General features: G+C 41.7%; 217 protein-coding genes, 1 other RNA gene, 1 pseudogene and 4 riboswitches (2 of these 223 cut by a window edge). Of the genes and pseudogenes, 71 read left to right on the top strand and 148 right to left on the bottom strand.

Going from position 1 to position 230,686, the window contains the following annotated elements:
• Nucleotides 1-866, top strand: partial view of a peptidase T gene (gene pepT, locus ACPBEH_RS01990; RefSeq protein WP_424349526.1) — the 3' portion only. 376 nt of this gene lie to the left of the window's left edge; the window shows 866 of its 1,242 coding nt (coding positions 377-1,242); its start codon lies off the left edge, out of view; it ends in the stop codon at nucleotides 864-866.
• 54 nt (nucleotides 867-920) lie between these two features.
• Here the strand turns inward: pepT and aroD are convergent, their stop codons facing one another.
• The 3 genes from aroD to ACPBEH_RS01975 form a co-directional block, all read right to left on the bottom strand.
• Nucleotides 921-1,643: a type I 3-dehydroquinate dehydratase gene (aroD, locus tag ACPBEH_RS01985; RefSeq protein WP_424349525.1), complete on the bottom strand. Its 723-nt coding sequence runs from the start codon at nucleotides 1,641-1,643 to the stop codon at nucleotides 921-923.
• A gap of 17 nt (nucleotides 1,644-1,660) precedes the next feature.
• Entirely contained in the window at nucleotides 1,661-2,380 is a 720-nt protein-coding gene (locus ACPBEH_RS01980; RefSeq protein ID WP_424349524.1) for a hypothetical protein, read from the bottom strand.
• 144 nt (nucleotides 2,381-2,524) lie between these two features.
• Nucleotides 2,525-3,349: an alpha/beta hydrolase gene (locus ACPBEH_RS01975; protein ID WP_424349523.1), complete on the bottom strand. Its 825-nt coding sequence runs from the start codon at nucleotides 3,347-3,349 to the stop codon at nucleotides 2,525-2,527.
• Between the two features lie 199 nt (nucleotides 3,350-3,548).
• Here ACPBEH_RS01975 and aroE point away from each other — a divergent pair, with 199 nt between their 5' ends.
• From aroE to ACPBEH_RS01940, 7 genes are all read left to right on the top strand, one after another.
• Nucleotides 3,549-4,421 carry a shikimate dehydrogenase gene (gene aroE / locus ACPBEH_RS01970; protein WP_424349522.1) on the top strand — a complete coding sequence of 291 codons (873 nt, stop codon included), beginning with the start codon at nucleotides 3,549-3,551 and terminating at the stop codon, nucleotides 4,419-4,421.
• Entirely contained in the window at nucleotides 4,418-5,413 is a 996-nt protein-coding gene (gene aroF / locus ACPBEH_RS01965; RefSeq protein ID WP_424349521.1) for a 3-deoxy-7-phosphoheptulonate synthase, read from the top strand. The genes aroE and aroF overlap by 4 nt, the downstream gene beginning before the upstream one ends.
• A gap of 2 nt (nucleotides 5,414-5,415) precedes the next feature.
• A complete protein-coding gene (gene aroB, locus ACPBEH_RS01960) occupies nucleotides 5,416-6,483 on the top strand; it encodes a 3-dehydroquinate synthase (protein WP_424349520.1) in 1,068 nt (355 codons plus the stop codon).
• 77 nt (nucleotides 6,484-6,560) lie between these two features.
• The gene (locus ACPBEH_RS01955; RefSeq protein ID WP_099960284.1) at nucleotides 6,561-7,091 is read left to right on the top strand and encodes a shikimate kinase; all 531 of its coding nucleotides are present in this window, start codon (nucleotides 6,561-6,563) and stop codon (nucleotides 7,089-7,091) included.
• 87 nt (nucleotides 7,092-7,178) lie between these two features.
• The gene (locus ACPBEH_RS01950; protein WP_424349519.1) at nucleotides 7,179-7,778 is read left to right on the top strand and encodes a superoxide dismutase; all 600 of its coding nucleotides are present in this window, start codon (nucleotides 7,179-7,181) and stop codon (nucleotides 7,776-7,778) included.
• Between the two features lie 213 nt (nucleotides 7,779-7,991).
• Nucleotides 7,992-8,324 carry a PadR family transcriptional regulator gene (locus tag ACPBEH_RS01945; protein WP_424349518.1) on the top strand — a complete coding sequence of 111 codons (333 nt, stop codon included), beginning with the start codon at nucleotides 7,992-7,994 and terminating at the stop codon, nucleotides 8,322-8,324.
• Nucleotides 8,325-8,326: 2 nt separating this feature from the next.
• Nucleotides 8,327-8,965, top strand: coding sequence for a hypothetical protein (locus tag ACPBEH_RS01940; RefSeq protein WP_424349517.1), 639 nt, complete (start codon nucleotides 8,327-8,329; stop codon nucleotides 8,963-8,965).
• A 51-nt stretch (nucleotides 8,966-9,016) separates the two neighbouring features.
• Here ACPBEH_RS01940 and ACPBEH_RS01935 read toward each other — a convergent pair whose 3' ends face one another.
• Entirely contained in the window at nucleotides 9,017-10,453 is a 1,437-nt protein-coding gene (locus tag ACPBEH_RS01935) for a C69 family dipeptidase (protein WP_424349516.1), read from the bottom strand.
• 132 nt (nucleotides 10,454-10,585) lie between these two features.
• Here ACPBEH_RS01935 and ACPBEH_RS01930 point away from each other — a divergent pair, with 132 nt between their 5' ends.
• Nucleotides 10,586-10,774, top strand: coding sequence for a 2-hydroxymuconate tautomerase (locus tag ACPBEH_RS01930; RefSeq protein WP_011374600.1), 189 nt, complete (start codon nucleotides 10,586-10,588; stop codon nucleotides 10,772-10,774).
• 285 nt (nucleotides 10,775-11,059) lie between these two features.
• On the opposite strand, the gene ACPBEH_RS01925 is transcribed toward ACPBEH_RS01930, so the two are convergent.
• The gene (locus ACPBEH_RS01925) at nucleotides 11,060-11,866 is read right to left on the bottom strand and encodes a Cof-type HAD-IIB family hydrolase (RefSeq protein ID WP_424349515.1); all 807 of its coding nucleotides are present in this window, start codon (nucleotides 11,864-11,866) and stop codon (nucleotides 11,060-11,062) included.
• A gap of 134 nt (nucleotides 11,867-12,000) precedes the next feature.
• Between ACPBEH_RS01925 and ACPBEH_RS01920 the strand changes: the two genes are divergently transcribed.
• The 3 genes from ACPBEH_RS01920 to ACPBEH_RS01910 all read left to right on the top strand — a co-directional run bounded on the left by ACPBEH_RS01920 (nucleotide 12,001) and on the right by ACPBEH_RS01910 (nucleotide 14,200).
• Nucleotides 12,001-12,348 (top strand): metal-sulfur cluster assembly factor, encoded by a 348-nt coding sequence (locus ACPBEH_RS01920; protein WP_424349514.1) that lies wholly within the window; start codon nucleotides 12,001-12,003, stop codon nucleotides 12,346-12,348.
• 78 nt (nucleotides 12,349-12,426) lie between these two features.
• Nucleotides 12,427-13,212, top strand: coding sequence for an SAM-dependent methyltransferase (locus tag ACPBEH_RS01915; RefSeq protein ID WP_424349513.1), 786 nt, complete (start codon nucleotides 12,427-12,429; stop codon nucleotides 13,210-13,212).
• A 22-nt stretch (nucleotides 13,213-13,234) separates the two neighbouring features.
• On the top strand, nucleotides 13,235-14,200 hold the full coding sequence (locus ACPBEH_RS01910; protein WP_424349512.1) for a hypothetical protein: 966 nt from the start codon (nucleotides 13,235-13,237) through the stop codon (nucleotides 14,198-14,200).
• A gap of 44 nt (nucleotides 14,201-14,244) precedes the next feature.
• Here the strand turns inward: ACPBEH_RS01910 and fni are convergent, their stop codons facing one another.
• Genes fni through mvk form a run of 4 tightly spaced genes read right to left on the bottom strand, consistent with a single transcriptional unit; the run spans nucleotide 14,245 to nucleotide 18,360 of the window.
• Nucleotides 14,245-15,294, bottom strand: coding sequence for a type 2 isopentenyl-diphosphate Delta-isomerase (gene fni / locus ACPBEH_RS01905; RefSeq protein WP_424349511.1), 1,050 nt, complete (start codon nucleotides 15,292-15,294; stop codon nucleotides 14,245-14,247).
• Between the two features lie 12 nt (nucleotides 15,295-15,306).
• Nucleotides 15,307-16,377, bottom strand: a complete 1,071-nt coding sequence (locus ACPBEH_RS01900; RefSeq protein ID WP_424350045.1) for a phosphomevalonate kinase — start codon at nucleotides 16,375-16,377, stop codon at nucleotides 15,307-15,309.
• Nucleotides 16,378-16,415: 38 nt separating this feature from the next.
• Nucleotides 16,416-17,390 carry a diphosphomevalonate decarboxylase gene (gene mvaD, locus ACPBEH_RS01895; protein WP_424349510.1) on the bottom strand — a complete coding sequence of 325 codons (975 nt, stop codon included), beginning with the start codon at nucleotides 17,388-17,390 and terminating at the stop codon, nucleotides 16,416-16,418.
• A 22-nt stretch (nucleotides 17,391-17,412) separates the two neighbouring features.
• Nucleotides 17,413-18,360 carry a mevalonate kinase gene (gene mvk / locus ACPBEH_RS01890; protein ID WP_424349509.1) on the bottom strand — a complete coding sequence of 316 codons (948 nt, stop codon included), beginning with the start codon at nucleotides 18,358-18,360 and terminating at the stop codon, nucleotides 17,413-17,415.
• Nucleotides 18,361-18,640: 280 nt separating this feature from the next.
• On the opposite strand from mvk, the gene ACPBEH_RS01885 reads away from it, so the two are divergent.
• From ACPBEH_RS01885 to nth, 7 genes are all read left to right on the top strand, one after another.
• Nucleotides 18,641-22,201, top strand: coding sequence for a PD-(D/E)XK nuclease family protein (locus ACPBEH_RS01885; protein WP_424349508.1), 3,561 nt, complete (start codon nucleotides 18,641-18,643; stop codon nucleotides 22,199-22,201).
• A complete protein-coding gene (addA, locus tag ACPBEH_RS01880; RefSeq protein ID WP_424349507.1) occupies nucleotides 22,185-25,928 on the top strand; it encodes a helicase-exonuclease AddAB subunit AddA in 3,744 nt (1,247 codons plus the stop codon). Before ACPBEH_RS01885 ends, addA begins: the two co-directional genes overlap by 17 nt.
• Nucleotides 25,929-25,993: 65 nt before the next feature.
• Nucleotides 25,994-28,828 (top strand): helicase C-terminal domain-containing protein, encoded by a 2,835-nt coding sequence (locus ACPBEH_RS01875; RefSeq protein ID WP_424349506.1) that lies wholly within the window; start codon nucleotides 25,994-25,996, stop codon nucleotides 28,826-28,828.
• A 77-nt stretch (nucleotides 28,829-28,905) separates the two neighbouring features.
• Entirely contained in the window at nucleotides 28,906-29,382 is a 477-nt protein-coding gene (locus ACPBEH_RS01870; protein ID WP_424349505.1) for a DUF5590 domain-containing protein, read from the top strand.
• Between the two features lie 110 nt (nucleotides 29,383-29,492).
• Nucleotides 29,493-30,791: an asparagine--tRNA ligase gene (gene asnS / locus ACPBEH_RS01865; protein WP_076631860.1), complete on the top strand. Its 1,299-nt coding sequence runs from the start codon at nucleotides 29,493-29,495 to the stop codon at nucleotides 30,789-30,791.
• 120 nt (nucleotides 30,792-30,911) lie between these two features.
• On the top strand, nucleotides 30,912-31,535 hold the full coding sequence (locus tag ACPBEH_RS01860; protein WP_011374617.1) for a DnaD domain protein: 624 nt from the start codon (nucleotides 30,912-30,914) through the stop codon (nucleotides 31,533-31,535).
• Nucleotides 31,536-31,558: 23 nt separating this feature from the next.
• A complete protein-coding gene (nth, locus tag ACPBEH_RS01855; protein WP_424349504.1) occupies nucleotides 31,559-32,209 on the top strand; it encodes an endonuclease III in 651 nt (216 codons plus the stop codon).
• Between the two features lie 74 nt (nucleotides 32,210-32,283).
• Here the strand turns inward: nth and ACPBEH_RS01850 are convergent, their stop codons facing one another.
• Together ACPBEH_RS01850 and recU are read right to left on the bottom strand one after the other, a co-directional pair.
• The gene (locus ACPBEH_RS01850; protein ID WP_424349503.1) at nucleotides 32,284-34,578 is read right to left on the bottom strand and encodes a PBP1A family penicillin-binding protein; all 2,295 of its coding nucleotides are present in this window, start codon (nucleotides 34,576-34,578) and stop codon (nucleotides 32,284-32,286) included.
• Nucleotides 34,579-34,584: 6 nt separating this feature from the next.
• Complete coding sequence (gene recU, locus ACPBEH_RS01845) at nucleotides 34,585-35,217, bottom strand: Holliday junction resolvase RecU (RefSeq protein WP_424349502.1); 633 nt, start codon at nucleotides 35,215-35,217, stop codon at nucleotides 34,585-34,587.
• A 75-nt stretch (nucleotides 35,218-35,292) separates the two neighbouring features.
• Between recU and ACPBEH_RS01840 the strand changes: the two genes are divergently transcribed.
• From ACPBEH_RS01840 to ACPBEH_RS01820, 5 genes are all read left to right on the top strand, one after another.
• The gene (locus tag ACPBEH_RS01840; protein ID WP_016265078.1) at nucleotides 35,293-35,853 is read left to right on the top strand and encodes a DUF1273 domain-containing protein; all 561 of its coding nucleotides are present in this window, start codon (nucleotides 35,293-35,295) and stop codon (nucleotides 35,851-35,853) included.
• Nucleotides 35,854-35,932: 79 nt separating this feature from the next.
• A complete protein-coding gene (gpsB, locus tag ACPBEH_RS01835; RefSeq protein ID WP_011374622.1) occupies nucleotides 35,933-36,313 on the top strand; it encodes a cell division regulator GpsB in 381 nt (126 codons plus the stop codon).
• A 50-nt stretch (nucleotides 36,314-36,363) separates the two neighbouring features.
• Nucleotides 36,364-36,724: RNase P RNA component class B (rnpB, locus tag ACPBEH_RS01830), an RNA gene on the top strand.
• Nucleotides 36,725-36,802: 78 nt separating this feature from the next.
• A complete protein-coding gene (locus ACPBEH_RS01825) occupies nucleotides 36,803-37,954 on the top strand; it encodes a THUMP domain-containing class I SAM-dependent RNA methyltransferase (RefSeq protein ID WP_424349501.1) in 1,152 nt (383 codons plus the stop codon).
• A 102-nt stretch (nucleotides 37,955-38,056) separates the two neighbouring features.
• Nucleotides 38,057-39,010 (top strand): phosphoglycerate dehydrogenase, encoded by a 954-nt coding sequence (locus tag ACPBEH_RS01820; RefSeq protein ID WP_424349500.1) that lies wholly within the window; start codon nucleotides 38,057-38,059, stop codon nucleotides 39,008-39,010.
• Between the two features lie 55 nt (nucleotides 39,011-39,065).
• Here the strand turns inward: ACPBEH_RS01820 and ACPBEH_RS01815 are convergent, their stop codons facing one another.
• Nucleotides 39,066-39,458 carry a DUF1398 domain-containing protein gene (locus ACPBEH_RS01815; protein ID WP_424349499.1) on the bottom strand — a complete coding sequence of 131 codons (393 nt, stop codon included), beginning with the start codon at nucleotides 39,456-39,458 and terminating at the stop codon, nucleotides 39,066-39,068.
• A gap of 342 nt (nucleotides 39,459-39,800) precedes the next feature.
• Between ACPBEH_RS01815 and ACPBEH_RS01810 the strand changes: the two genes are divergently transcribed.
• Nucleotides 39,801-40,385: a tyrosine-type recombinase/integrase gene (locus ACPBEH_RS01810; RefSeq protein ID WP_011374626.1), complete on the top strand. Its 585-nt coding sequence runs from the start codon at nucleotides 39,801-39,803 to the stop codon at nucleotides 40,383-40,385.
• Nucleotides 40,386-40,516: 131 nt separating this feature from the next.
• Nucleotides 40,517-41,557 carry a zinc-binding dehydrogenase gene (locus ACPBEH_RS01805; protein WP_424349498.1) on the top strand — a complete coding sequence of 347 codons (1,041 nt, stop codon included), beginning with the start codon at nucleotides 40,517-40,519 and terminating at the stop codon, nucleotides 41,555-41,557.
• 232 nt (nucleotides 41,558-41,789) lie between these two features.
• Here the strand turns inward: ACPBEH_RS01805 and ACPBEH_RS01800 are convergent, their stop codons facing one another.
• Together ACPBEH_RS01800 and ACPBEH_RS01795 are read right to left on the bottom strand one after the other, a co-directional pair.
• On the bottom strand, nucleotides 41,790-42,545 hold the full coding sequence (locus ACPBEH_RS01800) for a DUF3307 domain-containing protein (RefSeq protein ID WP_424349497.1): 756 nt from the start codon (nucleotides 42,543-42,545) through the stop codon (nucleotides 41,790-41,792).
• Entirely contained in the window at nucleotides 42,542-43,345 is an 804-nt protein-coding gene (locus ACPBEH_RS01795) for a hypothetical protein (RefSeq protein WP_424349496.1), read from the bottom strand. Before ACPBEH_RS01795 ends, ACPBEH_RS01800 begins: the two co-directional genes overlap by 4 nt.
• A gap of 157 nt (nucleotides 43,346-43,502) precedes the next feature.
• On the opposite strand from ACPBEH_RS01795, the gene ACPBEH_RS01790 reads away from it, so the two are divergent.
• The 4 genes from ACPBEH_RS01790 (at nucleotide 43,503) to ACPBEH_RS01775 (ending at nucleotide 46,313) form a co-directional block, all read left to right on the top strand.
• Nucleotides 43,503-43,874 (top strand): GntR family transcriptional regulator, encoded by a 372-nt coding sequence (locus tag ACPBEH_RS01790; protein ID WP_061827002.1) that lies wholly within the window; start codon nucleotides 43,503-43,505, stop codon nucleotides 43,872-43,874.
• Complete coding sequence (locus ACPBEH_RS01785; protein WP_424349495.1) at nucleotides 43,867-44,739, top strand: ATP-binding cassette domain-containing protein; 873 nt, start codon at nucleotides 43,867-43,869, stop codon at nucleotides 44,737-44,739. Before ACPBEH_RS01790 ends, ACPBEH_RS01785 begins: the two co-directional genes overlap by 8 nt.
• Nucleotides 44,732-45,478, top strand: a complete 747-nt coding sequence (locus ACPBEH_RS01780) for a hypothetical protein (protein WP_424349494.1) — start codon at nucleotides 44,732-44,734, stop codon at nucleotides 45,476-45,478. Before ACPBEH_RS01785 ends, ACPBEH_RS01780 begins: the two co-directional genes overlap by 8 nt.
• A 181-nt stretch (nucleotides 45,479-45,659) precedes the next feature.
• Complete coding sequence (locus ACPBEH_RS01775; RefSeq protein ID WP_424349493.1) at nucleotides 45,660-46,313, top strand: B3/B4 domain-containing protein; 654 nt, start codon at nucleotides 45,660-45,662, stop codon at nucleotides 46,311-46,313.
• Between the two features lie 125 nt (nucleotides 46,314-46,438).
• On the opposite strand, the gene ACPBEH_RS01770 is transcribed toward ACPBEH_RS01775, so the two are convergent.
• The 5 genes from ACPBEH_RS01770 to ACPBEH_RS01750 form a co-directional block, all read right to left on the bottom strand.
• The gene (locus ACPBEH_RS01770) at nucleotides 46,439-47,452 is read right to left on the bottom strand and encodes a lipoate--protein ligase (protein WP_016265095.1); all 1,014 of its coding nucleotides are present in this window, start codon (nucleotides 47,450-47,452) and stop codon (nucleotides 46,439-46,441) included.
• Nucleotides 47,453-47,570: 118 nt separating this feature from the next.
• Nucleotides 47,571-47,777, bottom strand: coding sequence for a helix-turn-helix domain-containing protein (locus tag ACPBEH_RS01765; RefSeq protein ID WP_016265096.1), 207 nt, complete (start codon nucleotides 47,775-47,777; stop codon nucleotides 47,571-47,573).
• Between the two features lie 12 nt (nucleotides 47,778-47,789).
• Nucleotides 47,790-48,257 carry a DUF2975 domain-containing protein gene (locus tag ACPBEH_RS01760; protein ID WP_424349492.1) on the bottom strand — a complete coding sequence of 156 codons (468 nt, stop codon included), beginning with the start codon at nucleotides 48,255-48,257 and terminating at the stop codon, nucleotides 47,790-47,792.
• A 108-nt stretch (nucleotides 48,258-48,365) separates the two neighbouring features.
• The gene (locus ACPBEH_RS01755; protein WP_424349491.1) at nucleotides 48,366-49,142 is read right to left on the bottom strand and encodes an ABC transporter permease; all 777 of its coding nucleotides are present in this window, start codon (nucleotides 49,140-49,142) and stop codon (nucleotides 48,366-48,368) included.
• Between the two features lie 12 nt (nucleotides 49,143-49,154).
• Nucleotides 49,155-50,096 (bottom strand): ATP-binding cassette domain-containing protein, encoded by a 942-nt coding sequence (locus ACPBEH_RS01750; protein ID WP_424349490.1) that lies wholly within the window; start codon nucleotides 50,094-50,096, stop codon nucleotides 49,155-49,157.
• 137 nt (nucleotides 50,097-50,233) lie between these two features.
• Here ACPBEH_RS01750 and ACPBEH_RS01745 point away from each other — a divergent pair, with 137 nt between their 5' ends.
• Nucleotides 50,234-50,740: a MarR family winged helix-turn-helix transcriptional regulator gene (locus ACPBEH_RS01745; protein WP_424349489.1), complete on the top strand. Its 507-nt coding sequence runs from the start codon at nucleotides 50,234-50,236 to the stop codon at nucleotides 50,738-50,740.
• A 66-nt stretch (nucleotides 50,741-50,806) separates the two neighbouring features.
• Here the strand turns inward: ACPBEH_RS01745 and nrdF are convergent, their stop codons facing one another.
• The 5 genes from nrdF to ACPBEH_RS01720 all read right to left on the bottom strand — a co-directional run bounded on the left by nrdF (nucleotide 50,807) and on the right by ACPBEH_RS01720 (nucleotide 56,959).
• Entirely contained in the window at nucleotides 50,807-51,763 is a 957-nt protein-coding gene (gene nrdF, locus ACPBEH_RS01740; RefSeq protein ID WP_011374642.1) for a class 1b ribonucleoside-diphosphate reductase subunit beta, read from the bottom strand.
• Between the two features lie 423 nt (nucleotides 51,764-52,186).
• Complete coding sequence (nrdE, locus tag ACPBEH_RS01735; protein ID WP_424349488.1) at nucleotides 52,187-54,358, bottom strand: class 1b ribonucleoside-diphosphate reductase subunit alpha; 2,172 nt, start codon at nucleotides 54,356-54,358, stop codon at nucleotides 52,187-52,189.
• A gap of 124 nt (nucleotides 54,359-54,482) precedes the next feature.
• On the bottom strand, nucleotides 54,483-54,713 hold the full coding sequence (gene nrdH / locus ACPBEH_RS01730; protein WP_011374644.1) for a glutaredoxin-like protein NrdH: 231 nt from the start codon (nucleotides 54,711-54,713) through the stop codon (nucleotides 54,483-54,485).
• Between the two features lie 319 nt (nucleotides 54,714-55,032).
• Entirely contained in the window at nucleotides 55,033-56,490 is a 1,458-nt protein-coding gene (gene cls, locus ACPBEH_RS01725) for a cardiolipin synthase (RefSeq protein WP_424349487.1), read from the bottom strand.
• Between the two features lie 85 nt (nucleotides 56,491-56,575).
• Nucleotides 56,576-56,959 carry a ribonuclease HI family protein gene (locus tag ACPBEH_RS01720; protein ID WP_424349486.1) on the bottom strand — a complete coding sequence of 128 codons (384 nt, stop codon included), beginning with the start codon at nucleotides 56,957-56,959 and terminating at the stop codon, nucleotides 56,576-56,578.
• Nucleotides 56,960-57,034: 75 nt separating this feature from the next.
• Here ACPBEH_RS01720 and ACPBEH_RS01715 point away from each other — a divergent pair, with 75 nt between their 5' ends.
• Nucleotides 57,035-57,451, top strand: a complete 417-nt coding sequence (locus ACPBEH_RS01715) for an EbsA family protein (protein ID WP_424349485.1) — start codon at nucleotides 57,035-57,037, stop codon at nucleotides 57,449-57,451.
• Between the two features lie 62 nt (nucleotides 57,452-57,513).
• On the opposite strand, the gene ACPBEH_RS01710 is transcribed toward ACPBEH_RS01715, so the two are convergent.
• The gene (locus ACPBEH_RS01710; protein WP_011374648.1) at nucleotides 57,514-57,720 is read right to left on the bottom strand and encodes a cold shock domain-containing protein; all 207 of its coding nucleotides are present in this window, start codon (nucleotides 57,718-57,720) and stop codon (nucleotides 57,514-57,516) included.
• 202 nt (nucleotides 57,721-57,922) lie between these two features.
• Here ACPBEH_RS01710 and ACPBEH_RS01705 point away from each other — a divergent pair, with 202 nt between their 5' ends.
• The 13 genes from ACPBEH_RS01705 to pyrE all read left to right on the top strand — a co-directional run bounded on the left by ACPBEH_RS01705 (nucleotide 57,923) and on the right by pyrE (nucleotide 72,923).
• Nucleotides 57,923-59,596 carry a formate--tetrahydrofolate ligase gene (locus tag ACPBEH_RS01705; protein ID WP_424349484.1) on the top strand — a complete coding sequence of 558 codons (1,674 nt, stop codon included), beginning with the start codon at nucleotides 57,923-57,925 and terminating at the stop codon, nucleotides 59,594-59,596.
• Between the two features lie 105 nt (nucleotides 59,597-59,701).
• The gene (gene lspA / locus ACPBEH_RS01700) at nucleotides 59,702-60,157 is read left to right on the top strand and encodes a signal peptidase II (RefSeq protein WP_011374650.1); all 456 of its coding nucleotides are present in this window, start codon (nucleotides 59,702-59,704) and stop codon (nucleotides 60,155-60,157) included.
• On the top strand, nucleotides 60,150-61,055 hold the full coding sequence (locus ACPBEH_RS01695; RefSeq protein WP_424349483.1) for an RluA family pseudouridine synthase: 906 nt from the start codon (nucleotides 60,150-60,152) through the stop codon (nucleotides 61,053-61,055). The genes lspA and ACPBEH_RS01695 overlap by 8 nt, the downstream gene beginning before the upstream one ends.
• A 182-nt stretch (nucleotides 61,056-61,237) precedes the next feature.
• The gene (gene pyrR / locus ACPBEH_RS01690; protein WP_101377889.1) at nucleotides 61,238-61,777 is read left to right on the top strand and encodes a bifunctional pyr operon transcriptional regulator/uracil phosphoribosyltransferase PyrR; all 540 of its coding nucleotides are present in this window, start codon (nucleotides 61,238-61,240) and stop codon (nucleotides 61,775-61,777) included.
• Between the two features lie 173 nt (nucleotides 61,778-61,950).
• Nucleotides 61,951-63,255: a uracil-xanthine permease family protein gene (locus ACPBEH_RS01685; RefSeq protein WP_424349482.1), complete on the top strand. Its 1,305-nt coding sequence runs from the start codon at nucleotides 61,951-61,953 to the stop codon at nucleotides 63,253-63,255.
• On the top strand, nucleotides 63,248-64,165 hold the full coding sequence (locus ACPBEH_RS01680) for an aspartate carbamoyltransferase catalytic subunit (protein WP_424349481.1): 918 nt from the start codon (nucleotides 63,248-63,250) through the stop codon (nucleotides 64,163-64,165). Before ACPBEH_RS01685 ends, ACPBEH_RS01680 begins: the two co-directional genes overlap by 8 nt.
• Before the next feature lie 11 nt (nucleotides 64,166-64,176).
• Complete coding sequence (locus ACPBEH_RS01675; protein ID WP_424349480.1) at nucleotides 64,177-65,466, top strand: dihydroorotase; 1,290 nt, start codon at nucleotides 64,177-64,179, stop codon at nucleotides 65,464-65,466.
• Nucleotides 65,467-65,469: 3 nt separating this feature from the next.
• On the top strand, nucleotides 65,470-66,546 hold the full coding sequence (locus ACPBEH_RS01670; RefSeq protein WP_011374656.1) for a carbamoyl phosphate synthase small subunit: 1,077 nt from the start codon (nucleotides 65,470-65,472) through the stop codon (nucleotides 66,544-66,546).
• Between the two features lie 17 nt (nucleotides 66,547-66,563).
• Nucleotides 66,564-69,746, top strand: coding sequence for a carbamoyl-phosphate synthase large subunit (gene carB / locus ACPBEH_RS01665; RefSeq protein WP_424349479.1), 3,183 nt, complete (start codon nucleotides 66,564-66,566; stop codon nucleotides 69,744-69,746).
• A 104-nt stretch (nucleotides 69,747-69,850) separates the two neighbouring features.
• Nucleotides 69,851-70,642: a dihydroorotate dehydrogenase electron transfer subunit gene (locus ACPBEH_RS01660; protein ID WP_424349478.1), complete on the top strand. Its 792-nt coding sequence runs from the start codon at nucleotides 69,851-69,853 to the stop codon at nucleotides 70,640-70,642.
• Nucleotides 70,642-71,565 carry a dihydroorotate dehydrogenase gene (locus tag ACPBEH_RS01655; protein ID WP_424349477.1) on the top strand — a complete coding sequence of 308 codons (924 nt, stop codon included), beginning with the start codon at nucleotides 70,642-70,644 and terminating at the stop codon, nucleotides 71,563-71,565. The genes ACPBEH_RS01660 and ACPBEH_RS01655 overlap by 1 nt, the downstream gene beginning before the upstream one ends.
• 3 nt (nucleotides 71,566-71,568) lie before the next feature.
• Entirely contained in the window at nucleotides 71,569-72,288 is a 720-nt protein-coding gene (gene pyrF, locus ACPBEH_RS01650) for an orotidine-5'-phosphate decarboxylase (protein WP_424349476.1), read from the top strand.
• Nucleotides 72,285-72,923 carry an orotate phosphoribosyltransferase gene (gene pyrE / locus ACPBEH_RS01645; RefSeq protein WP_424349475.1) on the top strand — a complete coding sequence of 213 codons (639 nt, stop codon included), beginning with the start codon at nucleotides 72,285-72,287 and terminating at the stop codon, nucleotides 72,921-72,923. The genes pyrF and pyrE overlap by 4 nt, the downstream gene beginning before the upstream one ends.
• A gap of 150 nt (nucleotides 72,924-73,073) precedes the next feature.
• Here the strand turns inward: pyrE and ACPBEH_RS01640 are convergent, their stop codons facing one another.
• Entirely contained in the window at nucleotides 73,074-74,789 is a 1,716-nt protein-coding gene (locus ACPBEH_RS01640; RefSeq protein WP_424349474.1) for an NFACT RNA binding domain-containing protein, read from the bottom strand.
• Between the two features lie 261 nt (nucleotides 74,790-75,050).
• Here ACPBEH_RS01640 and ACPBEH_RS01635 point away from each other — a divergent pair, with 261 nt between their 5' ends.
• Nucleotides 75,051-75,920 carry a DegV family protein gene (locus ACPBEH_RS01635; protein WP_424349473.1) on the top strand — a complete coding sequence of 290 codons (870 nt, stop codon included), beginning with the start codon at nucleotides 75,051-75,053 and terminating at the stop codon, nucleotides 75,918-75,920.
• Between the two features lie 83 nt (nucleotides 75,921-76,003).
• Here the strand turns inward: ACPBEH_RS01635 and ACPBEH_RS01630 are convergent, their stop codons facing one another.
• Nucleotides 76,004-76,504 carry a DUF1836 domain-containing protein gene (locus tag ACPBEH_RS01630; protein WP_424349472.1) on the bottom strand — a complete coding sequence of 167 codons (501 nt, stop codon included), beginning with the start codon at nucleotides 76,502-76,504 and terminating at the stop codon, nucleotides 76,004-76,006.
• Nucleotides 76,505-76,664: 160 nt separating this feature from the next.
• On the opposite strand from ACPBEH_RS01630, the gene trhA reads away from it, so the two are divergent.
• From trhA to thiT, 6 genes are all read left to right on the top strand, one after another.
• Nucleotides 76,665-77,303, top strand: coding sequence for a PAQR family membrane homeostasis protein TrhA (gene trhA, locus ACPBEH_RS01625; protein WP_016265118.1), 639 nt, complete (start codon nucleotides 76,665-76,667; stop codon nucleotides 77,301-77,303).
• Between the two features lie 28 nt (nucleotides 77,304-77,331).
• Nucleotides 77,332-78,174: a DegV family protein gene (locus tag ACPBEH_RS01620; protein WP_424349471.1), complete on the top strand. Its 843-nt coding sequence runs from the start codon at nucleotides 77,332-77,334 to the stop codon at nucleotides 78,172-78,174.
• Between the two features lie 125 nt (nucleotides 78,175-78,299).
• Nucleotides 78,300-78,881: a TetR/AcrR family transcriptional regulator gene (locus ACPBEH_RS01615; protein WP_424349470.1), complete on the top strand. Its 582-nt coding sequence runs from the start codon at nucleotides 78,300-78,302 to the stop codon at nucleotides 78,879-78,881.
• Nucleotide 78,882: 1 nt separating this feature from the next.
• Nucleotides 78,883-79,890 (top strand): NADP-dependent oxidoreductase, encoded by a 1,008-nt coding sequence (locus ACPBEH_RS01610; RefSeq protein WP_424349469.1) that lies wholly within the window; start codon nucleotides 78,883-78,885, stop codon nucleotides 79,888-79,890.
• 820 nt (nucleotides 79,891-80,710) lie between these two features.
• Nucleotides 80,711-81,769: a tyrosine recombinase XerS gene (gene xerS / locus ACPBEH_RS01605; protein WP_424349468.1), complete on the top strand. Its 1,059-nt coding sequence runs from the start codon at nucleotides 80,711-80,713 to the stop codon at nucleotides 81,767-81,769.
• A 66-nt stretch (nucleotides 81,770-81,835) separates the two neighbouring features.
• Nucleotides 81,836-81,934, top strand: a riboswitch (TPP riboswitch).
• A 48-nt stretch (nucleotides 81,935-81,982) separates the two neighbouring features.
• Nucleotides 81,983-82,585 carry an energy-coupled thiamine transporter ThiT gene (gene thiT, locus ACPBEH_RS01600; protein WP_407128560.1) on the top strand — a complete coding sequence of 201 codons (603 nt, stop codon included), beginning with the start codon at nucleotides 81,983-81,985 and terminating at the stop codon, nucleotides 82,583-82,585.
• 37 nt (nucleotides 82,586-82,622) lie between these two features.
• Here thiT and ACPBEH_RS01595 read toward each other — a convergent pair whose 3' ends face one another.
• From ACPBEH_RS01595 to parE, 8 genes are all read right to left on the bottom strand, one after another.
• Entirely contained in the window at nucleotides 82,623-84,416 is a 1,794-nt protein-coding gene (locus ACPBEH_RS01595) for a heavy metal translocating P-type ATPase (protein WP_424350044.1), read from the bottom strand.
• A gap of 100 nt (nucleotides 84,417-84,516) precedes the next feature.
• On the bottom strand, nucleotides 84,517-84,870 hold the full coding sequence (locus ACPBEH_RS01590) for a hypothetical protein (protein WP_104964023.1): 354 nt from the start codon (nucleotides 84,868-84,870) through the stop codon (nucleotides 84,517-84,519).
• Between the two features lie 56 nt (nucleotides 84,871-84,926).
• Nucleotides 84,927-85,850, bottom strand: coding sequence for a manganese-dependent inorganic pyrophosphatase (locus ACPBEH_RS01585; RefSeq protein ID WP_424349467.1), 924 nt, complete (start codon nucleotides 85,848-85,850; stop codon nucleotides 84,927-84,929).
• 52 nt (nucleotides 85,851-85,902) lie between these two features.
• On the bottom strand, nucleotides 85,903-86,868 hold the full coding sequence (locus ACPBEH_RS01580) for a LysR substrate-binding domain-containing protein (protein WP_424349466.1): 966 nt from the start codon (nucleotides 86,866-86,868) through the stop codon (nucleotides 85,903-85,905).
• Nucleotides 86,869-86,997: 129 nt separating this feature from the next.
• Nucleotides 86,998-87,810, bottom strand: a complete 813-nt coding sequence (gene pflA, locus ACPBEH_RS01575) for a pyruvate formate-lyase-activating protein (protein WP_424349465.1) — start codon at nucleotides 87,808-87,810, stop codon at nucleotides 86,998-87,000.
• 118 nt (nucleotides 87,811-87,928) lie between these two features.
• A complete protein-coding gene (pflB, locus tag ACPBEH_RS01570) occupies nucleotides 87,929-90,190 on the bottom strand; it encodes a formate C-acetyltransferase (RefSeq protein ID WP_424349464.1) in 2,262 nt (753 codons plus the stop codon).
• A 282-nt stretch (nucleotides 90,191-90,472) separates the two neighbouring features.
• Nucleotides 90,473-92,938 carry a DNA topoisomerase IV subunit A gene (gene parC, locus ACPBEH_RS01565; protein WP_424349463.1) on the bottom strand — a complete coding sequence of 822 codons (2,466 nt, stop codon included), beginning with the start codon at nucleotides 92,936-92,938 and terminating at the stop codon, nucleotides 90,473-90,475.
• Between the two features lie 29 nt (nucleotides 92,939-92,967).
• On the bottom strand, nucleotides 92,968-94,959 hold the full coding sequence (parE, locus tag ACPBEH_RS01560) for a DNA topoisomerase IV subunit B (protein WP_424349462.1): 1,992 nt from the start codon (nucleotides 94,957-94,959) through the stop codon (nucleotides 92,968-92,970).
• 201 nt (nucleotides 94,960-95,160) lie between these two features.
• Between parE and plsY the strand changes: the two genes are divergently transcribed.
• A complete protein-coding gene (gene plsY, locus ACPBEH_RS01555; protein WP_104964028.1) occupies nucleotides 95,161-95,781 on the top strand; it encodes a glycerol-3-phosphate 1-O-acyltransferase PlsY in 621 nt (206 codons plus the stop codon).
• Between the two features lie 22 nt (nucleotides 95,782-95,803).
• Here plsY and ACPBEH_RS01550 read toward each other — a convergent pair whose 3' ends face one another.
• Both ACPBEH_RS01550 and ACPBEH_RS01545 read right to left on the bottom strand, forming a co-directional pair.
• A complete protein-coding gene (locus ACPBEH_RS01550) occupies nucleotides 95,804-96,565 on the bottom strand; it encodes an ABC transporter permease (protein ID WP_424349461.1) in 762 nt (253 codons plus the stop codon).
• Entirely contained in the window at nucleotides 96,549-97,208 is a 660-nt protein-coding gene (locus ACPBEH_RS01545) for an ABC transporter ATP-binding protein (RefSeq protein WP_424349460.1), read from the bottom strand. The genes ACPBEH_RS01550 and ACPBEH_RS01545 overlap by 17 nt, the downstream gene beginning before the upstream one ends.
• 169 nt (nucleotides 97,209-97,377) lie before the next feature.
• Here ACPBEH_RS01545 and thiD point away from each other — a divergent pair, with 169 nt between their 5' ends.
• Entirely contained in the window at nucleotides 97,378-98,175 is a 798-nt protein-coding gene (gene thiD / locus ACPBEH_RS01540) for a bifunctional hydroxymethylpyrimidine kinase/phosphomethylpyrimidine kinase (RefSeq protein WP_424349459.1), read from the top strand.
• A 183-nt stretch (nucleotides 98,176-98,358) separates the two neighbouring features.
• Here thiD and budA read toward each other — a convergent pair whose 3' ends face one another.
• The 25 genes from budA to ACPBEH_RS01415 all read right to left on the bottom strand — a co-directional run bounded on the left by budA (nucleotide 98,359) and on the right by ACPBEH_RS01415 (nucleotide 123,208).
• The gene (gene budA, locus ACPBEH_RS01535; protein ID WP_424349458.1) at nucleotides 98,359-99,078 is read right to left on the bottom strand and encodes an acetolactate decarboxylase; all 720 of its coding nucleotides are present in this window, start codon (nucleotides 99,076-99,078) and stop codon (nucleotides 98,359-98,361) included.
• A gap of 33 nt (nucleotides 99,079-99,111) precedes the next feature.
• Nucleotides 99,112-100,794, bottom strand: a complete 1,683-nt coding sequence (gene alsS, locus ACPBEH_RS01530) for an acetolactate synthase AlsS (protein WP_424349457.1) — start codon at nucleotides 100,792-100,794, stop codon at nucleotides 99,112-99,114.
• Between the two features lie 124 nt (nucleotides 100,795-100,918).
• On the bottom strand, nucleotides 100,919-101,797 hold the full coding sequence (locus ACPBEH_RS01525) for an aldose 1-epimerase family protein (protein WP_424349456.1): 879 nt from the start codon (nucleotides 101,795-101,797) through the stop codon (nucleotides 100,919-100,921).
• Between the two features lie 22 nt (nucleotides 101,798-101,819).
• Nucleotides 101,820-103,238, bottom strand: a complete 1,419-nt coding sequence (hslU, locus tag ACPBEH_RS01520; protein ID WP_162296399.1) for an ATP-dependent protease ATPase subunit HslU — start codon at nucleotides 103,236-103,238, stop codon at nucleotides 101,820-101,822.
• A 12-nt stretch (nucleotides 103,239-103,250) separates the two neighbouring features.
• On the bottom strand, nucleotides 103,251-103,796 hold the full coding sequence (gene hslV, locus ACPBEH_RS01515) for an ATP-dependent protease subunit HslV (protein ID WP_016265139.1): 546 nt from the start codon (nucleotides 103,794-103,796) through the stop codon (nucleotides 103,251-103,253).
• A gap of 101 nt (nucleotides 103,797-103,897) precedes the next feature.
• Nucleotides 103,898-104,809: a tyrosine recombinase XerC gene (xerC, locus tag ACPBEH_RS01510; protein WP_424349455.1), complete on the bottom strand. Its 912-nt coding sequence runs from the start codon at nucleotides 104,807-104,809 to the stop codon at nucleotides 103,898-103,900.
• A gap of 67 nt (nucleotides 104,810-104,876) precedes the next feature.
• Nucleotides 104,877-106,187 carry an FADH(2)-oxidizing methylenetetrahydrofolate--tRNA-(uracil(54)-C(5))-methyltransferase TrmFO gene (trmFO, locus tag ACPBEH_RS01505; protein WP_016265141.1) on the bottom strand — a complete coding sequence of 437 codons (1,311 nt, stop codon included), beginning with the start codon at nucleotides 106,185-106,187 and terminating at the stop codon, nucleotides 104,877-104,879.
• Between the two features lie 21 nt (nucleotides 106,188-106,208).
• Entirely contained in the window at nucleotides 106,209-108,293 is a 2,085-nt protein-coding gene (topA, locus tag ACPBEH_RS01500; protein ID WP_011374691.1) for a type I DNA topoisomerase, read from the bottom strand.
• Between the two features lie 250 nt (nucleotides 108,294-108,543).
• Complete coding sequence (locus ACPBEH_RS01495) at nucleotides 108,544-108,978, bottom strand: Rrf2 family transcriptional regulator (protein WP_424349454.1); 435 nt, start codon at nucleotides 108,976-108,978, stop codon at nucleotides 108,544-108,546.
• 28 nt (nucleotides 108,979-109,006) lie between these two features.
• Nucleotides 109,007-109,873, bottom strand: a complete 867-nt coding sequence (locus ACPBEH_RS01490; RefSeq protein ID WP_424349453.1) for an NAD(P)H-binding protein — start codon at nucleotides 109,871-109,873, stop codon at nucleotides 109,007-109,009.
• Between the two features lie 100 nt (nucleotides 109,874-109,973).
• A complete protein-coding gene (gene dprA / locus ACPBEH_RS01485; RefSeq protein WP_424349452.1) occupies nucleotides 109,974-110,840 on the bottom strand; it encodes a DNA-processing protein DprA in 867 nt (288 codons plus the stop codon).
• Between the two features lie 54 nt (nucleotides 110,841-110,894).
• The gene (locus tag ACPBEH_RS01480) at nucleotides 110,895-111,656 is read right to left on the bottom strand and encodes a ribonuclease HII (RefSeq protein ID WP_424349451.1); all 762 of its coding nucleotides are present in this window, start codon (nucleotides 111,654-111,656) and stop codon (nucleotides 110,895-110,897) included.
• A gap of 1 nt (nucleotide 111,657) precedes the next feature.
• Nucleotides 111,658-112,509: a ribosome biogenesis GTPase YlqF gene (gene ylqF / locus ACPBEH_RS01475; RefSeq protein ID WP_025015771.1), complete on the bottom strand. Its 852-nt coding sequence runs from the start codon at nucleotides 112,507-112,509 to the stop codon at nucleotides 111,658-111,660.
• A gap of 131 nt (nucleotides 112,510-112,640) precedes the next feature.
• Entirely contained in the window at nucleotides 112,641-113,171 is a 531-nt protein-coding gene (gene lepB / locus ACPBEH_RS01470) for a signal peptidase I (protein WP_424349450.1), read from the bottom strand.
• A gap of 24 nt (nucleotides 113,172-113,195) precedes the next feature.
• Nucleotides 113,196-113,420, bottom strand: a complete 225-nt coding sequence (locus ACPBEH_RS01465; protein WP_424349449.1) for a YozE family protein — start codon at nucleotides 113,418-113,420, stop codon at nucleotides 113,196-113,198.
• Nucleotides 113,421-113,430: 10 nt separating this feature from the next.
• The gene (locus ACPBEH_RS01460; protein WP_424349448.1) at nucleotides 113,431-114,060 is read right to left on the bottom strand and encodes a YpmS family protein; all 630 of its coding nucleotides are present in this window, start codon (nucleotides 114,058-114,060) and stop codon (nucleotides 113,431-113,433) included.
• Between the two features lie 12 nt (nucleotides 114,061-114,072).
• Nucleotides 114,073-114,975 carry an SGNH/GDSL hydrolase family protein gene (locus ACPBEH_RS01455; protein WP_025015769.1) on the bottom strand — a complete coding sequence of 301 codons (903 nt, stop codon included), beginning with the start codon at nucleotides 114,973-114,975 and terminating at the stop codon, nucleotides 114,073-114,075.
• 79 nt (nucleotides 114,976-115,054) lie between these two features.
• Nucleotides 115,055-115,900 carry a DegV family protein gene (locus ACPBEH_RS01450; protein ID WP_025015768.1) on the bottom strand — a complete coding sequence of 282 codons (846 nt, stop codon included), beginning with the start codon at nucleotides 115,898-115,900 and terminating at the stop codon, nucleotides 115,055-115,057.
• A 207-nt stretch (nucleotides 115,901-116,107) separates the two neighbouring features.
• Nucleotides 116,108-116,947, bottom strand: a complete 840-nt coding sequence (locus ACPBEH_RS01445; RefSeq protein WP_424349447.1) for a triphosphoribosyl-dephospho-CoA synthase MdcB — start codon at nucleotides 116,945-116,947, stop codon at nucleotides 116,108-116,110.
• Between the two features lie 14 nt (nucleotides 116,948-116,961).
• The gene (locus tag ACPBEH_RS01440; protein WP_424349446.1) at nucleotides 116,962-118,044 is read right to left on the bottom strand and encodes an acyltransferase family protein; all 1,083 of its coding nucleotides are present in this window, start codon (nucleotides 118,042-118,044) and stop codon (nucleotides 116,962-116,964) included.
• A 15-nt stretch (nucleotides 118,045-118,059) separates the two neighbouring features.
• On the bottom strand, nucleotides 118,060-118,656 hold the full coding sequence (locus ACPBEH_RS01435; protein ID WP_424349445.1) for a malonate decarboxylase holo-ACP synthase: 597 nt from the start codon (nucleotides 118,654-118,656) through the stop codon (nucleotides 118,060-118,062).
• A 4-nt stretch (nucleotides 118,657-118,660) separates the two neighbouring features.
• Nucleotides 118,661-120,343: a biotin-independent malonate decarboxylase subunit beta gene (gene mdcD, locus ACPBEH_RS01430; protein WP_424349444.1), complete on the bottom strand. Its 1,683-nt coding sequence runs from the start codon at nucleotides 120,341-120,343 to the stop codon at nucleotides 118,661-118,663.
• Nucleotides 120,333-120,632: a malonate decarboxylase subunit delta gene (locus ACPBEH_RS01425; protein WP_016265156.1), complete on the bottom strand. Its 300-nt coding sequence runs from the start codon at nucleotides 120,630-120,632 to the stop codon at nucleotides 120,333-120,335. The genes mdcD and ACPBEH_RS01425 overlap by 11 nt, the downstream gene beginning before the upstream one ends.
• Nucleotides 120,633-120,647: 15 nt before the next feature.
• Nucleotides 120,648-122,294 carry a malonate decarboxylase subunit alpha gene (gene mdcA / locus ACPBEH_RS01420; protein WP_254681578.1) on the bottom strand — a complete coding sequence of 549 codons (1,647 nt, stop codon included), beginning with the start codon at nucleotides 122,292-122,294 and terminating at the stop codon, nucleotides 120,648-120,650.
• A 5-nt stretch (nucleotides 122,295-122,299) separates the two neighbouring features.
• A complete protein-coding gene (locus tag ACPBEH_RS01415) occupies nucleotides 122,300-123,208 on the bottom strand; it encodes an ACP S-malonyltransferase (RefSeq protein ID WP_424349443.1) in 909 nt (302 codons plus the stop codon).
• Between the two features lie 120 nt (nucleotides 123,209-123,328).
• Here ACPBEH_RS01415 and ACPBEH_RS01410 point away from each other — a divergent pair, with 120 nt between their 5' ends.
• Entirely contained in the window at nucleotides 123,329-124,189 is an 861-nt protein-coding gene (locus tag ACPBEH_RS01410) for a LysR family transcriptional regulator (RefSeq protein WP_112206234.1), read from the top strand.
• A gap of 51 nt (nucleotides 124,190-124,240) precedes the next feature.
• On the opposite strand, the gene ACPBEH_RS01405 is transcribed toward ACPBEH_RS01410, so the two are convergent.
• From ACPBEH_RS01405 to ACPBEH_RS01385, 5 genes are all read right to left on the bottom strand, one after another.
• Nucleotides 124,241-124,741: a dihydrofolate reductase gene (locus ACPBEH_RS01405; protein WP_016265160.1), complete on the bottom strand. Its 501-nt coding sequence runs from the start codon at nucleotides 124,739-124,741 to the stop codon at nucleotides 124,241-124,243.
• Nucleotides 124,742-124,751: 10 nt separating this feature from the next.
• Entirely contained in the window at nucleotides 124,752-125,702 is a 951-nt protein-coding gene (locus tag ACPBEH_RS01400; protein WP_424349442.1) for a thymidylate synthase, read from the bottom strand.
• A 516-nt stretch (nucleotides 125,703-126,218) separates the two neighbouring features.
• Nucleotides 126,219-128,108 carry an ABC-F family ATP-binding cassette domain-containing protein gene (locus ACPBEH_RS01395; protein ID WP_424349441.1) on the bottom strand — a complete coding sequence of 630 codons (1,890 nt, stop codon included), beginning with the start codon at nucleotides 128,106-128,108 and terminating at the stop codon, nucleotides 126,219-126,221.
• Between the two features lie 112 nt (nucleotides 128,109-128,220).
• Nucleotides 128,221-128,682: a hypothetical protein gene (locus ACPBEH_RS01390; protein WP_011374705.1), complete on the bottom strand. Its 462-nt coding sequence runs from the start codon at nucleotides 128,680-128,682 to the stop codon at nucleotides 128,221-128,223.
• 68 nt (nucleotides 128,683-128,750) lie between these two features.
• Nucleotides 128,751-129,944, bottom strand: a complete 1,194-nt coding sequence (locus ACPBEH_RS01385; RefSeq protein ID WP_424349440.1) for a CCA tRNA nucleotidyltransferase — start codon at nucleotides 129,942-129,944, stop codon at nucleotides 128,751-128,753.
• 147 nt (nucleotides 129,945-130,091) lie between these two features.
• On the opposite strand from ACPBEH_RS01385, the gene ACPBEH_RS01380 reads away from it, so the two are divergent.
• Nucleotides 130,092-130,964: a YitT family protein gene (locus ACPBEH_RS01380; protein WP_424349439.1), complete on the top strand. Its 873-nt coding sequence runs from the start codon at nucleotides 130,092-130,094 to the stop codon at nucleotides 130,962-130,964.
• A 97-nt stretch (nucleotides 130,965-131,061) separates the two neighbouring features.
• Here the strand turns inward: ACPBEH_RS01380 and ACPBEH_RS01375 are convergent, their stop codons facing one another.
• Nucleotides 131,062-131,670 (bottom strand): lytic polysaccharide monooxygenase, encoded by a 609-nt coding sequence (locus tag ACPBEH_RS01375; RefSeq protein ID WP_025015763.1) that lies wholly within the window; start codon nucleotides 131,668-131,670, stop codon nucleotides 131,062-131,064.
• Between the two features lie 163 nt (nucleotides 131,671-131,833).
• Nucleotides 131,834-133,036 (bottom strand): MFS transporter, encoded by a 1,203-nt coding sequence (locus ACPBEH_RS01370; RefSeq protein ID WP_424349438.1) that lies wholly within the window; start codon nucleotides 133,034-133,036, stop codon nucleotides 131,834-131,836.
• A gap of 153 nt (nucleotides 133,037-133,189) precedes the next feature.
• Here ACPBEH_RS01370 and ACPBEH_RS01365 point away from each other — a divergent pair, with 153 nt between their 5' ends.
• Nucleotides 133,190-133,729: a PadR family transcriptional regulator gene (locus tag ACPBEH_RS01365; RefSeq protein ID WP_424349437.1), complete on the top strand. Its 540-nt coding sequence runs from the start codon at nucleotides 133,190-133,192 to the stop codon at nucleotides 133,727-133,729.
• Between the two features lie 60 nt (nucleotides 133,730-133,789).
• Here ACPBEH_RS01365 and ACPBEH_RS01360 read toward each other — a convergent pair whose 3' ends face one another.
• The 8 genes from ACPBEH_RS01360 to ACPBEH_RS01325 form a co-directional block, all read right to left on the bottom strand.
• Complete coding sequence (locus ACPBEH_RS01360) at nucleotides 133,790-135,058, bottom strand: tetratricopeptide repeat protein (RefSeq protein ID WP_375222409.1); 1,269 nt, start codon at nucleotides 135,056-135,058, stop codon at nucleotides 133,790-133,792.
• 93 nt (nucleotides 135,059-135,151) lie between these two features.
• Entirely contained in the window at nucleotides 135,152-135,427 is a 276-nt protein-coding gene (locus ACPBEH_RS01355; RefSeq protein ID WP_011374717.1) for an HU family DNA-binding protein, read from the bottom strand.
• Nucleotides 135,428-135,633: 206 nt separating this feature from the next.
• Complete coding sequence (der, locus tag ACPBEH_RS01350; protein WP_016265173.1) at nucleotides 135,634-136,944, bottom strand: ribosome biogenesis GTPase Der; 1,311 nt, start codon at nucleotides 136,942-136,944, stop codon at nucleotides 135,634-135,636.
• Between the two features lie 233 nt (nucleotides 136,945-137,177).
• Nucleotides 137,178-138,389, bottom strand: a complete 1,212-nt coding sequence (rpsA, locus tag ACPBEH_RS01345; RefSeq protein WP_424349436.1) for a 30S ribosomal protein S1 — start codon at nucleotides 138,387-138,389, stop codon at nucleotides 137,178-137,180.
• Nucleotides 138,390-138,483: 94 nt separating this feature from the next.
• Nucleotides 138,484-139,143 carry a (d)CMP kinase gene (cmk, locus tag ACPBEH_RS01340; protein WP_424349435.1) on the bottom strand — a complete coding sequence of 220 codons (660 nt, stop codon included), beginning with the start codon at nucleotides 139,141-139,143 and terminating at the stop codon, nucleotides 138,484-138,486.
• 66 nt (nucleotides 139,144-139,209) lie between these two features.
• Entirely contained in the window at nucleotides 139,210-139,911 is a 702-nt protein-coding gene (locus ACPBEH_RS01335; RefSeq protein WP_424349434.1) for a LysM peptidoglycan-binding domain-containing protein, read from the bottom strand.
• A gap of 68 nt (nucleotides 139,912-139,979) precedes the next feature.
• Nucleotides 139,980-141,425, bottom strand: a complete 1,446-nt coding sequence (locus ACPBEH_RS01330) for a RecQ family ATP-dependent DNA helicase (RefSeq protein ID WP_424349433.1) — start codon at nucleotides 141,423-141,425, stop codon at nucleotides 139,980-139,982.
• The gene (locus ACPBEH_RS01325) at nucleotides 141,422-142,450 is read right to left on the bottom strand and encodes a helix-turn-helix domain-containing protein (protein WP_424349432.1); all 1,029 of its coding nucleotides are present in this window, start codon (nucleotides 142,448-142,450) and stop codon (nucleotides 141,422-141,424) included. Before ACPBEH_RS01325 ends, ACPBEH_RS01330 begins: the two co-directional genes overlap by 4 nt.
• A 36-nt stretch (nucleotides 142,451-142,486) precedes the next feature.
• Between ACPBEH_RS01325 and ACPBEH_RS01320 the strand changes: the two genes are divergently transcribed.
• Nucleotides 142,487-142,717, top strand: a complete 231-nt coding sequence (locus tag ACPBEH_RS01320; protein ID WP_011374724.1) for a ferredoxin — start codon at nucleotides 142,487-142,489, stop codon at nucleotides 142,715-142,717.
• A 77-nt stretch (nucleotides 142,718-142,794) separates the two neighbouring features.
• On the opposite strand, the gene ACPBEH_RS01315 is transcribed toward ACPBEH_RS01320, so the two are convergent.
• The 12 genes from ACPBEH_RS01315 to dnaE form a co-directional block, all read right to left on the bottom strand.
• Nucleotides 142,795-143,370 (bottom strand): ECF transporter S component, encoded by a 576-nt coding sequence (locus ACPBEH_RS01315; protein ID WP_056946643.1) that lies wholly within the window; start codon nucleotides 143,368-143,370, stop codon nucleotides 142,795-142,797.
• A gap of 123 nt (nucleotides 143,371-143,493) precedes the next feature.
• Nucleotides 143,494-143,629, bottom strand: a riboswitch (FMN riboswitch).
• Between the two features lie 55 nt (nucleotides 143,630-143,684).
• Nucleotides 143,685-144,455 (bottom strand): pseudouridine synthase, encoded by a 771-nt coding sequence (locus ACPBEH_RS01310; RefSeq protein ID WP_011374726.1) that lies wholly within the window; start codon nucleotides 144,453-144,455, stop codon nucleotides 143,685-143,687.
• Between the two features lie 2 nt (nucleotides 144,456-144,457).
• Nucleotides 144,458-145,081 carry an SMC-Scp complex subunit ScpB gene (scpB, locus tag ACPBEH_RS01305; RefSeq protein WP_424349431.1) on the bottom strand — a complete coding sequence of 208 codons (624 nt, stop codon included), beginning with the start codon at nucleotides 145,079-145,081 and terminating at the stop codon, nucleotides 144,458-144,460.
• Nucleotides 145,065-145,820 carry a segregation and condensation protein A gene (locus tag ACPBEH_RS01300; protein WP_424349430.1) on the bottom strand — a complete coding sequence of 252 codons (756 nt, stop codon included), beginning with the start codon at nucleotides 145,818-145,820 and terminating at the stop codon, nucleotides 145,065-145,067. Before ACPBEH_RS01300 ends, scpB begins: the two co-directional genes overlap by 17 nt.
• A gap of 8 nt (nucleotides 145,821-145,828) precedes the next feature.
• Nucleotides 145,829-146,197 (bottom strand): hypothetical protein, encoded by a 369-nt coding sequence (locus tag ACPBEH_RS01295; protein ID WP_011374729.1) that lies wholly within the window; start codon nucleotides 146,195-146,197, stop codon nucleotides 145,829-145,831.
• A 73-nt stretch (nucleotides 146,198-146,270) separates the two neighbouring features.
• Complete coding sequence (gene xerD, locus ACPBEH_RS01290; RefSeq protein WP_424349429.1) at nucleotides 146,271-147,155, bottom strand: site-specific tyrosine recombinase XerD; 885 nt, start codon at nucleotides 147,153-147,155, stop codon at nucleotides 146,271-146,273.
• Between the two features lie 11 nt (nucleotides 147,156-147,166).
• Nucleotides 147,167-147,685: a Fur family transcriptional regulator gene (locus ACPBEH_RS01285; RefSeq protein WP_011374731.1), complete on the bottom strand. Its 519-nt coding sequence runs from the start codon at nucleotides 147,683-147,685 to the stop codon at nucleotides 147,167-147,169.
• Nucleotides 147,686-147,739: 54 nt separating this feature from the next.
• Entirely contained in the window at nucleotides 147,740-148,651 is a 912-nt protein-coding gene (locus tag ACPBEH_RS01280; protein ID WP_424349428.1) for a CvfB family protein, read from the bottom strand.
• 20 nt (nucleotides 148,652-148,671) lie between these two features.
• Nucleotides 148,672-149,133 carry a DUF441 domain-containing protein gene (locus ACPBEH_RS01275; RefSeq protein WP_041820846.1) on the bottom strand — a complete coding sequence of 154 codons (462 nt, stop codon included), beginning with the start codon at nucleotides 149,131-149,133 and terminating at the stop codon, nucleotides 148,672-148,674.
• A gap of 168 nt (nucleotides 149,134-149,301) precedes the next feature.
• Nucleotides 149,302-151,062 (bottom strand): pyruvate kinase, encoded by a 1,761-nt coding sequence (gene pyk, locus ACPBEH_RS01270; RefSeq protein WP_011374734.1) that lies wholly within the window; start codon nucleotides 151,060-151,062, stop codon nucleotides 149,302-149,304.
• A gap of 82 nt (nucleotides 151,063-151,144) precedes the next feature.
• Nucleotides 151,145-152,104: a 6-phosphofructokinase gene (gene pfkA / locus ACPBEH_RS01265; protein ID WP_011374735.1), complete on the bottom strand. Its 960-nt coding sequence runs from the start codon at nucleotides 152,102-152,104 to the stop codon at nucleotides 151,145-151,147.
• Between the two features lie 132 nt (nucleotides 152,105-152,236).
• Complete coding sequence (gene dnaE / locus ACPBEH_RS01260) at nucleotides 152,237-155,569, bottom strand: DNA polymerase III subunit alpha (protein WP_424349427.1); 3,333 nt, start codon at nucleotides 155,567-155,569, stop codon at nucleotides 152,237-152,239.
• Nucleotides 155,570-155,691: 122 nt separating this feature from the next.
• Between dnaE and ACPBEH_RS01255 the strand changes: the two genes are divergently transcribed.
• The gene (locus ACPBEH_RS01255) at nucleotides 155,692-155,868 is read left to right on the top strand and encodes a YjzD family protein (RefSeq protein ID WP_011374737.1); all 177 of its coding nucleotides are present in this window, start codon (nucleotides 155,692-155,694) and stop codon (nucleotides 155,866-155,868) included.
• Between the two features lie 49 nt (nucleotides 155,869-155,917).
• On the opposite strand, the gene ACPBEH_RS01250 is transcribed toward ACPBEH_RS01255, so the two are convergent.
• The 11 genes from ACPBEH_RS01250 to ACPBEH_RS01200 all read right to left on the bottom strand — a co-directional run bounded on the left by ACPBEH_RS01250 (nucleotide 155,918) and on the right by ACPBEH_RS01200 (nucleotide 169,461).
• Complete coding sequence (locus ACPBEH_RS01250; protein WP_424349426.1) at nucleotides 155,918-156,793, bottom strand: hypothetical protein; 876 nt, start codon at nucleotides 156,791-156,793, stop codon at nucleotides 155,918-155,920.
• 149 nt (nucleotides 156,794-156,942) lie between these two features.
• A complete protein-coding gene (gene yjeM, locus ACPBEH_RS01245; RefSeq protein WP_424349425.1) occupies nucleotides 156,943-158,475 on the bottom strand; it encodes a glutamate/gamma-aminobutyrate family transporter YjeM in 1,533 nt (510 codons plus the stop codon).
• A 197-nt stretch (nucleotides 158,476-158,672) separates the two neighbouring features.
• Nucleotides 158,673-159,227: a DUF1836 domain-containing protein gene (locus tag ACPBEH_RS01240; RefSeq protein ID WP_112206218.1), complete on the bottom strand. Its 555-nt coding sequence runs from the start codon at nucleotides 159,225-159,227 to the stop codon at nucleotides 158,673-158,675.
• A 106-nt stretch (nucleotides 159,228-159,333) separates the two neighbouring features.
• Nucleotides 159,334-159,516 (bottom strand): 50S ribosomal protein L32, encoded by a 183-nt coding sequence (rpmF, locus tag ACPBEH_RS01235; RefSeq protein ID WP_004270395.1) that lies wholly within the window; start codon nucleotides 159,514-159,516, stop codon nucleotides 159,334-159,336.
• A 366-nt stretch (nucleotides 159,517-159,882) separates the two neighbouring features.
• Nucleotides 159,883-162,477, bottom strand: a complete 2,595-nt coding sequence (gene clpB, locus ACPBEH_RS01230; protein ID WP_424349424.1) for an ATP-dependent chaperone ClpB — start codon at nucleotides 162,475-162,477, stop codon at nucleotides 159,883-159,885.
• A gap of 175 nt (nucleotides 162,478-162,652) precedes the next feature.
• Nucleotides 162,653-163,051, bottom strand: a complete 399-nt coding sequence (locus ACPBEH_RS01225) for a LapA family protein (protein ID WP_424349423.1) — start codon at nucleotides 163,049-163,051, stop codon at nucleotides 162,653-162,655.
• An 8-nt stretch (nucleotides 163,052-163,059) separates the two neighbouring features.
• The gene (locus ACPBEH_RS01220; RefSeq protein ID WP_424349422.1) at nucleotides 163,060-163,869 is read right to left on the bottom strand and encodes an SDR family NAD(P)-dependent oxidoreductase; all 810 of its coding nucleotides are present in this window, start codon (nucleotides 163,867-163,869) and stop codon (nucleotides 163,060-163,062) included.
• Between the two features lie 5 nt (nucleotides 163,870-163,874).
• Nucleotides 163,875-164,813, bottom strand: a complete 939-nt coding sequence (gene rnz / locus ACPBEH_RS01215; protein WP_424349421.1) for a ribonuclease Z — start codon at nucleotides 164,811-164,813, stop codon at nucleotides 163,875-163,877.
• Nucleotides 164,814-164,847: 34 nt separating this feature from the next.
• A complete protein-coding gene (locus ACPBEH_RS01210; protein ID WP_424349420.1) occupies nucleotides 164,848-166,776 on the bottom strand; it encodes an acyltransferase family protein in 1,929 nt (642 codons plus the stop codon).
• Between the two features lie 138 nt (nucleotides 166,777-166,914).
• Nucleotides 166,915-168,207, bottom strand: a complete 1,293-nt coding sequence (gene obgE, locus ACPBEH_RS01205; RefSeq protein ID WP_011374746.1) for a GTPase ObgE — start codon at nucleotides 168,205-168,207, stop codon at nucleotides 166,915-166,917.
• A 159-nt stretch (nucleotides 168,208-168,366) separates the two neighbouring features.
• Complete coding sequence (locus tag ACPBEH_RS01200) at nucleotides 168,367-169,461, bottom strand: DUF871 domain-containing protein (protein WP_104964088.1); 1,095 nt, start codon at nucleotides 169,459-169,461, stop codon at nucleotides 168,367-168,369.
• Between the two features lie 199 nt (nucleotides 169,462-169,660).
• On the opposite strand from ACPBEH_RS01200, the gene ACPBEH_RS01195 reads away from it, so the two are divergent.
• The 3 genes from ACPBEH_RS01195 to ACPBEH_RS01185 are packed head-to-tail and all read left to right on the top strand — an operon-like array spanning nucleotide 169,661 to nucleotide 173,289.
• A complete protein-coding gene (locus ACPBEH_RS01195) occupies nucleotides 169,661-170,413 on the top strand; it encodes a DeoR/GlpR family DNA-binding transcription regulator (RefSeq protein WP_025015744.1) in 753 nt (250 codons plus the stop codon).
• Complete coding sequence (gene pfkB, locus ACPBEH_RS01190; protein ID WP_424349419.1) at nucleotides 170,413-171,330, top strand: 1-phosphofructokinase; 918 nt, start codon at nucleotides 170,413-170,415, stop codon at nucleotides 171,328-171,330. Before ACPBEH_RS01195 ends, pfkB begins: the two co-directional genes overlap by 1 nt.
• 24 nt (nucleotides 171,331-171,354) lie before the next feature.
• Nucleotides 171,355-173,289, top strand: a complete 1,935-nt coding sequence (locus tag ACPBEH_RS01185) for a PTS fructose transporter subunit IIABC (protein ID WP_407128590.1) — start codon at nucleotides 171,355-171,357, stop codon at nucleotides 173,287-173,289.
• Between the two features lie 34 nt (nucleotides 173,290-173,323).
• Here ACPBEH_RS01185 and ACPBEH_RS01180 read toward each other — a convergent pair whose 3' ends face one another.
• From ACPBEH_RS01180 to ACPBEH_RS01160, 5 genes are all read right to left on the bottom strand, one after another.
• Nucleotides 173,324-174,664 carry a replication-associated recombination protein A gene (locus tag ACPBEH_RS01180; RefSeq protein WP_424349418.1) on the bottom strand — a complete coding sequence of 447 codons (1,341 nt, stop codon included), beginning with the start codon at nucleotides 174,662-174,664 and terminating at the stop codon, nucleotides 173,324-173,326.
• A gap of 4 nt (nucleotides 174,665-174,668) precedes the next feature.
• Entirely contained in the window at nucleotides 174,669-177,203 is a 2,535-nt protein-coding gene (locus ACPBEH_RS01175) for an AAA family ATPase (RefSeq protein WP_424349417.1), read from the bottom strand.
• Between the two features lie 2 nt (nucleotides 177,204-177,205).
• A complete protein-coding gene (locus ACPBEH_RS01170; RefSeq protein WP_424349416.1) occupies nucleotides 177,206-177,676 on the bottom strand; it encodes a MarR family winged helix-turn-helix transcriptional regulator in 471 nt (156 codons plus the stop codon).
• 101 nt (nucleotides 177,677-177,777) lie between these two features.
• Entirely contained in the window at nucleotides 177,778-178,617 is an 840-nt protein-coding gene (locus ACPBEH_RS01165; RefSeq protein WP_424349415.1) for a YitT family protein, read from the bottom strand.
• A gap of 130 nt (nucleotides 178,618-178,747) precedes the next feature.
• Nucleotides 178,748-179,776 (bottom strand): SDR family oxidoreductase, encoded by a 1,029-nt coding sequence (locus tag ACPBEH_RS01160; protein ID WP_424349414.1) that lies wholly within the window; start codon nucleotides 179,774-179,776, stop codon nucleotides 178,748-178,750.
• A gap of 112 nt (nucleotides 179,777-179,888) precedes the next feature.
• Between ACPBEH_RS01160 and ACPBEH_RS01155 the strand changes: the two genes are divergently transcribed.
• The gene (locus tag ACPBEH_RS01155) at nucleotides 179,889-180,458 is read left to right on the top strand and encodes a TetR/AcrR family transcriptional regulator (RefSeq protein ID WP_094365739.1); all 570 of its coding nucleotides are present in this window, start codon (nucleotides 179,889-179,891) and stop codon (nucleotides 180,456-180,458) included.
• Nucleotides 180,459-180,501: 43 nt separating this feature from the next.
• On the opposite strand, the gene uvrC is transcribed toward ACPBEH_RS01155, so the two are convergent.
• The 3 genes from uvrC to ACPBEH_RS01140 all read right to left on the bottom strand — a co-directional run bounded on the left by uvrC (nucleotide 180,502) and on the right by ACPBEH_RS01140 (nucleotide 184,547).
• Nucleotides 180,502-182,280, bottom strand: a complete 1,779-nt coding sequence (gene uvrC, locus ACPBEH_RS01150; protein ID WP_016265206.1) for an excinuclease ABC subunit UvrC — start codon at nucleotides 182,278-182,280, stop codon at nucleotides 180,502-180,504.
• Between the two features lie 79 nt (nucleotides 182,281-182,359).
• The gene (locus ACPBEH_RS01145; protein WP_112206204.1) at nucleotides 182,360-183,091 is read right to left on the bottom strand and encodes an amino acid ABC transporter ATP-binding protein; all 732 of its coding nucleotides are present in this window, start codon (nucleotides 183,089-183,091) and stop codon (nucleotides 182,360-182,362) included.
• The gene (locus ACPBEH_RS01140) at nucleotides 183,084-184,547 is read right to left on the bottom strand and encodes an ABC transporter substrate-binding protein/permease (RefSeq protein ID WP_424349413.1); all 1,464 of its coding nucleotides are present in this window, start codon (nucleotides 184,545-184,547) and stop codon (nucleotides 183,084-183,086) included. Before ACPBEH_RS01140 ends, ACPBEH_RS01145 begins: the two co-directional genes overlap by 8 nt.
• Nucleotides 184,548-184,681: 134 nt before the next feature.
• On the opposite strand from ACPBEH_RS01140, the gene ACPBEH_RS01135 reads away from it, so the two are divergent.
• The gene (locus ACPBEH_RS01135) at nucleotides 184,682-184,834 is read left to right on the top strand and encodes an SPJ_0845 family protein (protein ID WP_011374758.1); all 153 of its coding nucleotides are present in this window, start codon (nucleotides 184,682-184,684) and stop codon (nucleotides 184,832-184,834) included.
• 74 nt (nucleotides 184,835-184,908) lie between these two features.
• Here the strand turns inward: ACPBEH_RS01135 and ACPBEH_RS01130 are convergent, their stop codons facing one another.
• The 8 genes from ACPBEH_RS01130 to rpsO all read right to left on the bottom strand — a co-directional run bounded on the left by ACPBEH_RS01130 (nucleotide 184,909) and on the right by rpsO (nucleotide 193,581).
• Complete coding sequence (locus ACPBEH_RS01130) at nucleotides 184,909-185,202, bottom strand: nucleoside triphosphate pyrophosphohydrolase family protein (RefSeq protein ID WP_011374759.1); 294 nt, start codon at nucleotides 185,200-185,202, stop codon at nucleotides 184,909-184,911.
• Nucleotides 185,202-185,801, bottom strand: a complete 600-nt coding sequence (yihA, locus tag ACPBEH_RS01125) for a ribosome biogenesis GTP-binding protein YihA/YsxC (protein WP_011374760.1) — start codon at nucleotides 185,799-185,801, stop codon at nucleotides 185,202-185,204. The genes ACPBEH_RS01130 and yihA overlap by 1 nt, the downstream gene beginning before the upstream one ends.
• Nucleotides 185,802-185,948: 147 nt before the next feature.
• A complete protein-coding gene (gene clpX / locus ACPBEH_RS01120) occupies nucleotides 185,949-187,202 on the bottom strand; it encodes an ATP-dependent Clp protease ATP-binding subunit ClpX (protein ID WP_011374761.1) in 1,254 nt (417 codons plus the stop codon).
• A 209-nt stretch (nucleotides 187,203-187,411) separates the two neighbouring features.
• On the bottom strand, nucleotides 187,412-188,707 hold the full coding sequence (gene tig, locus ACPBEH_RS01115; RefSeq protein WP_011374762.1) for a trigger factor: 1,296 nt from the start codon (nucleotides 188,705-188,707) through the stop codon (nucleotides 187,412-187,414).
• A gap of 210 nt (nucleotides 188,708-188,917) precedes the next feature.
• A complete protein-coding gene (tuf, locus tag ACPBEH_RS01110) occupies nucleotides 188,918-190,108 on the bottom strand; it encodes an elongation factor Tu (RefSeq protein WP_016265209.1) in 1,191 nt (396 codons plus the stop codon).
• 222 nt (nucleotides 190,109-190,330) lie between these two features.
• Nucleotides 190,331-191,278, bottom strand: a complete 948-nt coding sequence (locus ACPBEH_RS01105; RefSeq protein ID WP_424349412.1) for a hypothetical protein — start codon at nucleotides 191,276-191,278, stop codon at nucleotides 190,331-190,333.
• Nucleotides 191,279-191,365: 87 nt separating this feature from the next.
• Nucleotides 191,366-193,084, bottom strand: a complete 1,719-nt coding sequence (locus ACPBEH_RS01100) for a ribonuclease J (protein WP_424349411.1) — start codon at nucleotides 193,082-193,084, stop codon at nucleotides 191,366-191,368.
• A 227-nt stretch (nucleotides 193,085-193,311) separates the two neighbouring features.
• Nucleotides 193,312-193,581 (bottom strand): 30S ribosomal protein S15, encoded by a 270-nt coding sequence (gene rpsO, locus ACPBEH_RS01095; RefSeq protein ID WP_011374766.1) that lies wholly within the window; start codon nucleotides 193,579-193,581, stop codon nucleotides 193,312-193,314.
• Nucleotides 193,582-193,859: 278 nt separating this feature from the next.
• On the opposite strand from rpsO, the gene rpsT reads away from it, so the two are divergent.
• Nucleotides 193,860-194,114 (top strand): 30S ribosomal protein S20, encoded by a 255-nt coding sequence (rpsT, locus tag ACPBEH_RS01090; RefSeq protein WP_011374767.1) that lies wholly within the window; start codon nucleotides 193,860-193,862, stop codon nucleotides 194,112-194,114.
• A 68-nt stretch (nucleotides 194,115-194,182) separates the two neighbouring features.
• On the opposite strand, the gene holA is transcribed toward rpsT, so the two are convergent.
• The 19 genes from holA to ACPBEH_RS00995 form a co-directional block, all read right to left on the bottom strand.
• Nucleotides 194,183-195,211, bottom strand: a complete 1,029-nt coding sequence (gene holA / locus ACPBEH_RS01085) for a DNA polymerase III subunit delta (RefSeq protein ID WP_424349410.1) — start codon at nucleotides 195,209-195,211, stop codon at nucleotides 194,183-194,185.
• Nucleotides 195,208-197,475, bottom strand: coding sequence for a DNA internalization-related competence protein ComEC/Rec2 (locus tag ACPBEH_RS01080; RefSeq protein ID WP_424349409.1), 2,268 nt, complete (start codon nucleotides 197,473-197,475; stop codon nucleotides 195,208-195,210). Before ACPBEH_RS01080 ends, holA begins: the two co-directional genes overlap by 4 nt.
• Entirely contained in the window at nucleotides 197,472-197,960 is a 489-nt protein-coding gene (locus tag ACPBEH_RS01075) for a ComE operon protein 2 (RefSeq protein ID WP_424349408.1), read from the bottom strand. Before ACPBEH_RS01075 ends, ACPBEH_RS01080 begins: the two co-directional genes overlap by 4 nt.
• 57 nt (nucleotides 197,961-198,017) lie before the next feature.
• Nucleotides 198,018-198,725: a helix-hairpin-helix domain-containing protein gene (locus ACPBEH_RS01070; protein WP_424349407.1), complete on the bottom strand. Its 708-nt coding sequence runs from the start codon at nucleotides 198,723-198,725 to the stop codon at nucleotides 198,018-198,020.
• Nucleotides 198,726-198,797: 72 nt separating this feature from the next.
• Complete coding sequence (locus ACPBEH_RS01065) at nucleotides 198,798-199,844, bottom strand: SepM family pheromone-processing serine protease (protein WP_424349406.1); 1,047 nt, start codon at nucleotides 199,842-199,844, stop codon at nucleotides 198,798-198,800.
• Between the two features lies 1 nt (nucleotide 199,845).
• Nucleotides 199,846-200,343 (bottom strand): pantetheine-phosphate adenylyltransferase, encoded by a 498-nt coding sequence (gene coaD, locus ACPBEH_RS01060; RefSeq protein WP_424349405.1) that lies wholly within the window; start codon nucleotides 200,341-200,343, stop codon nucleotides 199,846-199,848.
• Between the two features lie 12 nt (nucleotides 200,344-200,355).
• Nucleotides 200,356-200,910, bottom strand: a complete 555-nt coding sequence (gene rsmD, locus ACPBEH_RS01055) for a 16S rRNA (guanine(966)-N(2))-methyltransferase RsmD (protein WP_424349404.1) — start codon at nucleotides 200,908-200,910, stop codon at nucleotides 200,356-200,358.
• A 4-nt stretch (nucleotides 200,911-200,914) separates the two neighbouring features.
• Nucleotides 200,915-201,205: a YlbG family protein gene (locus ACPBEH_RS01050; RefSeq protein ID WP_016265218.1), complete on the bottom strand. Its 291-nt coding sequence runs from the start codon at nucleotides 201,203-201,205 to the stop codon at nucleotides 200,915-200,917.
• Between the two features lie 23 nt (nucleotides 201,206-201,228).
• Nucleotides 201,229-202,317, bottom strand: a complete 1,089-nt coding sequence (locus tag ACPBEH_RS01045) for a CAP-associated domain-containing protein (protein WP_424349403.1) — start codon at nucleotides 202,315-202,317, stop codon at nucleotides 201,229-201,231.
• A 10-nt stretch (nucleotides 202,318-202,327) separates the two neighbouring features.
• Nucleotides 202,328-203,515: an FtsW/RodA/SpoVE family cell cycle protein gene (locus ACPBEH_RS01040; RefSeq protein ID WP_424349402.1), complete on the bottom strand. Its 1,188-nt coding sequence runs from the start codon at nucleotides 203,513-203,515 to the stop codon at nucleotides 202,328-202,330.
• Between the two features lie 8 nt (nucleotides 203,516-203,523).
• Nucleotides 203,524-203,820, bottom strand: a complete 297-nt coding sequence (locus tag ACPBEH_RS01035) for a DUF1507 family protein (protein WP_424349401.1) — start codon at nucleotides 203,818-203,820, stop codon at nucleotides 203,524-203,526.
• 120 nt (nucleotides 203,821-203,940) lie between these two features.
• Nucleotides 203,941-205,776, bottom strand: coding sequence for a translational GTPase TypA (gene typA, locus ACPBEH_RS01030; protein WP_213923215.1), 1,836 nt, complete (start codon nucleotides 205,774-205,776; stop codon nucleotides 203,941-203,943).
• 145 nt (nucleotides 205,777-205,921) lie between these two features.
• Complete coding sequence (locus tag ACPBEH_RS01025; RefSeq protein ID WP_424349400.1) at nucleotides 205,922-206,719, bottom strand: inositol monophosphatase family protein; 798 nt, start codon at nucleotides 206,717-206,719, stop codon at nucleotides 205,922-205,924.
• 16 nt (nucleotides 206,720-206,735) lie between these two features.
• Entirely contained in the window at nucleotides 206,736-207,020 is a 285-nt protein-coding gene (locus tag ACPBEH_RS01020) for a UPF0223 family protein (RefSeq protein WP_011374781.1), read from the bottom strand.
• 144 nt (nucleotides 207,021-207,164) lie between these two features.
• The gene (gene lpdA, locus ACPBEH_RS01015) at nucleotides 207,165-208,571 is read right to left on the bottom strand and encodes a dihydrolipoyl dehydrogenase (RefSeq protein ID WP_424349399.1); all 1,407 of its coding nucleotides are present in this window, start codon (nucleotides 208,569-208,571) and stop codon (nucleotides 207,165-207,167) included.
• Between the two features lie 7 nt (nucleotides 208,572-208,578).
• Nucleotides 208,579-210,207, bottom strand: a complete 1,629-nt coding sequence (locus tag ACPBEH_RS01010; protein ID WP_424349398.1) for a dihydrolipoyllysine-residue acetyltransferase — start codon at nucleotides 210,205-210,207, stop codon at nucleotides 208,579-208,581.
• A 29-nt stretch (nucleotides 210,208-210,236) separates the two neighbouring features.
• Nucleotides 210,237-211,214, bottom strand: a complete 978-nt coding sequence (locus ACPBEH_RS01005) for an alpha-ketoacid dehydrogenase subunit beta (protein WP_254681565.1) — start codon at nucleotides 211,212-211,214, stop codon at nucleotides 210,237-210,239.
• Between the two features lies 1 nt (nucleotide 211,215).
• On the bottom strand, nucleotides 211,216-212,325 hold the full coding sequence (gene pdhA, locus ACPBEH_RS01000) for a pyruvate dehydrogenase (acetyl-transferring) E1 component subunit alpha (protein ID WP_112206193.1): 1,110 nt from the start codon (nucleotides 212,323-212,325) through the stop codon (nucleotides 211,216-211,218).
• A gap of 325 nt (nucleotides 212,326-212,650) precedes the next feature.
• Nucleotides 212,651-213,334, bottom strand: coding sequence for a hypothetical protein (locus ACPBEH_RS00995; RefSeq protein WP_424349397.1), 684 nt, complete (start codon nucleotides 213,332-213,334; stop codon nucleotides 212,651-212,653).
• Nucleotides 213,335-213,559: 225 nt separating this feature from the next.
• Nucleotides 213,560-213,725: riboswitch (M-box (ykoK) riboswitch) on the bottom strand.
• Between the two features lie 113 nt (nucleotides 213,726-213,838).
• On the opposite strand from ACPBEH_RS00995, the gene def reads away from it, so the two are divergent.
• A complete protein-coding gene (def, locus tag ACPBEH_RS00990; RefSeq protein ID WP_424349396.1) occupies nucleotides 213,839-214,396 on the top strand; it encodes a peptide deformylase in 558 nt (185 codons plus the stop codon).
• Nucleotides 214,397-214,444: 48 nt separating this feature from the next.
• Here the strand turns inward: def and ACPBEH_RS00985 are convergent, their stop codons facing one another.
• Genes ACPBEH_RS00985 through ACPBEH_RS00975 form a run of 3 tightly spaced genes read right to left on the bottom strand, consistent with a single transcriptional unit; the run spans nucleotide 214,445 to nucleotide 218,447 of the window.
• Nucleotides 214,445-216,208 (bottom strand): ABC transporter ATP-binding protein, encoded by a 1,764-nt coding sequence (locus ACPBEH_RS00985; protein ID WP_112206191.1) that lies wholly within the window; start codon nucleotides 216,206-216,208, stop codon nucleotides 214,445-214,447.
• Complete coding sequence (locus ACPBEH_RS00980) at nucleotides 216,195-217,934, bottom strand: ABC transporter ATP-binding protein (protein ID WP_424349395.1); 1,740 nt, start codon at nucleotides 217,932-217,934, stop codon at nucleotides 216,195-216,197. Before ACPBEH_RS00980 ends, ACPBEH_RS00985 begins: the two co-directional genes overlap by 14 nt.
• A gap of 27 nt (nucleotides 217,935-217,961) precedes the next feature.
• Complete coding sequence (locus ACPBEH_RS00975) at nucleotides 217,962-218,447, bottom strand: hypothetical protein (protein ID WP_424349394.1); 486 nt, start codon at nucleotides 218,445-218,447, stop codon at nucleotides 217,962-217,964.
• 196 nt (nucleotides 218,448-218,643) lie between these two features.
• Here ACPBEH_RS00975 and ACPBEH_RS00970 point away from each other — a divergent pair, with 196 nt between their 5' ends.
• The 3 genes from ACPBEH_RS00970 (at nucleotide 218,644) to ACPBEH_RS00960 (ending at nucleotide 221,648) form a co-directional block, all read left to right on the top strand.
• Complete coding sequence (locus ACPBEH_RS00970; RefSeq protein ID WP_424349393.1) at nucleotides 218,644-218,856, top strand: DNA-directed RNA polymerase subunit epsilon; 213 nt, start codon at nucleotides 218,644-218,646, stop codon at nucleotides 218,854-218,856.
• Between the two features lie 4 nt (nucleotides 218,857-218,860).
• Nucleotides 218,861-220,549: a ribonuclease J1 gene (gene rnjA / locus ACPBEH_RS00965; protein ID WP_016265232.1), complete on the top strand. Its 1,689-nt coding sequence runs from the start codon at nucleotides 218,861-218,863 to the stop codon at nucleotides 220,547-220,549.
• A 133-nt stretch (nucleotides 220,550-220,682) separates the two neighbouring features.
• Nucleotides 220,683-221,648, top strand: a complete 966-nt coding sequence (locus ACPBEH_RS00960; protein ID WP_424349392.1) for a diacylglycerol/lipid kinase family protein — start codon at nucleotides 220,683-220,685, stop codon at nucleotides 221,646-221,648.
• 49 nt (nucleotides 221,649-221,697) lie between these two features.
• Here the strand turns inward: ACPBEH_RS00960 and thiW are convergent, their stop codons facing one another.
• The 8 genes and pseudogenes from thiW to folB form a co-directional block, all read right to left on the bottom strand.
• Entirely contained in the window at nucleotides 221,698-222,204 is a 507-nt protein-coding gene (thiW, locus tag ACPBEH_RS00955; protein WP_424349391.1) for an energy coupling factor transporter S component ThiW, read from the bottom strand.
• A complete protein-coding gene (tenA, locus tag ACPBEH_RS00950) occupies nucleotides 222,194-222,880 on the bottom strand; it encodes a thiaminase II (RefSeq protein WP_424349390.1) in 687 nt (228 codons plus the stop codon). Before tenA ends, thiW begins: the two co-directional genes overlap by 11 nt.
• Before the next feature lie 99 nt (nucleotides 222,881-222,979).
• Nucleotides 222,980-223,069: riboswitch (TPP riboswitch) on the bottom strand.
• A gap of 76 nt (nucleotides 223,070-223,145) precedes the next feature.
• Nucleotides 223,146-223,595: a GNAT family N-acetyltransferase gene (locus ACPBEH_RS00945; RefSeq protein ID WP_016265236.1), complete on the bottom strand. Its 450-nt coding sequence runs from the start codon at nucleotides 223,593-223,595 to the stop codon at nucleotides 223,146-223,148.
• A gap of 101 nt (nucleotides 223,596-223,696) precedes the next feature.
• Nucleotides 223,697-224,197: an NUDIX hydrolase gene (locus ACPBEH_RS00940; RefSeq protein WP_424349389.1), complete on the bottom strand. Its 501-nt coding sequence runs from the start codon at nucleotides 224,195-224,197 to the stop codon at nucleotides 223,697-223,699.
• On the bottom strand, nucleotides 224,194-225,279 hold the full coding sequence (gene folP, locus ACPBEH_RS00935; RefSeq protein ID WP_424349388.1) for a dihydropteroate synthase: 1,086 nt from the start codon (nucleotides 225,277-225,279) through the stop codon (nucleotides 224,194-224,196). Before folP ends, ACPBEH_RS00940 begins: the two co-directional genes overlap by 4 nt.
• Complete coding sequence (locus ACPBEH_RS00930; protein WP_424349387.1) at nucleotides 225,269-226,597, bottom strand: bifunctional folylpolyglutamate synthase/dihydrofolate synthase; 1,329 nt, start codon at nucleotides 226,595-226,597, stop codon at nucleotides 225,269-225,271. Before ACPBEH_RS00930 ends, folP begins: the two co-directional genes overlap by 11 nt.
• Nucleotides 226,598-226,608: 11 nt before the next feature.
• Nucleotides 226,609-227,638: pseudogene (gene folE, locus ACPBEH_RS00925) on the bottom strand (GTP cyclohydrolase I FolE).
• Between the two features lie 38 nt (nucleotides 227,639-227,676).
• A complete protein-coding gene (gene folB / locus ACPBEH_RS00920) occupies nucleotides 227,677-228,027 on the bottom strand; it encodes a dihydroneopterin aldolase (RefSeq protein ID WP_424349386.1) in 351 nt (116 codons plus the stop codon).
• Between the two features lie 348 nt (nucleotides 228,028-228,375).
• Here folB and ACPBEH_RS00915 point away from each other — a divergent pair, with 348 nt between their 5' ends.
• Complete coding sequence (locus tag ACPBEH_RS00915) at nucleotides 228,376-228,804, top strand: GNAT family N-acetyltransferase (protein WP_424349385.1); 429 nt, start codon at nucleotides 228,376-228,378, stop codon at nucleotides 228,802-228,804.
• 55 nt (nucleotides 228,805-228,859) lie between these two features.
• Here ACPBEH_RS00915 and ACPBEH_RS00910 read toward each other — a convergent pair whose 3' ends face one another.
• Nucleotides 228,860-229,147, bottom strand: a complete 288-nt coding sequence (locus ACPBEH_RS00910) for a hypothetical protein (RefSeq protein ID WP_076632434.1) — start codon at nucleotides 229,145-229,147, stop codon at nucleotides 228,860-228,862.
• A gap of 184 nt (nucleotides 229,148-229,331) precedes the next feature.
• Between ACPBEH_RS00910 and ACPBEH_RS00905 the strand changes: the two genes are divergently transcribed.
• Nucleotides 229,332-229,532: a DUF378 domain-containing protein gene (locus ACPBEH_RS00905; RefSeq protein WP_096584847.1), complete on the top strand. Its 201-nt coding sequence runs from the start codon at nucleotides 229,332-229,334 to the stop codon at nucleotides 229,530-229,532.
• Between the two features lie 207 nt (nucleotides 229,533-229,739).
• Here ACPBEH_RS00905 and ACPBEH_RS00900 read toward each other — a convergent pair whose 3' ends face one another.
• On the bottom strand, nucleotides 229,740-230,686 hold the 3' portion of the coding sequence (locus ACPBEH_RS00900; RefSeq protein ID WP_424349384.1) for a glycoside hydrolase family 73 protein. The gene runs 556 nt beyond the window's last position; only the last 947 of its 1,503 coding nucleotides appear in the window; its start codon lies off the right edge, out of view; its stop codon occupies nucleotides 229,740-229,742.

Genomic DNA, 230,686 nt, shown 5'->3' with positions numbered 1-230,686 from the left:
AAAACTACAAGGGCCAAACATTAATTACAACAGACGGCTCAACATTATTAGGTTCAGATGATAAATCTGGGGTTGCTGAAATCATTACAGCGATGGATTACTTCATCCAACATCCTGAAATCAAACATGGCGACATCAAGATTGGTTTAGGACCAGATGAAGAAATCGGCACAGGTGCTGATCACTTCGATGCTGAAGATTTTGCAACAGACTTTGCTTATACAATGGATGGCGGCCCAATTGGTCAACTTGAATATGAAACATTTAATGCAGCTGCAATGAAGGTTGATATTCAAGGTAAAAACGTACATCCTAGTGAGGCTAAAGACATCATGATCAACGCTTTACAAGTTGCTGTTGATTTCCAAGATGCTTTCCCACGCGATGAAGTGCCTGAAAAAACAGATGGTCGTCAAGGTTTCTATCACTTATTAAGCTTAGACGGTACTGTTGATGAAGCACACATGGCCTATATCATCCGTGATTTTGATCGCGATGGTTTAGAAGCTCGTAAAGCATTCGCTGCTAAAGTGGCTGAAGACATGAACGCTAAATATGGTGAAGGTCGCGTTAAAGCAACAATTAAAGATCAATATTACAACATGGCAGAAGTCTTAAAAGACCACATGGATGTTGTTGATTTGGCTAAGGACGCTATGGAAGCAATCGACATCAAACCATTAATCGAACCCGTACGTGGTGGGACAGATGGTTCTAAGATTTCATTCATGGGAATTCCAACACCAAATATCTTTGCTGGTGCTGAAAATATGCACGGTCGCTACGAATTCGTTTCAGTTCAAACGATGGAAAAAGCGGTTGATACAATGATTAAGATGAACGAATTAAACGTTGAAAGAAACTAAAGATATAAAAAAGAGTCCAACAATTCAATTTGTTGGGCTCTTTTTATGCTTAATTTAAGCTTGATTAGTTGTCAATAAACCTTTTAGTTGCTCAATTGGTAGTTGGCCGGGCGCGCTAGGTGTTTCGAGATAACCAAAACTGATAGCTGAGCCAAATTGACCACCAAAGATTCGTGAGGCGACACCAAATTCAGACATTGCCATTGTCGTCAATGGTTTATCGAATTGATGTGTAAAACTTTGAGTGGCTGCTAACAAGCGGGTTGTGTCTGCTGGTGATTGAGCCGTCGTCGCTAACTTCAAGAGGTCCGCATCCGGATCGGCTTGCATGGCTAAGAGTTGCGTGCGTAAGGCATCATTGTCGGGTGTTTGAACAGTGTCATGATGACTTAAAAGCACTTGGTAATGCTGTTGATGGGCTAATTCAGCCAATTGATGACGTTGGTCTGTTGCTAGTGACCACTCTAAATCGATTGCTTGACCAATATGGGCTTTGATCAAGGGAGCGTAGTAGGTGAGGTAGTCTTGAGCTGATGCTAAGCCACCATCGTTAGTGGTTCTAACCGTTAAAATTAGGGGTAAATCAAGCGCGGTGATTTTTTCAGCAGCCGTCAATAGTTGGGCAGGGTCTTGCCAATAATCAAGGCGCCATTCAAGAATATCGATGGCGTCTTTTTTTTGGTTGATAAGGGTTAATTCGTGCAGGCAGTCATCTAAATGGCGTGGCATGAGCGAAACGGCCGTTTGGGGCTGCCCAGTAGTAAACTCGAGATGCATTTCAAAAACTCACTTTCTTAAAGAGATTGATCGATGTGGTTGACAAGGTATTGCCCGTCAACTTGTTTAAATTCCCATATTTCACTAAAACGCTCGATATAAGTTACTTCACGGCGTTTTTCATTATCTGAGTCTGATAAGCGGTCATTAGTGAAATAATCGCGCATTTGGGCCGTTACAAGGACTTTACGGACGTTTGGATTGTCCGATAAAATCAATTCTTCTGAAATGATGGTCAGACTTTCCAATTGATTGTGTTTATGCTGACGTTGATAGCGATTTAAAATGCGTTGTTGTTGTCGTTGAAAATGGGGGGTCATTAATGGTGCGACTAAGCTGAGATCGTTAGTCGTCCAAGCTGCTTCGATTTGGTAGAAGCATTCTTCAAAACGTTCGCGGGTTGCATCGTCAATGGTGACGGTTCGCGCTAGCGCACGTTCATGTCGCCGTGCCAGCCAGTCGCGTTTCTTGCGGATAATCATGAGGAATGCTGAGATGATAAAAAAGATTGCAAAAACGAGGTTGTTTAGAAAACTACGGGGACCGTAGTAACCCCGGCGACCATAATAATTGTTGGTCGTTCTATCCGTAGTCGTACTTGTGCTGCCACCAAATGAGCCACTAGAAGTTGAACCACCACCGCCACCTGAAGCCCCACCGGCTCTTGCGTAGGTAGCTGTCGGTGTTAGGCAAATCAGACTTAATAATAAGATGAAACCAATAATCACTTTTTTCATATTAGACCTCGCTATTAAATAACATTAGTCACTATTTTAGAGGAATTAATAGGATTAGGCAATTTAAAGATTAGTAAAGTTTAATCTTAACATTAAAAAAAGAGCCGGGATTTATCCCAACTCTTTTTGTGAGCGTCTAAATTTCTAGCGATGAGCAATATCGATTTCTGCGAGCCAAGTTAAGGCAAGTGGGAGCCACTGTGCGACCGGCTCGTTAATGTCTTGTGGTTTACCAGGACGTTGCGTTACTTTATTGGCCAGTGCTAAGCCATGAACGCCATCACTGAATAAATGATATTCAGTTGTGATGTTTAATCGATTTAATTCAGTCACGTATAGTAATGAATTGATGGCTGGTACGAGTTCATCAGTTGCGGTTTGCCATACGAAACACGGCTTGGCCCACTTGGTTAGTGTGTCCTGTGCATGCCAGAGTTGTTGGTCGGTTGTAATTCGTTTTTTTTCACTCTCTTCTTTAGGGAATCCGGCGTCCAAATCGATTACCGGGTAACTTAAAATAACAGCGGCGTGATGACCATGATAACTGGCGAGTTGATATTGCGTACTTAGTTCAGGATTAGTAGCAACACCGTTAAAAGTGGCCACTAGATGTCCGCCAGCTGAGAAACCAATAAGTATGATTCGTTCGGGATCAACTTTTTGAGTATCTGATTGATCCGTAATCCATTCAATCGTTTTAGCCAGCTGTTGGAGTGCTGTAGGATAAACGGTTTGGTTGGGTTCGATCAGTTGGTAAGGTAAAACAACGGCGTGACAGCCTTCAGCCAATGCCTTTAAGACAATCGGCTCTGTTTCACGCGTTGAATGGTAACGAAAACCGCCACCTGGGCAGATAATTACGACTGGTTGATAGCGGGTGTTATTAAAATCTTGATTGGAATCTAGCCAGTAGGCTGTAACTTGAAAGTCCTGGTGATTCGTTGAGAGTGTTTGTTCCATAATTTGCATAGATAGACAGCCTTTCTTTCTGAATAAGCGAAGCGCTTTCAGTTGATATTCTCATTTTACTTTAAATAAATAACACCTGTCAATACGATTGGGCAATTATATTTTAGGCTATGAATAATATGCATGAAATGAATAGCGTTAAAAACGACTTTAAAAAGCTGATTATTTAAAGTATGATAGTTGCTAGAGGAAAAATGCAATGATATCAGGTTATACAGCACTTTATGGCTTGATTGCGCACCCAGCGCAACATAGCTTATCACCCTTTATTCATAATACCGGTTTTCACCAAATTCAAATGGATGCGCGCTATGCCGTCTTCGACAGTCAGGCGACACCGGCAGCAATTACCAGCGCAATTAAGACACTAGGCATTCGGGGCGTCAACCTATCGATGCCTTATAAGCAATCGCTGGTTCCGCTACTAGATAACTTAACGTCAACGGCTAAATTAGTGGGAGCCATCAATACTATTAAAAACGAAGCTGGTCGTTTAACAGCAACCAATACGGATGGCGATGGTTTTTGGCGAGCCTTGCAAAAAGCACATCCCCAGCGCCGATATCGTTCTGTCGTTATTCTAGGCGGTGGTGGGGCGGCACTAGCGGTAATTGAGGCAGCAGCAAGGTATGATGTGCAGCAGATGACCGTCTTTAAACGTACTAATGCGACTTACGATTCAGTTGCCCAACGACTGGCTCAAATTAGCGTTGCTGGTGGTCTACAGATTACTATTGAACCGTACGATGACCAGTTAGCATTGGCAACTGCCTTGCAAAATGCTGATTGTTTAATTAATGCAACCAATATTGGCATGACCGCAACGCCGGGTAATCCCTTACCAATTAACTTACTGCAATATTTGCCCGAAGATAGCCTCGTCGCAGATCTAATTTACGCACCGCGAGAGACAGCTTTTTTAAAAACGGCCCAAAAAGCGCATTTAAAAACGCAAAATGGTCTGGGCATGTTGATTGAACAAGCGGCTTTGAGTTTTGAATTTTGGACAAACCAACCAATGGCGACAACACCAATTTACCAACATCTAACTGGAGGCAATGATGTATCATGATTATTCAATTTAAGGCAACAACGAGCGAAACACTGATCCAAGATTTTTGCGAACGACAACGACAAGCTGGTGTCGTCGTTTATCAATCAGCACAGCACGTCGCATTGATTGGACTTAAGGAAGTGACATTAAGCACCGAAGAACGAGCCGCTGTTGCGTCCGTGACAACTGCTGAACCAAGTTATGTTTTAAGTAGTCGGTTATTCCAACCCGAAAACACAGTGATTCAATTACCACATAGTACGATTGGTGGCGAGCAGTTTACGATGATGGCCGGGCCTTGTTCGGTGGAATCAGCTGACCATATTTTAGCGATGGCTAAAGTGGCCAAGGAAGGTGGCGCAACTTTACTGCGTGGTGGCGCCTATAAGCCACGGACTTCACCTTACTCATTCCAAGGAATGGGTGAAGCCGGGCTCAAAGCGCTCCGCCAAGCAGCCGATGCAACAGGCATGGATGTCATTACGGAGGTCATGGATGAAACGCATGTGGCCCTAATTGCACAATACACAGATGTCTTCCAAATTGGGGCTCGGAATATGCAAAACTTTTCATTGTTAAAGGCCGTTGGGCAGACGAACATTCCGGTTGCTTTAAAACGTGGTCTAGCCGCTACAGTTGATGATCTATTAAATGCTGCTGAGTATATTGCAGCCAACGGTAATCACCAAATCATGCTCTTAGAACGCGGTATTCGGACTTTTGATAATCAATACACACGAAATACATTTGACTTGAACGCGGTTCCTGTCCTTCAGAAATTATCCCACTATCCAGTGATTGTTGATCCAAGTCATGCGACAGGTGAATGGGACTTAGTGACACCAATGGCCAGAGCCGGCGTGGCAACTGGTGCCAGTGGGATGATGGTGGAGATTCATGACCATCCTGAAGCCGCCTTTTCCGATGGGCCACAAGCGTTGAAACCCGCGACTTATTTAGAGATGTGTCGTCAGATCTGGGCGATTGATCAATTGATGCGGTCGTGGTAAAAATGCCAACTATTTCGGTTAATTTAACGACGCAAGAATATCAAATTAAAATTGAAAATGGCTTAGCGACTTCAATCGGGCGCGAGGTTCAACAGGTGTGGTCTGCACGTAAAATTGCATTGGTCACAGATACGAATGTCGGCCCTTTGTATCAAGCACAAGTTGCTGCGCAATTAACGCAAGCTGGGTTTCAGGTCACTGTCCTCACCGTCCTAGCCGGCGAATCCGCTAAGTCTCTCGAACAAGCGATGAGCCTCTACCAAGCATTGGTGACAGCCAATTTTAATCGTGGTGATGGTCTGATTGCTCTCGGTGGCGGGGTTGTTGGTGATTTGACGGGCTTTGTTGCCTCAACTTATATGCGGGGATTACCGTTTATTCAAATCCCCACTTCTTTATTAGCGCAAGTTGATAGTAGTGTTGGCGGCAAAACGGCGGTCGATTTACCAGCGGGGAAAAATTTAGTCGGGACTTTTTATCAACCGGAGCTCGTTTTAATTGATCCGCAAATGCTCGAGACACTTCCGCAACGGCAGTTAGTCACTGGGTATGCTGAAGTGGTCAAGGTAGCGGCCTTAGTCGGTGCTGATTTTTGGGACCTTGTTCAACAAATTAAATCACCGACTGCAATTTTGGATAAAGCCCCAGAGCTGATTGCGCGCAGTATTGCCTATAAGGCGCAGATTGTGATGGCGGATGTTCAAGAAGGTGGGCAACGGCGGTTGTTGAATTTCGGTCATACAATTGGCCATGCTGTTGAGTCTTTGGCAGACGGTGAGCTAACGCATGGCGAAGCAGTTAGTATCGGGTTAATTGCGATTAGTCGCCTGTTCGAACAACCGACTCAAATTGCATTGCAACTGCAAACCGTGTTTGAACGGGTTGGCTTACCGGTCACGCACCCGTTATTACAATCGCCCGCATTATTTGAGAAAATTGCGCATGATAAGAAGAATCAGGGCGCTCTGATTAACATTGTCTATTTAAAAGCGATTGGACAGCCAACCATTTTACAACTACCATTAACACAATTTAGTGCCCAATTAAAAATGAAACAGCGCTCGTTTTAGAAAATACTGGTAACCTGCAAGCAGATACTTTACAATTAGACTAGATTGAAACTGATTTACAGGGGTTGATTCACTAGATGCAGTTAATTTTAATTGGGTTTATGGGTTCTGGTAAAACAACCATTGCACGTAAAGTCGCACATCATTTCAAGAGCGAATGGATTGATTTGGACAAATACATCATGCGGGAACAGCAGATGACGATTAACGAAATTTTTGCCATTAAAGGCCAATCTGCGTTTCGGCAGATGGAATTTGAAGCACTTGCAAAATTGGTTCAAGAAGATGTCGTCATTGCGACCGGTGGTGGTGTGGTTGATGACGCACAGACGCGCTATCTACTGGAACAAAGTGGCATCCCCATCTTTTACTTAAATGGGAGTTATGAGGCGCATTGGCGCCGCGTTTCGCGTAATGATCGCCGACCACTGGTCAATCAACTTGGCCACGATGGTTTACGGGAGTTATATCACGAACGGCGGCCTAAATATTATCGTTTGGCAGACTACACGATTTTCTTTCAGCATAAAACACCGAATATGATGTTGACGGAAATTGAAGGACAACTGCCACGTATTCAAAAAAAACTGGCTAAGCGACATACTTAGTCAGTTTTTTTAATATTAAAAAAGCATATCATTGGCTTTTTGAGACCGGTTACTTGTATGATAGAATTAGAAAGAGGAGGGATGCCCATGACTTTTAAATTACCAGCATTACCGTATGAGTATGTTGCTTTAGAACCTTATATCGACTCCGAAACAATGCATCTTCATCATGATAAGCATCATAAGACTTATGTGACGAAGTTAAACGCAGCCTTGGCAAAACACCCCGACTTAGCTAGCAAATCATTACACGACTTACTAACACATATTGACGATCTTCCTAAGTCATTACAGACCCCGATTCGCAATAACGCGGGGGGGCACGCTAATCACAGCTTTTTCTGGCGAATTTTGACTGAAAATGCTCCATTGATGCCAACGGGTGAATTATTAGAAAAAATTGAAGAACGGTTTGGCACTTTTAAAGATTTTCAAGCTGAATTCAATAATGTCGCACTAGGCGTTTTTGGTTCTGGTTGGGCTTGGTTAGTCGTTGATCACGACGGCGAACTGCAAATCATGACCACCCCTAACCAAGACTCACCAATCATGAGTGGTAATCGCCCATTGATCGGTCTCGATGTTTGGGAACATGCATATTACTTGAAATACCAGAATAATCGCATTGACTATATCGAGAACTTCTGGAAAATAATTAATTGGCCGCTTGTGGCGGAGTTAATCTAAGCAGCGGCCAATAGATGACAACAACCGGAGTGGTTTCGTGCGTTTCCGCTGGGCTGTTGTCATTTTTTGTGTCACGATTTTAATTTTTTAAAGAGGCGCTACTATGCTTATCAGGATAGTAGCGCTTTTTATGTAATAACTATTATGCTTTACAAACTAGTTAATTTGAATTACACATACTAGTATGTTAAACAAACTAGTTAGAAGGTTAATATGGCACAAACAATATCAAGTCAAATGCTGAAAGGGATTTTACAAGGAATCATACTAATGATTCTTGGTAAAGGCCCAGAATACGGCTACGGTTTAAGCAAAAAAATGAATCATTGTGGCCTTGAAAACGTACCTAAAGGGACTATTTATCCGTTGCTTACGACCATCGAAAAACGGGGGTTGCTAGTCAGTAAAATTAAAAAATCGGATGAAGGCCCAGATAGAAAATATTATTTTATTACGGCAGAAGGGCAGATTGCTAAAAGGGAATTTATTAATGAGTGGGGCCAGTTACAAACCACGGTTCTTAAATTAATCGAAGAGGAGTCGTAAATATGACAAAGATTAAGGCGTTAATTCAAAAGAATAACCAACTAAGGTTAGCGTTAAATACAGAAAATAGACAGTTTTATAATGATTTATTACTATACATGCGATGTCAATCAATTACACGAAACGAAGAAATAGTTGAAAAACAATTATTAGTAATTCTTGAAGATATTTTGGATGCACAACAAGATCACCTTAGTGCTGAAACTTATTTTGGAAAGAATGTCAAAACGATTGCTGACGAATTACTGGCGGAGATACCACGTGATTTCTGGGGAATGATGCGTTTTTTATTATTGGGAATGGGAGCATACATAATTGCATTTTCAATACCTAGTTTGCTAAGTCATGATGCCTATTTTGATATGGGAACAATCTTATTAGCGGCAAGTTATTTTGTTGTATTAATCGGGTTACTTTTTAGAAATATAGGCAATACTATTTACACAGCTAAAATAAACTATACAAAGCGGATTATGCGCTGGTCGATTTGGACAGTAGGTTTTGCTGGTGGTATTCTAATTTCGATATTAGTTAAAACACCGCTGCAAATAAAATTTTCTGGATCGTTATTGCTTAGCGCGCTAACGATTTTAGTGATAGCATATCTATTACTAAAAAATAGACAGCAAAATCATCATTAATCTGATTATCGGCCAATAAAAAAATTCGTCCAGTTGGACGAATTTTTTTCGTTAGAGATTACTATCCGTTGTAAAGTTCAATGGTGAGAGGTTTGCACTGTCCGTAATGAGCTTAACAGTGAGGCGTTCCATTTCGTGTTGCGCAAGTTGGGCTGCTTTAGCAGAACCTTTGGTCATCAACATCGTCCGTTGGTGCGCATCGGTTTCAGCTGCAACAAGCTTGTCAGTAGCAACGATATTTTGAACCATCAAACTGTTGATGTGTTTTTGTGTTTGTTCTAAGTCTTTAGCGAATTTAGCGTAGTGCGCATCAACCAGAATACCAGCTAACTTATAGGTCCAATAGATTGAATCTTTCGAGTAATCTTTTGTGCCTTTTTGGTAGTTGACTGGGACATCATCAGCACCGGCGTAAAATGGCACGTAGACGCTCTGTGCAGTCACCCCCATCGCTAACCAGTGGATACCGCTGACATCAACAGGGCGGTTAGGGCGCATTTGAAGAATATGTGATTCTTGTGTCTTCGCTAAACTAATTGGGCGGAAAGCATGTTTTTCTTGTGGTGTGCCGTGACCAATTGGATCGTAGACGGTCCCTTCATAGTGCGAGCCTAAAATCTGAGCGACATCTTCGACTTGAATAGGTGCATCAGGTTGGCGTAAGAAGGGCAAGTTAAAGTCTTGTGGTTGTTGTTCAACAGACGGTGTTAAAAGCTTTTGACCGTACCAAACACGTGGTGTGTTATAAACGAGATCACTTTGATCTCGTGTCCCAAAGATATTGCGGAAATTAAACGGTGTGCCAGCTTGCCAGAGGTGGTTATCACGGGCAAAGTCTTGAAGCCCGTCAGAAGTCATGAAGGCCTCTGGTTGGTCAAAATCAACTTCCTGAATGGCGAGTTGGTTGGCCACGACAGCATAACTGTCATCAGGAATTCGTTGCGCGACCCAGTGATGACCACTACCAATTTCTAGGTACCAAACTTCATCAACGTCTGAAAAAAGGATACCGTTACTTTCGGTTGTGCCGTATTCACTGACAATCGCGCCTAAACGAGCAACCCCTTCGCGGGCAGTTTTCACGTATGGTAAAACAACAGTGATCATTGCTTCTTCAGCAATGCCGTTATCGATGTAGGGATCGAATCCGAGCACGCGACTATTGCTATAGGCACTTTCGGTCCCACTCATAGCCACGCCGTATTCATTGATACCATCTTCTTCGAATAAGCCGTATTCATCGGTCCATTCTGGGGTTGCGGTATATTTAGCGGCTTCTAGTGGTAGATCAAGCGTAAAGCCGGTGTCTTTTGAAACAAAGTGGGGTGCTTTCGTTAATTGTTGGTGGGGATGAATCACCATGTGTTTAGGCCAAGCGGCTTGGCTATCTTCGTTCCGTGCGATTAAGGTCGAGCCATCTGCGCTCGCTTTTTTACCGACCAGAACACTGGTACAGGCGGTTAATTGACGATAAAGGGGTTCACTCATAATAATGCCTCCAAATAAATTCGATATTAATGCTCATTATACAATCTTTTAGGGGAAAACACAGCAATTACCGTTGCCCAATTGCGCTAAAACAGGCATAATAATAGTATTCGAAAAAAGGAGGCTATTATTATGCCATTAGTACACATCGATCTTATTGCTGGTCGTAGTCAAGCACAATTAAAACAACTTTGTGCTGACGTGACAGAAGCAATCTCAAAAAACACAGGGGCACCTGCAGAACACGTGCATGTTGTCTTAAATGAAATGCAACCAGACCGTTACTCAGTAGGCGGCGTTTTAAAAAGCGACGAAAAATAAAGTGCGACAACAGGCGCCTATATTTTGAGCATTAACTGGATTTGACGAATTGGTGATGTAATCGCCAATTTGGCAAATTTTGTTAAGCGCAGAAATATGCCTGGCGGAGCACGTTTCAAAATAGAGTGCGTTTAAAGCGATTTGACTCTGAGCATTAGCACAGTGTTGCGAATGATCGACAAAGTCGATTGTTTGCAACACGAAGCTAAGCACAAGAGTCAGCTTTGAAAAGCACGTTTAGGCCATTTAAAAAGCGATTCGACAATTCAGTCGGATCGCTTTTTATTAGTCCATTTTAAAATATTGGCGCAAATAATTCGCTACACCGTCTTGTGCGTTGGTTAGCGGGGTAATGTCATCTGCGATTGCTTTGACTGGTGCGATCGCATTTTGCATCGCCACCCCAGTGCCGGCATAGGCCAACATGTCTAAGTCATTACTTTCGTCACCAAAGGCGATAATGTCGGCTTGATCAATTTGGTAATGATTTGCTAAGCGTTCAAGACCCGTTGTCTTTTGGATGCCGTGGTGCACAATTTCTAAGACGCTGGCGGGGCCACCCCATGTATTAACGGAAACTTGGGGGAATTGGCGTAAAATCTCAGCCCGTAAAGCAGCTTGGTCCTCGCGTTCGACGAAGACTGTTACAGCTGCTGGATCTTGTTGAAGTGATTCGCGCGTTAGGATTTCATCTGATTTAAGTGTTGCTGGGAAAAACGAAAAAGTATTGCTGTAAGCTTGATCAGCTAAAAACATCGTTTTCCCTTCGGCGGCAATCATCTGAATTTTAAAACGTTCTTTTAATTGGAAGAGGCTAAAAACGACATCCTTATTAATGGTGTATTGATATTCGTCGGACCAATTTTGCCCAGGAATATGCATGAGGGCACCGTTAAAATTGACCATCGGCGATGTGAGCCCTAATTGATGGTAGAAAGGTTCACTCAAGCGATTAGGCCGACCAGTCACAATACTGACAATGTGGCCAGCTGATTGTAGTTGGGTGAGTGTTTCTTGTGTTTTAAGTGAAATTTTGGCTTCTGGATTTAAAGTCGTGCCATCCAGGTCTAAGGCGATTAATTTTTGGTTCATCATAGGGCCTCCTTTAAAGGGTACTTAAGCTATCATTCTAGGGATAAACGATTCAATTGTCAATTAACCTGTATTGTATCTAAAGTGGTTAAACAGTATAATAAAGCTATTGAAATAGCGTAGGAGGCAGTCAGATGGCAGATGAAGAAATGAACGCACAGCAAGACGATTCAGCAATCGAAGATTTAAAGGAACGGATTTTAGCAGCCCTAGAAACCGTGATTGATCCTGAATTGGGGATTGATATTGTTAATCTAGGCCTTGTCTACGGCCTCAACCTGGACGAAAAGGGCCTATGTACAATCGATATGACGTTGACGACGATGGGCTGTCCTTTAACAGACGTCTTAACGGATTCAATTCATCAAGCACTTGCGAAAGTCCCAGAGGTTAAAGATGTGAACGTCAATCTTGTTTGGTATCCAGCTTGGGATACAAGTAAGATGTCACGGTATGCACGAATTGCCTTAGGAATTCGTTAAACTATCAGTATGAACCTTCTCCTTTAACCTGAGTGAGGAGGTTTTTTATGTTATTTAGTCTAAGAAATGAGTGGAATAATGACCCAAGAAACCTACTTGGCACAGTTAAAGCAAAGTGCCGTCTTTTTCAAAAACGTACCGCAACTAACAGCGCAATTTCAAGCAATCAAAGCGAGTTTAACACGTCTACAACAAAAACAGTTACCACAGCACAATCTTCCAGTACTCGGGATTGGCGAATCACTCTATCTAACGTTATTATTGGCAGCAGAGCAGGGGCAATTCAAGGCGGTCTCTTCACAGCAATTACAAGCGCAAATTCAAAAGACAGACCATTTACTTCGTAATTATCGCCAATATTTACAGAATCAATTTGGTATGTGGGCCTATATTAGTCAGGATTTAACGGATAGTATCGTCCAACAGTTTCCCGATTGGCACTTTTTGGAAATTATGGCTGGTAATGGCTACCTGAGTGCCGGTTTAAGGGCGGCAGGTGCCGAATCGGTCATTTGTACGGATAGTTTGGCCTGGACGAGCGAAAACCAGACAGGGCGGCAATTATTGACGCAGGTGGCACCTCTCGATGCACAGGCGGCGATCAAACAATATGGTGATCAAGTGGATGCCGTATTGATGTCGTGGTCGCCCAACGGAGTGCCGATTGATTTAGCCGTTTTAAACCAATTACGGCAATTAGAAAACGGGCCCGTCCTTTTATGCTTGGGTGAGCGCTACGGTGCCACGAATAGTACTGAATTCTGGGATGCCGCTCATTTTCATAATGATCATCGCTTATCGCGGATTAATCGGTACTTACGCCCGTTTGATTTAATGCGTGATCGGTTTTACTGGATTCAATAACGTATCAAGGAGGAATCAGCGTTTGCGTTTAAAAAAATTAGTACTTGATGTTCTATTTGTCGGGGTGGTCGTCTTAGGCCTTCTCGTCATCAGTCAGCGAGCCAAATCGATGTACAGTGAACGACTTAATCATAATAGTTTATCGCAAAAGGCGGTTATCTTTAAGACGAAAAGTCACCAATCGATTCAATCAACGATCCAAGCGATTGACAAGACCAAACTCAATAATTTCCAAGTGCAATTCAATGTCAATAATCATTTATCCTATGTTTATGCCAAAGGCAAGCAAGCTAATGTGCCGCTTAAAGACGGCCGCTTCTTCTCAAATTATGATTTCAAATCACGAATTCCGGTAGTGGTCGTCGGCCAATCACGGGTCAACGAACTCTATCAGCCAGCTAGTCAAGCTTATTATCAGACTAAGAATCGTTACTTGTCAGTAATTGGGGTTGTGGGCACCAATCAGACCACTTCGCTTGACCAACACATCTTTATTTCGGCTTCACCAGAATTCGTTTTGAACAACCGCCCGCTAAACCAGGTAACGGTGCTAGTCGATGACCAACAAATCGGGGCGCATCTTAAAGAATATCAAAAGATTTTTAAGACCAAATCAATCTCTAATTTAACGCCTAAGAACACGCCGATTATTGGGGTCAACTGGTTACGAGAAAATGGAACGGCGGCAATCAGCTTGGTCTTATTAATCATTATTGCTGGGGTGCTTAGTCATTTATTTGCACAATTAGTCAATGGCTATCATGCCCAAAAGAATTTGACTGCTAGTCTTTATCGTAAATATAGCATGGGACAAACGCAGATTTTTGCAGTCCATCTCTTAAGCATGACACTGATTGGTTTTATTATCGGTAGTTGGTTCTTCTACTTAACACACTTGGGTATTATTTTCAGTGGGTTAGTGGTAGTTGATCTAGTCTTAATTGCTTATTTCTACTTCAGAATGACGCGCATTAAATCAGCGCACTAAAAAAGCAAGTTAGTTGCTAGACAACTGACTTGCTTTTTTTGTATTTAAAGTGATAAATGTCGTTCGTTTAAATAATGTCGTAAATTAGGGCTTAAGATCATGGGCGCTGATTGAAGTGCTGTTAGGTTTCTTGCACCCAACATCGCCATGATTGACTGGATTTGAGCTTGCCAAGCTAATAATTGTTCAGCAGTTTCAGTAGGCCCCGTTTTGATCAGCATATGTAAAATCTGACCTGAAATCCCAACGGCAGAAGCGCCGAGGCGCAAGGCTTTGACAATATCAAGCGGGTTACGAACCCCACCAGAGGCTAGAATGGTTAATTCGTTTTGAAACGCCTGTGATTCGAAGAGTGATTCAACCGTTGATTGACCCCAATCACTGAGGTAGTCGTAGGCTTTATCTCGGCGGCGTTCATTTTCAATTGTGACGAAGTTGGTGCCACCTTTACCGGAAACATCAATATTGGTAACGCCGACACTTTGCAATTTAGCAATCGTCTCGGCGCTCATCCCAAAACCAACTTCCTTAACAATTACGGGGACGTCTAAGTTGGCGACGATTTCGCCAATCTGATCGAGCCAGTAGAATTCACGATCACCTTCTGGCATCACGACTTCTTGCGCTGTATTGACGTGGATTTCAAGGGCATTGGCTTGGGTCATCGCTACCGCTTTTTGCGCAACCGATAGGTCATTACCAGCACCGATATTAGCGAGGATGAAGCCAGCCGGGTTAAATTCGCGAATCACACTGAACGTATCAACGAGTGTCGTATCTTTAATCGCCACGGATTGTGAACCGGTCGCCATTGGCAAACCAGCAATCTGTGCCACTTGTGCTAATTGGGCATTTAGCTTTTTAGTTTGTTGGCTCCCGCCAGTCATCCCATTAATGTAGAAGGGGCTTTGCCAAGTGGTCCCAGCAAATTGGGTACTAATATCAACATCAGCAATCGCTAGTTCGGGTAAACTTTGATGGATAAAACGAAGCCCGTCAAAATCGTTTTGACGGTCATCTTGATGGAACTTTTCCGCTAAAAAGACATGTTCGTCTTTACGATGCGATTGGATAGATTGTTTTGGTCTCACCATGTTAGTCAACTCCTAATCTACAAGGTGAACGGCAAGGTTTAACCGTTCGATTTGATTATCACGCCATTTTTCAAAGAGTGACGTTGTATCGATTGCACGATCAATAATCACAATGCCACAATCACCACCGCCGGCACCAGATGTTTTAGCAGCCCCACCGGCTTCTTCGGCGAGGGTGCCCATTTTCTGGAGTACAGGGGTTTCAATTGCGACGTGACTAAAGTCGGCTAATTCTTGTAATAACGCACGATTGTGGCGCAATTCAGCTTGGATTTGTTGTAAATTGTTAGCTCGGAATCCTGCGACCATTTCTTCTAGGCAGGCTTTGCTAGCCTTTAAGAAGTTTTGATAGTCAGCTTGGCGTTCTGTTTTTGCCAGTGCGATTTTATCGACCAAATGAGACGTTGAAGCGGGGGAACCCGTCCAACCAATCAAGAGCGATAATTCAGCAGGAGGTGTCAATAACTCAATTGACAGTGATGGCCAAGGAATTGCCAATAATTCGTTAAGCGTCATCGTTGGTCTAGTCTCTGCCAACCATTGCTTGTCAAAAGAGCGATAGGCAATCCAACCACCGTAAACACTAGCTGCAATATCTCCTAAAGAACCGTTACCTTGCACATCAAGATGAGCAATCGCAGCAAGTTTATAGAGTTGGTCGTTAGTTAGTTCGAGTTCATAAAAAGCACAGAGCGCTTTGACGGTTGCTACTGTGACGGCTGCTGAACTACCGAGACCATACTTCTTACCGTCAGCTGAGTCTAAATCACTGTTAACTCGTAAGTGATAGATGCTTAATTTTTTACCCGCTTGGCGGGCATATTGTTCCGTTAATTTAATGGCGGATAAAATATAATGAAAGGGATTATCACGGTTATCAAAAACCATTTCGTCACCTTGTCGTTGCCAATATAAAGAATTTTCTTGGTATTGTTTTGAAACAATACTGCCGTATTCTTGACTCTCTTCAATTGAAACTGTTACAAATTGATTCAAAGCCACAATAATAGCCGGGAAACCAGTTTCTACTACTGCGTATTCGCCAGCAATATACAGCTTCCCGGGTGCTTTAGCCGTTATCAAACCATCAGAACCTTTCACATTTAACTTATTTATTACGCTCACAGATAGGTCACGCCCGGTCCTGGTTTTGCAACCAATAATTGCTCAGCTGTAAAGTAGGGCGCAAGAGCTGCCAAGATCTGTGGTGTTTCGCGACTCGTACAAATCACTTTCACGTTTGGACCTGCATCCATAGTATAATAGCAAGAAACCCCTTGTTGGCGCAAGCGCTCAACGACTTCAATTGCTTGAAGGGTTTCAGGTTCGAAATAAGTGAAAGGTGGGACGGCGCTAAGCGTCGTTGCATGCATCTGCATCGCGCTCTTTTCAGCGAGTTGTCCCACTAAATTTATATCTTTCTTAACGATTGCATCCTTCATCTTAGGCAAGTCAGCTTGGGCCGTTTCGACCCAACTGGGATAATAAGGTGAGGTTGCCACAACACTTGCCATACCGGCCCGACTGGCAACCCGTTTTTGACGATCGTTTAAAACAATTGCAATCATTTGAATATCCCAATCGATTTCTTCTTGAACGGGAATCGCGTATGAATCTTGATCATTCGTACCCCGTTGCCATTCGACAAACCCGCCATAAATTGAACGCGTCGCAGAGCCTGAACCCCGACGTGCAAGTCTAGATAAGTCACGTCGGTTTAAATCCAAACCCGCCGCACGACTACCAGCTGCCGCTAAAGCAGCATAGCCAGAAGCTGAAGAAGCTAATCCAGCGGCATTTGGCACGTGATTAGTTGTTTCAACACTAGCAAAAGTTGATTGACCTGCTTGTTGGCGAATCAGGTCTAAAAACTGACTCATTTTAGTTTGTGTTTGTTCGTCGGCTTCTTGGCCATTAAAAATAATCTGATCACGCGTCAATGTTTCTGAAAACGTGACAGTCGTATCTGTATAAAAATGATCTAACGTCAATGATAAACTGCTATTTTGCGGAATAATCAAGTTGGCATCTTTTTTTCCCCAATATTTAATAAGCGCAATATTAGTGTGCGCTCTCGCTGTGGCTGATTGTCCCATAGTGATAACTCCCAATTGTTGTTTAATTAGTGTGTAGTGCGTGTAACGGTTGAATCCAAGTCTTAATCGCGCCAGCTTGGCGTAATTGTTGTGCAAGTTGCTCAGCATCCGGTTGTGTTTTAGCCAGTGCAATAATGCAACCGCCACGTCCGCCACCGGTCAATTTAGTCCCCAAGCTACCAGCTTGATTGGCAGTTTCGATTAAAGCATCAATGCGCGAATTGCTGACCCCTAAGGCTCGTAAATCATTTTGCGCTAAGCTAAGATTCTGGCCCAGTGCTGTCAACTGATTTTGAGCGATATTGGTTGCGACGGCTTGACTCAATTCACCAATGTGGGTAATAAGTGGTTGCGTACGCTCAGGATTGGACATCATTTGATTTTGAACGCTTTTAACGGCCGGGCCGGTTTGACCCTTTTGACCACTATCAGCAATTACCAAGTACCCTTGGAGGTCGATGGGTAATGGCTGTAGTGGTTGGCCTTTAACAAACCAAAGTGGGGTCGTTGCACCCGTCGTGGCTGCATCAATGCCACTTGGATTACCGTGAATCATATTTTCTGAAAGTGCTGCTAGCTTAAGTAAGTCACGTTGGTTTAATTCTTGATGATAAAAGGTAAAGAGGGCGCGAATAATCGCAATGGCGGTCGCTGCAGAAGAACCCATGCCACGTTCGGCTGGTAATTCACTGTCAATTGTCAGTTCAAATGCGGTTTGTTGATCGTCTAATTGTTGCCAGAGCTGTTCGATTAGTCGGCGAATGCCTTGCATCTGACCAATGGCTTGGCTTAAAGGGCCACTGTAATAGGGACTATTAATCAAGGGTTCGCTTAGTGTCGGTTGTGCCGTCACGCGAACAGTTGTCTGCACTGCAAAAATAGGGAGTGCAATCGCGGGTTGCCCGTACACGACAGCGTGCTCTCCAATCAAAATAATCTTAGCGTGACTATTTCCCACACTCGTTTGCATCGTATCACCCTTAGTCATCAATTTCTGAACTTAATCATACTGTTACTACTATACTGCAATTTAAAAGTGACTGCCACAAACAGTCTATAAATAGTGAAAACTATTTGAAACACTAGTAGCTAGTAATGATTGACCTCGAAGCTATCATTTTACCAGAACGATGCTTTAAATAGCCATCTTAATTGTCAACTTTAAAGATTTTTATAGGTTGTTGTCACAATAAATCACAACATAAAACAGAGTAGTTTTATGGTAAAATTAGCCCAAAGGAGTGGTAATAATGAGCTTAAAATTTATTCTAGGAACCGCAAGTTATGATCACCACCAAGCGCTCGTCACTAACTTGAAGGCTACTTTCCAAGAAAAACCGCAAGAACGCTATTTCTATTTAGTGCCGAACCATATTAAATTCGAATCAGAAGTTTCTATTTTAGAAGCACTTAAGTCAGATGAAAATGATTACGTCGCCGCTTCTCAAATTCAAGTTTTTTCATTGACGCGATTAGCGTGGTATTTTATGAAAAACACGCCGTATTATCAAATTCCGCGTATCTCGACGGCCGGTTTGAATATGTTGGTTTTTCGGTTATTACAGGAACATCAAGAACAACTGCAATTATTCCGGGGTGAAGTCAGACATACCGGCTTTGTGGCCCAGTTAACAAAACAATTACTTGAACTCAAGATTGGTTGTATCACACCAGAAGATTTAACCGCAATGGCTGAAAATCTCGGTGATCAGCAGGTTGAACTCTCTAAAAAACTACATGACCTAACCATTATTGCAACCGCTTTTGAAGCAGCAATGCAAAAACGGTTTATTGAAAATACAGCCCTAATCGATGCTTTGACCCTCTTTTTGCAGCAACAAACGCTAACAGATTGCCATTTCTACGTGGAAGGCTTTGCGCAATTTACAGCGCAAGAACAAGCATTATTAACCACTTTGATGCAACAATCAGAGGTGCAAATCGGACTTATCTTAGACAGAGCCTACCCTAATCAACAACCCGATGGTTTGAATTTTTTCTTTCAAGCTGGTCGCACCTACTATAATTTATATCAACAAGCACGCCTGAATCACGTACCAGTCATGATGGACCAGATGGCAGACAGTCAGCGCTTAACACCAGCTTTGGCAGCACTTGATCAATTCTGGGTTAGTTCTGAAAGCCCAGGTAATCGAAAACTAAGTCCAGTGCCAGTCGCTGATCATTTACATGTTGTAGCGGCTGAAAATCGTTATGCTGAACTACGCTATGTCGCCCGTGAAATCCGGCGCCTAGTGCAAACTGGCCATTATCGCTACCGGGATTTCTTAATCTTGACGCGTCACTTAGCACCATATCAAACAATGATTGCGCCGATTTTAACGGAATACGAGATTCCGTATTTCTGTGATTTACCACAAACAATGGCGGCTCATCCCTTAGTATCACTATTGGAGAAGTTATTGGACGTTAACCTTCATTTTTACCGGTACGAAGATGTCATGGCATTATTAAAAACCGAACTGTTAATTCCTAAGGGCATGTCGATTGCCGATTTTAGAGCTGATTTAGATCTCTGCGAAAACTTGATTCTAAAAAATGGTTACGAAGGCAAGGATTGGTTAAATGATTTGGATTGGCAATTCTATCGTTTCGGTTCTTACCAAGAAGGCACGCGGACAACCCAGGATGAAGCCTTAACGGAACGCATTAATGGGATTCGACGCTACGTACAGGCTACTTTACCGCCATTTTATCGTGCACTGAAAGCAGCCAAAACTGGTCGGCAAGTAGCTCAAGTACTCTATCAATTTTTAATCGACCATGGTGTTGATCGACAACTATTGAATTGGCGGGATCAAGCATTAGCTGCTAATCAAGTGGCCCAAGCTGGTCAACCAGAACAAACGTGGTCGACCTTTATGCAAATGCTTGATGAATACGTCACCTTGTTAGGGGATGTGTCATTTGAAGAAGATAATACTGAGCAACTAAACGAATTCAAACAGCTGCTTTCGGCCGGTTTTGCGGCAGCCCAATATGCTCAGATTCCCTCGACCCTTGACCAAGTTGTCCTCTCTGAATCGGGGATGGTTCAGACGAAGAAACGCCAGATCACCTTTATGATTGGTTCGACCGATCAAGTCATGCCAGATCAGATTGAGAATACGGCGTTATTAACCGATCAAGATCGCCAACGCTTATTGGATAATGATGGCCAAGCTACGCCGTTATTAAACGAGTCTAGTGTCGGTAAAATGAACGCTGAACCATACTTGAACTACCTCGCTTTTTTAAGTAGTCAAACAACGGTTTATTTTACGTACCCACTAGGGAATGGTGAGGGAACAGCCTTCAAAATTTCCCCCTATGTCGAACGTATTAGAAATCATTTTGATTTAACAATTCAAAAAATTGCGGCCGAACAGTCATTACAAAACACAGAGATACCTCAAGGCTCATGGCGTAGCTTGTTAAGTGATCTCATTCAAGTCAGTCGACAGGCCCAAGAAAATCAGACGTTGATTCCAGAACAGTGGTTAACGACGTATCGACTCTTGCAACAAGCACCGCAAAGTCAGTTCTTAACAACGCAATTATTCCAAAGTCTCAATTACCGCAATGAACCAGAGCGCCTGACACCTGAAATCGTGACTGGTTTATATGGCAATGAAATTCATACGTCAATTTCAAAACTAGAAGAGTTCTATCAAAATCAGTACGCTTATTTCTTGAAATACGGTTTAAAATTACAAGAACGGCCTGTTTTTGAATTAACACCGGCTAATACGGGGAACTTTTACCACGAGGTGATGGATCGCTTTATTAAGCTGATTCAAGGGCAACAAATTGCCCTGCCAGAATTGGATGATCGACAAATTGATAAGCTTGTCAGTGAAGTCTTGGCTAAGACCTATGAACAACCTGAGTTTAAGATTCTCAATAAAACAGCGCGCATGGGCTATATTCGCCAACAACTGACGCAAACTGTCAAACGCGTCAGCCTAGCACTTCGTAATCAGAGCCTTTCAACCAACTTACGGCCGCTAGCAACCGAAGTCTTATTTGGTCAAGTTGGCGCAGAAAAAGGGCTCCAAGGGTTAAATTTCATGTTAGATGATCACCGTGAAGTAAAAGTCCGGGGAAAGATTGACCGGATCGACCAATTGACCATTAATAACCAACCTTACTTAGGGATTGTTGATTATAAATCTAGTCAGCATAGTTTTAATTTCCGGGATGCTTATTACGGGTTGGCCCTGCAGATGTTGACCTATCTCGAAACGGTCTTGCAAGATCAACAGGCCATTTTACCAGCTGATAGTGCGGTGAAACCTGCCGGTGCCTTTTACTTACATCTGAAGAACCCGACATTAACGCTCAAACAATTAACGAAGAAAAAAATGGGGCAATTACAAAAGGGCGAGTTTGATCAAATGTTATTAGATCAATTTAAATACAACGGGCTCATTGTCAATGATGAGGAATTACTCGAAAATCTCGATACAACGCTTGTCAACGGTCAATCGCCACTCTTTGCCTTCAGTAAGTTAAAGAGCGGTAAGTTTAGCTCTAAACAATTGGTGACGCTTGATCAACTTGATTTATTGATGGCACATAACGAAGAATTAATCAAAGAAGCGGGCCGGGCGATTTTTGCTGGGGACACAGCATTGAATCCGATTATGCGTCCGGATCGAACGAATGCCCTAACGTTGTCACCATTTAAGTCGATTTTCCAATTTGATGCGATGTTACCGGAAAATAATTACCGCCAATTAGAAGCACTAGACGAAAAAGCAGTCCTCGAACGCTTAATGAGTAAAAAAGGAGATGGCAATCTTGAGTAACCCCCAATTTACACCTTCACAACAAGCCGCTGTCGATCATGATGGCCACGATATTTTAGTATCCGCGTCAGCTGGTTCAGGGAAGACATCCGTTCTTGTTGCGCGGGTCATCCAGAAAATCTTAAAAGGGACCGATGTCGATACTTTACTTGTTGTGACCTTTACGGAAGCCGCTGCTACTGAAATGCGCCAACGGATTCAAGCAGCACTACGCGATGCTAGCGAGAAAGCGACAGAGCCAGCCGTCAAACAGCGCTTACGCCAACAACTAAGTCTCGTGCCAACCGCTCAAATCAGTACACTGCACGCCTTTTGCTTAAAGGTCATCAAACAATTTTATTACGTGATTGACCGTGACCCCGTATTCCGCTTATTGAGTGATACCGCAGAACGACTTCTCTTAGCGGATCAAGTATGGCAACGGGTGAGAGAGGCCTTCTACAATCACGAATATGTCAAAGAAAATGAACAAGATACATTATTCTACGAATTAGCCCAAAATTTCTCGAATGATCGTAACGATGACGGCCTGACCGACATTGTTTTTGAGTTGCTCGATTTTGCAAACGCCAATCCCAACCCGGTTAAATGGTTAAATAAACTACCTAAGAGTTATGCTGTTGATGAAGCTGGTTTGACTGCCAGTGATTATTTCCAAGAAAAAATATTACCCATTTTACAGCAAACCATCACCGAATGCTTGGAAGCCTTACAAGAAGCTGAACAGCTCAGTCAAACGAGCGAAAATCTAATGATCTATGCCCCTCAAATTGCAACTACGCAAGCGGCTTTAACACAAATCAAAACAGACGCAAAAACGTTAAATTGGCAAGATTGGCGCCAACAACTAACAGATGCGCAGCTAGGTCCCGCTAAACGGACTAAGAAATTAGAACCCGACGAACAAATTAATAAAGACCGGTTGAAAGCCGATTTAGATGACGTCAAAAAGAAAATTCAGACGTTACTGGACACCTATTTTGTGTTTGATGAAGCAACTACTGCTAATATTCAACGTCAAGCTGGCCAATTGGTTCAAAAATTAGTGAGTGTCACGTTAACTTTTAGAGAAGCCTTTCAAGCCGAAAAAGAACGGCGCCATTTATTGGACTTTAGTGATTTAGAACAACTTTGTCTGACAATTTTATCGGCCGATGATTCGCCAGCAAAAGTCTTTTATCAACAAAAATTTAGCGAAGTGCTAGTTGATGAATATCAAGATACCAATCCGCTCCAAGAAACGATTATCCAAAAGGTCACTTCTGATCATCCACGCAATCTCTTCATGGTCGGGGATGTTAAGCAGTCAATTTATGCTTTCCGATTAGCCGATCCAAGCTTATTTAAGAATAAGTATAACGAATTTGGTGTCACGGAATCTGAACGTGATAGTGAACGAATCATCTTAGCTGAAAACTTCCGTTCGCGCCGCAATATCGATGACTTTACCAATCTGATTTTTAAACAATTGATGGACGAAAATCTTGGCGAATTAGACTATGACGAAAATGCCGCCTTGCAATATGGCGCTCGCTATTATCCTGACCAGCAGCCAACCGCACCAACAGAGCTCTTGCTTTATGAAACTAAGCCGGAAGAGGCAGTTGCCAACCCTCAATTAGATAAGAGTGAGGGCCAAGTCGTGGCGGTCGCTAAACGGATTCAAGCCATGATAACCAATGGTGAACAGATTTGGGATAAGAAACTCGAAAAGATGCGGCCGATTGAATATCGGGACATCGTTTTACTAGCACCCACCCGCGGTAATAACTTGTTTATCCTGGATTACTTTAAACGCTTCGGGTTGCCGGTTGTGATTAAGGATGCGCAAAATTATTTCCAAACGATCGAAGTCCAAATTATGTTGGCCCTACTTCAGGTGATTGATAATCCTAACCAAGATATTCCACTGGTCAGTGTTTTACGCTCACCAATTGTCGGGTTAAACGAAAATGAATTGGCATTAATTCGGATTAACGATAAGACGGATGATTATTATCAAGCGGTCTTTAACTTTATTGACCAATATAACGAACAAAAAGTCGGCCATTTAGGCCAACAGGTCATGCAGAAATTGACGCACTTCATGGCTTTATTGACGTCGTTTAGAACCATTGCTCGTCAACAACCGATTGTTGATTTAATTTGGACGATCTATCAAGAGACCGGCTTTTTAGACTATGTCGGTGGGATGCCAGCTGGGCGTCAGCGCCAAGCTAATTTACACGCGCTTTATGAACGCGCCACAGCGTATGAAGAAAATGGTTTTAAAGGACTCTTCCAGTTCATCCAATTTATCGAACGTCTCCAGAAACAAGATAAAGATTTAGCACAACCAACAAGCTTAGAAAATCAAGACGCCATCTCTGTTATGACTATTCACGGGAGTAAGGGACTTGAATTTCCAGTCGTCTTTTTAATCGATACAAGTCGCCGCTTTAACCAACAAGATTTACAACGCTCATATGTTTTGGATAATCATGGTGGTTTAGGGGTCGTCTATTTAGATAGCCAAAAGCGGTTGAAGGTGCCAACGCTGCCCGAATTAGCGATTACCGCTCAGAAACGGAAAAAATTAAGAGCAGAAGAAATGCGAAAACTATACGTTGCTTTGACACGTGCGGAACAACGGTTAATCATCGTTGGCCATTGTGATAACCAGGCCCAATTGATGAAGCAATGGCAAAAAGGGCAAAATAGTACTCACCAAATATTAGATGATAATGTCCGGAATGATGCCGCTAGTTTACTCGATTGGATTGGTCTGAGTCTAATTCGTCATTCGCAAGCTAAAGACTGGACTACTGATTATGAGCCACTACTAGCTTTAAGTGGTGATCAAACCGAGTTTAAGTTGATTATGACTAATGAAGCCTTACTTGGTGAAATGCCAGGTAGTCTGCATAACGATCAGGACTGGGGGCAACAACAGCAAAAGGCACTTCAAACAATTGATTTAAGCAGTGGGACAGCAACTGCAATTGCTGAGCAATTAACTTTTAAGTATCCCGCAAATGTTGCCACCCAAACGACGGCTTATCAATCGGTTTCGGAAGTCAAACGCCTTTTTGAAGACCCTGATAATACTGGATTGGGACAATTAGATTTAGCGGCTGAGCAACCACGCCAAGCAAATCGTTACGTAACGGATAGTTTAGCCCAACCGCAATTTTTACAAACCGTGCAACAACCAACCGCAGCAGAAGTGGGGACCGCAACGCATTTGGTCTTGCAAGAAATTGATTTAACGCAACCAGTAACGCTAGCGAGTTTGCAAGGTCTTGTCGATCGACTTGTCTTACAGAATAGTTTAAGCGCCAATGTTGCGGCTAAGATTAATCTTAATCACCTATTAACCTTCTTTGAAAGTGACTTAGGACAGCAATTATTAGCCCAGCCTGAAGCGGTTAAGCGGGAAGTGCCATTTTCGTTGTTATTACCGGCAGAAACGATTTTTGAAGGCATTCGTCCCGCAGATGATGATCACGTCCTAATTCATGGGATTATGGATGGTTATTTATTGACCGATGACGGTTGTTATTTATTTGATTACAAAACCGACTTTATTGACCCCAGTGATCAAGAAGCGGCGATTGAACGGGTTAAAACCCGCTATGCTGGCCAGATTAACCTCTATAGCGCTGCTTTAAATCAGATTGCCCCAAAGCCAGTCAGCCATAAATATCTCTATTTATTGTCAATTGGCGAACTGGTTGAGATTAACTAGACTGGTTTATCAGCGCCATTCATAGTATGATTAACATTAATTATGAGTAAAGTATTGGTGACAGCATGAACCGAGAGACTATTTATGCCGTTGTTGATTTGGAGACAACGGGAACGAACATTAAAGATGGGGACCGCATTATTCAATTTGGTTGTGCCCTTGTTCAAAACGGCAAAATTATTCAGACCATTTCACAAGATGTGAATCCACTACGCGACGTACCAACTAAAATTCAACATTTGACGCATATTACGGCTGATCAGTTAGAGTTAGCCCCAATCTTTGAAGATTTGGCGCCCACATTAGTTGAAATTTTATCTGGCACTGTTTTTGTGGCCCATAATATTAATTTTGATTTACCATTCTTAAACGGTGAATTAAAGCGCGTTGGCTTACAACCATTAGACTTAGCCGGGATTGATACCGTCGAATTAGCCCAAATTATCTTACCCGAAGCGCCTAGTTATCGTTTACAAGATTTAACTCAACTATTAGAGATTGAACACGATAATCCCCATCAAGCCGACAGTGATGCGCTTGTAACAGCTAAACTATTCTTGAAATTGAGTGCCCGCTTGCAGGCCTTGCCATCGGTCACCCTCAATCGTTTGAGTGAACTTGGTGAGGGCTTATTACGACAAACAGGTGATTTTTTCACCGATACTGCCCAGCAGATGCGCGAAAAATCGCAACCACTCCCCAACGAATTGTTAATTCAAGAGGAGATTGCACTCCGTAAACCCGCACCAGTTGATTTTGAAATCTACCCTGGTTCGAGCTATGCGGCTCAGTATCCCATAACTGAAGCTGAAAAAAAGCGTCTTTTAAAACCACATTTGAAATGGCGTAAGGCACAGGCGACGATGATGGATTTAATCCACGATAATTTCGAGTCTAAAACGCCGGAACCATTGTTAATTGAAGCAGCAACTGGGTTAGGAAAGACGATCGGCTACTTACTCCCGTATAGTTATCGGATGTCACGTGATCATAAGTTAGTGGTTGCGACATCAACGACGCTATTGCAAGAACAGATTCTAACCCAGGCCAAACCGCTATTAGAACGCTTGGTCGGTCGGCAAATCGATGCGGCAGTTGTCAAAAGTGCGAGTCACTATATTGATTTGCATCGTTTTGAATTATCATTGCGGCTACCGCATAAAAATCGGATGATTCGCTTGTTGCAGATGAAAATTTTAGTTTGGTTAACGCAAACGACGACTGGCGATTTAGATGAACTTAATTTAACCAGTTACAAAACCCCATTTTTTGTCAGCATTCAACACCGAGGCCTGGCTAGTTTGAATCCTCAAGCACCGTTTTATCATGAAGACTTCCTAAGACGATTGACACACCGGCAGCAACAAGCTGAATTATTGGTAACCAATCATGCTTATTTAGCAAGTCACGCGGATGAACAACAAATTTGGGGCCCGAAACCTTACTTGGTCTTAGATGAAGCTCAAAACATGGTGTTTAATGTGCAGACCATTTCACAAGAGACTTGGTCGTTGTCCAGTTGGCAATTTTGGGCCCAAAAAGGACTCCAATATACGACAGGTGCGCAAACCAATAATTTGGTCCGCCTGTTCCCAGCGGAAACGCCCCAAAATCGTTCATTGAAGTTATTGCATAAGACATTGGGTAAGTTGACACGGACCTTAACGCATTTAGAAACTTATCTAACGGAGCAGTTTGAGCCAGATGAACCAACAGATGGACAAACTTTTAGTGAACGGTATTTGAATCCGGACGAAGTGATTCAATTCGTTAATGCCAGTCAGCGTGAGTTTGGACAGTTAAATCGGGAATTGTTGACGATTCAAGATCATTTCTTAGCGTTACGCTATGCCCTAGAAAATCAATTAGCACGTTATACCGAATCTGATCTAGCAATTTGGCAATCTTTTGAAAATGAACTCAATCTCTTATTAGCAGATGTTGACCATTATCAACGGTTTGAACAGCTATTCATTGCGACGAAACCGCAGGAACGCCATGCGTTAGCGATTCAAATTACACGGCCTAGTCAACCGAGTCAGTTACCGCAATTTAAATTGCATTGGCAATTGTTATCGGCTGGGCCCCAAATGCAACAAGTGTTAAGCCATTTTGAACCTGTTACGTTAACGGGCGCGACGCTAGCGGTTAATGGTCATTTCGACTACCTCAAACGTGAATTTGGTTTTACTGAAGAGCAAGCCTTACAAACTAAGAAGTTGAGAAGTCCGTTCCGCTTTAAACAACAAGCCCGTTTTTATATCGCAGAAGATGGTCCGGTTCAAAAAGAATTAACACCTAGCGAATATCATCAACAGGTAGCGGCGCAAGTGATGACTTTAATTGCCAATAATCCGCATCAAACCCTCATTTTATTTAATGCCAATCAAACATTGGAACAGGTTTATTACGCATTAGGTCGTGCTGGGCTATCACTCGATCGTGAAGTGTTGGCCCAAGGGATTACTGGTAGTGCCGAAAAAATTACTAAACGGTTCATGTTGGGGCACGATTCGGTCTTACTGGCAACCAGTAGCTTTGTCTCAGGGGTTGATTTTCCTGAGGCCGCCCTTGAAATGGTTATTTTGGTCCAATTACCATTTGATGCGCCCAATGCATTGCAGACCCGTGTCCGGTATGCACAATTATCAGCCCAAGGGATTAATCCGTTTAGGGCTGAAGCACTACCTAAGGCAACGATCCGGTTGCGGCAGTCATTTGGCCGCTTAATTCGAACGCCAAATGACCGGGGTTTATTCATTTGCTTGGATCCACGGTTGTTGACCACGCAATATGGCCAACAGATGCGCCGTGCCTTACCGGCAAGTCTGCCTCAAAAGGCGGCACCTGTGCAGACAATTAGAGAGCTCAGTGATTTATTTTGGTTAAATTCTGACTAAGTTCTGGGATTTAACCGTAGCGAAACTTGTTTTTTGCTATAATAAAGCTATTCAATGCAGCAAGGAGAGAATACGCCGTGCGTAAATATAAGAGATGGATATGGGTATTTTTATTAGTAGTCTTGATGGGCGCAATGTTTTTTGTCTACCACCAAGCGCGCTTACCCGAAGTCACCGCAGAAGCAAAGGCGACCAAGATTGCTAAGAAATACGCTAAACTAGAAAATCCAGATGGTTTCTACACGTACCATCGCAATGGCACGTATTATACAGTCAGTGGTCAAGATAAAAATAAAAATGGTATCTATGTATTAATTAACGAAAAAGGCAACCATGTGACCATTTATCGTCAATCAAAAGGGATGACTAAAAACGAAGCCCTTAAAAAGACGTGGTCCACTAAGAATCCTCAAAAGGTCCTCAATATTAACTTTGGTTTTTACAAGAACAAACCTGTTTGGGAAGTTGTTTATCGTAGCGACAAGGGCCGTCTTTGTTATTTAACGCTTGATTTCAAGACCGGTAATACGACCCAATTAATTGAAAATATCTAGGAGTTTTGCTAATTAGGGCTGTTGTCGTCAGTGTTTTGTTATATAATAATAATTATCAGTTATTTTGAACTGTTTAAGTTAAATTAAGTCAGCATAAGGAGACAGAGTATATGGTTAAAAAAATCAGTATTATTGACGCTAAAGACCATGTCGATGAAGAAGTCAAAATCGGCGTTTGGTTAACCGATAAGCGTTCAAGCGGTAAGATTTCATTCTTACAATTGCGCGATGGTTCAGCCTTTTTCCAAGGGGTTGTTGTTAAGAGCCAAGTAAGTGAAGAAGTCTTCCAATTGGCTAAAGATGTTAAACAAGAATCAAGTATGTGGATTACAGGTGTGATTCATGAAGATACACGTTCACATTTCGGTTACGAAATTGAAGTCTCAAATATTGAATTAATTGGTGACAGTAGTGAATACCCAATTACACCTAAGGAACATGGGATTGAATTCTTATTAGATCACCGTCACTTATGGTTACGTTCAAAACGCCCATTTGCGATTATGAAGATCAGAAATGAAATCATTCGTGCTTCTTATGAATTCTTCAATCAAGAAGGCTTCATGAAGATGGACCCACCAATCTTAACGGGTAGTGCACCTGAAGGCACAACTGAATTATTCCACATCGAATACTTCGACAACGATGCTTACTTGACACAAAGTGGTCAATTATACGCAGAAGCTGGTGCAATGGCCTTTGGTAAAGTCTTTACCTTCGGACCTGTTTTCCGTGCTGAAAAATCAAAAACACGTCGTCATTTGACTGAATTCTGGATGATTGAACCAGAAATGGCCTTCATGGAACAAGATGAAAGTCTTGAAGTCCAAGAAAAATACGTGGCTTACCTTGTTCAAAACGTTATCGATCACTGTGCCTATGAATTAAAATTATTGGACCGTGATATTGATCAATTGAAGAAGTACACACAAACACCATATCCACGTATTTCATACGATAAGGCTGTTGAAATGTTACAAGCAGCTGACTTCGATATTAAATGGGGCGATGATTTCGGTGCACCAGATGAAACTTACTTATCTGATCAATTCGAACAACCTGTCTTCATTTTAAACTACCCTAAAGCCATCAAACCTTTCTACATGAAGCCACATCCAACACGTGATGATGTCTACTTATGTGCTGATTTATTAGCACCAGAAGGTTACGGTGAAATTATCGGTGGTAGTGAGCGTGAAACTGACTTCGATAAATTAGAGGCTGAAATCAAATCAATGGGCTTAGATATTGAAGAATATCAATGGTACCTAGATTTACGTCGTTACGGATCAGTGCCACATTCTGGTTTCGGTTTAGGCCTTGAACGCGCAATCACATGGATTTGTGGTATCGATCATTTACGTGAAGCTATTCCATTCCCACGAATGATTAACAGAATCAAACCATAAATTAAATTTTGAAAAAGTGCATTTTAAAAGCATGTCGTCAATTATTGACCGACATGCTTTTTTATTTTCTCAAAACCCGTTACAATAGAAGTAATCATTTTCCAAAAAGAAGGCTAGTATATGAACGAATTAACGGCATTTATAGAGGGCGGTCAGCTCAGCGTGTCGCGCTTATTATTACAACATTACCAGACGCTCAGAATGTCTTCTGACGAACTGGTTGTCTATTTACAACTGAGTGATTTTGCCAGCCAAGGGGATACTTTTCCAGACTTAGCGGTGATTGGTGAACGGATGGGATTGGCGCCAACGCAAATTTATGAGTTGATCCACCAATTGCTTAAGAAGAAAATTATCACGTTGAACTCAACCGTTAATGAACAAGGACAGCCAGTTGATCATTATGATCTAACACCAGCATTATCCAAACTCAGTGTCCTAGCTGTCCAACAAAATCAGGCAGCATTAAATTCGCAAGAAACCAATCAGCGCCTATCCGTCTTTAACCAAATTGAGCAAACCTTTGGGCGGCCATTATCGCCACTTGAATCCGAAATCATCTCAAATTGGTTGGATTTGGATCATTATTCGGCTGAGTTGATACAGCTCGCAGTCCGCGAAGCAGTCTTAAACCAAGTTTATTCACTTAAATATGTCGATAAAATTCTATTGAATTGGCAAAAACAAAATATCCAAACCAAAGAAGATTTACAAGCGTATCAAAAAGCACATCCACGACGTTAATCTGATAAGGGAGGTAGTTGAACATGTTATCAAAAGCAAAAACAAGATGGGCCATGACACAACTGTACGAGCTGATTCCCGATGCAAAGGGGGCCTTAATTGCGGACAGTCCATTTCAATTATTGATTGCGGTGATGTTAAGTGCGCAGGCGACCGATGTATCAGTCAATAAAGTAACACCACAACTTTTTGAACATTTTCCAACGCCAGCCAGTTTTGCGATCGCAAATCTAACCGCAATCGAAGCTGATATCCGTTCAATTGGTTTATATCACAATAAAGCTAAACATATCCGCACTTGTTGTCAGCAGTTAATCACGGATTTTGGTGGTGAAGTCCCGCAAACCCATGCTGAACTCGAGCAATTAGCCGGTGTCGGCCGAAAGACCGCCAATGTTGTCTTAGGCGACGCGTTTAATGTACCATCATTTGCTGTTGATACGCATGTTAGTCGAATTGCCAAGCGATTAACGATTAGTGCTGAAAACGCCTCTGTGCGCCAAATTGAAACTGACTTTCAAACAAAGCTCCCCAAAAAAGAATGGGTCCAAGCCCACCACACGTTAATTTTATTTGGTCGGCAAGTCTGTACAGCACGGAACCCCAAGTGTAATCAGTGTCCGTTATTAAGTATCTGTCCGGCAGGGCAACGAATACTTCAAGAACGTGGTTAACGGAGTTAGTAATTTTAAGAAAAAAATAGCCTGATTGTCCGAACTCTTAAGAGAGCGACAATCAGGCTATTTGATTAGTGCGAGGTTGTTATTGAGGGTTGGCTCGTCGACTGACTTGTTGTCGGTGCACTTGACGAACTAGCTGGTGCTTCAGAAGAAGAGGTGACTGTTGAAGAGGATTCGCTTGGTGCTGATGACACGCTTGAACTTGATTCAACAGAACTGCTACTTTCCGATACACTGCTTTCAGAAGAAGCAACACTTTGACTTGAGCTTTGAACTGAAATTGAAGGTGTTTGAGATTCAATCACGCTGTGTGTTGATGAATAAGAAGAGCTTGTTGAGTCCTCCGCAACTGTCGCTGTCGTTCCTTTAACGAAGAGCTCTCTAACACCGGCAATCGTTTTAGCTTGAACTGAACTAGGCATCGTCCAATCCGTATTTGAAACATTTTGTGAGAGGTAAACCATCATTGCGCGGTAAATGTAAGCCGCAATGTTTCGTTCTTCCATCGTTAACCCATTTTCGAGCGGCTTGTCGTAACCCGTCCAAACAGTAATGGAGTAATGTTTCGTGTAGCCGGCAAACCAACTATCTTTCGCAAGGTCTGAACTGAGTCCTGATTTGGCTAATTCTTCACTTGAATAATCGGTTGTCCCGGTCTTACCAGCTTGATGTAATCCTGAGATCTGTGCTAACGTCCCAGAACCGTTCTTGATGACGTCTTTCATCATATCAGTCATCATGTAGGCCGTTGAATCTTTCATCGCGTCAGAGCCTTCAGAGTTGTAATTATGGGTGACGCCATCTGCAGTTTCAACTTTATTGATGTAAGTTGGTTTGTAATAAGTTCCACCATTGGCAAAAGCGCTATAGGCAGCAGATTCTTCTAAGGTAGAAACATTCCCACCAATCCCATAAGCAAGGCCGGTATCTTCAGGAATCGTAATCCCTAAACCTTTAACAAATTTACGCGCACGCGTCATACCAACATCTTCTAATAAGCGAATTGCGGGGACGTTTCGAGAATTAGCTAACGCATTACGGGCTGTAATTGTCCCCAGGTAGCGGTTATCAAAATCGTGAAGTTGAATGTTGGTACCTGGATAAATATAGGCTGTATCTTGTAGTTTTTGAGCCGTTGAATAATTGAGATATTCAATCGCTGGTGCAAAGTCCATCATTGGTTTCATAGAAGACCCATTACTACGACCAGATGAGACCGCCCGGTTATAGCCTAACTGGACATCGCCAGTTTTACGGCCACCAATCATCGCAACAATCTTACCGTTGTTAGGGTTAGTAATCGTTACAGCTGTTTGCATCTTATCATCAGGGAACTGGACGGTTGTATCGTCATTGACGGTATCATATAACTTCTTTTGCGCATCCATATCAATATTGGTATAAACTTTTAAGCCGTCTTTATAAGGATCATAGCCTTTTTTCTTGAGGTCTGAGATAACTTCCTTAACATAGGCATCAGTTGCTTTAGCGTTCGTTGATTCATTGGTTTCAGATTTTTGTGCGACTAACCCAGTGTTAATCGGAACAGCTTTAGCTTCAGTTGCTTCTGCTTCGGAAATCTTATTGTTTCGTTGCAAGGCATCGAGTACTAAATCACGACGCGTCTTTGCTTGATCTGGATGTGCATAGGGATCGTAATTAGCAGGGGACTGTGGCATACCAGCAATCAATGCTAATTGTGGGAGACTCAATTGTTTTAACGTCTTATCGTAATAGTACTTGGCAGCTGTTTGCATACCATAAACACCATTATTCAAGTAAACTTTATTCATATAATATTCCAAAATTTGATCTTTAGAATACTGCCGTTCAACTTGAACGGCCAACCAAGCTTCTTGTGCTTTACGTTTGAAGGTTTGATCGCTATTTTTTGTTGAAAAGACCGATAACTTGATTAATTGTTGCGTTAAAGTACTCCCACCTTGTAAACCTAGCGAAGAGTGTCCAGTAATGTTAGCAAAGGCCGCCGATGCGATTCGGACTGGATCGATCCCAAATTTCTCCTTATAAAAGCGCCGATCTTCGATTGAAACGACGGCATCTTTTAACGTTTGTGGGATTTGATCGCTGCTAGCATAAGTCTGATTAGCAGCGCCTAATCGCTTAAAGGCTTTGTTGTTACTGTCATAAAGAACAGTTGCATTACCATTTTGCAATTTATCCTGTGTAATCTCGGGGGCATCTTTTGCATAGTATGCAAATAAGCCAATCCCCGCGATAATTAGTGCAAAGAGGGCCAATAAGCCCCATTTGATAATACGGCCAAATAGCGACTTAGTACGCTTTTTGGCCGGTTTCTGGTGTCTTGTGACACGTGTGTTACCTGTTTGATTGGCAGACATGTTAATTTAAACTCCTTTGTGGTGGCGTGCGATTAATTGATCGACGGCCTCTAAATAGGGAATACTTGGGTTTAATTGATACTGAATTTCAAACCCATCGGTAACGATCGCCGCTAGTGGAATTGATTTCCGACCACCAGTTGCTTGATTATCCCATTGTGTAATCAATAAACTTGCCGGATACACAAATAAACGTTGCAATGGGACGAACTTCATAATCACAAAACAAACCCCACCTTGTTGTAAGCAAGCTCTGAAATGATCAATTTGATGTTGATGAAAGTTTTGGAATGGAAATGACGTTTTATTCTTAGTTTCCTTCGCTTCAAAATCCACATAGTGTCCCTGATAGATACCGTTATAATCGGTGGTTGAAGCTTGCTTAAAGTAGGCTTCCTTAATAACAGCTTGACTACGCGCTGGGTAATCAACCTTAACAATTTGAATAGGGGTGGGTTTCTTATAGATAACCGCAGCATCACGTAGTCGATAGTATTGATTGCTATCGTTGATTTCTTCTTCTAATGACATACCGCGTTTACCATATAAGGTGGTTGGACTAGTATGTCGCCCTTGCTTTTTAGGTTGTTTTGTTTCATGATTTGAGTAGGGCTGTCCGTTTGGATAATGAAAGGCCATCAAGAATCACACTCCTGTGAAACTATTATAGCAATATTCACTCAAATTTAAAATCATTAGGTGGAGGACTGACAATTGAAACGACTATGGTTAACCGGCTATCGAAGCTATGAACTCGGTGTTTTTGGCGATTCCGATGAGAAACTTAAAGTTATTAAATATTCTTTAAAAAAGCAACTTAATAATTACCTCGATGATGGCTTAGAATGGCTTATTACCGGGGGCCAGATGGGTATCGAACAGTGGGGGATTCAAGTTGCACAGGAACTTAAAATAGATTATCCTGAATTAAAGGTTGCGATGATGCTACCGTTTAGTGATTTTGGTCAACAGTGGAACGAACAAAATCAGGGTACATTGATGACGTTAAAAGCCCAGGTCGACTTTTGCGAACCCGTCATTAAAGCCCCGTATTCTGGGCCCCAACAGTTGCGCCAATATCAACAGTTTATGTTGACTCATACGGATGGTGCATTATTGTACTATGATCGTGAAGCGCCTGGTAAACCAGAATACGATGCTAAAGCAATTGAGACCTATCAAGAACAACATGAGTATCCCAATAATCAGGTCGATTTTTTTGAACTGCAAGATTTAGCAAACGAGTTGGCGGAGTTAGAGAATCAAGCCTTTTAGGGCTTTTAATTCTTTAATAACTTTAATAACTTTGCTATAATGGGATTTATGGTATATTTATTATAAATGAGGTGTCAAAATGGATAATCAATTAGAAATCGAATTAAACCCAACTGAAATTTTGAAAAAAGAATTTAAGTCAAAGATGCGCGGCTATGATCCTGAAGAAGTCGACGGTTATTTAGATTTAGTGATTAAAGATTACCAAACTTATCAAGAAAATATCGATCGTTTAACGGCCGATAATACCCGCTTATTTAACAAGGTTGAAGAACTTAATCGTCAACTAAGTGCTTCTGACAGTGTTAAAGAAGTCAAGCCACAACAGGCTTCAGCAGCAACTAACTATGATATTTTGAAACGTTTATCAAATCTTGAACGTCACGTATTTGGTGCTAAGTTAAGTGACCAAAATGGTGCCGCTCAAACAAGAGTTCAAAATCATTCACAATTTGATTAGACAAATCGCTTAAGATGTACTATAATAATATACATTGATTAACATTTGTAAATCTTGAGTAATCGCGGTCTACATCAGTAGGCTGAGGAAGGTCCATGCCCGCACAGGCTGAGATGCTTGTAGTGTTCGTGCCTGGCCCAATAAGCCAGGGTACCTTAATGGTAACGGCGGAAAAAGCGCTAAAACTTCGGTCATGCGTTAATATCCTTAAATAGTGCCACAGTGACGGAGCGTTTGGGGAAACCCAAACGATGGAACGAGGTAAACCCCGCGAGCGAGTAACCCAAACTTTGGTAGGGGCGTCTCATTTATGGAAATGAACTAAAAATGAGAGTTCGAAAGAACAGATAGATGATTACTGAAGGAGCTTTCTTCCTGGGGAAGTTCTGGAACAAAACATGGCCTATAGAGGTTTACAAACAGGTGGCTTGGGCTTTTGCCCAAGCTCTTTTTATTTAAAAAATAATTTCCTAAGGGGATCTTTAAAAAATGACTTACCAACTATACGCTACAATGGCAAGTGGTATCGAATCCATTACGGCTAAAGAACTACAGAATTTAGGCTACGAAACGCGTTCAGATAACGGTCGGGTTTATTTCGAAGGTGACTTGGCAGATATCGCCAAGATTAACCTTTGGTTACGCAGTGCCGATCGTGTGAAGATTGCCATCGGTCAATTCGAAGCAAAAACGTTCGATGATCTTTTTGAACAAGTGAAAGCTTTGCCATGGGATCAATATTTACCACTAGACGCTGCCTTTCCAGTAGCTGGTCGTTCTGTGCGTTCAACACTCCATAGTGAACCAGATGTCCAAGCCATCACTAAAAAAGCGATTGTTGATAAGTTAAGTACTGTTTATCACCGTCGGACGCGTTTAGCTGAAACCGGTTCTGTCTATCCACTAGAAGTCAGCATCTTAAAAGATATGGTGACAATTAGCTTAGACACAACCGGTCCTAGTTTATTCAAACGTGGTTACCGTCTTGAAAAAGGGGAAGCGCCATTGAAGGAAAACTTCGCGGCCTCATTAATTCTCCTCAGTCGTTGGCAACCAGATATGCCGTTTGTTGATCCAACCACTGGTTCAGGTACAATTGCGATCGAAGCGGCCTTAATTGGTCGTAATATCGCGCCTGGTATGCACCGTAAGTTTGCTTTTGAAGACTTTGACTGGATTGACGCTACTGTTTTAGCTGATGCGAAGGCTGATGCTAAAGCACAAGAAAAACCGGATCAAGAACTTGAAATCTTCGGCTATGATATTGACCAAAATATGGTTGATATCGCTAAGTTGAACGCTAATGAAGCTGGTGTCTTACATGATATTCAGTTTAAACAATTAGCTGTTAAAGATTTTAAAACAGATTTAACGAACGGGGTCATCATTGCTAACCCACCATACGGTAAACGTTTGAGTGATCAAACTCAAGCGCGGGTATTGTATAAAGAAATGGGCGATACTTATCGTTCATTGAAAACTTGGAGTAAATACATTTTAACAAGTGATTTACAATTCCAAGAATCTTTCGGCCAACGTGCAACAAAACGTCGTAAACTTTATAATGGTCGGATTCAGACTGATTTATTCCAATATTGGGGTCGTCCAGTATGGCCACGTGCTGAAAAAACCGAAAAATAAGAAATTTAAAGCATTTTCCCATTATATCGGGGTAAATGCTTTTTTATTTGCCCAAAATCCATTATAATTAAGATTACTTCAATAATAAGGTGAGGGATCGACTTGACAGTCATATTAGCAGCAGAACCAATTCCTGAACAACACGTAGAAGATTTACAGCAACAAGGGTTAACCATTATTAATTTGGCCGACGTACAACCCGAACAATTGGCAACCATCGATATTATGTTTGGTTGGAATAAAGTGGTGGGGCCTAAAATTTTGGCAACCCCAAATCATCGCTTGAAATGGATTCAAGCAGCTAGTTCTGGTGTTGACTATTTACCATTAGCAACATTGAGTGAACAAAGCATTATCGTTTCAAATGCCAAGGGTATGCACGCTGTTCCGATTGCACAAACCGTGATGAGTTATATTTTATATTTCACTCGCGGTATTCGTCAAAGTTTGAGTTCTCAAGCTAACAAGGAATGGCGACACCATGAAATTGGGCGCGCGACCGAAACCCTTGAGCACCGAACAATTATGGTCTTTGGTACCGGCCAAATCGGTCATCAGATTGCTGTTTACGCTAAAGCGTTGGGGTTAAAAACCATCGGGATTAATCGTCATGGTGAAAAACGCGATGCGTTTGACGAAATTTTAACGGATCAAGATTATCAAACGAAATTAGCTGATGCGGATTTCGTTGTGAACGTAATGCCGTTAACGCCGGAAACGGAAAACTTTTTCGATACAGCATTCTTTAATGCAATGGGTGAAGGGCATTACTTCTTCAACCTAGGTCGTGGCGCTTCAATTGATGAGACGGCGCTCATGGCACAGTTGAATAACGGCCATCTCGCAGGGGCCGCAATTGATGTTGCACAAACTGAACCATTACCAGAAACATCACCACTTTGGACGACAACCAATTTAGTGATCACACCACATATCTCGGGTTACATTCCAGATATTCATGAACGGCTCTTTAGAATCTTCGAACAGAATTTACCAGTCTTCTTAACGGACGGGCAACTCACTGTTAACCAAGTTGATTTATCGGCTGGTTACTAAAAAAATAAGACTTAACACTGATACAGTGTTAAGTCTTATTTTTGTGGTTAAATTTTTATAGACCAGGAATTGGTTCCGCTAATAAACAGTTATCTGCTCGATCGTAATAACTGACAATTTTTTGAGTTAAATCGCTTCGCCAATAAATAATGCCGGCAGCTGCAGCTAATTCACAAAATATTTCAAACGTTATTTGGCCAGACTGCGCTTTTTTGACAGCTGCTTTAATTTGAGTGGCATTACTTTTAAGGGCAACTTTTTGTGGCACACCATTCATCTTCAAATCAAGATAACCATCATTATCGTAATAACGATATTTTCCGGGTTCAACAAGGTAATCATATTTAAGGACACCCAGTTTTTTAAAGGACTGTATTAATTTTGGAAAGTCACCAGCATTCTGTTCAGCATCGACCGCTTTTTGAATTGCTTCATAATTTAACATCATTAATCTCATTTCTATTTTTCTTTTTAGCGTACAACAATTGCCCGTTTTGGACAAGTAAAACCGGCTTTTTTAAATCCGTAATTTGAGACGTTTTGACGACCACTTGTCCGTTAGTTAATCTGAAATGCGCTTAAAATGCGTCTCTCGCGATTGATGTGTTTTAAACGTGATTAGACCGGTCTTTGGGACACTTTTAGTATTTAGTGGTATGAGCGCACGCTTTTGGTAGAAAGAATGCGCTCGGAATCCCTTTAAATCAACGATAGTTGGGGGTGCAAAATACGACCGCATGGTTTATAATGATATAAGTAAAAAGAATGCGGTCAAAAGGACGGAATTTTAATGCGAAAATCACGAACTAAAAAAGGCAAAAAATTAAACGTACAGCCTTTAAGGACCAAAGACGAGATTGAGGACATGAAAGTGATCTTACGACACTCCCAAATGGGTAGTCGGAATTATTTACTTTTTTTGTTAGGTATCAATACCGGTTTACGTTGTTCTGATATTGTCCAATTAAAAGTGAAAGACGTGATCGAAGACAACCCCGTCATCGTCGAACAAAAAACGGGTAAGTGGCGTCAAATTAGTTTAACCAGTTTGCGACCTTACATTAGTTTATATATTCAAAATAATGAACTGACTGGTAACGACTGGTTATTTGGGAGTCGCGTCGGTGATAGTCACATTACAGTTAATGGCGTTTACCGTATGTTAACCGAAGCTGGTAAAAAACTCGGTCGCAATGATATCGGTACACATACAATGCGCAAAACTTACGGGTATTGGTTCTACAAACAATTTGGTGATGTGCGGTCATTAATGATTGATTTTGGCCATTCAACGCAGGAAACAACCTTGCATTATATCGGGATTACCCAAGATGAAGTTTTAAGTAAGAAACAACAATTGGCGATCGGCCTTTAAAAAAGGCTTGCCTTAAAGTGAGCTTCAAGGTGTATAGTAGAGATATCAATTATATAAGTTGTAATTGTGTTTATAAATTTCGCTATATAATAGGAAGAAACACGTTCAAAAAAATTTTGGGAGATGTTTTTATGAAAGCAGCAACTTTTATTGAACCAGGAAAAATGGTGATTACCGAGGTACCGAAACCAACCATCGAAAAGAAGACAGATGCCGTTATTCGGATTATTCGGGCTTGCGTCTGTGGCTCTGATTTATGGTGGTATCGCGGCCTTTCAAAACGCGAATCAGGTTCACTAGTCGGGCATGAAGCAATTGGGGTTGTTGAATCCGTTGGTGAAGCAGTGACTGATATTAAAGCTGGAGATTTTGTAATTGTCCCATTTACACATGGTTGCGGACACTGCGCTGCTTGTTTAGCTGGCTTCGATGGTGATTGTACAAACCAAGAAGGCGGCGGCAATGGTGGTTATCAAGGTGAATTCCTCCGTTATACCAACGCTAATTGGGGCCTGGTTAAAATCCCTGGCCAACCAGCTGATTATTCGGACGAGATGTTAAACAACCTCTTAACACTTTCTGACGTCATGGCAACTGGCTATCACGCTGCTATTTCTGCTGAAGTTAAACCTGGTGACACAGTGGTCGTCATGGGAGATGGTGCGGTTGGTTTATGTGGTGTGATCGGTGCTAAATTATTAGGGGCAAAACGGATTATCGCCATGAGTCGTCATGAAGACCGCCAAAAATTAGCACTATCATTTGGCGCAACTGATATTGTTGCTGAACGTGGGGACGAAGCTGTTGCAAAAGTGATGGCACTAACTGACAACGCTGGGGCTAACGCCGTCTTAGAATGTGTTGGGACTGAACAATCCGTTGCAACAGCTGTAGCCGTGGCTGGCGCGGGTGCTGTTATTGGGCGCGTTGGCATTCCACAAAAGGCAGAGATGAATACCAATGTCTTATTCCGTAAGAACATCGGCCTCCGTGGTGGGATTGCGGCCGTCACAACTCATGATAAAACACGATTACTCGACGCTGTTTTAAAGGGTGAAATCAATCCTGGTAAGGTCTTCACGCAACGCTTTACTTTAGATGATATTCAAGCCGCTTACGAAGCAATGGATCAACGCCAAGCTATTAAGTCATTATTAGTGATTAGCGATTAATCATTGGGAAGGAATGGTTGCATGATTTTCCGGTTAATTAGTTTAATTTTTGTCATTTTATTACTGCTTAGCTTCTGGATTAAAATCCCATTTTTCAATGATTACCGGCCAGTTATGATTCTCATATATGGTCTTACTTACTATTTCGTTGATCGACATCAGCGACTCACACGCTAATATAGCTCAAAAAAGCCGTTCGGATAGCATTATCCGAACGGCTTTTTATGTATTTTTAAATAAGTTTAAGTAAATAACCACCTAAGCAACCAAAGATAAGACTTAATAAACTACCGATTAAATAATATTCTGCAAAGTGGTGTTCATTCGCTTCAATGGCGCGAAACCGCGTGAGGGCTTTGATTGCGACGACGACTGCGATACTTGCAACGTTATTGGTATAGCATAATAACAGAATCGCTAAACGTTCTAAGCGACCGATATGCCGCCCCAACTGCACCCGGTCTGGTAACCGTTCCGTGTTTAAATCTAAACTTTTTAAAAATAGGCTGATGAAATAATCGGCAAAATATAATGTCGCAATTATCACACTTGCGGCTAACAACCAGCGGTTAATCGTGGTTGATTGCCAATTAGTCCCCAATAGTTGACTAACAATGACAATCACAAGTAGATGTAAAATTTGATCCAAAAGGTAACTGATTAGAGGGACTTGTTTGGGATTCAAGTGTAAAGCACGTTTTAAAATGGGTTGGCAATTCTGTTTAGTGACGTCGATTAGCCAATGCGTTAGGACGACGATTATTAAGCTAATGCCGAACGTTTCAAGCGAAGGCCAGTTTGCGAAACGTAGTAGCGTGCCGATTAACCAAGTGCCAATCACTATTGGCACTTGGGTCAACGCGTGTCCCAATAATGGGTACCATTTAACGGCCAATTTCGTTGAACGCTTGCAACTGGCCATTTGATCGGATTGGATTAAAAAATCCGTCAAGAAATGGGCCAATAGCAAAATCGCAAATAATGTCATACGTTCACCTCCGCTAAGCTCATTAATTGCGCTCGAACCGTTGTTAATGTCTGTTCAATGAGGGGATAATCCATCTGATTGAGTAGGCGGCTAATTTTACTAGAAGCGATAGCACGCTCTTTTTGCTGCGTATAATCCACCTGGTAAGTCTGATTACCGTATGCTTCCCATAAAATTTGGGCCAGCTGATAGCGTTTCAAGTTCGGTTGCGCATAAAGTAGGGCAAACGCCTCTTTTCGCAGTTTCGTATTTAATAGCCGTTCATAAATTAAATAAAGAAGGGCACTGACGCCATTGGCAGTTTCTGCAGCCTGATCAGTAACTAATTGCCACTTAAAAAGAGAGGTCGAAAACGGATAGCCGAGGGGTAAAGTTGCCCCTTGCATTAGGCGTTTTGCCTGATCAACTGCAGTCAAGGCATTAACAATTGCCGAACCATTTACGCGATTAACGTCTTGATAATCTGTTTTTTCAACTGTGACTAATTTCCCTAAGCCAACGCCAAAATAAAATTCCGGCAGGTCTGTTGCCCCAAAAAACGGCTGCCAGAATTGTCTAAACGCCACACTTCGTAAATAGGCATTACAAAACACAAATAAATCTGCCAACTGTGCCTGGTCCGTGGCTTGAAAACCACCTAATAACCCATCACCATCTTTTACCATGAAAGGAGTAAGTAAATCCGGAAAACGGTCATTCAGTTTTTCCTGCAGATGTTGTAACAAGGTTAAAATCTGAGCCTGATCGGTAAAATTTGTCCGACTACCAACTAGATCGATAAAACAATAAGCAGCTTGCATGATGAACCTCCTTTGAAAAACATTTGATTATAAGTACATAATAGCTAAATATACCCTTAAAATCAAATGTTTAACTGTAAAACTTGCGATTTTATACGTTAGTGTTATAGTTAACTACATAAGTAACTAACCAATCAACGAAACGGAGGTGTTCCGGATGCTTTTTGAATTTAATAACGATTCACCACTCTATCGGCAGATCGCCGAACAGATTGAAGAGGGCATTTTTACCGGGGTCTTTCCCCCCGGCAGTCAAATCCCATCGACAACTGAAATTTCCAGACAATTCAACATCAATCCAGCCACGGTACTCAAAGGAATGAATCAACTGGTTGCCAGCGGCTTAATCGAAAAGAAAAGAGGACTCGGTATGTTTGTCACACCAAGCGCACCCGCACAAATTACTGAAAAACGGCAATCAGAATTTTTTGAACACTATGTTGCCCAATTCATCACTGAAGCACAACAACTGAACTTATCTAAAAATGATCTGATTGGACTAATCGAAAGGGGCTACGACCATGCCTAACTTACAAACCATACAGTTGATTAAACAATTCGGAAACCAAGTCGTCCTCGATGACATCAACTTAACGCTTAAACCAAACACGATTTACGGATTACTCGGCCGCAACGGTGTCGGGAAGAGTACCTTATTAAGTATCCTGGCTAACCATCAAACCGCATCCTTGGGTGAGATCAAATGGGGCGATACGGTCTTAACGGGGCGCGATCATCCCTTACAGGCGATTTACCTCATGTCTGAAATCAATCTCTTCAATAAAGATGATAAATTAAAGACAATTATTAAGAATACCGCCTTACTTCAAGGGTCATTTGATCATGAATTAGCCGAAGAAATGCTGACTGCGTTTGACTTGAGTCCGAAAAAGAAGCTCAATCAACTTTCAACCGGCTATCGGACGATTTTTAAAACAATTGTCGCGCTTTGTGTCCCAGCGGAATATGTTTTTCTAGATGAACCAGTGCTTGGACTGGATGCTAACTACCGTAGTCTCTTATACCGGTATATTTTGCAAGCCTATGAGAGTCGGCCACGAACATTTGTCGTTGCGACTCATATCATCGAAGAAATCGCGACCTTAGTCGAACACGTCTTGGTCTTAAATGACACCCAATTAATCGTCGATGATGATTTGGAAAACGTCCTCGCTAAGAGTTACCGTGTCAGCGGTCCCGAAGAACTCGTCCGAAAATACTGTACCGACTTAAATGTCTTAGATAGCCAACAAATGGGGACGTTATATACGGTTTATCTTTATGATACGTTACCAACAGAACGGATTATTCCGGATCGTCTAACAATTGAACATATCGATTTACAAGAAACCTTCATTAAATTAACGAATAAAGGAAGTGAAGCACATGTTTAATGCAATGATGCGGTACCGCCTGACCGCCATTTGGAAAACACTGACGATGGTTGCCGTAGGATTTTTCGGTGGAATGGTCGTCGTTGCCCTTATCTTCATAAAGAAGGGCATTGACTTTGGCAACTTTGGTCTCACAATTGTGACAGGTTTATTATTCCTGAGTCAAATCACATTGGTCGTTCAGTCATTTACAACCACTCGAAAAGCTTTTAATTTTGCCATTTTAAATGGGATTCCGAGAAAAATTAGCTTTCTAACACAATTAGTTAGTCTCTTTAGTAGTCAACTGGTGACGTTTGCAATCTTATATCCAATCGCGATTCATAATCAAATATTTGCCGGTATTAAAATTAACCTGTTAGATCCACACATTACCGTGGCATTTATTCTTGTCGTATGGACGTTCATTGCCCAAGGTCTAGCAATCAGTAGCTTCATTACCTTATTTGAACGCAAAGCCTGGGTTTTCCTATTTGCAGCATGGTTAATTATCGCCACGGTTTATGAACGTTATATTACACCAATCATTACTCGCATGCTTCCAGATTGGACCGATTATTTCTTCGTTAATTTCGAACAAGCGAATGTCGTATCGGCGATTAAAATTACCTTCGATCAGCCAAATTTTTGGATTAGCACTTTGACCAGTATTGTTGCACCACTCATTATCGCCGGCATTTGCCAATACTTCATGCAAACTAGACGGATTACGTTTAGATTAAAAAAAGTAGCGCGTTAGTCAATTGTCTCGCCTTTGTGCGGGACTTTTTACGTGGTTGCAATTTCAGCCTCAATTGTTATACTAATAATTATTCTATTTTCCAGGGAGGTTGTCTCATGTTTTTAGCCCCATTATTTGAATGTGATGTCCCAACAATCCGCTAATTCCGTGCATTTAACACAAATTGGAGGATTTACACATGACAATCACTAAACAAGCAAACTTAGAGCAAGCACAATTGGTAACCGCAACATTTGGATTCACTAATTCTAAAAAGGATACCGCATTCTGGAACACGACTTTAACACCACTACTCAATGAGATTGAAGCCGACTTAACACTCGAACAGATTCGCGAGTTGCCTAACATTATTGCGACGAAAAAAGCGTATAAAGCAGTCGGTCTTGATGCAGCACGTCATCGCCCATCTTCGGATAGTTTATTACGCCGCGTCGTTAAAGGACAGGGACTCTATCAAATTAATGCGTTAGTTGATGTGAATAATTATCTCTCTTTGAAGCTACAACTACCGATTGGCAGTTACGACTTAGCTAAAATCGACGGTCCAATCAGTTATCAAGTCGCTGAAGAAGGGGCCGAGTACGCTGGAATTGGTAAGGGCGCGATTAATATCAGTCACTTTCCAACACTAGTCGATCAACAAGGTGCGTTTGGCAGTCCAATTTCGGATTCCACACGCGCAATGATTGCGCCTGAAACGACAGAAGCGATGCTTGTTGTCTATGCTTTCGGACAATCACCAGCACAATTAACGGTAATTGAACAAGCCGTTAAAACTGTTCTTCAGGCGGCCTTTAACCCAGAAGAAATCACAACTGAAATCATCGCGTAAATAAAAAAGAGGCTAAGACAAAAGTAAATTTTGTCTCAGCCTCTTTTATTTATCTGAACTTTTATAGTCTAAACGTGTTCTGTCAGCCAACGCTTTCCGGTTAACCGAGTTACGGCACACCTTTTTTATTGCGCTAATAATTCTACTAATTCTGTTTTAGGAATGCCTGTAAAGTAAGGCGTTGTGTCAATTGGTTCGAGGGCTGCTGCTAAGTGTTCACGGTCATAAATCGTTCCGGCTAATTTTTCTGCTAAATCATTAGCATCACCTGAACCGAAGAAATCGCCGTAGAATTTAACGTTGGCAATCTTACCATTTTCGATCAATAAGCGAGCATCAATCGTCCCAAAATCAAAGTGTTTCCGCTTTTGAATTGTTGATTTAGGTGACTTGCCATAAACCCAGTCCCAGTTACTATAGAGATCATTGAAAATCTTGTCGATGGCTTGTTCATCTGCCGCCGTTAATTGATATTCACGATCGGCAATTTCTGGTAAGCTTTTGGCATTAAAAAGGTTCAAGAGTAAGACATCTCTAAATTCTTCGGTCGACATATTTTGATATTCAGGGTTCACGTGGTCTTTTAAATTAGTTACCCGCTGGCGAATGGACTTGATGCCTTTAGAAGCAATCTTATCAGCAGGGACGTTCAACGCTTGTGTGAGGACATCTAGATCGACGTTCCATGAAAGGGTCCCGTGAGAGAACGTTTTGCCGTTTTTGGTATACATCGCATTGCCAGAGAATTTCTTACCAGCGACTAACATATCGTTACGGCCAGAGACTTCAGCCGATGTTGCGCCCATTTCGTGAAGTGCGTCGACGATTGGTTGCGTAAAGGATTTGAAATCCCCAAATTGTTCTGAATCAGCATCGACAACGAAACTAAAACAGAGGTTACCGAGATCTTGATAAATACCACCACCACCAGATAAGCGGCGGGTCACCGTAATGTGATTATCTTCGACGTATTTTTGATTAATTTCTTCATACGTATTTTGATTCCGACCCACAATAATACATGGTTTTTCAATATAGAAAAGCAATAATGGTTCATCAAAGTTCTTTTGATTCATTAAATATTGTTCGGTGGCCAGGTTACGGCGAATATCATTTGACTTCATAACAACGTAATACATCAGCATAAAACCCCTTTCATTTTCACTACTTTTTCATTATACTACAGATTCAAAAAAAGGGACTAACAAAAAGAAAGTTACTAAAAAACCCGGATAATGGTTATTTATCCGGGTTTTATTAATCATCTACATATTCTAATAGGTCGCCTGGCTGACAGTCAAGCGCTTGGCAAAGACGTTCTAATGTCGAAAAGCGAATCGCTTTTGCCTTTTCCGTCTTTAAGTTTGAAAGGTTGGCAATAGTGATCTCAACTTTTTGTGAAAGTTCAGTGACACTCATCTTTCGTTGGGCCAGAATGACGTCTAAATTAACCCGAATTGGCATTTTAAATCCTCCTTAGACTGTGAGGTCGTTTTCCGTCTGGAGCGCGATAGCACTCTTAAATAGGTCTTCAACGATCTGCATCAGAATGGCCAAAGCAAACGGAATGAAGATAAGCGCAATCCCAAGTAACAACAAGCCCGGCGCATCTTCTAGTTGCGTAATCCGATAGAAAAAGGGAAGTGACAATAAACTAGCAAAACTTGCGATTAAGACCGCATTTCTAATCGATGATACGTAGCGCAATGTTTGTGGCGCGAATACTTGGTGTTGTTCTATCGTATTGAGAATGCGATGCAGCGCATATAAAGCAACCCACACACAAATCGTCACGCTATAAGCAGCCAGCACCAACGTGATAATTTCAAAAGGATAGTCTAATTTAGCTGCCGTCACTATCTGGACGGTAACTAAAAAGCTAAAAAGAAAGAAGACTGCGCCGATTCCTAAAAGTGCTAAACGTAAAAGCCATTTTTTTAACATATCAAACACCTCATTGAATGAATTAATAGCTTGATTATAACATTTTAATATCGATAAACAATTAATTTTTATCGTTTTTCGATAAACTTCGAACTTTATTAATAATTACTATTGGCGGTGTTGATAGGCCAACAGCGTCAATGGCATAAATAATGCGATAATCAGCGCACCACTGATAAGGACCATTGTCGCTGTATTGTTCCAACTGCCAGTGTTTAAAATCGTCCGAATAGCGGTAATTGTTGTGCTGACCGGATTAATCCTAACGACTGGCTGTAAAAAGTGGGGCAGCGTTTTGATGGGAATAAAGGCGTTCGATAAGAACGTTAACACGAGGATAATAATCATCGATAAGCTGCTAATCAGCTCTGCATTTTTAACCATTAAACCCACTAAGGCAAAAACCCAAGAAGTTGACCAGCCGATAAAGACCGCCAGTAGTAATGCCCCGATCAGTGCCCCCAGATTGACGGTGGGGCGCCAACCCATTATCACCGCTGTGAGAATCGCCATTCCGCCAGAAAGCACTAATCGCAAAATATCACCTACTAATTGCCCTGCCAGTGGTGCTATTGGTGAAATCGGTAATGTTTTAAAACGGTCGAAGATGCCGTTATTAATATCTTCTCGTAATTGTTGGCCAGAACCAGAAGCTGCATTTAAGATGCTTTGAACTAAAATACCAGAAACCAGCATCGGTAAGTAGGCGTGAACGCTACCAGCGATGACCCCGCCGAATAGATAGCCAAACAATAGGGTAAAGATAATCGGTTGGATGAGCACATCACTGACGTTATCGGGATTGTGGCGCGTTTTTAATAAGTTACGGTGGGTTAAAGTGAGAATATCACGTATAGTATGACGTTTTATTATATTTGTATTCATTATCTGAGCTCCTTAGTTTTTACCAACCGTCATTTTTAGGAAAACATCATCTAATGAAGGTGTTTCAAGGTTTAAATGACTAATTGTAATCTTAGCAATTTGTAATTGATTTAATATTGCGGTTATCGCTGGAAGAGCGTCGCCACCAAGTGGGCTGACTAGTGTCTGTTCACTAACGCTGATTGGTTGCTTTAAAACGTCCTGGACAATTGCGCGTGCTTGAGGTAATTGCGCCAACTCTGTGACGGTTAAAGAAAGTTGTAAGCCACCTAATTTTTGCTTTAATTCATTAGGTGTACCACTGGCGATAAGTTGACCGTGATCAATAAGTGCAATGTGATTGGCAAATTGGTCGGCTTCCTCTAAATATTGGGTGGTTAAAAAGACAGTTGATCCTTGGGCCACCAATTCTTGAATTACTTGCCACATTTGAATTCTTGTTCTAGGATCTAAACCGGTAGTCGGTTCATCCAAAAATAAAATCTTCGGACGACCCACTAAACTGACTGCTAAGTCTAAACGGCGTCGCATGCCACCGGAAAAAGTGGCCAACGCTTGATTAGCCGATTGCGTTAAATCAAAAGCCGTCAGTAACTCGTCTGCACGAATCCGGCTGGTTCGGCTGCTAAGCCCGTTTAACCGTCCAAATAAACGGAGATTATCACGTGCACTTAAGTCTTGATCAATCGCTGCCGTTTGATTCGTCACGCTAAATTGTTGGCGTGCTTGGCGACTTTGGCTTAGTGTATTAAATCCATTCAGCGTAATCTGCCCCTCATTAGGGCGTAATAAAGTTGTCATCATTTTTAAAAGGGTCGTTTTGCCAGCGCCATTTGGGCCTAAGAGGCCAAATATTTCGCCTTTTTTTACATTGAAAGAAATATCTTGAACGACTTTCTTTTGACCAAATTTTTTTTGAACATTTCTGACTTCAATGACATTATCCTCACGCATATTAGTGCCTCCTCATATTTAATCAGGTCACCTGATTAAATAATATAGTAAGGCCCCCTTACTAAAATGTCAAGGATTGCTATTTTCAAATTTTAGAATGGTGTATACTGGATGAAAGACAAAGGGGAAGATGACACATGACAAACAGCGTCAAAGCAGAATTAGTTGCTGGTAAATTAGCCGAATATGAACAACTCAGTAAAATCTATGATGATATCGTCAAACAAGCGCGGCCCCATCTGATTGTCGAAGGTCAGGGGAAAATCTTATTGGCACTAGCTGATGAAGATCACTTATCCCAACGAGAACTCGCCACGCGTTTAGGCATGTCACCACAATCTACCAGTGAATTTGTTGCGAAACTTATTAAACGTGAATTGGTCACTTTGACCAAGTTGCCGAGTGATCGGCGGGTTAATTTAGTAAATCTGACCGCTGCTGGTCGCCAGGAAATCGAATCCGCTAGTCGAGAAGTGCCACCTTTTGTGAACGCACTTTCTGAAGCAGAACTAGATCAACTCGTACCGTTACTGACAAAAATCACAACAGCGATGTATGCTGATATTGACGCGTCTAATCCTACATTGGGCGTTAAATTCCATAAGTTATTGGCTAGTCGGTACTTAAATCAATTCAAAAAATAAATGGCATTCAAAAAAGCGAGACTCACTAATTTCTTAGTGAAGCTCGCTTTTTAGTTGAATTTATTGTTAATCGAAGTCATAATCGCTGTCATTCATGGCTTCAACATTGCCCAAGCGGTAACCATTCCCAACTTGTGAGAAGAAATCATGGTTCGCTGTTGATGTTGACATCCCATTTAAGACAACGGGGTTCACATCTTCGGCTGTATCTGGGAAGAGGGCGCCTTGTCCTAAGTTCATTAAGGCCTTATTGGCGTTATAACGGAGGTAAGTTAAGACTTCTTCCGTCCAGCCAGTGCCATCGTAAACTTCATGGGTGTACTTTTCTTCATTGGCATAAAGATCGTAAAGTAAATCGTACATCCAGTTTTGAAGTTCTTCTTGTTCAGCTTTTGCTAATTCGTTAAAACCGAGTTGGAATTTATAACCGATGTAAGTCCCGTGGACAGATTCGTCACGGATGATCAACTTAATGATTTCAGCAACGTTGGCCAATTTGTTGTTCCCTAAGTAATAGAGTGGAGTGTAGAAACCAGAATAGAAGAGGAATGTTTCTAGGAAAACACTGGCAATCTTTTGTTGGAGTGGTGAGCCATTTTGATAGATACTGTTAATCTTATTGGCTTTGTATTGCAAGTATTCGTTAGTATTTGTCCAATCAAAGATTTCATCAATTTCATTAGGCGTATTTAACGTTGAAAAGATTGATGAATAACTCTTAGCATGCACTGATTCCATAAATTGGATGTTATTCAAAACAGCTTCTTCATGCGGTGTTCTGATATTGGCTTTTAAGCTCGCCATACCGTCTTGTGATTGCAACGTATCAAGTAGCGTTAAGCCACCGAAAACGTGACCCACAATCCATTTTTCATTGTCTGGTAAACTCCGCCAGTCATCTAAATCATTTGAAAGGGGAATTCGTGTATCTAACCAAAATTGTTCGGTTAGCTTTTCCCAAGTCGCTTTATCGATTTGATCTTCAACCTGATTCCAATTAATTGCATGATAATTTTCTGTCATCGTCTATGAACTCCTTTGAGGTATGTAGACCAGCTTTGGAACAGCTGGGGGAAACGTGCTTTTAATTGGCAGCTTCCTGTGCCTAGCCACATCAGTCAAATCACCGACTTTGTCGGTAATCCGCCTGATTAAGCTAGTGCTCGGAAGCTAACCGCCAATTAACGCACTCTGATTTCTGAAACGTGCTTTTTGGTTGCAACAACTTCCGCTTAATCTAAAATTTCAAATAATCCCAAAACCAAGATTATTTGAAATTTTGTATTAATGCTCAGTTGCTGATCGCAACCAAATGCACTCTTTTTTTGAAACGTGCTCCATAAGCCATCTTCTTCCGGTTAGCTACGTCTGTCAAACGACCAACAAGTTGGTCATTCACCTGACTAGGCTAATCCTCAGAAGATACCCGGCTTATTGCGCACTCTTTTAAATTACGCAGCTTTCACATGCGTTTGCGCCGACTTCGTTTTCGTCGTCCGTATATGTTCGGATGTAGTAGATTGATTTAATGCCTTTGTGGTGTGCGTAGTTTCTGAGGATGTTAAGGTCTCGAGTGGTCATCTTATCTGTGCGACCGTCTTTCCAGTCGTATAAGCCAGCTGGAATTGTTGAACGCATGAAGAGTGTCATACTCATCCCTTGATCAACGTGTTTTTGTGCAGCAGCATAGATGTCGATTACTTTACGCATATCGATGTCATAGGCTGATTCATAATAAGGCATCGTTTCGTTTGATAGACCTGGTGCTGGGTAGTAAATTGTCCCAATTTTCTTTTCTTGGCGATCTTCAACGCGGTTGACAATTGGTTGGAGACTAGCCGAAGTATCGTTAATATATGAGATTGAGCCATTAGGTGCAACTGCGAGTCTGTTTTGATGATATAACCCGTCTTGCATAATCGCTTCTTTCAAAGCGGCCCAGTCTGCTTGGGTCGGGATGAAGACGCCGTCGAATAATCCTTTGACTTTAGCCGTCTTAGGCGCCCATTCAGTATTCAGGTATTGATCAAAGTAACTACCATCAGCGTACTTACTGTTTTCAAAATTATCAAAAGTAATCCCACGTTCTTTAGCAATCTTGTTTGAAGCAACTAATGTCCAGTAGTTCAATAACATAAAGTAATTGCTTGTAAAGTCGATTGATTCTTCTGAACCGTACATCATTTGATTCTTAGCGAAGTAGGTGTGCAAGCCCATGCCGCCTAAGCCGATTGTGTGGGCTAATTGGTTCCCATGTGCCACAGAAGGGACAACATCGATATCAGAATGATCGGTCACATAAGTTAATGAACGAACCATCGTTTCAATTGAATGGCCAAAATCAGGAGAGGTCATCATGTTCGGAATATTAGTTGAACCTAAGTTACAGCTAATATCAGTTCCTAAAACGTCATATTCTTGACGATTGTTAATTTGAGAAGGGGTTTGCACTTGTAAGACTTCAGAACAAAGGTTACTCATGATAATTTTACCGTCAATTGGGTTGGCTTTATTAGCCGTATCGATATTCACGATATAAGGGTAGCCTGATTCTTGTTGGAGCTTACTAATTTCATTTTCTAAATCACGGGCTTTAATTTTCGTTTTCTTAATCGCATCGTTTGCCACTAAGTTGTCATATTCAGCCGTAATATCGATATATGAGAAAGGTTGGCCGTATTCACGCTCAACACTATATGGGCTGAAGAGATACATATCAGCGTCTTCTTTGACTAATTCATAGTACTTATCTGGCACCGTTAAGCCGAGTGAGAGAGTCTTTAACCGATATTTTTCGTCCGCATTTTCTTTTTTAGCGCCCAAGAAAGCCACGACGTCTGGATGAAAAACGTTCAGATAAACAACACCAGCGCCTTGACGTTGCCCTAATTGGTTGGAATAAGAGAATGAATCCTCTAATAATTTCATAACAGGTAAGACACCACTTGCAGCACCGTCGATGCCTTTGATTGGATCACCAGCACCACGCAAGTTAGACAGGCTAATCCCGACGCCACCACCAATTCGTGATAATTGAAGGGCAGAGTTGATGGTCCGGCCAATTGAATTCATATCGTCGGTTGTTTGCAATAAGAAACATGACACTAATTCACCACGACGAGAACGTCCCGCATTTAAGAAGGTCGGCGTCGCTGGTTGGTAACGTTGATGGATCATTTCATCAGCAACACTCATTGCCAGTTCTTCGTCACCATCCGCAAAATAGAGCGCATTGGTGAAGACCCGGTCTTTAAAGTCTTCTAAGTAAAAGCCGTTATCATTTGTTTTAAGAGCGTATTGCGCATAAAACTTATAAGCTGCCATGAAAGATTTAAAATGAAAGTCTTGATCGATTAAATATTGGTTTAAGCGTTCCATAAAATCGATTGAGTAGGCCTTTAGAAAATCCGCTTCGTAATAGTTTTCAGCCACCATGTAATCCAAGCGATCTTGTAGTGATTTAAAAGTCACCATGTTGGGTTGCACATTTTGTTCTAAAAAGGCTTCTAGTGCTTCTTGATCCTTTTGAAGGGGGATTTGACCGTTAACCGGAATGTTGATTTGGTTATTCAATTCATAATAAGTTACGTTTTCAGTTTTAATCTCTTTTAAAGACATTAGCGCACCACTTTCTTAAAAAAATTAATAAAATGCCCGATTTTGGGTGTAAAAAAAGTGAAGACCAACTCTTCAAGGAGTTGGTCCCACTCGTAGATGCCTATTTTAAGGACAGCACTTAAACTTAAAAGGCCAATTTTTGTAATTCGGCTGGTCTAAAACCGGAGAAACTTTCAACACCGTCAGCTTCAAGCACAGGAACAGCTTGGAACCCTTTTTCTTTTAAGTAATCAATATATTGGGGTTCATCATTAATATTATGTTCGCTAAAAGTGATATTGTGTGTTTCTAAAAAATGCTTCGTCATACGGCATTGAGGACAGCCGTTCTTCGTATATAGTGTAATGTTAGCCATTGTGATTAACTCCTTGTAGAACTTAATTAGTAAGTTCAGTATACCGTTTAAAAAAGAATCATGCAATGTTTAAATACCAGATATGGTAGTCAAAAGTAAAACAGCCACTAATTATAGTGGCTGTTCGCGAATGATTCTAAATTCAACTTGTGTAGTGTTCCTGTTTTAAAGTTACCATTATCTTGGATAATGTCAATCCCCAATTCGATTGTAAGCAATTTGAAACCGACACCGTTTCAGCCGTAGCAACGTTCCTAAAAAATATTAAAATTTCTGACCCACCCTTGAAAAATCGGAGGACATTTTTTTACCGAACGATTTATAAAATTGGTGATAGAAGTCGTGAAAATTTTTGTTTGAAACGTAACCATGCAGATTGTTGGGCAATCATTTCATCTGTTAATAATACCGCGTTTTTGATATCTTCTAAATAAATCTGCTCGAGCTGACGAGCCAATTTAGGATCATAGATAAAAGCATTGGCTTCAAAATTCAATTTAAAACTCCGAATATCCATATTGGCAGAACCAATGGTGCTGATGTGACTATCCATAACCACTGTTTTGGCGTGTAAGAAGCCATCTTGATAAGCATAAATTTTAACGCCGGCTTCATGTAATAACTGACTATAATACTGTGTGGCCCGATAAATGAAAGGATGATCTGGCATGCTAGGGGTCATGATCCGCACATCGACACCAGACATTGCTGCTGTCGTGAGGGCATCGATAATACTATCGTCGGGTACCAAATAAGGGGTTTGAATCCATAGTTTCTTCTTAGCTGAACTGATCATCTTCAAATACCCCAACTTGATTTGTTCGTCTAATTTATCCGGCCCGCTCGAAACAATTTGCATCGCTGCCGTGCCACGGTTAGCTTCCGCTGCAATCGGGAAGTGGCTTTCAGAATAAGTTAAACGAATTGCTTCTTCAACACTGGCATTCCAATCCATCAAAAAGCGTACTTGAAGCGCCAAAACCGCGTTGCCGGTAATACGCATGTGTGTATCACGCCAATTGCCAAATTTAGCACTTCGGCCGAGATATTGATCGCCAACGTTAAAACCGCCGATATACCCAATTGTGCCATCTAAAACGACGATTTTACGGTGATCTCTAAAATTCAAACGAAAATCGGTAATTGAATGTTTTGAACTAAAGAAGGTCCGGGCATGTCCGCCAGCTTCTTCAAGTGGTCGCCACCATTTTTGGGTCGCCCCTTGAGAACCCCAAGCATCGTATAAGACGTTTACTGCAACACCTTCTCGGGCTTTTTGAACCAATAGTGCTTGTAGCTCATTACCGATTTGATCATTGTAAATGGTGTAGTACTCAATATGAATACTCTTAGTCGCTTTTTTAATATCGGCGAACAAGGCAGCGAATTTTTCGGTCCCGTCAGTATATAATGTGACGTGATTATCCTTTAAAACCGGTGCGTTGTTGATGTTTAAGAAAAGATTGACCATTTCAGTCGCTTCACTGGACAACACCTTCTTAGGTAATAACTCATTACGCCGATTTTCTTGACGTTGAATATCAACTAAGGCCAAAACCCCATCGTTGATTTGTGACTGACTTTGGAAAATCTTTTTCCGGGATAACCCCCGCCCTGTAAAAAGGTACAAAATAAAGCCGACGACAGGCAGTAAGATTAAAACCAGTAGCCACGCCCAAGTCGCCGCAATATCGCGCGGTTGTCGTAAGACGGTAATGACCGCAAAGAGGCCGTTAATTAAAATAATTGCGGAAATAATCTCCGTTAGTAGTATCATATGCAACCAATCCTTCCAGAAACTAATTAAGTGTATTTATAAACAGTCTACTAAAACCCATTTCGAAACGCCATGTTTTTAATGACTATTTTTTTAAGGCTTGTTGTGCGAGGTGGTGCGCCCCTTTATTTTGCCGATCAGGTAACCACTGATGTAGCACGAGGGAATAGGGCTGTTCTAAGGCGATAATCTGATCAACATATTGCTGATAATGTTTCGCATATTGTTTTTCGAGGCTTTGACAGACAATTTTACTATCAACATTAATTTGAAGCAGTGACTCGGTCAAAGCGAGTGTGGCAATCTTTTCTAAACCTAATTGAACCGCCATAAATTCGGCAACATGATTATCCACCGGCGGTAAGGGAACGCTAAATTGATATTGTTGCTTAGCGGTTACAATCAAAATCCCAGCTGCACTAGGACCGGGATTGCCAAGTGTGGCCGCATCCGTATAAAGTTTAATCATTCGTAAAGTTTCCACCTTTCCACTGACAGAGACCCCTAGTTAATGGTAATATGGACTGCATAAGGAGTGTTTCTATTGCAAACTAACAAACGCCTATTTTATCAACCAAACTACGCTTATTGCGTCACGATTTGGTCTTGGATTGGTTTTATTTATACGCTAGCTTTAATTCTGCAACTTGAACTCATTAATCTTAATTGGCAATCAATTACGGTGGGGATCATCGCGGTTATTTTAACCATTATTAATCTATTTGGTCACCGTCTCGACATCTCTGCACAGACAATAACGCTTAAACGACCATTATTTAAATATAACCGAACAATTCAATTGGCACAAACAACAGCCATAATTGTTCAAAAACACGGCTTATTAATTAAGACAACTGAGCTTGACTATCAACCAGAACAATTATTATTATCGGCGAAAGTTAAAAAACAACTGATCGCTACGCTACAAGCAAATAACTGGCCAGTTCAAAATAAACAGTAAAAAAATAGAGGACTCGTGCAAAACGTAAATCGTTTTGGCGCGGGTCCTCTTTTTAAATATCGTTAAGCTTCAATTTTTTGGACGTTAGCCGCTTGTAGACCGCGGGCGCCTTCTTTGACTTCGAATAAGACCTGATCATCTTTGTCTAGTGTCTTATAGCCGTCAATTTGGATTGCGGTAAAGTGGACGAAAATTTCCTCATCATCTCGGTAATTGATGAAGCCATAACCTTTAGCATTGCTAAACCATTTCACGATTCCTCGTTCCATCACAATCCCTCCTCTAAAGAGTGGTGTGTCAACACACCATTGTCATTGTGCCAATTAAGTTGTAGGCCTTAACTGGTCACAATTACATCTTACCACTTTAGTCGAGACGTGTCGAAGATAAAATTTATCGGATTACTATCTGCCAATTCCGTACAAAATCAGCTATACTAGGTACTATCATAAACAAAAGGAGCTGGTCGTTATGTCAGATATTCAAATCGCACAAGCAAATGAAGCTACAGAAATGAAGCCCATTACAGCAATTGCCGAACAAATCGGGTTACAGGCCACCGATATTGAACAATATGGGCCTTACAAAGCAAAACTTAACTTTCAAGCTATCAATCGGTTAAAAGAAAAAGAAGATGGCAAACTCGTTTTAGTCACTTCGATTAATCCAACCCCAGCCGGCGAAGGGAAGTCGACCGTTACTGTTGGGTTAGGGGACGCCTTACGCCAACTTGATCAATCAGCAGTGATTGCCTTACGTGAACCTTCATTAGGCCCTGTCATGGGGATGAAGGGGGGCGCAACTGGTGGCGGTTATGCCCAAGTCGTACCAATGGCTGATATTAATCTGCATTTTACCGGTGACATGCACGCCTTAACGGCCGCTGTAAACACCCTAGCAGCCTTAATTGATAATCATCTACAACAAGGAAATGTTTTAAACATCGATCCTAGACGGATTATCTGGAAACGCGCACTTGATATTAACGATCGTGCTTTACGCCAAGTCGTGATTGGCTTAGGTGGGCCAGTACAAGGGATGCCAAGACAAGACGGCTTTGATATTACCGTTGCCAGTGAATTAATGGCGATTCTTTGTTTAGCAACCGACATTACCGACCTTAAAAACCGGATTAGTAAAATCGTGATTGGCTACAACTATGATCGCGAACCTGTGACTGTTGGCGACTTAGAAGTCACTGGAGCCATCACCATGTTATTAAAAGACGCGCTCAAACCGAATATGGTTCAAACTTTAGAACATACCCCAGCACTTGTGCATGGTGGCCCATTTGCTAATATTGCCCACGGCTGTAACAGTATCTTAGCGACTCAAACAGCCTTGAAATTAGGCGATATTGCCATTACTGAAGCTGGTTTTGGCGCTGATTTAGGCGCTGAAAAATTCCTCGATATTAAGGTACCGCAATTAGGGAAAACACCAGATACCATCGTGATTGTGGCGACTATCCGTGCTTTGAAGTATAACGGTGGGATGGCCTTGGCTGATTTAACCACTGAGAACTTAGCCGCTTTAAAAGCTGGTTTCAGTAACTTAGCCAAACATATTGCCAATATGCAACGCTACGGTGTACCAGTTGTGGTATCAGTTAATGAATTTACGAGCGATACGGCTGCCGAAGTCCAATTGCTACAAGACCTTTGCCAAGCCATGAACGTCACTGCGGTCCCAACCAGCGTCTGGGCTAATGGTGGGCAAGGCGGGATCGAATTAGCTAAAGCGGTCTTAGAAGCCTTACAACAACCTAAGGCCTTCAAACCATTATATGATCCACAGGCTGACATTAAATCTAAGTTAACAACCGTTGTAACTGAAATTTATGGTGGCCGCGATGTCGTATTCGAAGGCAAAGCCATCAATCAATTAAAACAAATTGAAAAAAACGGGTGGGCTAACTTACCAGTCTGCATCGCCAAAACGCAATATTCATTATCAGATGATCCTAAAGCACTTGGTGCACCCAGCGACTTTACTATCCACGTCCGCGAATTGATTCCAAAGCTCGGGGCCGGTTTTATCGTCGCAATGACTGGGGCCGTCTTAACAATGCCAGGGTTACCTAAGAAACCAGCCGCACTCAATATGGATGTTACTGCAGATGGGACAATTAGTGGCTTATTCTAACGAGACTGTACCTAAATTGCACAATCCTGTATCCCACCACGAAAACTGATTGACAAGCGCGTTCTTTTTAAGGACAATGTTAATCAGTATGAATAGGAGGCAACCATGCTACTTTATATTATTTTAGGCCTATTAATCTTGGTGGGTGATCAACTCTTAAAAGGGTGGATTGTCGCCAATGTTAGCTATGGCGCGTTGCACACTGTGATTCCCAACATTCTCGGCCTTACTTACGTCCAAAATGACGGCGCTGCTTGGAGTATGTTGGCTGGTCAGCAATGGTTCTTCTATATTGTTACCATCATCGCAGTAGGTGTTATTGGCTATTTATTTTATACCTCTGAACGATCTGAAAAACTGTACCGCATTGGTTTAACGTTAATGTTAGCCGGCGCGTTAGGGAATTTCATCGATCGTTTACATTTAAAATACGTGGTTGATATGTTCCAATTAGAATTTATTAATTTCCCCATCTTTAATGTTGCAGATACCGCCCTCACTTGTGGTGTCATCTGCGTCTTTATTGCCATCTTGTTGAAAGAGAAAGTGACTCATGACTGAAAAAAAAGAATTTACAATTACAACCGAAACCGGCCGGATTGATAAGGTATTAAGCCAATTATTACCTGATTATTCGCGTTCCCAAATCCAACAATGGTTAAAAAAGGACCTCGTTGAAATCAACGGGCAAACTTCTAAAGGTAACCATAAAGTGGTCGCTGACGAAAAGATTAGCATCACGATTCCGGATCCCGTCTCACTCGATTTAGTACCAGAAGATATTCCTTTAGACATTGTCTATGAAGATGACCAAGTCCTTGTGGTCAATAAGCCACAAGGGATGGTTGTTCATCCTTCACCAGGCCATCCTAATGGGACTTTGGTGAATGCTTTATTAGCACATACACCACTTTCTGAAATCAACGGTGTTTTCCGCCCAGGAATCGTGCATCGAATTGATAAGGATACTTCCGGTTTATTGATGGTCGCTAAGACTAACGAAGCCCACGAATCATTATCAGAACAATTAAAGGCTAAGTCTAATCTCCGTGAATACCTCGCATTAGTGCATGGTAATATCGAAGAAGACGAAGGCACAATCGATGCACCAATTGGCCGTTCAAAACTGGATCGGATGAAACAAGCAATTGTCCCAGACGGTCGCCCAGCGGTCACTCATTTTGAAGTTGTCGAACGCTTTACGGATTATACTTTAATTCGTTGTCGCTTAGAAACTGGCCGGACACATCAAATCCGTGTGCATCTTGCTTATATTAACCGCCCAGTAGCCGGCGACCCAACTTATGGTCCTCGGAAGACATTGCCTGGTAAAGGGCAATTCTTACATGCTGCTGTTTTAGGCTTTAAGCACCCAACAACCGGTGAAAACATGCGTTTTGAAGCGCCATTACCAGCCATTTTTGAAAAAACGTTGCAGGAATTACGCGAAAACAATTGACAAACCGCGATTTATCAACTATGATTATGACAACTTAATAGAAACCTTTAATTTCAGTCCCGTGAGGCTGAGAAGGCACGGTGAATTAATCCATTAGATTAGGACTCTAGGACTAGTCTCAAACTGTAACCTCTCAACCAATATCGGTTGAGAGGTTTTTTGTTGGAAGGAGTGTCATGAACATGGTGAAAGAAGTCGTAGATAGCACAACAATGAAACGTGTTTTTACACGGATTACTTACGAGATTATCGAACAAAACAAGGGGATTTCAGACCTTGTCTTTGTCGGCATCAAAACACGGGGCGTTTTTATCGCTGAACGCATCGCTAAACGTTTAGAACAACTCGAAGGCGTTACGGTACCAGTGGGGACACTTGATATTACACTTTATCGTGATGATCAACATGATTTAAATAGTCATAATGAACCCCAACTAAATGGCAATGACATCCCTGTCGATATTACGGACAAACACGTTATCCTCATCGATGATGTCTTATATACTGGCCGGACAATTCGGGCCGCACTTGATGCCTTAATGGATCTTGGTCGCCCTAAAAAAATCTCACTCGCTGTTTTAGTCGATCGTGGTCACCGCGAACTACCAATTCGACCTGATTTCGTTGGTAAAAACATTCCAACTGCTCTTAACGAACAAATCAAAGTCGCTATGCAAGAAATTGATGATCATGATGGCATTACCATTGAAAAATTGAATTAAAGCTAGAACCGTTTAATTGTCTCCAGAGAGAGCAAAAGGGTTTGCCCGCATAATTGGCGAAGACTGACCAGCATCAGTCCGCCACTATGCGTCCAAAGGACATACCCGCAGAGTAGGGATGTCCTTTTTTTATCGCCATTATCACTTAATGATTAATTATCGGAGGTCTTCATATGACAAAATCAACTTACCGTAATCCCGATGCGGTGTTAGACGTAAACGAGCGTCCAACAACCGGGAAATGGATTGGCTTATCCATCCAACACATGTTCGCCATGTTTGGATCAACCGTCTTAGTCCCCATCCTAGTCGGTTTAAACCCTGGGATTGCACTCTTTAGTTCCGGGGTCGGCACCCTGATGTACTTATTAATTACTAAAGGAAAGATTCCAGCTTACATGGGCTCGAGTTTCTCATTCATCGTCCCAATGCTCGCTTTAATGAAAACAACTGGTTATCCCGGGATTGCGCAGGGGACAATGGCCGTCGGTGCGGTTTACCTCATCGTTTCTGTCTTAGTAAGTTTAATTGGCTCCGGCTGGATCGACAAAGCCTTGCCACCGATTGTTGTCGGCCCGATTGTCATGGTCATCGGCCTCTCATTAGCCGGTACAGCCGCTAAACAAGCGACAATCAATGCCGCTGGTAACTATGACTTGAAATTCTTCGCGGTCGCTATCTTAACCTTACTAATCACAATCGCCTTTAACATGTACCTCAAAGGCTTCATGAGTTTGATTCCGGTCTTACTCGGTATTGTCTCAGGTTACATCATCGCCGTTTTGTTCGGCATCGTCGATTTCCAACCGGTCTTAAACGCCCCTTGGTTCAAGATACCGGATTTCCAAGTCCCATTTGTCACCTATAAACCCGGTCTTTACTGGGGTGCAATTCTCAGTATGGCACCGATTGCTTTTGTCACAATGACGGAACACATGGGCCACATCATGGTCTTAAATAAATTAACGAAACGCAACTTCTTCAAAAATCCTGGTCTCCACCGGACTTTAGCAGGGGACGGAACAGCTTCCATCATCGCCGCTTTTGTTGGGGGTCCTCCTGTCACCAGTTATGGTGAAAACATCGGTGTCTTAGCCATTACTAAAGTTCACAGTGTCTGGGTATTAGGTGGCGCTGCATTTTTTGCCATCATCTTCGGTTTCATCGGTAAACTGAGCGCACTCATCCAAAGCATCCCAGCACCCGTTATCGGCGGGATCAGCTTCTTACTCTTCGGCGTTATCGCTTCAAGTGGACTCCGGGTCTTAATCGACAACCAAGTCGACTTCGATAAAAAACGGAACTTAATGATTGGCTCATCAATCTTAGTAATTGGGATTGGGAATGCTTACTTACAACTTGGTCAATATCAATTCTCAGGCTTAGCGATTGCAACGGTCTTAGGTATCGCAATGAACTTAATCTTGCCACAAAAATCAAAGAGTGAAATCGAATTGGAGGCACAACAAAATGACTAATCAAGCGGCGATTGTATCTGTTGAACAATTAACGAATTCATCTGTTTTAGATTTAATTGAACGGGCGGAAGCCTTTAAACAAGGCGCGACCTGCGAATTAACGCGTCCCGTATACGCGATGAACCTCTTCTTTGAAAATAGTACCCGGACCAAAACGAGCTTTGAAATGGCTGAACGCAAGCTGGGATTATCGGTAATGTCTTTTGAAGCCGAAACCAGCTCAGTCTCAAAAGGAGAGACACTCAGTGATACACTTAAGACGGTCCAAGCAATCGGCGTCGATTTTGTCGCTGTTCGTCATCCGCAAAACAACTACTACGACGATTTACTCGCCGATCCAGCCTTCCACTTAGCCTTGGCTAACGGCGGGGACGGCAGCGGTCAACATCCATCACAATGTTTACTTGATATGATGACCATTCACGAAGAGTTCGGACACTTTGACGGTTTGAAAGTGGTTATCTGCGGTGATTTACGTCACTCACGAGTTGCTAAATCCAACATGCAACTTTTAAAACGACTGGGTGCACAACTCTACTTTGCGGGTCCTGAAGAATGGTTTACCGCTGAATTCAACGATTACGGCCAACACGTCGCCCTCGATAGCATCTTAGATCAAGTCGATGTGGTCATGTTACTCAGAATCCAACACGAACGCTTTGACTCAGCCGAAACAATGACCGACGAAGCCTTCCACGTTAAATATGGCCTAACAGCACAAAGGGCCGCCCAATTAAAAGCAAGTGCCATCTGGTTACACCCAGCACCGGTTAATCGCGACGTTGAAATCGCCGATGAATTAGTCGAAGCATCCCAATCACGGATCTTCAAGCAAATGCACAACGGGGTCTTCATGCGCATGGCCATGATTGAACATTTATTAAAGCAAAAAAATCTCATTAAAGATTAGGGGTCTGCAATATGTATCGACTTATCCAAAATGGTCAACTATTAATTGACGATCAACTCGTCAAAAGAGACATCGCGATTGATGAAAAAGGACGGATCACTGCGATTGAAGCGCATATCACACCGAGCGATGAGCCAGCCGAAACAATTTTTGACGCACAAGGCGCACTTGTAAGTGCCGGCTTAATTGACGGACACGTTCACTTCAGAGATCCAGGTTTCACCGATAAAGAAACCCTCCAAACAGGTAGTCAGGCTGCAGCTCACGGTGGTTATACAAGTGTCATTGCAATGCCGAACCTCAACCCAGTACCTGACAATCTACCCGATTTCAAAATATTAGTTGCCCGTAACCAAACGGAAACAAGCGTCCATACGTACCAATTTGCACCGATCACCGGCAATTTAGTCAATAACGACCTGGTTGATATGCCAGCGTTCAAAGCAGCAGGTGCCGCCGGTTTTACCAATGACGGTCACGGAGTGCAAGACGCTCAAACAATGTACCTCGCGATGCAACAAGCAGCAGCAATTGATGCGCCAATCGTCGCGCACGTTGAAGACATCTCATTAGTCAACGGAGGTGTCATTCACGACGGTGCCGCGGCTAAACGGTTAAACGTTCCTGGCATTCCTAGCGTGAGCGAATCCGCCCAAGTGGCTCGCGATATCGAACTCGCTCGTGCAACCGGCGTTCACTACCATATCTGTCACATTTCAACTAAGGAAACAGTGGCGCTTGTCCGCCGCGCTAAAACAGAAGGTGTCAATATCACCTGCGAAGTCACACCACATCATCTTTTACTCGACGATCGCTCAATCATCAGTGACGATGCCATGTTAAAAATGAATCCCCCCCTCAGAACGTTAGCAGATCGTCAAAGCCTCTGGGCAGGTCTGATGGACGGTACAATCGACGTGATTGCGACTGATCACGCACCACATACCGCGGCTGAGAAAAGTCAGTCGTTATTACAAGCACCATTTGGTATAGTAGGGAGTGAAACAGCCTTCAGTTTACTCTATACACACCTGGTCGTTAATGGCCCCTTTAGCTTAGCGCAATTATTAGCTAAAATGACGACCGTTCCGGCGCGGGTTTTCAATTTACCAGCAGCTGGTCAACTACGCGTTGGCGACCAAGCCGATATCGCTGTTTTTAACCTGACACAACCCACTACTATTCAAGCAACCGACTTTCAATCTAAGGGTCACAACACGCCATTCATCGGTGAAACGGTACTTGGCGGTACAGAATTGACCTTAGTTGCCGGTCAAGTTGCTTATCAAAGGAGTAAATAGCTTATGAAACGTTATCTCATCTTAGAAGACGGCACCGTCTTTAGCGGTTTTGGCTTCGGTGCACCTACAATCTCAACCGGTGAAATTGTCTTTAATACCGGTATGAGTGGTTATCAAGAAACCATTACGGATCAATCCTACAACGGCCAAATTATTGCTTTTACATACCCATTAATCGGCAATTACGGTGTTAACCGCGATGATTTTGAATCAATCAAACCTACTTGTAAAGGGGTGGTCGTTCATGAAGTCCCACGCTTAGCTAATAACTGGCGAATGAACATGAGCCTTGACGACTTCTTAAAACAAAAGAAAATTCCCGGTATTTGGGGCATTGATACCCGCGCCTTAACGCGTCGCTTACGGGATAAAGGTACTATGAAGGCCAGCATCGTGGATGCCGCCGACGATCATGCTTTTGATCAATTAAAAGCCTTGGTATTACCTAAAAATCAAGTTCAACAAGTATCAACGGCTAAACCATATCCTAGTCCTGCGACCGGTCGCAATATCGTGGTGATTGACTTCGGATTGAAGCACAGTATTTTACGCGAATTATCAAAACGCAACTGTAATTTAACCGTCCTACCTTATAATGCCACCGCTGAAGAAATTCTCAGTCTCGATCCAGACGGCGTCATGTTAACCAACGGCCCTGGGGATCCAGAAGATGTTCCAGAAGCAATCGAAATGATTCGGGGCATTCAAGGTAAGCTACCAATCTTTGGGATTTGTCTTGGCCACCAATTGTTCGCACTCGCTAACGGTGCTAAAACATACAAAATGAAGTTTGGTCACCGCGGTTTTAACCATCCTGTTCGCGAAATTGCCACTAACCGGATTGATTTCACGTCACAAAATCACGGTTTCGCCGTTGATGCAGACTCAATCGACCCCCAACAACTATTAGTGACCCACGTTGAAATTAACGACCACACTGTCGAAGGACTCCGTCATCGTCAGTACCCAGCATTTTCCGTTCAGTTCCATCCAGACGCAGCACCTGGTCCACACGATGCTGTCCACCTATTTGATGAATTCATCGACATGATTGATGATTTTAATCGCCGCCAAAAATAGAAAAAGGGGATTTAGTGATGCCAAAAAGAACCGATATTCGTAAAATTTTAGTCATTGGCTCCGGTCCAATCGTGATTGGTCAAGCTGCCGAATTTGATTATTCAGGAACCCAAGCCTGTCTTGCACTTAAGGAAGAAGGGTACCAAGTGGTGCTCATCAACTCAAACCCTGCGACGATTATGACTGATAAAACAGTTGCTGACACGGTTTATATCGAACCAATCACACTTGATTTTGTGACACAAATTTTAAGAAAAGAACTACCAGATGCGATTTTACCAACACTTGGGGGTCAAACAGGCTTAAACATGGCCTTAGAACTCGCTAATTGTGGGATTCTTGCTGAACTCGATATCGAATTACTCGGGACAAAATTAAGTGCCATCGATCAAGCTGAAGATCGGGAATTATTCAAGAACTTGATGAACCAACTCAATGAACCCATCCCTGAATCAGCCATTGCGCACTCATTAGCTGATGCACAGGAATTTGTAAAACAAAATGGCTTCCCCGTAATTATTCGCCCGGCCTTCACACTTGGTGGGACAGGCGGTGGGATTGCCGAAAATGCAGGCCAACTCAAAACAATCGTCAAAAACGGAATTGCATTATCCCCAGTTGGTCAAGTCCTTGTTGAACAAAGTATTGCAGGTTACAAAGAAATCGAATTTGAAGTGATGCGTGATCGCAACGACAACGCCTTAGTCGTCTGCAATATGGAAAACTTCGATCCAGTCGGCATCCATACCGGTGATTCAATCGTCTTTGCCCCAGTTCAAACATTAAGTGACCGCGAAGTACAAATGCTTCGGGATGCTTCATTAAAAATTATCCGGGCCTTGAAGATTGAAGGGGGCTGTAACGTTCAATTAGCCCTTGATCCTAACAGTGAGCGCTACTTCATTATCGAAGTTAATCCTCGGGTGAGTCGTTCATCAGCCTTAGCCTCAAAAGCAACAGGTTATCCAATCGCTAAGATGGCCGCTAAAATTGCGGTTGGTCTAACGCTAGACGAAATCTATAACCCAATTACCGGGACCACTTACGCGCAATTCGAACCCATGTTGGATTACGTTGTTGCCAAGATTCCCCGCTGGCCTTTTGATAAGTTCAATAAGGGTGATCGCCAATTAGGTACACAGATGAAAGCGACTGGCGAAGTCATGGCGATTGGCCGGAACATCGAAGAATCACTCCTAAAAGCCGTTCGCTCACTTGAAATCGGGACAGCCCACCTTGAATTAGAAGGTTTAACCAGCGTCAGCGACAACGATCTGGTCCAACGGATTATTCATCCGCAAGACGACCGTCTTTTCTACCTTGCAGAAGCATTACGGCGTGGCTATCTCATTCAGGAATTAGCTGAATTAACGAAGATTGATTTATTCTTCCTAGATAAGATCAGCCACATCATTGAATTAGAAGAACAACTCCGTAGCCAAAAAGGCGACGTCGAATTACTCGAAATCGTTAAGAAAAACGGCTTTTCAGACGAGAAGATTGCCAAAACATGGCAAATCACGCCAATCCAAGTACGCCAAATGCGCCAAGAAAGTGGTATTCAACCCGTTTATAAGATGGTCGATACTTGTGCTGCCGAGTTTGAATCACAAACCCCTTATTACTACGCGACCTACGAACAAGAAAATGAAAGTTTAGTTTCCGCTAAACCATCAATCTTAGTTATCGGTTCTGGCCCCATTCGGATTGGTCAAGGGGTCGAATTCGATTACGCAACCGTCCACTGTGTACAAGCTATTCAAAAAGCTGGTTACGAAGCAATCATCATGAATAGTAATCCAGAGACGGTTTCAACTGATTTTTCAATCTCCGACAAGCTTTACTTTGAACCATTAACACTCGAAGATGTTTTAAACGTCGTCGAACTAGAAAAACCAGAAGGCGTTATCGTTCAATTCGGGGGTCAAACAGCGATTAACTTAGCTGCACCACTTGAAGAAAACGGCGTTAAGATCTTAGGGACGAGCGTTGCCAACTTAGACCGCGCTGAAGATCGTGATTTATTCGACCAATTAATTCAAGAATTGAATATTCCCCAACCAGTCGGGAAAACAGCAACCAACGCACCTGATGCGTTAACGATTGCAACAGAGATTGGTTATCCCGTCTTAATTCGGCCTAGTTTCGTCTTAGGCGGCCGGGCAATGGAAATCGTGCATACCCCAGAAGACTTAACTCACTACATGCAAGAAGCTGTTAAGGTCTCCGATGAACACCCAGTCTTAATCGATCGTTACTTAATGGGTAAAGAATGTGAAGTCGATGCTATCTGTGACGGACAAGAGGTCTTAATTCCAGGCATCATGGAACATATCGAACGGGCCGGCGTCCATTCAGGCGATTCAATGGCCGTTTATCCACCACAAAACCTCACAGAAGATCAAAAAGCAGCAATTATCGACTACACCACTAAACTCTGTCTTGCGCTCGATTGTCATGGTTTGTTGAACATCCAATTCATCATTCAAAATGACGAAGTTTACGTCATCGAAGTCAACCCGCGTGCTAGCCGGACAGTGCCATTCTTAAGTAAAGTTACTCAAATTCCAATGGCACAACTCGCAACCCAATTAATTTTAGGCAGCACCTTAGCTGAATTGAAGAGTCCAACAGGGTTGTTACCAGCAGGCCCACTCATCCACGTGAAAGCACCAGTCTTCTCATTCTCAAAACTAACCCGTGTTGATAGTCTCTTAGGACCTGAAATGAAATCAACCGGTGAAGTGATGGGGACAGATGTCACGATGCAAAAAGCACTTTATAAAGCCTTTGAAGCTAGTGGCATGCATCTGCCAAGTCACGGCAACGTCTTAATGACAGTCACGAACCAAGATAAGGCTCAAGCACTTGCTTTAGCAAAACGCTTTAGAGAAGTTGGTTACCAAATCATCGCGACACCGGGAACAACACAACAATTTAAAGCGGCGGGCATTCCAGTCCAACAAGTCGACAAGATCAACGCCACTTCAGGCGACTTACTCGACAAGATTAAGGCCGGCCATATCCAACTGGTCATCAATACAACTGGTTTAAACGAAGCACCCCAAGTGGCTAAAGATAGTATTGTCATTCGTCAAACCGCTATTGAACATGGCATTCCCTTATTAACATCGCTCGATACAACGGACGCCATCTTAACGGTCCTAGAATCACAATCACTACTTACAAAACCACTATAAAGGAAGTGCGTTCAAACTGGTTATATTCTGAGCATTATAAAAGCGCCAAGGACCGCCTTGGTCTTGGCGCTTTTATTACATAAAAATTCAAAGGAGTCACGCTTATGTTGCCACTAGAATGGCTGTTAACGATTCAAAATCAAACTGAAATTGCACCTGGTATTTTCGAACTCCGCTTATCAGGTGACTTAGCCCAAGAAAAGGTGCAACCCGGACAATTCGTCGATGTCAAAATTCCTAGTGATGCGCTCCTGTTGAGACGCCCATTTGGGATTGCCAATGTCGATGCCGCACATAACACCATTACCTTACTTTATCGGACGGTTGGCGAAGGCACTCAAATCCTCAGTGAGTGTTCACAAGGGACTGAACTATCCGTCTTAGGCCCATTAGGCGGTCATGGTTATCCAATCGACCAACTTAAGCCGCATCAAAAAGCTTTAATCATCGGTGGGGGAACCGGTATTCCACCGTTACACGAATTATCCCGGCAATTAGTCGCTAAAGGCGTTCAAGTCCAACACGTTTTTGGCTTTGCCAATCAAGAGGCTATCTTTTATCAAGCGGAGTTTGAAAAACTAGGGCCAACCGCCTATGCAACTAATGATGGCTCTTACGGTTACAAAGGCCACGTCGGCTTATTACTCGACGCGCAATTTGCAGATGCCGCCACAACCTACGACGCAATCTATGCCTGTGGGCCTAAAGGCTTGTTAATGGCTGTCGATAATCGCTTTAGTGCACATCCAAACGCTTATATCTCATTAGAAGAGCGAATGGCCTGCGGAATTGGTGCTTGTTACGCCTGTGTCACGAAACTAAAAGTCGACCCAACAATCCAGCTAAAAATCTGCGATGACGGACCAGTCTTTAAAACAAACGAGGTGTTAATCTAATGACTAGCGATTTACACGTTTCTTTACCCGGCTTAGAACTGAAGAACCCCATTATGCCAGCATCAGGTTGTTTTGGCTTTGGCCAAGAGTACGGCCGTTATTACGATCTTAATTTACTCGGCGCAATTATCATTAAAGCCGCCACAAAAGAACCCCGCTTAGGGAATGCCACACCAAGAGTGGCCGAAACACCTAGTGGGATGTTAAACGCAATCGGCTTACAAAACCCAGGGATTGAAGCCATCATGGCTGAAAAGTTGCCTTGGTTAGCAGAACGTTACCCAGACCTGCCAATTATCGCCAACGTTGCGGGGAATACAGAAGCAGACTATGTCGCTGTCTGTGAACGGATTAGCCAAGCACCGAACGTTCATGCGATTGAATTAAACATCTCTTGTCCCAATGTCGCACACGGCGGCTTAGAGTTCGGAACTTCACCAGAGGCCGCCGCGACTTTAACGAAAGCCTGTGTTGCGGTTAGCCAGGTCCCCGTCTACGTCAAACTCTCACCAAACGTCACCGACATTCGACCGATAGCTAAGGCAGTCGAAGCAGCGGGAGCAGCCGGGTTCTCGCTAATCAATACCTTAGTTGGGATGCGCATTGATCCAAAGACCCGGCAACCAATCCTGGCTAATCAAACCGGTGGTCTCTCAGGTCCAGCCATCAAGCCAGTCGCAATCCGCCTAGTTCATCAAGTGCGTTCGATTTCCAACCTCCCGATTATTGGGATGGGCGGGGTTGCAACAGCGGGGGATGCACTCGAACTGATGGCAGCAGGTGCTAACGCGATTGCTGTTGGCACGGCTAATTTCAGTGAGCCATTTGCCTGTCCCAATATTATCAAGGCGCTCCCTGATGAACTTGCTAAGTACGATTTACATGACTTTAAAACATTCGCCGTTAACCAGGAGGTTCTATAATTAATGACAAATCCCGTAATTATCGCGCTAGACTTTCCTAATTGGCAAAAAACAGACCAATTTCTCCAACAATTCCCCAAAGATGAAACACTATTCGTAAAAATCGGCATGGAACTTTTCTATCAAGAAGGGCCGCAACTCATTAAAACGCTCAAAGCACGTGGCTATCGGATTTTCCTTGATTTAAAGCTCTATGACATTCCCAATACGGTTCAAAGCGCAATGACCATCATCGGCCAATTAGGCGTCGATTACACGACGATTCACGCCGCGGGTGGACAAACAATGCTACAAGCCGGCGCCGCTGGGTTAAAAGCGGGTGCTAAACAAGCAAACGTCAAACCCGCTAAGTTATTAGCCATCACGCAATTAACGTCAACCAATGAGGCTCAAATGCAACAGGAACAACTCGTTTCTGTCAGCCTGCCTGAGTCAGTAGCACATTACGCACAACTCGCGCAACAATCCGACTGTGACGGAGTGATCTGTTCTGCACAAGAGATTACAACTATTAAAAGTAAGACCGCTACAGATTTTCTCTGCGTCACACCGGGTATTCGTCCCGCAACGAGCCAAAATAACGACCAAAAACGGGCGGTCACACCACTTGAGGCCGCTCAGATGCATAGTAACGGCATCGTTGTTGGGCGCCCGATTACGCAAGCTAGTGATCCTTATCAAGCTTACCAAGCTATTAAATCAGAATGGGAGTCTTTCAAATGACAACAATTGCCGAACAAGTCGCACAAGCCTTAATCGATATTAAAGCAGTGAGCCTCAGCCCAAATCAACCCTTTACCTGGGCGAGTGGCCTCAAAAGCCCCATTTACTGTGACAACAGACTTACAATTGGTTATCCTCAGGTCCGCAAGCTAATTGCCAGTCAATTAGCCGCTGCCATCAAAGCTCAATTCCCAGAAGTTGAAGTCATTGGTGGCACCGCAACCGCTGGGATTCCACATGCTGCCTGGATTGCAGCTGAACTCGATCTACCCATGGTTTATATTCGCTCTAAACCAAAGGACCACGGTCAAGGGCGCCAAATTGAAGGGCCTTTTACAGCCTGTCAAAAAATGGTCTTAATTGATGACTTAATTTCAACTGGCGGTAGCGTACTGCAAGCTGCTCAAGCTGCTCAAAAAGAAGGCGCTGAAATTTTAGGCGTCTTCGGGATTTTCTCATACGAATTGGCCGCCGGTCGCAAGAACTTCGAACAAGCCGGGTTTCGATTGATGACCCTTTCTAACTTTTCAGCACTATTAGCCGTCGAACAAGCTGCCGATAATCTGACACCAGAACAAGCGACCTCCTTAAATGAATGGCGCCAAGACCCACAAGCATGGTCAGACGCACATTAAAAAAAGAGTGTGACACCAGTCGGATATGATCTGAGGATTAACCCTGAACAGGATGACTAATGGAACACGTTTAGAAAGTGGCGGAAGTCATCTACCTAAACTAACAAAAAAGCGTTCCGTCAAAATTTAATTTGGCGGAACGCTTTTTAATTAGGCTTGCACTGGTTTGTTGCGTAACTGCTGAACGAGTGCTTCGTCCGGTGTTGTATAGAGGGTTTGTTGTCCTTCGTAAATGACAAAACCGGGTCTGGCACCGTTTGGTTTCTTAATTTTTTTAACTTGAATGTAATCAACTGGTACAGCGGCTGACAAGCGGGCCTTCGAGAAGTAGGCTGCTAAGTTACCAGCTTCTTGAATCGTTTGTTCAGACGGTGTCGGACTATCAATAATCACATGGGAACCCGGAATATTCTTAACATGCAACCAAATATCGGTTTTATGTGCTTTTTTCAAGGTCAACTGATCATTTTGATAGTTATTCTTCCCAACAAAGATTCGCGTGCCATCTGTCGCATAGAAGACCTCTGGTTCACTAATCTTATAGCGTTTTTGTTTCTTAGCGCCTGTTTTCTTAATCTTAAGATAGCCTTCAGCCTGTAATTCGGCCTTAATATCTTCCAAATCCTTAGGTTCGGCAATCTCAATTTGGGCCATAATGGTGTAGAAATACTGTAACTCAGCTTCCGTCTTAGCCATTTGGTCATTGACGTAGGCAATTGAGTTTCTTAGTTTTTGATATTTCGAGAAGTACTTCTGTGCATTTTTAGAAGGACTAATCTGATTGGATAACGTAATTTTAATGGGTTCATTGTTATCGTAAAAATTAGGAAGCGTCACTTCCGTCATACCCCGTTCAACTTGTCGTAAGTAGGTGGTTAAAATTTCACCTTTGATCCGATAATCATCGGCACTATCGGCTGCTTTGAGTGTTTTTTGTAGTTTTTTAAGTTTCTTTTCATCCTTTTGAATCTCATTACGAATGAAATGAATGAGGGCCCCACCTTGTTGTTGCACACGGTCGCGCTGAGCCTTATGCAGATAGTATTGGTCTAACAGTTCACTCAGCGTTTCAAAATGGCTCTGAGTCCCTGTTAGGCTCTGATAAGGGAAGGCGGTAAACCATGATTTCTTTTCACCAATTGTTAACGTCGGTTGTGCTTGGTCAAATTGCTTGAAGAAATCGGTCACGACTGCTAAATAGTTATCGTGATCCATTAAACGGGTTTGCAATTCAAGGGCACTTTCGCGGCTCATGCCTTGGAATTGTTGTTGTAGCCAGTGAATCTGTTCATCGGCATCTTCATTATAGTAACTTAACCAATCAAGAGTTCCTAGATCGGTCGTAAAGGCATTTAGACCAGTTGGTGCTGGTGGATTAACGTAATCAGCCCCGGGCATTAAAAAGCGGAACCGGTTTTGTGAAACCCCGACATGGCGAATTAAATCTAAAATCTTTTGAGTTTCAAGGTTAATCAAGATAACATTACTATGCCGACCCATTAATTCGACAATCAAACATAGTTTTTGCATGTCACCCAATTCATTGCGGGATTTAAAGGTCAGACGTAAGATTCGGTCACTTTCAACTTGTTCGATCCGTTCTAAAATGGCACCGTCTAAATATTTACGAAGCGTCATCGCAAAATTGGGTGGCGTTGCAGGGTTCGCATAAGGCACCCGCGTTACTTGTACTCGTGCATAAGAAGGGTGTGCAGATAACAAAAGAGGGTACGTTTTACGATTTGCCCGGATCGTTAAGATTACCTCATTGGCATAAGGCTGTTGGATTTTAGTAATTTTACCGTCGGCAAGCGTCGTATTGAGCTCGTTGACAACGGCGTGAGTCATTAAACCGTCAAAGGTCATTATTGGTCACACTTTCTATAATAGAATTATCTTACTTATTGTAACTGTTTTGGCACAGAACCTCAAAGAAATTAACGTATCTGCTAACTAACCATGGGTGTTTAAAATTTACATAATTAGCTAAACCGTTATCATCGCCGTTATAACGATAAACTAAAAGAAGAGGGCCTATACAACTTTTTGAAAAAAGCGATTAATAGGGGAATTAGCCCGTCATTTATGATATAGTTATTAGCGAATAATAAAAAAGTAGGTGTCAACATGAAAATTGCTGTAGTCACTGATAGTACTGCTTATCTCACAGAACAGCAAGTGAAAGACCATCATCTCTACGTTGTTCCAATCCCAGTAATTCTCGATGGACAAGTGTACGATGAAGGCGTCGACATTACATCTGAAGAGTTCTATCAAAAATTAAAAACAGCCGAAACATTTCCAAGCACCTCACAGCCTCCACTAGGCGAGATGTTAAAATTATATGAGGATCTAGGTAACGAAGGTTACGATGCTGTCATCAGTATCCACCTTGCCAGCACGATTTCCGGATTTGTGACAACTTTGAAAAATGCGGCCAGCACCATCGATAACATCCAAGTCGTACCTTACGATTCTGGCATTACCGTGATGTTGATGGGCTATTTAGCAATGGAAGCAGCCAGAATGGCTCGCGATCCAGAAGTCACTGTTGAACAAATTATTGATCGACTCGATGATTTAAAAAGCACAATGGATGAATGCTTCATCGTCAACGATTTACAAAACTTAGTCCGTGGTGGCCGTCTATCAAATGCCTCTGCCTTTATTGGTAGTATGTTAAAAATCAAGCCATTATTAACATTTGATGATGAAACCAACAAGATTACAGCTTTTGAGAAGGTGCGTTCATTGAAGAAGGCATACGCCCGCGCCGAACAAATCTTCGAAGAAACACAAGAACGTGTTGACTACCCATTACGCGCATTGATTATCCATGCCAACGATGAAGCAGCAGCACTATCATGGCGTGATAAACTCCGTGAAAAACATCCTGATTTACCGATTGATATCAGCTATTTCGGCCCAGTTATCGGTGCCCACTTAGGTGAAAAGGCAATTGCCCTAGCTTGGATTAAGGATTTCACGAAAGAATAATATTAAATAATACTTTAAAAAAATGGTTTACAGCAATTAAGTTTGCTGTAAACCATTTTTTAGTTATATAATCATGTAAGCGGTTAGCTTATTTCGACTAATTTTGTGCCGATCAGTTTATAGATGACAGATTTAACGGCTACTTTTTGCACAATTGCTAACGACGATTCGCTAAGGTCGAATTCATTGACGCTGGCAGGCGCATTGATATTGGCCATTTCATCGTTAAAAAGGGCCACAAATTGGTCATAAGCTTCACCGGCACTGGCATTATCTAAGGCTTGTTGAATCCCTTTTTTGCAGACGTCTAGCGGGAAAACAAGCTTCATAATGCTGACAATAATCAATTCAGCTAGATGATCGCGGTTATAGCGTTTCTTGATTGGCCGCTCAATAATGGCCATCTTAACGTAGCTATTAATCATTGTTTTCGTAATCTTAACGTGCAAGAGCGGCTCTAGTTGCTTATTGACTTCATTAATCACTTGGTCCATATATAACTCTAGATCCGGAAAATCTTCCCATTGCGGCAAACGCAGGGCTTGAAAATCACTAAGCCACTGCTTAAATTCTTGAGATTGCATTTCGATACTCCTTAACGACCAACTTGTTTGTTCTTTTATTATGCCATAGCGTTAATCATTTGTCACGTATGTAGAATGCGATTCTATTTTTAGTTGACTTATATTCTATATCAATCTATAATACTCGACAAATAGAGAAAAAAGAGGCGATCATTTGCATATGATGACTAATAAACGACAACAAATTATCTACGAAGTTTGGAATGCCATTACACACGGTGTGGGCTTCTTCGGTAGCCTAGCGTTGGTAATCCTCCTGATTGTCAAGAGTGTTCAAAAATCGCTATCCCCAGTTGCGATTGCTAGTTTAATCGTTTACGGTGCCACATTACTAGCGCTGTATCTCGCATCAACGTTATTCCATTGTTTAGCCTTTACTAAGGCCAAACGGGTTTTCCAGATATTTGATCATAGTAACATTTTCTTGTTAATCGCTGGTACCTATACACCATACTGTTTGATTTTTATCGGGCATACGGCGGGCATTAGTCTATTGATTGCGATTTGGACACTTGCAATTGCGGGCATTTTAACGCATATTTTTAGCCACGGTCGCTACCAACGTCTAGAAACCAGCATTTACGTTATTATGGGCTGGTTATGCTTATTGGCAGGCAAGACGTTATACACTAACTTATCACCCTCAGGTTTTTGGTTACTCGTCAGTGGTGGCGTCGTCTTCACAGTTGGCGCCTTAATCTACAGTTTTCCTAAAATTCCTGGATTACATTTGATTTGGCACTTTTTCGTAATGCTCGGGACGACATTAATGTTCTTTTCAATTTATCTGAACATCTAAATTATTGACTTAAAGGAGTACAACTCACATGACAATTAAAATAGTAACCGATTCATCAATTCAATTAACTGCAGCAGAACAAGAACGGTATGATATCCATATTGTGCCACTGACGATTCAACAGGGGGCTGAATCCTTCGTTGACGGTCAAACAATTACCCGTGCCGAATTCTTAAGCCGCTTGCAAAATGCAACGACTGAGTTTCCAACAACAAGCCAACCAACAGTCGGCAGTTTCGTTGAATTATACGACCAATTGGGGGCTGATGGCAGTACGATCTTATCAATCCACTGTACAGGGTTACTCAGTGGCACTATCGAAGGCGCACACACAGCGGCTCAACAATCAACGAGTGACGTCCACGTCATCGATAGTAAAGAAATTGACCGTGGCCTGGCTTATCAAGTCGTCGCAGCCGCTCAAGATGTTGAAGCGGGGAAGACACTCACTGAAATCATTGCCCATCTTGATGAGATTCGTAGCAAGACAGAAACCTACGTCTTTTTAGACTCACTAGATGCACTCCAACGCGGCGGACGTATCAGTCGAATGGCGGGGCTCTTAACAAAACTGATTAAACTCAAGGTGATCGTCCGCTTAACGGATACAGAATTAGAAGTGATTGCTAAGGGACGGGGGCTAAAGGCCTTCACCAAAGAAATCAATAATATTCGCGAACACTTGGCCACTCAGGATATCGCTGAAATTGGTATTTCACACGTCGGCATTACTGACGAACTATCCGCCAAAATCCAAGCAACGCTAGCAGAAACCCAGCCCCACGTCCCTTATACAGTCGCTTTAACGAGTCCCGTTATTATGAGTCACGTTGGTCTGGGGGCCTTCGGGATTTTTTACCTTACGAAATAGCATCACCAAAGAACGTCTTCATGAGACGTTCTTTTTTTGTCTTTGAAATTGCGCAAAATCTAGTTGCGTTATTCAGAGTCATCATCTATACTAGAATGAACGTTCTAATAAGAGGAGATTATCAGATGCGCACGAAAGAATTTGAAACAACAGCCGTCTTAGACAAAGCAATGCTCGTTTTTTGGCGCCAGGGATATGAACAAACGTCGATGCAAAACCTAGTCGACGAAATGGGCATCCATCGCCGTAGTATTTATGATACGTTTGGTGATAAGCACCAGCTATTTATCGAAGTCCTAGCGCATTACCACGATCAAATCACCACGACATTTAAGCAAATCATCAATGAGCATAGCGACCTTAGTAGTCGTTTGACAGCCATCTTTGAAACGTTCATTAACCATCCAGCGCAACAACCAGACGGCTGTTTAGTCGTTAATACGGCAACCGCGTTATCAACGTTAGAAGAAGACATTCAACAGCTCATTAACCGCTATTTACAGCAGGAACAAGCAATGCTGCAGCGATTACTGATTGAAGGGCAAGCTGAGTTGCAGTCTCCGATTAAGAGCGAGCTACTAGCCGCAACACTTCAAAATGCATTGGTTGGTATCCGTGTCATGGCTAAAGTAAATCCCGATTCAGAGGCATTATTAGCAATAGCACACCAAACACTTCAAATACTCCCATGGAAAGAGGCACTTTAAAATGAAAGCAACTCAAATTACAAACTATAGTAAAGATCTCAATGTGACAGTGAAGGAAATTGCCACCCCCAAACCCCAAGCTAACGAAGTACTCATCAAAGTTAGCTATGCCGCAGTCAATCCGTTAGATTTAATGAATATTCACGGCAGTGTTAAGTTGATTCAAGATTATTCGATGCCACTAACCCTTGGCAATGAAGTTGTCGGTGAAATCACTGCTATCGGCTCTAACGTAACGCCTTTTAAACCGGGTGATCTGGTTTACACCCGGCTACCACTTGCTAAGATTGGTGGTTTTGCAGAATACGTTGCGGTTAATGCCGACGCTATCTGGTATACACCTACCAATTTATCAGCTAAAGAGACCGTTGCTGTCCCCTTGACCGGTTTAACCGCTTATCAAGGTCTCACGGAAGAATTAGCTGTTGAAGCAGGGAAGACGATTTTCATTCCTGGTGGTTCTGGCAGTTTTGGCCAATTAGCCGTGCCAGTCGCTAAATCTTTAGGCTTAACAGTCATTGTCTCAGGGAACGCTGCAGCACGTGAGCATATTCTAGAATTAGGCGCTGATCAATACCTTGATTACCGGACAACCGATTATTGGGAAGTATTAAATGATGTCGATTACGTTATCGATACTCGTGGGGCTCAAGATATCGAACGTGAACTTTCAATTATGAAACCGGGTGGTCGCTTATTAAGTTTGGTGGCAGGCCCTAACAAACACTTTGCAATCACGCACCAATTACCTGCTTGGAAACGGCTCTTGTTTGGTTTAGTCGGTAAGAAATGGGATAAACTCGCTGCTAAAGCACAAGTTGACTACCGCTTCATCTTTGTGCGTTCGGATGGCCAGCAACTTAAAAAAGTCACTGAATTAGTTGAAAAACATCACATTACACCAGCTATCGATCCACACGATTTTGATCTTGATCACGTTCAAGATGCACTGGAATTGGTTGCTAATGGTAAATTAGCCGGTAAAGTTGTAATTCGACTAACTGACTAAAGTAAATCTAAAAAGCCCAGTTATTGGTATTTAACCAGTATCTGGGCTTTTTTAAATGGCCTGTGATAAATTCTAAAGTACTGTTTGGTGCCATTTTTAGCTAGTTCAAATAACCAAACAGTTCAATTAAATTTAATCTAGTTTTCAACATAAAAATAATCGATTACGGTAATTAAAGACGGTGTGGGGGACCTATTAAATAAAAAAAGATATTCTAGTTTACATAATATATATTATAGGAAGTATACGTTTATTTTAAAAGAGTGGCTGATTTTGACTTATTAAGCTGTATTTAAGTCCTTAATTTAGCAAATTCTTTTAGCAACGTTTTAAAATGCTTTAACTAAAACATCAACCGTTTAAAAAACTCAACTACGATTAACAAATCTCAATGCTAAATGACTGATCTGACCGCAGATTAAAACCATTTCCTAATCATTAATGATCAAAAACCACATGAAATTCATTAAATAACTCAAGATTGATTTATACAGCTGTAAAATCCGTAATTTTAAGGCTCAAATTGCTAATCATTAACCATAATCCGAGTTCAATAAAACGCTAATTTGATGCTCAAATCGGCCTAAGCATGCTATAAACGCTGTTATATCAACGTTTTAATAGGATAAAGGACCGTTAAACAGGCATTTTATTCGTTTTTAAATGGCTGCTACAAATGGCCTAAAAACTGACTTCTCGGGTTAGTGGTCAAAATTCGTCAAACAAGTGTTGTTAAAACCATAATTTTAACAACACTTGTAGTGTTCTCGCCGCTTTTTTGTTAAAATAACTATAATTCTCTATTAAGGTGGTTTCAATCATGGACCAACAACGTTATCTCGAACTATGTGAACAACGCTTGGCGGATCTTCCCGATTACGTCCGTAAATTTTATATTAATCGGCAAGCCAATGCATACTCCTCTGCAACGCTCTATCAATATCTCCAAGAATACATCCGCTTCTTCTCCTGGTTAATTGACGAACAAATCGTTGCTGTTCAAACGACTAAGGATATCCCCCTTGTCGCGCTTGATAAGATGAAATTAGAAGATATCGAACTCTATAAGATCTTTTTAATGAATAAACGAAAAGCAAATAATCATAAACTCTCCTTCCAGGCGGTCAATCGCTCTATCAACGCTTTGAATGCGCTCTGGTACTTCCTGACAATTGAAGCAGAACAAGCCGATGGTGAGCCTTATTTTTACCGTAACGTCATGAAAAAAGTCAAACTACTGAAATCTTCCGAGACAATGGCCACTCGTTCACGCCATATCGGTCAAAAGTTGCTCACCGGCGATAAAAAACATGACTTCATTACCTTTATGCAAGTCGACTATCCCAGTGCGCTCTCTAATCGCCAACTCGCTTCTTATACGCAAAATTGCGAACGGGATATTGCGATTTGCGTATTGGCACTTACTACCGGCATTCGTCTTTCCGAACTCGCCCAAGCTAACGTTTCTGATTTGAACCTCGAACAACTAACAATTACGGTTATCCGTAAGGGTGGTCAACAAGATACCGTGCCCATCGCACCTTGGGGCTTACCTTATCTGCAAGATTACGTTCAAATCCGACAACAGCGCTATTCTACCACTAACGAACGGGCCTTATTTGTCACAAAGTATCGCGGCCAAGCGAAGCGAATCAGTAACTATGCCATTGAAAAACTGGTAGCTAAGTACTCTGAAGCTTTTGGCGTTCGCCTAACGCCGCATAAATTCCGTCATACACTCGCAACCGATCTGATGTCAGCGACCCACAGCGAAACGATTGTGGCGACCCAATTGGGCCAAACAACCACGCAAGCCACCCATTTGTATACGCACGTAGTTGATGACGAACAGCGCTCGGCGATGGATAAGCTCGAATGAAGCTTGATTGCTTGACATCTTTGTTGTATCCGGTATACTGAAAACGTTCTTAAAATTTAAATATTAACCATCACAAAGGGGAGCCATTGGCTGAGAGTGATTAAATGATCAGACCCTTCGAACCTGTTTGTTAAGACAAGCGTAGGAATTGTGATGGAGTTGAGACTTTAACTCCTTTTTTGTGTTGGTTAACCAAGAAAAGGGGTTATTTTTATGCAACATCAACGGTTATTGATTCAAATTGAAGGGGCCATTATCGCAGCGTTTGCGATGGCACTCGAGTATATTCCTCATACAGTAGGACCTTCAGCGATTGAAGTTTCCTTTGGGATTATCCCTATTATTATCTATAGTCTCCGTCGCGGCGTCGCTGCTGGGATGGTTTCGGGTTTAATCTGGGGCCTTTTAGACCTCGTCTTACGCGGACTTGGTAACGGGAGTGTTCTCAACGTTTGGCAAGGATTACTAGAATTTACGATTGCCTTCATGGTCGTTGGCCTAGCTGGCGTTTTACAAAAACCAGTTCAAGCAAGTATCCAACAAAATACCAAAGTAAAAACGATTGCGCTCCTTTGGTCCGCAGCTTTCATTGGTACTTTCGCCAAATACTTCTGCCACTTCTTAGCTGGGGCCATCTACTGGGGCTCATACGCACCTAAAGGAATGAATGCTTGGCTCTATTCGTTAACCGTAAATGGCGGCAGTTTCGTTGCCGGCTTCATCTTAAATGGTATCGTCTTTGGGATTTTATTGGCGATGATTCCGAAATTATATCTCCCAAAAGATATGTTTTTAAAAGTCCAATCTGAAAAATAATTAACAACAAAAAAGAGGCCCTTAGCGGCCTCTTTTTTTAATGGTCATTTCTAGCACGTAATGCGTATAAAATCGAAACTGTGTCGACAACTTCTTGGAATAAAGCACCAATTAAAGCTGGTACGACACCGGTACTAGCAATCAACATCAATCCGATACAGATGAAGATCCCAATCAAAACGGACTGGCGCGCAACCCGCATTGTGTCTCGTGCAATCGTGATGGCGCGACTAACCCGACTCAAATCATCCTTTAAGATGACAACATCTGCTGATTCACTCGCTGCTGTGGCACCGTGAGCACCCATCGCAATTCCGACATCGGCACTCGCCAAGGATGGTGCATCGTTAACACCGTCGCCAACCATGATTATCGGCCGCTGCTCCGGCGCAACATTATTGATGAGTCGAATTTTATCGGCAGGCAAACACCCAGCGTGAACTTCATCAATGCCGACTTGAGCCGCAATCTCTTTAGCGGTTGTCGCCTGATCACCTGTGAGCATCATTAAGCGCTGTAAACCGAGCTGATGAAGCGTTGACATCGTTTGAGGTGCTTCCTGGCGAAGATGGTCGATAAACGTGATATAGCCCGCATAACGCCCGTCAATGCCAATGTAGACAGTTGTCTGTGTCTGGGGTTGTTTAGCTTGGTTAGGCGCCACAAATTCAAATTTGCCGACTTGAACCGTCTGTCCAGATGCTAATTGGGCGGTTACACCAGCACCCGTCATTTCTTTTAAACTAGTAATCTCTAATAATCGCGCTGCTGGGACGACTTGTAGTAAAGAACGCGCCAGAATATGCGCCGAAGCCTGCTCAGCACTGGCTGCTAAACGACATAACTCCGATGGTTTAATATCAATCTCCGGTACGACTTGATCCACGGTTAATTGGCCATTCGTAATCGTGCCGGTCTTATCAAAAGCAGCCGATTTGGCCAGCGCCAATTTTTCAATCGTCGTCCCCGTTTTGACGATAATCCCATTCCGGCTGGCACGACTCATACCTGAGATAAGCGCAATCGGTGCCGCGAGAATCAACGGGCATGGCGACGCGACCACCAAGACCTCGGCAAAGCGCACAGGGTCTTTTGAAAGCCACCACGCTACACCCGCAATCAAATACGCCACTAATGTAAACGGCACGGCATAGCGATCCGCTAAACGCACAAAATGAGCGGGTTGCGCTGCTGAGCTTTCAACCAGTTTAACAATTGCTTGATACTGACTGTTAATAGCCAATTGATCGACCACCATTGTGATTGATGTCTCACCGTTTACTGATCCTGACATAATCGGCTCATTGATTGTCCTTTCAACTGGGCGTGATTCACCGGTTAGAGACGATTCATCAAACAGCGATGACCCCTCAATGATATGACCGTCAACCGGAACCAGTTCTCCTGGCTTCACAACAACTTGATCATTGACTTGGAGTTCGTCGACAGCAACATCAACAAGTCCGTCACCACGCATTAAATGAGCGACCTGTGGCGAGTTGTCCAATAACGATTTTAATTCCCGCCCTGCTTTATGCGCGGCATAATCTTCTAATGAATCCCCACCCGTTAACATCACGAGGACCATCAAGGCAGCCCAATATTCACCAACAGCGAGTGTTGCAATGATGGCGGTAATAGCCAGTAAATCAACACCATATCGACCAGATTTTAAAGTACGAATCATCTCAATCAACATCGATAACGCAACTAAGCCACCAGCTAGACTGACTAATACTTGGGCCCACAGTGGTTGTTGGCATAAAAAGGCTAATACTAATGCGGTAATCCCAACCACAATTGTGAGTACTAACTTCAACGTATGTTTCATCATTATCGGCCTCCTTGTGAATTCTCTTACATTATAACACGTTTGATGTTAGATTAGAATCATTATCATCTGTAAAAAAGACACAAAAAAACCCATCATATTATTGATGGGTCTCATTTACAGAAAGTTGTGCCATAATAGCTGTCCGAATGGATGTCATTGCTGCTATTAATGTTGTCATCCGCTTAATTGCAGGCGATGTCTTTTTTTGGTTAGCCAACGCTTTTTCGGTTTTATGGATGATTGACTCAATCGGTGCCTGTGCCCTGACCAATGCTTCAGCAGTTATATCTGTGCGCCCATTCAATAAATCACGACCAACTTCCAATGCGTGAATTCTATTTTTTAATAAAGTAAATTGGGCGGACCCTTCTCCAAATTTTAGCTGGCTCTTTTGACAATTTCGAATTGTCGCTTCAATTACTTGAATTGCCTTTGTTACTTCCTCAGTCATCTGTTGCTCCTAACAAAAAAATAAAGCCCCGCAGGACTTTATCTTCTTAATTGCTATTAAAATGCTGCTGTTAATTGTGGGACAACTTGTTTCTTACGTGACACAACACCGGCTAATTGGGCACGATGGTTGTTTAAGGTCACATCAAAGGCCTTTTCGAAGGCTTCAGCTGGTTCGCCGATAACAAGCGCTTCTGAGTTACTGTTTAAGATGTCAGTAATCAAAAGTACGAATAAGTCGTAACCGTTAGCTTTGTTGTCTGCTTCGATAGCAGCTTCAAAAGCAGCTTGGCGTTTGAAGACCGCTTCGATATCAACTGTGTTAACTTGATCGATACGAACTTTTTTACCAGCCATATCGAATGTTTTAGCATCAGCTTCAATTAATTCAGCTTCGCTCTTATCATCTAAGTTAGTACCAGCTTTTAACATTTCAAGACCATATGATTCAAAATCAACATCTGCAATTTCTGCTAATGTCTTGATAGCAATCCGGTCTTTTTCAGTTGTTGTTGGTGATTTCATCAACAATGTATCTGAAATGATGGCACTCATCATTAAACCAGCTAATTGAGCAGGGATTTCGATTTTATTTTCGTTGAACATTGATAAAAGAATTGTGCTGGTACAGCCAACTGGTTCAGCACGGTAGAATAATGGGCTTACTGTTTCAAAGTTAGCGATCCGATGATGATCAACAACATCAGTTACTGTTAAATCTTTGATATCAGCAACACTTTGTTGTGCTTCGTTGTGGTCAACTAGCATAACACTTTGCACTTCACTACCAGCTTCTTTAATCACACGTGGTGTGCTTGCAGCAAAGTGGCGTAATGCATAACTTGTTTCTTCATTTGGTTCACCTAAAGCAACAGCTTCGACATCCTTGCCAAGTTGTTGTTGTAGATAAGCAAACGCCATTGCCGCAACAATTGCGTCTGTATCTGGGTTTTGGTGACCGAAAACTAATTCTTTACTCATATTTATACAGACCCTTCTTTTCAAAATTACATTATCGATTATACCAGAAATATTAAACGATTTTACGGTTTTGTTCTTTAATTCGCGTTAAATAGTCTTTTTCTTCTAGGTAAAGATTGAATTCACGGAAGAAACTGTCAATCCGAGGAATATCTTCCTTTTCTTTACGGAATACGAAGGCTAGTTCAAATTGAATCGCTGGATCAAATTGTACCGCGTTCGATTCAATCCCAACATTATGGGCATCGTAAAAGCTCTTAGGTAGTGCGGTGCTTAAACCAGTTGCTTCAGCAAAACGTAAAATTTCAAATGGCGATGTAAATTGTGCGGCACTAACTGGCCGATCTACCATTTGATTCTTATACGCTTCACTGATGAATTGATTGAGATAGTATTCATCAGGATAAGTAACCCATTTTTCAGTTAATGTATCTTCAAAATGAATCTTCTTGCGTTTCTTCAATAACGGATTATTGCTCAAGAAAACAAGGCTTTCATCCGCAATCTTCTTGGAACGGTAAGGCTTCCAATTTTTAATACTGTCATCTGGTAAATACATGATTGCAAGATCAATTTTATTATTTTCGAGACGATCCCAAATTTCCTTACGTGTCAATAAATGAACACTGACTTCGATATTGGGGAATTGTTGGTAATACTTGATTAAGAAACTTTGAATAACACTGAGTTCCATCGATGCTAAAATCCCGATATTAATTTTACCACGACTAGCGCTAGTTGCACTTTGGATTTCGTCCGTTGCCGTGTTTAATAAATCATAGATTTGGTGGGTTGCATCTAACATTGTCCGGCCGGCATCAGAGATGTGTAATTTCTTACCGACAGAATAAAAAAGTGGTGCCCCAACTGTGCGTTCCAATTTCTTAATTTGTTGGGTTAATGCCGGTTGTGTAATCCCTAATAGCTGAGCGGCCTGCGTATAGTTCATCGTTTCCGCTAATTGCAAAAAATAAGTTAATGTTTTTGAAGAAAATATATTCTCTTGTCTTGTCTTCATGCTCAATCCTCATTTCTTTGGGTTATCCCTTATCATTATAATAATAAAAAAATAAAAAAAGAGCAACCTTTTTCGGCGCTCTTTCTTATTATTCACTTAAAAATTTCTAATGCTACCGCTTTATACCGCTTATTTTGAATAATCAGCGGTATGTAACAACCGTTCGGCATTAACAACCCGATCATGAGTTGGTGGTTCGATGCCTTCAAGTGGGTACTTAATCCCCATTTTTTCATATTTGACAATTCCCATTGTATGATAAGGCAACACCTCAACCCGGTCAACATTATTCAAGGTCTTAATGTAATCGCCAAGTCGTTCTAAGTAACAATCATAATCTGTCCGTTCTGGAATGAGGACGTGCCGAATCCACATATGATGACCGTGATTAGACATATATTCAATCATTTCCAAAATATGTTTATTTGAAAAACCGGTTAACTTCTTATGGCCTTCTGGATCGATATGCTTAATATCAACCATCGATAAATCCGTATACTTCATCAATTCTTTAAACTTACTGAAGAATGGTTCCTTATACGTGAAAGGTTGCCCACACGTATCAAGACATGTATTAATGCCCTGTGCTTTGCATTTTTTAAATAAATCAATTAAGAAATCAATTTGAATTAGTGATTCACCACCGCTACAGGTGATGCCACCTTCCTTACCCCAAAATGCTTTGTAAGGTAATGCTTTTGCAATTAATTCGTCAGCAGTATACGGTTCACCACTACCAATATTCCAAGTATCGGGATTATGACAGAATTCGCACCGCATGCGACACCCTTGTAAAAAGGCCACAAAACGAATACCAGGGCCATCTACGGATCCAAAAGATTCGATTGAATGGACATAGCCAATTGGTGCTTCTGTGGTTGCTTCTGGTACGACTGTTTCTGCGGTTTCCGTTGATAAACGGGTTGTAAATTTAATTGCCATTTCTTCCACCTCTTATAAAAGACACTCTTCCTAGCAAAACTGCTAAATCAAAATTAGCAGCTTTACAAGAAAGCGGATAGGGTTAGCTATCCGCTGCCTCGTTTATTCTTATGAATGACTACATTTCATCGAAGAATGTTCTTGAAATAACATCATCTTGTTGTTCCTTGGTTAAATCTGCGAAGTAGACACAGTAACCAGAAACACGAACGGTTAATGTTGGGTATTCTTCAGGATGTTGTTGAGCATCCATCAATGTTTGTTTGTTGAAGACGTTGATGTTCAAATGCATACCGTGGTTAACCATGTAACCGTCGACCATGTTGACTAAGGCATCTTTACGAGCATTGTCATCATGACCTAAAGTATTAGGTGTGACACCAAATGTATTTGAAATCCCGTCAGTTGCATAACGATACGGAATCTTAGCTGTTGAAAGTAATGATGCTAAAGCACCGTTCTTTTCAGCACCGTATGCTGGGTTAGCACCAGGTGAGAATGGTTCGCCAGCTTGACGGCCATTAGGTGTTGTCCCTGTATTCTTACCATAAACAACGTTTGATGTGATTGTTAAAACAGATGTTGATAATTTTGAGCCACGATATAGGTGATGTGTGTTCATCTTATTGTAGAAAGTCTTAACTAACCATTTAGCAATATCATCAGCACGATCATCATTGTTACCATAACGTGGGTAGTCAGGATTTTGAGCTTCAAAATCGACTGCCATGCCGTCTTCGTCACGGATAATCTTAACTTGACCATATTTAATAGCTGAAATTGAATCAACCGCATGTGATAAACCAGAGATACCAGTAGCAAATGTCCGGTCTAAGCGACTATTCTTCAATGCTAATTGTGCTGATTCGTAGTAATACTTGTCATGCATATAGTGGATTGTGTTTAAAGCATTAACGTAAACGTCTGCTAACCAATCCAACATCTTGTCGTATTTACCCATGAATTCTTTGTAATCGATGACTTCACTTGTAATTGGTTGGTAGGCTGGTCCAACTTGTGCTTTACCTAATTCATCAATCCCACCGTTAATTGCGTAAAGGATTGTCTTAGCCAAGTTAGCGCGAGCCCCGAAGTATTGAACGCCATCTGCGATTGGTTGTGCAGAAACACAACAAGCAATCCCATAATAGTCGCTACCCCATTCGTTGCGCATCAAGTCATCATTTTCATATTGAATTGTTGAACTCTTGATTGACACTTCAGTTGCATAGCGCTTGAAACCTTCTGGTAAGCGATCTGACCAAAGTAACGTGATATTAGGTTCTGGTGCAGCACCCATGTTTTCCAATGTCTTCAAGACACGGAAGGCAGTCTTAGTAACATGGTGACGACCATCCATACCAATCCCACACATTGATAATGTTGCCCAGATTGGATCACCAGAGAACAATGAGTTGTAGTCTTCTGTCCGAATGAAACGCACCATCCGTAATTTCATGACAAAATGATCAACCATTTCTTGTGCTTCAGCTTCTGTAATTAAGCCACGATCTAAATCACGTTGGATAAAGATATCCATTGTTGTATCAATCCGGCCAACTGACATCGCAGCCCCGTTTTGAGTCTTGATAGCTGCTAAGTAACCGAAATAGATCCATTGAACGGCTTCTTGTGCGTTTTTAGCAGGTCTTGAAATATCAAAACCATAGCTAGCAGCCATTTTCTTCATGTCTTGTAAGGCACGATATTGTTCATTGATTTCTTCACGAAGACGAATAACATCATCTGTCATTTCTCCGTCGCCAATGCCATTAAAGTCGCGCACTTTTTCTTCTGCTAAGCGGTCAATCCCATAAACGGCAATCCGAGGTAAATCAGGGATAATCCGGCCACGTGCATAAGCATCAGGAAGACCTGTAATAATCTTGTAGTGACGTGCTTTACGCATATCAGGAGTGTAAGCATCGAAAACCCCTTGGTTATGGGTCTTACGATATTCGTTAAAGATTTTGTGTTGTTCTGGATCTGTCTTAAAGCCATAAGCTTCTAAGGCATCTTCAGCCATCCGAATCCCACCAAATGGCATGAAAGCCCGTTTGAGTGGTGCGTCAGTTTGTAACCCAACGATTTTTTCAAGATCCTTGTTTAAATAACCAGGACCGTGTGATGTGACAGTTGCAGGATTATCGTTATCAGCATCTAAAACACCGCCTGCTTCACGTTCTTTTTTCTTAAGTGCCATTAATTGGTCGTTTAAAGTTGTTGTCGCTTCAGTAGGACCAGCTAAGAAACTTTCGTCACCATCGTAGGCTGTAAAGTTTTGTTGGATGAAATCACGAATATCAATTTCATCTTGCCAATCACCCTTATTAAAACCGTCCCAATAATCGGCTAAATTGATTTTTTCAGTTTTTACCATGTGGATTGCCTCCATTTATTTAAAATTCAATCATACAGTTTTTACACATTTAGTATAACACGTCACAAGGTTTTTGCAAACCCTTTCTTTTTAAAAATATTTACCACCTGTCATACGCCTTAAAACACTGTTATGTAAGCGTTGGTAGTTCATTTAAGAACAAGTTGTCCGCCTGATTTAGATTGTGCAAAACCTTTTAAGTGTTATGGTACAGATTCTAAATTTCCGTCTCTTTTATATAACAGAAAAGGACACTAATTAGGTTAATTAGTGTCCTTTTGATTAATCTTTATGATTTGAAATTGGTTCGCTGGATTGTGCTAAAACAAATACTGGTTGACCAACTTCTTCAACATCCATGACGAAGCTCCCGTTTGAATAACGGTCACCTGTTGCATGCGCTTGTGGTTCAATTGTTAATAATGCCTGTTCGGTTTTCACTAATAATGTAATCTTAGGTGCGACACTAATCATAGCGGCCACACGATGTGGATCACGTTTTAATTCGCGCAAGATCAAGACACCACGCCGGGCACGGCTTGTTAAGCCAATTTCACTTAAGAACATGCGCTTAAAGGCCCCACGTTGCGTGATAATTGCCACAGCAGCGTGTTTTTCGGTTGGATCAAAAAGCGTAAAGTTAGCGACGTGATCGCCATCTTTAAGATCCATCAGTTTCACACCGCCGGCTTTGGCACCAGAGACTGACACTTCGCTTAAAGCAAAGCTTAAGCCATAACCGTTATAACTAGCGCTAAAGACGGCCTGTTGTTGAGCATCTGCTTCAGAGACCCAATAAACATTCGTCACGTTCGCACCAGCATGCAGTTTGATAAAGTCTTGGGCTTTTGAACGATAGGTCCGACTTGGCAATAAGTCTTGGAAAGCTGTTTGCTTAATATAACCATCTGTCGTCCCGATGACAAAATAGCCATTTTGCTCGTTTGGTGTAAAGCTAAAGGCCGCAATAATCGCTTCATCAGCTGCTAAGCCAATTGATTGCGAAATATGTTCGCCCATTTCTTTCCACTTCAAATCGGCAATTTCATGCACTGGTCGTTGAATCAGATGACCAGAGTTGGTAAATAACATCAATTGATCGAGTGTCTGCATTGGCTTTTGTAAGATGGCAAAATCGCCTTCTTTCAGACCACCGTCAGCCCCTTCTGATGCTTGATAAGAACGGAGACTACTCCGTTTAAGGTAGCCATCATGACTAACCGCAACCATGACAGTTTCATCAATCACAGTCACACTCGTATCAATCTCAAGGGTTTCAATTTCGGCTTCAATTTCTGTCTTCCGATCGTTCCGGTAAGCTTTAACCACCGATTTTAATTCAGACTTAATGACCCGTGCAAGTTCTTTAGGATTTCCCAAGATTGCTTGGTAGCCTTCAACCGCTGTTTTTAATTCAGCAGCTTCGGCTTCCAAGGCCGTCACATCGGTATTCGTTAAACGATACAATTGCAAGGAAACAATCGCTTCGGCTTGTGCTTCAGTAAAATCATACTGTGCCACCAAATTCGTCTTAGCGTCTTTTTTATTCTTACTTGCCCGAATCGTACTGATTACTTGGTCAAGAATCGATAGGGCTTTAACAAGACCTGCAACAATATGCAACCGATCTTGTGCTTTTTGTAAGCTGTATTGTGTCCGCCGCGTAACGACTTCTTCTTGATGCTTCAAGTAGGCGTGCAAAATTTCAAGTAAGCCAACTTGTTTAGGTTGCATATCAGAGATAGCCACCATATTGAAGTTATACGTAATTTGTAAATCAGTATTCTTGAAGAGGTAGTTTAAAATCCCTTGGCTATCAGCTTGTTTTTTCAATTCGATGACCACTGACAAGCCCATCCGATCACTTTCATCACGGACTTCAGAAATACCGTCAACTTTCTTCAAGACCCGTAATTCATCAATTTTTTTGACCATTTGGGCCTTATTGACTTCATATGGAATCTCGCTGATGACGATTTGTTCCCGATTACCGCGGAGTTGTTGAATGCTGGTTTTAGCCCGCACAACAACGCGACCACGACCGGTTTCGTAAGCTTTCTTAATCCCGTCAAGGCCTTGTAGAATCCCACCAGTCGGGAAATCAGGGCCTTTAACAAAGGTCATCATCTTTTCTAGCGTTGCGTCTGGATGATCGATTAAATAAACCAACCCATCTGTGACTTCACCTAAGTTGTGTGGTGGAATCTCAGTCGCATAGCCGGCCGAAATACCAGTTGCCCCGTTGACCAAGAGGTTGGGGAAGCGGGCTGGTAAAACAGTTGGTTCTTCAGCCGTATCATCAAAGTTCAAGACAAAATCAACCGTCTTTTTATCAATGTCTTTTAACATCTCACTGGCAATTTTGCTGAGTCGGGCTTCTGTATAACGCATAGCAGCTGGTGGATCCCCATCCATCGAACCGTTATTCCCGTGCATTTCAATTAATGGTTCCCGTAATTTCCAGTCTTGGCTTAGGCGGACCATTGCTTCATAAATCGAGCTATCACCATGCGGATGAAAATTACCCATGACGTTCCCGACAGACTTCGCTGATTTACGGAATCCTTTATCATAAGTATTGCCATCAATTGCCATTGCGTACAAAATTCGCCGTTGAACGGGTTTTAAACCATCCCGAATGTCCGGTAATGCCCGTTCTTGAATGATGTATTTGGAATACCGGCCAAAGCGGTCGCCCATGACTTCTTCAAGGGTTAACTCTTGAATTTTTTGTGCTTCATCAGCCAAATTAATCACTCACTTTTCTAATCGTCTAATTATTCTACTGCGTTATCGTCGGAGACTGGTGTTGCTGTTTGCCCCGTCGTCTCTAAAATACTGCCTTCTTCAGCGAGCGTGAATTTCACATTTTCTTCAATCCACTTCCGCCGCGGTTCAACTTTATCACCCATCAAGGTTGTGACCCGGCGTTCTGCTAAAGCAGCATCGTCAATCCGAACACGAATTAAGGTCCGACTTGTTGGATCCATCGTCGTATCCCAGAGTTGATCGGCATTCATTTCACCTAACCCTTTGAAGCGTTGTTGGCTATAACCCTTCCCCATATCCTTAGCGACAACTTTTAATTCATCATCCGTCCAAGCATAGGCAATCTTCGTTTTAGCACCGGCGCCTTTTTGAAGCTTGTATAACGGTGGTAAGGCGATATACACTTTACCGGCTTCGATTAATGGTCGCATGTAACGATAGAAGAAGGTTAGGAGTAAGATTTGAATATGAGCGCCATCGGTATCCGCATCGGTCATGATAATAATCTTATCGTAATTGCTATCTTCAATTTTGAATTCAGCGCCGACACCGGCCCCGATTGTATAGATCATCGTATTAATTTCTTCGTTTTTTAGAATTTCTTGTAATTTTGCCTTTTGGGTATTCAATACTTTCCCACGTAATGGCAAGATTGCTTGGAACTTCCGATCACGGCCTTGTTTAGCTGAACCACCAGCGGAATCCCCTTCGACCAAGTACAATTCGTTTTTGGCCGCGTTCTTAGATTGCGCAGGTGTCAACTTACCAGAGAGTAACCCGTCTGATTTTTTCTTTTTCTTACCGTTTCGGCTTTGTTCACGCGCTTTACGGGCTGCCTCACGGGCTTCACGGGCTTTGAGTGACTTTCTAACCAAGGCTTGGGCAAATTCCCCATTCTCCAGTAAAAAGAAGCTCATTTGCTCGTAAACGAGGTTGTCGACCGCTGTTCTAGCCTGTGGTGAGCCTAACTTACCTTTGGTCTGACCTTCAAATTGTAGTAACTCTTCTGGGATCCGCACAGATAAGACGGCGCTAAGTCCTTCACGAACATCTGAGCCTTCCATGTTCTTATCCCGCTCTTTTAGCAAGTTAACCTTGCGTGCATAATCGTTAAACGCCTTGGTTAACCCGGCTTTCATCCCTGCTTCATGCGTACCACCATCACCAGTCCGCACGTTATTAACAAATGACATGATGTTTTCGGAATAGCCGTCATTGTATTGACCAGCGAATTCAACTTCGATGTCTTCTTTGGTGCCTTCAAAATAGAGTTTATTGCCAATCGTGTCTTTATCCTCGTTTAGATAATCAACGAATGATTGAATCCCCTCTGGATAATGAAAGACATCTTCCTTAGCAGGATCAGCACGTAAGTCCGTTAATGTAATCTTAACGTCCTTTAACAAAAAGGCTGATTCCCGTAATCGTTCTGCTAACGTATTGTAATTATACGTTGTAACTTGGAAAATTGATGCATCCGGTTTAAAAGTAATCAGTGTCCCGTTAGGTTCGTTAGCTTTACCGACCTTTTTTAAAGTACCGACTGGATGGCCGCCGTTTTCAAAGCGTTCTTCATAGGCAACGCCATCTCGAACCACCCGGACGGTTAACCATTCAGATAGCGCATTAACAACACTGGCCCCAACACCATGTAGCCCACCAGATGTTTTATAACTATTCTGAGTGAACTTACCACCGGCATGGAGGACCGTTAAGATGACTTCAATCGTTGGAATCCCTGATTGATGCATCCCGGTTGGCATCCCTCGTCCATGGTCACGAACACTAATACTATTGTCCGCACCGATTGTGACGTTAATTTCGGCACCAAAACCGGCGAGTGCTTCATCGACCGCATTGTCGACAATTTCGTATACTAAATGATGTAACCCACGCCCATCGGTTGAGCCAATATACATGCCAGGCCGTTTTCGAACTGCTTCCAAGCCCTCTAAGACTTGAATCGAATTATCATTATAATCTTGTTTTTGATTTGGCATTCAACAATGACTCCTTTGTCTAAAAATGAACAGATAAGTTATATTATCAACAAATTTGAACGATTTTACAATCCCTAAATTTAAAATAACCACTTATCCAAATGTATGTTCGCATTCATCTATTCTAACATACAATATTCCTTTTCCCTTGTCAAAATGCTAGAATAGATTAATCAAATGTTGTGAATAGGAGTTCTGACAATGAAATTAAGTCTTATTTTTATCTTGGCCTACCTGATTGGCTCGTTTCCCTCAGGCGTCATTATCGGTCGGGTCTTTTGTCATAAAGATCCCCGTGATGCTGGCAGTCATAATATTGGAACAACCAATTCTTACCGGGTATTGGGCCCAATCGCTGGAACAGCCGTTTTATTCCTCGATATTTTAAAGGGTACTTTAGCAGCCAGTCTACCAATGATTTTTCACATCCCTAATCATTCATTAGTCTTAGTTGTTGGTTTAGCCGCGGTTGTTGGCCATGCCTACTCTATCTTTTTACGCTTTACAGGTGGCAAAGCCGTTGCAACTAGTGCTGGGATTTTACTTGCTTATAACCCACTTTTCTTCGTGATTGCCAGTACAATTTTTATCAGTGTCATTTTAATCACAAGTATGGTCAGCATGGCCAGTATCATTGGTCCCTTGCTGATTGCTATCTTGTCATTTTACACACACGACTGGTTACTCGGTACGATTGCGACATTAGTCCTAATCTTTTTAACCTACCGCCATCGCGAGAATATCAGTCGCATTAAAAATGGTACGGAAAACCTAGTCCCATTCGGGTTATATTACCGCTATAAACAAAAAAAACGCCAATAAAGGCGTTTTTTTGTGCGATCATTTAAAGATCAATTAATTGTTCTCGGTCATTATAAAATGAATGATAGGCTAAGTAACAGGCAATAACTGACCCGAGACTCGTCGCCGATAATAGCATGAATGTGACTAATATTTGGTACATGATGGCTTTAACTGGATCAACGCCGGCAAAGATTAACCCCGACATCATCCCTGGGAGACTGACCAGACCAACCGTTTTGGCTGAATCGATAGTCGGTGACATCCCCGTCTTGATACTTTCTCTCACAATTGCAATTGAGGCTTGTTTCAAACTAGCGCCAAGTGCTAAGCGTTCCAATACGGCTTGGCGTTGATCCTTAAACTGCGTCAACATACTCCGATAGCTCAGACCAATGGCAACCATCGAGTTAGAGGCAATCATCCCCGTAATCGGGATAATCTGTGAGGGCACAAATTTAATTGCGCCGGATAAGACTAATAACCCGAGCGTGACACCCGTACTCGTTAAAATGGCAATTAATGAAATGCTAAACGCGTGTCGTAACGTATTAGCGCGTTTACGCGCGTTAGCCGCCGCGTTAAAGATAATGATGAACATCATCGCTAGCGTTATCCAGACATGGTTAATTTGAAAAATAAATTTCAATAAATAACCCACGATAATCAATTGGACAATCGCCCGCCCGACACTGATTAGCATATCCTTTTCGAGACCGATTTTTTCGTGGAAACTAATGATTAACGCGACAAAGACTAACGAAACAGCAAAAGTTAATGATAATCCGTTAACGGCTAGATTCATCTGTGTGTACCAAACGACCAGCTACAATTTTAAGTTGGCGCCCTTTCCGTTGTTGTTCTTGTGTATCATGGGTAATCGACAAAACCGTAACCCCATCTTCTTTGTTCAATTGTGTCATTAGCCCATTAACCAAAGACTTAGTCTGCTCATCTAGGCCGGTGGTGATTTCATCCAGTAACAGGATCTCCGGTTTAAACATCAGGTTACGAATCAAAGCAATTCGTTGTTTTTCGCCCCCCGAGAGCGTTGTGATCTTCTTAGTCAAGGGCATCTCCGCTAACCCAACTCGGGCTAACTGTGTCTTAACTAGCGTCTCATCCACGGGTAATTCGCGAATTTCAAACGGAAATACCAGATTATCACCAACTGTCTCCCCAAATAACGTTGGTTGTTGGAAGCAATAAGACACGCGTTGCCGATATTGCGTCGGTTTATAGTCGGTAATGGCCTGTCCTGCCAACAAAATCTCCCCACTCGTTGGTGTCAATAAATCGGCTAATAGCCGTAACAATGTGCTCTTACCACTCCCAGATGGCCCCACAATCGTATTGTAAGACCCTTGTTCAATTGCGATGTTAATATCGCTCAGTATTGATTGGCCATCAACGCTATAACTGAGGCCTTTTGTCTCTAACTGAAGCATGGTAACCTCCCTTAAATCTGTCATTATTTCTAGTATACGCGACTTTTTAATTTTTAGGGTAAACGATGATTGATAAGTAGCGTGAATAACGCTTATACTAGCAATAGGAATTCTTAATTGAATATCGCCAATTAAGCTGACCACAAACTTAAGAAAAGAGATGGTTACAATGTTAAACAGCTTTCCCCAAGTCATGACAATCGCCGGTTCCGACTCCGATGGTAGTGCTGGCGCCCAAGCCGATTTAAACACCTTCTTCGCACGAGGTGTTTATGGCATGAGCGTTCTGACCGCCTGCGTCGCTGGTAACTCATTTGGGATTCACGCGAGCCAAGCGCTAACCCCCGAGTTTATCAACGCCGAATTTGAAGCAATCGCCGCAGATTTTAAGGTCCGGGCTTGCAAGACCGGGATGCTCACCGATAGTGAGACAATTATGACAGTTGCCAAACAGCTCAAGCAACACGATTTTGGCCCCTTGGTTTTAGACCCCGTCATTATTACAAAACACGGCGCATTATTGCTTGCTGATGAAGCCTATCAGACGCTTAAAACCGAATTAATTCCGATGGCGACCGTATTAACACCGAATTTCTATGAAGCCCAAAAATTAACTGGTATTACTTTAAATGAACCGGCCGATTTCCAAGCAGCAGCTGAAAAGCTACTGGCAATGGGTGCTAAAAATGTGATGATCAAAGGTCACCACGCTGCTGGTCAATCGATTGTTACTGATTACGTTCGACTAGCCGATGATCAAGAATTCTGGTTATCAGAACCCTACGTCGAAACGACTCATATTAACGGAACGGGCGATTCACTTTCTTCATGTATCTGTGCTGAGATTGCTAAGGGGCATTCAATCGAAGAAGCCATTAAAACAGCTAAAAAATTCGTACACGCCGCCATTGCTAATCCAATCGACGTTGGTCACAAATACGGTCCCATTAATCATCACGTACAATAAAGTTTAGTATTTCCCCTTATTAGCCGCTGCATAACGACTGATAAGGTTGTGCTAAAGCTTAATCGGTAATACGATTATTAATCGTAGCTACTTTTCTTAAATCAGTGCGTACAGGCCACTTAAGGCGATAAGAATAGCAAAAGACCCGGCAAACGTTGCTTAAAACGTCTGTCGGGTCTTTTTTTAGTGTTCTGCTTCTTCAATATCGGCGTTAATTGCCTTCAAATCGAAATCGCTGTTTAAAAAATCAGTATCTTGACTTGGAAAATGTTGCTCGAATGTCTCAAACGGTTGCACAGTTAATTGGGCGTCTTCAATCACATAATCTAAGACGTGGCCCCCAAAATCGTGCGCCGTGTTTAAGAAGTGCACGTGATAACCCGCAACTGCCGCGCCTTGATAGAGCGCTGGTGCGTAGTACCCAACTAGCGTGCCAGTCACACCATCTTGCTCAAACTCGGGCTGCACGCGCGTTGCGTCCGTCAAATTAGGATAGGGTTGTTCTTGGGCCTCAACGGCACGCGTATGCATCTTCTTAAAGCGACCGTCCACCTTAACCGCAAAGAAGAGATTCTTCAGTGGTTGTTGTGCTAAGATTTGCGCTTCAAGTTCCGCCTTAGTCACTGTCCCTAGCGTTTGACTTGGTAGCTCAGGCGCTTGGAAATGAACTGTCGCAAAAGGTACCATGTCAGTAGGCGCAAGCTGATTAACTTGGCCTTCACCGGTCACTTGGTAAGCTTGACCATCCAAGATAATCATTTCGCCTGCTAAGCCATGCGCCGTGCCGATGCCAAAATCACCATGGGTTAATAAATCGGCAACCGACAAAGTACCGGTAAATAAACCGGGTACCAATAGGGCCAATGTGCCGTGTTGATAAACGCGTTGATAATCAAATGTCATTTTGTACTTCCTCCTTCACACCAATCAAAAAGACTAAACGAGTTGATCTGGTAATAAGGCTTGACCAAGTAGCTTATTATCACTGTAATCGACTGGAATATCGACAATGACTGGACCTTCAGTTGCAAAAGCTTGGTCTAGGACTTTACCTAGATCGGCTGCTTTTTCAACACGTAAGCCAGTAGTGCCGAAGCTTTCAGCATATTTGACGAAATCAACTGGGCCAAATTGAACGGCTGCTGATTCGCCATATTTCATTTCTTCTTGGAACTTAACCATGTCATAGTAACCATCATTCCAGATGATATGCACGATATTTAAGTTCAAACGAACGGCTGTTTCTAAATCTTGGCTTGAGAATAAGAAGCCACCATCACCGGAAACTGAGACGATTTGCGTATTAGGACGGACTAAAGCAGCACTAATGGCCCATGGTAAAGCGACGCCTAACGTTTGCATCCCGTTACTAAAGAGTAAATGACGGGGTTCGTAACTTCTAAAGTGGCGTGCCATCCAGATATAATGACTCCCGACATCGACCGTGACTGTCATTTCATCAGTCACGCGTTCTTGCAACTCAGACACAATATTCAATGGATGATTGAGTGTCTTATCAGCTGACATTTCAGGTGCTGTATCCCGTTGGTGTAATTCTGCGTGGAGTTCCTTGAGGTAGTCACGAACATCATCGGCTAATTGATAGCCCTTCATGTATGGCAACAAGAAATCGAGTGTTTGTGCGATATCCCCAACTAATTCCTTTTCAGGTTGGAAATTATGATCGATTTCAGCACGCATATCATCGATGACCATGATGTGCGCATCACTTTCGGCATTCCAGTTACGTGGTTCGTATTCAATTGGGTCGTAGCCAATCGCAATCACCAGATCACTGCGTTTTAAGATCCGATCGCCTGGTTGATTACGGAATAAGCCTACACGACCGTAAAAATCAGTTTCTAATTCACGTGAGACGACCCCAGCGGCTTGGAAAGTTTCAACGACCGGAATATGTGTTTCGGCAATTAGATTCCGAATAGCAGCTGTTACTTCGGGTGAAGATGCCCGCATCCCAACTAATAATACGGGGAGTTTCGCTTCTTTAATCCGTTGCGCTAACAAAGTTGTTTCAACCGGACTAGCAGGGCCTAATTTAGGTGCGATTAGAGGCTTAATTACTTTAGATTGAACCTTAGCGTCCGTCACATCTTGAGGGACACTGACAAAACTGGCCCCTTGTTTAGCTGATTCAGCTTCTTGGTAAGCATTGGCAATCACTTCTGATAAGTTTTCAGGTTCTTGCACTTCTGCACTAAACTTAGTAATTGGTGCAAAGAGCGCTGCATTACGCATACTTTGATGGGTTAAACGGAGCAAATCAGCCCGTTTCACTTGCCCGGCAATTGCTAAGACAGGATCACCTTCAGCAGTGGCAGTCACAACACCTGTCGCTAGGTTACTAGCACCAGGACCAGATGTGGCCATTACAACGCCTGGCTTACCGGTAATTCGGCCGATACCAGCTGCCATAAACGCCGCATTTTGTTCATGACGCGCTAAAATTAATTGGGGTGTTTTAGGGTTAACGGGATGTTCTAGTCGTTCAAACACCCGGTCAATCTTGGCACCAGGAATACCAAAAACATATTCTACTTCATGATTTACTAAGCTATCGATAATTGCATCTGCACCGTAGTACTCTTTTTTATCAGTCATGATTTCCCTCACTTATTGTTTAATAATTATTATCTTAGCATGCAATCTATTTAAAAACTAGCAGGTTTGCTTCGTGTAATACCGAGCAAAAAAGCGCTTCTCTACGAGAAACGCCTTATATTAACTATTTAACTGTAATTTCATAGCTCGCATTAAATTCTTCATTAGGTGCTAATTGATTGACACCAAATTTTTCTGAAAGTTCACCAGAAGCATCGACATCATCAGCAATTCCCCACCAAGGTTCAAGGCAAACCAATTCGCCCTCCGTTGGATAAGGTGACCAAACACCGATAAATGGGGCCCCTGATACTTTCAAGCTGATCGCATGGTCTGTTTTTTCAGAACGAATGCTAAATTTATTTTCTTGACCCTTTAATTCGTAAATTAAAGCATCTTCTTTGAAAAGTGGGTGATTAATATCAGTCGCCACATCCGTTGGCGCCAATGTGCGTTCATTCAAATTGATGAATGCGCCTTGCAATGGAATCTTAACCCGTGATTTTTGTGGTCGGTAGTCTAAGAAATAGTCTTCAAATTGGGTATCGTCCGTTAATGGCACTTTAAAGCCGGGATGACCCCCAACGGAGAAGTACATTGGACTAGATTGCGCTGTATTTTTAACGTCATAGTCCACTTTTAGGTGTGTGTCGTTTACCTGGTAAGAAACACGTAATTCAAATTCAAATGGATAGATTTTTAAACTCTCTTCATCTGATTTCAATAAGAATGTTACAGCCGTATCAGTTTGACTTTCTACTTCGAATTGACGGTCACGGGCAAAGCCGTGTTGGCCCATTGGGTAAGTTTTACCCTGATACGTATATTGATCATTCTTAGAACGCCCAACAAACGGGAATAAAACGGGTGCGTGACGGCCCCAAACTTTGGGATCCGCTTGCCAGAGATATTCTAATCCTGAAACGGCCCCTTTAACGCTCTGTAATTCCGCACCTTTTGGACTAAGTGTTACTGTTAAAAATTCATTTGCAATTTGGATCATTTTTAAAACCACCTTTAGAAATTTATAGAATAAAGCGGGTTAAATCTTTATCGGCTACAATCTTACCAATTTTATCATTAACGTATTGTTCAGTGATGGTGATATCACCCATCTGCATATCTGGGCCTTCAAAGAGAATGTCTTCTAACAATTTCTCCAAGATGGTTGCTAAGCGCCGCGCACCAATGTTTTCAGTATCGTGGTTTACTTGGAAAGCAATCGCAGCAATTCGGCCAATAGCTTCCATCGTGAAGGTGACGTGCACACCATCTGCGCCGATTAAAGCCATATATTGTTTAACAAGCGCATTATTCGGTTCCGTTAAGATCCGAACAAAGTCGGCTTCAGTTAAGTCTTCTAATTCAACTCGAATTGGGAAACGGCCTTGTAATTCCGCAATTAAATCGCTTGGTTTAGATTCCGCAAAGGCGCCTGAACCGATGAAGAGGATATGGTCCGTCTTAAGCATCCCGTATTTCGTATTAACTTGTGAGCCTTCAACGATTGGTAAAATATCGCGTTGAACCCCTTCACGTGAGACCTCACCAGATTGCTTCTTGCCACCGGCAGCAATCTTATCAATTTCATCGATAAAGATAATCCCGGTATTTTCAGCTCTTTGAAGGGCATCATGATAAATATCGGCATGGTTAACCAACTTATCAGATTCTTCTTGAATGAAGATTTCACGTGCTTCTTTAACGGTAACGGTTCTGACCATCTTCTTTTTAGGCATGATTGATCCTAATGTATCGTTCAAGTCAATTCCCATTTGACCCATCATATCGTTCATTGGTGCAGCCTTTTTAGGTTCGTCAACTTGAATTTCGATTTCACGATCATCCAAGAGTCCCTTATCAAGTTGTTCCTTAACAGATAGGCGTTGATCACGTACTTCGTCGGTGACTTCTTCGGTTTCAGCTTGGTTTAAACCAGCTGGCGTTTCACCATTTTGAAGGGCAGTGAACATTGACATTAAATCGTTCATGCTATTATTATTCTTACGTTGTTCCTTCTTGATACCTGGAACTAATAATTTTACTAAGCGTTTGTCCGCTTGACGGGCCGCTTTACCGCGCACATTCTTGAATTGTTCTGATTCTTCCATGTGAACAGCAACATCCGCTAAGTCTCTGACCATTGATTCAACGTCACGACCAACATAACCAACTTCTGTAAATTTAGTGGCTTCAACCTTGATTAAAGGGGCATCAACGACTTTCGCTAAGCGACGTGCGATCTCTGTCTTACCGACCCCGGTTGGTCCGATCATCAATAAGTTTTTAGGTGTAATTTCTTGTTGCATCTTAGTGCTTAATTGCATCCGACGGTAACGGTTATATAACGCAACCGCTACGGCCTTTTTAGCTTTATCTTGGCCAATTACAAACTTGTCTAATTCAGCGACAATTGATTTGGGTGTCTTATTCATCAAATCCATCTGGGCCACCTCCTAAAATGATTCCACAATCACGTTGTGGTTCGTATAAACATCGATGCCACCAGCGATATTCACGCCAGTTTCAACGATTTGTTCGGCTGTTAATTCGGGCTTACCTTCTAAAATCAAGGCTGTTGCAGCTGCTTGGGCGAAATTACCACCTGAACCAACCGCAATCACTTGATCACCTGATTCAGCAAGTGTATCAGGGGTAATGACTTCACCGTTACCTGAGATTAAAAGAATATCTGTTTCGTTAATGGCAATCAACATTGCTTCTAATTTTTGAAGCGTTGGATCTTTACGCCAGTCCTGTGCTAAGGCAACAGCGGCGTGTTGTAAATCACCTGAGTATTTTTCTAATTTTTGTTCAAACCATTCTTGTAACGTAAACGCATCTGCAACGCCACCGGCAAAACCAATTGCGACTTTATTGCCGTAAATCCGGCGAATTTTTTTCGCTGAGTCTTTTGTGACGAATTTTTCGCCCATTGTTACTTGTCCGTCGCCAGCAATTGCTGTCCGACCATTATGTTTTACTGCACAAATTGTTGTCATTTGATTTGCTCCTTTAAATAGCGTTAATCACATTTTAGCAGTCTTTAAGACTGTGTGCTAATTCTATCGCTCTTTTTTATTAAAAAAATCGTTCTTTAGACCTAGTTTTTAGCCCGTGGGAAGAACTGACGGTAATCCTTTTGTAAATGGGCCGTCGTCACGTGCGTGTAAATCTGGGTCGTCGATAAGCTACTGTGTCCTAATAACTCCTGAACCGTTCGCAAATCCGCCCCGTGGTCTAATAAGTGGGTCGCAAAGGTATGCCGAATCATGTGGGGATGAATGCCACTGGTTAAACTGGTCTTTTTAACCACTTGATCCAATGCGTATTCAATTCCCCGACTGGTAATCGGATTTCCTAAATGATTGACGAAAACTACATCATGTTCTTGTTGGCGTTTAGCCATCAGTTGTACCCGGCCATCGTTTAAGTAATCCTGCAAAGCCTTAGTCGCGTGATTGCCAAAAGGCACGTAACGGTCTTTATTCCCTTTACCATGTACCAAAATAACCCGTAAACCAAAATCAATCTGGCCAATCGTTAGCTGGTCACACTCGCTAACCCGCATCCCTGTTGCATATAATAACTCAAGAATGGCCCGATTACGTTGTGTTAATGGTTCTTGTCCCACAATCGCAGCAAATAACGCATCCATCTCTTTTTCATAGAAAAAGCGGGGTAACTTGTGACGTTGTTTTTTGAGTTGGATCGTTTCAAACGGATCTGTCTGTAAAAATTCGTTGCGTACCAAGTAGCGATAAAACGACCGCAAGCTTGAAATCCGCCGGGCAATCGTCTCGCCACTATATTGTTTTTGGTCCATTTCGTTCAAATAAGTTTGTACTTCTAGGGTGCCGACCTGTTTAAAGGAAGTCAGACCACCATTAACCGTCAAAAAATCGACGAACGCTTTAATATCGGCTTGATAGGCCTTTTGCGTTTCTGGTGAATAGTGTCGATCAACAATTAAGTATTGTAAAAATAAATTAATCCAATCTTGTTCAAGCGCCAAAAAAATCCCTCCAAGCTTGGTTAATAATACTTTACCACAAGCCTAGCGGGATTTAAAAGGTGTTTACCTAGAGTGTTTCTTTAAATGTGTCAATACTTGCTAACGCGCGGTCGGCAAGTGCTTGATTCCGTTCTTTTTTATCACGAATCCGTTGTTTTAGGGGTTCGAAAATCCCAAAGTTCGCATTCATTGGTTGGAAATGTTTGGCACTGGTATGCGTAATGTAATGTGCCATTGAACCCATTGCCGTTGTTGCTGGGAAAGTAACTGGTTCTGTGTCTAATGCTAAACGAGCAGCATTAATCCCAGCCACTAAACCAGAAGCCGCACTTTCAACATACCCTTCGACACCTGTCATTTGACCGGCGAAGAATAAATCAGAACGTTGTTTTGATTGGTAAGTTGGTAATAGCACGTCTGGTGACTTCATGAAGGTATTACGATGCATAACACCGTAACGGACAAATTCAGCGTTTTCTAAGCCCGGAATCATCCGGAAAACGCGTTTTTGTTCACCCCACTTCAAATGGGTTTGGAAACCAACGATGTTATAAAGACTTGCTGCAGCATTATCCTGACGTAATTGAACAACAGCATAAGGTTGTTCACCAGTCTTCGGATTTTCAAGCCCAACTGGTTTTAAAGGTCCGAATAACATGGTTTTGATACCACGTTTTGCCATGACTTCAATTGGCATACAACCGTCGAAGAATTTTTCATCTTCAAAGTCGTGCATTTCAGCAACTTCTGCCGAAATCAAGGCCTTATAAAAGGCTTCGAATTCGGCTTCAGTCATTGGGCAATTCAAGTAAGCTGCTTCACCCTTGTCATACCGTGACTTGAGATAAACTTTATCAAAATCGATACTGTTTTTATCCAGGATTGGTGCAGCGGCGTCGTAGAAATACAAACCTTCACTACCGTTTAACGCACTGATTTCTTCTGCTAAGCCAGGTGACGTTAATGGACCAGTAGCGACCACTGTGGGCCCTTCTGGGAAAGCGGTCAATTCTTCGTGATGCACGGTTACCCGTTCATGGTTGGCAAGTTTATCAGTAACCGTTTGTGAAAATGGTGTCCGATCGACAGCTAACGCGCCACCAGCAGGAACGGCATTTTCGTCTGCTGCAGCGATAATAATTGAATCTAAACGGCGCATCTCTTCTTTAATCAAACCAGCCGCATTCGTGACTTGGTTTGCACGTAGTGAATTGGTACAAACTAATTCCGCAAATTGTTCCGTGTGATGAGCGGGCGTCATTTTAACCGGCCGCATTTCGTATAAATGAACATCAACACCGCGTTTGGCGATTTGCCAAGCTGCTTCGGAACCAGCTAAGCCGGCACCAATCACATTTACAAAAGGTTTTGTCGTCATCTAATTACCTCAAATTTTCTCTTATTTTTGAACGGCTTCTTCATAATCACCATTAGGACAGATGACTTGTTTGCCGCCTTTAATTTTCTTTTCAACTAAGTAGTGTTCACACTTAGGACAGTTTCTGCCGACTGGTTTATCCCATGTGACAAAATCACAGTCTGGATAACGATCACAGCCGTAGAATAACCGGTTTTTCTTAGATTTACGTTCAATAACTTGGCCCTTGCCACACTTAGGACATGTCACACCGATTTCTTTAACAATTGCCTTGGTATTGCGACAATCTGGGAAGCGACTGCAAGCGAAGAACTTACCATAACGGCCCATTTTGACCACCATTGGTGCCCCACAAATATCACAATCAAACCCAGCTGGTTCATCTTTAATCTGAACCTTTTCGATTTGAACGCTAGCCTTTTCAACTTCTTTTTCAAAAGGTTGATAGAAATTATCGATAATCTTGATCCAATTTTCTTGGCCCGTTTCAACTTCATCCAAACGATGTTCAAGATCGGCAGTAAAATCGATACTGACAATATCTGGGAAGAATTCGACGATTAAATTATTGACGATTTCACCTAATTCCGTTGGTTCAAATCGTTTGGCATTCAACTTCACATAATAGCGTCGTTGAATCGTTTCAATCGTTGGTGAATAGGTTGAGGGACGACCAACGCCGTTTTCTTCGAGCGCTTTGACCAAGTTGGCTTCAGAATAGCGTGCAGGTGGTTGTGTGAAATGTTGTGCTGGATCGGTTTTAGCTAATTTCACTTCATCGCCAACCGCTAATTCAGGTAACAAGTTATCTTTCGCTGAATCTTCGGTATCGCGGGATGAAACGTATAGCTTAGTAAAACCTGGGAAGCGCATTTGTGAGCCATTAGCCTTAAATAAGACGTTGTTTTGGTTAATCTTAACCGCCACTGTATCAAAGACAGCGGGTGTCATTTGACTGGCAACAAATCGTGACCAAATCAAGTTGTAAATCTTATATTGATCGTTTGTTAAAACATCTTTTAAGCTCTTAGGTGTCCGCATCACAGAAGTTGGGCGGATTGCTTCATGGGCATCTTGTGCGCCTTCTGGATTTTTAGTCTTATGGGCTTTAACAGCGGCATATTCTTCACCATAGTTATCGTGAATGAATTGTGACGCTTCGTGTTTAGCACCCGTTGAAATCCGGGTCGAATCGGTACGCATATACGTAATCAACCCAACCGTGCCTTCTTTACCCCCGAGATTAATCCCTTCATATAACTGTTGGGCTTGCATCATCGTTTTACGGGTTCTGAAGTTTAACTTCCGGTTGGCTTCTTGTTGCAGTGAACTGGTGGTAAAAGGTGCTGCCGCAAAACGCTTGCGTTCACGCTTTTTGACATCTTCGATTGTAAAAGGTTGCGTCTTATCAATTTGCTTTAAGACGTCTTGAACCGCATCGTTATTACCTAAGGCTGTTTTCTTACCGTTTAAACCGTAGAAACTAGCTTTAAACTTGCTGCGACCCTTCTTGAATTCAGCATCTAATGACCAATATTCTTCAGGTTTAAATGCTTTGATTTCTTGTTCGCGATCAATCACGAGTTTTAACGCAACTGATTGCACCCGACCGGCACTCAAGCCTTTTTTAACTTTTTGCCAAAGGAGCGGACTAATTGAATAGCCCACAATCCGGTCTAATACCCGTCGTGCTTGTTGGGCATCGACTAATTTCATATCGATACTACGTGGATTTTTAAAGGCACTCTTAACAGTGTCTTTGGTAATTTCATTGAAGACCACCCGATTTTTATCGGTTGGATCTAATTTTAAAATATGCGAAACATGCCATGCAATTGCTTCCCCTTCACGATCGGGATCGGCTGCTAGATAGATATGATCCGCTTTTTTAGCGTGTTTCTTTAATTCTTTAATTGTTTCGCCTTTACCGCGAATTGAAATATATTTAGGTTCATAATTATTTTCGAAATCCACACCCATTTGACTCTTGGGTAAATCGCGGATATGACCCTTACTTGCAACGACTTTATAGTTGCGTCCAAGATATTTCTCAATTGTTTTGGCCTTTGCAGGTGATTCTACAATGACTAAATTTTTGCCTGCCATGGACAAACCCCTTTCAACAGAACGCTTTGTTCAAAATCGTACATAATAATATGTGACGTGGGCGCCGTTTGTCAAATCCAAACGGGCGCTAGTGATTATCAGATTAAAGCATAGCATAGGTTTCCCAGTATTCAAAGGAAACTTATCAGAAAAACAGTGGATTATAACAAATTCATAACCAATCCTACCGCACTAAACCACAAAAAAACAAGGTGTGATAAAAAATAATTTTTATCCTTACCTTGTTTTTTTAAGCGTTAACTTGCGCATTATTAGCTAAGATATCTGTAATAATACCAGCCAACTTAATTTGAGCCATCTGATCTTCAGCCGCTTTTTGAACCTGATCATAAGCGTCATTCAATGCCGATTGAATATTAGCGCCCACCAAACACTGCGGATTGGTCTTTTCATCGATATGCAACAATTGCTGATCAGTATCAAGCGCCTGATAGACATCTAAAACACTAATCTGCTCTGCTGGCCGCGCTAATTTAGGTGCAATCGTCCCTGGACGGCTCTCTAATAAGCCAGCTTTCACCAAAAGGGACATCAACCGACGCACTAAGCTCGCGTTGGATTCGATACTGCCAGCAATTGACTGGCTCGATAAGTCCCCATCTTGATAAATTTCGACATAAGCTAAGATATGAATGGCATCACTTAGTTTGTGGGAATATTTCATCGTTTAACCTCAATTTCAAACGGATTCTCTACTTTGATTCTGCGGGTAACAATTCTTGAAGGGCTGCGGTTAATGATGGCAATGGCCGACCTAAGACATCTGGTAAATCACTTGAAACTTCATCTAATTCACCATCACGGATCAGGCTTTGAATCATTGTAACAACACCAACGACTTCAGCAGGTAAACCACTTGCTTCAAGCCCTTTTTGATACTCAGCAATACTTAATGATGATACCGCAAATTTTTGATTAGTCAATTGTGCAATACTTTCGGCTAAATCAGCATAAGTTGCAGGTGCACCAGCGAATTCATAAATATCTTTTGCATCAGTCATCGCTAATACTTTAGCAGCTGCTTCAGCATAAAGCCGTTCAAGTGTCCAACCAACATGACTGTCACCAGCGCCATAAACGAATGGTTGCCCAGCGATAGCGCCTTTGATTGTATCGAGTTCGTTTTCAAGATACCAATTATTACGTAAGAAAGAATGCGCAATACCAGATTCGATAATAGCCGCTTCTGTTTTACGGTGGTCTTCAGCTAAACCAGAAGTTGTTTGGTCAGCATGTGGGAAACTTGTATAACCAATCCAGTTAACCCCGGCTTTTTTAGCAGCCCGAACAACAGCCAGATGTTGTTGATCACGTGGGACTTCTGCGCCTGGTTGAGATGAGATGAATAGTAGGCGATCAACACCTTGTAATGAGTCTGCTAAGGTTGCTTCTTGTGTATAATCCCCAGGGCGAACGGTAACGCCTGCTGGCACCATCTTTTGGGCTTTTTCAACGTTCCGTGCCAAACCAATAATATCTGAAGCAGGTACTAATTTTGCTAATTCGTGAACGGCTACTTGACCAAAACGTCCTGTTACAGCTGTAATTGCATATTTCATAATTTAAAATCCCCTTAGTGGTTTATTTGTTACTTTATAAGTAACTTGTTGTTTTAATAATAACAGGAGGGATTATGAATGTCAACCAAAACAGTTTCGCTTAATCAAAATAACGTAGTTCTTCTATTAATATGTTTTTATCTAACAATGGTGTCGCTCCCGCGGCGATTAATTGGTTGCACCCCTGTGACAGTGATTGATCAATGCGCCCCGGAATTGCATAGACATTGCGATTAGCTTGAAGGGCCAAGTTAGCGGTAATCAAGCTACCACTCTTGTGCCGAGCCTCCGTCACAATTAAGCTATGACATAACCCCGCAATGATTTTATTCCGGGCTGGAAATTGATAACGCCGGGCTGGTGTATCGAGGGCATATTCAGATAGTAACAAGCCTTTTTCAGCAACTACCTGTTGTAAATGCTCATTTTGTGGTGGATAACTGCAATTAATGCCCGTGCCAATCACCCCAATTGGGGCTAACCCACGCTGCAAGGAAACTTCGTGGGCCATCGCATCTGCCCCCTGCGCTAACCCACTAATAATCGTAGTGGCAGTTAGTCCCTGTAATAACTGTTCAAGTGATTGTTTAGAATAATGAGTCGCTTGACGCGCCCCGACTACCGCGAGACATGGCTGTTTTAACAATCTTAAATCACCACGATAAAATAACAAAACGGGCGGCAAATAGGTTTCCAATAAGCGTTGTGGGTAATCTTTATCTAAGATGGTTAAATAAGTCGTTCGAACTTCATGTTCGATACATTGGCGTTGTAAGGTTGTACTTTGAAAACTTGCTTGAAAAGTCGGCCAATAACGTTCCGGCAAGCGCGCAATCTGCGCAATTTCTAACGCCGATAATGCCCAATTATGACTGGTTGCCAGCCACGCCGCCAAGCGTAATTCACTAATAGGCCCAAAACCCGCCGCTAAATGTACTTTTAAGAGTAATTGATTTTTAGTTAACACAAAAACAGCTCCTTTACGTTAATTAATAATCCGTAAAAGAGCTGTTTTATTTTTCTATAAAGCGTTTTGAACAGGGGAAAAACTGCGACGATGAATGGGTGTAACCCCGAGTTCAGCAAGCCCCGCTAAATGCTTAGCTGTCCCGTACCCCATATTGTTGGCTAAATCATAACCCGGATATTGTTGATCGTAATTAATCATCAATTGATCCCGAATGACTTTAGCGACAATGCTGGCTGAGGCAATACTAATACTGCGGGCATCGCCCTTAATTAATTTTTCTTGCGGAATATCAGTGGGCACGGTCATTGCATCCACTAATAAGTAATCCGGTTGCTTATCCAGACCGGCAACGGCTTCGCCCATTGCTAATTCTGTTGCGTGGTAGATATTTTCGGTATCGATCCGTTCAGGTGACGCAATTCCGATACTAACACTGACTGCTTGGGCCATAATCTCTCGATACAACTCTTGCTTGAGCTTAAATGACAGTTGTTTCGAATCGTTGACCTGCCAAAGATCAAAATCATGGGGCAAAATCACAGCGGCCGTCACAACGGGTCCGGCTAATGGTCCACGACCCACCTCGTCAATTCCGGCGACCAACGGATAATCAGGCCAGAGCGCTTTTTCCATTTGACGCCGTTCTTCAAAAGCCGCTTTTTGTGTCGCTAGTTTTGCCGCTCGCTTATGATATTGAACTACCAATTTTTGAACACCAGCCCGCGAATCAGCCGCAAAAGTGGCCAGCTGTTCTTCAGTCACTGGTGCTTGTAATAATTGCTTAATTTCAGCAATCGATTGTGCTTTGGTCATCTTATGACGCCTCCACTGGTACAACGTCTAAAGTGAAGCGTCCTAATTTACCTTGGCGTGCATCATTAATGAACTTCACGCAGAAACGGTCATAATCTTCTTTGAAGCCTAACCGTTTGGTTAAAATCATGATTAATTCTGCAGCTGGTTCTTCAAGCTCAGCATCTGTCACCTTATAAACTTTTTGAAGTTGACTTGGATAGTATTCTTTGAAGTGTTCTAAGGCAAAAATAACGACATCGTCTGGATGATAGATAGCATCTGAAATCGCACCAGTAAGGGCTAATTTACTACCGATTGTTGGATCTTCAAACTTAGGCCATAAAACTCCTGGTGTATCGAGCAATTCAAGTGTTTGTCCGGCTTTCAACCATTGTTGGTTCTTCGTCACACCTGGGCGATTACCCGTTACAGCGATGTTCTTTTGAACTAAACGATTTAAAATCGTTGATTTCCCAACGTTAGGCACGCCGACACACATCGCCCGGATGACCGGGTTGCGAATCCCTTTAGCACGTTTTTTAGCCAATTTTTCAGCTAAAATTTCTTGTGCTACTTTTTCGATCATTGGTAACTTAGCCTTATGCTGTGCATCAAGAGCAATTGCGGTAATGCCGCGTTTCTTGAATGTTTCAATCCATTGTTGCGTCCGTCGTGGATCAGCCATATCGGCCTTATTCATAATTAATAGAATGGGTTTGTTTTGACCTAATTCTTGAATCATTGGATTAATTGAAGATTCCGGTACACGGGCGTCCACAATTTCTAAAATTAAATCAACCGCCTTGAGCCGTTCTTTAATTTGTTTTTGTGCTTTGGCCATGTGACCTGGATACCATTGTATTGTCATAATAACTCCTTTATTACTGTTTAAGATGAATACATCTCTTACCGATAGTATTATTCTTAATTCTATCATACCTCAGCGCGAACTTGACGGCTTAAATTAAAAAGGTTACGACCCGCAGTCGTAACCTTTCTCGTTTATTTAAAATAAGTGATATCTTCAATCGGCCAATAAACGCCCACTGCGCGGCCGATAATCGTTTCACGTTCGATTGTGCCAAACGTGCGACTATCCTTGCTAATTCGACGATTATCCCCGAGAACAAAGTATTGGTTAGCCGGAATCCGATCGTGATCCGTTAATGTTTTTAAATCAAAATCGGAAGTTAAAACCGTCTTTTGTCGTGATTGCTTCAAAAAAGGTTCCGCAACGGGCCGATCATTGACGTATAATTGGCCCTCTTGATAAGCGATATGCTCACCCGGTAGACCAATCACCCGCTTCACGTAAGTGGTCCCATTGGCTAAGCGAAAAACAACGATTTCAAAGCGATGGACCTGCCCAAACTTTTTCAATAAGAGTTGATCACCCGATTTAAGGGTTGGTTGCATTGAATTACCAGCAACCGTCGCCGGCACCAAAAAGAAGGACCGGATGACAAAAGCAACCAGTCCGGCTACGAGAATTGCTAAAAACCAATTACCTGCGATTGCTAATTTTCGTCTCATTAAATCGCCTCAATCACTCTTTTACTAGGCCTCTTCGCTTTCTTGATACAGCTGATAGGCCTCGTCAAAAATTAGCATGCTCGGTAAATAACTGCCGTTTAACTCCAAATATTGCGATAACGATTCATAGTCCCCTTCATGCTTGGGGAATGATTGATCGAAGAAAGCATTGTTGGCAAATTGCGCAACTGGTTCGTAGTTATTCGGATCGCGTTGTGTCATGAGATACCGATAGAAACTCTGCTTCATTTTGCACACCTTATTTCTTATTTTTTAGTGGCACGTATACGGATAAATCAATCTTATCGTTCTTCAAATCAATATGGCGGGCCTTAACTTGCATCCCGTTAGCCAACTTAAATTCATTCAAGCGCAGAGTAATGCGACTCTTATGCGCATTTAAAACAACCCATTTAGGGAATTTATATTGTCGTTGGATGTAATTAAAAACAAATGACATCGGTACTTTCAACTGACCGACAGCCAATTGCTTAGCACGTAGTTGAATATCGCCGTTTTCAAGCACATAGGGTTTGAAAAAGAGGTTAAATTCGACCGGAAAGCCTAAAAATTTGAATTGCCCTGACAGAATCGCTTGTTGATCTAGGGTAAAGTTGTACTTCACCTTTGAATTCTCAAGGTAGTTTTCAAGGTAATAGGCGACCACGCTATTAATTTGCTTCTTGTGCATCTGAATATCAAAAGTACTGTCAGCTTTGATTATTTTTTCAGTCTGAACTTGCTTAGTTTGCGGTGCACTAACGTTATAGGCGATAAAACCGAGCGTACCAATCACTAGCGCTAGTAGAACAATAAAGCTATATTTCCAATAATTAATCGTTCGTTTAGGGCTAACTTGTTCCTTTTTTAAATCTTGTCTGCTTTGCATTAACTAACTTCCTTACTTGGTCCAATCTTTTTGGTGTGCATTCATCTGTTGCCAAAAAGCATTGGTGATGAGTTGATATCCTTTTTGATTAGGGTGGAAATGATCGTCGTCGCTAATATAAGGGTTGAGGTGCTCGTTTTCTGCAAGTGTTTTTTGCAGCTTACTACTGTCCATTTTAGCAAGCGATTTTGTTTGTTTCACATAATGGCCGTCACCATGCGTTAAAAGACGGTCGCTATTGATATAATAAGCCGACTCAAAGTCATTAGCAACTTCTTTGACTGTCTTATTCCACGCTGTCACGGCCTTTGACATCCCCGTAATCTCTGGGAAGTAAACGTAAAATGGATTATAGACCCCCATCACGAAAATTGGTGCCGTTGGATTTTGTTGGCGAATTTGTCTAAACAGCGTCATCAAATGCGTTTGGTAGGCCTTTTGCCCGGCTGTAATCTGTTTTTGATCTAAATCCAAAAAGTTATTTTGTAAGACCGCCATTAAATCATTGCCACCGACGGTCAGTGTGATGATGTCCGCCTTTTTTAAATTAGCTTGCAGTGTTGGTTGCGTGCGCACGCGTTTTTCGATCTGCACGCTGGTATCACCGGTGACACCATAGTTTTCGGTCGCGACAGGATGGCCCGTTTCAGTTTTAATTTTAGCGGCAATCCGCGAAACATAACCTTCTTTATTTTGCTCATCACCAACCCCGTGAGTCAACGAATCACCGACTGCTACTAAATGCAGTGTTTTTTTAACTTTCTTTGGTTGAACGACTTTCGTTTTCTGAACACTTTCTTGATGACTACGTACTTTCATTGGACGTGGTGTCAATAACTGCCAAACGATAAAGACGACGAGTAATACCCCGGCAAATATCCCTAGGTCGATCAACAATTGTCGTATTTTTTTCATATCTGGCATCCTCATATCTCTTTAGATAATAGTTAAGGCTGGGACAAATAAATGTCAACCAGCCTTAGTCATAAACTTCTTAGTTTTCAGTATAATACATCACTGCAAAAGCACCGGCGCCCGCGTGGGTTGCAATGACTGGATCAGTGGTTCGTACTAAAATTTCGATTGCTGGAAAGGCTGCTTGTAATTGCGCCTTGATTTTTTCACTGAGTTCCAAACCATCGGCGTGTGAAATACCGATTGCTTTAACATTTTTTAACTTTCTGAGATCATCGTCCATTTCATCAATGAACTTCGTAATAGTCTTCATACCGCGACCTTTACGGAGCACCTTGAGCTCACTGTCAGCGACTTCAAGGATCACTTTGATGTTTAATAAACTTGAAATCACACCGGCTGCATGGCTTAAACGGCCACCTTTAACAAGGTTGGTTAAGTCTGTGACACCCATGTATAGTTTCGTATTATCGTGAACTGCTTGAATGGCTGCTAAGGCATCTTCTAATGAACCGCCCGCTTCAATCACTTCCGCTGCTTTTAAAACTTGGAAAGCCATTGCACGATCTGTAAAATCACTATCAATAACAGTGACGTCAGCTTTAGCCATTTCGCCAGCTTGACGCGCTGTATCAACTGTCCCGCTAATCGCACGTAACATATGAATTGATAGAATTTGACTACCGTCAGCCGCTAGTTGTTCGTATGTTTCGATAAAATTACCAATGGCTGGTTGACTCGTCTTAGGAAGCGCGCTAGCACTAGCCATTTCAGTCATAAATTGATCACGTGTGATTGTTTCACCATCAATATAGACGGTATTGTCAATCATGATGGTCAACGGAATCACCGTAATATGATGTTGTTTAATTTCTTCTGGTGTTAATTGAATTGATGAATCCGTTACGATTTTAATATTAGCCACTACTACTTCAGCCACACTTTCTATCTCGAAACAGGCCCATATGCGGACCGCTATTTCTATGATTATATCTATAAGACAGTATATCAAACTACGCCCATTTTTTCAGCAAAAGTTACTGAGAAAAAATGACAGTCTAATTAAAAAGGATTACGTCGTTCGTTTTTAAACGAATAACGTAATCCTTTTTAACAACGTTTATTTCTAATATCAACAGCCACTAATCTTTGCGTCAACTGCAAGTACAAACAGAGTAGCTGCTAATAAATCCGCACTACCGCCTGGCGAAATATGGTGTTCTTGGCAGTATTGAATCAGCGCCGTAAAACTAGCATTGGGGAGTGCGTTTTGACCAGCCTGCATGGCTAGTTGTTGCATCTTAATAAGCGTTTGTTGATCACTACGGTGTAACACGCAAGTATCCGCGACTGATCCCATTAACGTCAATAACATCTGAAGTTGGGCTTGTTGCGGCGTACTTGTTTGCCATTTTTGATAAGTCCGAACAGCTAACAAGATATGCGGATACCCTAAGACGGCTTCTTCATAAGCGCCATTTACACGATACCGCTTTTTTACAACGGCGCCGTGTGTAACATTTTGAGATGTATACCGTTCATCCGGGAATTGGGCTAATTGGCTAACTTTTTTTAAAACAGTGTCAATTTGCATAGACTGACGCATACTAATTTGGTGCGCATAAACGCTCACCAAGAGACCCATCACCCAAATAGCACCCTTATGCGTATTAACCCCACCAGTTGCTTCAAACATAGCTTGTTCAGCGGATCGACCAATCTGTGCGATTGTCTCTCGCAATGTCTGATCGACAGGATGACACCAAGCAGCCTGTGCCATTTGTTCAAAAAAAGGCGTCAAAGCCCGTGCCGACTTGATAAATAAAGGCGCGTCCATATCCGTATGCGCACCTTTATCGCGCGCATCAACTAAACCAGGTTTGGGACTCAACTGAACCTCGTCGACTAAAGCTTGCTCAACTAAACAAGCCAATTGTTTAGTCATCATTTGTTGTGTCTTATTATTTATCAAAGTCTAAACACTCCTTAACTAAATTGCTTTTTAATCCCTGACCATCCTAAATGAAGGAGCCAGCTGAGCATAAATGCAACGGTCGCCGTACTCAAGTATGCGACCACAATCATCGTCCCCATTGGTAATCGTAACCAAGTTGACTTAAAGACTAGTAATAAGGCTTGGAAAACAAAAACATTGGCTAAATACGTCCGATAAGCATAAACTGCTAGCCATTTGAACAAGGGTAACTTAGGTGATTGATTAACAATCATTCTTGAGGCAAACGTAAAGACCGTCAGAATAATAATCAAACTGTATAAGCTTTGCAAGGTATTCAAATAAGGCGCGTGGCCAAAGTTAACATCGCCAGGATAAGCTAATAAGGCGCGTACTGATAAACCACCAACGACTAAGCCAATCGGGAGTAATGCAAAACGAATCCGATTTAACTGCTCAAAAATTACTTCATGATAGATAAAACCGGCAACGCCATAAATCCCATAAATTAGGAAACTAAAGACAAATCGGTCTAATAAATACCAGCTTTCAGCTAATGGACCGTTTAAAACCTGCATACCATAAAAGAGATACCATCCGATATAAAGAACAGTGGCTCCTATGAGTACCGGCCCAACGAGTTTACGATTAGCAAAAATACGATAGCCCAACCAAATAAAGAACGGCATCAATAATTGAATCTGTAACATCATGACCGTATACCATAGATGCGGTGCACCATCACCTGTGATAACTTTCAATAAAAAGGTCCCCATATTAGTGTATGGTGTTTTTTGTTGCACACCTGGGAAAATCAATAAATAAGCGACTGTCCATAGTAAGTATGGTACAACAAGTTCAAAAAATTTATCCTTTAAAAATTCAAAATAAGATGTTTTCTCACTGGTTTTAACCATATTGTAGACAATAGCAAAAATAAACATCGGTGCTGTGTATTTAGCAAATACATAAAGTGTTCCAACAAAAGCCGCCGTCGTCTGATTGTGACAATTAGCCAATGCAAAACTCAATATAGTTTGTAACATAACCGCCGTCACGGCTGATACTTTTTGAAAATCACTAACGTTTATTTTAGTCTTCTGATCTTCGAACATTTTTTCCACCCTCATTTATGACCAAAGTTCTTTGGTTAATAGCGGGCCTGCATCGGTTTTTAATAAAATCTTTTTAGCCGGTGTTCGCAAATATTCCTTTAATGCAAAACCACCCTTGGCGGTTATCACTTGCGTATCAAACTGTTCGAAAAAAGAATGATTGGCAGCAATTACCGTAAGCGGTAACTCTGCCGGCGCGTTAGCATATAGCAATAAATCAAAATCACTCGTCGGCTTAATGGCGCTAATGCCAGATGATAATTCAAACCCTAAGCTGCCACCAACACCCCATTTGAACCCTGATAATATTTTTCTAGCAGCATGATATTGCGCATAAGCCGGAAATTGTGCGACTTCACTAACTCTGAAAGATTCACGCGTCGTGATTTCCCAGGGATGAATAACAGCTTGAATTGCATCAGCAGGAATTTCGAGAGCAAACCGCTGATTCCGAGCTACTCCGCGAAGGCCGACTGGTACGAGATCTGACTGACTAGCAATTCCCCGACGAATAACGCCGAAAACCTGTTTAGTCAGTGCTAATTGGGCCACTAAAGCTGGTTGTTGAATAATTTCACAATCAAAGCGAACAATATCATGTGCAGATTTCATTTAATTAAGCATCCCATTCTTCATCCATTTTTGCTTGGACCTTATTAGTTTCAACACGGCCCATTTTGACAGCAATGTCATTTGTGTAACGGTTCGTCAACATCGTATCACTCGTGTGACGAACGTCTTCAATGGCATCATTAACGGCTTCAATCACAGTTGCAACGTTATCAGTCGTCGTTGTTTGATCTGTCACACCATCTAAGAAACGATACAAGGCACCTAATTTATTATAATTACGGATATCGTAGGCAATTGAAGGTACTTTTTCTGCTGCTGCTTCAATTTCAGCAATTGATCGTTTAGTAATTCGGCTAGCACTTGCTTTAGACATCGCTTGAACAGTAATTGCGTCGCTGTTTAAAGCAATTAACCGGCTAGATTGTAACCCATGTGCTAAGAAAGCACCTGAAATAGCATTACCAACGACCACCCCAATTACTGGGTGCCCTGCTTGCCGTAATTTGGCATAAGCCGCTGCACTATTTGCTAGCGCCACATGAATACCAATTAATTCTTCGTTATAACCGTAAGCTTGACTAGGGACATCAATGACGACAACGATTGGTCGTTTAACGGTCTTATTTTGATCTTCTTCATAGATGTGATTTAAGATTTGTGCCATCCGGAAGCCTTCTACCAAGCCAACTTCGCCATCTCGTACACGGTACATTGGATTTTTACCATCTGGTACAATCGTCGTTACAACAGCATCTTCACTAAAACAATCTGAATCACCGTAATAAACAGTACTAATTGTTGAACTTGGATTCTTTAAACCAGTTAGCGCTTGGAACCAGTCGTACCCAACACTGGCTGTTGCCGGTGTTGCTTGTTCAGTAATCACAGGTAGTTCAACTGCTTGTGTTTGGTGTTTGGCAAGTACTTGATTATAGTCTTCAATGGCCATTGGTTTTGAAAGATCGAGCTCAGCCAATAATGACAAGTAAAAGTCCGCATTTTCACTACGGTGGCTATCTTTGCGTTCAACCATTGCAGCGACAATTGCATCCTTAATATTTTCGACACTATCAGTCACCAATTCATCAATAATTTGAGCTTCAACGCGTTGACGGGCACCAATTGTATTCCAAATTAAATCTTTGTCGCTGGAATCAAACTCACGGACGCCGGCTTCTTGTTCGATTACTTCTGGGCCATTCAAGCCAACCCGCGCTTTTTTAGTCGTAATTAAATAACTCATTAAAGCTGAAGTAATGGACATCCCACCAAATGAACCAACTCGCCCAGGAACAACCCCAATGACAGGGACGTACTTTTTAAGTGCCACGATTAAGTTGCCAATTTCAGAAATTGAAAGTAGACCATAGTTGGCTTCTTGTAGCCGCACGCCACCAGTATCTAACACGATAATTGGGAAAATTTCATTACCATTTTGATTTTCAGTCAAGGCATGTGTTAGTGCAGCGATAATCTTTGCACCTGAAACTTCGCCAATTCCACCACCTTGGAAACTGCCTTCCATTGCGATTACGACAACTTCTTTATTACCAATCGTCCCACGTGACACGATAATGCCATCATCACTTTCTGGGACAATTCCTTGAGCAATCAAGTTAGGAGCTGTCATTTGGTCAAAAGGACCAACTAATTCGCGACCAGTGGGTGTGTCTAATAAAGCATTCACCCGTTCGCGTGCCTTTAATTCTACAAAACTATTTTTCATCAGCTAGTTCCTCCATTGCTTGTGTTAATCGGAGATAAACGACACCCGGTGTTGCACCGAAGTCATTAATCACAATGTCGGCTGAAATTGGATAACGATCAAAGAAACGTGTTAATACATTTCCCCATACCTCATCAAAACCGTCACTACCGGTACAGACTTTAACTGTTGATTCAGCTTTATTGGTTGGAAACATTAAAATTTCCAAATCCCCTGATCCAACGACCCCGACATGCACTCGTTTATTAATGGGTTGGCTTGTTTGATATTGATAAGCTAATTGTTCCATGATAATCTCCCTTTCCTATGACCAAGTTCTGAACTTCATTGGTGGTTGATATAGGCCATCTGACCATTCAACCAAATCATCAATTGTTTGCGCTGCTAATAATGAACGTTTTGCATCGCTTCGTTTGATACCCAAGTCTTCAGGCAGTTTTACAATCCCAGCTTGTCGTAATTGATCCAATGATTCTTTAGTACTTGTCATGCCAAGTGGTGTTACGCCACCGATTGCAGCAATTGCGGCTTGACGCTGTTCTTTGCTAGTTGCCTTGTAAAGATAGGCAATCCCTTCTTCCGTCACAATATGCGTTGTATCTTCGCTATAAATCATAACGGGGGCGTTTGCTAGGCTTGCTTGTTCTTGAACGGCGAGTGCGTCTAATGTTTCAACAAAAACTGGTTTCTTATTAGAACCGTATGTTTCGACCATTTGGACGACTAGTTTTTGGCCTTTGCCTAAAGGATTTTCTTCATCGCGTAATGATTGCCATGCCGGTGTTGAATGACGACGACCACCAGGATTGTGCCCCATGTTAGGTGCGCCACCAAAACCAGATAGCCGACCTTTGGTAACAGTTGAAGAATTACCATCATAATCTAGTTGCAGTGTTGAACCGATAAACATATCAACCGCATATTGCCCAGCCACTTGGCCTAAGACCCGGTTACTGCGCATGGTGCCATCTTGGCCTACGAAGAAAATATCAGGACGGGCAGCAATATATTTTTCCATCCCAACTTCGCCACCAAAACTATGGATACTTTCAACCCAACCAGATTCAATCGCTGGAATAATTGTTGGATGTGGATTTAAAGCCCAATTTTTAGCAATTTTACCCTTAAGGCCTAATGATTCACCGTAGGTTGGTAAGAGAAGTTCAATGGCAGCTGTGTTAAAACCAATCCCATGATTAAGTGATTGGACACCATGTTCTGCATAAATCCCTTTAATCGCCATCATTGCCATTAGAATCTGAAGTTCCGTAATATTTTGTGGATCACGGGTAAAGAGCGCTTCTAATTCATAAGGTTTGTCCGCTGGAACAACAACATCCACCCAGCCAGCAGGAATATCAATCCGTGGTAATTCATCAACGACTTCATTGACTTGAACGATCACAATCCCGTCTTTAAAAGCGGCTGCTTCAACAATCGTTGGTGTTTCTTCGGTATTAAAGCCGGTATATAAATTACCAGCTTTATCAGCCTTATCTGCAGCAACCAATACGACATTAGGAATTAAATCAATGAATAAGCGACCATATAGTTCTAGATAAGTATGAATATCGCCTAACTTCATTTTGCCGTCTTCGATCATTTGCGCAACACGAACACTTTGTGCACCTGCATATGAAAAATCAATTTTTGAAGCAATTTGGCGTTCAAAGATATTCAAATGTTCAGGACGTGAAATACTCGACATAATCATGTGTAAATTGTTTACTTTTTCAGGGTTAACTTGTTCTAAACTTTGTGACAAGAAACTGGCTTGCTTTTGATTATCGCCTTCTAAAACGACCTTATCACCAGGGGCAATTAAGGCCTCTAGAACTGTGATAATTTGGTCTGTTTCGACATACTTACCAGTCATTAACTGACTGATTTTCGCTAATCGTTGTGCTTTTTGAACTCGTTTCGTGTCCCAATTGCGTTGTGGTTTTTCCATCTAGTTCATCTCCATTTTCGATATAGAAACGTTGTATCATCAATGCCGTGTTGACTAATATTAATCGTCCGGATTAACTGCTCTCCAAAATTAGCATGAATCAACTTTGTTAACGTATTGCCTGGCGGAAATTCAATCGTCAGATCCATTCCCATTTCCTTAGCAACGGCCATCATTTGTCGCCATTGTACAGGTTGTTCAATATTAGCCAATAAATCCTGACGAATCGCTTCTGCATCCTGTGTGAGCCGACCATCCGTATTCTTTAAGTACGGACAAGTCGCCGGTTGCAATGTCAATTGGTTAATATAAGGCGTTAATTTTTCAACGGTTGCTTGCATCAACTTACAATGTGATGGCACCGGAACCTTCAGTAACTTAGCAGTTTGTGCTTGTCGCTGCTTAGCTACCGCCAAAGTCTTCTCAAGGCCAATTATGGCACCCGAGATTGTATGCTGCATTGGGCAGTTCTCGTTTGAAAGATAGACCGGATAAGCAGGATCAAATGTTTCTTGAACTACTTGAGCCGCCTCATCCCGGGTCAATCCAACAATAACGCCCATCGCATAAGCGCTTGGATAAGCAGCCTTCATTAATACTGCTCGTTGATAAACCAACCACACAGCATCATCAAACGATAACGTTTGACAAGCGACAGCAGCGGCAAAAGCCCCCAACGAATGTCCAGCAACCAAGTCCGGCACGATCTCATTCTTTTGGATTTCGTCTAAAGCAAATAATGCCTTCACTAACAACGCCAATTGAATAAAGACGGTATCCTCATAATTCTGAGGGACATCAATTAATTGATAGCCCGTCACTTTAGCGACCCGCTCAAGGTATTCAGCGGGGATATCTTGTAACATACCAACTTGTTGACTACCTTGCCCTGGAAATAAAAATGCTGTACTCATTAAATCTCCTCCTTTCGCAATTACCGATTACTCTTTAATCTTAAGGGAGTTCTGTTATAATAAAAAATACTTAAAAAATGGAGAACGATAACTAATAGGTATCAATTAAGGTGGTCAATAATGAAATTAATTCATTTACAATACTTTAAAAAGGTCTTTGAAACTCAAAATATTACACAGGCAGCCAAGGCACTCTATATTTCGCAGCCGGCACTTAGCCGCGCCATTAAACATCTAGAATCTGAGTTAGGGGTAACACTGTTTTATCACACCGGTCGTAATATTGAAGCAACCCCATATGCCCATACCTTCTACCCCTACGTTACCAAGACACTAGCCATTCTTGATGACGGATTTCGCGCAGTTACTGCCTTAAATAAGGAGATTATCACCTCAGTGACGCTTTGTTTAGAAGTTGCCTCTGTGTCAGTGCCAAACCTAATTCGAATTTTTTCAGAAAAACATCCTGATATTAAATTAACAATTATCCAACATCATCTCCCAGAAAATATTAATGAATCGGTTTTATTTATTACATCGGATTCAAAGCCGGATTTAAATAATGTCCCGATTATAAAAGAGCCCGTCTTAGTCGCTATCCCGAAATCACATCCATTAGCTCACAAAGCAATTTTGCAAACAAGTGATATTGAACAAACACCCATTATTATGTTGAGTCCCAGCAACGCTTTTCGTAATACGATTGATATGGCGCTTGAAGCTAATCATATTCACCCTAAAATTAGTTCAACAACGGATGATCCTGGCACATTGCGCTCCATCATTAATCAGGGGTTAGGAATCACCTTCTTCCCGCAAATTTCTTGGTCATATCGAGCTAACGATCACTTCGTCCTCAAAGAAATTGCGGACATCTCAATTGAACGAACTATCTATCTTTCTTCAACACTGCGAAAAGATCACCCGCTTGTTGAAACAATTGTGACGACACTCCGAGAATGGTTCATCTGCCACAATTAAAAAAGGAACGGTTACTATCAATCAATGATAGTAACCGTTCCTTTTTGTTGTTTATTCAGTTATTCTTTGATAAATCTCAAAGGTATGCGGGTATTGATTACGTTCATCAACCGTCCCTGCTTGTTGCGAAATTAATTTAAATTGCGTGTAGTCAATTGTTGGCATATAAACATCACCTTGGAACTTGTCGGCAATCTTCGTAACGTATAAATAGTCGACATCAGCCGCAAAAAGTTTAAAGATATCAGCACCGCCGATAATGAATAATTTTTGCGTGGGATGTTCTTTTTGATAATCAAGCAGTTGTGTACGCTCATTAAAAACTAAAACGTCTTTAGCAACTGTCAAACCGCTTTGGCGTGTAATCACGATGTTTTGTCGGCCGGGTAACGGCTTTTTAGGCAAGCTGTCATACGTTTTGCGCCCCATAATGACTGCTTCGTTAATCGTTTCGCGTTTAAAATTGGCTAGATCATTGGGTAAGCGCCAAGGTAAATGCCCATCTTGACCGATTAAGCCATTTTGATCTTCAGCCCATAAAAATGCTATCATCTGCTACCTCCTATACCGCAACGGGTGCTTTAATTGCGGGCTCTGATTCATAATTTTCCACTTTAATATCAGCAACATCAAAATCAAAGATACTCTGCTTGTCTGGATTTAACCACAATTTAGGGGCAGCATGCATTGGCCGTGCCAATTGGGTCTTCACTTGGGTCACGTGGTTACTGTAAATATGCGCATCCCCCAGCGTATGGATGAATTCACCGACTTCAAGCCCCGTTTCATGGGCAATCAAATGCGTTAATAACGCATAGCTGGCGATGTTAAACGGCACACCGAGGAAGACATCCCCACTTCGTTGATAGAGTTGACATGAAAGCTTACCATCGTTGACGTAAAATTGGAACATGGTATGACAAGGTGGTAAAGCCATACTAGGCACATCTTCTGGATTCCAAGCAGACACAATTAAGCGGCGTGAATCAGGATTCGTTTTAATCATTTCGATGACATTTTTAATTTGATCAATGGTTTCGCCGGAACGTGTTTGCCAAGCGCGCCATTGCTTACCGTAAATATCCCCTAATTCGCCATATTGTTTCGCAAATGCTTCGTCGGCTAAGATTCGCTCGTTAAATAGGCGCATTTGTTCTTGATAAACGGTTTTGAAATCAGCATCATCTTGGGCCCGATGACTGAAATCGGTCATGTCAGGACCGGTGTAATCAGTACTTTTAACGAAGCGTTCAAATGCCCACTCATCCCAAATATGATTATTATGTTGTAATAAATAACGAATATTGGAATCTCCCTTTAAGAACCACAAGAGTTCACTCTTGATTAAACCAAAAGGTACCTTCTTAGTTGTCAATAAAGGGAATCCTTCTTGTAAATTAAAACGCATTTGGTAGCCAAAAAGGCTATAAGTACCGGTATTAGTCCGATCTTCCTTGTAGTGACCCTCTTCTAAGATTGTCCGTGCTAAATCGAGGTATACTTGTTCTGACATGGTAAACTCCCTTTTTGATAGTTGTGGTAACGTGCTTTTCAAGCTAACTTTCTGTGCTTAGCTTCGTGCACCAAATAATCGATACCGTCGGTTATTCGCCCCACTGTGCTAATGCTCAAAAATTGACCAAGCTTGAACGCACTTCTTTTCTTAACGTGCTTTTTGAAACTGACTCCTGCGCCTAACCATATTTGTCAAATCAGCGATTGCATCGCTAATCCGCCAAATCCAGTTAATGCTTAGAGTCAAACCGTTTCAAACGCACTTCTCTTCTTAACGTGCTTTTCAACCCATATTCCTGTGCCTAGCGCCATAAGTCAAACGATTCCTTCCAGTAATCATTCGCCTTATTATGCTAGTGCTCGGAACATAACCGGTTTGAACGCACTTCTCTTCTTTAACGTGCTTTTCAGCCCATACTTCTGCGGCTAGCCACGTCCCGCAAATGCCCGACTTTGTCGGCCATTCACTGGACTTCGCTAGTCCTCAAAGTATAACCGGGCTGAACGCACTTCTTTAGTCTGCGTATTCGCTTAGATAATCCCAGCGCGCCATTTTTTCATCTAGTTCTTGGTTTAAACGGTCTAACTCAGCTTGCCATTCGGCTAATTTACCGTAATCAGCACCATTTTGATTCATCTCAGTCTTGATTGTTTCGATTTGTTCATCTAGTTTTTCAAGATCTGTTTCAATATGGGCGTATTCCTTTTGTTCGTTATACGTTAACTTATGTTTAGCGGCTGGTTCCTTAACCGTTTCGACAGTGACTTCAGGTGTGGGCTTAGGTGCTGCAGCCTTTGTTGTCGCTGTTTTTTGTTTAGCCAAGTAGTCACTAAACAAGCCGACTTCTGTCGTAATATTGCCGTGACCATCGAGTACTAATAATTTATCGGCAACTTGATCTAGGAAATACCGGTCATGAGAAACGGTAATGACGGTCCCGTTAAAGTTTTCAAGATAGTTTTCAAGAATCGTCAATGTTCCGATATCAAGGTCATTAGTTGGTTCGTCCAATAATAAAACGTTTGGTTGTTGCATCAATAATTTTAAGAGATACAACCGGCGTTTTTCGCCACCAGATAATTTCTTAATTAACGTCCCATGTGTTGACCGATCAAAGAGGAACTGTTCCAATAATTGTGTGACACTAATCCGGTCCCCATTTTTACCGACGACTTCTTCACCGGCTTCTTGGAGGTAGGCAATCACCCGTTTATCAAGATCTAAATCTTCATTTTGTTGCGTATAATAGCCCAAATTGACCGTCTCACCGACGACCAGTTCACCACTATCTAGCGGAATTCGTTCAGCTAAAACATTTAGTAGTGAAGACTTACCAGCACCGTTCACCCCGGTAATCCCAATTCGATCATTGGCTTGCACTAACAAGCTGAAATCTTTCAAGATAGGATGAGCATCAAGCGTTAGGTTAGCATCTTTAAGTTCCAAAACCTTCTTCCCTAAACGTGATTGCCCCATTTGAATATCAACTTCGGCAGTATCTGGTCCAGTTGTCAAATTGCCCTTCAAATCGTTAAACCGATTGATTCGTGCTTGTTGTTTTGTCGTTCGGGCTTTAGCCCCGGCTCGCATCCACGTCAATTCTTGCTTATAGAGTTGTTGTTGTTTGTGGGCGGCTTGTTGTTCGCGTTCAAGCCGGTCTGCTTTTTGTGTTAAGAATTGTTCGTAGTTCCCGGTATACGTATAGAGTTGACCGGCGTCCAATTCAAAAATTTGATTTGCGACCCGATCCAAGAAATAGCGATCATGCGTCACGATTAAAAGTGCGCCCTTATATTGTGCTAAGCGTTTTTCTAACCATTCGATAGAATCAAAATCAAGGTGGTTAGTCGGTTCGTCTAAGATTAATAAATCGGGGCTTTCAATCAAGGCTTGTGCCAAACCAACCCGTTTTTGTTGGCCCCCTGAGAGCGTATTAATCGGTTGATCTAAATCGGTTAAATGCAATTGCGTCAAGATCGTTTTGATATCGGTATCCACGGTCCAAGCATCTTGTTGCGTCATCTGCGCATCAGCTTGTTCATATTGCGTTTGTAACTTAGGATTCGTTGGATCAGCCGTATAAGCTGCCAAGACCCGTTCATAATTCTGAATCGTTTTAAACACCGGATTTTGGCCGGCAAAAATAGCGGCCATGATACTCAAATTAGTATCAAAAACCGGTTTTTGTGCTAAATAACTCATTGCGTATTGATTAGGGGTTTCAATCTGGCCGCTATCATAAGAGTCAGTGCCTGTTAACGCGTTTAATAACGTCGTCTTCCCAGTCCCGTTAATCCCAACGAGGCCAATTCGATCACCTTCGCGAATTAAAAATGAGATATCTTTAAAGAGCGTTTTTTCGCCATAAGTCTTCGTTAAGTTCGTCGCTGTTAATGTTTGCAATATTTTTCACCTTTTACTTTCATTCTCTCAATCATAGCGAATAATCCGGCGGGTGACAATTAAGAATCACTAAAAAAACCGATTCATAATCGAATCGGTTTTAATGCAGTCATTAAATTTCAGGATATTCATCGGCAATTGAGCTTGTAGCATCAATGACGATGTATAAATGACCATTTTTTTGTGAGATTTGGCTGGTTTGATAAATGTTATCTAAACCGCTTGTATCCTTATTCTTGAATGGGAAGTAAATTTGAAGTGGTTTTTTATCTTGTTCGTCTTCAAAGATAAGGTCTAACTTCTCAATATCTTGATACTTCGTTGCGCGACCAAACATCCCCATCTCAAGCGAGCCAGTATTAATGTCTTCACTCTTAACATGATCAGCTTCTGGTAAGATTTCAGCTTTAAAACTCTTACATGGATGAATTTCTTGCATTGGACCACCGTTAATTCGGCCATAGCTGGTTGTTACCCGGCTAATCCAAATATCGTTCAATTCCTTGTGGTTGATTGTCCATGCGTCACCATTTCTAAAATACAATTTCAATTCTTTAAAAACGTGTTGTGCCATCAATGTCACCCTTTCTGAATGTGCTTACATGCTTATTTTAACACAAGTCTTGAAAAAGTGGTTCATTTTTATTTAGCAGCCTTTAGTAACGCTTCCGTGTCATTTGGTAACTCGTCTAGGACCACTTTCCGTTCTAAAATAGCCAGCGTTTTGCCTAAAATCGGCCCTGGTTGGAAGCCATTTTGCATCAATATTTGACCGTTAATCGCTAAATCGGCTTTTTGCTTAATTTGTAACCGATCATAGCGTTCTAACCAGTCGGCAGTCGGAATTGTCGCAGTCGTCACCAATTGTGCAATTTGCAGACTAATCACTAACACCGCTTGACCAGCTTGATAAAGGTCCCATTGGTCGGCAGTTGCCGTCAATAGTTTAGGGAGTAAGACTAAGCCGGCTTTAACCGCATCAATCACATCATTAGCACTCTTCCAATGCTTCAAAAAACGTCCAGCCTGTGCGGGTGTTTGCCCGAGTAAATAGGTCACCACTAACCAAACCGCACTTTCATCATGCAATTGTACCGTTGGCAAGGCCGTCAATTGTTCCAAAGCCGGTAATTGATCTGCCAAATCTGGACAATACCGATATAAGCCCGTGTCAATAAACGTCCGTAACCCATTTTGCCGTTCAATCCCTTGCATCAACTTCATAAATTCAACGTGAATGCGTTCAACCGCAATTTTTTCAAGCAAGGCAGCGTGTTTTTCAATCGCGGCTTGCGTGGTTTCAGTCACTGAAAAACCGAGTTGGCTCTCAAACCGAACTGCCCGCATCATCCGTAGTGCATCTTCATGGAAGCGTTCATCGGCGACACCGACCGCACGAATTTTATGCGCCTTCAAATCAGCAATGCCGTCGAAAAGATCGATGATTTCACCATCTGCGCGCATCGCTAAGGCGTTAATGGTAAAGTCACGTCGCTTCAAATCCTCTTCCAACGAGCGGACAAACGTTACTGAATCAGGCCGCCGGAAATCTTGGTACCCGGTTTCCGTTCTAAAAGTTGTTACTTCGTAGCCATTACCATGGTCTAAGATCATGACTGTGCCATGTTGAATCCCGGTATCGACGGTCCGCTTAAAAATTTGTTTGATTTCAGCTGGATAGGCAGATGTCGCAATGTCAACATCATGAATTGGTAAGCCCAATAAATTATCACGGACACTCCCCCCAACAAAGTAAGCCTCAAAACCAGCTGCTTCAATTTGTTCTAGGATTGGCAGTGCTTCTGCAAATTCGGGCGCAAAAGTCGTTAATTTCATTTATTCAACCTCTTATCTAATCACTATTGGTACATCATTTTATCCATTTATCATACCACAATCCTTTGCTAAACTTAATTGGCTTAGTCATGACAGCGATTCCGTGCTATATTTAATAGTAGGTACCACAGTAAGGGGGAATGACAAATGACACAAAAAACAAATTTGACCACCACTCTTCGTGATTTAATCGCGATTGCCATTGGTTGTGCGATTTACGCCTTTGGTTTGATTACGATTAACATTCAAAATCATTTAGCTGAAGGCGGGTTAACCGGGATTACCTTAATTGTGCGCTATTGGCTTCATATTGATCCAGCCTATACAACTTTAATTTTAAATATCCCATTAGTAATTCTTGGGTACAAATTTTTAGGCAAACGCGCCTTAGCGTATACGATTTACGGTACCGTCATGATGTCCGTCTTCTTATGGATTTGGCAACGAGTTCCTGTCACCATTAACTTAAACCACGATATTTTCATTGCCGCGCTACTTGCTGGTTTGTGTGGTGGCTTTGGTAGTGGTATCATCTACCGCTATGGTGGTACGACAGGCGGTAGTGATGTGATTGCTAGGATTATTGAAAAACGGCGTGGTGTCCAAATGGGACGCTCCCTATTAATTTTTGATATTTTTGTTTTAACAGCTTCTCTCAGTTACCTCGATATCGAACACATGATGTATACCCTAATCGCATCGTACGTTTTCTCCCGCGTCGTTAACTTTACACTCGAAGGGACATACGCGGCCAAAGGCTTGTTAGTCGTCAGTGATCACTATCAAAAGATTGCCGATCAAATCATGACTCAAACCGGTCGGGGTGTAACCTTCTTACACGCTGAAGGTGGTTATTCACACCAATCGCGTCAAATGATTTATTGTGTCGTCAGCGCCAGCGAAGTGGCTCACCTTAAAAGAATTATCGAACAACAAGACCCTAAAGCCTTCATTTCAATTATTGACGTCCATGAAGCACTAGGAGAAGGCTTTACGTATGAGACACCAACGAAAGATTAAATAGCATAAATGAAAAAAGGCTGAGCAGATAACTGCTCAGCCTTTTCTGATTTTTTTAAATAATTGTCACGCTTTATTCTTAATAATCCCAATTTCCTTACTTCGTAATATTTAAATCCACCGCTTGATAGAATGCGTTTGCTGTATCCGAAATATTCCAAACACCTAGCAGCACATTATAGCCACTTCTGTCGGTTGGAATATTAATCGTCTGTGCAACATCTTTGGCTGGTAACTTTCCTTGATCATCAATCGAAGTAATCTTTTCAAAGTTTAAAATACTTAGCGGTTGATTTGGATTCCAACCTGGGCGGGTTAAGTAATAGTCCCACGTACTTGTTTTATGTTGTGCCGTTAAGTGCCACTTAATCGTTAATGCGCCTGATTTAACTTGATTTTGATGCCATCTCGTACTCGTTTGTTCATCAAGATTCGAAAATGAACTAATATTAGCACTCGCTAATTTGCCATCGATAAATGTATTCTTAGGGGCTTCAATACTTTGTGGCTCGTATTGAACTTGACCAACATTGGTGTTCAATGGTTTTTGACCGGTATCATTTGTGAACGCATTACTACCTAAATACGCTCGACTACCTGGGGATGTGATATACCCGTGTGCGCTAACTTGTCCGGCACCCAATGCTGTCACACCTAATACTGAACAAAAGCCAACGATGGTCCATTTCAATAATTGCTTCTTCATCATATCCACTCCTTATCATTTATATTACATTTTAATGTTATCAAGTTCAAGAAAGCGTTGTCAAAAAATTGCGCTTCATTCTTTCTACCTTTTTAAAATCAATACCATTTATACACTAAAAAAGACCCTTCGGTTAGATAACGCTAACTGAAGGGTCTTCAATTTATAGTAATTCTTTACCGTCGATTATTTCAATTTCTTTTTCTTCTTCCTCCGCCGTTATGAAATACTGTTGATTGCGAAGAACGAATAAAATCCCAATTAGAATCATCAAACCTGCGAAGTAAAATGTCCAGTGAGCTGACCATTTTTCAGCAATTTTACCAGCGACAAAAGGCGCAATGGCCCCACCAGTAAACCGAATAAAACTGTAGGCAGACGATGCGACACTACGTTCAATCGTCTTATTTTCCATTGCAACCGTTGTTAAGAGCGTATTGACTAAGCCTTGGAAGAAGCCGGCGATGATCACGCCAAAGGCCACTAGGACCGGTTGATCAGCATTAATCCCGATCACTACTAAGCAAACGAGGAAAAAGCCCAACCCAATCAACAATGTCATTAACGTATTCGTCTTTTGTTCCAAGCGAGGTGCCACAAAAACGGACGCAATGGCGAGTAAGATTCCCCAGCCAAAGAAAACAAACCCGACTTGCATTTCAGTGAGCCCAACTAATAAAAAGGGTGCGTACGCTAAAATTGTAAAGAAGCCAAAGTTATACAACAATGCAATAATTCCGATTGAGCGGAGGCGATGATTTTTTAAGGCAACCGCGCCGGCAAAAAAGCGCGCTTTTTTAACGGGTTTGGCAATCGGTTCTAATAAAAATACAATCGTCATCGCAGCGATAAACATTAAGATTGCTACGCCATAAAACGGAAAACGCCAAGAAAAACTCCCCAGCGCCCCACCGACTAACGGACCAACTGCCATTCCGATTCCCATTGAACCTTCGTATAACATAATGGCTTGTTCCGTTTTTTCGGGCATCACACTAACAATTGCCGTTAACGCTGTCGATAAGAACAATGCGTTCCCAAAGCCCCAACCGGCCCGCAACGAAATTAATTGTGAGATTGTCTGTGAACGACCTGCTAAAGCGGCAAATAATACAATAATGATTAAACCGATACTAATTGTTCTTTTGGCACCAATTCTAGTCGAAATGAAACCAGTAAATAACATAATAATCCCTGTCACCAACATATAACTCGTAAATAATAGCGTCGTTTGCGCTGGTGTTGCATTCAATTTAACCGCGATGGTTTTTAAAATTGGATCAACTAAGCCAATCCCCATAAAAGCGACCATACACGTAAAAGCCAAGGCATACGCTGATCGCAGCCCTTTATTTTGATTCTCCATTAACATATCACTCTCTTTCTCTTTATATAAAGTACACTAGATTTTAAAACGTGTCAATTTTGACACTAATTTTTGACATGAATTAATGACATGTTTGTGAAAGGAAAGTATGTTATACTGAGCAATAATTAATCGATTAAAGGGTGAAACAAGATGAGTACACTCAGCTATATTTTATTATGTATGTTAGTTCGTAAACCTTGCAGTGGTTATGAGTTAAAGCAGTATATTAATTTATTTTGGGAAGCACACCATAGCCAAATTTATACAGCTTTGAATAAACTTCATGAACAAGGCTACGTATCAGTCGAAACCGATGCCATTCACAAGCAAAAAAAAATTTATCACTTAACGCCTGAGGGACAACTCGTGGTTGCTGACTGGTTCCAAGAAGAAACCAATGTCCCTACTCAACGTGACGAATTTTTAGCTAAAGTGTATGTCATTGCTTTATTCAACCAAGAACAGGCAACCTCTTTACTCCAAGATCGCCGTCACCATTACCAAAAAACACAAAAACAATATCAACATAAGATGCAAGAATACGACGCTATTACGGACCCCATTGAAAAACAGAAAAATTTAGGCCGCTACCTCATCTTGAAACGGCGCTTAATGGTCTGTGCCACCGAATTAGAATGGTGCGATTGGGCACAGGAAACACTTAGTCAACAATATTTAACCGATCTCTAAGTAATAATCGTTACACCAAAAAAGCATTAAGACCACTATATCGTTGGTCTTAACGCTTTTTTAATTATCTAATGTTTGATAATCGTCATAAAGAGTCTGCATATCAAGATCATTGGGCACTAATTGCAAGTATTGTTTCAAAGCCGCTAATAACTCTGGGACTTGCGCCATTTCTTGGAAGAATAAGATTAAGTCGTGTAAGAATTCTGGATTATCCTTTAATTCCGGATAAGCGAGCAAATAATTCTCACGTGCATCGTCGAATGCTTCAATCGCAAATTGTGATTGTGCCAATGACCAATAAAGTTCAGCCGTTGGTTTATGATTGGCAATTGCTTCTTGCACAAAGGCCACGTTTTCTGCATGGCGGTTTTGTCGGCGATAAACTTGACTCAAGGCACTGATTTCACCCATATTATCCGGGTTAATTTCTAAGGCCTTGTTCAACATTTGTTCGGCCACTTGGTCGTCACCTAATTGGAGGGCTAAATCGCTCCCCTTTTGATAGAGGACCTCACTATACATATCATAGCCAATTCCAGTTTGAACGGTCGTGAGCGCTTCTTGAAGCTCATTTTGAGCCTCTTGGGCTGTCGCTAGGTAAACGTAGAGCGATGTGTATTGTGGATCAGCTAATTGGAGCTTCGTGAGAATTTCAATTGCTTTTTGATAATCCTTGATTTGTAGGTATAAAAAGCCCATTTGGAACTGATCGTCTTCCGTTAAGAATTCGACGGTCATTGTTTCGTAGATTTGAAGTGCTTCTTCAAAAGCACCGCTGCTGGCATAACTTGTTGCCAAGCGCTTTTGAATATTAACTTGACCCAATTCCATCACATCTTGGTCAATTAAGGCTTCGTAATAGTTAGCCGCCTTACCGTATTCACCCATTTCAAAGTACAATTCGGCAAGCGCAAACTGCATCACTGGTTCGTCGGGATAAAGGCGCAGTGCCGTCAATAGTTTCTGTTCACTGACTTCTGGCAAGCCCATCGTCTGGTACACGTCAGCTGCCGTTAACAGGCTTTCTGCGTACGCATTAGATTCCGGCGTAATATCCGTTAATAAATTGAGTGCGTCGTCGTATTGGCCGTTGCTGACCGCAATATCAGCCAACGTCGTCCGAATTTGATCTTCATCTGGGAATTGCGCTAATAATTGTTGATAGATTGTCGACGCTTGTTCCAAGAAGCCCATTGCGTAGAGTTCTTCGGCCAAACTGTACAACGTTTCTGGATCGTCTTCTTTTAAAGCCTTTTGGAAAAGCTCATCGGCTTGTTTTAAATCGTTATCTTCTAATGCTGATAGCATTTGTTCTGAATTCGTCATTTAACCACCCTTTTTCGATTTATCTATTCTACCATAAAATGACTTTTAGCCAATCAAAAAGGACTGGGAAAATCCCAGCCCTCTCATGAATTCTTATTTAACAGAATCCTTTAAAGCTTTACCTGGCTTGAATGCAGGTACTTTGCTTGCAGGAATCTTGATTTCTGCACCAGTTTGTGGGTTACGGCCCTTACGAGCTGCACGTTCACGTACTTCGAATGTACCAAAGCCGATTAGTTGAACTTTGTCACCTTGTTTCAAAGTGTCTTGGATTGAACCAAATACTGCGTCTACTGCAGCAGTTGCATCTTTCTTAGTTAAACCAGTCTTTGATGCAACGTTTTCGATCAATTGTGCTTTGTTTGCCATGTTTTTCACCTCCTGCTCATCACAGATAATCAGTAATAAATACCGAAACCATTTTTGAGTGGTCAAAAATGACGAAACAATGAGTTGATCACCATTTCATTTTTAAATTTATCACACAAACCTAGTGATAGCAAGGATTTTCGCTAAAAAAAGGGCTTTCTTTCCAATTTAGTTAATCATATTAGCTTATCAACTTCGAAATTTGTTTATTTCCGTTGACGAGGGATCAAATGAATTGGTGTACCAGTAAAGTCAAACGTTTTGCGTAGTTGATTCTTCAAGAAACGTTGGTATGAGAAATGTAATAGATTAATGTCATTAACGAAGACAACAAATGTCGGTGGTTGAACCGCCACTTGTGTCATGTAATAAATTCTCAAACGTTTCCCGTTAATCGCTGGCGTTGGTGTGACCGTTGTGGCTTCCATCAAGACGTCATTTAATAAGGCTGATTGAATTCGTCTGTTTTGGTTTTCACTGACTAATTCGATCATTGCTGGTAAGTTTTGAAGACGAACACCCGTCTTAGCTGAAACAAAGATGATTGGTGCGTAGTCTAAGTATTGGAATTGATTCCGAATATGGTCTTCGAATTCCTTCATCGTGTGGTTATCTTTTTCAAGCGTATCCCACTTATTAACGACGATGATAATCCCACGACCGGCTTCATGTGCGTAGCCAGCAACTTTCTTATCTTGTTCCCGAATACCTTCTTCAGCATTCAAGACGACTAATACGACGTCTGAACGGTCAATCGCACGTAAAGCACGCATAACAGCGTACTTTTCAGTATTTTCGTAGACCTTACCACGTTTACGAATCCCAGCAGTATCAATCATTGTAAATTCTTGATTATTTTCCGCCATGAACTTCGTATCGATGGCATCGCGCGTTGTCCCTTCAATTTGAGAAACAATCACCCGATCTTCTTTTAACATCGCGTTTACTAATGATGATTTACCAACGTTGGGACGACCGATTAAACTAAATTTAATACTATCATCGTCTTCTTCTTCAAGATCCGTTGGAAATTTAGCAACAGCGGCGTCTAATAAATCACCGACCCCTTGGCCATGCGCACCAGAAACGGGAATTGGATCACCAAAGCCTAAGCTGTAGAAATCAAAGATATCTTGACGTTGTTCTGGATTATCGGCTTTATTAACCCCTAATAGGATTGGTTTATCAGCGCGATAAAGAATTTGTGCAACACGTTCATCGGCATCTGTCACACCTTCTCTGGCACTCACTAAGAAGATAATAACGTCTGCTTCATCAATTGCGATTTCTGCTTGTTGTTTAATTTGTTCCATAAATGGTGCATCACTAATTTCAATCCCACCGGTATCGATTAGACTGAATTCATGACCTAACCATTCACTTGCTGTATAAATCCGGTCACGTGTAACACCTGGCGTATCTTCAACGATTGAGATCCGTTCGCCTGCGATCCGGTTAAAAATTGTTGATTTACCGACGTTAGGACGGCCAACAATTGCGATAACTGGTTTTGACATTGTATTCATTCCCTTCATTGTTCAGTTTACCTTGTCCATCAATTGACGACAAGCACGTTCTTGCGAAAAAAGTCCGCAAAATAACACAAGGACAAAAAGTGCTTTAAGCAAAGCGACCCCTTGTCCCGCGATTAGTCTATTTAGCGACTATCAGGAAAGGGTCTGGGACAAAAAACTAGTTTCGTCCCAGACCCTACCTTAAGCCTATTAAGCATTCAATACGATTTTACAAACTATTTTTCGTCTAATGCTTTACCAAGCATATCACCGATACTAAAGCCAGTTTCTTCTTCTGGCATTTCGTAATCTGATGGTGCAACGTCTTCTTGTTCAGAATCCTTAGCACCTGCTGGTTTTTCTTGTAAAGCTTTGATTGATAAACCTAAACGTTGTTGTTCAGGATCAACTGACAAGACTTTCACTTGAACAGTTTGTCCTTCTTCTAAAACATCGTTTGGTGTTGCAATATGTTGATGTGAGATTTGTGAAATGTGCACAAGACCTTCAACACCAGGGAAGACTTCAACAAACGCACCAAAAGTAGTTAAGCGTTTAACAGTTCCTTCTAATGTGCTGCCGACAGGTGCTTTTTCAGCGATGTCATCCCAAGGACCAGGTTGTGTATCTTTGATTGATAATGAAATCCGGCCTTTTTCTTGGTCTAAGCTAAGAATCTTAACTTTCACTTTTTGACCAACTTCTAATACATCTGAAGGTTGGTTAATGTGATCGTATGAGATTTCTGAAACGTGAACTAAACCATCAACGCCACCTAAGTCAACAAAGGCACCGAAGTTAGTTAAACGTGCAACTTCGCCTTCAACAATATCACCAGGCAATAGTTTTTCAAAAACGCCTTTAAGTTGTGCTTGACGTTCTTGTTCAACTAAAGCTTTGCGTGATAAGATTAAGCGATTTTCACTTGGTTCAATTTCAATGATTTGTAATTCTAATTCTTGACCCTTGAAGCTATTAAGATCACGAACGAAACGATCTGAAAGCATTGAAGCGGGAATAAAGCCACGCACGCCAGCATCAACGACTAAGCCGCCTTTGACAACGTTTAGAACAGTTGCTTTAATTGTTTCTTTGTTTTCAAATTTTTGTTCGATTTCTGCCCAAACTTTACGGGCTTCTAAACGGCGCTTAGATAATAAATAGCTACCATTTTCCTTGTCGTTACCGATTGTCGCAATAACAACTAAATCAAATTGATCACCAACTTTAACAGCGTCCGTTAATGTTTCAATTGGTTGACTTGATAATTCTTTTTGAGGAACAACGCCTTCAACGCCAGTTCCTTCAATACCAACAATGACTTGTCGGTCTTCAATTACTAAAACTTCACCCTTAACAACGTCCCCAATTTTGACTTCATGGACACTATCTAAAGCAGCTGCCATTGTTTCACTGCTTTGGGTGTCATTCAAATTAGCATCATTCATAGCTAAAATCCTCCTTAACGACTATCTATACATCTTTTATTTTAGTTGATATGGCAATGGATTACCAGTTTTTTTATCTGATTAACCCATAAAATTACATATTTTGTTTCGCAATCGTTAAAATTTCAGCAACAACTTCATCAATTGAGAGTTTTGTCGTGTCAATTTCGATTGCATCGTCAGCTTTTCTAAGCGGTGAAACTGCTCGTGTACTATCTTTTTGATCACGTAATTCGATTTCTGCTTGTAACGTTGCTAATGGGGTCATAATCCCTTTAGCTGTATTTTCAGCATAGCGCCGTTTAGCACGTTCTTTTGCACTAGCCACCATAAAAATCTTAACTTTTGCATCTGGTAAAACAGTCGTCCCAATATCGCGACCATCCATGACAACTTGTCCTTGTTCGGCAATTTGGCGTTGACGATCAACCATTTCTGTTCGAACTGCTGGTAACGCTGAAACTTGTGAAACGTTATTCGTAATTTCTGGTGTCCGAATCGCTAGCGTAATGTCTAAGCCATTTAAGAAGACTTTTTGACCCGCTTCATCTGGTTGGAATTGAATATCAGCTTTAGCCAATTCAGTCATCAAACCGGCTTCATCACCATAATCGAGACCTAATTGTTGTGCCAAGACGGTTGCTGAACGGTACATTGCACCCGTATCAACATAAACGAATCCTAATTTAGTGGCAACAATCTTAGCCACGGTACTCTTACCAGACGATGCTGGTCCATCAATTGCAATTTGCATGTAAATCCTCCTAAAAAAATCATTAAAAAAGGCTGGGAGAATCCCCAGGCCTTCTGTCTAGCATTATTATTTAACCTTGAGTGCAGTTCCTGGTGCAACACTTGAATTAGCTGTTAATCCTGGATTCAATGCTAATAATTCACTCAGTGACATGCCGTTATTGGCAGCAGCACGGTAAAGACCTTCGCCTTGTTTAAGGGTATAAGTACCACCCGCTGTTTCAGATGAACTGCTTGACGCTTCATCTTGACTTTGACTTGAACTGGCAGCAGATTCTGAGGCAGCTTGTTGACTAGCACTATCAGCGGCAGCTTGTTGTTGACTAGCGGCTTGTTCACTAGCTTCTTGCGCTTTAGCACTTTCGCTAGCTGACTTGGCACTAGCTGCTTCACTATCAGCCTTCGCCTTACTTTCACTGGCTGCTTTACTTTCAGCTGCTTCTTGGCTTTCACTGGCTTCTTTAGCTTTCTTAGCAGTTGATTTACTCTTACTCTTCTCGCTATCAGCGGTTTTGACGACAATCTTAGAATCTTCTAAACCGGGGCGGTTCGCACGACTAGAATGAACGGTGTAAGCAATAATTGGAAATGCGATCATTAAAACTAATAATACAGCTAGAATAATAGCAAAATATGTATTTCCTTTTTCCTTACTCTTGGCAGCGACGCGGGATAAATTTCCTTTGTCATCCCGATCATCGTCGAACTGGCTTTCCCAGGGTTTTTCTTCCGTCGGATTATCTTGTTTTTTCTTATCATCTTTGAGCATTGACGGCCCTCCCTATTGGTATTCTTTGATATTGTACCACAGACTTTTCTAAAAAACTTTAAATTTATCTAAAATAATTGGTCCAAGATTCCCGTCCAACCAGTCAGAACAACGGTTTCAGCGGTTTTATAATTAATAGCCTGTTCTAAGTTTAATTGGGCTAAAAAGTCGGTCGAATCCTGTTCCCCGCAACACGTTTCGCTGTGTTCAATCGTCTTTGGTGCCTGGTCAAAATAGTTCACAATAAATTGCCGTCGGCAGCCCTTGAGGGTCAAATAATCCAGCATCGTTTGTAGTGAAAACTGCTTTTCGGTTTGACGATTATCCAATAACTTAATGACCTCTTCTTCGGTCATCCCCAATTGTTGGTAGCGACGCAGTAGTTCAAATTCATTGCCCTGACTTTGCTTAAATAATTGCGGTTCCTGATAATAGCGCCGAATGAGGCCTGGTTCCGGAATTCCAAATGAAACGAGTGATTGTTGTAAATATAAATCTTGCGGAGTTGTTAGGACTAAAGCATAGGCTGGTTGCCCGTCTCGACCTGCCCGTCCGATTTCTTGCAAGTAACTTTCGATGTTTTGTGGCAGGTGATAATGAATCACATAGCGAATATCCGCCTTATTAATCCCCATCCCAAAAGCGTTGGTTGTACAAATCAAATCAAGTTGTCCTTGCATAAATTGTTGTTGAATCAAATACCGCTCCTGGGTTGATAACGCCGCGTGGTAATACGCAATTTTCAGATCAGTCTCTTGCTGTAAAAAGGCTGCAATCTCCATCGTCTTTTGCCGACTTGAAAAATAAATAATCCCGGGACCTTGGCTTTTTTGCACTAAGCTTGCTAGAAATTGATTTTTCGCTTGTTCATCGGGTTGTTGGCTCACACCTAAATAGATATTGGGGCGATCAACAGAGGTCATGATTTGGGCCGCGTTTTTTAACGCCAATTTATCCAAAATATCTTGGCGTACACGGTCATTGGCGGTCGCCGTCAAAGCCAGTGTTGCGGTTGGCTGTAATTGAGCCTTAATGGCTGCTAAAACTAAATAGTCCGGTCTGAAGTCGATCCCCCATTGTGAAATACAATGGGCCTCATCAACCACAAACAAATCAATTTGGCAGCGTTGGAGCGCCTGAATCACTTCGGGTTGACTGATGGTCTCTGGCGCCATGAAGATAAAGCGGTAATCCGCTAAATGCGTCAACAACTGATGTTTTTGCTGGGGCACTAAGTTGGAGTTAATCGCGACAGCTCGTTTTTCCCCTTGGTAATTCAATTGAGCAACCTGATCTTGCATCAATGCGATTAGTGGCGAGACAATCACCGTCGTATGCCCTAAGATATAGGCCGGTAATTGATAACATAGCGACTTTCCAGTCCCGGTTGGTAAAACGGCTAATGTCTCCTGTCCAGCAAGCACTGACTGAATAACCGCTAACTGACCCGGTTTAAAGGTTGAATAACCAAAGTGCTTCGCTAACTGGTCATAAATGAGTTGTTCAGAAGTCATGCGGCCACCACCTTCGTTTTAATTTGATATAACCGATAACTGAAAAAATCCAGTGTCGGTAATTGCTCGTGAGCAACGTTAAACGTTAAATCCGGCATCTCAGTCATCAAAGCCGCCAAAGCGGTCTCTAAATCTGAACTAATAAACCGCTCAAACGGAAACTGCGGCTGCAGGATTGCCGTTTCTAAAATATGTTCCCTAATCGTGCCTAACTTAACCCGGCGTTTTTGGCTAATCATTTCAATGGACTGTCCTTGTTGCAGCAGTGTCCAGGTTTGTGCCGTGCTTAAACTCAAGGTTGAATCCAATGGTGACAATAAACCCGCTAATAACGGATAGTCGGTTGTGTGCTGGCTGAGGATGGCAAAAAAATGGGCTTGCGCATCTAACAGCCGAATCGTTACGGTCAGTGGTTCTAAGGTTAGTTTTTGCGCCAATTGCTGTTGACTCTGCCCAATTATTTGATGGCCAACTAGGCGATTCGCTAATAAATCAGCCTGAACAGGTGTTAACTGCGTTAAGATCTGTTGTAATTCTTGTTTAAACTGAGTGACCATCTCTGAATCTTGTTTATGCTGTTTAAACCAACTGACAACTTGCACACGATCACGCATGCTAGTTTCAATTGGAAAATAGTGTGTGTTATGGTGACTATATTCCGACATAATTTGAATCGCCAAAAACAAGCGGCTTTGAAACTGCTGTAAATGACCCATTTCTGGGCCATAATAATGCGTTGGCCACTCCAAAGTCGTCATCAATGTAGCCTTTTGAGCCGCACCAGTCGGTGTCAACCAAGCTTGCCGATCTTCAACCATTAACCAACCTTTTTCTTGTAGTTGTGTTAATTCAGCTTGAAATTGGGCTAATTCTAGATTAGGATAAATCTGAAGCCACTTTAATAAACCATACGCTAAACCAGCATACAGGTTGGATGTGGTACGCTTACCGACCAATGTATAATAAATGGCTTGGTAGCGGCGGGGTGCCGTCGCAAATAAACAGAGTAAATAGTCTGTTAACATCTTAATAATTCCTCTAATCTAGAAAGTGTGAAAATAATGCTCTATAGTAAAGTTATCCCAGAACGCTGTATTGCGTGCGGGTTATGCCAGTTAAAGGCGCCTGAACTCTTCGACTACGATCACGAAGGGGTTGCTTTTTTTAAACCGGACAATAATGCCGGCCAAACTCCCATCGAAAATCCGCATGATCTAATCGCTTTTAAAGCCGCTTATACCGCTTGTCCGACCCGCGCAATCGTCCGTCAAGAGGAGCCATTTTCATCGTAGCATATTCAGACAAATAATACACGTTTTGTCGCTAAACTAATAAAAGCCTACCGCTATTTTGCGGTAGGCTTTTATATTTAGATTGCTGTTTTCATATGTTGTTTTAACCATGGTAGAATTCTGAGATATAAAACTGCAAAGACGACTGTGACCAACGCACCCTTAATCAAATTAAAAGGTACTAGTCCGATAAAGACGTATTTAGTCATCGACATCCCCAAATTAAAGTTCAATAGTTTAATATACATCGGTAAGATGAATAACCAGTTGGCTAAGCACATCACGATTGTCATACTGATCGAACTGACTGTTCCGGCAATCACTTGCCCCCACAGCACACTCTTTTGGCGGTTAAAGAGATAATAAAATGGCAATAGATAAAAAATCGATGCCATCACACCGGCAAAATCGCCAACTAAACTAGGTAAGCTAGCACCAGTCATGATGAAATGGAGTAACGAACGAATTACCGCGACTCCGATTCCGCCGATTGGTCCGTAGATAAAGGTTCCTAACAAGACAATCACATCACTGAAATCTATCTTCAGAAATGGAAAAGCCAAAATAATGGGAAACTCGAAAAACATGACAATAAATGAGATTGCCCCTAACATCGCGACCCCCACCATTGTCCGTACTTTTGAAACACGCATTGCAAACACCCTCCGTATGAGGTTGCCTTCGTCAGCGGACCCGCTGAGTCGATTGTACCTAAAAAGGCCTGCTAATCAGGGTGATTAACAGACCTTAGTTGAATACGTTCATACTCAAATAAGCCCTATCTTCTTCCATCTAGACTTTCACTATCGGTACTGGGATCACACCAGTTCAGCCACCACAAGAATCAACATTGCAGCAGGTCGCGGACTTTTACCGCCGGTCGGGAATTACACCCTGCCCCTGAAGACGAACCATAATATTTTATTACGCAATAAGCATAGCAAACCAATGTGCGAAAAGCAACTAATTAGTCATGTCGTGACAATTTTGGTCTGTTTTTATGCTTTGGTTTTTCATTTAATTCAGCGATCTTTTTGAATTCTGCAACTTCGATTGGTTTCAAAGCACGGTATTCGCCAGAAACTAAACCATCTAACGTTAAGAAGCCGTATGTTTCCCGTTTTAACTTAGAAACGGGTAAGCCAACAGCAGCTAACATATTCTTAACTTGATGATTCATCCCTTCATGAATCGTAATACTTAAAATAGCCGTATTCTTGCGACGATCCGTTGAAATGATTTTCACTTTAGCAGGGGCCGTCTTACGTTTTTCAAGCATAATCCCCTTCCGTAATTGACGGAGCATTTCTGCAGTTGGTAAACCTGATACTTTCGCAACATAGGTCTTATCAACCTTGTATTTTGGATGCATCATCATGTTGGCGAAGTCACCGTCATTGGTTAATAGTAATAAACCTGATGTATCGTAATCAAGACGTCCAATTGGGTAAACGCGTTCTTGAATATCTTCAAGGTATTCTGTGACCACGCGGCGCTTTTTATCATCCGTGACAGCTGAAATCACTTGGCGCGGTTTATAAAGGGCATAATAAACCTTTTTTTCACGTGTTAATGGCACACCATCCACTTCGATATGAGCAGAAGTGCTATCAACCTTAATCCCCATTTCTTTAACCACTTTACCGTTTAAAGTAACGTGACCAGTCGCAATTAGCGTTTCAGCCTTCCGTCGTGAGGCAACCCCCGCATTTGCGATGACTTTTTGTAGTCGTTCCATAGTTATTGTTCTCCTTTAGGGGCCGTCTCTGGTCCCGTTTCATTTAATGTCTGTTCAAACTGACGATAGTATAAATCCGCAGAATCATTATCCGATTCTGCCGTATCGTCCGTTAATGTCATTTGTTCTAGTTCTGGTAATTCTTTTAACGAACCTAGGCCAAAGTAATCTAATAAATAATCGCTCGTCCCATATAAAATCGGCCGACCAGGTGCATCTTTACGCCCCTTTTCAACGATTAATTGTCTGGCAAGTAGCGTTTGAATCGCACCACTACTTTGTACACCACGTACTTCGTCAATTTCAATTCGAGTGAGTGGTTGCCGATAAACGATGATCGCCAATACTTCAAGTGCTGCTTGGCTAATACTCGTCGAAACGGGACCATCAAAATAGGCCTTCAATAAACCCGCGTAAGCCTTCTTAGTCACTAATTTATAGCAATCAGCCGCTTGAATCAGGTTAAGACCAGATTGTTCATCTTCCTGATAACGTTTTGCTAATTTCGTTAGTAACTGTCGTACTGCAGCCTCGTCTAACATAATGAGTCGCGCGATGTGTTGCAACGTAATGCCTTCATCGCCGGCAACATAGAGTAAACTTTCAATTTCAGCGAGATGGTTCATCTGCAATACCTTCTTTCAATGTCACTAATATCTGTTCATCATAACCTGCTTGGTCACAATTAATCAGCCGTTCTTTCATCAATTCTAAGACGGCCAAAAAGGTCGTTACAATTTCTTCACGATCAAAACGGTTGATAACCAACTGTTCAAAAGTCGTTGTTGCTCGTGTCTTTAAGCGATCGATAATCCAATCCATCTTTTCAGCAATCGTAATTTCATCATTTTGAACCGTCTTAAAATCGGTCTGTTGAACAGTTGCTTCAACCAACATTTTAGACACAGCCGCCGCTAGATCACGGGGCTTAATCACACCACGCGCCAGTGGCACCACTTTTTCGGCAGGATTGGCGCTTGCCGGTTTCGCAAATAATAATTGTCTTTCTGATTCTCGTTCTTGTAAGACCGTCGCAATTTTTTGAAAAGCTTGGTATGCCAATAATTGGTCCACCAATTCCTGACGAGGATCAACATAGTCTTCCTCTAAGGTTTCAGCCATTGCCGGTGGTGCTGGTAAGAGCAACTTACTCTTGATTTTCATCAAGGTCGCCGCCATTACTAAATAATCACCCGCAATATCTAACTTCAATTCTTGCATCTGGTGCAAGTAGTCTAGATATTGCGTGGTGATTTCAGCAATTGGAATATCATAAATATCAATTTTAGTCTGATTAATCAAATGTAATAATAGATCTAATGGTCCTTCAAAATCCGTCAAAATTAACGTTAATTGTTCAGTCATGCGTTACATTAATCCATTTCTTTAGTCTGCTGTTGCTCCCATTTAGCAATTAAAGGCGCTGTATCCAATGATCCCATGACACGGTTATCAGGATAAAGTGCTGCCAGTTCATTCAAGATCCGGAATAGATTAGTATCAGTTCTTTCAGCGGGACTTAGTGACATATGACGCACCAAAATAAAATCAGTGCCAATCTCGACCCCTACGACGCCGGCGAAGTCGCCCTCATCATTTTGCCAAAGGTATAAGACGTGTTGATCGTCTTGATTGTAAAAAGCAAGTTCTGACTGTACATGACTTACTTCTTTTAAATCTGGAATAAACGATAAAAAGCCCATCGCAATTTTTTCATAATCATTCTTGTACTTAAATAACATGTTGACCTCCAATGATCAAACAAAGTTCTGTTAGCAATACTCTACCATAAATTAGAAAACACGACAAATCAACCTAATCACGCGGATGACTTCTCTGATAAACTTCCGTGAGATGTTTCTTACTGATATGCGTATAAATTTGGGTGGTTGAAATATCAGAATGGCCCAATAACTCCTGCACAATTCGCAAGTCAGCACCATTTTCAAGCAAAACAGTCGCAAAAGAATGCCGCAATGTATGTGGTGTCACATCTTTATCAATTCCTGCGGCCTGGACAATGGCTTTTAAATTCTTCCAAATGCCTTGTCTTGTTAACCCGTTTCCGTGAAAATTGACGAACAAATAAGGTGAATCCTTGCCCTTGATTAACCGATTGCGGCTACGTTCTAGATATTGATTAATCCAGTCCACCGCAACATCGCCGATCGGAATAATCCGCTCCTTATCTCCCTTACCTAGGGTCTGAATTAACCCCAGAGATAAATGCAAATCCGTCAATTTCAGATGAACCAGTTCACTAACCCGCAAACCAGTCGCATACAAGACTTCAAGGATTGCCCGGTCACGAAGACCTAATGGTGTACTCGTGTCCGGTGTCTTTAACAAACGTTCAATCTCTTCTGATGATAAAACAGCCGGCAGATGCCGGCCTTGCTTCGGGGAATCAATCTGCAGCATCGGGTCTTTTTGAATACGTCCCTCACGCGCTAAATATTGATAGAATTTACGCAATGTCGAAATACTACGCGTGATACTGCTTTGCGCCTTTTGGGCCGTCGTTTGGGCCTGTAAGAAACCCAAAACAATAAATCGGTCTTCTGTAAAAGACGTCAATTTTTGCGACACTAAAAACTGCTGATACTGTTTCAAATCTTGCCGATAACTCTGACGCGTATTTTCAGAAAGGCCGCGTTCAATCTTCAGATAATGTAAATAATCTTGAATTAGATCATCCAAACAAACCCCTCCTACAATTGGCTAATATCCACTTGCTTACTTGGATCTAGCTGATTGGCCGGTAGCCCATTAGCCGAATTGGCGGCTTGACAATTGGCACAAATTCCCTGAAGGGTTAAGCGGTGATCTAAGACGGCAAATGAGAACCGCTCAGCAACCGTCTGTTCGACGCTTACCAATAAGTCTTCATGAATTTCTTCGATGGCCCCACATTGTAAGCATAACAAATGATGGTGGAAATGCTGACTGGCATTTTCTTCGCATAAATCATAATGCGTCACGCCATCTTCCACAAAGCTAATCTTATTCAGAACGTGTAACTCAGTTAACATCTCTAGTGTTCGGTAAACCGTCGCTAAGCCAATCTCTGGCACTTCGGCTTTAGTCTTGATAAAGATTTGCTCGGCACTTAAATGCGCCTGTGAGCATTCTAAAATGACCGCAACGGTTGCTTCTCGTTGGGCAGTCAATTTATAACCCGCTTCTTGCAATTGTTTTCTGATTTGTTCTAACTGCTCAGCCTTACTCATCAATAGAGACTTCCTTTTTTAAATAAATCACGGCATTACTGTCATTAATTTAAATTAATCTTGGTCTTGATCGTTATCAACAATTGGTTCGATATCTTTTTGGCCCTTAGCCGTTAAAATTGTTTCGCCTTCTTCTTGCACGATGAAACCATTCTTCATTAACCGGCCTAAAGCACGCTTGAAACTGCCCTTACTAATCCCAAAATAACTCTTAATCAATTCTGGATTACTACGATCAGTATATGGCATTGCGTAGCCTGGTTGCCGTTTTAAGACGGCCATAATCATTTCGGCATCATCACCGATTTCTTCATAGGCTCTAGGTTTTAAACTAACATTTAAACTACCTTCTGGACGCACACCGATGACCCGGCCTTTAACCCGTTGGCCAAGACGTGGTTCTGCTTCACGTTCTGAGGGGTGAATAAAGCCAATGTAGAAATCATCTGTTAATAAGAAAGTCCCTGCCATCTTCAAACGATAAACGGTCCCTTCAATATCTTGGTTCTTCATTTCTTGTTTAGCACCCTTAGAAATAGCTCTAAAGATATTTTCGTCGGCTAATTGGCCCCACATCCGACCTTTTTGATCAACTTCGATGGCAATCATCAAGCGATCGCCAACCTTAGGCCATAATTTCATGATAGTTGGTAACACATCAAGCGAAACCACAATATCCTTATCAGGTAAGCCGATATTAACAAAAACACCGAGATCACGACGTGTTTCAACGACTTCACCAAAAGCAAAGTGACCGACACGTGATTTAGGAATAATCGTTGATAAAACTAATTCCCGGCTTGAATTTTCATATGCAAAACCGGTAACTGTTGCCCCGATTGCTAATTCTTCTTCTAAATGGTCTTTCTTTAATTCAAACGTTACGCCGTCTTTTTGGGCGAAGTACGCTTCTTCATTTTCATCTGTTACAAGTGCTGTAATCACTTGTCCGATTAATTCGTTCATAGTTAACCTCTTTATTCTTCTTAATGGATTGGTACTAAATTGAAAATTGTTAAAATGGTGTAGGTGATACCTGCAGCAATCACTGGTCCAGCCGCAATCCCCTTAAGGAAAACGACTCCCATAATTGTCCCAAATACAAGCGCCACTGTCATTTCGGGACTAGCGGCTAACAAGCCAACACCCTTTGCCGACAAAACAGCGACTAACACGCCACACCCAACGGCAATAAAACCTGCCGGTGTCTTAAAAGCACTGATTAATTCTTTAAAACCGATTTGACCAGTCGCAATTGGTACTAAGATGGCCACAGAAATGACCGTCACGCCCCAATTAATCCCTTTAGCCTGGATAACCGGCAATACTTTTTCAGAAATTGGCAATGCTTTTAAGACTAAAACAACTGCGGTGGCAATGATTAAAGATTGATTTTTTGCTAATAAGGCAACGATTAAAATCGCTGCTAAAAATAACCAACTTTCCATGTGAACCTCCAATAAAGTCTCCCTATCATTGTACCGATAATTAGGCGGCTTGTCAGTATTTTCATAAAAGTAATTTCAGAAAACAAAATTTTCAAAGCAAAAAGCGACTTGCGCACAAAAAAACACCCTCAAAATTTGAGGGTGTTTTCTTTCTTAATCAGCGTATGATTAAAGAGCGTTTGTTGCACCGCGGTAAACAATACCACGACGTGAATCAACAGTAACAACTTCGCCATCTTTGATAGCTTCTGTTGCGTCTTTAGCACCAACAACAACTGGGATACCCATAGCGATACCAACAACAGCAGCGTGTGATGTTAAACCACCGTTTTCAACAACGATAGCACTTGATTTTTCGATTGCTGGTAAGTAATCTTTGTCAGTTGCTTTAACAACTAAGATACCACCATCAACAGCTTTTTCAGCTGCTTCTTTAGCGTTTGAAGCAACAACAGCCTTGCCAACGATTGTTTCATCGCCAACACCTTGGCCTTGTGTTAATTTTGAACCAATTAATTGGATCTTCATAACGTTTGTTGTGCCACGTTCGCCAACAGGAACACCAGCAGTAATCAAGATTAGGTCGCCTTCTTTAGCAAAACCATGTTCTTGAGCTGTTTGTGTAGCCAAGTTGAACATATCATCTGTATTAGCAGGTTTCTTAGCCATAACTGGGTATACACCATAGTTAACTGTTAAACCACGACGTGTACGTTCGTCAAATGTAACAGCCAAGATATCAGCTTGTGGACGGTATTTAGAAATCATACGTGCTGTAGAACCTGATTCTGTAGCAGCAACGATTGTCTTGATACCTAAGTTACGTGCAGTATGTGCAACAGCTTGGCCAATTGATTCTGTCAAGTTAGTCTTGCTGTATGCTTTCAATGCATATGCATCGCGGTCTGTTAATGATTTTTCTGTTCTTTCATCAATGCGGGCCATTGTTGCAACAGCTTCTACTGGGTAGTCACCGTTAGCACTTTCACCTGAAAGCATTGTTGCGTCAGTACCATCAATAACAGCGTTAGCAACGTCATTAACTTCAGCACGTGTAGGACGTGGGTTTTCTTGCATTGAGTCCAACATTTGTGTAGCTGTGATAACTGGTTTGCCAATAGCATTACATTTCTTGATCAAGTTCTTTTGTACGAAAGGAACGTTTTCAAATGGAATTTCAACACCCATGTCACCACGAGCAATCATTAAACCGTCTGAAACTTTCATGATATCGTCAATGTTGTCGATACCTTCTTGTGATTCAATCTTAGGGAAGATTTGAACATGTTCCATGTGTTTTTCTTCTAATAATTCACGGATATCTAAAACATCTTGAGGTTTACGAACAAAACTTGCAGCGATAAAGTTGATATCGTTGTCTAAACCAAAACGGATGTCACTAGCATCTTTTTCTGTGATACCAGGTAAGTTGATTGAAACACCAGGTGCGTTAACACCTTTACGTGAGCCAACCATACCATCGTTTTGAACTTCAGTAACAAGTTCTTTGTTTGCTTCGTCTTTTTCAATAATCTTAAGATCCACTAAACCATCATCGATTAAAACGTGGCCACCAACGTGAGTATCGTCGTATAGACCTGGGTAAGTAACGGCAATTTTTTCAGGTGTTCCTTCAAGAGTATCGTCCATTGAAATACGTACCACTTCACCAGTGTGTAATTCAAATTTCTTACCTTGTTGAACAGTTGTCCGGATTTCAGCACCCTTAGTATCTAACATGATACCAACAGTTTTGCCCGTAGCTTTTTCAGCTTCGCGAACCATATTCATACGGCTTAAATGTTCTTCATGATCACCATGAGAGAAGTTAAAGCGGAATACGTTAGCACCTGCTTCAATTAATTTTGTGATGATTTCAACACTGTTACTTGCGGGTCCAAGTGTACTTACGATTTTGGTTTTCTTCATAAGTGGAATCTCTCCTTTTATGTCTGTTTTTTTAAAAGACTTTACAGTCATTTTAACGAATTTTGGGTAGAACTATAAAATACTAGTAAGCTAAATCTTCATTTAAATCATAAAGATCTAACATTGCGTGATGCTTGTGGTTGAATAAGTCTAACATATCATGTGCGATAATTTCATTCTTTTCAATCCCAAGTGCAACCCCGCCTTTACCTTCAAGCAATAATTCAACTGCTTTTGAGCCTAAGCGGCTAGCTAATACACGATCACTAGCTGTTGGTGAACCACCACGAACAACGTGTCCTAAAACAGTTGAACGTAAGTGGAAATCGCCGTATTCAGAAAGTTTTTCTGAGAATTCATCGGCATGCATAACGCCTTCAGCCAAAACAATAATAGCATGTTTTTGGCCATGTTCGCGTGAAGCACGTAACTTTTCAGCAACGGCCTTAACGTCGAAATCACGTTCTGGAATAATAATATCTTGTGCGCCACCGGCTACACCAGCCCATAAAGCGATGTCGCCAGCGCCACGGCCCATTACTTCCACAACGAAAGTTCTTTCATGACTTGCAGCCGTATCGCGGATACGGTCAATTGATTCAAGAACTGTGTTAACAGCTGTATCAAAGCCAATTGTTTGATCTGTAAATGGAATATCGTTATCAATTGTTCCTGGAAGACCAATTGCGTTATAACCATGTTCAGTCAAACGAAGAGCACCGTGATAAGAACCGTCACCACCGATAACAACTAAAGCTTCGATACCGAACTTGTTGAGTTGTTCAATACCCTTCAATTGTCCTTCGACTTGTGCAAATTCTGGATAACGTGCTGAGTATAAGAATGTACCACCACGTTGAATCTTGTCTCCAACCGTAATTGGATCCATCTTGAAGATATCACCAGCAACTAAGCCAGCGTAACCATAATTGATACCATAGACTTCAAGGCCTTCATGCATTGCTTTTCTTGCAACGGCACGGACGGCAGCGTTCATACCAGGTGCATCCCCACCACTTGTCAAAATACCTATGCGTTTCATCTTTTCACCCCAGGCAAATATTTTACTTAAAAAACCGATTTGGTCTTTCAAAGTCACTAATATATTATCACTTTTCTGAAAAGAAGTCTTGTCTTTTCAGAAGTTTTTAACAAACTTATTTTCAAAACTAAACTAACTAAAGCCCTTTAAAATAACGTTTGTAGGCCCCAGTAAGGTTGTAAGCGCCGTCGTTAATTTTTCATCGTTCGCAATCCAATAGCGTTCGTTCAAAAGAATTGACTTCTTCGTTGCTGAATTATAGAGAATTACCGGGATTGGCCCTCGACTTTTTTCGAGTAGTTGGTACATTTTTTGTTGCTGTTCACGCGTTAAATCCGCAGATAGTCGTAAATAAAGCGTGGCCTTAGGCAACCCTTTTTGCGCTTGTTCCGCTAACATAATCTGATTACCGATAAGTTGCAACTCTTGGCGTTGTTCCGTCTTTCCTGTGACTAAAATCACTTGTTCTTTGGTCAGCCAATCTGCTACTTGCCGATAAACCGATGCAAACAGCGTAACACTAATCTCGCCGGTGGCATCTTGTCCCGTCACAAAAGCCATTTGCTCGCCTTTTTTCGTTCGAATCACCTTAATTCGGCGGACAAATAAGACTAGTCGGACATTTTGATTGGGTGCTAAGTCACTAACTTCCGGCACGTGATAGTACCGACGGACACGTTCATACTTTTCTACCGGATGCCCTGAAAGATAAGCCCCCAGGTACTCCGCTTCTTTGTCCAAGCGCTCCGTTAACGTCAAATTAGACACCGTTTTTTCTTTGGGTGCTAGAATTTCGAATAACGACATATTATCGCCAGCTAACTTAACACTATCCAATAAATCATCGAGATTCATCAAAAGTGCGTTGCGATTGGGATTAAATTGATCAAAGGCCCCACTGTAAATCAACGCCACTAGCGCCTCTTTTTTGAGATACTTCGCGTCTAGTCGTTGTAGAAACTGTAACACAGATTTGAACGGACCACCCGTTTGGCGCTCATCCAAAATTGCCGCTACAAAATCCCGTCGTAAACCCTTGATACTGTATAACCCAAAAATAATCCCGGCATCTGTCACCTTAAAATAACGCTGACTGAGATTAATATCGGGTGGTAAGACTGATAATTGTCGCTTCTTTGCTTCCGCTAAATACGTTTTAGTTTTTGTTCCTTGATTTAAGACGGCATTTAAAACCGCTGCGAAAAAGGCTTCTGGTTGATGAACTTTTAAATAAGCCAACCAAAAGGCAATTTTACTGTAAGCGACCGCGTGCGACCGGTTAAAACCATAGTTGGCAAACTGTTCGATATAGTCGTAGACCGTTGTCGCGGCTTGCTCGGTATGCCCTAAAGCCAGTGCGCCTTCGATAAACTTCGTTCGACTCGCATCAATCACCGCTTTTTTCTTCTTACTCATTGCCCGCCGTAAGATATCGGCTTCCCCTAAGGTAAAACCGCCCATCTTAGAAGCCGCCTGCATGACTTGTTCTTGATACACCAAGATGCCATAAGTTGGTTGCAAAATTTCAGCTAACGAATCATCCGGATAGGTCACCGGCACTTTGCCACTTTTACGATCGATGAAGGTATCAATATTTTCCATTGGCCCCGGTCGATACAACGCATCGGTTGCGACAATATCTTCAAAAGAAGTCGGCTTCAAGCGCCGTAAAACATTTTTAATCCCTGTTGATTCGAACTGAAAGATGCCGTTTGTATCGCCTTGTTGAAATAACGCTAGCGTTGCTGGGTCATCTAACGGAATATTTTGCGGATTAAAAGGCTGACCTGTTTGTTGGCTGACTAATTTAACAATATTCGCTAAAATCCCTAAGTTTCTTAGACCCAAGAAGTCAATCTTCAACAATCCTAGTTCTTCAACATTGCCCATTGGTAGTTGGGTTAACTCAATTTCATCGCCACCGCTTTGCAGCGCAACGGTTTCCGTTAATGGCGCTTGGCTCAACACAATTCCCGCCGCATGGGTTGAATAATGGCGTGGTAAGCCTTCAATTCGCTGCGCCGTTTCAAATAGTAAGCGATTTTGTTGAGAATCTGCTACGAGGTTCTTCAAAGCTTGCGACTGATCGTAAGCTTCTTGGAGCGTAATTTTTAAAACGTTTGGAATCGCCTTAGACCAAGCACTCATTTCAAATTGACTAAGGCCAAAGACCCGACCAACATCCTTTAATGCCATCTTAGCGGCCAAGGTCCCAAACGTAATGATTTGGGCCATGTGATTTTGCCCGTACTTTTGATAAACGTAATCTAACACTTCATCCCGACGGTTATCCGGGATATCCAAATCAATATCCGGCATATTGGCCCGGTTAGGATTTAAGAACCGTTCAAACAGTAATTGATACCGAATCGGATCAACATCTGTAATCCGTAGCGCATATGCCACTAGCGCACCGGCAGCCGACCCACGCCCTGGACCTGTCATAATATTTTGTTGGTGGGCGTATTGCATCACATCGGCGACAATGAGAAAATAATCGGCAAAACCCATCTCGTTGATGACCTGTAACTCGTAGTCTAATCGTGTCTGGTAAGTTTCTGGAATAGGCTGTGTCTTAAAACGCGCTTGCAAGCCCGCTTGACTCTGTTGCTTTAAATAAGTGGCGGCTGATTGCCCCGCTGGTGTCTCAAATTGGGGGAGCTGGGCCCGTTTGAACGATAAATCCACCTGACATTGAGCCGCAATTTTTTGCGTATTAGCGACGGCTTCTGCCAGTTGTAACGCTTCAAAGGCGGCCGTTGCCTGCTGCACATCTTCTAAAAAGTAGCCACCTGGCGCTTGCGGTGTTTGGAGATTAACCTGCGTACCCGCTTTAATATGTTGCAGGACTTGAACCGCAAATGCATCTTCCGGTTCTAAATACCGCACGTCCCCTAAAGCAACTAGCGGTACTGCCGTTTGCTGGCTTAATTGTCCCAGAGGCACTCGCTGTCGGCTAGCGGCTTGTTTAGCACTAATCCCTAGATAAAGACTATCTGCATCGACAACCGCCTTTAATCGCTCAATATAGGTCTGTGCTGCCGTTGCATCATTTTGCAATAACAGGCGCACTAACTCGCCATCTTGACTTGGTGTGATAACCACTAATTGCTGCAATAGTGATTGAACCGCCTCAAATGGGACTAATTCTGATTGCGTCATAATTTTCGTTGAAATTTTTAAAATATTTTGATAACCCGTTAAATTTTTGGCCAGTAAAATCAACGGAAACCGTTCGTCAGTCTGTATAAGTCCGCCAACTTCAATTGTGATCCCCAATAGCGGCTTAATATCAGCTGCTTTGGCAGCCTTATAAAAATCAACTAACCCATAGACAACGTTCTTATCCGTTAACGCTAAACTCTGATAGCCACGCGCTTTGGCGGCTGTTACTAAATCCGTAATTTTAGTGGTACTTTCTAAGAGCGTATAGGTACTCTTAACCTGGAGTTGCACAAATGCCAAGAACGCCCCTTCTTTCTGATGACAGATTCTAATAATTCCAGTATAACAAATTATTTCAAATGAATCTCGTTGTAAAACGTGTTACAATATCATAGAATTGCATGAAAGAAAGAAGGTCAATCATGAAATACGTTATGACGCTTTTTTGGACGCTAATCTTCGGATTCGTTGTCGGCTTCATCGGTTCTAAGTTAGTTAAATTGGACTTTAATGTTCAAGCAACGTTGACTGTCTCAGTCATCTTTGGGATTTTACTCAACCTAGTACCCCTTGTTTTACCTAAAGACCCAGCAGCATAAGACAAAAAAGGACGACTCAACATTTTCGTTGGGTCGTCCTTTTTTTGCTTTATTTTGTAATGTAGATGTATAAATGACTTGCAGAAAAGCCGGTATTAAACTTAACGCCATTTGAAGTAATGGTCTTCATTGTCGTTTGGTTGCTCTTCTTATTTTTCTTCGTAAACTTACTGAATTCAGACATGACTTTCTTAGAATCCGCACCAGTTGATTGTGCGAGTAACGCAAAACTCGTTCCGAATTCCTTTAAAGCCGCCTTATCCTTAAGTGCTTTGATTGGTGCGATTAAAGTAAGTCCCATCACATCTTGATCAGCAATTGCCCCTCGGATCACAACGTTATCAGTTTTCACCAATTGATGAACACCATCAGCTGGTTTTGCTGGTAATAATTGCGCCTTCTTAGCCGTTTTAGCTTGTTGCATAGCTGCTTGAACATCTTTTTGCGTTTGTTGGAGTGCCATTAGTTGGGCTGGTGCCAATTGACCGGCTTTAGCTGCTGCCGCTTGTTTTTGTAAACTTTGCGCTTTGGCTTGATCTGCCTTTGATAACGCCATACCAATGACAGCTTGATTATACTTATCGGCAATCGCTTGGTATTGACCAACAGCGTTGCCTGCTGCCACTGTAACTTTCTTTTCAATCGTCTTTGAGCCCGCTTTAGCCTTTAATGTGACCGTTTGTTGTTTGGTTGTTGTTGGTACTTGAACAACGTATGTGCCTTCTCTAACGCTTGTTTTATGCGTTGCGCCTTGGTCAATTTGATAGCTTAAGTGCGCCTTTTTATTAGTGGTACCTTTGACAACTGCGACCATCCCATTTTGATGGTAATTTGTTTTAGAAGTCGTTAACTTTGCTTGGCCACAGCCCGCTAGTAAACTAGCTAATCCCAAACTCACGACTAATCCAACTACTGTTTTTTTCATTTTTCGTCACCTTTTCATAGAAATTATCGTTAATGAGCTTTTAGCGTAACCCTTTTAGAACAACATTTCAAGTTAAAACGACGAGGTGTCACAAATATTTTCACCATACAAAAAGGCCACCGCAGATTCGATGACCTTTGTTAATCTTTTTATTTTAAGCCTGTTTTCTTTTCGTAACGATTGAACATAATCAATGCGACAACTGTAAAGAAGACTGGACCGGCAATTGACCAGAATGTTTGGCCAAGGTTACCGTCGATTGCAGGTTGAATAATTGTGAAGACGTTGGCGAACCCAACTGTGAACATCACCATCCAAACACAGAATTTGTAGAAGGTTTTACCCTTATAAATCGTGAATGGCTTTTCGATACTGTTATCCTTCTTAAAACCAAAGAAGGCAAAGGCAACGAATAAGTATGGTAATGTCATTGAAACGTTTGTCATGGCTGTTAAAATTTCGAAGAACTTAGCAGCACTCTTACCACCAAAGGCAACAAAAGCGATAATCACGATTACAATCGCAGCTTGAACAATCATTGCGTTAACTGGCATATTGTGTTTGTTCTTCTTAGCAAATGACTTAGGCCATAATTCAGCTGGTGTGCCTTCGATAATCGTCTTAAGAGGTGAGAAAATTAATGTAAAGAATGCACCACTAAGTGCAAGGAACATTGAAAGACCCATATAACGACTTAACCAAATCCCAACTTGAATTGCAGCATGTTGACTCATATGAAGTGCAAGTCCTAATTGGTAACCCATATTATTCATCGCAATATAAGCAACGTTCCCTAAAGTAACTTCGGCATTTGAGCCAGTTGCTTTGGCAAAACCGCCACCTGTTTTGAAGACGAAGTCCCAGTTAGTAAAGGTCCCCATCATGAAAATCCCAACGGCATAACCAATTGCAATTACGATTGCTGAAATTGCTAAGCCTTTAGGGAAGTTGACTTTAGCATTTTCTGTTTCATCAACTAACCCACCAACAACTTCCAAACCACCATATGCGAAGATTGCAAATACAACGAAACTAAAAACTTGAATCATTGATGTGTAACTTTCATTAGGTGATTGGAAAAAGGCCTTAGCCGTAATTGGTTGTGCTGTAACACCCTTGTTTAGGATCAGGATTAATAACCCACCTAAGAATAAGATCACATTAATCAATGTGATGGCTGATCCACCGATGCTTGTTACTTTTTTGACTTTATCAAGCCCTTTGGATGTGACAAAAGTAATCACAATAATCCAAATAATAGCAAGAATTCCTAATGTTTGCACACCATTGGTCAACCCAAAGAATGTCCAACTTTGCGTCTTATCAACCCCGAAAATAGCATTTGATAATGGAATCCAAATCCCGTTCCCAACGTTAACCATCCAAATGATGTATGACGCAAACCACATGAAAGTCCCAATAAAGGCAAATTTAGCATTGACGGATTTTTCCATCCAAGAATAAATCCCACCCTTAGCTTCACCAAAGGCAGCGCCCATTTCCCCGAGCATAAATGCATAAGGAATAAAGAAGGTTACAGCTGCTAAAACATACCAAAAAATTGATGCATATCCCATCAAGAAAAACGCTCGTGGAATATTTGTAAAACCAAAGACTGACGTGAAAATCATGAGAATAAGTGCCCCTAAAGTCAACTTACTCGTCTTTTTCTTTTCTGCCACCCCAAACACCTCTTTCAAATAGTTTAATGGTCTAAGAATAATAGCCATTCGCCTAATATTGTTTATTATTAAATTAATAACAAACTAACTAGTCATCTTTATTTTACGGTGTAAATCAGTTTAGGTAAACGCTCTATTTCGTTTTCTAATCTAATTATTTTAATTTTTAATCGAAAGTTAATAATCTTTTCAATTACTTATTTTTTATCAGCCGATTTTAAGGTTGCCGCTTGATCCTTTTTAACTGTTATCCGAATCGCAATCTTATAAACGACGCTCTGACAAGCTAACTTCAATAATGTTTTTTGGGTTTCAGTCACTAAACCATTAGCCGGCTTTGTCCCTTGTTCAAACGGGCTGTATTCTTCGTCTAGTTGATGAATCGCGTCTAAGAACGTCAAAATGAAGTAATCATAGAGTTGCTTTTCGTTACGATCAGTTGCTGTTTCCACTGACAGTAACCGACCGATTTCTTCAATTGAAAAATTAGTCTTTAATAACGCAATAATCAAGACCTGTGAGATTTGTTGCTTAGCATAGCGTTTCTTGTCCGGCGCAACGACTAGCCCCTTTTTTACGTAATTATTGATCATTGCAGCAGTGATTTCATCTAAATCCAATACTTCTAAATATTGATTGATATAACTAACCACTTGGTCCATATATAAATTCAAACCTGGCAGATCCGTCCAGCGGGGTAATTGTAATAGTTGTAATTGATTTAAGTCTCGTTTTAATAGCTCATTATTCATAATAATCAGCCTCCTTATATTTAATAATAAGTATACCATCATCTAGTTTCAAAAACCAGAATAAGGCATAAAAAAAGAGCTTCCCGAAGGAACCTCTTAACTAAGACTAGTCGTTAGCTTTTGGTGTAACAACTTGTTCGCCCTTGTAGAAACCTTTTGGTGAAACACGGTGACTTACACGGTATTCGCCATTAGTTGCATCGAATTGTACGTTTGGTGTGTTCAATTTGATATGTCCACGACGCATACGCTTCTTCGTCTTTGATGTTCTTCTTGCTGGAACTGCCATTATTTTCAGACTCCTTTATATCTTAGATTCATTAATGATATACCGAACTCAGGGAACTTAGCAAGGATTAAATCAATCTTTGCTAAATTGATTTAAAATCAATTAGACGTCCCACTACTTTTGTCCGCGACTTCTATAATACTATGTTTACGTAACAAGAGCAAGTTATTTCATAAAAAACAATCTACTCAACGAATTCAATTAAAACAAAATTCGAGATTGAAACTCATCATTTCAACCTCGAATTCATGTTTAATCTTATTCTCAATAAACACAAAGTCAATCACTGATTACTCGTAATTGTATAATACAAATCTTGATAAATCAATCATAATCCGACTATTTTGAAAAAGCTTCTTACAAAAATTAGTCAGTTACTTTGTTTTCAAATACTAATTGATCGTCTTTTAGACCAATTTCAACCGTTGTATTAGGTAAAACGTTTCCGGCAATGATTTCTTTTGCCAATGGCGTTTCAATCCGGTTGGTAATATAGCGCCGTAATGGTCGTGCCCCGAACGCTGGATCATAACCTTCTTTAGCCACCCACAACTTAGCGTCTTCAGAGATCGTCAATGTAATTTCTTGATCTGCTAAACGATGTGATAAATCAGCCAACATCTTAACTACGATTTGTTCGACATTTTGTAAGCTCAACGGTGTAAACATAATCGTATCATCAATTCGGTTCAAGAATTCTGGCTTGAATTTCGTTTGAATCAAGGCTTGAACGCTATTAGCTGCTTCTTTTGAAATTTGACCTTGCTCATCAACGCCATCCAATAGAATTTCAGAACCAAGGTTAGAAGTCATGATGATAATCGTATTCTTAAAGTCGATTGTCCGGCCTTGTGAGTCGGTTAAACGACCGTCATCTAAGACTTGTAAAAGAATATTGAAAACATCCGGATGGGCCTTTTCAATTTCGTCTAACAAGACGATTGTATAGGGATTACGACGAACAGCTTCCGTTAATTGACCGCCTTCTTCATAACCGACATAACCAGGTGCCGCCCCAACAAGTCGTGATACCGAGTATTTCTCCATATATTCACTCATATCGATTCGGACCATGTGTCGTTCAGAATCGAAGAGGTCTTCCGCTAAAGCCTTAGCTAATTCCGTTTTACCAACCCCAGTAGGGCCTAAGAACAAGAATGAGCCCAAAGGTCTATTAGGGTCTTGCAAGCCAGCACGCGCTCTTAAAACGGCATCTGTGACCGCATCAACAGCTTGGTCTTGACCGATTACCCGTTCATATAAATGATCGGCTAATTGTAACAGTTTTTGCCGGTCACCTGCTACTAATTTAGCGACTGGAATCCCGGTTTGCGAACTAACAACTGTCGCAATTTCATTTTCGGTAACTGATTCTTGAACCATCCAATCCTCTGGCTTTTCAGCCTTTTCAAGGTCAGAAAGATCTTGTTCCAATTGTGGAATGGTGGCGTGTTGCAATTTAGCAGCTGTTTCCAAATCGTAGTTACTTTGGGCATCTTCTAATTGCCGTTTTGCTTGGTCTAATTCTTCCTTTTTGTCGTTAATCTTGTTCAGATCAGCCTTTTCGGTTTCCCAACGCATCTTCAAGCTATTCGTCGTTTCCCGTAAATCAGCTAATTGTTTTTGCGTTTCGGCTAACCGTTTTTGTGAAGCCGCATCCGTTTCATTCTTCAATGCCGCTTCTTCAATTTCCAATTGCATTAATTGCCGCGTCGCTTGATCGAGCTCAGTGGGTTGCGAATTCATTTCAACGTTGATATTAGCACTCGCTTCATCGACTAAATCGATTGCCTTATCAGGTAAAAAGCGATCTGTGATGTAGCGGTTAGATAACGTTGCAGCGGCTACTAAGGCATTATCGTGAATACGAACACCGTGGAAAATTTCGAAACGTTCCTTTAACCCCCGCAAAATACTAATTGTATCTTCAACAGTTGGTTCTTGAATTAACACTTTTTGGAAACGTCTTTCGAGCGCTTTGTCTTTTTCAATATTTTGACGGTATTCATCAAGCGTTGTCGCACCAATCATGTGTAACTCGCCACGAGCTAACATCGGTTTCAAAAGATTGCCGGCATCCATGCTGCCTTCAGTCTTCCCAGCACCAACGATTGTGTGAATTTCGTCGATGAAAACTAAAATCCGCCCTTCGCTCTTCTTAACTTCTTTTAAGACCGCCTTGAGTCGTTCTTCAAACTCACCACGATATTTGGCACCTGCAATTAGGCTCCCCATATCAAGTGAGACGATGGTTTTATCCTTTAAGTTATCAGGCACGTCTTTTCTAACGATACGTTGGGCTAACCCTTCAACTATCGCTGTTTTACCAACACCGGGTTCGCCGATTAAAACTGGGTTATTCTTGGTCTTTCTAGAAAGAATTCGAATGACGTTTCTAATTTCTTCGTCCCGACCAATCACGGGATCCATTTTGCCTTCACGAACAGCCTTCACTAAGTCTGTGCCATACTTTTCAAGCGCTTGGTAGTTATCTTCTTGGTTTTTAGATGTCACACGCTCGCCTCCTCTTAATTTGGTAATAATGTCTTTTAATTGTTTAGTCGTCACGTTATTTTTTTGTAAGAATTGTACTAGCGGGTTGTACTTTAACTTCATCAACCCTAGGATAACCGTTTCAGTTGATAAGAATTCATCTTGAAATTCTTGCATGTAAGTTTGAGCCGCATTTAAAACTTGATAGAGATTTTGTGAAATATTTTGACCATAGTTTGTTTGACCTTCAACTGTTGGAATCGTATCAATTTCGCGATCAATTTCACTTTCAAGTGTGGTTAAATCAATTCCCGCTTCCTGATAGATTTGCCGCCCCAATTGTTGAGGTTGAATTAAATACTTAAATAAATGTGGGACATCGATTTCTGTTTGATGACGCGTTTTTGCAATATTCTGTGCTTCTGCAATTGCATCTTGAACAGCTTGTGTCATTTGTTCTGGATTCATAAACGTCATTCCTTTTTAAGTTTATTTTTTGAATTAAATGTCAATAATGATTGACTAATTCTATAATAGTCAAAATAGGTCAAACATTCAAGGTTAATGCTCAAAAATAGGACTTAAGTCTAATAAAAAAAGAGGTACCAACCAAAATAAATTCGGTCGATACCTCTTATTTAAATTAAACTTCTTTGGACTGCATTAATTGCTTCATTTTAGCATTCATTTCATGTAATTCAGCTTCTTTATCAGCCAATAGTTTATCATAGACCTGCTTTTGTTTAGCTTGTTCTGCTTCAACCGCGGCTTTAATTTTTGCTTCTTGATCTTGTTCTAGGTCCGCTTTTTCTTTAGTCCATTGCTTTTGCGCCTTACGTTGGCTCAATGAACTCCCAGTTGCGGCTAAGAATGTGATAATCGCACCGATTAAAAGCGACACAACGATCACAATGATCAAGGGCCAATCAACCGTTGTAAAGCCAAAATTAATGGCAACTGGATCAACATTCAAAACGGCAAAAACCACCACGATTAGTGCGAGAATTAAAATTGTAATTAAACGACCTTGCTTTTTCATCATACAACCTCCTATTTCTTGTTAAACAAATTACCAGCGACGTAGTCACCAATATGGGGTGCCAATTGATAGAATTGAGCGCCTAGTGACATCAACCACGGTGCGTTAATTTCGCGCTTAGGATGCCCAATAGCCCCCACAATTTTGTGTGCGAGTTGATCTGGATCAAGCACGATCCAGTTAACCGATTTAAGATAGTTACCAGTTTGATCAGCAATATCAAAAAAGGCGGTATCAATCGGCCCTGGATTAACGGTCGTCACTTGAACCCCAAAGGGTTTCAATTCAAGCCGTAATCCATTCGAGTAGCCTACAACGGCAAACTTAGTCGCTGAATAGATTGCTGATTTAGGTGTCGCCATCTTACCAGCCATTGAGGCAATGTTAATGATGTGCCCACGTTGTTTTTCAATCATCTGTGAGCCAATGGCCCGCGTCAAATACATCAACCCCAAGACATTCACTCTAAACATCTGTTCCACCAAAGGCATTGGTGTGGCGAGTGCTTCTTCAAAGTGACCAAAGCCAGCAGCATTCACTAAAACATCCGGCGTCCCCACTTCTGCTGTTAATTGTGCAACAACCGCTTCAATCGCTTCTGGGTCACTGACATCTAATTGGTAAGCATAAGCTGCTTGACCAGAGAGCCGTTGACATTCGTCACGAACTGCCTCTAAGGCCGCTTGACGCCGTGCTAAAACGACGACAATGGCACCTTTGCTAGCTGCTTCATAGGCAATCGCCCGGCCTAAACCTGACGAGCCCCCTGTGATGACCACAATCTTTTGTTTTAAGTCTTGTAACGCTGCTAAACTTTGCATTTTAATTACTCCTTCCGACCATGAAATGGAATATCATACAAATCTAAATCGCTAACGACACGGGTATTTTTGAAAATATCGCGGGCATCGTTTTGTAATTCACGCACAGCTTGGCCTAAATAACGGGCTGAAATATGCGTGAGTAATAACCGTTTGACATGTGCTGTTTTGGCCACCTTGGCCGCATTGATATTCGTTGAGTGGTAGTATTGACGCGCAATTTTTTGTTCTTGCTTGCCAAATGTACTTTCATGCACTAAAACGTCGGCATTTTCTGCCAAGCGCGTGATGGCTTCACAATTGCGAGTATCACCAATAATAGTCACAATCCGCCCTTTTTGTGCATTACCAATGTAGTTACGACCGTCAATTTCACGACCGTCACTCAACGTCACGGTTTCACCGTTTTTAATCCGGGCATAAACGGGACCTGAAGGAACACCGTCTGCTTGTAGTTTTTCAACCTGTAATTCACCAGGATGATCTTTTTCAACGATTCTAAAACCGTAACTTGCAATCCGGTGATCTAATTTTGCACATTCGACCCGGAATGTTTTGTCATCAATAATGACACCATTTTCTGGTAATACAACGAACTTCAAGGTATACGTTAAATGACTTTCGGAAAGTTTTAAACTTGTCCGAACGTATTCTTCCGTTCCTTTGGGGCCATAAATCGTCAACGGTTCGTCGCCACCTTGAAATGAACGGCTCGATAAGAAGCCCGGTAGCCCGAATAAATGATCACCATGTAAATGCGTTAAAAAGATTTTCTTAACTTTCCGTGGTTTTAACGTTGTTTTAAGAATTTGGTGTTGCGTTGCTTCCCCAACGTCGAATAACCACACTTCATTCCGTTCATCCAATAATTTTAATGCAATACTCGTGACGTTACGTTGACGGGCAGGAACACCCGCACCAGTACCAAGAAATTCTAATTCCATCTAACTCTTCCATTCTATATTAAATTTAAATCAATTACTGCTTAACTAACGCTTTTGTAACGATGGCCGCATATTCTTTGACACCAACTGGATTTGGATGCACTTGGTCATCATAGAACCAGTCGCCATGTTTTCTTGCTTGATCGTACCAGTTGATAATCGTTAGATTGGGATACTTCTTAGTGGCCCCTTGTAGCATTTGATTAACATCATTTTGCCAAGGTCGTGTTGGCACGTATGCGTTTAGCCAAAAGACTTTACGTTGACTGCCAATGGCGGCCATAAACTCGTCTAACTGGGCTTGCGTAAATGAGCCATTGGTTCCTAAACTAATTAAAACTGTATCGCTAAGCGCACCTTTTTGGGCGTAACTATCAACGACTGGCGTACTCTTATTCAATTGGCGACCAACAGACGCATCCACCAACATATTAGGGAACAGTGTTTGTAACGTTTTACCAGCATCGAGCAATACAGAATCCCCGATTGCTGTAATTGGCATCGATTGCGCTTTTTGCAATTCAACCTGCGTTAATCCGTACTTCTCATATTCTTGGTTAACTGGGTGTTTTTGTGCCGCTGCTTCGGCCTCTTTATCAGCTTGTGCTTTTGATTTAGCCTTTTTCTGTTGCTTATTTTGAGCCTTGGCTTTTTCAACTAAGGCTTTATTACGGGCATCATTTTCTTTTTTGTTCTTTTGAATATTTACCGCAAGTGCCGATTTATGCGCATCTGGCGCTGGCTGCCCCGGTGCTTGAATCGCGCCGACAAGTCCGACTAAAAAGACAATTGCCATCCCAAAGACTAATCCGGATTGCCGATTCAACGTTGGATGTTTAACAAATTGACGCATTCTCTGGCCTAATTCTTGATATGGATAGTGGGCCAATGGTTGTTCGATAAAACGATACGATAATTCTGTCAATGCGAAAATAATCGCCACTTCGATCACTGGGTATAAAACCGGGTGTGCAGCAACATTTTTAAAGATACCCTCAAAGAAAATCATCACTGGGAATTGATACAAATAAATCCCATAACTGCGTTTCCCTAACCAATTGAAAATCGGATTGGTTAACAGGCGATTCCAATCTGAGCCAGGATGTGCAACCACTGCTACCAAGACACAGATTAGTAAACTAAAGATGAACAATCCACCCCGATAAACAAAGGCACTTTCCGCATTCATCTTAACCATTAAGACCAACATCGTAATGGTACTCAAAAGACCGATACCATCTAACGTCCATCGTTGACGTGGAATAATTTTTTGTTTCAAAGCTGTCGAAGGCCAAATGAAGGCTAATGCAGCCCCTACCAAAATCGAGAACATCCGCGTATCTGTCCCGTAGTAAAGCCGACTTGGATCCGCATTTGGGTGGTATAAAATCGCCATCCAGATAGCAGAAATCAAGCCAACACCTAGTAAAACACGTGCAATCCGGCCTTTATTCTTAAGACCGATAATCAATGCAACGACTACAAACGGCCATAAAAGATAGAATTGTCCTTCAATCGAAAGCGTCCATAAATGTGTAAATGGTGATTCATTATTAGCAAACCGATCAAAATAGGATTGACCGTGGCCAATTTGCCACCAATTATAAACGTACAAAATATTAGTGATAATAATTTGATTTAAGTTATGCAACATCTGCCGTTCAAATAAGGTAATGTACGCTCCTGTCGCAAACAACATCGTCAACAAACCCGGATAGAGCCGCTTAACACGTCGTAAATAAAAACTCTTCAAATTAATCCAATGATTCTGCTCCCATTCTTGGACCAGCAAATCCGTAATCAAATAGCCCGAAACCACCATGAAAATCGGAACGCCCAGATACCCACCTGTAAAAGTGTACGGCATCAAATGATACAAAATAACTCCGATAACCCCAATAGCTCGTAATCCGTCAAACCCAGTAATATAACGACTGTTATTTAAGCGCTTTTTCCCTGCCATTTTCTCAACCTACTCTATATTCTAATATAAAACATTATAGCAATGTTTCCCACCACTGCCTACTTGAAGCTCTTTTTTATATTGATGCTATAGAAAAAGGAAGAATCCAGAGTCGAATTTCTTCCTTTTTGAACCCTATTATTCGACAAATTCAAACGTAAAGTTATCAATTGCCACTAAATCGCCATCATGAGCGCCTTTTTCACGTAACGCTTCGTCAAGTCCCATAGAACGTAATTGACGGGCAAAACGCATCACACCATCTTGATGATCTAAGTTACTCATCTTGAAGAGACGTTCAACCTTCTCGCCTGTGATGTAGAACGTACCGTCTTCATCTTGTTCGACGTTAAAGGCTGGGCCTTCTGGTTGATATTGATAAAGTTTTTGTGTTTGTGCTTCTTCAACATCACCCATTGGGAATTCTGCTGTTTCAGCTAATAAATCGGCTGTCTTGTTCATCAATGGTTGAACACCTTGATGCGTAATACTTGAGATTTCAAAGATCTCATGTGTATCGCCAGCCGCTGCTAATTTTTGTTTGAATTCAGCTAATAATTCAGCTGAGCCAGGTAGATCCATCTTAGTTGCCACAATCACTTGTGGGCGTTCCAAGATTTTTGGATCATATGATTCTAATTCATGATTAATTTGTTGGTAATCTTCATATGGATCACGACCAGTTTGATCATCCATTTCGATTAAATGTAGGACAACACGTGTCCGTTCAACGTGGCGTAAGAATTGAATCCCTAAACCAACACCATCTGAGGCCCCTTCGATCAACCCTGGTAAATCGGCTAATACGAAATCACGGCCATCATCAAGTTGGACCATCCCTAAGTTAGGTACCAATGTTGTAAATTGGTAGCTCGCAATCTTAGGTTTAGCACTTGTGACAACAGAAAGTAATGTTGATTTCCCAACAGATGGGAAGCCAACTAAGCCGACATCGGCTAAGACTTTCAATTCGAGTTGGATGCTGCGTTCTTGGCCTGGTTCGCCGTTTTCAGCAATTTCAGGGGCACTATTCTTAGCGGTTGCGAAATGCATGTTGCCACGGCCACCACGACCGCCCTTTGCAATCACTAATTCTTGACCATCTTCCGTTAAATCGCCTAACAATTCATTTGTGTCGGCATCACGGACAGTTGTACCAGGTGGCACTTGGACAAATGTATCTTCGGCACCGCGGCCATACATTTGCTTATTCTGACCGTTACCACCACTATTGGCTTTAAAGTGATGACGGTAGCGGAAGTCCATTAATGTCCGTAGACCTTCATCTACGACTAGAATGACACTACCACCACGACCACCATCGCCACCGGCTGGTCCGCCAAGTGGCACAAACTTTTCACGACGAAATGCAACAGCACCATCGCCGCCTTTACCAGCTTTCACATCAATTTTGACTTGATCTACAAACATTATTTTGACTCCTTCTCGTTTCTAAACAGTACCTTATATACTACCTAAATTTAGGCTAAAAGTAAACAGACAACGTCATAATCAATCATAAAGTCCTCTAAATTAATGATTTTTAAGTAAAAAAAGAAGACGCATTAATCATCGTCTTCAGTATAACGCTTATTGAACATTCGGGATTAGTTTAAATGAACTCCAAGGTTTTAAGTATTTTAATAGGAATAACTCGTCTGGTGCAATCTGCCCCACAACGTTTACCCGACCATCATTGGGCATTGCTTGAAGCGCGATTTGGGTTTCACCTTTATATTGGCCATAGCCAACATTATCAATCAAGATATCGCCCCGTTTGATATCAACCGTATTATGGGCTGCAAATGGTAAGTCTTTATAAATGACCCGGGTCATTGTTGAACGCAGGATGTATTCAGAACGGTCACCACGATAACTGTGTAAGCTTTCAAATAATACTTTGCGTTCATCAGCCGTAATATCGTCGGCCACATCAATCATAATCGCTGGGAATTCTGCATTAAAGACCGTTTGCATTGTTTTTAGTTCTGCTTCGGAAGCATATGCATTTCCAACAATAATGTCATCGATATTATCCATTAACATATAATGTTTCATTTGGGTCGCCATCGCTAAATCCCGATCGACTTCCATCGTTGGTAGACCATCTTGTGTTGGCCAAGGTCCAAAAGTGGCTTCATGCGAATTAACAAAAGCAGCCGTATTTAAATTATACTGTGCAAATTGCGCTGTACATTGATTAAAGAAGTCTTCCCCTAAACCGGAATAACGATGTGGATAGAAGTTATGACACCCCAATAAGTTAGCCCGTTTAGGTGAAAAACTCATAATATTGTCAACATAGCTTGTCCCTTGACTCATATTAATTTCGATTTTAAGGTCGTATGGATTACGAGTCATCTTCGCTTCTTCTTGACCTGTAAACCCGTTATCTAAACGAATCCCCCAAGCACCTAATTCATGGAAGAAACTTAAATCATCATAGGAAATACCAAGTTGTTCAAACAAACCAGGATTAATATCAATCATCACTTGCATCCCTAATTGGTTTGCATAATCAACCACGCGCTTGAAATTAGTAAGCACCGCATCTTGATCACCACTGACTTCTAATAATGATGTGAAGACCCGTTTAAAGCCGTATTGATGTGCAAGGTCTAGATAAGCCGCATCCTTTTCAAAAGTTGATCGTTCTGGATAAATTGAAACGCCTAATTTTCCCATGTCTATTACCTCCTAAAAATTGGGCTATACCGCCCTAACATCTTTTAGTTTATCATAGATGACTCATCAATGAAAACCTTTACACAATTATAAATTCAGTTCTCTTTAAATTCATTTGATTGTTTTTGAACGTTTTTGAAATATTTTGGTTGCTTTTTATTGTAAACGATGACATAATGAATGCACGGAGGTTTTTGATATGTTAACAGAAGAACGGCACCAAGCCATCCTGGATTTATTACAACAACAAGATGTCGTCAAAATGAAAGCGTTATGTCGCTTATTAGACGCATCAGAGTCCACTATTCGTCGTGACCTTCAACTTTTGGAAGAACAAGGGTTGGTCACTCGAATTCATGGCGGTGCTAAACGCCTCAATAAATTACAGGTTGAATTAGGGCAAATCGAAAAAACGAGCAAAAACGTTCACGAAAAAAATGAAATTGCTAAGTTTGCAGCTTCTAAGATCCAATTAGGGTGCGTCATCTATCTGGATGCCGGCACAACGACTCAAGCAATCATCCCTTATTTAACACCTGAAATGAATTTAACCGTTGTCACTAACGGGGTTGATACAGCTTCACTTTTAGCTGATCATCATATTCAAACCTACCTATTAGGTGGCCGGGTTAAAAATAAGACCAAAGCGATGGTCGGTGCGGGCGCCTTAGAAACACTGCTCCAATTTCAATTTAACCAAGCGATTTTAGGAACTAACGGTGTTGACCAATATTCAGGTTTAACAACGCCCGATCCTGAAGAAGCAACGCTCAAGCGATTTGCGATTCAACAGGCTAACCAAACGATGGTCCTAGCTGATCATACAAAATTTGATGCCGTTTCATTTAGTAAATTTGCCGAACTTGCGCAAGTTCAACTGATTACCGATCAACTCTCCCCTGCACTACGTCAAACTTATCAAACACATACAGATTTACAGGAGGTTTTATAGTGATTTATACGATTACGGCGAATCCATCAATCGATTACGTCATCCAACTTGAAAAACTAAATACAGGTAACGTCAACCGCGTTCAATCTGACGTGAAGCTACCTGGTGGTAAAGGGATTAATGTTTCAAGAATCCTTGCTGAATTAGCACTCCCTAGTGTTGCGCTAGGTTTTGTCGGTGGCTTCACCGGTCAATTCATCCAAAACAAACTCAATAATGCCTCTATTGACTGTCGCTTCACAGAAGTTGAAGAAGATACACGGATTAACGTCAAGTTAAAAGATAGCGTTGAAGAAACTGAAATCAACGGCCAAGGCCCTCACGTTTCAGATGGTGCTGTTGATAACTTGAAGCAACAATTGGCTAAATTAGAAGCCGGCGATATCGTCTTCATGTCAGGCAGTTTGCCACCTAACTTACCTGCTAGCTTCTATAAAGACTTGATTCCAATGATTCAAGCGCACAATGCTGAATTCGTAATTGATACAACTGGTCAAGCCTTATTAGATACTTTAGCTGAAAAGCCATTGGTGATTAAACCCAACCACCATGAACTAGCTGAATTATTCGACACGCAATTTGCTAACCAAGGTGAAATCATCGCTGCCGGACGCAAATTATTAGACAAAGGTGCCCAACACGTATTGGTCTCAATGGCCGGTGATGGCGCCCTCTTAATTACACCAGACCACGCTTATCTCGGTGGCACCCCTAAAGGGACTGTGATTAATTCCGTTGGTGCTGGTGATTCAATGATTGCCGGCTTTGTCGGGACATTCGCGCAACATCACGATGCACTAGCTGCTTTCAAAACAAGTCTTGCTTGTGGCAGTGCCACAGCCTTTTCAGAAGATTTAGCGACTAGCGCTAAGATTAACGAACTCTTACCACAAATTGAAATCACACAAGTTGATTAATTTTAAATACAAAGGAGATTTATTATGAACATCCAAGATTTACTCTTAAAAGATGCGATGATCATGGATTTACAAGCAACGACTAAAGAAGCCGCTGTTGATGAAATGGTTGCCCGCTACAAAGATATCGGTGTTATCACAGATGATGCCCTCTATCGTAAAGATATTTTGGCTCGTGAAGCCCAATCATCAACTGGGATTGGCGAAGGCATTGCGATGCCCCATGCCAAAGATAGTGCTGTTCAACGCGCAACTGTTTTATTCGCTAAGAGTCAAAACGGGGTTGAATACGACGCATTAGACGGCCAACCCGTTTACTTGTTCTTCATGATTGCTGCTCCAGAAGGCGCTAACGATACGCATTTACAAGCCTTAGCTGGTCTTTCATCACTTTTAATCAACCCACAATTAGTGGCTGATTTAAAACTAGCCCAAACACCTGAAGACGTCCAAGCACTCTTTGCTAAGGCTCAAGCAGCCAAAGATGCTGAAGACGCTAAGGAAGAAGCAGAAGAAGCTGCTAAAGCGCAAGCCGCTGCCGCAACACCTGCTGATGAACAAAAACCATTTATCGTTGCTGTGACAGCTTGCCCAACTGGGATTGCTCACACTTACATGGCCGAAGCTGCCTTAAAAGAAACAGCTGCTAAAATGGGCATCGATATCAAAGTTGAAACAAATGGTTCTGAAGGGGTTAAACACCAATTAACAGCCGATGATATCAGCCGTGCAACAGGTGTCATCATCGCTGCCGATAAGAAAGTCGATATGCCTCGTTTCAACGGCAAACATCTCTTGAACCGCCCTGTTATCGACGGTATCAAAAAACCTGCCGAATTGATCCAAAAAACATTGGATGAAGAAGGTTCAATCTTCCATGCAACAGAATCACAAGCAAGCGAAGAAGCTTCAGCTGATAAGAAAACACTTTGGAGCCGTATCTACCAAGATTTAATGAATGGTGTTTCAAATATGTTACCATTCGTTGTCGGTGGTGGGATTTTAATGGCCATCTCATTCCTATTGGAACAAACAGTTGGCGCTCATTCAACAACCTTTATTTTCTTGAACTCATTAGGTAATAATGCTTTTAACTTCTTAATTCCAGTACTTGCTGCTTACATCGCGATTTCAATCGGTGACCGCCCCGCTTTAATGCCTGGGTTTGTCGGCGGGTATATGGCCAGTCAAGCAACAGCTAGTGTGATTTCTTCTGATAGTCCTGCTGGTTTCCTTGGTGGTTTAGCTGCTGGGTTCATTGCTGGTTGGGTGATCGTTGGTTTGAAGAAAGTCTTCAAGAACTTACCACAAACATTAGATGGTTTAAAACCAATCTTGATTTTCCCTGTTCTTGGGCTATTGATTGTCGGCTTTATCATGTTCTTCATGGTCAACCCAGTCTTTGCTCAAATTAACCTCTGGTTGAGTACATTCTTAACGCACTTAGGTGCCGGTAATGCATTATTGCTTGGTGCAATTTTAGGGGGTATGATGTCCGTTGATATGGGTGGTCCTTTCAATAAGGCTGCTTATACCTTCGCAATCGGTGTTTTCACAACCACTAAAGATGGTTCATTAATGGCCGCTGTTATGGCTGGTGGGATGGTGCCACCATTGGCAATCGCCGTTGCTGCAACAATCTTCAAAAATAAATTTACGGGTAGTGAACGGAAACAAGCCTTTGCTAACTACGTCTTAGGGATTTCATTCATTACTGAAGGTGCTATTCCATTTGCTGCAACAGATCCATTGCACGTTATCGTTTCAAGTGTCATTGGCTCAGCAATCGGTGGTGGTTTAACCCAATTATGGCAAATCACTGTTCCGGCACCTCATGGTGGGATTTTCGTAGCCCCACTTGCTAACCACGGTTTACTCTTTGTCCTCGCTGTATTAATCGGGACATTCGTCAGTGCTTTAATCTTAGGCCTTTGGCGTCCAGTTGCTAAAGAAGCTTAATTAAAAAAAGTCGCAGTCAAATGACTGCGACTTTTTATTTGCCTTGAAAATCAGTATTATGCTTTTGCTTCCATTCGTTAATATAATTTAGACGTTGTTTCATCCGCCCTTCATTCCCTTGTTCCGTTGGCCGATAATAGATGTGATCAGCAATGCTATCTGGTCTTGTCGGCATCGTCGTCAACTTATCATCATAAAAATGCGCGAGCTGATAGCCTTTGCCATAGCCAACTTCCTTCATTAACTTTGTCGCTGCATTCCGGAGGTGTAATGGCACTGGTTCATCAATCGTTTTTTGAATATCCTTTTTAACAGCCATCCGCGCTTTATATGTCGCATTAGACTTTGGTGCAAGCGATAAGTAAAGCACACACTGGGTGAGATGAACATCACACTCCGGCAAGCCTAGCGATTGGCAGGCCTGAAAAACGTTCATCGCTAAATTCAACGCGTTATTATCCGCTAACCCAATATCCTCGCTTGCAAACCGGACGAGGCGCCGGGCAATATAAATCGGGTCTTCACCACCATCAATCATCCGACCTAGCCAATAAATGGCTGAATCCGCATCGCTATTACGCATCGACTTATGCAAGGCCGAGATAATGTTATAGTGCTCCTCACCATTTTTATCGTAGTAAGCCGTTTTCTTATTTACCAATTCGCCAAGCAAATCGCCGTTCACAGTTACTTGATGGTCCTGCACGTCACTATTGATCACAAGCATCTCTAAAATATTGAGCGCTGTCCGAGCATCCCCATTGGCAAAAATTGCAATCTGGTGTAATACATCAGCGCTAATCTGGACAGTTAAATCCGGAAAAGCTTGTGGTGCTTTTATTACGCGCTGTAAAAGTTCAGTAATATCATCTTCGGTCAGTTGTTTCAAAATAAAGACGCGTGAACGCGACAGCAACGCTGAATTAATTTCAAACGATGGGTTCTCAGTTGTCGCACCAATGAGGATAATACTGCCCTTTTCAACATACGGCAAAAAGGCATCCTGTTGCGCCTTATTAAACCGGTGAATTTCGTCAATGAAGACAATCGTTCGTTCACCCAGTTGGCGATTGGTTTCGGCCTCATTCATAATCTTCCGAATTTCCTTAATGCCGTTCATCGCGGCACTAAACGTGATAAAATTCGAAGCCGTTTTCCGTGCAATAATTTCGGCTAGCGTCGTTTTACCAACACCCGGTGGACCCCAGAAAATCATTGAAGTCACTTGATCCTTATCAATCATTTCCCGTAAAAATTTACCCGGCCCAACCAAATGCTTTTGACCAACGAAGCTGTCTAAATCAGATGGCCGAACGCGGTTGGCAAGTGGGGCATTCATTGCCATTTCTTGATCAAATAATGAGGTTTGTGTCATTTTTTCACCCGATTTCAGTTGTCGTTAGTTGAAACTTTTTAAAATGCGCCCGAAGATAACTTAACGTTAAGCTTTCAGTCTGTGAAGCGACCAATTCAGATGGTGTTCCACTGGCCATCACTTGACCACCTTGGCTGCCGCCTTTTGGGCCTAAATCAATTAAATAATCAGCATTCGTCATCAAATCAAGGTCGTGGGTAATCATAATCACCGTTGCGCCTTTGGCTTTTAATTGATTAATAACGCCCATCAAGGTTTCCACATCCCGTGGATGCAAGCCAACAGATGGTTCATCGAAGACGAATAACGTCCCGGTCCGTTTTTTATTCAAATGTGTTACTAACTTTAGCCGTTGCGCTTCGCCACCTGAAAGACTTGGCGTACTTTCACCAAGGTGCAAATACCCTAAGCCGATCTCTTTAAGAATCTTGAGTTCTTTCAAGATGTTAGGTACGTCCGCAAAAACCGGTATTGCTTCTTCTACTGATAAGGCCAATAAATCCACAATACTATAACCCTGCCACTTAATCGCCTCAATTGCCGGCTTATACCGTTTGCCCTGACATTCTGGACAAACTTCTTCCATATCTGGTAAGTATTGAATATCCAAAATAACACTGCCCAGACCACCACAATTGGGACAGGCGCCTTCTTTATTGTTGTACGAAAAATGGGCAATCCCATAATTGTGAGCTTGCGATTCCGGTAGCCCAGCAAATAATTTCCGAAGATTCGTCATGATGTTAGTATAAGTGGCTAAAGTCGAACGCGTATTTTTACCAACTGGTTTGGCATCAATGCTTACTACCGCTGTTAAATCCGTCGTTAACTGTGTCACCTGTTTGGGAAGTTGCTCATGCTTGTGATGGGCTTCAATCGCCGGTACCAAACTATCCAAGATTAAACTTGTCTTACCAGCCCCCGAGAAACCAGAAACTGCCGTAATTTGATTATCTGGTATTTCAATGGTCACATCGCGCAGATTAAAATACTGGCCAACCGCCATTGTCGTTCGAACACCTGAAGCTTGCGTTGCTACTTTGGGATACAAAATATTGGCCCGACCGGCGATGTATGGTCCAATTAATGATTGTGGGTCTTGCACTAAATCGGCCGGCTTGCCTTGTGCAATCACCTGACCGCCATTGCGACCCGCTGCCGGGCCAATTTCAATCACCCAGTCGGCTTGGCTAATGATGTTGACTTCATGATCAACGACCACTAATGAATTGCCCTGCGCCACTAACTGTCTGAAAATATGAATTAAACCTTCAACGTTATCCGGATGCAACCCGATTGATGGTTCATCCAAGACATACAAAACACCGGTTGTTGCCGTTCTTAAGGTCCGCGCTAATTGTATTCGTTGGAGTTCGCCAGTCGATAATGTATTGCCATTCCGCGACAACGTTAAATAGTCGAGTCCTAATGACAATAATGGCTGCAACGTTTCTAATAAGTTCTTAAACAAAATGGTTGCCATTTGTTGCATCTCGTCTGGTAAATCGGCTTTAGTAGCCGTTACCCAAGTGCCAAGTGCCCCTAGCGTCATATCAGAAACTGCTGCAATATTTTGCCCGCCAACGGTTTGCGTTAATAGTTCGGGATTGAGCCGTGTCCCATGACATGTTGGACAAGTTGAAAAATGAAAAAACGAATTGACCTTGGCCATCGCACGATCACTTTTGACCGATTTCAAAGATTCATAAACGGCGTCGTAGGCATTTTCATAAAGCGTATTTTCCGTACTAAAGACACGGCCTGTTGACGTGTGAAAATCGACCGCGTATTTATTCCGCTTACCATGCAAAATAATTTCTTTTTCCTCGTCCGTCAAATCTTTATAAGGGACATCAATTCGAACCCCAATATGCGCTGCGACCGTTGGCATAAAGTTCCGCCCCGGTAAACGCCACGACGCAATTGCCCCATCTTCAATACTAAGATTTTCATCCGCAATGATTTTGCGATCATCTAGCGTTTGAATTTGGCCAGTTCCATGACATTCTGGACAGGCACCTGCTGAATTAAAAGCGAAATCCTCAGCCGATTTAGCCATAAATTCTACCTGACAAGTTGGACAGGTAATGACACCCATTTTATCGCCAGCTAAATCCATCGCTTGCGCAATCTGCAAACTAGGTTGAATCTCATGCCCGTTCGGACAACGCGTCGTGCCTAAGCGTGAAAAAATTAACCGCACAACATTAAAAATTTCACTCATCGACCCCACTGTCGACCGTTCTGAAGGGACACTGGGTCGTTGTCGTAATGCGATCGCCGACGGAATATGCCGCACTTCTTGCACTTGCGAGCGTTTATTCTGCGTAATACGCCGCCGTGTGTAAGTCGAGAGCGCTTCTAAGTAGCGCCGTGAGCCTTCCGCGTATAAAATGCCCATCGCCAATGAGCTTTTACCAGATCCTGAGGGCCCCGAAATCGCCACAAATTGGTTCAAAGGAATATCGACATTAATATTTTTTAAGTTATTGACGTTACCGCCCCGCACTTCAATCTGCGTTGGTTGTTTAACTGCCATGATTAACCTTCTTCTTTTTTAGATTGACGGTTAAAAGTCGCCGCTTCTGCTTCTAAATTTGCTAAAATTCGTTCCAAATAACCATCAACGGCTGTTACTTCCGCATCGGAAAAACCTTTATAAAAAACGGCACTCAATCGTTGACTAACATCATCCCCGACACTTTGTTGCGCTGTGCCAAGCGGTGTTAAATCAAAAATGCGCTTGCGCTTGTCGACTGGTGATTGTTCGCTAATCAATAATTGCTGTTTTTCAAGCCGATGAAGCATTAACGACAAACTACTATTAGCTAAACCGGTGACTTGTGCCAATTCCGTTGCCGTTTGCGGATGGCGGTCCCACAACGCTGACAAGATTTTACCTTGTTCCGCATTGTAGCGCGCCCGCTGATCCGCTAATAGATAGCGATTAAATAAGCGTGTATTCAGCAACCGAATCTTCAAGGTTAAATAGCCGCCTCGTTTCGTTTTCATCCTAATAACCCCTTATTTGTTTTTATATCAACATTAATTATATATTACTATATAAAACTAATTTTAGCGAATAAAAAACATCGCGGCTACCCACGATGCTTCTATAGTAACTGTTTTAATTGTTCCGCTTGCACACTACGGACTTCTTCTACAACCACCAACGCCTTAACATCGATTTGTGAGACAACCGGCACCAAAGTCGCGAGTTGTTTCGCCGTACAGATAACATACAACATCGGTCGGTCGTTTTGGCTGTAATAACCTTGGGCCTTAATAATTGTAATCCCTTGTTGAAACTGCGTCGACAACGTTTCAGCAATCGTTTCGTATTGATCTGAAATAATCGTTACCGCACGCTTAGCCCCAAATTTAGCCAATAGTTTATTCAAAACAACTGCTGATAAATACAATTCAATAATCGTTAAGAGCATATTTTGGAAACCAATGATCAATCCCGACGGAATGGCCACAATTAAATCGAAAAAGAGCATCGCAGAGCCATTCGGGATTCCTAAATAGCGATTAACAATTTTCGCCAGAATCGTACTACCGGCAATTGTCCCCTGGCAATGAATAATAATTGCCATTGCAATCCCCATCAAGACGCCACCAATCACCGTTGGAATTAAAGTTTGCGTCGTATGGTAGCCGATAAAATGCGGTAGCTTTAAAAAGAGTGAAATCCAGATTACCGCCCAAACTGAATACCAGATGGTTTGGCGCTCAAGGTATCTAAAGCCAATCACCACTAATAGGCCATTTAGAACTAGATTCGTAAAAGCCGGCGGAATCGCAAGTGCATAATACCCAATCGCGGTGAGTCCGGTCACACCACCCTCACCGATTTGATGGGGAATCAAAAAATCGTTAATGGCGATGGCATAAATAAAGGCCCCAATGATAATGCCCAGTCCGTTTTTTAAAATTACTTTTTTCTGCATTTGTGTCACTTCCCGTTCCAAATTAGAATAAGCGTATCATACATTGGGGGCTAGATAAAAGAGTCATTTTAGAGCAACTTGGAACTACCAAAAAACGCCACAAGGATTGCCCTGTGACGTTCACCAATCTTTATTTAATAATACCTAAATCGATCATCGATTGACCGGTTGCAATGATCGAATCTGCTGCCGATCTTGGTTGCCAATCTAAAAGCTTTTTAGCTTTTTCATTACTTGTATCGGCGTATTTACCCACTAAAGTCGCTAACATTCGTAAATCTGGTTTGAATGTCGCTGCTAGCTTAATAACACTATTGGGAATTGTCTTTTGCGGTAACCGACTTGCGTATTGTGGGAAAGCATCACGTAAGACATGGGCCACTTCTAACATAGATAATGTTTCACCAGTGGTTGCTAAGAAGCGTTCGCCATCTGCTTGTGGTGCAGTCATCGCTAATAGGTGTAAACTTGCAACATCGCGGACATCGACGTACCCTGATTTTACTTGTGGCACAGCCTTAACTTGGCCATTTAACAGTTGTTCAACTTGCACGTTTGAATGCGAATAAACGGCTGATAAAACAGGGCCCATAACACCAACCGGGTTGACAGCTGCTAGTGATAAGCCTTGCCCTTCAGTTTTAATGAAGTTCCAGGCCGCCTGTTCAGCTAACGTTTTCGATTTTTGATAAGGGTGAATATTTTTAGCACTTAAATCTGACCAGTCGGCTTCAGTGTAAGGTGTTTGTTGATTAGGATGCCCCGCACAGATTGCCCCATATGCAGAGGTTAACACGACGCGCTTAACATCCGCATCGCGAGCGGCTTTTAAAACCATTAAGACACCATTCACTGCCGGATTAATCATTTCAGATTCATCCTTAAAATTTAATTTAGGCGTTGGTGAGGCCACATGCATGACGTAACTGACCCCAACCATCGCCGCTGGCCATTGCTCTGGATGTTGCAAGTCGGCTTCCACGAATGATAAATCTTCAATATTGGTAATCCCGTTTGCTTGCATGCTGGTGACAATTCGTTGACTCTTAGCCATTGAACGCACCGTTGTCCGAACTGCGTAGCCCTGTTCTAATAATTGTAAAATAATATGTGATGCAATAAAACCACTACCACCAGTTACTAATACTAATTCTTTCATCTTCAATTCCTCGCTTTCGTTACACTTGTAACATCTATGGCTTTATATTAAAATAAAAAACGTTCACAAACAAGCGATTCATCAGCATCTGTGACAGAAAGGCGGAATTGTTATGGCAGCGACTAACCATGCCCAAGCAATCAAACAAGATTCCCAAGAATACCTCACTACCGCATTATTACAACTCCTAGAGGCCCATCAATTTGAAGATATTACAGTCACCCAAGTCGTGAAACGTGCCGGTGTCAGTCGAATGGCTTTTTACCGCAACTTTGATTCACTCGAACAGGTCTTAATCGATTATTTTACACCCATTATCGAAACACACTTCAAGGCCGTCCTACAGCAACAATCCGCGGAACTTAAGTTAGCGGCCCTCTCGACATTTTTTATCGAATTAGAAGCGACTCTGAAACTGGCGGCCAAACGTGGCTTCGAACCGATCGTCCGCGACGTCTTCACGGACAATATTCAGCAGTTTTATCAAACAATTGACCCCTGGCGGTCACTGGATGCGATTCGGCAAAAATATTACGTGCAATTCATGGCGGTTGGTGTCTACCAAATTTGGCGTGATTGGTTACTAGGCGGACAAAAAGAACCCTTATCATTTATTCATCAACTATTAGCAAATTTACAACATCATATGGATCTGGCTGTTAGCCAACCATTAGCGGATTAAAAAAACGTTAGGCTAGACAATGATTTGTCCGACCTAACGTTTTTTATAGTGATAATTTAATGGTTTGTGCAACTGTCTTCGAGATCCCGAGTGCTTCAAGTTCTTCAACAGACGCATCTTTTATATGCTTCATCGAGCCAAAATTCTTCAAGAGTTTCGTCCGCGTTTTCGGACCAACCCCCTTGATATCATCCAACTTAGAACTCAACGAATTCTTACCACGCAACTGGCGGTGAAAACTAATCGCAAAGCGATGGACTTCATCTTGAATTCGCGTCAATAAGTAAAAACCCTGACTCTTAGGATCAAGCTGGATTGTTTGATCGGCTTCACCAAATAATAACGAAGCTGTTTTATGGTGATTATCCTTAACCATCCCCGCAACTGGAATTGTGAGCCCTAATTCGTTTTCTAAGACGTCTTTGGCGGCATTGAGTTCAACTACCCCACCATCCATTAAAATTAAGTCAGGCAGCGCTTTGCCCTCTTTTAGCAAACGTGAATAACGGCGATAAATCACCTCACGTGTATTGGCATCTTCGTTGGCGCCGGCGCGCTCTGCCGTCTGGGTTAATTTATACTTCCGATAAAGCTTCTTCTCAGCGCGGCCATCAACGAATGTGACCATCGCCGACACCGGATCAGTCCCTTGAATATGCGAATGATCGAATGCTTCGATAACATGGCCATGGGGTAAGCCGAGTGCATCCATAATTTCATCTTGCGCACCAACCGTCTTGCGATTATCGAGTTCCAATAAGCGAAACTTTTCTTCTAATACCAGACGGCTATTTTTTTGCGCCATTTCCATCAAGGCTTTTTTCTCTCCCCGTTGTGGCGTTCGAATCGGTACTTGCAAAATATCGGATAAGACTTGTTTTTCGATCCCATCTGGCACAAGAATTTCTCGTGGTAACACATTATTCTTACGGTTATACCATTGGAGAATAAAGGTCGCCAATTCTTCTTCCGGCGTATTGACACATGGAAAGAGGCGTTTTTCCCGCCGAATTAAACGCGCTTGGCGAATAAAGAAGATTTGAATCGACAACCAGCCTTTATCCATGTAAAAGGCAAATAAATCACGCGGTGTATGATCGTTAGAAATAATCTTTTGTTTTTCAACAGTTGCTTCAATATAGCGTAATTGATCACGCAACTCAGCAGCCCGCTCAAATTGCATCTCCTGGGCGGCCGTCGCCATTTTCTCCGTTAAATCCTTCTTAACATTGTCGACTTGCCCGTTTAAAAAGCGTTTAATTTTCTTAATCTGTTCGGTATAGGCTGCTTCTGGTACTTCTTGGAAACAAGCGCCCAAGCACTGCCCCATATGATAGTACAAACAAGGGCGTCCTTGATGGCCCTGACAGCGCCGCAAGGGGTAAACACGTTGCAAGAAGCGTAAAGTCTCCTGAGCCGCATAAACGTCCGGATACGGACCAAAATAATAGCCACCATCTTTTTTGACATCCCCAGTAATCAATAAGCGTGGGTCACGTTCATTGGTAATCTTGATGTACGGATAGCCCGTGCCCCGTTTTAACTTGATATTAAAGTAGGGTTGGTGCTTTTGGATTAACGTAATTTCCAACAAAAAGGCCTCTTTATTTGTCGATGTAATGATTGTTTCAAAATCGACAATTTCAGAGACCAATTTGGCCGTCTTACCTTCGTGGCTACTCTTAAAATATGAGCGGACCCGGTTCTTCAGGTTCTTGGCCTTACCCACGTAGATAATCTGTGCGTTAATATCTTTCATCAAATAACAGCCCGGCAAGGCTGGTAATAAGGCTAATTTATGTTCGATATGTTCACTTGCCAAAAACACCACTCCTTTAATCCAAAACAAGTGTTCGTTCCTATATTTTACGTGTTTTTGGCTAAAATGCAACTATCGACGATTATTGCGCTAAAATTTTAGCTAGGAATTGTTGGGTCCGTTCTTCTTGTGGATGTTCAAAAAGTTGCGTTGGTGTCCCTTTTTCAACGATTTGGCTGTCTGCCATGAACCAAACTTCATCAGCTACTTCCCGTGCAAAGCCCATTTCATGGGTGACAACGACCATTGTCATACCTTCTTGCGCCAAATCTTGCATCACCTTCAACACTTCACCCACCATTTCTGGATCGAGCGCTGATGTTGGTTCATCAAACAATAAAACATCTGGTGACATTGCAAGTGCTCTGGCAATCGCGATCCGTTGCTTTTGCCCACCTGACAGTTGGTCGCTATAAGCATCGGCCTTATCGGCTAATCCAACCCGTTCTAACAACTGTTGTGCTTTTTGGGTGGCTTCTTCTTTTGATTGATGTTTAACCTTTTGTGGTGCGAGTCTTAGGTTATCCAAAACCGTTAAGTTAGGGAATAGATTGAAATTTTGGAAAACCATCCCCATCTTAGTCCGCATTTGGTCCAATTGTTTTTCAGAGAGACTCATCAAGTCGGTCCCTTCAAAAAGAATTTGACCACTTGTTGGTTCTTCTAACCGGTTCAAGCACCGTAACAAGGTACTCTTCCCACCACCTGAAGGGCCGATGACAACAATCACTTGACCGGCTTCAACATCACCACTAACCCCGTTTAAAACAAGGTTATCGTCATATTTTTTAACTAATTGATTAATTTTAAGCATGTTGCATCTTCCTTTCAATATGGTTGAGTAGTTTCGAAAGACTAAAGGTTAAGATAAAGTAGATGACCATTGCGACAAAGATGGGTGCAACCCCTTTGTAAGTCGCTGATTGAACCACTTTTAATTGGTAAATCAAATCCGTCACACCGATAATTGAAACGATTGAACTTTCCTTGATTAATGAAATAAATTCGTTGCCTAAGGCTGGCCAGATGTTCTTCAAAGCTTGTGGTAAGATGATATACCGCATTGTATCGTGTTGTGAGAGCCCCAAACTTCTTGAGGCTTCCGTTTGACCAGCGTCAATCGCGTTAATTCCTGAACGAATAATTTCAGCAACGTACGCAGCACTGTTAAGCGAAACGGCAATCACACCAGCGAATAAAGCTGGAATATTGACCCATAAACCAATCCCGAAGTAGACAAACATGATTTGAATCATCAATGGTGTGCCCCGGACGAATTCGATATACATCACGGCTAGGCTGTGGAATAGTTTATTCTTAGAAAGTCTTGCAAAGGCGAGTACAACCCCAATGAAGATCCCGATAATGATTGAAATAATTGTAATGAATAAGGTATAACCAATCCCTTTAGCGAAATAAGACCAGTAGTGCCACATACTTGTATTGTGCGTGTTCGTTTTCATCAAACTACCCGCACTCTTTAAATATTGCGGAATTAATTTTTGTTGCTTAATTTGAGCGATACTCTTATTAGCAGCGGCGACTAAAGTTGGTGAGTTCTTTGGAAATGCAATCGCTGAACCTTGCATATCTGCCCCTAAGTTAAATTTACCATCGATTTGAACTAATTCAGGATCATTGCTGGCATAAGCAGTCGCCACTGGTTCTTCGGCCACAATCCCGTCGATTTTATGACTCTTAAGCGCTAATACTAAATCGGGTACTTTTGTTAAACCTGTAATCTGCGCACTTTTAATTTGTTTTTTAGCTAATGTTTGTTGGAGACTCCCCGTTTGGACCCCAACCTTCTTACCGATAAAACTATTTTTTGATTTATAAATCTTGGCGTCGGCCTTATTGACGAGGATCGATTGACCACCTAAGTAATAGACATCCGAGAAATCGACACTCTTAGTCCGTTCATCAGTTGGTGACATCGCTGAAATTACCATATCGACCTTGCCAGTTTCTAGACCAACTAACAACGCGTCAAAATCCATTGACTTAATCACTAACTTAACGTGTAAATCGTCAGCAACCTTTTGTGCGACATCAATATCCATCCCAACGGTTTTATTTTTGCCGTTTTTATTCACTAAAAATTCATACGGTGCATAATCTGGGCTTGTCCCCAACACTAATGTCTTCTTAGCTTGAACGCGACTAACCGTCTGCCCCGCGGCTGATACAGCTTGGTTATTCCCCACTAATAGCGCCACTAGCAAGGCTAATGGTAGTAAAATGAATGCTAAACTTTTTTTGATAGTCATTTGATCCCCTCCTATGATGTTTTTCATAATACACTACTATAAATATTTATGCAATATTTATTTATAAATTAAGAATAATTGGCGAACTGATTTTTATCTGGTATGATAGACTCACATCAGAAAAGAGGGATATTATGGGCTTAAAAGTAACACGTCAAACAGATTTAACTAGTTTATTCGACAAATTTGCATCAATTCCCGGCGATCGGGAAAAAATGGCAGCTGAAGTTGAAGAAACGGCTGAAAAATTAAAAGAAACGGAATCAAAGACAACTAAAAAAGAATAATCAAAAAGAGGTGCGGACAAAATTACTTTGTCCGCACCTCTTTTTTAATACCTGACTTATAGCCCACGCTTTAATTATTCTGCGTGTCGTTCTGGATAACGTTCTTTAAGCTTTTCAATATTTTCTTGTGCTACTTTTTCAAAGTCGACGTTATTCCATTCAGCAATCTGTGATAGATACCAGAGGACATCACCAATCTTCTTGGTAAGTACTTGTTCATCTAGTTGGTGGCCTTGGAATGTATATTTTTTGACAATATCCACGACTTCGCCACTTTCGCTAGCTAAACCTAATGCCAAGTTCGTTAAAACTTGTTCATTACCATATAGCGTTCTGTTCGCTAATTTTTGGTATTCATTAAATTCCATTAACGACGACCTCCAATATCACATTGTTGTTCAATCCATTCCCAGACGGTATCCTTACCAGCACCAGTCAACGCACTGAAGCAGACAAACTTATCAACGGGGTTAAAATCAAGCGCCTCTTTAATGATCTTTTCTTGGCGATTCCATTTCCCAGTTGAGATTTTATCCATCTTAGTAGCAACGACTAAAACTGGAATATCGTAATACTTAGCGAAGACATACATTGCAATATCGTCATCAGTTGGTTCATGACGACCATCGATCAATGAAATTAAGCCGCGTAAATTATCCCGATTAGTGAGATAAGCCTCGATAATTTGCCCGAATTTTTCCCGTTGTTTCTTAGAAACCTTCGCATAGCCATAACCAGGCACATCGACGAAATAAAGTTCATTTTCAACACGGTAGAAATTTAGGGTTTGCGTCTTCCCTGGCTTACTTGATGTCCGTGCGTAACTCTTACGATTAATTAACTTATTAATCAAAGAAGATTTACCGACATTTGAGCGGCCAGATAACGCGATTTCAGGTAATTGGTCAGTGGGGTACTGCGAAGCAGCTACCGCACTCATCACCATTTCAACTTCATGTACTTCCATAATAACCTCCGATTATTTCCTTCGAATGCTAGTTTAGCATAAATAAATAATTATTGCGCCGTTGACTTATTTTCAAATCCATGTTTAGCGGCACCCTTATGTAAAAAAAGTTGCCGGGTCGATTACGCCCCGACAACTTCATAGTCATTATGACGCTTCTTGACCATCAGCTAAGAAAAGTTGTGGTTTAGCAGTGCCATCAACGGCTTCTTTTGTCACTAAGACTTTGACAACGTCTTCGCGACTTGGTACATCAAACATCATATCCATCATGACTTCTTCGATGATTGAACGGAGGCCACGCGCACCGGTATTACGTTCAATTGCAAGGTGCGCAATCGCATGTAATGCCTCTGGCGTGAATTCTAGTTCAACATCGTCTAAAGCCATCAATTTACTATATTGTTTAACTAAGGCGTTCTTAGGTTCCGTTAAGATCCGAACTAAGTCGTCTTCAGTTAATTTTTCAAGTGCAGCCGTGATTGGAATCCGACCAATGAATTCAGGGATAATCCCAAATTGCATTAAATCTTCCGTCACGATTTGTTGCATCAAGCTTTGATTTTCATCAACCGCTTGGCCAGCTTTGCTACCAAAACCAATCGTCTTTTCACCTAAACGGTTTTTAACGATTGTTTCGATGCCATCGAAGGCCCCACCAATAATGAATAAAATATTGGTTGTGTCGATTTGAATCAATTCTTGTTGTGGGTGCTTACGTCCACCCTGAGGTGGCACGCTAGCAATTGTCCCTTCAAGGATCTTCAAGAGTGCTTGTTGCACCCCTTCACCAGAAACATCACGCGTAATTGAGACGTTTTCGCTCTTCTTGGCAATCTTATCAATTTCATCAATATAAATAATGCCACGTTCAGCGCGATCAACATCAAAATCAGCGTTTTGCAAGAGTTTCAAGAGAATGTTCTCAACATCTTCACCAACATAACCGGCTTCCGTCAACGTCGTGGCATCTGCAATCGCAAATGGGACGTTGAGGATCCGTGCTAAGGTTTGGGCTAAGAACGTCTTACCTGAGCCAGTAGGCCCGATTAAAGCGATATTACTCTTTTGAAGTTCAGTATCACCTTTTTCGGCAACTGTCATTTGGTTAACACGTTTGTAATGGTTATAAACGGCAACTGAGAGCGCCTTTTTAGCTTCTGTTTGACCAATGACATAATCATTTAAAATTGCAAGAATTTCGCGTGGTTTTGGTACTTCTAATAAGTCATTAACAGCTTCATCTTTAAATTCTTCATCGATAATTTCTTTACAGAGATCGATACATTCATTACAGATATAAACACCAGGGCCGGCCACAATCTTCTTTACTTGATCCTGTGATTTACCACAAAATGAACAAGTAACAGGGCCGTTCGTTGTTTCTGTATCATCTAACATACTGGGATTCTCCCCTTCCTATACATCTATCATAGCAGATTTCTAATATTAGTCATCTCAGACCGCTTAGAAATGTAATTAAGACTATATCACATCACTGCGCTAGATGAAAGTAATCCGTTTTTGACGCCATATAACGCAAAAGCGGGTTCAAAGTAGTCACCTTGAACCCGCTTTTAGAACCGATTAAAGCTCATCTAACTATCTAATTATTTAGCGTCTTTAACTTCAACAGCTGAATCAGCAATCACTTCGATAGCTTTCTTAACACCGATATCATGTTTTAACATGTCATCTGATAAGACGCTGCGAACAGCTGATTCTTCCATGTTGTATTGTTCTGCTAAACTCTTAAGTTCTGCAGCAACTTCTTCGTCAGTTGCTTCGATCTTTTCAGCTTCAACAACAGCTTCTAAGACAAGGCTTGTCTTAACGCGTTTGTCAGCATCACCGGCGAATTGTTTCTTCAAATCATCTTCTGTTGTACCAGTGATTTGATAGTACATTTCTGGGTTGATACCTTGTTGTTGCATGTTACCTAAGTATTGTTGTAATTGACTGTTGATTTCTTCGTCAATCATTGCTTGAGGTAATTCAGGAATTGTTGCATTTTCTGTTGCTTTAGCAACGGCTGTATCTTGGATAGCAGCGTCAGCAGCATCATTCTTTTGTTGTTTTAATTCTTCACGAATTTTTTCTTTTAATTCGTCTAATGAATCAACGTCTTCGTCGATATCCTTAGCAAATTCGTCGTCAAGTTCTGGTAATTCCTTACCCTTAACTTCGTGAATCTTAACCTTAAAGATTGCTTCTTTACCAGCTAATTCTTCTGCTTGGTAATCTTTAGGGAATGTTACTGTAACGTCAACATCTTCTTCAGCTTTGTGACCAACTAATTGATCTTCAAAACCAGGAATGAATGAGTTTGAACCTAATTCTAATGAGTAGTTATCTGCTTGGCCACCATCAAAAGGTACACCATCAACAGAACCAGCATAATCAATAACGACTGTGTCGCCATTTTCTGCTGCTGCATCTTCTTTAAGTACTAATTCAGCTTGACGTTCGCGACGTGTTTCAAGTTCTTGTTCTACGTCTTTAATTGTAATACGACGGCTTTGTTTTGGTACTTCTAAGCCTTTGTAATCGCCTAATTTAACTTCTGGTTTAACAGTGACTTGAGCAGTAAGGACCCAAGCTTCACCTTTTTCCATTTTTTCAACATTAATTTGTGGTTGATCAACTGGATCAATCCCTGCTTCTGCAACAGCTGCTTCATATGCTTCTGGTAATACAGCATTTAAGGCATCTTCGTAAAGTGCTTCTTCACCGTACATCTTGTTAAAGATTTGGCGAGGCATCTTTCCTTTACGGAAACCAGGTGTGTTGATGTTTTTACGTACACGTTTGAACGCTACGTCTAAACCTTCACTAATTTTATCTAAATCAATTTCAAAGGTAAGTTCACCATCATTGGCGCCCTTTTTTTCCCATTTTGCTGACATAATTTCCCTCCGACAGTTATATTCACAATCTATCAATTGCATACTTAATCAGCATAAACTATTTGACCTAAATTGTAAATATTTATTGGCCTAAAAAACCGATAAAATCCGTTTTTTTAGCGATTAAAGCGCATTATTGATTGAATCTTATGTATAAAAAAACTCGCAGCTTTTACACTACGAGTTTTTCCAATTCAACTAAGTTGAATATTAGTCAATAATTTCACTTACGACACCGGCACCAACAGTACGGCCACCTTCACGAACAGTAAACTTAAGACCCTTTTCAATAGCAACTGGTGAGATTAATTCAACAGTAAATGTTACGTTATCACCAGGCATAACCATTTCTACACCTTCTGGTAATTCGATAACACCTGTAACATCAGTTGTATGGAAGAAGAATTGTGGACGATAGTTTGAGAAGAATGGTGTATGACGACCACCTTCATCCTTGCTCAAGATATAAACTTCACCCTTGAAGTTTTTGTGAGTTTGGATTGAACCAGGTTTAGCTAAAACTTGGCCACGTTCGATGCTTTCGCGATCGATACCACGTAATAAAGCACCAATGTTATCGCCAGCTTGACCTTGATCCAATGTCTTACGGAACATTTCCAAACCAGTAACAGTTGTCTTAGCAATTTCTTCCTTAAGACCAACGATTTCAACTTCGTCACCGACAGTAACTTGGCCACGATCGATACGACCTGAAGCAACAGTACCACGACCAGTGATCGTAAATACGTCTTCAACAGGCATCAAGAATGGTTTGTCTGTGTCACGTTCTGGAGTTGGAACATATTCGTCAACAGTAGCCATTAATTCTTCAACAGCTTTAACGTCGTCAGGGTTGCCGTTCAATGCACCAAGTGCTGAACCGCGGATAACTGGAATATCGTCACCAGGGAAATCGTATTCTGATAATAATTCACGAACTTCCATTTCAACCAAGTCCGTTAATTCATCATCATCAACTAAATCTGTTTTGTTCAAGAAGACGATGATGTAATCAACACCGACTTGGTGAGCAAGCAAGATATGTTCACGAGTTTGTGGCATAGGACCATCAGTTGCAGCAACAACTAAGATGGCACCGTCCATTTGAGCAGCACCAGTGATCATGTTTTTAACGTAATCAGCATGTCCTGGGGCGTCAATATGTGCATAATGACGGTTTTCTGTTTCGTATTCAACGTGGGCTGTATTGATAGTGATACCACGTTCTCTTTCTTCTGGAGCAGCATCGATGTTTGCATAGTCTTGAGCTTCAGCCAAGCCTTTGTCTGCCAACATCTTTGTGATTGCTGCTGTTAAAGTTGTTTTACCATGATCAACATGTCCGATAGTACCGATGTTAACATGGGGTTTTGTTCTTTCGTAATGTGCTTTTTCTGCCATTAAACGAACCTCCTGTATTTTCGCAAGAAAAAATCAGCGTATAGCATTTCACTAATACTGATAATCCTTTACGTAATATTATAATACTTCAAGCGTTAAAATCAAAGTGTTTTTTTACGCTTAAAGAATTCAAAAATGATTATATCTGCTATGAGCGCGTTTGTAAACACTTAAACCTTAAAAAAAGTATTATTTTGAGCATAAAATCATTGTTTTCTAGCCCTAAAAGACTAGCTCTTCTGTTAATTCTTGCAATTTTTTTAGCCATTGAATCGTCTTTTCTGAAATTGGAACTGTTGGCTCAAAAATAAAGACCCCTAACTGTTGAATCAGCGCCTGGCCCCACTCTTCAGGATTATCAATCACTGTTTCCTCGAATGGATAAAGATAAGCAAACGTCATTTGACACTCCGCTAAGGCCGCCTCTAAAATAATTGGATCTTGTTGTCCCAAGATATTTTGAATTGTTTTTTGAATTAATTTTAAAACAGGCCGATTAGTCATCAATTCTAACTCAGAAGGTGTCACTTGTCGGACCTGATCAAACCAATTAATCGTTACTGATTCTGAATATCGCAAACGAACGAGCGTTTCTAAAACCGTCGTTTTTACAAATGGATGGCTATACGGGTTCACCAAAATTGGTAACACCCCCTGTAAATAATCAGCTAGTGGTAATAATTCTGCTGCATCAAGTCGTCGCTGTTGGTCTTGAAAATCACCAGTTGTAATATTGTAGAGTTGTTCTTGGCGTTTCTTGATTGCCTGCTGTTCAGTCGCTTGGTAGTCCTTTTCAGCCATCTTTAATAGCGCTTGTCCCTTTTGCTTAGTTCGCTGTTCAAAGGCGTCAGTCGCCTCCACAGCAGACCACAGCTCATTTGCCGCGATAAAGTGCTGATTTTTAATGAGTAACCCATTATACAGCAACCTTAAATCGGTCTCATTGGTATAGAAGTCCTTTTTTTCAAAGGCCAATTGCAGCGCGCGCTGATTGTCACCAGCGGCCACTAATACACTAACCAATAAAAGGTTTAATGCCGTTGTTTGTTGCAAGTCATAAGCAGCCTCCAAATGGGCTATTGCCTCTGGCCATTGGCGCTGGTTGAGGGCTACTTTACCTAGGCGGATCAAATTTTCAAATTGATTCGGCAAGGCCGTCAATTCTCCCATCACTAACACTCCTCTTCAAAAACACTAAATTAAAAGGGCCCCGATAAATAATCCTTTATCCGGCCCTTTTTTAGTGTTATCACTTAATTAATCTTGTTTTTTCTCAACTGCTGGTTTGGTGTCTTTCTTTTGACGACGGTGATTTTGGTTAATTTCCATAATCACCGGTAAAATAACTGGGCGTCGCTTTGTTTGTTCGTATAAATAATGACTTAAGTTTTCGCGAACGTCTTGTTTCAAGTGACTCCAGTCAAACTCTTTGTTATCAAGGTTATTTTGAACGGCTTGCTTGATGATTTCTGAACTTTCTGCCATGAGGTCCTTACTTGTCTTAACGTAGACAAAACCTCTTGCTGTTACTTTTGGTTCAGCAATAATCTTCTTATTCTTCCGGTCAATTGTCACAACTGCGATAAAAATGCCGTCTTCTGACAATAATTTACGATCACGCAAGACAATATTGCCGATATCACCGATGCCACTACCATCAATCATGACATCAGTCGCATCAACTTGACCACCAACATGCATCTTATCATTGTCGTAAGCGACAATATCACCTTTACCGACGATGAAGATGTTCTTGTAATCCATTCCTGTTTCATGCGCAATGTCCGCATGAGCAGCCATTTGGCGATATTCGCCTTGAACGGGCATTAAGAATTGTGGGTGTAATAAGTTCAACATTAATTGCAAATCATTTTTATTAGCGTGCCCTGAAGCGTGTAGATCGTCGCCGACTGCTTTGACTTCGCCGCCTGCACGATAAATCATATCCTTAGTTTTCGCTAAAATAGTTTCCATTGCATGTGAAGGTGACGTTGTTAAATAAACAAGATCACCTTGTTCAATATGGATTAAGCGGTGATGGCTTGTTGCCATCTTTTGGAGGGCTTTGATTGGTTCACCCATGCGACCTGTTTCAAGGATCACTGTTTCTTCAGGTGCTAATGTACTTAGCGCTTTAGGTTGTACTAAGATATCTTCATCTGGCAAAGTTAACATTTCCAAACGCATTGCTGTCCGCACAATTTTTTCCAAATCACGGCCTGTTAAAACGACCTTCCGGTTTGTTTTATAAGCGGCATCGATAACTTGTTGAATACGGAGGATATTTGAAGCCACTGAAGCCACGATAATCCGACCGTTTTGATATTTAAATGTTTCTAAAATTGATTCGGCAATGTCGCGTTCATTAGCCGTTTCAAAAGGTGATTCCGCATTAGCAGAGTCACTTAATAGAGCTAAGACGCCTTGTTGACCGATTTCAGTTAAACGGGCATAATCCGTTTGATACATCGGTAATGCTGATTGATCAAACTTGAAGTCCCCAGTATAAACAATTTGACCTTCATCTGTTTTCACAACAATCCCTAATGAACCTGGAATAGTATGCGTCGTTTTGAAGAATGAAACCGTCGCTTGTTCAAAATCAATTGCTGTATTGGCATTAATCACGTGGAAATTATTGAAATGCCGTAATTTAGGTTCGCTGCTGACCGTAATCTTAGCGAGCGCAATTGTTAATTCAGAACCAAAAACGGGCACATCATGGCCTTTTAAGAAGTATGGCAAAGCACCAATCGCATCAGCATGACCGTGTGTTAGGAAAATCCCGGCAACACGTTCTGCATTTTCTTCTAAATAAGTCATATCTGGGATTACAATATCAATCCCTAATAATTCAGTTTCTGGGTATTTCAACCCACAATCTAGGATATAAATTTCGTCGTTAACTTCCACAACGTTTAAATTTTTACCGTTCTCGCGTACACCACCAAGTGGTATAATCTTAATATTACTCATTCTTTCACCTCTAAAATTGAAAGGGTTACTTTCAAACTATTATTTGTTTTTTTGAGTGTTACTTTCGTTTAAAACTCATCCGCTTTAAAGTCTAATACATATTTTATCACAATTTAAACAAACTAACAGCTTTTGATTACTAAAGGCCTTACATTTTCAAGTTCACATTAAAAAAGCGCACAAAAAAAGCAAACAGCCATAACGACTGTTTGCTTTTGAAGGTTGAATTAACGACGTAAGCCAAGGCTCTTGATTAATTCACGGTAACGTTGGATATCATTGTCACGTAAGTAACGTAAAAGGTTACGACGGTGACCGATTTTCTTCATTTGACCAACATATGAATGGTGATCTTTCTTATGAACAGATAAATGTTCGTTTAATGAGTTGATTTCTGCAGTTAAGACAGCGATTTGTACTTCTGCTGAACCTGTATCGCCTTCGTGACGTGCATATTCATTGATGATTTCGTTTTTTCTTGCTTGTGAAATAGCCATTGCTAATTTCCACCCTTCAGTTATATTACCCGAAACAACGAATAGCGTCGGGTGAACGTCGCTAAACAGAGTAACGGGTTTGTGCTTTTAAAGCACTGTCTTAGTTTACTAAAAAATTATGCTGAAAGCAAGGCTAAGTTCAAATTCGTTAAGCAGTCAAGTTTAAATACTTTACAAGTTTTTATTGCAATCCCCCACACTATTTTGGTATAATAACGTCTGTTGAAATTAAAAATCTTTTTTATAAAGATAGTGAAACCCATCGGAGGTGAACAACCATGCCACAAATTAAATCTGCTATGAAACGTGTGAAAACAATTGAAAAAGCAAACAACAGAAACGCTTCTCAATTAAGCACAATGCGTTCAGCAATCAAAAAGTTCAAAGCTGCTCAAGCTGCTGGTAACGAAGAAGCTGCAGACCTATTAAAAGCTGCTACACGCGCTATTGATATGGCCTCAACAAAAGGCTTAATCCATGCTAACAAAGCTGGCCGTGACAAGTCACGTTTAAACAAAATGATGGCTAAGTAATTCTAACCAATATTTTAATAGGCCCGACTAAGACGTTTTCGTTTTAGTCGGGCCTATTTTTTTGCGTTTTATGCCACTTTTTTAGCGGCAAATTGGAGCATGAACAATTCAAATAACAATTCAGGTTGCCCCTGCCCGGTTTTAATCTTAACTTCGATTTCTTCTAATCCTAAATAAGCTTGCGCTAGGGTTTGCTTTGAAAAATGTTTAATCTGTTGCATCGCCAATTTAATTCGGTACGGATGAATTTTTAAAACACTGGCTAAATTGCCCTGACTGTACCCTTTTTCAAATAAAATTTTAACTTGTAATAATAAACGGAATTGTCCAATCAGAATGGCATTAATTTTGAGCGGTTCTTCTTTTTGAAGTAACAATTCATGATACATCGTCAAAACGGGGCCCACTTTTTTCTGCAAAACAAGCGGTACTAATGAAAAGACGTTATCTTCAATACTGCTGCTGACCAATTCAGCGACCGCTGCTGTCGTAATTTGTTTAGTTTGTTGTGCATACAGCATTAATTTCGGTAATTCTGCCATGATTTGGCTGTAGTCACTATTGGTTTTACTAATCAATAAGGCTAACGCTTCATTTTCAATCTGCATCCCCTGTTGTTTCAACTCAGCGGTTACCAATTGTTGAACTTGGCGCTCATTCACTTTTTCAACAGAAATTAATGAAGCAACCTTTTTTAATTGCTTCACGATTTTTTTACGTTCATCTAACTTAGGGTACGGCGCAAATAGCACCACACTCGTTGTTGGTTGTGGCTTTTCAAGATAGGCTTGGAAACGAACTAAATCCTGATCGAGCTTGTTTTTAACCTTTTCACCCGTTAAAAAATAGGGGTTTTGCATAAAGACAATTCGCCGCTCACCAAAAAAAGGTGCCGATTCGGCATCATCCAAAGCATTCGCCACATCGGTCGTTGCTAAATCATAGCTGGCAAAATTCATCGTTTGTTCTTCTTCTGGTAGATAGTGTTTAAAGAGTTGACGCGCTTTTTCAATCAACGCTGACTCTTGCCCTAAAACCAGGTAAATCGGTGCTAATTGATTTTGTTGAATCTCTTTTTGTAATTGTTCAATTGTCATTTTCCACTATCCTTTATTGTTGTTTGCAGTTTCTCACTTTGACCAGGACCGTACGACCAGGTCAACATCCCTTGCTGGGCCGTTAGCCAATAAGGCACTTTAGCTTCTTGCAAAGTCGTCAAAGTTTCCTGGTGCGGATGACCATAGCGATTATCACGACCTGATGAGATTAATGCACCTTTTAAGTGTAATTTTTTAATCACGGTAGGGTCACTAGCCGTTTTACTACCATGATGACCAACTTTTAAATAATCGACGGTTAACTGTGGATACCGCTCGATAATCGCTCGTTCGCCTTCTTGCTCTAAATCTCCTGTAAACAGCCAGCTAGCGCCACCAATTTGTGCCTGTAAGACTAACGAATCACTATTTTCGCCTTTTCCCGGCTTAGTCGGTGCTAAGACGTTAAATTTTTGTGGCCCCACTTTAAATGAAGTCCCGGCTAAATAAGGTTCAATCTGAACCATTGCTAAAAATGGCCGAATTTGTCTTTGAAATTGTCGATTTTGTGGTAACCCAGCAGCACAAATGATGCGATCAACACGAATTTGTTTTAAAATCTGATTCAAATCACCAATATGATCGGCATCCTGATGAGAAAGTGCGACCGCATCAAGATGATCTACCCCTTGGCTATAGAGATAATTAACCGTTACTTTTTCCGCCCGCGATACACGCTCCCGGCGTTGCCAAGCTGCTTGCGGTAGCGCTAGGCGGCCACCAGTATCAATTAAAAGCTGATGCCGGTTAAACGGCGTTTGAATCAACAAACTATCCCCCTGCCCGATATCAAACATGATCACCCGACCAGCCGGATTAAAATGAATCGCCAAAAAACTAGCCAAATACAAACTTGCTAATGTGCGTTTCAGCCGTTTACGCCACTGATTACTAATTGCCTGGCCATCGATTAACAAGAGGCTGACCATCACAATCAATAGTAACGGTAATAATGGTATTTTACCAAACGTAATCATCGCATGGGGAATTTGAGCGACTAGTCCTAAGCCTTTGTAAATCAACTGTAATAGCCACTCACATCCGTTAACCACTAGATTGCTAACAGGTAACATAACACTCGCTGCAATCACCAAACCTAGCACAATTGGCAGATAGATAGGCGTTACCAAGGCATTCATCATAATCGTTAGCACATGCCAGCGATAATTAAAACGTAAGCAAACCGGTAAACTCAATAAACTTAGCCAGTAAGCAACTTTAAACGTGCTACCCTCACCAATATAAATGAGCGCAAAGGCCATCAAATAGCTTAAAATTCCGCCCATACTATGTAGCAAGTAAGGCTGCCAGAATAAATTGACCAATAATACCAAGCTCCAACTATCTAATCTTGATTGCCGGATACCCAGCTGTTCGCAAAGTAAGCGGCATAAAATAAGCGCAATTGCGCGACTAATGCTCGTCGTCCCACCTACCAATAAGGCGTATACCGGCAATAGCCCAAATAACATACAGTTTAACCACTCACGCGGTATGCGGCAATAAGTCGCACACCACCGAATGACTTGCACTAAATAAAACACGTGTAACCCTGATAGACTTAAGAGATGAATAATCCCTAAGCGGCCCAAAACAACCTGATAATGGTCAACTTGTGCTTCCCGCAGCCCCAATAATAACGTCTGCGCATGAAACCGTAGCGCTGTTGGTAACTTACGTAAATACAGCGCACACGTTTGGCGCCAATAATGTAACCAATCCAAACCGCTACTAGGGCGTCTCAGCATAAAAGTCGTTTCTTTGGCTAACGTCAGTTGGTAAAAGCAGCGCTTCTGTTGCGCTAAAAAACGTGCATAGTCAAACTCATTCTCATTGGTAGCACCTGGTATACGTTCAAAATCTTTTGTCCCATAGAACAAAACGGGTTGTCGTGCTTGTTGCCAGCGCCTCTTCTCGGCGAATGTTTGGCAGCGATAATAAGCCTTAATAGTTTGACCATCTTGTTGGCCAACCGCTGTTAATTGAACACTATCGCCCGCGATTTGAATTGCATCGGGTTGCACCTTAAAATGCTGCGCCACCGGTTGTTGTGGTTGCGTCACACTAAGGTAGCTTATCCAAAAACGGCCGCTATAAACAAGACATAAACCGAGCGTCACAATCGTTATCTGAGTTTGCCGAAGACTGATTAATTTAACAAAAGCCAACAATCCCAAGCCCCAGGTTAACCAGGATGGCCCCCCAAGCATTAAGCTATTTAAACTGATTAAACAAATAACTGGATAAATCCAGTTATTTTTCATTCAGTCGCTTGTTCGTTCTCCAAGAAATTAACGAGTGTGTGCGCATCATCAACTGATAAATCAACTTGATCAAGTTCAATGCCTGATTTTTCAATTAATTTTAGTGCGTAAGGGTCATTATGATAGTCTTTTTGATAATGAATCTTACTAATACCCGCTTGAATAATTAATTTCGTACATTGTAAACAAGGAAAATGTGTCACATAAATTTCAGCACCTTCGGTTTGAACGCCGAACTTGGCACATTGCGTTAAAGCATTCATCTCAGCGTGAATGGTTCTGAGGCAATGACCATCCCGCATTAAGCAGCCAACATCGATACAATGATCTTCATGGGCTACCGAGCCGTTATAACCACCAGCAATAATCCGCCGATTGCGAATCACAAGTGCCCCCACAAATAAACGCGGACAGGTACTGCGCATCGATAATAAAACAGCCTGTAACATAAAATACTGATTCCAAGGCATTCTCTTATTGGTCATCATCATGCTCCCTTTAATTGTTTCTTTCTAGTATAGCAAAAATACCGCTTGATAAAACTAATTCACACAAATTTGTGATTGCAATTGTTCAAACGTCTTGGGGCCAATCCCACCAACTTTTTGTAGATCTTCAATCTGCTTAAATTTTCCTTGTTCATCACGATAAGCAATTATTTGTTCAGCTTTCTTGGGGCCAATGCCATTGAGCGTTTGGAGTTGGGTACTATCAGCCTGATTTAAATCGATTTTAGCGGTGTCACTCGTGCTCGACGTATTTGCACTCGTCCCAGTTGGTGCTTGTTCTGGTGTACGCTCACTAGCCGCTGTAACTTGTTGTGGGGCCTGAATCAATTCTTGATCAGTAACCACCTCTCCTTTTTTCGGAATATAAATAATCAATTGATCCGTTAACTTCTGGGCTAGATTAAGTCGCTTGGTATCAGCCGCATCAGTCGGACCACCTGCATTTTTGAGCACCTCAAATAAGCGCGTTTCAGAGACTGTGATCGGATAAATTCCCGGGTAGACCACAGCACCTTTAATATCGACAAAACCGCCTTTTTTCTTGGTTGCCGCTGGATGTGTCTTCTTAGTAGCGGGTTTTGTTTTAGACGCACTGGTTGCTAGCAGTTGCTCATTTTGCGTTACTTTTTGTTTTTGTTGCGATTGATGCCAATAAAAGCCACCCGCGATGATCCCCAATAGCACTAAGCAAGGCACCCACCAAAAACGCCGATATCGCTGCCAATAATCTTGCCACATCATCGTCACCTCCTTACTCTTATATACCCTTAAAGCACAAAAAAGTTTGCCGATTTTTATCTTCGGCAAACTTTTTTAATGGTTTTTCAAATAAGTTAACGCATCATCTAAGGTTTTGACCGGTACGATCTTCATCTTAGTATGAATTTTTTTAGCGGCATTTTTAGCGATTGTATAATTGTTTTGATAATCAGGATCAACCTTTAAAATTGCCTTTGTTACAGGATCATTCGGTGCAAAAAAGACCGTTGCGCCTTCTTGACTAGCGACCAGTACCTTTTTATCAATCCCACCAATAGCACCTACAGTACCATCAGCAGCCATTGTGCCGGTCCCCGCAATTTTACGACCCTTTTGGAGATTTTGCTTCGTTAATTGATTATAAACTTGCAACGTAAACATTAAGCCCGCGGACGGTCCACCAATATCACCTGCATCAATTTTAACCGGAATGTCGGTCTCAATCTCAGAGTGATCGGTCAGCGTAATCCCTAACCCCGGATGGTGCGTGCCTGGTAGTTTAATCAAGCGATGCGTTGCCGTTTGCTGTTTTTGACCATGATTATAACTAATCGTAACCTTTTGACCAACCTTCAAGCCTTGGACATACTTCACAAAAGCATTGGCGTTTTTAAACTGATGATGATCAATTGCGGTGATTGTATCACCAACTGCCAAGTCATCCTTAAAAGCAGACTTATCTAACATCGACATCACATAAACACCCAAATACTTCGTATGGTAGGCTTTACCTGCTTTTTTATAAGCAGCTTCAACGGCAGCGTTAATCGAACTATCCATATAGTACTTTTGAATCTGTTCGTAAGCTTCTGTATCCTCATTGCCCATCAGTTCATCGCGACTTTCAATTTCCGTAAAAGGTTGTGTCTTGGACAATAATAATTGAAGCGGCGTCACCGGCCCCCTGACACCAACCGTCGTCAACATAAAATGGCCCTTTTGGTGATCATGTTTGCCATCGACTTTAACGTATTGACTGGTATTTTCCGCGGTCCCAGTTCCTTCAATATAATAGCCAGTGGGCATTAAACAAACAACCGCAACAATGATGAGAACCACAATTGCAATTAATCGTTTTGTCAGTTTCTTATTTTTTGGCATGCTAATCTCTTCCGTGTTTTAATTTTTCTTGGAGCGCAATTGCGACTACTGGCGGCACTAATTGATCAACTTGACCACCAAAAGCAGCGATTTCTTTAACCATACTGGATGAAATAAATGAAAATTCTTGTTTTGCTAATAGTAACACGGTTTCTAACTGTGCATCCTGTGTCTGATTGAGCGCCGCAATATCCCGTTCATATTCAAAATCGTTAGCATTTCGAATGCCCCGAATCAAATATCTAGCCCCAACTTCTTGCGCGAAATTAGCGGTCAACGTTCTAGGTTGCGCTACAACACTCACATTGCCTAAATCAGTAATGACGGTTTCAATCAAAGCAACCTTCGTAGGGCCATCAAATAACGGCTTCTTCGCTGCATTAGTCATGACCGCAATAATCACGCGGTCAAATAACCGACTTGCCCGTTCAACCGTATCTAGATGTCCTTTGGTAAAAGGATCAAAACTGCCTGGAAATAATGCGATTCTTTCAGTCATTCGACCACTTCCTTAACCGATAAATTCAAAAATTGCCACTTCAGTAATCCCGTAATTCTGTTGGCGTTTCAATGTATAATGTGGAATCTCTTCAGGATACGTTAAACTCGTGTCCGTTTCACAAAGAATAATGGCCCCTGGTTTTAAGAGGTCCATCCTCACAAATTGTTGTAACTCTAATAACATTTGTTGTTGCTTATAAGGTGGATCTAATAAAATTAAGTCAAACTGTTCTTTTGCATCCGCTAATTTTAACAATGCTTTTTCAGCTGGCATCTTCCAGATTGTAAAACATTCCGGCATCTTCGTAACTGCCACATTGTCTTGAATCGTTTGAATCGCCGCATATTGGCGATCAATTAAATAGGCATGATCCATGCCGCGTGAAACAGCCTCGATTGCGAGGCCACCACTACCAGCGTATAAATCGAGTGCTTGGCCGCCATCGAAAAATTGGCCTAACATACTGAACATGGCTTCTTTCACTTTGTCCGTTGTGGGTCTAGTCTTCATTCCGGGGACCGCTTTTAAGCGGCGGCCACCAAATTCTCCTGCAATAATCCGCATCTCTTTACTCCTTTAATGCCGCTTTAGTAGCGGTCTCTTGATTCGCTAATTCAGCTAATGCGCCAAATTCCATGTCGAGCATTGGGCGTTGTGAACGCGTCACCCGCTTAACATAATGTAATTTCTTTAATCGTTCGATAACAGCCGGTGCTTGGGCCGCATCAACATATAAATAAACGTATTTCATTCGTTTAGACGTGTAATAAACAAGTCCGTAACGTCGCAATTGTTTGACTTGGCGTAATGAATACAGCCAAACAACGATGCCTTGCCGTTGCGTGATTTCTAATGCCATTTTATCAGTCCTTATCTTGTAGTTTATTCACCAATCACAACCAGCGTATGGCCCTCTGTACAAATAATTTGAATTCGTTGATGGGCCTGGTCATGGATTGCTTGGTAAAATGCTGGATTGGTCTGCCGTTCAAAAATAAGCTGTTGCACACTGACTGGTTGTTCAAAATAAAAGAGCTGTTTGTTCGTCAGTTGATAATCTTCTAAAGCCTTAGCGGTAAAATCTGCTTCAGTTAACTTTTGTGGTAAAGCGGTTTGCCGTTGTTGCTTAGCATGCTTTAAGCGGCGCTCCCCAGAGTCGGTTAACAACGTCTTAGGTGCGCTTTTCAGCGTCGTCAAAAATAGTTGATCAGCTTCAAGTAACGCTTCACTACGCAATTCGGGTTGTTTAGCATTCAGTCGAATTGTCTGACAATATTGTAACAATGCCGTTTGGCGTTCATCATCAACCTGTTGTGATTGCCCCATCGCTATTTCTGGTACTGGCACCGGCGTCATTGAAGTCACCGGATATAAATTCGATTGTAACAGACGATTAGCATTCAAATAAACCGCCGTTGCCAATTCACCTTTTTGCATCACCAAAATTGCATAGGTTTTATTCTTAAATGCAATCAGTGGTCGCTGCCGCTGTTGTGTTTCGTTCAACTCAATTTGAAACTTTTGTTCGTGTAAATTCAGCTCATAATTGGCTGGAATCGTCGTAATCTGAGTAATTGCCTTTAACGACTGGCCAAGCTTAAACGGCTTAATCGCGTTATCTTGACCAATTACCACTAATTGTTGCGTCGTCCCTGTTTGATCATCAATCGTCGCTTCAATATAGCGCCGACTATTCAATTGAAATAACCAACGACTCTGCAAGCCATCTTCTGCTGATTGCTTAACAGGTTGACCGTATTGTCCAATGAGTTGTCCCGCGGGTTGATTAATAAACTTTGCTGGTCCCTGCGTTTTTAATAATGGATTTTGTGGATGCGTCAGTTTTGTATGCCGTTTAACCCTACTCTGTGCAGAATCTACGGTTGGTTGGGCATGATGCATAATGGGCCACGCGTACAACAACACTAACCACGCGCCTAACGCTACCAAAAAGCGCAGCAAATTTTTCATCTGTGAACCCTCATGATTGCTTTGTTTTGAGTGCCTTTTTTTCCTGGGCACTAACGTTCAAGACTAAGCCCAGACCTGTTGCTAACACTAGCATACTTGATCCACCGTAACTAATGAAGGGTAAGGTCACACCGGTAATTGGCAGTAAGCCTAATAGACCACCGATATTAAATAAGCTTTGAACGAAAATAATCGTGCCCACGCCATAACAAACTAAGGCATTATAGGTTTGACGCGCTCTAATTCCAATGGTAAAAATTCTAAAAATCAGTAAAAAGAGTAGCCCTAAAATAAAAAGGGCGCCCACGACACCGAGCTCTTCAGTTGTAATCGATAAAATAAAATCGGTATAAGGTTCCGGTAAATAACCCCGTTTTTGGATACTATTACCGAGGCCCATACCAAACCAACCGCCATTATTAATCGCATAGTAGGAATTAACCAATTGACTCCCACCCATATTTTCAAGTTTAAATGGTTCTAGAAAGGCTAGAATTCGGTTAAACCGATAATTGACGCCGGTCGTTAAATTCAAACGACTCAATCCAGCAATCGCCGCGATGATCACCGCTAAGGTTGCACTGATGATTGAAATTCCCCACCAGAACGAAATCCCACTGGCAAATAATAATACCAATAGAATAATTCCTAGAATAGCCGCCCCACCAGTATCGGGTTGTACCAATACAAAGGCGATAATGACAGCTACCAAAATGACGGGTGCGGAAAATAGCCGCACATTATCTCGCCAATGCTCTGACAAATTCTTTTCACGTTTGGATAGCATGTTAGCCAAGTATAAAACAATCAATAGCTTGGCAAATTCCGCTGGTTGAATACTAAAAGGGCCCAAATTAATCCAAGCGGTTGCCCCATTAATGGCAGCGTCCGGTCTAATCCGACTTAACACCAACAAGTAAAAGAGCGCCAATAAAATGACCGCCGTGACACCAATTAAAAACTTAGGTTTCCTTAATAAATTCAACTTCAAAAAGAAGGAAAATAGTAATAATACGAAACCGAGCCCGATATAAATTAACTGCTTAGTAAAATAAGCATCTGGCTTAGCACCATGAATCGACATTAAATCCGAACTCGCGGAATAGACCATCAAGGCCCCTATCGCACATAAAATAACGTACGGGATTAATAACCAATAATCTAAATACTGCGCTTTATCTCGAAGCTTACGCCACACACTTACACCTAATTTCTATGAACTTCATTTTGAGCTTGCGTTTGATAAATCTCTAAATAGAGTTGATTAATACGCGTTTCAAGTTCGTTCACTAATTTTGATCCTTCTTGATCGCTGATTAAACGAACTCTTTTGGCAAAATCAACCTCTTTTGTAAAACCAAACAGTTGTGTATCAATAATTTCTTCAATGATGGGACATTGACTTAAACAAAGCGCATCAAATTGCTTCGTCAACAACGCTTCAATTTTAGCTGCGTCTGATTTTAAAGTCATATACCCGATTGTTTCTTGTTTAATCATCATTTAACGCCCACTTAAACTGTTATAGTAATGCACACTCTGCAGGTTATTATACCATATCTGACACTAAAAAAAGGTAGCCTAAAGTGTCTTAGGCTACCTTTTAATATAGTTTTAAGCTTATTATCCGCGTTTACGCTTCTTGTCAGCTTTAGTACGCATACCTGTGTCAAGAATCTTCTTACGTAAACGAACAGAAGTTGGTGTTACTTCACAGTATTCGTCATCGTTTAAGAATTCAATTGATTCTTCAAGTGACATTTCTTTAGGTGTCTTGATAGCAGCTGAGTGATCTTTACCAGAAGCACGAGTATTCGTTAAGTTTTTACCCTTAGTAACGTTTACGGCGATATCTGTATCACGGCTGTTTTGACCAACAATCATACCTTCATAAACATCAACGCCAGCGCCGATGAATAATTGGCCACGATCTTCAACTGATTGTAAACTATAAGTTGTTGATGAACCAGCATTGATTGAAACTAATGCACCGTTACGACGGCCTGGTTCCCAGTTTTTGATAACTGGCATGTATTTTTCGAAGGTGTGGTTCATAATACCATATCCACCAGTCATCGTTAAGAATTCTGTTGAATAACCGATTAAACCACGTGAAGGTGCTAAGAAAGTCATACGTGTTTGGTTATTAGCATCACTTTCCATGTTTTGCATTTCACCTTTACGTTGGGCCATTGAATCGATTACTGAACCTGTGTATTGATCAGGTGTATCGATTTGAACCATTTCAAAAGGTTCGCAAGTTACGCCATCAACGTCGCGGTAGATAACTTCTGGACGTGATAATTGTAATTCGAAGCCTTCACGACGCATTTCTTCAACCAAGATTGAAAGATGCAATTCACCACGACCTGAAACGATCCAAGCACCGGCTTTGTCTGTATCTTCAACACGAAGTGAAACGTCAGTGTGTAGTTGGTGACGTAAACGTTCTTCAATCTTACGACCAGTAACGAAATCACCTTCACGGCCAACAAATGGTGAATCATTGGCAGCAAATGTCATTTGTAAAGTTGGTTCGTCGATACGAAGAATTGGTAATGCTTCTTGATGGTCAACTGGTGTGACAGTTTCACCAACGTAAATATCTTCCATACCAGAAACAGCGATTAAATCGCCGGCTTTAGCTTCTTGGATTTCAACACGGTCTAAACCGATGAAACCAAAGATCTTCGTAACACGGAAGTTCTTAGCAGAACCGTCAAGTTTAAGAACAGAAACTTGATCACCGATCTTGATTGTCCCACGAGAAACGCGGCCAATACCGATACGGCCAACATAATCGTTATAATCTAACATAGCCACTTGGAATTGAAGTGGTTCGTCACTATTATCAACTGGTGCTGGGATTGTATCTAAGATTGTGTCAAAGATAGGAACCATTGTGTGAGCTTGTGTATCTAAGTCTGATTCAAGACTTGATGTCCCGTTAATAGCACTTGCGTATACAACTGGGAATTCAAGTTGATCTTCGTCAGCACCAAGTTCGATGAATAATTCAAGCACTTCATCAACCACTTCTTCAGGACGTGAGCCTGGGCGGTCAATTTTGTTGATAACAACGATTGGTGTTAAATGTTGGTCTAAAGCTTTTTTCAAAACAAAACGTGTTTGTGGCATTGTACCTTCGAAAGCATCAACGACTAATAATACACCGTCAACCATCTTCATGATACGTTCAACTTCACCACCGAAATCGGCATGTCCTGGTGTATCCAAGATGTTGATTTGTTTGCCGTTATATTTAACAGCAGTATTCTTTGAAAGAATTGTGATCCCACGTTCTTTTTCGATATCATTTGTATCCATTGCACGGTCAGAAATTTCTGCATGGCCATCCAATGTATCTGATTGTTTTAACATTTCGTTAACTAAGGTTGTTTTACCATGATCAACGTGGGCGATAATTGCGATATTGCGAATGTCTTCTCTTTTTTTCAAGTGTTTCAGCTTCCTCTCGCTAGTGACTTAACTAGTGTTGTTTGTCTCATGTATACAAGCTATTATTTTACCATAATAAATAGGGCTATGCTTCTTATATTAGCGATTTTTTGAAAATACGCAAGACTTTTTCATGAAAATCTAATTATTCGGCCGTTTTTGAATGAGCCATAATGGCGATAATTTCTTGCATCGCTTGCTTCGGTGCAATAATCATGCCTTCTTTGGCAACCATTGAAATTGGTTGACCGTCGAAATTTAAAATCTGAAAACCAAGTGTCTCGGCTAAAACGCGTCCCGCAGCAACATCCCATGGTGCTAACTTCGAAATATAGGCTTGCGCATTCCCTTTTAATAATTGCGCAAAAGTGATGCCGGCACTGCCATAAATACGCACACCCGAGCTTTGAACGAAAACTTGTTGTAATTGTCGTTCATTCGTCACCAACATGCGTGTATTAACGCAGATTAAGCCTTCCGATAGCGGTTGGTCCACTGCCTGTTCTAAGGCTTGTTCATTGCGGAAAATCCCTAATTGCGGACCACCCCAGAAAAGTTGATCGGCCATCACATCGTAAATAATTCCGAACAAGGCTTGGCCATCTTCGTAGACCCCAATCATAATCGCAAAATTTTCCTGTTGCTTAACAAAATTCATCGTCCCATCAATTGGATCAACAAAAAAGGTTAGACCATTATGCCAATCACCGGCACCGACGTTAGCCCCTTCTTCTCCGACCAATTGTGCGGTTGGGTATTCTGCTTTGATTTGTTCTGCAAAAAAGGCTTGGTTCGCGCAGTCGACGTTGGTCACTAAATCATTACGACTTGATTTAGTCATAATTTCTAAAGGTTGTGTCATCTTCTTGCGTGTTTCAGCGGCTGCTTCAAGCACCCATTTTTGTAATGAACGACTTAATTGATATAGCGCCTCTTGTTCCATCTTTTTTCATCTACTTTCAATTATTAGTCGTCATCTTAATTTGTGCCCGGCCACTCTTTTGAGCAGTTTGCATACAACGGTAGATTGAATAACCAGAAGCTTCCGTAAAAGCCTTATCAAGTTGTTTTTCAATCATCTTGCTTCGAACGACTTGTTTAAAATCACGGTAGGCCGCGTTTAAATCTTCAACTTTAGCGCCAAATTCATAAGCTTGTTCAACAAGATTATATAAATGCATGACTTGAACCACTTCTTCTGGTGTCCAATCTGATTCTAAAGGATAGCTATAGTTAGTTTGCATAAATACTCCTAAATTTAAGTCAATTTAAGCAAAATTGACGTTTTTAATATCAATCATTATAGCGCATTTTTTTAGCAACTGTCGAATCGTTTTAGCAAGTAGATACAAAAAGGGCCGTCATAATTCATGACGAACCCTCCAGTATTAGATATGAATTGGTAAGCCCAATGCTAATTCAGCGTCATCCATAATTGCTTCACTCAATGTTGGATGTGGGTGAATTGTTAAGGCTAAATCTTCCGCGTTCATCCCTGATTCAACCGCTAAAGTTAATTCTGAAATCAAGTCGCTAGCCCCAACGCCCGCTACTTGTGCACCAAGCAACGTATTATCGTCAGTATTCGTTACTAAGCGTACAAAACCGTCAGTATCAGCCAATGATAAAGCACGACCGTTAGCAGCAAATGGGAACTTAAAGCCTTTGGCGTTATAGCCTTTTTCTTTTGCTTCAGCAACCGTTAAACCAGTAGTTGCCAATTCTGGATCAGTATAACAAACCGCTGGCATTGCTTTGTAGTCCACAACCACTTTTTTACCAGCGATTGCTTCGGCAGCAATTTTAGCTTCATAACTGGCCTTATGAGCCAACGCAGCACCGGCAACAATATCACCAATAGCATAGATGCCTTTGATATTGGTTTGGCCTTGTTGATCAACTTCGATTAAACCACGATCAGCCATCTTAATACCGGCCTGTTCTAAGCCCATATCATCAGTATTAGGGCGACGTCCAACAGTTACCATGACATAATCGGCAACCAATTGTTCTTCCTTACCGCCAACTTCGTATTTAACAGTCACGTTTTGATCCGTTTCGATTGATTCTTTAGCCATAGCACCGGTAATCACATCGACACCCTTAGTCTTGAAGTTCTTCGTTACAAGTTGCACCATATCTTTTTCGAAGTTTGGCAAAATTGAATCCGTTCCTTCAAGAATGGTGACGTGGGCACCCAAGTTAGCGTAAGCACCTGCTAATTCAGAACCAATGTAGCCCCCACCAATCACAACTAATTCCTTAGGCACTTCCGTTAAGTTCAAACCACCCGTTGAATCAATCACACGTTTGTTGAACTTGAAGCCCTTAATTTCAATTGGGCGACTACCAGTTGCGATGATTAAGTTCTTAAAACTATAAGTTTGAGCACTTTCGTCTTTAATAACCCGTAAGCTATGTTCGTCAACTAAAAAGGCAGAACCATCTAAGACGTCAATCTTGTGTTTTTTAAACAACATTGAAATGCCGCCTGTTAACTTTTCGACAACTTGGTGTTGCTTCCAATCTTGTGTCTTTGCAAAATCAAGCGTTGCACCCGTTGTTGAAACTCCGAAAACTTCAGAATTCTTAGCTTCTTGCAAACGATGGCCTGCAGAGATTAATGCTTTAGAAGGAATACAGCCGACGTTCAAACAAATCCCACCGATATTTTCACGTTCAATAACCGTTACTTTTTGACCCATTTCAGCTGCTCGAATGGCAGCCACGTAGCCCCCAGGTCCAGAACCAATAACGACAGTTTCTAATTCAATTGCAAAATCACCTACAACCATTTTTAAATCATCCTTCCATCAATAGTAGCTCTGGATCAGCTAATAATTCTTTCAATTCGTTCATTGCACGTTGCGCAGTCCCACCATCAATTAAACGGTGATCAAATGATAATGACAATTTCAAGACTTTACCAACTGCAAGTTCGCCATCTTCGTTAACAATTGGTTCTGTGCCGATACGGCCAACCCCTAGGATAGCCACTTCAGGGTAGTTAACAACTGGTGTAAACCAACCACCACCGATTGACCCGATGTTACTAATCGTCATTGAACCGCCACTCATTTCGGCAGGTTTCAACTTATTATCTAAAGCTTTTTGTGTGTTTTCGCCAATCTCCTTGGCGATGGCAAAGATACTCTTGCTGTCGGCATCTTTAATGTTTGGTACATAAAGGCCGTGATCAGTATCAGTTGCGATGCCGACATTGATGTAGTGTTTATAAACAATTTCGCTTGTTGTGTCATCAATTGAGGCATTCAACGTTGGGAAATCACGTAAAACAGTTACCAAAGCTTTAACAATGTATGGTAAGAAGGTTAACTTAATATCCTTCTTAGCAGCAACATCCTTAAATTTCTTACGATGGGTCATTAATTTAGAAACTTCAACTTCATCAAATAACGTCACGTGTGGTGCAGTATGCTTGCTTGTCACCATTGCTTTAGCAATTGCTTTTCGTGTTGGTGACATCTTTTCACGTGTTTCAAGTTCTGGTGTTGCTGATTCATAAGGTTTAACGGCTACTGCTGGTTCAGGTGTCGCTGTTGTTACAGAGGCACTCTTAGTCTCAGTTGTTGCCGTTGAAGTAGTTGGTGTAGCACCATTTTGCATGAAGTTTTGGATATCTACTTTTGTTGTACGACCGTGTTTACCAGTTGCTGGAACCTGGCTAATATCCACGTTATTTTCACGCGCAAATTGACGAACAGATGGCATTGCTAATACTTTCCGATTTGGATCACTAATGGCAACAACACTTGCGTCACTACTATTATTAGTTGCTACTGGTGTTTCTGCTGCCTTAGGTGCCGGCGTTTCTGCTACGGGCGCTGAAGCTGTTGCAGTATTGTGGCCTGGCGCATCAATTTCAACGAGCACTTGACCGACTGTTGCGACTTCACCTTCGCCCACTAAGATTTTAACAATCTTACCGCTAACAGGTGATGGAATTTCTTCAACTGATTTATCGTTTTGGACTTCTAATAAGGTATCGTCTTCTGCAATTGAATCGCCTTCTGCGACTGCCCATTTTTGGATTTCGCCTTCTGCAATTCCTTCGCCAATATCCGGCAACTTAAATTGATAAACACCTTCGCTAGCTGTAGATGCTGACGTTGTAGGTTGTTCTGCTGCTGGAGCAGTTGCTTGTGCTGTTGGTGCATCGTTACCTTCAACCCCAGGCGCATCGATTTCAACGAGGACTTGGCCCACTGTTGCGACTTCACCTTCGCCCACTAAGATTTTAACAATCTTGCCACTCACTGGTGATGGGATTTCTTCAACTGATTTATCGTTTTGGACTTCTAGTAATGTATCATCTTCAGCAATTGTATCGCCTTCTGCGACTGCCCATTTTTGGATTTCGCCTTCTGCGATACCTTCACCGATATCTGGTAATTTAAATTGATATGCCATGCTTATGTCGTCCCTTCCTTCGTTATCGACTAAAAGTTAATAACTTCCTTAACTTTATTTTCAATATCAGTTGCGTTTGGTAACCATGTTGATTCGGCTTGGCCAAATGGGAATGGTGTGTCTGGCGCTGAAACGCGACCAATTGGTGCTTCTAATGAAAGGACAGCGCGTTCTGAAATTTCAGAAGCCACTTGTGCCCCAACACCCGCTTGTTTTTGCGCTTCTTGCACAATCACTACGCGACCTGTTTTTTCGACTGATGCAATAATGGTTTTAATATCTAATGGGGCAATTGTCCGTAAGTCGATAATTTCGACTGAGATATTGTCTTTAGCCAAGTTTTCAGCAGCTTTCTTAGCTTCGCGAACCATTGCGCCATAAGTGATGATTGAAACGTCTGAACCTTCCAATGTCACTGCGGCTTTATCGAGCGGCACTGTGTATGATTCGTCTGGCACTTCCTCACGGAATGAGCGATAAAGTTTCATATGTTCCAAGTATAAAACAGGATCATTTGAACGAATCGCAGAAATCAATAAACCTTTGGCGTCGTAAGGATTGCTTGGAACAACTACTCGGATCCCAGGAATTTGAGTAATCATGCCTTCAAAGTTATCTGAATGCATTTCAGGAGTATGCACGCCACCACCAAATGGTGCCCGGATTGTAATCGGCATATTGCGTGTGCCACCCATCCGGTAACGTGTCCGTGACATTTGACCGGCGATTGAATCTAGTGTTTCAAAAATAAAACCGAAGAATTGAATTTCAGGAACAGGTCTAAATCCTTCTAGCGCTAACCCGATTGATAAACCACCAATCCCAGATTCAGCTAAAGGTGTATCGAAAACGCGGTCTTCACCATGTTTAACTTGTAAGCCTTCAGTCGCACGGAAAACACCACCGTTTTTACCGACATCTTCCCCGAAAATTAAGACATTTTCATCACTTGCTAATTCTAAATCCAGCGCATTTGTAATTGCTTGAATCATTGTTTTTTGTGCCATCTTAATTCGACTCCTTTGCACTGTATTCTGTGATTTGTTCTTGAATATTTTGTGGTTGTTCTTCAAATGTTACTTTTAAGAAGTCAGTTACCTTTTGTTTAGGAATGGCATCTGCTTCGTTGATTGCTTCTTTAATAGATGCTTTAACTTGATCGATTAATTCATTTTCTTGTTCTTCTGACCAGAGGCCCTTATCCGTTAAGAAACGACGCATTCTAACTAATGGATCACGTTTTAACCAAATGTCATCTGTTTCTTTTGTCCGGTAACGGGTTGGGTCATCCCCGGAAAGTGTATGTGGTCCATAACGATAAGTTAAGGTTTCAATTAAAACAGGCCCATTACCAGCCGTTGTAAATTCTCTAGCTTCCTTCATTACTTCATAAACCGCTAGTGGATCCATCCCATCTACTTGGATAGCAGGAATCCCAGCAGCAACCCCTTTTTGGGCTAATGTCACTGCAGCTGTTTGTTTTTCACGAGGAACTGAAATCGCAAAACCGTTATTTTGAACAACGAAGATTGCAGGGGCTTTGAAGGCACCAGCAAAGTTAATCCCTTCATAGAAATCACCCTGTGACGTACCACCATCACCCGTATAGACGTAAACGGCATTCTTAGATTGACGTTTCTTCATCCCAACAGCGACACCCATTGCTTGAATGTATTGTGCCCCGATAATAATTTGTGGTGGCATTGCTTTGAGTGATTCTGGGTACTTGTTACCTTCAATATGACCACGTGACCATAAGAAAGCTTGTGATAGAGGTAAGCCATGTTGCACCAATTGTGGTACATCGCGATAACCAGGGAATAAGAAATCATCCTTGTTCATCGCAAAATTACTTGCTAATTGACTTGCTTCTTGCCCAGCGGTTGGTGCATAAAAGCCTAAACGTCCTTGACGATTTAAAGCGGTTGCACGTTGATCAAGCACACGTGACCAAACCATCTGTTTCATTAATTCAACAAGTTGTTCATCACTTAGATCTGGCATGATATCAGGATTTACAACTTGGCCAGTTTCATCTAAAATCTGAACTGTTTTAAAATCTTGGCTTTCATCGCCGAGTAGTTTATCAAAATTAACTGCAGCTTTATTATTGGCCATAATATTCATTCTCCTCTTCACTAAACTGTTTTAATGTCTGCTTATATCTGTATCAATTAAGCTTCTTCACAAATATAATTTAGCATTTTATAACACTAAATGCAAGCGTTTTACATAACTAATCATCAAACTCCGCACGCTTATCGTTTTATGTATATGTGAATTTAGTCACCAACTAATTTACATCTGCTAAGCGCTATTACTGTTATATAATATATTCTATTTCTGTTATATAATAGCCGCTGTATCACTGCACAAAAAAAGCGTTTAGTACAAACTGATAGCTGCACTAAACGCTTGTTAATTATATTTTTGTTGGGGTACTTCACGCCAAGACCGGTTGGGGAATTTCAGCGTTCCCAGCATGCACTAGGAAGCGTTGGACATCCGCCCAAACTGGTTCAACTCTTAAATGAGTCATTAGACGATGAAGATTAACTAATAGGCGCATCCGTAATTGACCGATACTTACGAAAACAAGTAGGTTCTTGAATTGCCCTGATTTTGTAACGCGCATCATCATAACGGCAGTACAAACTGCTAAGCCGATTGTCACACCGGCAAAAGCAAATTCATTAACTGCAAGGACCGCAAGGAATGACACAAGTGCTGCCACTGCCATAAGGAAAGCATTCCCTAGGCGAACCTTAACGATATCATCCTTAGGTGATAGTGTTTCGTTCAACACGACACCTCTTGTACCTGTTTTAACAACTGTACCGGCTTTGATGACCGTCATTTCTTTATCGATTGTCGCTACGGCAACTGGTGTTTTTTCTGCAGCATCTAATACTAAAATATCGCCTGCTACAATTTGATCAACACCAATTTCGCGTAGGAAACCGTCGCGCACAACACTTGCCATCCGATTTGAATCGGCAACTAATGATGCTCGTTTTGCAGCTTCAATTGTTGTTAACCCGCTTGGACGAGTTGCCAACAAACGCATTAACATCCCGCTGCTTGTGATTGCGTTTAACGTTGTTTCTTGCTTTAAATTCTTGTGCATCGCGTTCGACACTCCTTCCCTTTTGAGGAAGTCGTCGTAACACTGCTAGCCTAAAACTGCTGGCAGTAAAAAGACAGACCACCTCGGATGATCACTATCGCTACTACTTAACGGACCTTCAGCTGTTTGCAACATTTTACTCACCAGACTTTCTATTAATTTTAGAGATCGTACTCAGTTGTACAAAAAAAGACGCACAACAATTGAGCGTCATCCACAACATCATGGCGTTCCCAATCGTTCAGTTTTAGCACTATATGACGTAGAAACCATGTTCAGCTACGTTAGAAAAAGCCTTCATTGGCAGTTTCTGTTGACTCAATTGGCATCTCTCGATGTTTCTGAGTAGCAGCGTATGTTCATATAGGAGCCTCACCTAACGGAAAAGCGATATCTCTATATATTCATTCTACTGGTTATAGAGAAGTGGGTCAACCCATTTGTTCCGTTTTTTTTAATTCTGTGCTAGAATAATCTATGATGAATTAATCGGAGGTCTTAACTGTGATATTAATGAAAGATATTATCCGCGAGGGTAATCCTACACTTAGAGAAACTGCACAACCTGTTTCATTCCCGCTATCTGACGAAGATCGGCAACTTGCCGCTGACATGATGACATTCTTGGAAAATAGCCAAGATCCAGAAATTGCTGCGAAATACCAATTACGCGCCGGTGTTGGCTTAGCCGCACCTCAAGTAGACGTTTCAAAACAAATGTCAGCTGTTTTAGTCCCTGGTCCTGAAGGCGAAGCACCAATCTTAAAAGACGTGATTATTAATCCTAAGATTATTAGCCACTCTGTTCAAGACGCTGCTTTAGCTGAAGGCGAAGGTTGCCTATCAGTCGATCGCGAAGTCCCCGGTTATGTGCCTCGGCACGACAGAATTACATTACGTTATCAAGACGTTGAAGGTGTTAGTCATAAGATTCGTCTTAAAAACTATCCCGCAATTGTTTGCCAACACGAAATCGATCATTTAAACGGCATTCTTTTCTTTGACCACATCAACAAAGAAAATCCATTTGCCGCACCAGATGATATGATTATTCTTGAATAATGAACGAACGAAAAAGGGTTAAGCCAAATTTTAGCTTAACCCTTTTTATTATGCATTTAATTTTGTTTCTGCAAATTGACTGTTATAAAGCTTAGCGTAAACACCATTAGCGGCTAATAAGTCGTCATGCGTTCCCTTTTCAACAATTTGACCGTGATCCATTACTAAAATTAAGTTAGCATCCCGAATTGTTGATAAGCGATGGGCGATCACAAAACTGGTTCGACCCTGCATCACTTTTTCCATCGCCTTTTGCAATAAGCTTTCTAATCGCGTATCGACCGAACTGGTTGCTTCATCTAAAATCAAAATTTTAGGATTGGCAATCACTGCCCGGGCAATCGTTAAGAGTTGCTTTTGTCCTAACGACACGTTATCCGCTTCTTCATCAATTGCCATCTGATAACCATTTGGCAACGTGTGAATAAAGTGATCAACATTAGCTGTTTTAGCAGCGTCCACCACTTCATATTCGGTGGCATCTAGCTTCCCAAAGCGGATATTTTCCGTAATCGTTGTGTGGTACAACCAAGCATCCTGCAGAACCATCCCAAAAAGGGAGCGAACTGTTTGTTTACTCAACTGACGCGTATCGACGCCATCAATTAGAATTTGACCAGAACTAACATCGTAAAAACGCATCAATAAATTAATCATGGTCGTCTTCCCGGCACCAGTTGGCCCAACAATCGCAATTTTATCGCCCGGATTGGCGGTGAAACTTAGATCCCGAATCAACGGTTTGGCTGGATCATAGCTAAAGCTGACATCTTTAAATTCAACTTTCCCCTGAACGTCAGCCGGTAATTCAGCTGTTTCTTGATCAGTTGGTTCAATAGGTTCATCCAAGATTTCAAAAACCCGTTGTGTCGCAGCGGCAGCGGCTTGCATGACACCAGATAACTGCGTGATTTGCGAAATTGGTTGATTAATCTGCCAAATATATTGAATAAAGGCCTGTAAATTACCAACCGTAATGACACCGTGCAAGACGTAGTAACCACCCAAGGTTGCCATCCCCGCGTAGGTTAGATTAGTGGTTAAACCCACTAACGGCATCATGATTCCTGAAATAAAGGCCGCTTTGAAGCCAAATTCAGTCAATCGATCGGTAATCGCTGCAAATTCATCAACTGCTCTGTCTTCTTGACCATACAACTTCAAGACACTGAAACCACCGTAGTTTTCCTGAACATAACCATTCATTTCGCCCAGGGTATTTTGTTGCCCTTGGAAGTAAACTTGTGACTTTTTGATGATTGCTTTGGAAATCAAAAGTGAGGCCGGGATCATAATTAAGGATAATAACGCCATCCATAAATTAATCGTCAACATCATAACGACTGCCATGATGATCCCCAAAATTGAGGTCACAACTTGAATTAAACTCTGTTGCAAGGCATTCGTGATTGCGTCGACATCATTGGTAACCCGCGACAAGATATTCCCTTGTTGTTGTGAATCAAAGAAACGGACTGGCAATGCATTCATCTGTAAATTGATATCTCGTCGTAAATCGCGCATTGCGTGTTGGACTGCACGCGTCATTAAAAACGACCCCAAAAACATCATCGTTTGATAAAGTAATGCAAAGCTGAGAATCATCGCAATCACTTTAGTAATGTAACTAAAGTTAACGGCGACGTGTTGCGCTAAGTTTTGACTAATCTCAGTCACTGCTAGTCCCATGATAAATGGCCACAAAGCATTCGCTAAAACGGAAATCACCGTTGCTGTAATTGCTGACCAGAACGTTATTTTATAAGGCCCAATATAGCGCATCAGGCGTTTGAGCACCCTAATATTCTTCATTGAGCTCCTCCTTTGACAACTGTGAGGCGGCAATGGCCCGGTAAACCTCATTTGTTTTAAGTAATTCTTTGTGGGTACCGATGCCCACAACTTGTCCTTCATTTAAGACAACAATCCGATCTGCATTCATAATCGTCCCCACACGTTGGGCGACAATTAAGACCGTCGCATCCTTAGTAATCGATTTTAAGGCGCCACGTAATGCCGCATCAGTTTGGTAATCCAAGGCTGAAAAACTATCGTCAAAGACGTAGATGTCTGGGCGACGAACAATTGCTCTGGCAATCGCTAGTCGTTGCTTTTGACCACCTGATAAGTTGTTACCCCCTTCGGCCAAATAAGTTTGGAGACCCTCTGGTTTTTCCGCCACGAATGTTTTGGATTGGGCAATCGTTAAAGCATCCCATAACTCAGCATCCGTCGCTTCCGGATTACCGTAGCGCAAGTTATCCGCAATCGTGCCGGTAAAGAGAACTGCTTTTTGGGGAATAAAGCCAATTTTTTGGCGCAATGCTTTCAATTGATAATCTCGTACATCATAACCATCAATCATAACTTGCCCCCGCGTCACATCGAAGAAGCGTGGAATCAATTGAATTAAGGTTGATTTACCACTCCCCGTACTACCGATGAAGGCGACAGTTTCACCTGGATGGGCTTTAAAACTGACATCCCGAATGACCGGACTTTCAGTCGGACCAGGATAGGCAAAAGAGACATTTTCGAAGGCCAATTCACCTTGGGTAGTCGTGGTTTGAATCCCCTGATCATCATCCGTAATATCTACGGGTGAATTAAGGACTTTTTCAATCCGTTCAGCTGAAACAGCCGCTCTAGGATACATCATGAAGACACTCGCAAAGAGCATGAATGAAAATAATACGTGGAAAATATATTCAATAAAGGCGATTAACGTCCCTACTGCCAAATTGCCAGTATTAATTTGAACCGCACCTTGCCAAATGATTAAAACGAAAACAATATTGAAGATAAATGAAAAGCCAGGTTGTGCGAGGGCTACTAATGTAAAGAGTTTGATTGAACTCTGACTGTAGGCTTCGTTGACTTTTCTAAACCGCATACTCTGGAATTTTTCACGCACAAATGCGCGAATAACCCGAATCCCAGTTAAATTTTCACGTAAGTTTAAATTGATTGCATCTAAGTTTTTTTGTTGTTCTGCAGACATTGGTTCAGACAACCAGCCAATGATGACCACCCCAACTAATAAAATTGGAATGGCTGCGAAAACAATCCATGATAACGACAGACTCGTCCGCACAATCATAAACGCACTGGCAACGATCATCATCGGGGTCATAAAACCAGTTCGTAACACCTGGACCATGAATTGCGTCACTTGAAACGCATCGTTGGTCGTCCGAGTAATTAAAGAAGATACCCCAAATTCACCATATTCATGATGTGAAAATTGCATCGTCTTTTTAAAGATATCGTTCCGGATATCACGCGTTAAATTAGTGGTTAAACGGCTCCCAGTGTAGGCTAGTCCAATTAACCCCACCAAGCCAATTAAGGAAATAACAACCATTAAGGTCCCATATTGCCAAACCGGCCCAACCGTATGGCGGTTGATACCTTTATCGATAATTTGTCCTAATAATGTTGGTAATCCCAGTTCAATTAAAATAAACCCAAATACGCAGATAAAATTCCAAAATAACAGTTTTTTATAGCGAATGGTATAGCGCCACATTAATTTCATAGGTGCTAACTCCTTCTTGTTTCAAATTTAGTCCATTACTCGTGCCATATCTTTGACGTATTCAATTGTTTCTCGATTGACAATAAATGCCACGTCAAAATGGTAATCCTGATCCAATAACCAAGCATCCGTAATGACTAACGCTGGATATCTAGGATTAACGGAGGCAATTCGTCGTTCGTCTGCAACCTCATTTAAGGTCTGTTCTAACGTTTCCGTAATCGGTTTTAACGACATATCCGTTTGTAAAACGTTCACGCGATACTCAAACAACATCACGTTACCGCCCCAAACCTCTGTTGGTAAATTGGCAGTTAACGTTGCTTGTTTCGTATAAAATTGCGGTTGTGCGGTCAATAGTCTTTGATAAGCAATATTGACAATCTCGTCTACCGTTTCTTGACTACTACTTTGTAAGATCCGCATGGCTCTTTGCCGACGAATCCGGTGAATGAACCAAGCCAGACCGCCCGCCAATCCAATTAGGACTAGTAGTAATAACCAAATTAACATGGCAACCCCCTCTTTCTAATTGTAACGGTTGTCATAATTATAACCGAATTAGACTAAACTCGCTATTACGAGGCCGTTGCCCAATGTATACTTTAATTAAAAGATATGCTAAAATATTCTTAAATGTTGAGTAATCAACCTCTGGACGGTTAAACTTTCGTTTAAAAATAAGATGAATATCAAAGGAGTTTTACAATTGATTTATAAAGTACTTTTCCAAGCAGACAAAACACAAAGTCCTCTACGTGAGGCAACTAAATCACTCTATCTTGAAGCTAACAGTGCCGTTGAAGCACGTCAACTTGTTGAAGACAATACACCCTACAATATTGAATTTGTACAAGAACTTACCGGTGAACATTTAGCTTACGAACAAGAATCAGAAGACTTCACATTAACGGAGTTCTAAGTAAATGAAACTCAATATAAAAAACAATGAAACAGCCGTTTTTGCCGTAGGGGGTCTTGGCGAAATTGGTAAGAACATGTACGGTGTTCAATTCCAAGATGAAATTATCGTTATCGACGCCGGCATCAAGTTTCCAGAAGATGAATTATTAGGCATTGACTATGTCATTTCCGATTATCAATATCTTCAAAAGAATCAACAAAAAATCAAAGCCCTTGTCATCACCCATGGTCATGAAGATCATATTGGTGGGTTGCCTTTCTTCTTACAACAAGTACCAAACGTTCCTGTTTACGCAGGTCCTTTAGCCCTTGCTTTAATTCGTGGCAAGTTGGAAGAACACGGTCTTTTGCGGTCTACTGAACTACATGAAATAAACGAAGATACCGTCCTTAAATTCCGCAAAACAAGTGTTGATTTCTTCCGAACAACCCATTCAATTCCTGATACATTAGGGGTTGCGATTCATACACCTCAAGGGGTTGTTGTTGAAACTGGTGATTTCAAGTTTGACTTAACACCTGTTGGTAATCAACCTTCTCCTAACCTTCAAAAGATGGCACGTCTTGGCGAAGAAGGCGTCCTTTGCTTAATGTCTGATAGTACCAATGCTGAAGTGCCTAACTTCACGAAATCAGAACGTTTTGTTGGTAATTCAATCCGCCACATTGTGGAACGGATTGAAGGCCGGATTATCTTCGCAACTTTCGCTTCTAATATTTCACGGGTCTCACAAGCAACTGATGCAGCGATTGCTAATGGTCGGAAGATTGCGGTCTTCGGTCGTAGTATGGAAGCTGCCGTTGTTAATGGTCGTGAATTAGGTTATTTAAATATTCCTGATGAAGCACTAGTTGATGCAAGTCAACTTAACTCATTACCTGCTGATAAAGTGATGATTATCTGTACGGGTTCTCAAGGTGAACCAATGGCTGCTTTGAGCCGGATTGCTAACGGTACTCACCGTCAGATTTCAATCCAACCTGGCGATACAGTTGTTTTCTCAAGTAATCCAATTCCTGGGAATACAACAAGTGTTAACCACGTTATCAATAAGCTTTCTGAAGCAGGCGCTGAAGTTATCCATGGTAAGGTCAACAACATTCATACTTCTGGTCATGGTGGCCAAGAAGAACAAAAATTAATGTTGCGTTTGATGAAACCTAAGTTCTTCATGCCTTGTCATGGTGAATACCGGATGCAAAAGATTCATACCGAACTCGCCCAACAATGTGGCGTTGAACCAGATAATTGTTTCATCCTTGAAAATGGTGATGTCTTAGCCTTAACCGCTGACTCAGCACATGTTGCTGGCCATTTCAGTGCCGATGACGTTTATGTTGATGGTAACGGGATTGGTGATATCGGTAATGTTGTCCTTCGCGATCGTAAAATGCTTTCTGAAGAAGGCTTAGTCGTGGTTGTCGCAACTATTAACTTCGGTGAGAAAAACATTCTCGCCGGTCCTGATATCCTTTCACGGGGATTTGTCTATATGCGTGAATCTGGTGAATTGATCAGCGAAGCTCAACGACGGGTTTTCAGAATGATCGTCAACACGTTTAATGCTAACGACAAGGTCACTGAAAGCCAAGTCCGAGAAGCAATTATTGACGGCCTTCAAGATTTCTTATTTGAAAAGACGGAACGTCATCCAATGATTTTACCAATGATCATTCAAAGTAACGAATAAAACCTTTAAGGGCGATACAAACTCACGTTTGTATCGCCCTTTTTTTAAATTCTTATCAAAAATTTAGGTAGCAAAACTTGTCATTTCCCGCTATAATATACACCGAATATCTTTTCTGAAAGGGGGTATCCGAATGGCTGATACGCCACATTTTTATATTATTTTAAATCAAGTTGCTGGTACTGGCCAAGCCCAGAAGATTTGGCCGCAGATTGAAACCGTCCTCAAGCAACGCGGCATTTCATACGAACTACAAATTTCTAGCTATCCCGGCCATACCACTCGGATTGCCTACCAATTTGCCCGCTTTAAACGAACCAATCAAGTTTTACTGATTGTCGGTGGTAATGGCACTTTAAACCAAGCGATTAATGGCGTCCAAAGCGCCGGTAAAACCGACATTCCTATTGCGTATTTACCTTGCGGTTCTGGCAATGATTTCGCTCGCGGAATTGGCTTAAATAGCGACCCACTGCAAGCTCTCGAACAGATTCTTGCAACTACCGCCCCCGTCAATATCGATTTGGGTGTCTATCACGATGCCCTCAAAGACGAGACCGGTTATTTCGTCAACAATGTCGGTATTGGTTTTGACGCTTCCGTTGTCAGTATCACCAATAACTCTAAAAGCAAACGCTTCTTAAATAAGTTTCATATCGGCTCCCTATCTTACGTCTTCTCGCTAATCCAAGCCTTCACCTCACAAGATGCCTTCCAAGTGACAGTTAAGACCAACGGCACTGTTAAAAACTTCAGCCGTGGTTTTTTAGTCACGACGACAAATCATCCTTACTTTGGCGGTGGTGTTCCAATTATGCCTTCTGCACGCGTCGATGATCAAAAGCTCGACCTCGTGGTGATTGAAAAGCTGAACGTTTTCTTCTTCTGCTACCTATTCATCATGATGCTGATGGGCAAACATACCCGCTATAAGGCGGTCCATCATTTTAGAACTGACGATCTTATCGTTCGAACCCAAACGTTAGAATTTGGCCAAGTTGATGGTGAAGAAATGGGCAGTCGCGCATTTGATATGCACTTTACCGTCACATCTCAACCCTTCTGGCTAACAACAGCCAAAACAGAACAATTCAAATAAACCGCTACAATCTAAAAAAGAGCAACGCATTTAGCGTTGCTCTTTTTTATTATTTGTAAAAATCAGCTTGAACTCGTTTAAAAATCGTTGTTTCCTTTAATTTAAACAAGAATAACCAAGCGATTAGGCTGCCCAAAATGGCACCGCCAAAAAAGCGTGGTGTGTAAACGAACCAAAATAAACCGTTAGCACTGCCGGTAAACCAAATCATAACGGGATAAGAAAGCAATGAGCCGATTAAACCCGTTCCTAGAATTTCACCCGCAATTGCCCAGCCAATATGCCCGCCATACCGGTAACCAAGGCCAGCTAATAAAGCGCCGAAGAAAGCCCCCGTTAAGGCTAAAGGTGGAATCCCCAGTAACATCATTCTTAAAACGGCCGTCACTAACGCCATTACGGTTGCATAAATTGGCCCCATCAACACTGCCGCTGTAACGTTCAGAACACTCGACATCGGTGCCATGCCTTCAATGCGAAATAACGGCGATAAAACGACATCTAGTGCAATCATCATCGAAAGGATGGTTAATCGCTTCGTTCGGCTATTGTTCATCGTATTCGTCCCCGCGCAACCATTGTTCCTTGCGATTAGCCATCTCCCAAAAATGATATTCCAATTGGCTGCTACGAACAAACGCCTGCACCATTTTAACCTGATCTTCCGCTGAGCTTGCTGCATACAAGCGGTTTAAAACAATGCCCATCATTTGAATTTCATCCTGCAATTCAGCCTTTGTATAAGTTTCAATCCAGCGTTGATAATATGGATTAGGTGAAGCAGGCCGTTGGCTTAAAGTCATTCCGATATCACCGTATAACCAAGCACAAGGGTATAAGCCAGCCGCAGCAATTGCGGGGTTATCCGCAAATAATTGCCGATACATATGAGCAATATAGTGATCAGTTGTCGGCGCAACAGGGGTCGCTTGAACCTCATCATCCGTTATTTTTAAAGCTTCAAAGAATTGTTCCCGAATAATCATTTCACCATCTTTCAAACCAGTTGCGCTTAGTGTCATCAACGCTTTTAATTCTTGATCCTGACAGCGATCGGCGACGATTTGATGTAACTTTCTGAAATGACGAAGATAATAATGATCTTGAATCAAATAATACCGAAATATCTTCTCTGGTAGCGTCCCCGCTTGCAGTTGAACGATAAACGGATGCCGTAAACTACCTTCCCAATATGGTGCGACTTTCTTACGAACGATACTTGTAAATGACATGTTGCCCCTCCTATTAATTCACTTCTGGGGCCGCTTTACAAGCACTCAAAATACCCGCCAATTAAGAATTGACGGGTACCAAAATAAGCACGTTTATAAACAAACGACACGACATTTCCCTGCGCTAGTACTAACTATATCAGGTTCAATGGGTATAATCTCAGCTCTTAGGCACCCCAGATGCGTTATTCAATTGTGGCTCTATTATAGCATGGATGTAAGCGGTTGTTCATTAGAATTATCATAGAAAACTAAAAACTATTGATTACCTATTTTTCTCCATAACGAAGTTGGTCAATAAAACACCTTGCCGTGCTACTTGTTGTTCTCGAATCACTTGATAGCCCCGACTTTCAAAGAACGGTCTGGCCGTAATCGAAGCATGTGTGACAACTCGGCATGCAACAGCTTGCTCGAGCTGATGACAGATAGCAGTCGCAACGCCTCTTCTTTGATAATCGGCATGGACAAATAACCGATCGAGATAGCCAGCTTGATCAATATCTCCAAAACCAATCAGGTTATCATTTTCAAGTGCGACAACACTGAAATGTGATTGCAGCGATTGATCCCACTGCTTTAAATCAGGCTCACCAGTGGCCCATACAGCCAACTGCGCTTTCGTATAATCGCCAGCATTCACTGTATGCACTGTCTTATAAAACAGTTCTGCCACTGCTTGACAATCCGCCTGCTGATAGCGTCTAATCTCCAATTATTTAGCCCCTCTTTAATCTTTTTCTTCTTCATGTCTTATTGTAATCGCCATTTGTTTCTCCTAGTAATAATGCTTTTAATTTTTAAAAAATATCTGGTTTATTGAAGTTTAAAATAGGGTTGAAATTCCACTGGTGCTGCATCTTGCGCAACCCATCGATTAGGGAGCTCGGCTGATGCGCTTGGCTGCTCTTTTGCAGTGATTAAATAGCGGCAATCAATGTGCATGTGGGCTGCTTGCTTTTTCACTGGATTCTCCGGAATTGTAATTAAATTAGCGTCCACCAACTGCGCTTGTTCCCCGACTAGCCCGGTTTCCTCTAGTAATTCCCGCAGAGCGGTTTGACCTGGCGTTTCAGACAGTTCAACATGCCCCGCTGGTAATAACCATTGCTGCAAGTATGGATGGCGCACCATCAACAACTGATTGTTTTTAAAAACAAGTGCACTAGCCGATAAATGATATTGATCGTTGACTCCCCGATAAAGCGGGGCTGTTTGGTGCGCCATTAATTCGTTAATCATCTGATATTTTGGCGGATCATTAAACGCTGCCGATTGCTCAGCTAGCCGCTGAATTTGCGTTAACAAATCGTTCATGAGCGGACCGCCATTAATAGATCTGCTTGCTGATAACCTTTGAATAAATTGATCATTTTATGCGTTGCCAAAACATCGTGCACGCGCAGAATACGGGCCCCCTGCTCAACCATCAATTGTTCCAATAACAGCGTCGAGGTTAAGCGTTCTGCCATCGGATAATCAAATTTGCTTTCCATAAAGCTTTTCCGAGAAATCCCCGCCATAATTGGCGCGCGGTATTTCATCGTTGGTTGAATGCTATTGAGTTTAAAGAGATCCAGTGACGCTGTATTTTTAGCGTGTGAAAACCCAACGCCAGGATCCAAAGCAATTTGTTGACGTGTTAACCCGGCCGCCTCTAGGCTCGCTAATGTTTCTTGGTAAAATTGATCAAGCGTTTCAAAAACATCATTTTGATAATGACGGCCATTATACATCGTGACCACCGCGGGCCGATGGTTGGCGACGACTTCGAGCTTAGCCGCTTTATTAAAACCATCGATATCATTCAAAATTGGTACCCCGCTTGTGACTGCCCGTTGCATAACATCCGCATTATTGGTATCAACTGCCAACACCGCGTTGGGCCATTCCTGTTGCACTGCCGCAATCACGGGCGCGATCCGTTGCCATTCTTCATCCGGCGTAATTTCTTGATAACCTGGGCGCGTTGATTTGCCCCCAACTTCAATCACCGCGGCACCATTGGCCAAATCAGCCTCAATTTTCGTCATAATCTGGCCCAGCGCTTGGCTCGGTTGCCCGTCGTAAAAAGAATCCGGTGTACAGTTAATAATCGCATAGACAACCGGGTCAACAGTTAAATCGAACTTGAAACCAGGGCCGGTCCATAAAATTTGCTTAGCGTGCCAAATTTGTGTCAATTGCACATTTGGTTGTCCAAAATATTGTGCCCATTTTCGCTGTAACACCGCTAGTTGAAAAAGACTAAATTGCCCAAACCATTGTTGATCCAACTGCTGAATTAGACAATGACTGGCTAAACAAAGTCGCTGTAATGTTTCGATTTCAGCTGCATCCCCACTAAAGCTTAACAGCGTATGATTTCCTTGATTAGGTTGTGCTTCGCTAATTTGCATGTGATCCTCCCCGATTTAAAAAGTGTTGCCGAACTGTTTTTAATAAATAAAATGACCCTACGACTAAGATGACTTGCGGTTTTGGCCCGGTTACTGATTGATTAGCCGCCTTTAAAGCTGCTTCAATTGCTGGATATTCAGGTGCTGTTTGGCCTGTTATCTGCGTGTATAGCGCCCCTAATTCAGCAACTGGTAATTGTCGGTCATCCTGATTGATGGGGGTCGTTAAAATAAATCGCGCTGGTAGTTGCGTTAAAAGCTGCAAGCATTCAGTAACCGCCTTATCTTTTAAAAAGCCAGTTACAATCGTTAAGTCGTAATCGCCGTAGCGTTCTTGGACACTCCGGACAAACTGCCGAATGCCGTCCGGATTATGGGCACCATCAATCACAACTAGCGGCTCTGTTGCCAAGCGCTCAAAGCGGCCCGGTAAACGGACCTGCCCTAAAGCGCGTTGTAAAACGGCTTCGTCTAGTGCTTGCCCTTGATCACGACAAAACTGACGATACCACGTCAATGCCGTTAGGAGGTTCTCTAATTGATAGGTCCCCGCCAAGGCCAAAGAAATCGTTAACGGTGAACGCTCGGGTAATTTAACCGTCACCGCTTGGCCCGCACTGGTTGGATGACTTGTGACTAACCAATCACGGGAAGCAATCTGCAGCGGTGCTGATTGCCGCTTACCTTCAACCTCTAAAACATGCAAAGCCGTTTTCGTTTGTCCAGGGGCCACAATAACCGGTGTTTGTGGCCGAATAATTTTAGATTTAGTGGTGGCAATTGCTTCAATCGTCTCGCCCAATAACGCCATGTGATCGAGGCTAATCTTCGTAAAAATTGTGTAGGCCACTCGATCAACCGCATTGGTTGCATCTAACGCACCACCCAAGCCACATTCCCACAGGACATAATCGACTTGTTGTTGCTTAAAATAGACCAACGCCACCAATACCAAAGTTTCAAAGTACGATAAGTCCGTCGTCGGATCAAAGCCGAGTTTTTTCAAAACGGTTTGGACCGTCGTCAATAATCGTTCAAACTGCGCTTTTGAAATCAACTGTCGGTTAATCTGAATACTTTCCTCGACTGCCATGATGTGCGGACTCGTAAATAACCCCACGGAGTAGCCGGATGCTTGCAGAATTGCCGCAATCATCGCACTCGTTGAGCCTTTGCCATTCGTCCCACACACATGAATAAACGAAAAAGCATGATCTGGCTGCCCCATCGCCTTTAAAATCTGGCGCAAGAGCGTCACCCGTTCGCCTTCACCATATAACATCCCTGGTAATTGCGTGACCATTTCCTCATCTTGCATACTAAAATCCCCTATTTCAATAGTTGTAGAAATTCGCTGCGTAATTGGCGGTCGGTTTTAAAACTACCACTGTAAAAAGTCGTATGGGTCTGACTATTGGCCTTCTTAATGCCGCGCATCTCAACACACATATGGCGCGCTGTCACTTGAACCGCAACCCCGTGTGGCTTTAATATTTGATTTAAAATTTGTCCGATATCACGCGTTAAATTCTCCTGAACACTCAATCTTTTTGAAACGAAATCCACTAACCGGGGAATTTTACTCAAACCGATAATCTGCCCGTTGGCTGGTAAATACGCCACGCTGACCTGACCAAAAAAGGGCAACATATGATGTTCGCACATCGAATAAAACGGAATGTCTTGCATCATCACCATCTGATCATCGTCGGTCTCTTCAGTTTCAAATAACTTATAGTCCTTAAAGATGGTTTCCCCCTGATAGGCCAAAACTTCTCCGTACATTTTAGCGACCCGTTGTGGGGTTTCTAACACGCCAGCACGATCGGGATCATCGCCAACTTGCTTTAAAATATCACGCACATCTTTTTCAATTTGCTGATTTGCTTGTTCTATCATCGTTTACCTCTTCTAATCGTTTAATCGTCTGAGTTTGATCCTGCTTTAAGACATCAATCTGAGCTTCAATCGCTGTTTTTTGGTAAAAGTCGGCCCCACAGATTTCTAGGATTGGCACTAGCACAAATAGTCGCTTGAAAGCTTCTGGATGGGGAATCACTAACGTATCACTCTGTAAGACCAGCTCATTAAAGAAAATGATATCTAGATCCAACGTTCGCGGCCCCCAGTGAATTGTCCGTTCACGCCGACACGCCTGCTCAATTTGATGTAAGACAACCAACAACTGATCCGGCGTATAATCGGTACTAATTTTTAAAGCGCCGTTGATAAAATCGGCCTGTTCAACTGGACCCACCGGCGCGGTTTGGTAAAAGGCCGACTGCCGTTCAATTTGAATTTTCGGATCAGCTGCCAAAAGAGCTAGCGCCTGGTTAATATTCGCCTTTAAATCACCCATATTACTGCCGTAACTAATATAAACTTGATTGCTCAAACTCAACCCTCCATCTCGATTTCGACATGGTCAAAAATGCCTTCAATCGGCACCGCAATCTTGCGCACCTTAACCGTAACTAAGCCAATTCGCTCGGTATCAAGGGCGTGAATTGCCTGGATAATCTCATGAGCGATTGTTTCGACCAAATTAGCGCGCGATTTGACGATTAATCGAGCAATCACTTCATAGAAATCAGCATAACTGACCGTATCCGTTAATTCGTCCCCTTGATAAGGCGTCATAATTGCCACCCTTAAATCAATTTCAATACGCTGACCTAGATCCTTTTCAGCTTGAAAAACACCAATATGCGAATGAAACTGCATATTATTAATTTTAATATGATACATCAGTCCGCCTCCTAATAACCGTTCATTGGCTAATATTTTATCACAAATATACGGAATTCCCTCTGATAATGACGTTAAATATTTAATTTGACGAAATTTTGTTCATAATTTTCATCATTCTCTCACAATTCGTAAAGTTGATATTCTTAAATAAAACCGCATAAAATGATGTCGTTCTCTCATCATTATATATCAGCGCATTTCGCCAATTAAAAAATACTGCCTAACCGAAATGGTTAAACAGCATTCGTATTTTTAAAAATGACCAAAAAGGACATTATTAATCACTTAATTGACTTCGAGAATCATTTAATTTAATCTATCAATAAACTGAAAGTAGGTCATAAAATGTTATCGAATCAATTAGCAACCATCTCAGACTATGCGCTAGTCCTCGATATTTGGGAACGGTCCGTTTTAGCGACGCATAATTTCTTACAACCTGAAGACGTAACTTTTTATAAAACACAAATTCCCCATTTTCTGGATCAAACGGTCCTCAGAATCTGGTCACTAGATAACCAGCCAATCGGGTTTAGTGGTACCAACGGTCAAGAATTAGAGATGCTATTTCTCGACCCTCATTACATTGGTGGCGGGTATGGCCATCAAATCTTAGATTGGCTAATCAATAATCAACAGATTAATAAAATTGATGTGAACGAACAAAATCAGCGCGCCAAAGCGTTTTACTTAAAGCACCGTTTTACAGTTGTATCACGGAGTCAGCGAGATGGCTTTGATAAACCATATCCGATTTTACATTTGACAAGATAAATAGCTTTCTACAAAAGAGGACACACTATCCATTAGATAGTGTGTCCTCTTTTAATTAGACCATTTTACATTGTTGTGCCACGTTCTGACCACCAACCATTAAGCAGCCACAACCGACCATTTCTGCCAGCTGGGCGTCCAATTGAACCATCACATCATGAATTGTTCTTAAATCCGCACGTGGTTCGTGACGACAAATAAACAACGGTAAATCGTTACGCGTGTAATAATAACTCATCTGTCCCACAATACCAACGCCTACTTTAGACAACATGACATTGCCTGTCTCATTTAGCGTTAAAGAATACTGATCATTAATCCGTGCTGGTTCAAATTGTTTCATTCAACTCGCTCCTGACATTTTATTACTGCTAATATCTTACAACAGAAAAAAATTAAATAACATTCTTGACATGCACCTTAATCACACTAGATTTTTAAAATTGCTCCAATAAACATTGTGAGCAATTACATTGTCCCAACTTCTTGAAGATGTTATTTTTAAGTTAAAGAAGGAGGTGTTGAATATGAAGACTTTAGACAATATCGCTCTTGCCTTATTAATCGTAGGCGGTTTAAACTGGCTACTTGTTGGTTTATTTAAATTTGACCTTGTGGCTATGCTATTTGGCGGCCAAGCAGCTATTATTTCACGAATTGTTTATGTCCTAGTTGGACTAAGTGCGCTCTACTGTATTAAATTATTTGCTAATATCAATGCACGTTAATAATTCATTATGCGCATAGTATATCAAATAATTAAAAGCAATAATCATTATTCCTATAACTATTACTGTTTAAACTGGTGCACTCACTTTAATCTCAACTTATCCATAATTTCAATGTCCTCAGATAATGGTATTAATTTGTATAAGTTAATACCATAAAGAAAGCCAATTCGTTTAACCGCGAATTGGCTTTCTTTAAATACTTCTCTAGAAATCAACATGTCCAAACTGTGTAAACTTCTTTGGTAAATATTCATTCGTACTTACTTGATACATTTGTTCATTATTAATCATTCTAAAACCGCCGTTTTTCCACTTAGTACCATTTTTCAGCTTATCTATGGCCATCGTTCCATCTAATTTATAAGTCGGAACTGATTGCCCAGGAATATAATTAACTTCTACAACTCTATTATCGATAGTTGTGTCCTTTCTTGGGATATATTCATCTCCACCAACCAATATCATTTCTTGACCATTGATCATTTTAAGGCCACATACTTTCCAATTAGTTCCTTTTTTAAATACATTATTAGTACCACTCATTTGGGCACCACTAGATCTATAACCAAAGGTACTATTAACAGTAATTCTTGCCGTTGATTCACTTTGTGCGGGTTTTGGGCCGCTGGCCCCAAATTGAGTATATAACTTAGGTAGATAGACATCTCTACCCACTTGGTACATTACTTGCCCTTTTATCGTTGTAAATCCACTATTCTTCCACTTAGTTCCAGTTTTTAATTTATTGGGTGCCAAAGTTCCATCTTTTTTATAAGTATTCACCGTTAAATTAGAATAATAATTTATTTCTAAAATACTATTATCAATAGTTGTATCTTTTCTTGGAATATATTCATCACCACCAACTAACAACATTTCTTGACCATTAATCATTTTAAAGCCATTTACTTTCCAATTAGTTCCTTTTTTAAAAACATTATTAGTACCACTCATTTGAGCCCCACTAGACCTATAACCAAAGGTACTGTTAACGGTAACTCTTGCCGTTGATTCACTTTGTGCGGGTTTAGGCACGCTTGTATTAATGAACGCTTCTTGATCCCAGTTTTGTAAGCCATATTGTTCAATTACACGAATAATCGTGGCTGCATAATTTGGATCGGTTGCATAACCATCTTGTTGTACTAATT

The sequence above is a fragment of the Latilactobacillus parasakei genome, assembly GCF_049674265.1.
Lineage (GTDB): Bacteria > Bacillota > Bacilli > Lactobacillales > Lactobacillaceae > Latilactobacillus > Latilactobacillus sakei.
This window is presented reverse-complemented; position numbering and strand designations above follow the sequence as displayed.

Bases quoted from the DNA above. Each gene is read 5' to 3' on its own strand.
- ACPBEH_RS01385 (WP_424349440.1), bottom strand. From the start codon at position 129,944: ATGAAATTAACGACTTTTGCGCCCGAATTTGCAGAAGCACTGCCAATC.
- ACPBEH_RS01300 (WP_424349430.1), bottom strand. From the start codon at position 145,820: ATGACTGAACAATTAACGTTAATTTTGACGGATTTTGAAGGACCATTA.
- plsY (WP_104964028.1), top strand. From the start codon at position 95,161: ATGAAATTAAGTCTTATTTTTATCTTGGCCTACCTGATTGGCTCGTTT.
- aroD (WP_424349525.1), bottom strand. From the start codon at position 1,643: ATGCATCTCGAGTTTACTACTGGGCAGCCCCAAACGGCCGTTTCGCTC.
- hslU (WP_162296399.1), bottom strand. From the start codon at position 103,238: ATGGATTTGATGAATAAGACACCCAAATCAATTGTCGCTGAATTAGAC.
- ACPBEH_RS01455 (WP_025015769.1), bottom strand. From the start codon at position 114,975: ATGAAAAAAATACGACAATTGTTGATCGACCTAGGGATATTTGCCGGG.
- ACPBEH_RS01240 (WP_112206218.1), bottom strand. From the start codon at position 159,227: ATGAATAATGAGCTATTAAAACGAGACTTAAATCAATTACAACTATTA.
- nth (WP_424349504.1), top strand. From the start codon at position 31,559: ATGTTATCAAAAGCAAAAACAAGATGGGCCATGACACAACTGTACGAG.
- trmFO (WP_016265141.1), bottom strand. From the start codon at position 106,187: ATGACGACAAAACCTTTTGTAAATGTGATTGGTGCCGGCTTAGCTGGT.
- ACPBEH_RS00985 (WP_112206191.1), bottom strand. From the start codon at position 216,208: ATGAAGAATATTAGGGTGCTCAAACGCCTGATGCGCTATATTGGGCCT.
- asnS (WP_076631860.1), top strand. From the start codon at position 29,493: ATGGTTAAAAAAATCAGTATTATTGACGCTAAAGACCATGTCGATGAA.
- rpsO (WP_011374766.1), bottom strand. From the start codon at position 193,581: ATGGCTATTTCACAAGCAAGAAAAAACGAAATCATCAATGAATATGCA.
- yihA (WP_011374760.1), bottom strand. From the start codon at position 185,801: ATGGAAGTACATGAAGTTGAAATGGTGATGAGTGCGGTAGCTGCTTCG.
- ACPBEH_RS01175 (WP_424349417.1), bottom strand. From the start codon at position 177,203: ATGGCAGTTAAACAACCAACGCAGATTGAAGTGCGGGGCGGTAACGTC.
- ACPBEH_RS01415 (WP_424349443.1), bottom strand. From the start codon at position 123,208: ATGAGTACAGCATTTTTATTTCCAGGGCAAGGTAGTCAACAAGTTGGT.
- ACPBEH_RS01160 (WP_424349414.1), bottom strand. From the start codon at position 179,776: ATGAAAGAATTAGTATTAGTAACTGGTGGTAGTGGTTTTATTGCATCA.
- ACPBEH_RS01610 (WP_424349469.1), top strand. From the start codon at position 78,883: ATGAAAGCAACTCAAATTACAAACTATAGTAAAGATCTCAATGTGACA.
- ACPBEH_RS01945 (WP_424349518.1), top strand. From the start codon at position 7,992: ATGGCACAAACAATATCAAGTCAAATGCTGAAAGGGATTTTACAAGGA.
- ACPBEH_RS01955 (WP_099960284.1), top strand. From the start codon at position 6,561: ATGCAGTTAATTTTAATTGGGTTTATGGGTTCTGGTAAAACAACCATT.
- ACPBEH_RS01170 (WP_424349416.1), bottom strand. From the start codon at position 177,676: ATGAAAACGAAACGAGGCGGCTATTTAACCTTGAAGATTCGGTTGCTG.
- obgE (WP_011374746.1), bottom strand. From the start codon at position 168,207: ATGTTTGTAGATCAAGTCAAAATTGATGTGAAAGCTGGTAAAGGCGGC.
- scpB (WP_424349431.1), bottom strand. From the start codon at position 145,081: ATGAACCATCTCGCTGAAATTGAAAGTTTACTCTATGTTGCCGGCGAT.
- ACPBEH_RS01585 (WP_424349467.1), bottom strand. From the start codon at position 85,850: ATGAGTAAAGAATTAGTTTTCGGTCACCAAAACCCAGATACAGACGCA.
- ACPBEH_RS01680 (WP_424349481.1), top strand. From the start codon at position 63,248: ATGACTAATCAAGCGGCGATTGTATCTGTTGAACAATTAACGAATTCA.
- ACPBEH_RS01720 (WP_424349486.1), bottom strand. From the start codon at position 56,959: ATGATTAAACTTTATACGGATGCGGCCACACTTGGCAATCCCGGTCCT.
- clpX (WP_011374761.1), bottom strand. From the start codon at position 187,202: ATGTTAGATGATACAGAAACAACGAACGGCCCTGTTACTTGTTCATTT.
- holA (WP_424349410.1), bottom strand. From the start codon at position 195,211: ATGACAATTGAACAATTACAAAAAGAGATTCAACAAAATCAATTAGCA.
- ACPBEH_RS01365 (WP_424349437.1), top strand. From the start codon at position 133,190: ATGAGTACACTCAGCTATATTTTATTATGTATGTTAGTTCGTAAACCT.
- coaD (WP_424349405.1), bottom strand. From the start codon at position 200,343: ATGACTGAAAGAATCGCATTATTTCCAGGCAGTTTTGATCCTTTTACC.
- ACPBEH_RS00940 (WP_424349389.1), bottom strand. From the start codon at position 224,197: ATGAACGATTTGTTAACGCAAATTCAGCGGCTAGCTGAGCAATCGGCA.
- ACPBEH_RS01405 (WP_016265160.1), bottom strand. From the start codon at position 124,741: ATGATAGCATTTTTATGGGCTGAAGATCAAAATGGCTTAATCGGTCAA.
- ACPBEH_RS01210 (WP_424349420.1), bottom strand. From the start codon at position 166,776: ATGGCAGGGAAAAAGCGCTTAAATAACAGTCGTTATATTACTGGGTTT.
- rnjA (WP_016265232.1), top strand. From the start codon at position 218,861: ATGAAACTCAATATAAAAAACAATGAAACAGCCGTTTTTGCCGTAGGG.
- nrdE (WP_424349488.1), bottom strand. From the start codon at position 54,358: ATGTCTTTAAAAGAGATTAAAACTGAAAACGTAACTTATTATGAATTG.
- ACPBEH_RS01435 (WP_424349445.1), bottom strand. From the start codon at position 118,656: ATGAAATCTGCACATGATATTGTTCGCTTTGATTGTGAAATTATTCAA.
- ACPBEH_RS01790 (WP_061827002.1), top strand. From the start codon at position 43,503: ATGCTTTTTGAATTTAATAACGATTCACCACTCTATCGGCAGATCGCC.
- aroB (WP_424349520.1), top strand. From the start codon at position 5,416: ATGCCAACTATTTCGGTTAATTTAACGACGCAAGAATATCAAATTAAA.
- ACPBEH_RS01915 (WP_424349513.1), top strand. From the start codon at position 12,427: ATGACCCAAGAAACCTACTTGGCACAGTTAAAGCAAAGTGCCGTCTTT.
- ACPBEH_RS01070 (WP_424349407.1), bottom strand. From the start codon at position 198,725: ATGATGTGGCAAGATTATTGGCAGCGATATCGGCGTTTTTGGTGGGTG.
- ACPBEH_RS00915 (WP_424349385.1), top strand. From the start codon at position 228,376: ATGTTATCGAATCAATTAGCAACCATCTCAGACTATGCGCTAGTCCTC.
- pfkA (WP_011374735.1), bottom strand. From the start codon at position 152,104: ATGAAACGCATAGGTATTTTGACAAGTGGTGGGGATGCACCTGGTATG.
- ACPBEH_RS01775 (WP_424349493.1), top strand. From the start codon at position 45,660: ATGACAATCACTAAACAAGCAAACTTAGAGCAAGCACAATTGGTAACC.
- ACPBEH_RS00930 (WP_424349387.1), bottom strand. From the start codon at position 226,597: ATGCAAGATGAGGAAATGGTCACGCAATTACCAGGGATGTTATATGGT.
- ACPBEH_RS01655 (WP_424349477.1), top strand. From the start codon at position 70,642: ATGACTAGCGATTTACACGTTTCTTTACCCGGCTTAGAACTGAAGAAC.
- ACPBEH_RS01685 (WP_424349482.1), top strand. From the start codon at position 61,951: ATGACAAAATCAACTTACCGTAATCCCGATGCGGTGTTAGACGTAAAC.
- ACPBEH_RS01810 (WP_011374626.1), top strand. From the start codon at position 39,801: ATGCGAAAATCACGAACTAAAAAAGGCAAAAAATTAAACGTACAGCCT.
- ACPBEH_RS01440 (WP_424349446.1), bottom strand. From the start codon at position 118,044: ATGTTCGAAGATCAGAAGACTAAAATAAACGTTAGTGATTTTCAAAAA.
- ACPBEH_RS01310 (WP_011374726.1), bottom strand. From the start codon at position 144,455: ATGGAACGACTACAAAAAGTCATCGCAAATGCGGGGGTTGCCTCACGA.
- der (WP_016265173.1), bottom strand. From the start codon at position 136,944: ATGTCAAAACCAGTTATCGCAATTGTTGGCCGTCCTAACGTCGGTAAA.
- ACPBEH_RS01225 (WP_424349423.1), bottom strand. From the start codon at position 163,051: ATGATGAAAAAGCAAGGTCGTTTAATTACAATTTTAATTCTCGCACTA.
- ACPBEH_RS01635 (WP_424349473.1), top strand. From the start codon at position 75,051: ATGAAAATTGCTGTAGTCACTGATAGTACTGCTTATCTCACAGAACAG.
- ACPBEH_RS01480 (WP_424349451.1), bottom strand. From the start codon at position 111,656: ATGACCAAAGCACAATCGATTGCTGAAATTAAGCAATTATTACAAGCA.
- ACPBEH_RS01025 (WP_424349400.1), bottom strand. From the start codon at position 206,719: ATGGAACAAGAGGCGCTATATCAATTAAGTCGTTCATTACAAAAATGG.
- rnz (WP_424349421.1), bottom strand. From the start codon at position 164,813: ATGGAATTAGAATTTCTTGGTACTGGTGCGGGTGTTCCTGCCCGTCAA.
- ACPBEH_RS01410 (WP_112206234.1), top strand. From the start codon at position 123,329: ATGAAATTAATTCATTTACAATACTTTAAAAAGGTCTTTGAAACTCAA.
- ACPBEH_RS01105 (WP_424349412.1), bottom strand. From the start codon at position 191,278: ATGGGAGAATTGACGGCCTTGCCGAATCAATTTGAAAATTTGATCCGC.
- ACPBEH_RS01760 (WP_424349492.1), bottom strand. From the start codon at position 48,257: ATGTTAAAAAAATGGCTTTTACGTTTAGCACTTTTAGGAATCGGCGCA.
- ACPBEH_RS01185 (WP_407128590.1), top strand. From the start codon at position 171,355: ATGAACATCCAAGATTTACTCTTAAAAGATGCGATGATCATGGATTTA.
- ACPBEH_RS01745 (WP_424349489.1), top strand. From the start codon at position 50,234: ATGACAAACAGCGTCAAAGCAGAATTAGTTGCTGGTAAATTAGCCGAA.
- ACPBEH_RS01075 (WP_424349408.1), bottom strand. From the start codon at position 197,960: ATGACCAATAAGAGAATGCCTTGGAATCAGTATTTTATGTTACAGGCT.
- alsS (WP_424349457.1), bottom strand. From the start codon at position 100,794: ATGACTGATAAAAAAGAGTACTACGGTGCAGATGCAATTATCGATAGC.
- ACPBEH_RS01200 (WP_104964088.1), bottom strand. From the start codon at position 169,461: ATGGGAAAATTAGGCGTTTCAATTTATCCAGAACGATCAACTTTTGAA.
- ACPBEH_RS00910 (WP_076632434.1), bottom strand. From the start codon at position 229,147: ATGAAACAATTTGAACCAGCACGGATTAATGATCAGTATTCTTTAACG.
- ACPBEH_RS01140 (WP_424349413.1), bottom strand. From the start codon at position 184,547: ATGACTATCAAAAAAAGTTTAGCATTCATTTTACTACCATTAGCCTTG.
- ACPBEH_RS01020 (WP_011374781.1), bottom strand. From the start codon at position 207,020: ATGCAAACTAACTATAGCTATCCTTTAGAATCAGATTGGACACCAGAA.
- ACPBEH_RS01980 (WP_424349524.1), bottom strand. From the start codon at position 2,380: ATGAAAAAAGTGATTATTGGTTTCATCTTATTATTAAGTCTGATTTGC.
- ACPBEH_RS01400 (WP_424349442.1), bottom strand. From the start codon at position 125,702: ATGTCAGAACAAGTATACCTCGATTTAGCACGGACAATCTTAGAAGAG.
- xerS (WP_424349468.1), top strand. From the start codon at position 80,711: ATGGACCAACAACGTTATCTCGAACTATGTGAACAACGCTTGGCGGAT.
- ACPBEH_RS01280 (WP_424349428.1), bottom strand. From the start codon at position 148,651: ATGAACGAATTAATCGGACAAGTGATTACAGCACTTGTAACAGATGAA.
- aroE (WP_424349522.1), top strand. From the start codon at position 3,549: ATGATATCAGGTTATACAGCACTTTATGGCTTGATTGCGCACCCAGCG.
- gpsB (WP_011374622.1), top strand. From the start codon at position 35,933: ATGGATAATCAATTAGAAATCGAATTAAACCCAACTGAAATTTTGAAA.
- ACPBEH_RS01885 (WP_424349508.1), top strand. From the start codon at position 18,641: ATGAGCTTAAAATTTATTCTAGGAACCGCAAGTTATGATCACCACCAA.
- ACPBEH_RS01390 (WP_011374705.1), bottom strand. From the start codon at position 128,682: ATGGCACAACACGTTTTTAAAGAATTGAAATTGTATTTTAGAAATGGT.
- ACPBEH_RS01780 (WP_424349494.1), top strand. From the start codon at position 44,732: ATGTTTAATGCAATGATGCGGTACCGCCTGACCGCCATTTGGAAAACA.
- ACPBEH_RS01035 (WP_424349401.1), bottom strand. From the start codon at position 203,820: ATGATGATTAAACAAGAAACAATCGGGTATATGACTTTAAAATCAGAC.
- ACPBEH_RS01425 (WP_016265156.1), bottom strand. From the start codon at position 120,632: ATGGAACAATTAGCTTATCAATATCAAACAAGCCAACCCATTAATAAA.
- mdcA (WP_254681578.1), bottom strand. From the start codon at position 122,294: ATGGAAAAACCACAACGCAATTGGGACACGAAACGAGTTCAAAAAGCA.
- ACPBEH_RS01330 (WP_424349433.1), bottom strand. From the start codon at position 141,425: ATGACTTCTGAACAACTCATTTATGACCAGTTAGCGAAGCACTTTGGT.
- ACPBEH_RS01460 (WP_424349448.1), bottom strand. From the start codon at position 114,060: ATGCAAAGCAGACAAGATTTAAAAAAGGAACAAGTTAGCCCTAAACGA.
- ACPBEH_RS01950 (WP_424349519.1), top strand. From the start codon at position 7,179: ATGACTTTTAAATTACCAGCATTACCGTATGAGTATGTTGCTTTAGAA.
- ACPBEH_RS01940 (WP_424349517.1), top strand. From the start codon at position 8,327: ATGACAAAGATTAAGGCGTTAATTCAAAAGAATAACCAACTAAGGTTA.
- tenA (WP_424349390.1), bottom strand. From the start codon at position 222,880: ATGTCATTTACAAGTATCGTTCGTAAGAAAGTCGCACCATATTGGGAA.
- ACPBEH_RS01130 (WP_011374759.1), bottom strand. From the start codon at position 185,202: ATGGAATTTAATGAATACCAAAAATTAGCGAACAGAACGCTATATGGT.
- pdhA (WP_112206193.1), bottom strand. From the start codon at position 212,325: ATGGCCAATAATAAAGCTGCAGTTAATTTTGATAAACTACTCGGCGAT.
- ACPBEH_RS01795 (WP_424349496.1), bottom strand. From the start codon at position 43,345: ATGCAAGCTGCTTATTGTTTTATCGATCTAGTTGGTAGTCGGACAAAT.
- ACPBEH_RS01630 (WP_424349472.1), bottom strand. From the start codon at position 76,504: ATGCAATCTCAAGAATTTAAGCAGTGGCTTAGTGATTTTCAAGCCCTG.
- ACPBEH_RS01920 (WP_424349514.1), top strand. From the start codon at position 12,001: ATGGCAGATGAAGAAATGAACGCACAGCAAGACGATTCAGCAATCGAA.
- ACPBEH_RS01640 (WP_424349474.1), bottom strand. From the start codon at position 74,789: ATGACCTTTGACGGTTTAATGACTCACGCCGTTGTCAACGAGCTCAAT.
- ACPBEH_RS01705 (WP_424349484.1), top strand. From the start codon at position 57,923: ATGTCAGATATTCAAATCGCACAAGCAAATGAAGCTACAGAAATGAAG.
- ACPBEH_RS01670 (WP_011374656.1), top strand. From the start codon at position 65,470: ATGAAACGTTATCTCATCTTAGAAGACGGCACCGTCTTTAGCGGTTTT.
- pyrF (WP_424349476.1), top strand. From the start codon at position 71,569: ATGACAAATCCCGTAATTATCGCGCTAGACTTTCCTAATTGGCAAAAA.
- parE (WP_424349462.1), bottom strand. From the start codon at position 94,959: ATGCCAAATCAAAAACAAGATTATAATGATAATTCGATTCAAGTCTTA.
- tuf (WP_016265209.1), bottom strand. From the start codon at position 190,108: ATGGCAGAAAAAGCACATTACGAAAGAACAAAACCCCATGTTAACATC.
- trhA (WP_016265118.1), top strand. From the start codon at position 76,665: ATGATGACTAATAAACGACAACAAATTATCTACGAAGTTTGGAATGCC.
- topA (WP_011374691.1), bottom strand. From the start codon at position 108,293: ATGGCAGGCAAAAATTTAGTCATTGTAGAATCACCTGCAAAGGCCAAA.
- ACPBEH_RS01785 (WP_424349495.1), top strand. From the start codon at position 43,867: ATGCCTAACTTACAAACCATACAGTTGATTAAACAATTCGGAAACCAA.
- lpdA (WP_424349399.1), bottom strand. From the start codon at position 208,571: ATGGTTGTAGGTGATTTTGCAATTGAATTAGAAACTGTCGTTATTGGT.
- ACPBEH_RS01770 (WP_016265095.1), bottom strand. From the start codon at position 47,452: ATGTATTACGTTGTTATGAAGTCAAATGATATTCGCCGTAACCTGGCC.
- ACPBEH_RS01250 (WP_424349426.1), bottom strand. From the start codon at position 156,793: ATGAAAAAAACAGTAGTTGGATTAGTCGTGAGTTTGGGATTAGCTAGT.
- ACPBEH_RS01660 (WP_424349478.1), top strand. From the start codon at position 69,851: ATGTTGCCACTAGAATGGCTGTTAACGATTCAAAATCAAACTGAAATT.
- ACPBEH_RS01590 (WP_104964023.1), bottom strand. From the start codon at position 84,870: ATGACTGAGGAAGTAACAAAGGCAATTCAAGTAATTGAAGCGACAATT.
- ACPBEH_RS01710 (WP_011374648.1), bottom strand. From the start codon at position 57,720: ATGGAACGAGGAATCGTGAAATGGTTTAGCAATGCTAAAGGTTATGGC.
- ACPBEH_RS01045 (WP_424349403.1), bottom strand. From the start codon at position 202,317: ATGAAAAATTTGCTGCGCTTTTTGGTAGCGTTAGGCGCGTGGTTAGTG.
- ACPBEH_RS01195 (WP_025015744.1), top strand. From the start codon at position 169,661: ATGTTAACAGAAGAACGGCACCAAGCCATCCTGGATTTATTACAACAA.
- ACPBEH_RS00995 (WP_424349397.1), bottom strand. From the start codon at position 213,334: ATGCACAAGAATTTAAAGCAAGAAACAACGTTAAACGCAATCACAAGC.
- lepB (WP_424349450.1), bottom strand. From the start codon at position 113,171: ATGAGACGAAAATTAGCAATCGCAGGTAATTGGTTTTTAGCAATTCTC.
- ACPBEH_RS01620 (WP_424349471.1), top strand. From the start codon at position 77,332: ATGACAATTAAAATAGTAACCGATTCATCAATTCAATTAACTGCAGCA.
- ACPBEH_RS01750 (WP_424349490.1), bottom strand. From the start codon at position 50,096: ATGCGTGAGGATAATGTCATTGAAGTCAGAAATGTTCAAAAAAAATTT.
- ACPBEH_RS01370 (WP_424349438.1), bottom strand. From the start codon at position 133,036: ATGGAGAATCAAAATAAAGGGCTGCGATCAGCGTATGCCTTGGCTTTT.
- aroF (WP_424349521.1), top strand. From the start codon at position 4,418: ATGATTATTCAATTTAAGGCAACAACGAGCGAAACACTGATCCAAGAT.
- ACPBEH_RS01355 (WP_011374717.1), bottom strand. From the start codon at position 135,427: ATGGCAAACAAAGCACAATTGATCGAAAACGTTGCATCAAAGACTGGT.
- ACPBEH_RS01325 (WP_424349432.1), bottom strand. From the start codon at position 142,450: ATGTTAACAGACTATTTACTCTGTTTATTTGCGACGGCACCCCGCCGC.
- ACPBEH_RS01255 (WP_011374737.1), top strand. From the start codon at position 155,692: ATGAAATACGTTATGACGCTTTTTTGGACGCTAATCTTCGGATTCGTT.
- ACPBEH_RS01595 (WP_424350044.1), bottom strand. From the start codon at position 84,416: ATGAAACATACGTTGAAGTTAGTACTCACAATTGTGGTTGGGATTACC.
- mvk (WP_424349509.1), bottom strand. From the start codon at position 18,360: ATGCAAACGAGTGTGGGAAATAGTCACGCTAAGATTATTTTGATTGGA.
- ACPBEH_RS01495 (WP_424349454.1), bottom strand. From the start codon at position 108,978: ATGAAATATTCCCACAAACTAAGTGATGCCATTCATATCTTAGCTTAT.
- ACPBEH_RS01285 (WP_011374731.1), bottom strand. From the start codon at position 147,685: ATGAGTAAGGCTGAGCAGTTAGAACAAATCAGAAAACAATTGCAAGAA.
- ACPBEH_RS01065 (WP_424349406.1), bottom strand. From the start codon at position 199,844: ATGCCAAAAAATAAGAAACTGACAAAACGATTAATTGCAATTGTGGTT.
- ACPBEH_RS01335 (WP_424349434.1), bottom strand. From the start codon at position 139,911: ATGCTCAAAGATGATAAGAAAAAACAAGATAATCCGACGGAAGAAAAA.
- ACPBEH_RS01220 (WP_424349422.1), bottom strand. From the start codon at position 163,869: ATGCAAAGTTTAGCAGCGTTACAAGACTTAAAACAAAAGATTGTGGTC.
- ACPBEH_RS01615 (WP_424349470.1), top strand. From the start codon at position 78,300: ATGCGCACGAAAGAATTTGAAACAACAGCCGTCTTAGACAAAGCAATG.
- nrdF (WP_011374642.1), bottom strand. From the start codon at position 51,763: ATGACAGAAAATTATCATGCAATTAATTGGAATCAGGTTGAAGATCAA.
- mvaD (WP_424349510.1), bottom strand. From the start codon at position 17,390: ATGGGACAATCAGCCACAGCGAGAGCGCACACTAATATTGCGCTTATT.
- thiW (WP_424349391.1), bottom strand. From the start codon at position 222,204: ATGAACAATAGCCGAACGAAGCGATTAACCATCCTTTCGATGATGATT.
- ACPBEH_RS01580 (WP_424349466.1), bottom strand. From the start codon at position 86,868: ATGAAGACAAGACAAGAGAATATATTTTCTTCAAAAACATTAACTTAT.
- ACPBEH_RS01295 (WP_011374729.1), bottom strand. From the start codon at position 146,197: ATGTTATTTAAGTACAAGAATGATTATGAAAAAATTGCGATGGGCTTT.
- ACPBEH_RS00975 (WP_424349394.1), bottom strand. From the start codon at position 218,447: ATGTTAATTTGGTTATTACTACTAGTCCTAATTGGATTGGCGGGCGGT.
- ACPBEH_RS01875 (WP_424349506.1), top strand. From the start codon at position 25,994: ATGAACCGAGAGACTATTTATGCCGTTGTTGATTTGGAGACAACGGGA.
- mdcD (WP_424349444.1), bottom strand. From the start codon at position 120,343: ATGAAAAATAGTTTTGTAGAATTAAAGGCACGCGAACGGGTGAATGCT.
- ACPBEH_RS00905 (WP_096584847.1), top strand. From the start codon at position 229,332: ATGAAGACTTTAGACAATATCGCTCTTGCCTTATTAATCGTAGGCGGT.
- folB (WP_424349386.1), bottom strand. From the start codon at position 228,027: ATGTATCATATTAAAATTAATAATATGCAGTTTCATTCGCATATTGGT.
- ACPBEH_RS01135 (WP_011374758.1), top strand. From the start codon at position 184,682: ATGGGCTTAAAAGTAACACGTCAAACAGATTTAACTAGTTTATTCGAC.
- ACPBEH_RS00960 (WP_424349392.1), top strand. From the start codon at position 220,683: ATGGCTGATACGCCACATTTTTATATTATTTTAAATCAAGTTGCTGGT.
- rpsA (WP_424349436.1), bottom strand. From the start codon at position 138,389: ATGAATGATGCTAATTTGAATGACACCCAAAGCAGTGAAACAATGGCA.
- ACPBEH_RS01380 (WP_424349439.1), top strand. From the start codon at position 130,092: ATGACACAAAAAACAAATTTGACCACCACTCTTCGTGATTTAATCGCG.
- ACPBEH_RS01010 (WP_424349398.1), bottom strand. From the start codon at position 210,207: ATGGCATATCAATTTAAATTACCAGATATCGGTGAAGGTATCGCAGAA.
- ACPBEH_RS01180 (WP_424349418.1), bottom strand. From the start codon at position 174,664: ATGACACAAACCTCATTATTTGATCAAGAAATGGCAATGAATGCCCCA.
- ACPBEH_RS01755 (WP_424349491.1), bottom strand. From the start codon at position 49,142: ATGAATACAAATATAATAAAACGTCATACTATACGTGATATTCTCACT.
- ACPBEH_RS01850 (WP_424349503.1), bottom strand. From the start codon at position 34,578: ATGTCTGCCAATCAAACAGGTAACACACGTGTCACAAGACACCAGAAA.
- ACPBEH_RS01815 (WP_424349499.1), bottom strand. From the start codon at position 39,458: ATGATGTTAAATTATGAAGCAATTCAAAAAGCGGTCGATGCTGAACAG.
- ACPBEH_RS00980 (WP_424349395.1), bottom strand. From the start codon at position 217,934: ATGAAATTAATGTGGCGCTATACCATTCGCTATAAAAAACTGTTATTT.
- pyrE (WP_424349475.1), top strand. From the start codon at position 72,285: ATGACAACAATTGCCGAACAAGTCGCACAAGCCTTAATCGATATTAAA.
- ACPBEH_RS01925 (WP_424349515.1), bottom strand. From the start codon at position 11,866: ATGAACCAAAAATTAATCGCCTTAGACCTGGATGGCACGACTTTAAAT.
- ACPBEH_RS01275 (WP_041820846.1), bottom strand. From the start codon at position 149,133: ATGGAAAGTTGGTTATTTTTAGCAGCGATTTTAATCGTTGCCTTATTA.
- ACPBEH_RS01005 (WP_254681565.1), bottom strand. From the start codon at position 211,214: ATGGCACAAAAAACAATGATTCAAGCAATTACAAATGCGCTGGATTTA.
- lspA (WP_011374650.1), top strand. From the start codon at position 59,702: ATGCTACTTTATATTATTTTAGGCCTATTAATCTTGGTGGGTGATCAA.
- ACPBEH_RS01860 (WP_011374617.1), top strand. From the start codon at position 30,912: ATGAACGAATTAACGGCATTTATAGAGGGCGGTCAGCTCAGCGTGTCG.
- pyk (WP_011374734.1), bottom strand. From the start codon at position 151,062: ATGAAGAAAACCAAAATCGTAAGTACACTTGGACCCGCAAGTAACAGT.
- rsmD (WP_424349404.1), bottom strand. From the start codon at position 200,910: ATGCGGATTATTGCAGGAGAATTTGGTGGCCGCCGCTTAAAAGCGGTC.
- fni (WP_424349511.1), bottom strand. From the start codon at position 15,294: ATGGTGAGACCAAAACAATCTATCCAATCGCATCGTAAAGACGAACAT.
- ACPBEH_RS01825 (WP_424349501.1), top strand. From the start codon at position 36,803: ATGACTTACCAACTATACGCTACAATGGCAAGTGGTATCGAATCCATT.
- rpsT (WP_011374767.1), top strand. From the start codon at position 193,860: ATGCCACAAATTAAATCTGCTATGAAACGTGTGAAAACAATTGAAAAA.
- ACPBEH_RS01550 (WP_424349461.1), bottom strand. From the start codon at position 96,565: ATGAATCTAGCCGTTAACGGATTATCATTAACTTTTGCTGTTTCGTTA.
- ACPBEH_RS01935 (WP_424349516.1), bottom strand. From the start codon at position 10,453: ATGAGTGAACCCCTTTATCGTCAATTAACCGCCTGTACCAGTGTTCTG.
- ACPBEH_RS01675 (WP_424349480.1), top strand. From the start codon at position 64,177: ATGTATCGACTTATCCAAAATGGTCAACTATTAATTGACGATCAACTC.
- tig (WP_011374762.1), bottom strand. From the start codon at position 188,707: ATGTCAGCAAAATGGGAAAAAAAGGGCGCCAATGATGGTGAACTTACC.
- ACPBEH_RS01145 (WP_112206204.1), bottom strand. From the start codon at position 183,091: ATGCTTAAAATTAATCAATTAGTTAAAAAATATGACGATAACCTTGTT.
- ACPBEH_RS01490 (WP_424349453.1), bottom strand. From the start codon at position 109,873: ATGAAATATGCAATTACAGCTGTAACAGGACGTTTTGGTCAAGTAGCC.
- ACPBEH_RS01465 (WP_424349449.1), bottom strand. From the start codon at position 113,420: ATGAAGCAGAGTTTCTATCGGTATCTCATGACACAACGCGATCCGAAT.
- ACPBEH_RS01695 (WP_424349483.1), top strand. From the start codon at position 60,150: ATGACTGAAAAAAAAGAATTTACAATTACAACCGAAACCGGCCGGATT.
- ACPBEH_RS01975 (WP_424349523.1), bottom strand. From the start codon at position 3,349: ATGCAAATTATGGAACAAACACTCTCAACGAATCACCAGGACTTTCAA.
- ACPBEH_RS01930 (WP_011374600.1), top strand. From the start codon at position 10,586: ATGCCATTAGTACACATCGATCTTATTGCTGGTCGTAGTCAAGCACAA.
- addA (WP_424349507.1), top strand. From the start codon at position 22,185: ATGGCAATCTTGAGTAACCCCCAATTTACACCTTCACAACAAGCCGCT.
- cmk (WP_424349435.1), bottom strand. From the start codon at position 139,143: ATGCAAATTGCAATTGATGGACCAGCATCGTCTGGTAAGAGTACCGTG.
- pyrR (WP_101377889.1), top strand. From the start codon at position 61,238: ATGGTGAAAGAAGTCGTAGATAGCACAACAATGAAACGTGTTTTTACA.
- ACPBEH_RS01800 (WP_424349497.1), bottom strand. From the start codon at position 42,545: ATGACATTATTTGCGATTTTGCTATTGGCCCATTTCTTGACGGATTTT.
- ACPBEH_RS01080 (WP_424349409.1), bottom strand. From the start codon at position 197,475: ATGAAAAATAACTGGATTTATCCAGTTATTTGTTTAATCAGTTTAAAT.
- nrdH (WP_011374644.1), bottom strand. From the start codon at position 54,713: ATGGCTAACATTACACTATATACGAAGAACGGCTGTCCTCAATGCCGT.
- ACPBEH_RS01100 (WP_424349411.1), bottom strand. From the start codon at position 193,084: ATGAGTAATATTAAGATTATACCACTTGGTGGTGTACGCGAGAACGGT.
- ACPBEH_RS01375 (WP_025015763.1), bottom strand. From the start codon at position 131,670: ATGAAGAAGCAATTATTGAAATGGACCATCGTTGGCTTTTGTTCAGTA.
- pflB (WP_424349464.1), bottom strand. From the start codon at position 90,190: ATGGTAAAAACTGAAAAAATCAATTTAGCCGATTATTGGGACGGTTTT.
- thiT (WP_407128560.1), top strand. From the start codon at position 81,983: ATGCAACATCAACGGTTATTGATTCAAATTGAAGGGGCCATTATCGCA.
- ACPBEH_RS01050 (WP_016265218.1), bottom strand. From the start codon at position 201,205: ATGGCATTAGAAATCACGCAACGGCAAGGCATCGTTGTTTGGCTGTAT.
- ACPBEH_RS01360 (WP_375222409.1), bottom strand. From the start codon at position 135,058: ATGACGAATTCAGAACAAATGCTATCAGCATTAGAAGATAACGATTTA.
- ACPBEH_RS01765 (WP_016265096.1), bottom strand. From the start codon at position 47,777: ATGCCAATTCGGGTTAATTTAGACGTCATTCTGGCCCAACGAAAGATG.
- ACPBEH_RS01525 (WP_424349456.1), bottom strand. From the start codon at position 101,797: ATGATCCAAATTGCAAATGAATTTTTAACAGTAACACTTAGTCCAAAA.
- ACPBEH_RS01320 (WP_011374724.1), top strand. From the start codon at position 142,487: ATGCTCTATAGTAAAGTTATCCCAGAACGCTGTATTGCGTGCGGGTTA.
- ACPBEH_RS01165 (WP_424349415.1), bottom strand. From the start codon at position 178,617: ATGCAGAAAAAAGTAATTTTAAAAAACGGACTGGGCATTATCATTGGG.
- ACPBEH_RS01545 (WP_424349460.1), bottom strand. From the start codon at position 97,208: ATGCTTCAGTTAGAGACAAAAGGCCTCAGTTATAGCGTTGATGGCCAA.
- budA (WP_424349458.1), bottom strand. From the start codon at position 99,078: ATGACATTTGATTATCAACGCGTTTATCAACACGGCACATTGGCCCTA.
- cls (WP_424349487.1), bottom strand. From the start codon at position 56,490: ATGATACTACTAACGGAGATTATTTCCGCAATTATTTTAATTAACGGC.
- carB (WP_424349479.1), top strand. From the start codon at position 66,564: ATGCCAAAAAGAACCGATATTCGTAAAATTTTAGTCATTGGCTCCGGT.
- ACPBEH_RS01155 (WP_094365739.1), top strand. From the start codon at position 179,889: ATGGCAGCGACTAACCATGCCCAAGCAATCAAACAAGATTCCCAAGAA.
- rpmF (WP_004270395.1), bottom strand. From the start codon at position 159,516: ATGGCAGTTCCAGCAAGAAGAACATCAAAGACGAAGAAGCGTATGCGT.
- folP (WP_424349388.1), bottom strand. From the start codon at position 225,279: ATGCAAATTAGCGAAGCACAACCTAATCAAGGAAATCATACGCTGTTA.
- clpB (WP_424349424.1), bottom strand. From the start codon at position 162,477: ATGAATCCAGAACAAATGACACAAGCTGTTCAAGATGCAATTGCAGAA.
- hslV (WP_016265139.1), bottom strand. From the start codon at position 103,796: ATGACAACAATTTGTGCAGTAAAACATAATGGTCGGACAGCAATTGCT.
- pflA (WP_424349465.1), bottom strand. From the start codon at position 87,810: ATGGCAATTAAATTTACAACCCGTTTATCAACGGAAACCGCAGAAACA.
- thiD (WP_424349459.1), top strand. From the start codon at position 97,378: ATGTTAAACAGCTTTCCCCAAGTCATGACAATCGCCGGTTCCGACTCC.
- ACPBEH_RS01805 (WP_424349498.1), top strand. From the start codon at position 40,517: ATGAAAGCAGCAACTTTTATTGAACCAGGAAAAATGGTGATTACCGAG.
- ACPBEH_RS01315 (WP_056946643.1), bottom strand. From the start codon at position 143,370: ATGCGTGTTTCAAAAGTACGGACAATGGTGGGGGTCGCGATGTTAGGG.
- recU (WP_424349502.1), bottom strand. From the start codon at position 35,217: ATGGCCTTTCATTATCCAAACGGACAGCCCTACTCAAATCATGAAACA.